Here is a 229127-nt window from a genome sequence, read left to right on the forward strand (position 1 = left end):
ATGCATCCTATCCTGTAGACCAAGAACAAACCAATTGAACCGCCATCGACTTCAAAAGATCCCCCATGACAGCACCAGATACCGCTAATTTTCTCACCCTGGACGCCCTGCTAACCAAGATTAATCAGATGATTTCTGGCGCTGAAGATGAGTCAGTACTTCTGCAACACATATGCGAAATCGCTGTGCAGCAAAGCGGTCTGAAGCTGGCCTTTGTTTCCCGACCAGATACACAAGGGCGATTTCAGTTTCTTGCCGCTGCCGGACAAGTGGGCTACCTCAAAGATCTGTTCATCTCCAGTGATGCGCAGATTCCGGAAGGGCAAGGTCCCGCAGCTCGCGCTTGGCGCGAGGCGCGCGTTTATTTTGGCACTAATTTTACGAAGGAGCCGTTCCTGGCCCCCTGGAAAAAGCGTGCGCAGGCCTATGGCCTGGCCGACAGCGCAACACTGCCCATCTTCCGCGACGGAAAGGTCTGGGCAATTTTATCGGTATATCGCGGCGACGAAGCCCAATTCGACGACGCCCTGCAGACCATACTGCAACAATTGTCCCTCCAGATCAGTCAGGGCCTGGAGCGACTGCAGGATGTGCAGAGGTTGCGATTTTTGCGCGCATCGGTGGAGGCGCTGGAAGACGGCGTTACCATTGCTGACCCGCAAAGACACCTTATCTATGTCAACCAGGCTTTCCTGAAGCTCACCGGCTACGCCATGAAAGAAGTGCTTGGCCGCGACTGCAAGTTCCTGCAAGCCCCGCAGACCGATGCGCAGACAGTCCGGCAGATTGCTATTGCTTTGGCGCAGGAACAGTCCTACACCGGAGACATTCTCAACCAGCGCAAAGACGGCACCCTGTTCTGGAATCGGTTGCACATTGACCCGGTTCTCAATGACCAGGGCGCATTGACCGGATTCATCGGCCTGCAACGGGACATCACACAAGAGCGCGAAAACAGGAACCTCATCCAGACACTGCTGGACAACGCGGCGGTGGGGATCACGGTAGTACGCCAACGCCAAATCGTGCAGTGCAACCAGCATCTAGCAGGCATGATAGGTCTGTCGCCAGAGCGCGTGATTGGGCAAAGCACTCGGTTGTTTTACCCCGACGAGGCAACCTGGGAACGGATCGGACAGGCCTATGCCGAACTCCTCCAAACTGGATCGACCATTATCCGCCATGTAATGCTTGCGCACTACCACAATCAAAACCCACCAGTCGTCGACGCCTTTGTTAAATTGCTGGACGATCAGGAGACCTCCATCTGGACCGTGGTGGATGTGACGGAGTCGGTACAGCAGGCGCAACAGCTAAAGAAACTGCAAAATATCTATCAGGCGTTGACGGTAGAAGCGGATATTCTTCTGCAGGGGCGTAATGTGCAGGACATGCTGGAAACCACCTGCACCCGGCTCGGGGAAATGGGTATCTTTCACACGGTCGGCGTTGTGCGTCCCGATGCGCAGGGAAGGGTGCGGGTGTTAGCTGGAGCGGGTCCCGGGATCGAGATGATGCAACCGTTTCAAATCCACGTGGACGATCCCTCTAGCATGTCTGCGCGCGCATGGCGCGAGCAGAGAACCATCGTACATTCCGATTTCTCCTCCTCACAGGCAGATCGTCCGTGGGGGCAGGTACTCGCTACATCCGGATGGGTTTCGGCATTGGCGACTCCCGTATGGCGAGATGGGACGCCCTTTGCCGTTATAAAATTTATTTCCACGGAGCAGGTGTTTGATGCCGATACCACCACCGCCTGTGAGCGCTTGGCCTCCTTGCTCGGCCATAGTCTCGACGAGCATGACCTCAAGGAGCACTTGCGTTTACTGCAGGAACAGGAGGCGAAGATCGCCAGGACCGACCTGCTCACGGGATTGCCCAACCGGCGCTTCCTGGAAATCCAGATGGAACAGGCCATGGCTCGTGCCGAACGCCACAACCAGCTCCTGGCGGTCTGCATGCTGGATCTGGACGGCTTCAAGCCTGTCAACGATACCTATGGCCATGGGGCCGGAGATGAAGTGCTGGTGGCCTTGGGAAAACGCCTGTCCGAAGCCTTGCGCAAATCGGACTTCGTCGCCCGCCTGGGAGGGGATGAATTCGTCCTGCTGGTGGAAGATCTCGAGGATCTGGACGATCTTGCCAACATCATGAAAAAGATCGAGGACACCATCACCGCCCCTATTCCGCTGATCAATGGCAAAAGCGTTCAGATCGGGGCGAGCATGGGGGTCGCCCTTTACCCCTTTGGGGATACAGACACGGGGGACAAACTCCTGCGCCTGGCGGATCAGGCCATGTACGAGAGCAAGGCAAATAAGGCGGCCCGGGAGCGCTTCTGGGTGCTTTTTGGCGAGGAAGTACAAAAAGAAAAATGCACCCCCGGGCAACAGCTTTTGGATGCTGGGGCTCTGGAGGTCTGGTATCAACCTGTCCTGGATAGCCGGACACGCAGGGTGGTCGGTGTCGAGGCCTTGGCACGTCTACGGGATACGGATGGTACCCTCTGGACGCCGGCGGAGTTCCTGCCGCAATTGCAGATTGGAAATCTTTCTGATCTGACCGGGAAAGTCTTGGCGCAGTCCTTGGCCGATCTGTCTCTTCTGGATGCACATGGATGGTCCCTATGGGTCTCTGTCAATCTGGATCCACGCTCCGTCTCGGAAGGCTGCATCACCTGCCTACAGGAAATGATCGCCCAAAGCACAGTGGATCCCTCCCGCATCACTCTGGAGATTCTGGAGGGAGATGATTTCCTGGAACAGCAGAAGGCGTTGGATCATCTCCTGGAAATAAAAGCATTAGGTGTCCGGCTGGCCCTGGACGATGTGGGCAGCGCCTATAGTTCCCTGCTGCGGATAAAGGATCTTCCTATTGATGAGATCAAACTGGACCAGAGCTTTATCCGCTCCTTGGAGCAGCGACCTCAGGATCTGCATTTTGTAGGTACCATTCAGGATCTCGCTGCTGGCATGGGCGTGGATCTGGTGGTGGAGGGGGTGGAAACGGAGGATATTCTGGATGCGATCATCGTCACGGGTGCGCAGTTCCTACAGGGCTACGCCATCGCCAAACCTATGCCGCTATCAGAATTGCAGGCATTTCTCCAACGCCCCCCCTGCCATGGTCGACCGCATCCAACCAGTCTGCTGGGATTTTATGCCAAGCAAATCGCAGCCCATAATGCCCTAAAAAAAGCGATGCTCCATACCCCCCATCTAATAGACTATGTGGCAGTGGCCGACGCTACCATCTGTCCTGGCCATAACCATATCCGCAGATTAGGAATTGGTGACCACAAACGACTGGAGCGACTCCATCAGGAGTACCACCAATCCATTGCGGCCATGGGCGAACGGTCGATTTCCTCTCCGAACAATGGTGACTGGAGCGACGTAGATTCAGCGGAGAATGCGTTCGAACAGGCCATTATAGGTGCTTACTGGTACAAGAAAATGGAAGACGGAAATCCGGCTTGTGAAGCAGAGAAGCCAACATGATCTACGCCGCCTTGGCGGTGGAAGAACCGAGCAAAACCGGCCACTCTGCCACCCATGGCACCGATGCGATAAGAAAGAATGGTACAAATTATCTTGCTAGGCGATGGATTAAACCGTTGTCTCAAATTCAGGGTCAACTATACCGTTTCTGGGGGTGCCCAGCGATGTCGCTCAGGGGCGGACAGTTGCCGGATGGCCTCCGCCTTCTTGCACAAATACAGTTGTTCTGCCTTTTGCAGTTGTGCTTTTGTCAGGTGAAAATAAATACCGACCAGATATCCATAGTGAGAATGAGAGAGAGTTTCTACCCGGACAATGGTGGCCGTGGTTTCGCAGCTGCCACAACCAGAGATCTCAAATTCCGCCAACAACATTTCTCCAGAGCGGAAATCTGCGGCATCGGTATAAAAACTTGCACCACTGGGACCAAAGTCATATAGCTTGGAGAGCAGTGTGCTCCCATTTCGGCGACGCACGATAATGTCTCCGTCCAGGCGCAGACGTTGTTTTTGGCGGGCGCGTCGAGTCAACACCAGGTTCGGCCTACGAAAATGATGCGCACCTTTCTGAAAAGATTTCCAGTCCGCAAAAAAACCAAGAAGATTAGGTTTGGCGAAGAGAAATATAAGCGCTTTGTTATAGCTGGGGATTTCTCCGTTGGCCGGCGTCGTCGGCTCCAGGACCAAGTCCCCCATATCCCACCCCTGCGCATGGCAGAGAAGACCGTCATCATCCTCTTCTGGACCGTAAACAATGGCGCTCCGCCCCTCTACGGCACCCAGAGCCTCCGGTTCTGGCAGTGGGAGTTCATCTGCCCCGCTGAGGAAGACCAGTGGTAGATATTCCACGAGTGGAAGTCCAGACCGATGCGGCAAAATTAAGGCTAGCTCGGTATCGCTTTCGGTAAGGCTCATATCCGATCATCCTATTTGTTTTGGTTTATCCAGCGGAAGCAATCCACACCATCAAAAACATGTTTTAATAATCTAATTTTATTAACAGTACGATTGTTTCACCTCTAGATATTATCCCGGCTTTCACCCGCCATGGCCAGCAATTCGGCCAGCAGCAAGCCATTTTCCATATCCAGCAGCTTTCCCTGTTCCATGGCTCCATCTGCATCCCCAGCATCAAAGTGCAACTTGGCCACACGGGCGACCTGATGAAGGTGTTCGTGGCGAGTGAGGAGACGCATAAATTGGGGTGTCGCACCAAAACGTTGTTTTCCCTCCCCACGCAACCACAGACCCAGATGACAATACTCCTCGGCATCCTTTTCAATAACATGGGCGGGAAATGGGTTTTCCTGGCGCAGTGCGCCGATGAATTTCTGTACGCGCAGGATGTGCCCCTCCAGGATGGGCGACAGGATATTCAGGGGATGCAAGGAATCTTTCGTCCGTGGAGCCGGGCGAAAATGGGCTACCCAAGCAGGAACGTCCTCTGCCGGAATCGGTTTGGAGAAAAAATACCCTTGCAGGTGGTTACAGCCCGTCTTCACCAACAAGTCGACATGATCTGCCGTTTCTACCCCTTCCGCGATCACGTTCATACCCAGCATGCGGCTGGCCGTGATGACCGCTGTAACGATAGCGAGATCCTTGGGGTCATCGATCACATCTCGCACGAAACTCTGGTCGATCTTGATGGAATCGGCAGGGAGCTGTTGGAGGTAAGTCAGAGAGGCGTTGCCCGTACCGAAGTCGTCGAGGGCAACGCGTACTCCCAAGCGATGGCAGGCGACCAGGAGTCTTTGCGCTTCTGGCATATCTCGCAAAGGAGCCGACTCGGTGATTTCGATCTCGACCAGCTCCGGCCGCAGGCCAGGGTACTTGGCCAACATCTCCTGGAGATCCTCCAGGAACCGGGCATCCAGCAGGTGACGGGTGCTGATATTGACCGACACACGCAGTGGATGGCCCGCCTCTTGCCAGAGGGCTGCCTGATGCAACGCCGCGTTCAGGACAAAGCGACCGATGGAGCGCGCGAGGCGGGGATGGTCCAGGGCAGAGAAAAAGGCTGCAGGTGGAAGCAAGCCTCTCTCCGGGTGTTGCAGGCGGATGAGGGCCTCCACCCCTATCACCGCTCCGGCGCTGGACACGACCGGTTGGTAGTACAGCACCAGACGGTTTTCCTGCAACGCTTGTTCGAGCAGGGCACGCGTCCCCGCTTCAGTCTGCATGGCCTCATCCAGGGCTAAGCTATGCAGTTGAAACTGATCCCGGCCCGCGTCCTTGGCGGCATAGAGCGCCATATCGGCGTGCCGGATTAGGGTGCTGGCATCACTGTCATCCAGTGGGAAAAGGGTGATACCCAGGCTGCCGGTAACGCTGGCCGCTTCACCATCGATTTCCAGCGGCTCACGGAGGGCGGCGAGTAATCGTTCGCTGACACCGTCTAGATCGTCGAGGCGCTCCAGGTCTGGCAATATCAGGCCGAACTCGTCGCCACCCAGACGAGCAAGGATGTCTCCTGCCCGTAACTGCACCTGCAGCCTTTGCACCACGGCTTGCAGCACCTGATCTCCAGCACCATGCCCCAAGCGGTCATTCACCTGCTTGAAGCCGTCCAAATCCAGAATCGCTACCCCCAGAAGCCGCTCGTGGCGCAGTGTTTGGTTTCTAGCGTTCTCCAGGAAGTCCATGAAGAGGAAGCGGTTGGGCAGGGCGGTAAGGGGATCGCGCAAAAATTGATTGCGTAGCAGAAATACCAGTTCCCCAAGATGGGCAAAGGCATTGAGGTATGCCGATCCAACCCGTTGGAAATAACCCTTTTCGCGCACGCCGATCAGGCCTGCGCCACGCAAATCCTCTGTCCCGAAAGGAAAGATGCCGATTTCCTCTACTTGGTTGCGCAAGGCCTTGATCCATTCCGGTGCTTGCGGATCATCCACGGCTTGGATGATGCTCTGCCCACTTCCCAACGCTTTCCAGCAGGGATCTCCGGTGCTCTTCTGGAGCTGTAGCCCTGGCGACAGAAGCCCGGCCTGGTGCTCCAAGGTTAAGGTCTCTCCCATGACGTCGCTCACCATGTAACCGGCCAGACGTACGCTGCCGCTCTTGGCCGGCAAGTCGTCGCAGATTTGCTGCAGCAAGTCTTCCGGCCGCAAAGACACCTTGCCGCGAGGGGCGGCAAGGACGCTCATCAGCACATTAGACAAGGCCAACCTCTCGGAATCGGTCTCGCGGGAGGCGTGGGCGTAGCCCTCGAGCTGAAACATGAGGTCACCGACCAGCAGACGGAACAGGGCGTCCCGCAGCAAATCCCGGTCACTCTCGGGAACCTGCACCTGAAGTATTTTTTGCCAATGGCGCCAGTAGAGAATATAGGCGCCGGCGATCCAGGAGGGTCCGATGCCGAGGTGGTGGTGCAGAGCCCCGATTTTGCGCATGGACTCCCGCCACGGCCTATCCAGGCGGCTGACCAGAAGGCCTTTAGCGTGTTCCGTTTGCTTCTGGATCAGAGCGTCCAGACGCGCGCTGGAGAAATCCCGGAATACGGCGGCGGTGGCGGGATGACTGAGCAGATAATCGTAAAAAGCGTGGGCAAGCGCCGATGCTTCTTTATCCAAGGCATCGTGATAACGGTCGATGACCTGAAAGTCAGAATCCTGCAGGCCAAGAAACGCGGGTAGAGTGCCACTATTGTCAATAATCATTCATGTACTCTTATATAATGTTTATTAGGGGCTGATGTTCCTCTGCTTTTTTCAATCGATCAAGATCACTTCAACGTCATGCGGACAAGAAAAATATAGTATGGACTGGCCCGCCCTGTGAAAAAACTCGAAACCGGCCTTTTTGAGAGGGCAACCAGCCACGGGCGCCATGACTAACAATCAACAGGTTGCCGTTCTCGAAAATCACTCTTGATTGAGATTCTCGATTTTACCTGCCTGATGACGGGTTTTGAGAGGACGTGACCATTCGCGCTTTTTCGTTACGCTGTAACAGCTTTTTACAGAACACCTGATTGCCCATCCAATTGTCCATCATGCAACAATATCAAAATAATCAATTGTTTTAGTGAATTAATGAATGCCGCAAACTGGCAAATGCCCACATGTTGCCCAAGTGGCCTCTTCTAGGCGTCAGTTTCCGTAACTAACTGCATCCTTCCGGCCTCATACAGGGCCTGCAACTCGGCGCGCACCACGTTGAGTTCCATATCAATCGAGGCAATAGGGGCGCCGCGCTGTTCGCGCCGCTGAAGCAGGATGTGGCGATCTTCTGGAGTTGGGCAATTCGGGTTTGGCGGTAGCTTTCGTTCATGATGCTTCTCCTGTGGTGGCGGTCATGATCTGTAAGGTGCCGGTGATTTTTATCGGGCATGCTGACGCCTGGATAACCTGAGCCCGCTTGAGGAAAGGCATATTCCGAAGAATTGCGCTTTCATTCAGCTTACGGTCAGTAAACAGGTCAAAATCGACGGATTGCCTGTGCCCAAGCTGTAACGCGATGGCGGGTCCGCTGAATATTAATACCACCCCTTTTCGCGCATCAGAGGGTCAACCGGCCCGCGCCCAATCCTTATCGAACTGCGTTTGCAGCTTGCCGATGTCTGACCCGTTGAGCAGCAGGCCCATTTCCCGGTTATTGTCCAGGCTGGTCTGGGTGAAATTTTCGGAGCCGATGAAGGCCAGCGACTTGCCCGCGATCATCTTGGCGTGCATGTACAAGGGCTTTTTCGATAGCAAACGTACGCGACAGCCATGCTCCCGCAAGAAAGCCACAGCCCGCTTATCCTTCGCATTGATGCTGGCCGGCAGGATCATCCGGAGATTCCGGCCCTTCGCCGCCAGGGCATCCAGAATGGGTGCGTATGGCCCTAATTCCTCGCTCTCTACGTCGATGGGACCGGGCTGGTCGATCACTTGCAGCAGTTGCGCCGCAGACGTCCCCGGAGAAAGAACCAGCACCCGATGCGCGTAAGCGGGTGCGCGTTGATTGCCGCCCTGCGCCGCAGTCCAGTCCGCATTGAACACCGCGTTGACCGCCTGAACCACGGTCGCGTTGCGTGTGACATCGACATACTCCCGGTTCCTGCGAATTCTTATTCCAAAATAGTACATAATTCGCTTGTGAGTAGTTATAACATATTGAAAACAATATTATAATATATATATTTGCACTATGTATTTTTACATAGTTTATCGCCATTCCGCACCACCCTCCGCCACACAAAAGGATAAAGGTAGAGGATGGCCGCCCCCAACAGAATATCTGATATCGCTGTACCGATTGTAATATCCTGGTATCGAAAATGTAGAGGCGCGGACGATATTCCCATCCTTGTCCATGACAGGTACGCAGCGAAAGCGGTCGTTCGTATGGAATCAGGCCCCTACAATTAACGTTACGTGCCTTGGATTTGCATTCTACGTATGGTGATAGTTTTAAAGAATATAACCGAAATCGCCTACCCATTCACCTTTCCGGTAATCTAGACTGAGCCAGCGTGGTATAAAAGCGTCCGTCCGTTTTAGTGGGAACGTTTGCAGATCCTGAACAGGCTGATCGGTAATTGAACATGTTTTAGAACCAACAGCGCGGAACCACACCTGAACAGAGGATATGTGAGCGTCCAGCAGTAGAGAATCTTGATGTGGAGAAGGTATGAAATATGTTTTTTTGCGAATCAGACAGCTAAATAATAGCTCTAAATAAACACAGAGAGGTTCTTCTCGATGATCGAGCGCTTGCCTAGCTAGTGGAGTAATTCGCAATTCAATTGTATGAGTATTATGCATGAGTAGTCTCCCATTTGGACGGATATACGGGCTTTTCGTTAGCTTCATGTAGCGCAGTTAAATTCCAGGTTTTCCAATATTTTTGACAACGTTACCATTGGCCGCAGTGATCAAAAAGCCTCTACAGCAAGGCCTGCGTCTTGAAAACATACTGTTCGTCTGGCCGGCAATCCATATATCCTAGCAGCCTTATGGTAGGTAGTTCTAATGGGCTATTAGCAGCGTAACCGGTCATTGGACAACTACTCAGTATAATCGACCGGTCGTGCTGCTCGCAGCAGAGTGTCGCGATTAAATGTTGCCACCTAGTCAATTTCCGAAACTGTTGTGATAATACTGAGCGGCAAGCTGGCTTACCAACGTCCAAGGGTTTTCATGTTTTTTTGCCGAACGACAAGGGCATGGAATAATTTAGCATAATCTCATCCTCTCCTGGATCTTCCTGTTTCGTGTAGGCATTAGAGATGTGGGCAATTTTCAGTCCGAAACGCGACTTATTAGCAAACTGATAGTCTAGACTCAACTCCAATCGGAACTGGAAAGTACCATCCAGGTATTTACCTCGGCCCTGATGATATCCGCCCATAGCGAGAGCTGGTGTCAACACCCAATGGCTCCATGCAATATCCGAGTAAAATCCGGTATATCCCATGAATCCACCATCAGTATTGGCAACAATTCCATAAAGTGCACCGACACCGAACAGCTTGGCGGCTGTCTGGTATTCTAGATCAATCTCCGGCAACGTCGCGTTACCGCGATGCCCAGGACCCGGAACCACTCCAGCAGCGTTAAAGGCTCCGACGCCGACATTAAAATACGCGGGGCCGCCCTGAATCACATGCAAGCCTTCACCCATTGCCCATGCTTGTCCAGCAACCATAAGCATGAGCGCACCAATGCCTAGAACGGCTAACCGTGTTTTTTTACGTAACACATGCTTTCCTTAATCAATCTCTTCTTTTACATAGCGTGTGCAAGAAATGATAATATTTTAGTCAGTTCCGACGCTTTGTCATAGTCCTTCATATAGACGTCCTCGTACTTCACGGTGCGCCAGGGCCTCTCCACTCCACAAACATGTTGTCCAAGTCCCCTAGCCATGCCATCCATACTAATCCGTACACCATGCGCATGAAGCGCGCGCATAAAGGCCTCGAAGGAGGCATTGCAGGGCCTCTTCCAGATAGACCACACAACGAACACCGCCACCGAGGTGTTACTGTCCCACCAGCTCTGTTTAAGCAGAAAACTATTGAGCTGCTAATTTTCTGTACAGCACTTTCTGTGTCGAGTTGAGTAGTGAATAAGCTTTAAGGTGGTACGGCACCATTTCCCATGCTAATCTGGTTTGTGCCTTTCCAATCGCATCAATGTCTCTTTTTATCTTTAACAACGAGGGCTGCACAACAGACGCGTCTAATGCGTACTGTTTGTAGGCTTTGCGCAACGCACTATTATCAGCAAATGTGCTTTTTGCCATACTCACATGCAGAGGCTTCTCCTGTTGAATCTGTGCAACCGTCAAATGTAGCTGTTTAGCATGGTGTAGAATCCAGTATGGTCCGGGATGATACCGCTTAAAAATAGAAAAGAAATCGAACGAGTGCTCCCCGAAGTATTTCACCTCTTGCTTTAATTTTACAGCGCTCATGGGGGATGTCTGCACCCTTGATGCAGCATAAGCTGGTACTGCACCAATCAGCAGCAGAGCAGCGCCAACATAAGAAACTAGTCTATATGGTTTCATCACAGCATTATCCTCCGAAAAACTACTTCATGAAATAGTCGACAGTGACTAACAACAACAAATGGTACAACAGTCTACATTTACTCATGCATTCAACTTCACGAGCATGTATCACTAACAGATTTTCTAATACTTTTTGACAATGTTACCAGAAGTATGCCAGAAAGCATCGTAGCTCCGGCCAAAATTAGCCGTATAGTTATTTGTTCGCCCAGCAACGGAACCGCGCTGATAACGACAATCACGGGGACCAGCATTTGTATGACGGCACTTGTGACTCCAGTTAGCTCCTTTATTAAGATATACCAAAGCACATAAATTAACGCTGAGGTTATGGCACCAATAAGCATAGAGTAATAGACACCTTCAATGCTTATATGGATGACTTCATGATGCCAATGTTCTATCACTGCATAGATCGCCAGGAGGATAATAGCCGCCAGCCCGGAATATGTAAAATTAGCAGTTGTAGTGGCCAAATCATCCACAGAACTTTTGCCCAGTATCGAATATCCCGCCCATGCGGCACCCGCTCCTAACATCAATCCTATCCCCAAAAGCTTAGGAACATGTGATATGCCACCCACCAACACCCATAACCCTATCAGGGTTATCCCGCTGCCAGTCCATTGCAGTTTGGACAACCGGTGGCCACCTCGAATCTCCCATGCCAGCATGGTCGCCTGAATGGCAAAAAATAAAAAAAGGGTTCCAGTAGCTGCCCCAAGCTGCTCATATCCGTATGCAAATGCCAATGCATAGAAAAACAACATGAACGGCATCAGCAAATGATGCAATTTCGGCCTTGTCTTGGTCACCGCCATCAGCACGATCAAGATCACCGCTCCGCTCGTCAGGCGAATTGTAGTAAATGGAAGCGGTCCAATTAAATGTCCTCCCAAGGCGGCTCTTGCCAGCAGACTATTTCCAGCCATACCAAAGAGCACTATCAGAGTCAGTAAGATTATGCGCACACGTGACATATCATGATTTTCCTTGAACACCTTTACCCCAGAGAATTTGGCTAAATGCTGACTCTAACGCATCGTGACCAGTTCTTCCGCGCTGGTTGGGTGAATAGCCACGGTGTCATCGAAATGGCTTTTACAAGCACCCATCTTTACAGCAACGGCAAAGCCTTGAAGCATCTCTTCGGCGCCATCACCGATGATATGAAGTCCGACAATCTTCTCCTCAGCACCGACGGTGACGAGTTTCATGCCCGTTTGTACGGGATTTTCGGCAAAAGCATACGCCATAGATCGGAAACGAGTGCTATAGACCTTGACCGCATTATCCCCATGGATATCCCGAGCCTCCATTTCAGTAAGGCCGATCGTTCCAATGGGTGGATGACTGAAAACCACTGTGGGAATATTGTCATACGAGAGATGCCGGTCAGCCATGCCTCCAAAGAGGCGATCCGCCAGTCGCCGACCGGCCGCAATGGCTACGGGGGTAAGAGCTGGGCCATCGGTGATGTCACCAATAGCAAAAATATGAGATTGATTGCTGGTTTGGTATGCATCTGTGATGATGTGGCCGTGCTGATCTCTGACGACATCAGCACGCTCTAGCCCTAGGTTGTCCGTGTTTGGCCTCCGTCCGATAGACCAAAGTACGGTATCGAAACCGTTGATCTTCTGCCCACCCTCCAGGGTGAGGGTAAGCGACTGTCCGTCTCGGTGCAGGCTGGCTACCTTTTGGCGGGTGAGAATATCAACACCAGAGGCGATCATTTCTTTCATGAGTATTTCCCGGAGCATGACGTCAAAACTATCCAGAAAATGGTCTCGTCGTAGCAGAAGGGTGACCTCGCTGCCGAGATGGCGCAGCAGGCCAGCCAACTCCACCGCTATGTAGCCTCCGCCTACTACGGCAATCCGGCGGGGCTGGGTCTCCAGCGCAAAAAAATCGTCAGAACTGATACCTAGCTCTGCTCCTGGGATGGCAGGCCACATCGGGCGGCCACCGGTGGCAATGACGATTTTGTCCGCGCGGATCATATGGCCATCCACATCAATCTGACGGGCGTCCACAAAGCGGGCATACCCGTGGATAAGCGTCACCCCATTGTCAGCAAGGCCCGTGCTATAACGCGCATTGAGATGACTGACAAAGGCGTCACGGGCGGTCTTAAGGGCAGCCCAATCAAAAGTAGAATCATGAATATTAAAGGCTTGATCACGAGCCCTTTGTAAATGCTCTGCAAATCCTGCTGCATACCACAAAATCTTTTTTGGCACGCATCCAACATTGACGCAGGTTCCGCCTATTCTGCCTTTTTCCACAAGCGCAACCTTTGCACCATGAAGTGCGGCTCGATTTGCCGTGGCAATGCCACCGCTTCCACCACCAATGACGAGCAGGTCATAATTGTAATCCATCGAGTCGCCTCTCTCAAATTGTCCTCAACAGCGCATTGCTGACCAGGCAGGTCAGCCTATCCGGAAAAGGTTCAGATGATCAGTCCTTTTTAAGGGATGAAGAAACCTTGAATGCATTAAACAGCACATCTGTAGCCGCATGACGCGCACCTGCAGCCAAGGCATCGTAGATATCGCGGTCCGTCCATCCTGCCTTGTGAAGCGCCGCAATATCCTTTTCACTGATGTTCTCTGGATCATCAATCGCCCGGAGAATAAAAAGCATCAAAGTTTTTTCATGTTCCGGGAGAGGGATCATCTCAGGATGGATCAGAGATTGACGTAGATCTTCCTGATTGATACCCGCATTGACCAACGCTGCTTCATTAAAACCGATACAAAAGGTATTTCTATTTCTACCGGATACCAAATAACGCAGCATGGATATGAATGTTGGGTTGAGCGTAGGATGGGATGCCATATAGGCCATAGTGGCCATCTGGCCCTCGAATAATTCTGGGCTTACACTGAATAGATGAAATGCCTCTGGGACATATCCTATAGCATCCTCGATCTGCTGATAACAATTGGCAATTTTCCCTTCTGCTTCAGATGGAAGCACCGTTTTTAACAAAGCCATATAACACCTCCTATTTAATTACACTAAAACAAACAACAAGCCAGAGTGCGGTAAAACCATCTCGAACGATGTCAATTTTATGACACTCTGATAATACAATAGTATGATAGCCACGGCGCAGTTTTTGAAGGTGAAACTTGTGTCGGGTTGTAATGCATTTCGCGGTGCAAGATTAATACTGGACATCTCGAAAATGTTGCTCCTTCATGCCAGGAGCAACATTACTCATCCTGGCGCACCTTAGCCAAAAGATCGTAGTACCATAAATCCGCTGTGAACAACCAGAAACGAGCACTTCACAAGGTCATATCAGAGTCGCTGAAAGATTACCTCTACGGGCGTCGGCTGACTGATTGTATTATGTACCGGTGATACCCTTTTGACATATTCGATCAGATCCAAGAGGTCGCTATCAGGAGACGCACTTTTTAGGTGACAGTACACAGAAATGTCGTTAAATCCCGGTCGAACCGATTCAGAAAGACCCATAAAGCCTTGCAAGTCGATCTCTCCACTGATTTCTATCTTCAGTTCATCCAAGGATATTCCACGTGCGGCAGCGTTATAGACCAATCCCACGGTTATACAAGCGGCCAGCCCAGTTAAAAGGAGTTCTACGGGATTCGCTCCCTTGTTCGTTCCCATCAGAGCTTTCGGCTCATCACTTTCTATGATAAATGGCGTACTTCTGGAGTGGTCTTCCTGTCCTAATCCATAAAAACCCTGAACATGCGTCTGCGCATGTGCTCCAGATATCCATTGCGTAGTAGTTCTAAATTGACACTTGGCTAGCGCTGTATTGTCTTTTACTGCCTGTACAGTTTTTCCCAGTTGATTAATATCTACGCCATTAAGTGCTGTGTTATTAACCATTTTTCATCTCCTCTATGCAATGATTAAAAACGCAAAACTTTTTTTGCGTTAAAAGCCATCTAGCAAAGGTATGCAAACTCCATCCACGTGCAAATGCAAGTTCTTTTTTGCTCACGGCCTGCCTCCACCAGAGCCCAGTCCCATTTTGTCACGTAAATCAACCAGACTACAGCTGGTTTTTCGTGTTGCCTGACATTCATTGGTACCAGGAATAAAGTCAAATGAGCATTGTTTTTTTTGTAACTCTAGCCAGTCTTCAGAAGGATACTTACCCTCAGGAAGATTAGGCGGAAAATAAACGCATGAAGTACACAGTGGATCACTAGCAGTGCTTTCTTGATTCATGTATGACATCTCCTCTGATCGGAATTATGAGGCAGGCTGGAGAAGACCTTCTGTATCCATAGCAGCCCGTACAGCCGGACGTTCAAATACTCGTCCCTGATACCCCTTCAGCACCGGCCAGCGGTCTATTTCAATGCCCACATGCTTACCCCAGTTCAACACGGTAAAAAGATAAGCATCAGCAACAGTGAACTCGGGACCCATCAACCAAATTTTGCCTTCTAACTGATGGCTGACTGTGTTCAGGCGGCGTTCGAGTTGGGCCGCAACTATTGTTTTCCATTCCGCAGGCGCATGGGTATTGAATAATGGTGAAAAACCCTTATGTAGCTCCGTAGAAATAAAATTAAGCCATTGCATGAGTTGGTAACGTTCAATGGTTCCAGCGGGCGGTGCAAGCTTTTTCTCAGGCACCTGATCAGCCAGGTACTGGATAATGGCAGGCCCTTCGGTCAGAATATAACCATTATCGAGTACTAATGCGGGGACGTAGCCGTTGGGATTAACGCTTAGATAGTCGGTGCCGATTGCTGTTTTCTTGGTGGCGAAATCCACCTTTTCCGTATTAAAACTGAATCCCCCTTCATGGAGAATGATATGTGGAGAAAGGGAACAAGCGCCGGGGCTATAATACAATTTCATGGTAAACTATCTCCTGAAGAAACGAGTAACATAGGACAACCCAAAAGCTCAGCTACACCATCAACCTGCGCCGTGCTACTGAAGCAGCGATGTAATATTAATACTCTCTACAAGATAGCCTGTATAGTATACACTTTTTTGTTATATACACACTTATTTCTCAGTAAGTAACTTTATTGTAAGTAAGGTTTAATACTTAATGGCGATGGCTGATTATTTTAGAACAAAGTAGCAGATTAGTTTTGCCTATCAACTGCCTAAAATAATTTGACAAGCCATACCAGATCAGCTATTTTTTTGAATCGAACTCTATAATCAGGAGGTTGCACTTATGTCCACAATGAAACCCGCAGATCTCGTTATCATCCTCATCACTGGACCGGAAAATCCCAAACGTTTGCCGTCCGCCTTTTTTCTTGCAGCGACGGCAGCGGCATCTGAGCAGGATGTGATCATGTACTTTACAGGACCTGCAACAGAATTATTGGCTAAAGGTAAAGCCGAGACTATCTTTCCAATGACGGGCGGGAAAAGTGTTGCTGACTTTATGAAGTTGGCCGAAGACAATGGGGTGCGAATCATCGGCTGCCTCCAGTCCCTTGAGCTCAATGGTATGACGACTGGAGACTTGGCAAAGGATCTGCCTCTTTTAACGCCTAGTGCCGCATTGCCCGCATTGGGTGCTGCTGGACGTGTTTTTACTTGGTAACAGATAGATCTCTCCATTCTAAACTGCAACCATTAACCTTAAATTTAATCACTGGTTGCACAAGGGGTAATCAGTGATTAAACAATGTATTTCATCACAAGAAACAATATTCAGCACTTACTCTGGCTTCAGTTTGTTTGGCGTTTTTTTTGCGCCACGCTCCCGTGTGTAGGTTTTGAAAAGAATGTTTTTGTAATCGTATTTAATGACAATCGTTTCTCTCTATTCCATGGGAAGAGAGATACTAATCGAGCCATTGCGCAATATCCGAATATTTCCTGTGCCCAGGTTCCAATAGTAGGTATCCAGTATATAAATTGCATAGGCTGCGGTAGCGCTATCAGCAGAAGTATAAGATAGCTGAACCTTACCTGAACAGGAAAAGCTATAATACTTTTCTTTCGAATGGCAAAGTGGATGGTCTGTATAATGGTAAGCCCAATAGCCAGATAAAAGCCCATCTTGTATCCTGCTATACCCGCAGTAAGAAAACATGCAGTTATAAACCAATATTGCCATGCAAGTTCTTTGTAATCAATCATAAACATGTAAAGCCTCCTGTGAGGATAAAATACCACCTAACCTACTTCAACTGTTGGTGATCCATACTTAATCGGCACTTGCTGCGATGTTTATGCGTATTTTTCCCATCATTTCACCAGAAGCGTCACTTTTTATCCATAAACCACCTTTGGTCTTACGGCAGCATGCATTGCATGCTCATTCAACTTTGTGCAAATTTGACGTAAATGGCTTTTGGTTGACCACAAGGATAATGAACCCTATTATGCTTTATGTGAAGTAGACACCAATTTCATATCTACGATCTAAAATATAGTTAGTTACTTTCTGGTAACGTTTGTACAGTGATGCACAACCGCGAGAGGGACCTATGGAAATCGAAAATGAGCCGTGTGCTGTTGATATAACATTGAAAGCCATTGGTGGACGTTGGAAGGTGCTCATTTTACAGGAACTATTTAAAGGAACCAGGCGGTTTTCACAGCTTCATCGTGGAATCCCAGGTATTACCCAGAAAATGCTTACTCAACAGCTGCGTGAGATGGAGAAACACTGCATTATCAGTAGATTGGTTTACGCTGAGATCCCACCTAAGGTTGAATACTCTCTTACCCCTTTAGGTGAAAGCTTGTGGCCGGTATTGCTGGCAATGCATGAATGGGGTGTGCAACAGCAGATGATTGACAGATATAGTGCTGCGGCTCTCATGACGACTCCGTTGTAGGCGTTGTACGCAAGTTGTCATTGCCATATTTCAGTTGATTGTCAGAACGAAAGTCCGCCGGATTGCCTCTAGGTTTAGTTTCTTCCCAATGGCTGCTTTCAGTCTGGACCGGCCGTTGGAATGAGGATCACACTTGATCTCTCACTCCTTAGAAATCAGAAAGCCAGAGTTTCCCTTGCGCGTTAGGATGTCATTCCAAGTATCTTACGGATGGCAGTCACATATCCCACGTCATACAGTGTTCGACCGGTTCGGTTCGTGATCTCTCCATGTGAGCCTTCCCTCCATTCTTCCTGGTCAAGGAACTCCTTCGAGATTGCCTGTTCGAGAGACTCACGCTCGCTTTCTGTCAGTTGGGCCTTGGCTTCCAAAATGGCTACGGGAGGCGAGTGTGTTACAATCGTAGCACCGAGCGGCCGTTGGTCTATTGTTATCTGCATTCGCGACTTTAGCAGATTTACTTTGGCAAGAAGATCATCACGCTCGGCTATTGTGGACTGCATCAATGAACGTATCGCAGGATCCTCGATGCGCATGAGATATTGGTGACTGGATAATTTCTTGGGCTCCTTTGGAGCCTTCACAGACATCGTTCCTGAAAACGCCGCCCAAGCCGTTATTAGAGTGACGTAATCCTTGGATGCGGCGTTGTACAGCACTCGTGCTTTGAAAAGGCCGCGGGCCTCGCAAATGCGACCTATTGACGATAATCCAAAGTTAAGCAGGGATGCGGACTGTGTCTGGTGCTGGTATTGATTCCGGCATATCTCTTGAAGCGATTTCAAGGTGGCGGCCTTGTTCGAGCGTGGACCTTTGGCCAACAACGCTTCAAGAACTTCGTCAGGGTGGATGTCTGTTTTATGCATTTTCGTAGCCGAATTGTAGAGGTGCAGGCAACGACTGTAGGGTATCGGTGAGTAAATGTTGGATGTCGATACCTATAAACTGGGCAAGGCTCTCACCGGCATCCATGAGACTGCACACTTTGCGCATCCCAAGGAGCGGGTTCGTGTTAGTTTTAGCAGACAGGCGCCGCATGAATGCATTCCCCGCTTTGAGTTGATCTGCTTCATTAAGTTGTAGGAAGAACGGCGGCAAATGGTCGCGTGCCAATGCCGCGTCAAGCAGTTGGCTGCGCCTGAAAACGGCCTTGCCCGGATCCAAATCCGGGTAGATTTCTACGTTCTGGCAGACGTCAGAAAGTTGCAAGAGTTCAGAATCCACTTCCTCAAACGCAATCTGCACATCCATTGCCGAACCCGCAGCGATGAGCGATGTCTTATTGTTGTCATTGTTGACAGGCAGGGCATTACATCGCTGAATAATCTGCCAACAGGCTGCCATATCCTCCGCAAGACTATTAAACCGCTGCAACGTAGATTCCCAGATTCGCTCTGCCGTACGCAATTCCTGTGTTCTAGTAAAAACTTCACCAGAATTTTCAACATCTGCCTTTTTCCTTTTGATATCATGCAATATGGCATCTTGTTTTATGGCACCATTCCTGACCTCATCGAATTGGTAGCAAATGTTGCCCAAGTGCGCCGCGAGTGCTGGTATATAATGCGGTTCGGTAACAAACCATCGGCACCGGATGCAATTTCTTATCCCACCTGGTACTGGATTGTGGGTCCGCTGGTCGGCATCAGGATTGAAGGCAATGCCTCCGTTATAACATCCACCAACCCTAAATCCACCCCTGTTTGACGATGAATCGACTTCCGATGTATTCCCTCCAACGAGACACAAGCCATGGTGCATAAGCATCCAGCCGGCCGGATTGCGGTTGGCTGGATGCTCCGGAACAAGGGTTATAAGGGTCTCGGTGCTATTCCAGATAGCTCGCGTCGTAAGAATTTCATGTTTTTCATTGGCAAGGAATGAAACAATGCTTTCTTCCTTCAAAGCGTCAACACGCGACACGGCATCTATCAATGCGTCCTGCATGTACTTAAATCCCGGTTTTGTATAGTAAATGGTCATAATCAGTCGACTATGCCCCACCAACTTCACGAGAAGATGGAATGGTAAACTACCATCTATCGCTAGTGCCGTGATAAGAGATACGCGCAGACTATGCAGCGGAAACAAGGCTAGAGGTGAGCTTCCCGGTTTAGTAACCAATACAATCGGTGACCCATCTGGATGGGTAGTCCCATGTCTAGATAACCTGTTCTGCATTTCTTGCAGTAGCTTCGCCCATGCAACCCTCATTATGCCATCGGTTATCGGAAGATGGGCTTCACCATACTTTTTTCGTTCGGCAGAACGGAATATGAAATAAGTATCCGGATAAGATGCCAACTGCATATCGCTCTTGGGTTCTCCAATACATTTTTGAGGAAGGCTACGCCAAGACGTTGGGTGTATAATTGGATTGTATTTTTCCTGCCAGTTTCGTATTTTTTCTAGCCAATAATGAGGTTGGTCTTGGAGGTCTCCAATGGTTGGCCAAGGAAATTCGTAACCTTTCTGTACGCCGGACTTAAGAATATCCGCAGTTTTGTTGGTATTGATATACAGCGTTGTTAGCAGTTCTTCCTGACCAATCGGTTCCGTTCGACGTAATACTCCCTGCCTTACAGGGTTACGTTTGGTGCCCATAGCCAATGGGGTGGTGTTTTCAATCCACGCTCCAGCAACATATCGCCATGTGTCTGCTTCACCTGAATCCAGCATGCGAACCTGAAATGTCCGTGGTGGCAATTGAAGCTTTATCAGCAGTGCAACCCACCTGACAGGGCTCCACATTTCCAAGATTGGTTTTACGTTGTGATCAATTGACCTGCGAATACGCCACACACAATCAGGATCATCTTTGTCGATTTGATCTTCTGTTGTAGAGAACCAGTCATTGGACATACGTTTATCGGGCTCGCCGATTCTTTTTGCTCCAAGTGCGTTTTGTGCCCAAGTCCAATCCTTAAAGGATGGACCTTGGGCGAGCAGCTTCTTTAAATCAACGATATATCCGTATGGTAATGGAGTATTGACAGTTTCATAATGGATAGGGAATCCGTTGGTAGTGATTCTCCGCACTGGATTACGAAATGCTGGTAAAATTATGGGTTTTCCATTGTCATCTCTGTAGCTATAATATTGTAGTAGTACCCAATCAATAAAGTCATGTATCCGATTGTTGTAAGCCACCCCACCACCTGATTGTGGGCAAGCAGTAGAAAAGAATTCCGGTACTATACTGTCATGTCTTAATATGGCTTCTGGTTCATAAGGAAGTCCTTTCTTCTGTAAATAATTGGAAAAAAATACAGTTAATGCGGCCATCCTTAACCCAATGCCTCTTTGCTCACCCTTAAGCCATTCAACGCCAAGTTTTTGCCACCGGATAAATTGTTGATACTCCCGGATCACCCAAGTCAGCTCAAAATCTACACGCTTATTGGGAAATGATGGTTTCAGCGCTTTACCCGCAGATTCAGCAGCCTTAAACACGGACCAAACGGTTTTTGGTTTTAGATTTAACTGTCTACCTACTGCCGTGTACTTAATCCCACTTTCAATGAGTCCTATGATTTCTTCCTTAATTTCTTCAGAGATTTTTTCATAAGAACGACTATGTCCTATATCCTTCTTCTGCCAAGCACTGATTAATGACTTCTCAATACCCATCTCTCGACTTACTGAGGCTGCTGTTTGTCCATTTTTTATTTTCTGTAACACATCCTGTGTTAAACTTTTCGGGTAGTATTTAGTGGTTTTACCTATATGTTTAGTTATTCGGCAGACAGTTGTAGTGCCGATCCCAAGTTTTTCTGCTACACCCCGTTTTGTATACCCACTGTTAACCAGCTTGATGGCCTTCTGACGTAATTCTTCGTTAATTCTCTTTGCCATAGATCTCCTATAACCCAATTTCGTACTGCAACGAAGACCTAGTTCCTTGCATGCGCCCACTAGCATCTCGCAAAGCTATCAGTGTTTCTCTCATGGTTGCTTGCGTGTAAACGATTTGGCTTTCCTCGGAAGCGTGATGCATGCAACGTTGGATCAGCAGCGTATCCAGTCCGCCATTTTTGAGCCGCCGTCCATATGCATGACGATGCCCGTGGGGGGTCGTACCGGCTTGCTTCCGAACAGTAAGCCCTAGACGTTCAACCGCAGCACCGTGCGCTTTAGTAAACTTGTCGATGGTGTACATGGATCCCCGTGGCTCCCGGTAGAGATTTACGAATGCGAAAGGATGGTTACGGTCAAGACACGCCACCTGTTCCAGGTATCTCAGCCAGAGATCCTTGAACCATTCTCCAAACCACGGCTGAAACCAATAGATAGTCATGTAAAATTTATTATCAAGGCGAGGATTTTTCCATCCTGCCCCTTGGCTACCCAATATTTCCGTCCGTGGAGCCAATGCATATTTTTTAGCTAGGTACTGAGCTCGATTACTTGTACGGCCCTTATTGGTCTGGTCCGTCCAATCGCTTGGCGCATATCCTTGATGGGGATGATGGACAAGAACTGTGGCGGATTTGTTATTCTCAGGGGAAGGAAATACGTCTTGGAGGTAGAGATGAAAAGGTTCACTCACCCGCAATCCGCCTCCATGCAGTAGTAGTGTGATCAACATGCCCCGATAATCGTGTTTGCCAGCCACCTTGAACCCTCTGAGTAAAAACTCCTCGAAGCGATTATCAGGAAAAGCTGGTGGCTCACTTTTGGCCACGCGCGGCATCATTTTAGGGCGTGTTCTGTACCCTGTTTGATACGGGCCAGGGTTTGCAGCCCATCCATGGCCAAGGAAAGCCTTCTCGCGGCGGTAAAGGTAAGCTATTTCATCCATTTTTCGGTCAAAAGCGTCCCCAGCGTATCTCGGATTGATGTTTTCTGCTTCTGGCCGCATTTCACCTAGCCAACCAAAAAGTTCAGACAACCGATGTATGATTTCGCCTGCATTATTAATCGAATAGGGCTGCCAGCAAAGGTTGCTAGGATCCAACCCAGTAGTGAGGTCGAAGGTCCCTGAATACAGTCGCTGGGCAAAGTTCTGGAAAAGACGATAGGAATTTGGTTCTTCTGGATTAGCGTTGACATATCGAAGGAACAAAGTAACAGCCAGCACAACCTTTTTCATCCAGGAAAGGCTGCGATTGTGGCTACGTGCAAGGCAGTAATCCAACAAAGGCCCCAAGACACCTTCAGGCGTCAGCAATACAGGGAGTTCCATGACCGCCCCAGTAGTATCAGTCACTATCTTGGCATTTACGCTGACGAAGGTCATCGCTTTCATGTAAGGCGTCTAAAACGATATTCATTCCTCATGGACATCAAACACATCAGAACCACCCCCAAGCATAACATGTACTATGTAGAATAAGATGAATGACGGTGAAGGGCAAGCAAGCATGCTTCATACCTCCCATCGGGCTTCTCACTTATTGAAATCTCTCTTCTATGTATATTTTCTTGGGGGGATAAGGTGGAAAGCCGACCAGTCGAAATTTGCCGTGCCAATCTCGACCTCATGCCCATTGGCACAATACTTACAGTGGAAAAACGAGTAGTCATTGCCGTGGCTGGTGAAGCGCGGCGGGGCCACCTTCCACCGTGCGCCGGTCGCGGCAATGGTCCGTTCCTCCCGGCGCACCTGCCAGGGCTTCATGCCGTAGGGCTTGCCCTCGATGATGACGCGCACATCCACCCCACGACGGTGAGCCGCAGCGAGGGCGCGAAGGATTTTGCGGTCGGACAGATAATACACGCCTACGTCCAGTTCACGGCGGGACGAATGGATGACCTGGATAATGGGCGCTGGACCTGCCTGTGGTTCGATAGAAAGCATATTTTTCCTTCTCAGGCCAGACTTGGTGTCTGGGTTGGTATTTTCCGGGATTTCCGGACCTCTATTTTGACCTGTGGCTTACTGGGCACCCTGCATTCCGGAACAGGGTCTTCTGGCAATGCCAGGTCGCGCGGATAATGAAACCCACTTCCGCCCGTTCCGGCTGCCATGGACGTCTCGGCACCACCACAGGATTTTACGATGTTCTGTTTAATTTCTCGTATAGACCCATCGGGTTGCGTGGCGTCCTGAATCGGTGCCTGTTCTTTTTTTGGCTGCCGCCGCACCCCATACTGGGGTGCATGGAAAATTTTGCTGATACCCAATTTACAGCCCTTTGCGGTATTTCAACCGCACGTCCTGGCACTGGGGACAAACGTAAATGTCGACTTCCAGCTTTTTCTCAAAGGCTTCTTCGCCGTCGGTAGCCACCTGACCGCCCAGGAAAGCAGCGCCCGCCCCCAACATGCCGGTCAGTCCACCCATACGCAGGCCGTGTGGGCCCTGGTAGGCCATATTGGTTCCGCAGGTGCAGATGACCTGCTGGACGTTTGCGTGATCATTGTGTTCGCCAAATCCAAACATAACTATTCTCCTTTAGGTTTAGGCCAACATGAGACCGTAAAACAACCTCAAGCGTTCACGCTCCTTCATGTCGCGGTTTGCGGTCACTCGTTTAACACCAATTCCAACACCTCAACGATCTCCACCGTTTTCATCGTCCCGGGCAATGCGCGCCCTGCCTTTGCAAAGGCCCGCTCCAACAAAGGGCGGGGGAGGGTCACCGTCACCTGATTCGGCAGGGATGCTCCCGGCAGGGATGCTCCATCCGCTGGATCTCCGACGACCACTCCGTTCTCATCCACAACGCCCCCATCCTCGATGTCCTCATCGCTATCGACACTGCGCAGATCGATCGTGGACACGTCCACTTCTTCCCCATTGACATCAAAAGCCCTTGCAGGGTGCGAACCCGAACCCATCACGGCCCCATTTTCCTGCTGCATGTCTACCTCCTGCGGTTTTCCGCTCAAACCTTGTTCGTAGCGATCTTCCTCTCTATCCACCAGCACGCGGGAGAGGGTTTCCCCGGCCTGCAGGCTGGCACGGATGGCGTCCAGCACGATGCGCTTGTCCTCGTCCTTCATCCATCCTTTCATGCGACTGATGTCCGTTTGCCCGATGGACTCCAGCGGCACGCCCAGATACTCCGCCACCGCCTGCGCATCTTCGCTCCCCAGAGAGAGCATCTGATGTACCCATGCCTTGGATCGACCCAGCCGCTTGCCCAGATCCGCCATGCTCGGCTTGGGGTCCAGGCTATCCATCAACTGCTTTACGGCCTTCGCCGTATCCACGGGCGTCATATCCGCCCGCGCCAGATTTTCGACCAGCTGCATTTCCAGCCGGTCGGCGTCTGTGTCGGGCTCCAATATCACGGCTGGAATCCGGGACAGGTCATAGCCTTTGCGACGGCATGGCTGGCCACTGTCCCGGGCAGCCATGGATGCCCTCCAGCGCCGCTCGCCCGCTATGATCCGATACCTTCCCGACGCGACAGGATGTACCGCGATGGGCTGCAATACCCCATGCTGCAGGATGCTCTCCTTCAGCAGTTCCAGATCATTGTCGATGGCGTCCTGCGCCCCGGATGCCACAAACGTCTTGCGCGGCTGCTCCGGGTCCGGCTCGATCTCCGACAACGCCAGAAAGAGCGCCGAAGCGGCTCCGCCGCCGATCGTTCCGCCCGCAACGGCATTCCGTTCATCCGCACGAGCCGTTTCCTGGCCCGGAAGTCGTCTACCGGGTAGACGATTGGCTTTGGCATCGGTCTCGCCGGAATCTCCCGCCATCTCGGCCAGCGTGCGCTTCATCTCATCAAAGAGATTCTCTGAAAGATCTACCTTGGCCATTTTATCCCTCCTTCACCGTTTCTTCCGTCGGCACCCGGTCCGTTTCCAGAATCATCTTGCAGGCCATGGCCCATTTCGCCGCCGCCGCGTCTTTCGGGTCCAGCTTCCAGACGGGCATCCCCTGTTTCATGGCGTTGGAAACAATCTGCCGATTGGTCAGATGCACCGGAAGCACATGCTGACCGAAACCTGACTCGGTGATCGCATCCACGACCATCTGCTGATTTGTGGAGTTCAAAACCCGCTTGTTGATGACCAGGGACAATCCCAGATCGACCTGCGAGGCGATCTCCCGCCAAACCTTGAGCAGCGAAGTAAGCCCCTGCAACGCCAACAGGTCGGGCTCCACGGGCGCCACCAACAACCCGCCCAGATAGAGCGGGGCCAGCTGCTGTACGCCGGCGGCTGGTGGCGTGTCGATGACCACCACATCGAAATCGATGTCGAGCAAACGGCTCATCGCCTCCTGTCCGGACTTCAATCCCTGCTTTTCCACCAGATGCACATGCTGGTGGCCTGGCAGGATTTGGAGATCCCCGAACCGGGTATCCTGGAACTCCAGGCGGGTGTCCCCATCCCACAGTTCCAATACCGATTTGCCACGGCCATTCGGCTCCCCCGTAGTGATGAAAGTGGCGTTGCGTTGGCCATCCATATCCACGAGCAGGGTCTTTTTCTTCGCCGCCATGCTGGCGTAAGCCGCAATGTGAACGGCAAGAGCGGTCTTTCCTACTCCGCCCTTCTGATTGGTCACGGTAATGATCTGTGGCATCTCTCCCTCTCTTCTCGCGCTTTGCTAGCGCGAAACTTCGTTTTCCGCCGCTCCTGCTCCTGCAGTGGCGGATACAGAATCCAGGAATACCAATACAACATCGTATAGAGCACATCGGGCAGGCCTACTCCGTTGCGGCGGCTGACCTCTGCCAGGTTGTCCGCCAGATGCGCCGGAATCCGCACGTGTACTTCCACCCATTCCGGGCCGGACACGGCCGGAGGGTGCCCATCCCGCCATCGAAGTCCTTTCTCCCAGGCTTTTTCGGCCAGAAACCGGGAAGCGCAGTCCTCATGGACGGCCCGCAGCGTCATCCCCTGAACGAAGGCCAGAGCCTGGATGTACAGGTGCATCTTTAGCGGGATCACTGTCGATTCCCCCGCATAGGGCATACCGTTAAAGAGAGATGGTGTCAGCATGCTTTTCCCGGCTTGACCCTTTCACGAATGGGTATAGATCAGCGCTGGGCCAGATCGTCTACCGGGTAGACGATTTACGAAGGCTTTTCCAGGGTCCACAAGAGCAGCAACCAGCCGGCCAATGAAGCCATGGCCAAGACCGGAGGTATTCTCAAGGTTCATCGCTATCCCGGCGGCGCATTGGTGGTCAAGGAGAACTTCGCGAAGGATAAGAAGCCGACCGGGGTCACGGCAATGCTCAAACTCAAGGGATATGATTCGGCGGATAGGGATTGGGTGATGGCCGCCTACGATCCTCGGGGGAAGATATTGGCCTACGGCAAGATGGGATCCTGCATCGCCTGCCATGTGATGGGCCGCAAGCAGGATCTGGTTTTTGCTCCCCCGCCGACCCAACTCCTGCCGGTTTCTACCTGGAAGGCGTTTTTCCGAAAACAAGAGATTTCTCCGGTCTACGCCCACCTCTTGAAAACGCATGCCGCGAATGTCATGCAGTGATGGAGTGCGCTCAGACCATTCCCGGGCGCTTGGCTGGGGGCGCCATGAATTCCGGCCCCACCGGGTTCGGTACACAGCGCGCAAGGATGGCTTCGATCTCTGTCTTGCAGTCGGCATCCAACTTCCAACCCTCCACCTCGTTCACCGAATCGATCTGGCCGGGATGGCGCGCGCCCCAAAGCGCAATGGTTGGCCCCTGATCCAGTACCCAGCGCACGGCCAAAGCTAGTACAGATTTGCCATAGCGTCGCTGCGCAAGTTCGCGCAGTTCATCCACCGCGCGGAGGTAATGGGGGAAGCGTTCGCCTTGGAATTTCGGGTCGATACGGCGGAGATCATCACCCTCGAATTTCGTATCTGCCTGTATTCGTCCGCTCAGGAGGCCGCGGCACAGCGCACCGTAACCGAGCACAGTGAGGCCGGTTTTCTCGGCGTAAGGCAGTTCGGCCGCCTCGATGCCGCGCTCGAATAGGTTATAAGGAGACTGTAGCGCATCCAGCCGGGCAGCGGAGCGGAAAGCGTCCATCTGCGTTGGTGTGAAATTGCTGACTCCGATGGCGAGGATCTTGCCTTCGCGGCAAAGATCCTCCAGCACTCGGGCGGTTTCCTCAAGCGGCGTCTCCAAGTCCGGCCAGTGCACCTGGTAGAGATCGATCCGATCTGTGCGCAGGCGGTGCAGCGAATCCTCGATTTCCTGACGGATGCGAGTCGGACGGCTGTCGCGAAATACCTTGCCGTCCTTCCAGGCAAGACCGAGCTTGGTGGCAAGCTGTACTTTGTCCCGCAGTTTGCCTTCCTGAATCGCCCGGCCGACGATTTCCTCCGACCGTCCGAAACCGTAAACCGGGGCGGTATCGATCAGCGTGATGCCGCGCTCTACGGCGCGTTGGATGGTTTGAATGGACTCCTTCTCATCTGTGCCGCCCCACATCCAGCCGCCGATGGCCCAAGTGCCGAGGCCGATACGTGAGGTGACAACGGCGCTATGGCCGATGGTAATGGTTTCCATGTACTGCTCCTGTATGGTCCAGTCAATACAAGCCTACCATGAAGGCAGGTCCGCACAAGGCGGATTGATCAGAGTCCACACGAATCCGGAGATCCGGTATGGTTTCCACTCTCATGCAGGCGGTGACCCGATCGGTTCACCGATGCTGCTTCCGGAGGGGTGGAAGTTCGCCAGGAAGCTCGCATGGCAATAGTCGCCTTTCATATCGGCTGGAGAATCCCATACCGGCCCGCTCTGGTGGCGGTCGTTTAGATGTTTTATAAATATGGTACCGACAACGTCCAGGGACGCAGTTTGAATCACTCGCACCCGCAATCGCCCCGACACAACTCCTATGTCCCGCGCTGGCTGCACCGGCTTTGGCTGGGTTTCATGGCGGTCGTGTTGGTGGCAGGGGCATGGCTGGCCTGGTCCGACTGGCAGCAAACCCGGTCTTGGGAGATATCCGGCCTTCGGACGCTGGTGGCATCGGTGGCGGAGGGGACGCGGGTGATGCTGGATGGCACCCGGATCTCGCTGGTGTTGCTGGGGCGGCAATTGGAGTCGGGTTCGCCGGTCCTGGGCCCCGGCGCAGGAAAAATGCTGCGGGACTATCTCGCGCTGCAGCCGGATCTGGCCGCTGTGGGGACCCGCATACCCGATGGGCAGGTGCTAACGGCAGGCGGAGGCCGGCATTTCCTCGCCGATCTCCTGTTTGCCCTCGATAACCCGGTGAATGCCCGGCGGCTGGGGCTAAATCCGGTGCAGCGGAGCGCGCTGGCCCAATGCCTGCATTCCCCGGGCTTCTGCCTTGGCCCTCCGGTACGCGATGTTTTCGCCGGGGCCGGTCATGGCCTCTGGATGATCCCCCTCTTTCAAGTAGTTCCGATCAAGGGCGGCAGCCGGCAATTGGTCGCCTTGCTGCCGCTCGTGGACGGTCGCATGCCGTCCTGGCGGGGGCTGCCGCTGCCATCCCGGGTGTCCATCTTCCTGCTGCGGGACGACGGCTTCCTGGAAAGCCGTTCTCCGCCGCCCACCCAGACCACCTACGCCGTCCGCCAGCACGGCATTGCCGCGCGCTATGTCCTTGCCCATCCGGAACTGCCGTCGGGCGTCTATTATGGCCTGTCCACGGCGGTGGACCAGTGGCGCCTGGGTGCCGTGCAGCGGATCAAAGGCTATCCCCTGGTGGCAGGGGTGGGCATTCCGCGTTCCGTTTTGTGGGCGGACTGGTGGAATAGCGTCGAGGGGCCAGCCGCCGGTGCGTTCGGTCTGCTGCTGTTGTCCATCTTCGGCTACGGCTACCTGCGGAGGGTCGGCCGAGAGCGGGAGGGGGAACGGCAAAGCGCGGAGCAGACCCTGTGGGAGGAGAAGGAGCGGGCGGAAGTCACCCTGCATTCCATCGGGGATGCGGTGATCACCACCGATACCGAAGGCCGGGTGATGGACATGAACGTCGTCGCCGAAGCGTTGATGGGCTATGCCCGGACGGAAGCCGTGGGCAGGCCCCTGGAAGACGTCTTCCGCATTGTCCAGGAAGGCAGCCATGCTCATTTGGACAATCCCGTCCGGCGAGTTCTGGAAGAGGGCCAGGTGGTGAGGCTGGCCAACCACACCATGCTCCTCACCAAGGACGGCCAGGAACGCGCCATCGAGGACAGCGCGGCGCCCATCCGAGACCGGCAGGGCGTACTGTTGGGCGTGGTCCTGGTCTTCCACGACGTCACCGAGAAGCGCCGGCTGATCGCCGAACTGGCCCATCAGGCCACCCACGACGCCCTCACGGGCCTCCCCAACCGGGTGCTCTTCATGGACCGGCTGGGCCATGATCGAGCCCAGACCCTGCGCCATGAGCACCTGCTGGCGGTGGGTATCCTGGACCTGGACGGCTTCAAGCAGGTCAATGACCACTTCGGACATGCCTCCGGCGACGCGCTGCTGCAGGAAATGGCACAAAGGTTGCGTAGGGAAATGCGTTCCGGGGACACCTTGGCACGCATGGGCGGCGACGAGTTTGGGCTGCTCCTCCCGGATGTCGGGAACCTGGAACAGGTGGAAGACGCCTGCACGCGCCTGCTGGAAGTGCTCCGCGCTCCCTTCTATCTGGGAGACGAGGAGATCCCGCTGTCCTCCAGCATCGGCCTGACCAGCTATCCGCTGGATGACAGCCTGCCAGAGGACCTCCTGCGCCATGCGGATCTGGCCCTCTATGCGGCCAAGGCCGCCGGGCGGGATCGCTATCATTGGTTCGACTGGCCGATGGATAAGCTGCAGCAAGAGGCCATGGAGGTGCGGAAGATGACGGAAAATGCGCTCGATCGGGGCCGCCTGCTGCTCCACTATCAGCCCGTGGTGGAGATCGGCAATGGTCCCGTGGGCGTGGAGGCCCTGATCCGCCTCGACCACCCCGAGCGCGGCCTGCTGCCTCCCGCCGCCTTCGCCGCCGCCCTCGACGCACCGCGCCTGACCCGGCGCATCGGCTGCTTCGTGCTTGCCACGGCTCTGACCCAGACCCAGACTTGGCATCGGCAGGGCATGCCCTTGCGCATCTCGGTGAATATCAGCGCCCACCATCTCCTGGACCAGCGCTTTCTGTCCGACCTGCGGGCCGCCCTCGACGCCCATCCGGATCTGCCCCCATCCGCCGTCGAGATCGAGATCACCGAAACGGCCCCGCTGCTGGATTTCGCCGGGGCGCGGGAAACCCTGCTGGCCTGCAACCGCCTGGGAGTGCGCATCGCCCTCGACGACTTCGGCACCGGCAACGCCTCGCTGACCTATCTGCAGAAGCTGCCCGCGCAGACCATCAAGATCGATCAGAGCTTCGTGCGCGACATCATCAACGATCCCAAGGATTACGCCATCGTCTCCGGCGTGGTCACCAGCGCCCGACTCCTGGGCCTGGAAGTGATTGCCGAAGGGGTGGAAACGGCCGAACACGCCGCCATGCTTGGCCACTTGCAGTGCCACTGCCTGCAAGGCTATGCCATCGCCCGGCCCATGGCACCGGAAGCGATCCCGGGTTGGATCAGACAGTATAAGCCTTTGCGTTATCATGGTTTTTCTGCAACTCCTACCCCAACTGGCATGATTTCAATTCATAATCAACGTGTTAAAAGATTTATTGAGGCGCTGCGCCACCAGACTCCCTTTCCCTCCTTGGTCATCGAACCCGAGGCGGAGCAGCAATGCCATCTGGGACTATGGTTGCAAGGGGAAGGGAGGCTCCAATATGGGGACGACGCGGCCTTCTACCAGCAATTGCTGGCACGGCATGCCCATCTGCACGCCCTGGCCCGGGAAGCCAAGGCCCTGTACGACGCGGGGGACGGGGAAGGGGCGGAGCAGAAAGGGGCGGAGTTGGAACGGGAAAACCAAGCGCTGAACTCGCTCATCATCACAACTCATTGACCAAAATACGCGACAAGCTCCGCCCTCCAGGGTGGGGTAGTTGACGACCCGCACCGGTATCTGCACGGTCGCTATATTCCGCGACTTTTCGAAGCATCTTTTGGCCTCCAGCTTTAGTTCCCAAGGTTAGTCACCGTTCCGAAGCCAGAACTGACTCCCGGGAATCGTCCACCAGGGAACCGCTCGTTGCAGGATGCTGGTCTCCGGGACCGGGCCATAATAGCTGGAGTCAAAGGCATAGTTGCCCGGAGCGTAGAGCCAGATCTGCCCACGCTTCAGGTGATAGGTGCCGAAAGGGTAATGGACAATCCGGTGATGGTGGCCGGGCGTCCAGCGATCCACCCGGGAGTTCGGCAGAGTGTGCCCATCTACCCCGACCCCGGATCTCGTAAGCCGCACGGTCTGCCCGGGGATGGCGGCGATCTCTTTGATCCACGGCTGTCCAGCGGGAAACCACTGGTACTTCAGGCCCTCCGCGACGGCGGCGTGATGGGAGGGGCCAGGAATCTCGACTTCGACCAGTTCTCCATCATGCAAAGGATAGGGCGAGCCGAGAAGCTGGTAGAGGCCCACCGGCTCGCAGGTCGAGTCGTTGAAGACCAGATGCTGGTACTGCATCCAAAGACCAACATCCGCGACCAGGGTGATCAGCCCGGTCCAGATCCAGAACATCCACCAGAATCCGCGTTTAGCGATGGTGATGAGTCGTGTGTTCAACCCGATGTCCCTCCGGAAGATTTGCGTTGGTGTATTTGCCAACAACCAGGCGGGCGACTATGCTTCGTCCATGAAAGCGGAAAAACTGTTTCAACGGCGGGTAATCCTCTCGGAGACGGCTTTCGCGGAAATCATGATTTGGCACGTCCCTGCACCGATATCCGGCAGCATACACTCGTACAAATACCGGCTTGCTTACGTGATTCGTGGGGAATGTGTGCTGCGATACGACAATGAGGCCGGAAAAGGCGATCATCGCCATATAAATGGTCGGGAGGAGGCGTATCGCTTCTCCAGCCCCCGTCAACTGATGACCGACTTCTTTGAAGAGATAAGGAGGTGGAGTGATGAGCATGCTGACGATTGATATTCGATCCCTCCGGGATACCCTGGACGATGCCGTGCAGGCGATGGAAAGATTGGAATGTTCACAGCCGCATATCAGCTTTGAATCGCCGGAACTCCTATGGAAAATTCTGACTGGCAAGCGCTGGGAGATCCTGAGGGTCATGACGGCTGCGGGCCCCTTGGCGCTACGCGAGATCGCCCGGCGGGTCGGGCGCGACGTAAAGTCCGTACATCTGGATGTCCATGCGTTGCTGGACGCAGGACTCATCGAACGGCAGGACAATGGCTTTGTATTTCCATACGATGCCGTGCATGTGAATTTTCTGCTCAAGGCAGGTTGAGTTATATTCATCGGCTTTTTCCGCCATGCGCTTTGGCGCGCTGGTCCAGAAAGAAACGCGCAGGCGCCGTGAATGGCCGAAAGGGGAAGAAGAATAGCCGCTCGAACTGGGTGGCCCCCCAAAGCAGGGCTTCGGCCACCTTGCGCGGGCCTGACCGCTCGAAGAAGGCGATGAGCCTCTGGTCAAGCCGAGCGATGACTTGTCGAAGAGGATTGCTCACGCACCCGCTCCTTCAGGACAATGATCGCCTTTTCCAGAGAGGCTTTCAGGGTAGCAATGTGCTGTTCAGCCGGAATCCGCGAATAATCCGCAGAGAGCACCTTTTCCCATTTGGCAATCCACTGTTGCGCGGTGAGGGGACGGGACAGGTGCGTCTTGAGCAGATCCTGGAGTCGTTCACGACCCTTAGCCTCCAGGGAATCCAGAACGGATTTCCAGGCCAGCATTGGATCGCAGGGATCAGTTGGGTTTCCCATGGAAACCCCTGCCTTCATATGATCAGGCCTCTTCATCCGTTCCCCCCATCATTGATTCACCGCGAACAATACCGGCACGCTGAAGAACGCAGCCCAGGCCTTTGCCGACACTCTCTGGATGGCCGGGATATCCGTCCCCCGCGCCCACCAGTCATTGGCCGGTGCCAACAGGATTTGTATCCCATGCGGGTATAGAACGAGGGCCGGCCACATCAGCAGTTGCTCATAGCAGATGAGATAGCCGACCTTTTTGCCGTCCATCTCCGTGGTTTCCGGTTTTCGGGAAAACGGGGCCATCCGGAAACTACCCTGGGGGCGCCACGGGTGCCACATCGAGAACGGCACAGGGATATGATCGGGCAGTACCGTCTGATGGCCATCCTGGATCTTCACCAGGGCATCCAGGTAACCCTTGGCAAAGGGCACATCGGCCCCGAGCAACACGATTGGTTCTGGATGTCGCGCCGTCCAGCGGATGACCGGGCGCCAAATGGCCCGGGTGCCCGGCAGCCAGGGGCCCGCCACGGTTTCCGGGAGTAACACCACCTTGTCGCCAGAGCGCAGATCCGCCAGGACCTTCGGAGCCAGTTTCATGGATGCATCGACATAGGAAAGATTGGAACGCAGGCGGCCCAGGTGGGTATCGCTGCCCACCCAGCCAGTGGGTGCCGTGGGCAGCGGGTGCCCCATCATGGCATTCAGGGAAGGGAAAGCAAAAGGCAAAAGCCAAAGAGCGACGACAACGAATCCAACCACCAGCGGACGGGCCAAGATCTCTTGATTCTTCCGCGTCAAGCGCCCCAGAGCGAAGATCCCGAGAATGGTCAGCAGGATGCCGGTTGGGCCTGCGGCGACGGCGCCGAGCCAGGGGGAAGTCCAGCCGATGATTCCCAAAGGCGGGAAGATCGTGGATATGGCGGATGTGATGACGGTGGCCGTGACCGCGCCAAAACCGCCGCCAGCAAGGCTGCCGCCTGCAGGGCTGCCGCCATGGAAATACAGAGTAATGTACGGGTACGCCAGATAGGGCAGGGCAAAGGCCAGAGATGACAGCGACCAGAACCCAATACCGAGAAACAGCCCGGCGTGTAGGAAGAAAACCGACATGCCTTTGATGAGGCCGTAGGTCGTCGCCAGGTGGTAACCAAGCATCAGCAGAAACGGGTGCAACCAGTGCCGCTTGTTCACGATGGGCAGAAGCAGCAACGCCAGTGGGGCAAGCCAGATGGCATGAGGCCAGGCCAGGGCGCCAACCAGGGCACCCAGGAGTGCCGGAATGGCGAATCTGGAGACGGGAGCGGACTTTCTCCGCGAATCGTCTACCGGGTAGACGGAAACGAGTACGTATTTGCTCTGCATGAGCAGGTATAGATCAATGGCGGGGCAGATCGTCTATCGGGTAGACGATAGGAAACCGTGCCCCCCTCCTGGCCTACGGGCCAGGAAGGGGAATGCGCGGGCATATGTTCAAAGCGGCAGGTCTTGTCCAAGCGAGGCGCCAAAATCCACGGCACTTGTCCTATCGCAGTGACAGAACCTGTCTGCAAGGCGGTGGGGTTTTAGACAAGGCGGACACTTGCTGTTCGTACATATACGTACGATAATGAACACATCGTAATGGAATGGATGTGCTCGATGACCGGGTCGGAGTTTGAAAAGCGTGTGAAGCGGTTAGGTCAGAAAACCGGACAACCGGTGCGGTTCGATAGGCGCCACGGCCATGGTAGCCATGGACGCCTCTACTACGGGACCAGGTTCACCACGCTCAAAGACCGCAAGAAAGAAATCGGCATAGGTTTGCTAAAAGCAATGTGTCTGCAACTGGGCATTAGTCCGGATGATCTATAAAGGAGTTTAATATGCGATATGTTTACCCTGTAACGCTGGTAAAGGACGAGGATGGTGAGTTCCTCGCTACCTCTCGTGATGTTCCCGAAGCCATCACCAGCGGCGCCACCGAAAGCGAGGCGTTGCAAGCCATGAGCGATGCGCTGGGCGCGGCACTGGCAGGTTACGTGCTGGACCAGCAAGATGTTCCCTCACCCTCCACCCCCGCACAAGGCGAATACCTGGTGCCAGTAGCGGCGCTGGTAGCGGCCAAGTTGGCATTGAGATCAGCGATGCAATCAGAAGGCGTCAACAATACGGAACTGGCGCGACGCCTTCACCTATCTGAAGGAGCCATCCGTCGTCTGGTGGATATGGACCACGCATCGCGCATGGATAGGGTTATCGCGGCGCTGGCCGTCCTGGGCGCGGGCATCATCATCGAGGATCAGCGGCAAACGATGGTTGCGGCTTAACGCAGCGCCAAGAAGCAGCCCGCCATGTCTACCGGGTAGACAGCGCACGCAAGAGAAGGACATCAAGGCGGCGAAGCGCCTGGCTGCTGAATGGAGTGAATGACCATGAGTGAAAAATTGCCTACTTTTGACCCTGCCGAAGGGCTGACATCAGACGCCGCCATCGCAGCCTTCATCGCCGGTACGTTTGAATCTGCAGACGCCGGCTACATTGCGCACGCGCTGGGCGTCGTGGCCCGCGCCAAGGGAATGGCTCAGATCGCTGGGGAAACTGGTCTTTCGCGTGAATAGTTGTACCGCTCATTCAGCGAACGCGGCCATCCGACGCCCAAGACCACGCTAGCAGTCATAAAGGTCCTGGGGATTGAACTTACGGCAAAACCGGGCCCTCAGGGCCGATGATGGCCAACCATATCGGTAAAGCCACCGACTATTAGACTATGCTCGCCAGTATCGACCGTTTTCTGAGCCTGGATAGCTCCGGTGTGCCATCACCGCACGACAACCAGGACTGCTGCAACAGGGATCGAGCGAAGAGATCTTCCTGACAAGCATCGTTCCACGCATTGTGCGCTTCAGCCTAAAAAAAGCAGTTAAGGTCCGGCAAGTGCCGGAAAAGTCCCCGGCGGTGACCATGGTGATCGCGTAATTTGCGCAACGATGTAGCTCACGAGGAGGTCCCAGGGCTGGTGTTCCAGGAACTGCTCCGCAGTCTCCCGAACTATCCGCAACCCTCTACGGATATTCTCAATTCCGCGCTCCACCTTTTTCTGCGCGGCATGCATGGGTGTCAGAAAAAGATGAATCTGTCCAGCGTGTTTGGTGCTGCGACCTATAGCGGAGAGCAGCAATGGACGACTGGTGATGGCTTCTCTCCGTGACCCCGGAAAAGCCAGTCGGGAATACCAGCTCCACCAGTTGTAGACCAGCCCCACGGCACGCGCGGAGAGCCGACAACGGGCCAGATCACGAGTGGTGTACCCGCCCCATCCCCACTGGTTCTTGAGTTCGTCAAAACCGTTCTCCGCATCGGCCCGGTCGCGGTACAACTGCGCGATACTCAGAATGCCTTCTTGGATATCCGTCACCAGTACGGCGTATTCGTAGACCTTGGTCTGGCGACGGTCCACGAAAGCAAATTCCAGCTGGCCTTGATGTTCCTGGGTGGCGATTAGATGGTCTTTGAGTAGGCGACGGAGAATGACTACCCGGCGGCTCTGCTGCCACCCGGCCAGTTGAATCGTGTCTTCGCGGCCTTCCCAGCCTTGTCCTGCATCCGCCCAGTCACGGCGGGTAAATTCCCGCTGTAACAGGCGCTTGACCCGGGGCGATTGACGCAATTTGAAGAGATAGGACTGCTGCCGCGCTTCCATCTCGCGGATAACCGCATCATTGCCAAAGCCACAGTCGCCACGGACCAGATAAGGACGCTGTTCGGCACTCAGGGTGTCCAGTACGCGGTTCAGCCCCGGTTGGGCATGGTTGGAGGCCGTGGTGTTGCCGGCTGTCACTTCTACATCCAGCAATAGCCGCAGATTACCGACCCAGTACGCATGATAGGCATGGGATGGACGCCCCGGTTTGTGCGGATTGTAGCCTACTTCAGCCCCTTGCTGATGCCCGAATAACGTTTTGATGGTGGTGTCGATATCAAGAATCCAAGGCGTGTCACAGGCTGCCTTTGCGCTTTTGAACAAGTGCTTGCGCATCCATTCGGTGCCTTCGCCTTCGGGGATTTTACCCAGCGCCCGGCGCAGGGCGTCTTCGCTGACGATCTTGCTCATCCCCAGAATCTGCGGACTGACACCATCACTGCGTAATCCAGTGACATGTGCATAGCGTCGGTGACCCGCCAGTATGGAGAGATCCCAAGTGCCCAATACATCGCGCTTCTTGGGTGCGTTGGGGCTGTTATAGATCAAGGGACATTCTTCTACCCAAGCATCAAACAAACCACTGACTTTCTGAAACTCGGCAAAGAACACCAACTGGCCAAAGGGAGTGGCTGCCGATTCCTTATCCCAGGATACCTGAACACGACCGCCCATCGTATCCACAATCATGCTCTGTATAGCCTCAGGAATGGGCTTTTGGGGCCGCTTAGTGCGTTCACCCATTGGGTGAGCCTCCAACACAGGGGAAAAATCAATCCTATCAGAGGAATCCTGCCAAATCAGCAGGGGTAACTGCCGAATTTAGGTTCAGTTGTTTTTTGGGGGACAGGGCAGGGCAGCGGGGCGGGCGATCGTCTACCGGGTAGACGGTCACGCGGGCCACGTTTTCCCGGAAAACGGTTCCGTCTTCCCGGAAAACGCCCACATGACCCCTTCTTTATCTTGCGTTCCGCTTTTTTTTCGGTAGACGCTTTTTTGGGCGTTTTCGTCTACCCGGTAGACGATTCTTTTGGGCAGTGTTTTCTGGGAAGATAATTTTATTAGCCGATAATAGGGCGACCGTCTACCGGGTAGACGATTACCTTGAAGCGTTACCCCCAAAATCCACGGCCAGAAGCCCAGACAACGAAGCTAGGTCCAACCGGACCCCTGGCGGCAAGCCGGGGCGTGGCCCGGCTGGTCCCCTGCAAGGGGAGCCGTCCACAAGGCGGTGGAGCTGCGGGGATAACGCGACCATATGTCCTGCGGGAAAAACGCGGATCGTCTACCCGGTAGACGATTCGGCGATGTCGTTTTTTTTCGGAAAGACGATTTTATATCAGTAGTCATCATCATCATCGAGAGCGGGTGGTTGAATGTGTGACTTCCGGGAATTTCTGACCGGGCCACCAAAAATATCTCTGAGTCGGATGAAAATATATTCACGGCCATCCTCGCCGACATATTTCCGACCGGACAACAAATACACCTGTCCGTCGATTTTTGCTTTGCCTGTGAAATCAGGAATACTCTTCCCCTCGATCCTGCTGTGTGTGAGACATCCAGTCTTCTCTTCTAACGTACTCATTCTTTTCTAGCCCCCCACTTCGTTCCGAGCTTCTTGTCATCCTGTTTGTCCGGCCACCAGCAGGACTGGCAGCCCTCGCACTTGAAAAAGACATCGCCCTTCTTCGTCTTCAGGGCGATGGTCAGCTTCTTGCAGTCCGGGCAGGCGGGGCCAGTCTTTTGTCCGACGCCCCGCGTTTTTCCGGTTGACGCCTTACCCCGCGCGCTCGTGGAGGACCGCGCCTGACCGACAGCAACGGGCGTCGCCTTGGCCGCCTCGATCATACGCACCACGAATTTGCGCTGGGCTTCCTCGAACTGCTGTAGCGTCACGCGGCCCTGAGACACGGATGACAGGGCATCTTCCCAGCGCGCCGTCAGGACGGGATCCGTGAGGTCTTTGGGCAGCGCGTGAACCAGCGCCCGCCCTGCCTGGGTGGAGAGAATCTGCTTGCCTTTGCGCCCCATGAATCCCCGGGTCAGCAGCGTTTCAATGATGCTGGCCCGAGTGGCCTCGGTTCCCAGGCCAGAGGTTTCCTTGAGTTTGGCCTTGGCGGCCTCATCCTCCACCACCTTATGGATGTTGCTCATGGCCTCAATGAGCGACCCATCCGTAAATCGTGCCGGCGGCTTGGTCTGTTTTGCCTGGACATCTGCATCCTGGACGGTCAGAACCTGGCCTTTTTTGAGCGCCGGGATCGGCTGGGCGGGGGTGTCATCATTATCGTCATCGGTCATCCCATACACGGCTTTCCAGCCTACGGATACCGGGATGTTGGCAGTCGCCTTCCAGTCCTCGCTGGTGCAAGTCAGTAGGGCCTTGATCGCCCGGTACAAATAGGGCGGATAGAACTGCGCGAGATAGGAGCGGACGATGATCTCGTAGACTTTGGCCACTGCGGGGCTCATAGAGCCCTGCATGGAGCCGGTCGGAATGATGGCGTGGTGCGCCGTCACTTTGCCCGTATTCCAGATGGCCGACTTCCGGTTGGAATCGGCGGCTTTCACCAGATTCGCAAATCCGGCTTTTGTCAGGCCGGACAGTATCTGTCTGGCATCCCCATGCTGTTCTTCCGGAAGATAGCGGCAATCGGTCCGGGGATAGGTCGCCGCCTTGTGCTCCTCGTACAGCGCCTGGGCCGCATCAAGGACACTTTGTGCCGACATGCCGAGCTTGGCGGAGCAGACCTTTTGTAACTCGGCAAGGGAGAAGCCTAATGGTGCCTGCTGCTGTTTTTCGGCGCTGGTGAAGTCCTTCACCGACGCCTTGCCGTCTGCTTTGGCCCGGGTTACCAGCCGGTCAGCGGCTTTCCGGTCGGTGAGATACCCTTCGGCATCGACCCCCTCGAAATCCTCCCGCAACTCCCAGGTGGCCCAGAAGCCCGCGTTGATGCGCGGAACGTAGTAGTCCTTCGGCTTGAAGTGCTCGATCTTCTCGTCACGGGCCACGACCAGAGCCAACGTTGGCGTCTGCACACGGCCCACGGAGACGACCCCGGCGCCGCTGTTGCGCAGAGTGAATGCGCGGGTGAGATTCATGCCCATGAGCCAGTCCGCGCGGGCACGGGCTTCGGCGGAGTTTCGGAGATTCTGGTAGTCCTGGTTATCCTTGAGCGATGCCAGAGCCTTACGCACGGACTGCTCATCGAGGGCGGACAGCCAAATGCGTTGCGTAGGCCCATTCCAGCGGAGCTCTTCCAGAACCTCATCCACCAGCAGCTGGCCCTCTCGGTCCGGGTCGCCGGCATTGACTACGGACGAGGCTTTCCGGAGCAGATCTCGGATCACCTTGATCTGGGCCTTGGCGTCATCTTTTGCCCGCTTCTTCCATTGCTCAGGAAAAATGGGCAGTTCCTCAAAGCGCCATTTCTTCTTGCCCTTCGGCGTGGTGGGGACATCATCGGGCGTGTAGAAGTCCGGCTCTTCCTGCTCGAAGATATGGCCGAAGCACCAGGTCACGACTGTATCGGACCCGCACTGGATGAATCCATTGCCTTTGCTCTTCCCGCCGGGAAGATGTTCGGCGATACCCTTGCCCAGGCTGGGCTTCTCGGCAATGTATACTTTCATCAGACACCCTCAATCGTCTACCGGGTAGACGCTCTGCGTCACCCCAACGCGAGGGTATAGATCGTTGTTGGGTCGGTCACTGTCACCGACCGGCAGACGTTAAATCCGAACGACCAAGATGCAGCGTAAGCGGTCGTCCAGCGAACTGATCATCATGTTCTGGATTTACACAAGGGATTGAGTAGAGAAGAATGGTTGCCAAATTTGAGCACGTCAAAGGCGAGATGCGGCAACCTGTCAGTTTGATGGGCATGGGTTGCATTGAACCGATTGTTGTGATGACCGAGTATGGTTAAATTGTAACCTGGTTCAATTCAAGGAGAATCATTCATGACCAATTCAACGGACTACGTGCCCCCTAAGATTTGGGTCTGGAACAAGACTGAAGCAGCTAGTGCTGTCACGCTCCTCAACCGTAAACGTTCAGCCAACCCACCCTTGCGGGTTGGCGCCAATCAGGCTAATGCAGATTTTTTCCAGTTCCACGGCAAGAGTTCGTGGAGTTTTTTGTTGGGCCAGGTCGGGAGCTTTTCGAGCACGTCACAGAGGTACGCGAAGGGCTCGATGCCGTTGAGTTTGCACGTTTCGATGATGCTGTAGAAGGACGCGGCACGCTCGCCACCGGCATCATTTCCAACAAATAAAAAATTCTTGCGACCAATGGCCACGCCCCGCAGCGCTCGCTCCACCGGATTATTATCGATGCTGAGTTGTCCTTCTTCGAGGTAGAGCGTCAGTGCTTTCCAACGCTTCAGCGCATAGCCGATGGCTTTAGCGATGCCACTTTTCGGCGCCACCTGCATCTGGGTTTCCGTGAGCCAGGCATGGAAGGCTTCCAGCAGGGGACCGGCACGCTGCTGCCGGGCGGCGACTTTCTGATCTGGTAGAGATTCCTTGATCTCCGCTTCGATGGCGTAGAGTTTGACGATCCAGGCCAGGGCCTTCTGGGCTACCGGACTGGGACCCCGCTGTTCCACGTCATAGAAGTGGCGGCGGACATGCGCCCAGCATCCCGCTTCGATGATCTGTTCCTTGCGGTAGAGGGCATCATACCCCCCATAGTCATCGGTCTGGAGGATGCCTTGCCAGTCACCCAGAAAGTGCTGCGCGTGGATCCCCTTACGGTCCGGGGCATAATCAAAGACCACGACGGGATGCGGGGCATCCGCCTGGCTGCGATACACCCAGAGATAGGCTTTGTCCGTCTTGCTGCTGCCGGGGTTGAGGACCGGCAAGGGCGTCTCGTCGGCGTGCAGAATCTTTCCTTCCAGCAAGGCCCTTTTGCAGGCTTCGGCGAGCAGGCTGATCCAGTATTCGCCCTGACCCAGCCAGCTGCAGAGGGTGGCGCGAGAGATCGGTACGCCCGCTCGCTGGTACTGGGTTTCCTGCCGGTACAAAGGCAGGTGATCCACGTGTTTCGCCGTCATCACATGGGCCACCAGGCGCGCCGTGGGCAAGCCCTTGTCAATCACCTGTGCCGGTAATGCCGGACTTTCGAGGGTACCGCAGGGGCGGCAGGCCAGTTTGGGGCGGATATGGCGAATGACCTGGAAGCGTCCGGGGATATAATCCAGTTTTTCGCTGATCTCTTCCCCGACCGTTTCGAGTGGACCCCCACATTGCGCGCAAGTGCAAGTCTTGGGATCGTGACGTACTTCTACCCGGGGCAGATGGGCGGGGATCGCCATGCGGCCGGGGTGCCGGCGTACGGGACGGGCGGGGACCGTTACGGTCTGCGCGTCGGCGGCTGCTCCCTCTGCACGGCCAGCGGTCACGGCCGCACTGTCTTCCAGAACGGTTTCGAGGAGGCTTTCCATCGCCGCGATTTCGGTATCCAGCGCTTCTTCCCAAAGACTGATCTGGTCGGGAGAGAGCTTTTCCGAACGGCGTCCGAATCGCCAGCGCTGCAGTTTGGCGATGGTGCTTTCCAGGCGGGCGATGGTTTCATCGCGCAGGGCAATGGCCGCTTGCTGTTGGGCGATGATCCGGGTGCGTTCCGCTTCCTGTTCCTCCTGCTGTTGCAGCAGGCTCAGCACCAGATCGCGCAGGGCGTCCGGGCTGGTGGGAAGAGGCGTTTGCGGCGCTGAAATCATCAGAAAATAGTATCGGAACTGGGCTATTTATACAAGAAATTCCCGCTAGTTACAGCAGTGTTGGTGTGCATTTTTCCAGGCTCGGTAACGGCGTCCACGGGCGCCCCTCTACCAGCATCGCCCACTGCGCAGCGGAGAGTTCTATGGCACCGGCATCGGCGCGGGGCCAATGGAGTCGTCCCTGATCCAGACGGCGATACACCAGCCAGAAGCCCAGTCCATCCCACAGTAACAATTTCAGACGATCCCCTCGGCGGTTGCGAAAGACAAAAGCATGACCGCAAAAAGGATCGGCAGCCAATACCCCCTGTACCTTGGCCGCCAGGCCATCAAAGCCTAACCGCATATCTACGGGCGCTGCCGCGAGCCAGATCCGGCTGCTCGAATTTAGCCACATGGTCTTTCCAGAATCTGCACCAAGGTCTGGAGCCAGCTGGTATCTACCGGCGCCGCAAGCTTCAGGCTACGACCGGATAACAGGTGAATTTCCACCGGTGAAACAGGCGTCCTGACCGGCGCGGCCAGAGTTACCGGCAAAAACCCTTCGGGCACGGCGGACAGCAACGGCGTTTGTGCAGAATCGGCAAAGCGTTTGCGCCAGTAATGCAGCGTGGCTACGGTGATCCCCGCCTGCGCACAATAATTCTTGACCGACTGTCCGCTCGCCTGAAATCCCTCTACCTGCTGCCGCCAATAAGCGACTTTCTCTTCTTTCTTCATCACCATCCCTCCGCGCTGAATGCAGATCAGGATCGGTCAGGTCAGGAAATTTGGGAAGGTGGGTTGCTTAGACGCTTACCCTCAACCGTCCCGTTTCAGGACCAACCCACGATAAAAAACTCCCCGTCGGTCATCACCCATTGCAACTGTACTCTCTGGCGACGCCCAATGGCCAAAAAGTAACAATCCTGCTAGAAGAGTTGTTAGCACAGGGTCATATCGGTGCAGAATACGACGCGTGGCTAATCCGTATCCGTGACGGGGATCAATTTGGAAGTGGTTTTGTAGCAGTGAATCCGAACTCCAAGATCCCAGCTCTCGTGGATCACAGCGGTTCACAGCCTATTCGGGTTTTTGAGTCTGGTGCGATCATGCTGTATTTAGCACAGAAATTTGCGGCGTTCCTGCCTACCGATCCAAGTAGGCGCGCCGAGTGCCTATCATGGCTATTCTGGCAGATGGGGAGCGCCCCTTACCTGGGTGGCGGATTCGGTCATTTCTACGCCTATGCCCCAGAAAAGATTGAATATGCAATCAATCGTTTTGCTATGGAAGCCAAGCGACAACTTGACGTGCTTGATAAACGGCTCTCGGAAAATGAATATATAGTAGGTAGCGAATATACGATTGCTGATATGGCCATCTGGTCTTGGTATGGTGGTTTGGTTAAAGGTTGGCTGTACGATGCTGCGGAGTTTCTTTCGGTGAAGGACTACCCGAATGTTCGGCGCTGGACAGACAACATCTATGCCCGTCCTGAGGTACAACGCGGGATCAAAGTCAACCGTATCGTTGGCGAACTTTCCAGCCAGTTGCATGAACGCCATGATGTGAGTGACTTTGATCTACGCACGCAAGATAAGCTCGTAAATGCCAAGCTATAATCAAAGGCTTGGCCATTCATACTGAAGCAAACCTCGTTCCTTTGGGGGGTTAGTGACGAGCTTCTTCTGTCATGGAAAAAAACTAAATTCTGCAATTGTGATCATGGATAATGAATGACCGCTTTCTACTGCCGACCATCGGGACTCAAGGCGACATGGCAGCGGAAGCTGTCATTCACAGGTTTGTAGGGCAGTACTGCAATCGTTGCTCACATAAGGTGTAAAACAGCGTGCAAAAGTGAGCAGGAATCCGGGGGAAACAGCGTCCAAAATTGACCACCCCTGGTTGTGCCACACTCCGTCGTTTAGGCGGAGGTCATCCTGGAGTGCTTTGCATGGAAACCATCGGCAAGATTCGCCGTCGACATCAGGTGGGCGGGGAGAGCATTAGCGCTATCGCCCGTTCTTTAAATCTCTCGCGTAATACGGTCAAGAAGTACCCCCCGGTGTCAGGGTAGTTGTCGCCTCTCTGAAATGGAGTCAGGCATAGGGTGGGGGCGGAAAGTGGATTATCGGGATGAAGCATTATTCAGCAGAACGTAAGGCCGCTGTATTGCAGAAGATGTTGCCGCCCACCAGTTTGTCCGTGGCAGAACTGGCCAAACAGGAAGGGATTTCTGATGTTACGCTGTACCATTGGCGTAAGCAGGCGATAGCGAGTGGGGCGATGAGTGCAGTGACCAAGAAGACAGCAGAGGGTTGGTCTGCCGAGTCCAAACTGGCAGCGGTGGTGGAAACGGCCCTGCTGTCCGAGGTGGAGTTGAGCGAATATTGCCGGGAGAAAGGGCTGTATCCAGACCAGGTAAAAGCGTGGAAACAGGCTTGTATCGTTGGACAGCAGACCGCCACCCAACAGAAACAGACAGCGGGTGCGCAAGCCCGTGCAGACCAGAGACGGATTCGTGAGCTGGAGCGGGAACTGCGTCGCAAAGACAAGGCCTTAGCCGAGGCGGCTGCGCTGTTGATCTTGCGAAAAAAATTGAACGCCCTCTGGGGGGACGACGCCGGGGAAGATTAACCCCGGTCCCGGAGCGGCAACAATTGGTCGCCTGGATACAGGAAGCGGCTGACGGCGGCGCCCGCCGGTCGCGGGCCTGCGCAGAAGCAGGTTTATCATTACGCACCGTCCAGCGATGGACAGAGGAGCAGGGAATGGTGAAGGCGGATGCCCGCACGACGGTCGAACGACTGGCACCCAGCAATAAGCTGAGTGAAGCCGAGGTGCAGGAGGTGCTGGACGCCTGTCATCGTCCGGATACTGCACACCTGCCACCGACCCAGATTGTGCCACGGCTGGCGGATGAGGGGGTTTATCTGGCATCGGAGTCCACCTTCTACCGGATCCTCAAGGCCGAGGGCATGGGGGCACGGCGTGGCCGTGCGCACCCGCCCCGCAAGGAGAAGTTACCCACCACCCATACGGCCACCGCAGCCAACACCGTCTGGTCTTGGGACATCACCTATTTGCCGTCGCCGGTGCGTGGGCAGTACTACTATCTCTACCTCTTTGAGGATCTTTACAGCCGCAAGGCGGTGGCCTGGGAGGTCCATACGGAGGAGAGTGGCGAGTATGCCGCTGCGCTCATCCAGAGGGGTTTTATGGCGGAGCAATGCTGGCGGCAGCCACTGGTCTTGCACTCCGACAATGGCGCCCCGATGAAATCATCTACCCTGCTGGCCAAGCTCTACGATCTGGGGATCACCCCATCCCGGGGCCGACCACGGGTCAGCAATGACAACCCGTATTCAGAGTCGCTGTTCCGGACGCTGAAATACTGCCCACAGTGGCCGGAAAGCGGCTTTGCGGACCTCGACACCGCACGAATCTGGGTGCGTGACTTCATCGCCTGGTACAACCATGAGCATCGTCACAGCCGCATTCGCTTCGTCACCCCCGCCCAGCGTCACCGGGGCGAGGATCATGTGCTGCTGGCGAAGCGCCATGCCCTCTATGAGGCAGCCAAGGCGAGAAACCCAGCGCGCTGGTCAGGCCGCACACGCAATTGGACACCGATCGGTGCGGTAGATCTGAACCCGCAGCGACAGGATAAAAAGGCCGCTTAAAAAATGGGTGACGCGACAACTACCTTGACAGACGCCGGTACCTTGGCATGCTGGCCGAACCGGCCTATCGGCGATCCACCCAACCCAAACCGCAACTCGGGCCTTTCTCAACCATGCTTGAGCAATGGCTGGCTTTTGATGCCACCTTACCCAAAGCCCGGCGGCGCAGCGCCCAGCGTTTGTTCGAGAGCTTGCAGGCCGAGGGCTATCACGGAGCCTATGACAGCGTTCAGCGCCATGTGAAGACATGGAAGACAGCGTCATCGGGGCGTGGCACGGTCACGCAAGCCTTCGTGCCCCTGTCCTTTGCAGCCGGCGAGGTCGGCCAGTTCGACTGGAGTTACGAGCATGTGGTACTGGGCGGGGTGACGCAGACGATCAAGTTGGCGCACTTTCGGCTGGCCCACAGCCGGGCAATGTTCGTGGTCGCCTATCCCCGTGAGACGCAGGAGATGGTATTGGATGCCCATGATCGGGCATTCGCCTTCTTCGGCGGTGTGCCGCAGAAGATGGTCTACGACAACCTCAAGACGGTGGTCGATGCGGTGTTCAGCGGCAAGGAACGCCAGTTCAACCGACGTTTTCTGGCGCTGGCTAATCACTACCTGTTCGAGCCGGTGGCCTGTACGCCTGCCTCGGGCTGGGAGAAAGGGCAGGTCGAGAATCAGGTGGGCAATATCCGGGAGTGGTTATTCACCCCGACGCCCCATTTTGCTGACTTTGCTGAACTCAATGTTTGGCTTGAGCGTCGCTGCCGGGAACTGGCCGAACGAATGCATCCGAACAAGCTCTGCCGCATTACCGAGGCTTGGGCGGCGGAGCAACCGGCACTGCGGCCGGTCACGATGCCGTTCGACGGTTATGTCGAACAACCGCAGCGGGTGTCCAGTACCTGTCTCATCTCGGTCGACCGTAACCGGTACAGCGTGCCAGCCGCCTGGGCGGGTAAAGTGATTTCAGTGCGTATCAGCGCCACCCATGTGCGGATCGTGGCCGAGGGGAACGCAATTGCTGAACATGAACGTCTGTTCGGGCGGGATCAACTGGTCTGCCAGCCCTGGCACTATGTGCCGATCCTCGAAACCAAGCCCGGGGCACTGAGGCATGGTCAGCCCTTCATCGAATGGCAGCTCCCTTTGGCTATTGAGCGGGTGCGCACCTTTCTGCTCAAGCAGCCCAAGGGCGACCGGGCCTTCGCTGATCTGTTGCTGGCCGCCCGCAGTAGCGGGCTCGAAGCGCTGGATGTGGCGTGCCAGTTGGCCTCGGAGCATGGGCAACCCCATGCCTCGGTGGTGCTCAATGAGTTACGCCGTCTGACCGAGCCGGAACGAAGTCCTGCGATGGCGGTGCCTGCCGTCCTGATCCTGCGTAATGAGCCAGTCGCCGACTGCGGGCGCTACGATAGCTTGTTGGGAGGATGCCATGTCTGAGTCCAGCCACCTGAACCGCTTGCGCGGCTTGAAGTTGTACGGCATGGCCGAGGCGTGGCGGGAATTGCAGGCGGAGTCGCCCAGGCACCCCATCCCGCCCGAAGGCATCCTGATGCGCCTGCTGGATGCCGAACAGGCCGACCGTCAAGCACGTAGCCTGGCCTATCAGCTCAAGGCCGCACGCTTTCCCGTACACCGGGATCTCAGTGGTTTCAATTGGCAGGAAGGTCCACTAGAGCAGGCTCGGATCGAACAGCTCGCCCAAGGCGGCTACCTCGACACTGCCCACAACCTGATCCTGGTCGGCGGCACGGGTACCGGTAAAACCCATCTCGCCACAGCCCTCGGTGTCGCTGCCGTGCAGCAGGGCAAGCGCGTGCGCTTCTACAACGCCGTGGATCTGGTCAATCTGCTGGATAAGGAAAAGCAACTGGCCAAGACCGGGCATCTGGCCCGCCAACTCACCCTGATGGACGCGGTCATCTTGGATGAACTCGGCTATTTGCCTTTCCCCGAATCCGGCGGCGCCTTGCTTTTCCACCTTATCAGCCAGCTCTACGAGAAAACCTCGCTGATTGTCACCACAAACCTGAGCTTCGGCGAATGGGTCAACGTGTTCGGCGACGCAAAAATGACCACTGCCCTGCTTGATCGCGTCACCCATCACTGCGACATCCTTGAGACCGGAAACGACTCCTACCGCTTCAAACAGCGTAAAAAGTCAGCCTAAACCCTGGTCAAAATTGGACGCTGTTAGGCGGTCAATTTTCGACACTGATTGACACATAAGGTCACCTCACAGTTTGTAAAGAAACCATCCCTCACGAGAGGACTGAGGCTCTATGTTGAATTCAGATGCTCACACTTGCCACCACATCCTCCGCGCATCGGCTTCGTCCAACAGTGTTTTTTCCTTGACTGAGGAGTCCACTATAACCTACGGTTAACTTGTTGGTGGAGTTGGTATAATTATTATCCGCTAACATTAAAATACCGTGATTTATTTTTGCGACTTACCCAGTGAGGTGTAATGTCATGAGCAAGATCAGAGACGAAGTATTATCAGCGAATAGTAAGTATACTAAAGATTTTGGAGACAAGGCCAAGCTTCCTATGCCTCCTGGTCGTAGATTTGCCATCTTAACCTGTATGGATGCTCGCTTGGATCCGGCAAGGTATGCCGGACTGGCTGAAGGAGACGCTCACGTCATCCGTAATGCCGGTGGCAGGGCAAGTGATGATGCCATCCGTTCTTTAGTGATTTCCTATAAACTATTAGGCACACGAGAATGGTTTGTCATCCATCATACGGACTGTGGTATGCAGACATTCACAGATGAGATTATGTGCAATCTTTTGCGCAGCAGTCTTAAAGGAGCAAGCATTGATGCGAGTGGTTGGCACGATGCGGGTGGCGGTGGTGGCTCTACAGAAGGCGATTATATTAAATGGCTTACTATTGGTAAACAGGAACCAAGCGTTCTGGAAGACGTGCAACGCATTCGTAATCACCCACTAGTACCCTCAGATATTCCAATCCATGGCTACATCTATGACGTGCATAGTGGGAAGTTGGTTGAGGTTCCAGAAGCGTGTGCAGCCGGACGCGCAAAAAATTAACCCTCTTTCGGTTCAGTTAAATCTCTTCGAGTCTGATTCCCCAATGCTTGCAGAAAAATCTAACAAATACTACCTGAGATAAGACCCGCGGCTTGCTGTTGGGTCTTTTATTTGTTTGGAATACAAAATATCCAGCATTCGATCAACCCCTTGGACCTAATGACCGCTTTCAGTCTTTAAGAGTCATCTTAAGTGCGAAAAAACTTCTGTGGTACTCCTTTTAGATCACGCCGCGCGAATACTTTTGTTTGGAGCGTAGTGCAGCGGCATGAGGCGATCCTCCGCAACCGCTAGGGTGATATAGTCGTCGCCCACAAGGAACTCCACTTCCACGTAACCAGGATCTAACTCTTCCACGACAGTCCCGACCTGGCCACGCAGAAGATGTTGCTCTGGTATGGGTTCCAAAAGCGCTACAACGTCGAGTAGTTTCATGATGTCCTCACATAGCAACTTGTCAGCCTGGGAACGTCTTCTCCAGTCCTGATGATCCAACCTGTGCGAACGATCGCGGACTTTCCCTGGTGCTGCATGACAAAATCCACCTGGTATCGCTTGCCATGGCTGTCGGCCACCTTCTCGGTGGCCTCATTGCTTAGTATGGCACGGAGGCATGCTGAGCGCAGCAGCTCGGCATCTTGCTGGCCTATCCCCAGGCACGAGGCGAACACCCTGGCCTTGTTGCCTCCGGCAAGGTGACCGGGATTCAGGGTGTATTCTCGTAGCTTGCGAATGTCCAGGATCGCCCTTTCTGCATTGGGTAGCATCATATCTGTCAGAGGCAAGCCTTCGATTACAAACGAATACCAGACAGGATCATAGTGCATTTCCTGCAGCTGGACCATATCTATGCGAGTCAGCCCCGGCAATTCTCAGCCTCACGCGGCTGAATAAGGAGTAGCAAGTTTTGCCCTTTATCCGAAGTTTCCCGGATTGGTCCCGATGCCGACCATGAAGTTCCGGAGCACCGGGTGGCGTGATCTGGGCGCTGTGGAATGGTCGGTGATGCAGCGGAAGCGTAAACGTTCAGCCAACCCACCCTTGCGGGTTGGCGCCAATCAGGCTAATGCAGATTTTTTCCAGTTCCACGGCAAGAGTTCGTGGAGTTTTTTGTTGGGCCAGGTCGGGAGCTTTTCGAGCACGTCACAGAGGTACGCGAAGGGCTCGATGCCGTTGAGTTTGCACGTTTCGATGATGCTGTAGAAGGACGCGGCACGCTCGCCACCGGCATCATTTCCAACAAATAAAAAATTCTTGCGACCAATGGCCACGCCCCGCAGCGCTCGCTCCACCGGATTATTATCGATGCTGAGTTGTCCTTCTTCGAGGTAGAGCGTCAGTGCTTTCCAACGCTTCAGCGCATAGCCGATGGCTTTAGCGATGCCACTTTTCGGCGCCACCTGCATCTGGGTTTCCGTGAGCCAGGCATGGAAGGCTTCCAGCAGGGGACCGGCACGCTGCTGCCGGGCGGCGACTTTCTGATCTGGTAGAGATTCCTTGATCTCCGCTTCGATGGCGTAGAGTTTGACGATCCAGGCCAGGGCCTTCTGGGCTACCGGACTGGGACCCCGCTGTTCCACGTCATAGAAGTGGCGGCGGACATGCGCCCAGCATCCCGCTTCGATGATCTGTTCCTTGCGGTAGAGGGCATCATACCCCCCATAGTCATCGGTCTGGAGGATGCCTTGCCAGTCACCCAGAAAGTGCTGCGCGTGGATCCCCTTACGGTCCGGGGCATAATCAAAGACCACGACGGGATGCGGGGCATCCGCCTGGCTGCGATACACCCAGAGATAGGCTTTGTCCGTCTTGCCGCTGCCGGGGTTGAGGACCGGCAAGGGCGTCTCGTCGGCGTGCAGAATCTTTCCTTCCAGCAAGGCCCTTTTGCAGGCTTCGGCGAGCAGGCTGATCCAGTATTCGCCCTGACCCAGCCAGCTGCAGAGGGTGGCGCGAGAGATCGGTACGCCCGCTCGCTGGTACTGGGTTTCCTGCCGGTACAAAGGCAGGTGATCCACGTGTTTCGCCGTCATCACATGGGCCACCAGGCGCGCCGTGGGCAAGCCCTTGTCAATCACCTGTGCCGGTAATGCCGGACTTTCGAGGGTACCGCAGGGGCGGCAGGCCAGTTTGGGGCGGATATGGCGAATGACCTGGAAGCGTCCGGGGATATAATCCAGTTTTTCGCTGATCTCTTCCCCGACCGTTTCGAGTGGACCCCCACATTGCGCGCAAGTGCAAGTCTTGGGATCGTGACGTACTTCTACCCGGGGCAGATGGGCGGGGATCGCCATGCGGCCGGGGTGCCGGCGTACGGGACGGGCGGGGACCGTTACGGTCTGCGCGTCGGCGGCTGCTCCCTCTGCACGGCCAGCGGTCACGGCCGCACTGTCTTCCAGAACGGTTTCGAGGAGGCTTTCCATCGCCGCGATTTCGGTATCCAGCGCTTCTTCCCAAAGACTGATCTGGTCGGGAGAGAGCTTTTCCGAACGGCGTCCGAATCGCCAGCGCTGCAGTTTGGCGATGGTGCTTTCCAGGCGGGCGATGGTTTCATCGCGCAGGGCAATGGCCGCTTGCTGTTGGGCGATGATCCGGGTGCGTTCCGCTTCCTGTTCCTCCTGCTGTTGCAGCAGGCTCAGCACCAGATCGCGCAGGGCGTCCGGGCTGGTGGGAAGAGGCGTTTGCGGCGCTGAAATCATCAGAAAATAGTATCGGAACTGGGCTATTTATACAAGAAATTCCCGCTAGTTACAGCAGTGTTGGTGTGCATTTTTCCAGGCTCGGTAACGGCGTCCACGGGCGCCCCTCTACCAGCATCGCCCACTGCGCAGCGGAGAGTTCTATGGCACCGGCATCGGCGCGGGGCCAATGGAGTCGTCCCTGATCCAGACGGCGATACACCAGCCAGAAGCCCAGTCCATCCCACAGTAACAATTTCAGACGATCCCCTCGGCGGTTGCGAAAGACAAAAGCATGACCGCAAAAAGGATCGGCAGCCAATACCCCCTGTACCTTGGCCGCCAGGCCATCAAAGCCTAACCGCATATCTACGGGCGCTGCCGCGAGCCAGATCCGGCTGCTCGAATTTAGCCACATGGTCTTTCCAGAATCTGCACCAAGGTCTGGAGCCAGCTGGTATCTACCGGCGCCGCAAGCTTCAGGCTACGACCGGATAACAGGTGAATTTCCACCGGTGAAACAGGCGTCCTGACCGGCGCGGCCAGAGTTACCGGCAAAAACCCTTCGGGCACGGCGGACAGCAACGGCGTTTGTACAGAATCGGCAAAGCGTTTGCGCCAGTAATGCAGCGTGGCTACGGCGATCCCCGCCTGCGCACAATAATTCTTGACCGACTGTCCGCTCGCCTGAAATCCCTCTACCTGCTGCCGCCAATAAGCGACTTTCTCTTCTTTCTTCATCACCATCCCTCCGCGCTGAATGCAGATCAGGATCGGTCAGGTCAGGAAATTTGGGAAGGTGGGTTGCTTAGACGCTTACGCGGAAGCGGTCGTTCACATCTAGACTGGAATGGGTAATATCTGCCAGACACGGTCAACCTTGACGCGACTACCCCCCTTAATCTATAAATTCTAGATTGTTAAAGACCATTTTTACCTCTTCCTCACCATATTTTCGCTCCAATCGTTTGATTGTAAAATGGCCAGTAGCCATATCTTGATAATGGTCTATAAATAGCGTGTTTATAGTTGCACCACCAGCAGCACCAATAATTGGAATTAGCTGTGCCATAGCCATTTCAGAAACCTGCACATTAAATCTAACAGTTATCTTAGTTACAAGATTTATCAGAGCCGGAATATTGCTAGAAGCAATCTCTGTTACATTTTTTGAAGAAAGATATGATGCCGCTTCAGTTATCAAACTGGCTAGTGAAGCTCTTATTGCATAATAAGATGAATCACCAAGGTTTTCAGAGGACTTTCCAGCGCCAAAAGAAAAAACTGATAAGCATTCAAGCATTACATCATCTTGTTTTATGTTTTCCCCATTCTCTCTTGCTATATCCGCAATAGATCTTAACATTATGGTTGTTGATATTGGTAACTCTACTGCTATAGCCATTACGCCAAACGCTCCGCCAATAGCTCCAGTAGCTGCTGCAGCCATCATATGTAATCCTTTTCTTGATTTTTTTTGTTCGGAATCCAGAGTCCTAAGAGCAACTTCAAGCGCTTTATTTAATGATGCATTCGTAGCTTTTGCTATTTTTTCCTGTACATTTTTAGGCAAGATGTTGATGCCTGATTCTATCGGCTTCCCAATCACATTAGTTATTTTAACTATAAATGGTGAACCATCTAAAATACTTTTAGCATTTATTATCTCATCAATTTCTTCTTTTTTTATTTTTGTTTTAATTTTGGCTGGCAGCCTGTATTTTAAATCCTTATTGGTTGCTCTTAAATGTTGCCCAGACGCCGCCGTTGCAAAGTTTTTAATAAGACTTATAGCCCCATCTATTTTATTCTCATTATCAGAATATATTGTAGAAGCGTTTTTTGCTGCATCTAACGCTTTGCCAGTGATATCTTTCAATGTCATATCATACCCCGTTTGTTGTGATTCGTATTTTATTGGTTGGCTTTTCTTTGCTGTGATGGGCTTGGACGGTTTATTCATTGTCGGTAATTAAGCGCAGGAGCGCGATAATTTCGCTGCCAGAATCCAACACCCACCCATAACCAGCCATATTTCAAAGATGCCTCTTTGTCCGGTTTGGCCGAAGTCCGGGCGCTGACTATTCCCACCTTGAATGGCCGCTTTGGGTCATTTGCCTCCCGCTGCTGAATGTCTGCAAGCAGTCTTGAACTGCCGTTCAGCCTGGCCCCGCTGCCAGCGATTTTACCACCGATCATGGAGTAGCCCGATTCAACGACGGCACCAAGTCTTCGGAGTGTGCATCCTTCTTCAAGGCATTGCCGTCGTCAGGCATCCTCCTTCCCTCTGGGTTCCACGTCAATCAGATTTCGGGCAACTACCCCTCATAGCCAAAATACCACAACTTTTCGTGGCTTCTCACCTTTCCTGCGGATGCGCTGCTCGATGTGCCCCGTGATCTCTCCGCCAGCGTCGAGCTTTTGCAGTACGGCATCCCGATTGCCGTCTTTGCGATAAAGCCATCCAAGAGGCGTTTGCGGGTAACCTCCCAGCCAAATCCCCACCGCATTAGGATCATAGGGATTGGCTGTATCCCGAGCAACCCGAACCTGGTTATCCGCTGGAATGCCAGACAGGCCAGAAGCTTCAGGGAACTCCTGGTTAAACGCAAGATTTGAAATTCGTCGCATGGTTACTAGCTATAGCTTGCGGAACCAGCCACCGGAGCATTAGCCCCGGTCCTGTTGCAGCCCAAAGTCGCCATGCAGGCCGTAACAAAAGCACCTTTGAACATCGGGCATTCCTCCATATCAGAACCCGCTTGGGTATAGATCAAAGAATCTGGAGATACCTGAAGAGGCGCACCCGAGTCCGATCTATACCTGGCCAGGAATCAGACTCAGAGTGAGGGTGAGAGGGATGAACTACGAGGAAATCGAGATCCCAGACGAGCTGCTTTGTGGGGGAGCTTTTATCGAGGGCGGGGCGCCAGACCTGCTCATCGCCGCGGCTTGGGCCATAAATGGGTATCGGTGCCCTGTTGACCATTTGCAGCAAGTAGAACCAGAGGAAGACATCGATGATGCGGAGTGAATTAACTCTCAACGCGATCCCGCAAGACCTTAGAAAAGAACTTGTCTTACTGGCCGACTTGCTCCCAGAGCAAAGCCCATTGCCATATACAAAGGCCAAACTCCTGGTACTGTCTTGGAGCAGGCTCGGCCAGGATGCCCTGGCCTGGGCCGGAGCAAACCTGATCATCAAGATTGATCCAGCCCCCTACGAATCTGGAGATCCGGCATACGGCCCCACTCCCATGCAGGCAGTGAACCGATCGGTTGACCTTTGGAAGCCGTTCACACTTGAGCACTGGCGAGAACATGTGCGAGAAATGAGCCTGTTCGACCTGGCTGTTTACCTGAAACTGAAGGTGGGAACGTGGGGAACGACGCCGATAGCCCGCCGGCGGCATGTCACAAAAGATCGGCTTGATGATCTTGGACTTGGGTGTCAGATTCACCCTGCCAACTCGACTACCTCGCTCTTCATATGTGGCGAGCGATCGCTGCTTGAGATTGTTGAATTAGACCTTGCGGACCAGATCAAGTGATGTTTTGCGCACCACTTTGGAGCTGGCTGGCCATGTCGGATTTGTACCGCGCGGAGGGACATTGGTGGTGTGGGCCGGAGCGCAGATCTGCTTAGTAGTGACGGCAGAGGTTGAGTGCAGTCTGAGTGCAATTTGTTGCACTCTACTGGCTGTCAACGCCTTTCAGTTCCTTTTTAAATAAGTATCCACAAGCATGCAAATGCCTTCACACGGCAGGGGTCGCAGGTTCGAACCCTGCACCGCCCACCAGATAAAACAAAATGTTAGGCGCTACCACGAGCGCCTTTATTTTTCTCTGTGTAATTTCTGGCGTAAATCCGCTAAAAGCCGCGTCCATAGCCTTTCTCTGGGCTGGAGCCCTACGCCCAAGGCGGGTACGGTCTTCGCCTTGGTTTATACCTTAGCTACAAGTCGCGACGACGGCTCGACCGGCGGGATCGGGGTTTCCATGTGAGTTGGTTGGCACTCATAACCCGTCTTGCCTCGCCAGTTCTTTGAGTGCGTAAATCAGGTCTAGGGCCTGTCTGGGGCTGAGTTGGTCCGGTTCCACCTGGCTCAATCGGTGTACCGCCGGATGGGGAGCGGCCTGGAAGAGGGAGAGTTGGGCGGGCGCCGGTTGGCTGAGCGACGGCCTGGAACTTTCTTCCAGTTGACGGAGGCGTTGGCGGGCGCGCTGCACAACCGGGTCAGGAACCCCGGCAAGCCGGGCGACCGCCAGTCCATAACTCTGCGCGGCTGGACCACTCTCTACCCGATGTAGAAACACGACCTGATCGCCTTGTGTCAGAGCGTCGAGATGGGCATTGCGCAAACCGGGCATATCCAGCTCCGTCAATTCAAAATAGTGAGTGGCAAAAAGTGTGCGGGCGCCCCGTTCCGCCAGGGCTTCCGCTGTGGCCCAGGCGATGGACAGGCCGTCGTGGGTGGCCGTACCCCGACCGATTTCATCCAGAATCACCAAGCTTTGTGCCGTGGCGAGATGGAGGATACGCGCCGTTTCGCTCATTTCCACCATGAAGGTGGAACGACCTCCGGCGAGATCGTCGGCGGCGCCGATACGGGTGAAAATCTGGTCGATGGGGCCGATGATCGCTTCGCGGGCAGGCACCCAACTGCCGATGTGGGCGAGCAGGACGATGAGCGCCGTTTGCCGCATGTAGGTGGATTTGCCGCCCATATTGGGACCGGTAATGAGCAACATACGCCGTTCTTCGTCAAAATCGAGATCGTTCGGGACAAAATTGCTGCCAATCTGAGCTTCGACGACCGGATGACGGCCGTCATGGATGTGTAACACCGGTTCCGCGACGAAATGCGGGGCGCTCCAGTGCAGGGTGACGGCGCGCTCGGCCAGTGTGCTGAGCGCGTCCAGTTCGGCGACTGCGGCCATGGCGTCCTGTAAGGCCGGCACCTCGGGTGATAGGGTTTCCAGCAGTTGCGTGAAGAGCAGACGTTCCCGGCTCAGGGCCAGACTTTCCGCCGAGAGGGCCTGGTCTTCAATCGCTTTCAATGCATCATTGATGTAACGTTCGGCGTTCTTGGTGGTCTGGCGGCGGCGATAGTCGTCGGGAATGGGGCCCTGGTAACTGCGGGCGATTTCGATATAAAAACCATGTACCCGGTTGAACTGGATTTTGAGCTGAGCGATGCCGGTGCGCTGGCGCTCCTGCTGCTCCAGGTCACGCAGCACCTCCTGCAGATTCCGGCTGAGTTGCTGCAGGCGATCCAGCTCCGCATCGTGGCCGGCACGGATGTAGCCTCCATCCCGCTGGGTCATGGGTGGAGTGTCCACCAGGGCCTTTTCCAGCAGGATGCGGAGGCTGACGAAAAGCGCTATGCGCTCATGAAAGACGTCCAGGGCGGGATGCCCTGTTTCCTGGAGGACGAGCCGCAGTCCGGGGAGTGCCTGGAGGGTGCTGCGGAGCTGGGCGAGATCGCGGGGGCTGGCGTTGTTCAGGGCTATGCGGGTGAGAATGCGTTCGGCGTCCGCGATACCGTGCAAGGCTTTCTGAATGGCAACCGGTCCGCTGCCTGGGGTGAGTGCGGCGACGACTTCCTGGCGGGCCGCCACCACGGGTCCTTGCCGCAGCGGCCGCAAGAGCCAGCGGCGGAGCAGGCGCGCACCCATGGTGGTCTGGGTTTTTTGCAGCAAGGCGAGCAGCGTAGGGCCATTCCCATGCATGCTTTCCACCACCTCCAGCGCCCGTAAAGCGGTTGCGTCGAGATGGAGCTCCTCCTCGGCGCGCTCCGGATGAATCCGCTGGATTTGGCTCAGACTGCTGCGCAACCGAGTCTCGGCATAGTTCAGGAGTGCGGCGGCAGCGCGCAGGGCGAGGGGCCAGTCATTACACCCGAAACCCACCAGCCGTTCTCCGAAATAGCGTTCAAGTACTGCATCGCAGCGTCGCGTCTGAAAGCCGGTTTTCTCCAGAAATTGCAAGTTTTTCGGGTCGATTCCAGGGGGGACCGACGTATCTTCCGGGGCGATGATTTCGGCGGCAGGGCGGCGCGCGAGCATATCCGCGACAGCCGTGTCGGCCACTTCACGCACCATGAGGCGGCCGCCGGCGGCGTCCAGCCAGGCCATGCCGCAATGTGTGCCTTCCGGACACAGGGCGAGCAGCAGGGGCTCCTGTCCGCCATCCAGCAGGGCACCGTCAATGATGGTGCCGGGGGTGATGATCCGCACTATGGCGCGTTCCACCGGACCCTTGGCAGTAGCGGGGTCGCCGATCTGCTCACCGATGGCCACTCGTTCGCCCAGACGCACCAGTTTGGCGAGATAGCCATCTACGCTCTGGACGGGTACCCCGGCCATGGGGATGGCCCGTCCCGCGCTCTGCCCGCGGCTGGTGAGAGTGATGCCGAGGAGCGGGGCGGCCTTTTCGGCGTCGTCAAAAAATAGTTCGTAGAAATCCCCCATGCGGTAGAACAGCAGGGCATCCGGGCACTGTTCCTTGAGCTCGAAGTACTGGCGCATCATGGGGGTGTGCCGAAGGGCGCCGGGATCATTCACCGGGCCGGCGCCCCGTTCCCGCTCCGCAAGCGGCGGGGCGGGTGTGCTGCGCTGTTCCATCGCGACGGGTTGCTTGTTTTTCGGCTCAGGCCGATGCCATCCGATAGATCTCGTCCTTGAGGGCGAGGCGGCGTTTTTTCATTTGTTCCAGCACGCTCTCGCCGGCGGTAGCATCGTTGCGCTCGATATGTTCGATTTCCGCGGTGAGGGCGTTGAACTCGTCAAGGGCCTTGGCAAAGTGCACATTACTTTGTTGCAGGACATCCATGTGGGCCGCGAGTTGGGGAAATTCCTTTTTCAGATCCTGGTGTTCCGTTTGCATCTTGCGCTCCTTCCGGTTGCCTGGGCCCGAGATCAGGCCTAGGGTGCTAGCCTACGAACTGCAAATTAGCATTGTGCCCGTTGGCTGGGCAAGCGTCTGCGTCCTTGTGGTTGAAGGAAACGGGAGTGGGCGTTACCATGAATAACAGCAAATATGACTTCAAGGGCTCCAAGACGATCAGGAAACGGGAGGTGCAAGCCAGCATCCAGGGGATCAACTGCGGGTGTCGGGCAAGCGCAGGGACAAGTTGCAGACGATCATTGCCGCTTGCGCGGGCAGGGTTTTCGGTTCCGCCCCTACGGTTCAGTAATTTTCGGGATTGACCATGAAAGACGCTGTCCTGCGGGCTAGGCACTCCTTGATGCCCACAGATCGTCCTTCGACCGGGCCGACGCTGCGGGCCAGTAAGGGGCGGTTTCGGCTTCTGCAGGTCTTGGGCGGCGATGGCCGTGGCGGGGCGGACCAGGTTGCCCTGGCGTTGGCCGATGGCCTGCACGAGCAGGGTTTTGCGGTGGCGTTCTTCGTGCCTGAGGGCTTCGTGCGCCATCAGCGGGAGCGCCTGCGCGGGCGGGCGGTCACCGTTGCCCAGTCATTTTCCCCCTTCAGCGTAGCGACCCTGGGGGCCCTGCGCCGGGCGGCGCAAGGGACTGATCTGGTGCTTACCCATGATTCCCCGGCCCGGCATCTGACCCTGACGGCCAAGGCCCTGGGTGACCTGCAAGCCCCTTTGTGGTTCATGCGTCATTGCATCGTGCGCCCGCCGGCCCTGCCCTGGGCGCCTTGGCAGCGGCTCTGGGTGGCGCATCAACTGGCCGCCAGCGAAGTGATCGCCGAGAGTCTCGTCGCCAGTGGCTATCCTGCCCAGCGGGTCACCCGTCTTTATGCGGGCCGCGATCTCTCGTCTTTTTTCACGGCAGACTCTCCGACCATCGGCGTGCTGCGGGGCCGTCTCGGCCTTGATCTCCATCCGGCGCCTTTTTGCATCGGCATGGTGGCCCGTTTCGATCGCTGGTCGGGCTGGCATCCCGAGGTGGCGCATCCCAAAGGCTTTGATGTGCTTTTCGCAGCCCTGTCGCGGCTGGATTTTCCCTATCGCGTCCTGCTGCTGGGTCCGCCTCATCCAGAAGACCACGAAGCCCTGCGCGCCATGGCCCAGATCCACGGCGCGCGTCCCGACTGGCTGATTTTTCTCGGCTTTCAGAATGACATCTCGGCCTATTATGGGCTGATGGATGTGAATGTCCTACCCTCGCGGCGCGAGGGGCTGGGTCTGGCGCTGGTGGAAGGACTGGCCGCCGGGGTGCCGGTGTTGGGTAGTGGCAGCGGCGGTATTCGCGAAGTGATCCGGGATGGGCACAATGGTTTTTTCTTTCCGGAGGGTGACGCTGTCGCCCTGGCAGGTCTGTTGATCCGGCTGGCGCAGGATCCGGAGTTGCGGCGGCGCCTGGGTGAGGAGGGCAGACGACAACTGCAGGAGGCCGCCTTTGATGAAGGCCACCTCGTGGATGGTTTTATGGACTGTTTGGCACGGGAGCATCCGGTCTCTGTGCAAGGCGAGAGGATGCCGTAACGCGGTGGGGGAAAGGGCAGTGGGGTGTAGGCGCGGTATCATCACAGGAGCGCAACGGGTGGAAGCAGTGGAACAGCAATTGCAGGCATTGGTGGGGCGGCCGCCCTGTTCAACCGCGAGGTAGTGTTTCCCTGGCGACGATGGTGGGATGCCAAGGCGGATGCGGCCCCAAGGATGACCGCAGGGCGGATGGTGTGTGCCATGCTTGCGGAAGCATCGTCCTTCCCGCCGCGCGCAGGAAGGACGCCGGGATCAATTGCGGTTGCCGCCGAAAATTTCGAGCAGCGCCATGAAGAGGTTGATGATATCCAGATAGAGACCGACGACCAGCAGGACTGGCTCCTGAATGCCGCCGCGAATCATCCGCTGGGTGTCAAAAAGGATCAGGCCGCTGAAGACCAGCACCAGGACGCCCGCAATGGCGAGTTGCAACGCGGGGATGTGCAGTAAGAAGATGTTCAGCAGAGAGACCACGATGGCCAGCACCAGACCGGTGATCAGGAAACCGCCGATGTTGCTGAAATCCCGTCGTGTGGTGACTGCATAGGCGGAAAGTCCGACAAACATGGCTGCGGTAGTACCCAGGGCTTCGGCGATGATGGAGGCGCCGCCCGGCATCCGCAGATACATCTCGATGGCGGGACCCATCATCATGCCCATGCCACCCGCAAACAGAAAGACCAGGGGGACGGCGAAGGGGCTGCGATGCGCGCCGGTGTACTGCACCGCAAAGAGCAGGGCAAAGGAACCGATCATCAGGATGAAGGGATGTTCATAGGCAAACGGCGAATGCATGCCGTAAATGGACGCTATGGTTGAAACGACAAGCGTGGCCGCAAGCAGTGCATAGGTCTTACCCATCAGCGTGCCGATGGCTGTGCCGCTGCCCGACCCGGGCGGATTCATGCTGTCCGGAAATTGGTAAGGGTTCTGGTCCTGATTCATGTCTGACTCCTGTGAATGATCACGCCGCTAGCATAACGTAAATTACGTTTTCTCGCCTCTTTCCGAGGAATGGGGACGCCGGAGGAAAAAAGCAATACCTGGGCAAAGCGGCCGGGCAAACAATGAGATGCTGCGTTTTCAGCAAAGTTCCCCAGGCACGGGCGCTTGCCCTAGGCGAGACAGGCATTTACCCTGCATCTTTTCGCCGGGTCCCGGACGAGGTTTTGCATGCGCGCATTGATTTTTGATACAGAAACGACGGGTCGGGTGGAGCCTGAGCTGATCGAGGCCGCCTGGCTGGCGGTAAGCGATCTGCGGACGCTGGAGGTCGAGGAGCAGTTCGTGCAGCGTTATCGGCCGGCCAAGCCCATCGAGATGGGAGCCTTGGCGGTGCACCATATTCTTGAGGAGGACCTCCTCGAGAGCCCGCCCGCCAGCAGTTTTCGCCTGCCCGAGGACACCGGGTACCTGGTCGGTCACAGTATAGATTACGACTGGGGTGTGATCGGCAAGCCCGACGTTAAACGCATCTGCACCTATGCCATGACCCGCAAACTCTGGCCCGAGGTGGACAGCCATTCCCAGTCGGCATTGATGTACCACTTCAGCAAGGATAAGAGAAAGACCCGGGACAACCTCAAAAATGCCCACTCGGCACTGGCCGACGTGAAGTTCTGCCGGATTCTGCTGAACAAGGTCATCCTCTCGGTACGGCCCAATTCCTGGGAAGATTTATGGGAGTTCAGCGAGCGCGCCAGGATTCCCGAAACCATGCCCTTCGGCAAGCACAAGGGTGTGAAGATAGCCGACCTGCCCGATGATTACCGGCGCTGGGCTCTGAACAACCTTACCGATATGGATATCTACCTGCGCAAGGCGCTGGAAGCCTGAGCTTCGGCAACCTTGTTCAACAGCAGGGTGCCGGTTTCCCAGCCGCTGTGACCGGCGGCGATGAGCCCGTCTTCGTGGCCGGCCATCCGGATGAGCAGCGGTAAGTGTGTCTTTCCGGCAAGATCGGATACGGCCAGGGCCATGGCGGGGGTGCCGTATTCCGCATCCGGGGGAGTGGCCGCCAATCCCAGAGCTGCCGCCTGTCGCCAGAGCTGCGGATGGTGGATATGAAAAACCCAGCAAATATCAGGATGGGCGTCATAACAGGCGGCATGGCTGAGGGCCTCCGAGGAGGGCGGCTGTGGTCCTTCGGCACAGATTCGGTTATGGACGATGTCCCAGTGGGTGACCTGACAGAAATGTTCCGGCGCCAGCGCCCTGAGGTGAGCAGTCTGGGTGGCGGTGATCAGAAAGCCGCTGCGGCAACGACAGCTCACGTTGCCAAAACCGATACCGCCGTAACGGGCGGGGTCTGCGCCGATCAGTCCATGGGCGTGCAGGACATCGCGCCAATGGCTGAGGGTGGCCCGGAGTGCGCAGGCGATGACCGGCCCCGCCTGCCAGTCCAGTTGAAATTTGATCACGCCTTCCTGAGTCATATCCCGCCTCAATGCCTGACGAAAATGCGGTGTAACAGCCGGTACCAGCCCGGCACCCTCCTTGGCCGGTGTGCTTTTGCCTCCGGGGGACGGCGCGGGGGCAGGGGGACATTCAGTGGATAGATATCCACCAGTGTTGCGCCCCAACTGCTGCGATCGTTGGCGAGATGAAAACCCCGGACCACCGGCTCGCGCCGGAGAATGGCATGTACCGTTTCGCGCAGCACGCCTTTGCCTTTACCGTGGATGATACGGATTTTCGTGATATGCCTGGTCCGACAGGCATGAAGATATTCGCGGATCAGGTCGGGCACTTCCTGGGGGCGAAAGGAATGCAGGTCGAGGACTCCGTCGATGGGTGCCTGTACGGGATGCGTATTCGGCTCGGGGGTTGTCACCGGTTCGCACCTTCAGCGCGCGGTATCTGGGCCGGGATGCCAGCCATCAGAGTAAAACCCGCTCGATACCCCCCTGGTGCGCGGCATCGATAAAACCTTGCTGCCACTGGGGGCCAAGTATCTTGCGCGCAAGTTCCACGACGATGTAGTCGGTGTCGAGACCCGTATCTTCACGGTAGCGTTCCAGACCCTGCTGGCAGGCTGGGCAACTGGTGAGCAGTCTGACGTTGCCGTCCTTGGCCCGTGCGCCTCCGGTGAGTTGCAGGATGCCCTCCTTGAGGATCTCTTCCTTGCGGAAACGGAGCTGGGTGGCGATGTCCGGGCGACTGCTGGCCAGAGTGCCCGCCTCACCACAGCAACGCGCGGAGTCCAGCACCTGCTGCCCGAGTAATTGCGACGCCACGGCCTGGGGTTTGTGGGTTTTCATGGGACTGTGGCAGGGATCGTGGTAGAGATACTGGACGCCCTCCACACCATCGAGGGCGACGCCCTTTTCCATCAGGTACTCGTGAATGTCCAGCAGGCGGCAGCCGGGGAAAATCTGCTGAAACTGATACTGCAGAAGTTGATCCATGCAGGTGCCACAGGACAGAATCACGGTCTTGATATCCAGGTAGTTCAGCGTGTTCGCTACACGATGAAAGAGCACCTGATTGCGCACGGAGACTTCCTGGCCTTTGTCTTCCTGGCCACCGGCCGTCTGCGGATAGCCACAGCAGAGATAGCCGGGTGGCAATACGGTCTGCGCACCGACGTGGTGCAACATGGCCAGCGTAGCCAGGCCGATATCGCTGAAGAGCCTCTCGCTGCCACAACCAGGAAAGTAGAATACCGCATCGCTGTCCTCCGTCACTTTGGTGCTGTCCCGGATGATGGGGACGGTTTTATCGTCGACGATGGCGAGGAGCTGGCGCATGGTCCGCGCGCCCATGTCCGCAGGCAGTGGTTTGCGCAGGAAGTGGATGACTTCGGCGCGCAACGGGGCCTTGCCGGTGGTGGCCGGCGGTGGTCCCTTGGGTAGCAGTGGCTTGAAGATTCTGTGGGCGAGTGCCTGCGCTTTATAGGCGGTTTGCAGCACACCTTGCCGTATCAAATGAACCCTGCGTGGTTCCGTGGAGTTGAGGTAGAGCATGGCCAGACGTGTGCCCATATTGAACGATTTTTCTCCGCGAGCACGGAGAATGTTGCGCATCTGAATGGAGACCTTGCCAAAATCGATATCCACTGGGCAGGGGGTCTCACATTTGTGGCAGGTGGTACAGTGGTCTGCCACGTCGTTGAGGGCTGCAAAATGCTGCTGGGATACTCCCCGCCGGGTCTGTTCCTCGTAAAGGAAGGCCTCGATGAGCAGACCGGTCGCGAGGATTTTGTTGCGTGGCGAATAAAGCAGGTTGGCGCGGGGGATATGGGTCATGCAGACCGGCTTGCACTTGCCGCAGCGCAGGCAGTCCTTGATCTCACGATTCAGGGCGCCCAGCGCGCTGGCTTCCAGTAACAAGGCTTCCTGCTCCACCAGTTGTAGTGAAGGCGTGTAAGCGGTTTCCAGCCCGGAACCGGCCAGCAGTTTACCCGGATTGAAGAGATTGTCCGGATCGACCTGTGCTTTGTAGCGGGCAAAGGCTGCAATTTTATCCGGCTCCATCCAGCGCATTTTGGTGATACCGATGCCGTGCTCGCCGGAGATTACGCCGCCCAGGCCCAGGGCGATGGCCATGATCCGGTCCACTACCCGGTCGGCTTCCTGGAGCATGGCGTAATCACTGGAAAGCACCGGAATATTGGTGTGAATGTTACCATCGCCGGCATGCATGTGCAGCGCGACAAACAGGCGGGTCCGGCGTACCTCCTCGTGGATTTCGCGGATACGTCCGCGCACTGCGGCAAACGCATCACCCGCAAACAGGGCCTCCAACGGTTTGCCCACATGTTCCCGGTAGCTCACCCGCAGGACACCGCGTAGCAAGAGGCTGGCCAGTGTGTCGCCTTGATGCACGGCAGACAGCATATGGACATCCAGCAATTCGGGATGCTCCATGGCCGGCATGTCCAGCTTCTCCAGCAGGGATTGCCAGCGCCCGCGTGTGTTGCTGATCAGTGCCCTGGCAGCGGACTTCTTGGCGTCGACGATGGCCTGATCCTCGCTGCTGTCTTCATAGTCCTTGGCCTTGCGGACTTCGGCCAGATCGCCGGCGACATATTCCTCCAGTGCGCTCAGGCTCGCCAGCTTACTGTGGATGGCCTGCTCAATGTTGATTCGCTCGATTGCGCGGCTGTACTGCGCCAGATTTTCCAGAGGAATGACCACATCTTCATTGATTTTGAAGGCGTTGGTGTGGGCGGAAATGGCTGCGGTACGGCTGCGGTCGGCCCAGAAGCGGCGTCGCGACTCGGGTGTGGTAGCGACAAAGCCTTCGCCGCCCCGGGCGTTGGCAATACGCACCACCGCCGCTGCTGCCGCGCCGGCCGCACCGGGGTCGTCACTGGCGATATCGGCGAGCAGCAGCATTTTCGGGCGTTCGTGGCGGGGAGCCTTGTTACTGTACTTGATGGCTTTGAGATAGCGCTCATCCAGATGCTCCAGACCGGTGAGCAAGACGTGCTCCAATCCCTCCACATAGGATTTTACTTCGACGATAGCGGGTACGGCGGCATCCAGATCGCTGCCATAAAATTCCAGACAGACCGTGCGTATATGGGCAGGCATCCGATGCAGCAGGAAACGTCCGGAAGTGATGATCCCGTCGCAGCCTTCCTTCTGGATGCCAGGGAGACCGCCGAGAAACTTGTCGGTGACATCCTTGCCCAGCCCCGCCTTGCGGAAGGCGGTACCAGGCAGGATTAGTGTTTCCGGCTCTCCCAGCGCCGTGTGCCCATCGGCGGCAAAGCGGTTCAGGCGAAACCGGACTTCCGGCTGATCGTGAATCCGGCCAAGATTATGATTCAGGCGCTCCACTTCCAGCCAGTTGCCGTCGGGGGTCACCATGCGCCAGGAGAGCAGGTTGTCCAGGGCCGTGCCCCAGAGTACCGCCTTCTTGCCCCCCGCATTCATGGCGATATTGCCGCCGATGGTGGAGGCATCCAGGGATGTCGGGTCGACGGCGAAGACCAGTCCTGCCGCGTCGGCCGCGTCGGCCACGACCTTGGTGACCACGCCCGCACCAGCGAAGATGCTGTGGACGGCGCCGTTCAGGCCGGGTGGTATGACCTTTTCCACCGCTGAAATCTGCTCCAGCTTTTCGGTGTTGATGACCGCACAGTGGCGGCGCAGAGGAATGGCACCGCCGGTATATCCGGTACCACCACCACGCGGGATGATGGACAATCCGAGTTCCCGGCATGCGGAGACCATGCGCTGGACCTCTTGCTCGTCCACGGGGTAGAGGACGACAAAGGGCAATTCCACACGCCAGTCGGAGGCATCGGTGACGTGAGAGACGCGCGCGTAGGCGCTGAAGTCCACGTTGTCCTTTGCGGTGATCCGGAGCAGGCGGCGCTCCGCTTTCCTGCGCAGCATCAGATCTTCATCAAATTGCCGCGTAAAGCCGCTCACCGCCGCGCGGGCGCTGTTCAGTAGACGGAGTACCAGCGGATTCCCGTCGGCGCGACCGGCAATGTCGTTCAGGCGATAAGCCAGGGCATCCCATAGGGCCTGGCGGCGGCGCCGATTCTGCGCCAGGTCATCCTGAATATAGGGGTTGCGCTGCACCACCCAGAGGTCGCCCAGCACTTCAAAAAGCATTCGTGCCGAGCGTCCGGTAACCCGCCGCTCCCGTAGGTCTTCCAGCAGTCGCCAGGCATCCGCTCCAAGCAGGCGATGCACGATCTCTGCGTCAGAATACGAGGTGTAATTGTAAGGAATTTCGCGGAGGCGATGATTCATCAGGAAATGATGACGTTATCAATGAGCCGGACCTGGCCAAGCCGGGCAGCCGCAAACCAGCGTGCTCCAGGCTGTGGTAAGGCAAGGGACTGCAAGGTCTGCGCGTTGCGCAGTTCCAGATATTCCGGCAGGAAACCCGCCCGTTCAAGGCGTTCCCAACCCGTCGCGGCAAGATCAGACACCTTTGCGTCGCCGGTACTGCGCCGGGCGAGGTCGAAAAGTGTTTCCGCGAGGAGCGGGGCTACCTGCCGTTCCGCCAAGTTCAGATAAGTGTTACGGGAACTGTAGGCGAGCCCGTCTGCCTCTCTTTGCAGCGGCCCCGGCAGGAGCTGCACGTTGAGGTTCAAATCGGCCACCATCTGCTGAACGATGCGCAGTTGTTGATAGTCTTTCTCTCCGAGAATGAGTATTTCCGGCGCGACCATGTGCAACAGTTTGCTGAGCACCGTGCAGACTCCGGCAAAATGACCGGGGCGGCTGGCGCCGCAAAGCACCTTGCTGAGGCTGCGCGGCGGCATGACGATACTGATATCCTGGCGTCCCCGCGGATACATCAGCCCGTCATCCGGGGTAAATATGGTCTGGCAACCGGCCTCATGCAGGCGTTGCAGATCCTGGTCCAGGGTGCGCGGATAGTTCGCGAAGTCTTCCCCGGGTCCAAACTGCAACGGATTCACGTAGATGCTGACCAACACATGTTCGGCACGGTTGGTGGCCAGCCGCACCAGCGCGAGGTGGCCTTCGTGCAGGTTGCCCATGGTGGGTACCAGGGCCAAAGTGCCATGCAGACTCTGACGCCACTGGCGCAACCCGGCTATATCCTTGAATATCGCCATATTAACGTTTTCGGCGCGGCGGGAACTGGCTGTTACCCACTTCCCGCACATATTCGGCCAAGGCGTCCCTCACGATCCTTCCGCCCTCGATGTAGCGCCGCGCAAAGGGCGGGCTTTCGGTTCCCAGTCCTAGCAGGTCGTGTATTACCAGCACCTGGGCATCCGTATCCGGCCCCGCGCCGATGCCGATCGTGGGTATGGTGATATCGCGGGTAATATTTGCCGCCAGCGCATCGGGAACCGCTTCCAAAACCAGGAAGCGGGCACCCGCATCCGCCAGTGCCCCGGCGTCGGCCTGCAAGCGACGTGCACTGTCCGCATCGGTGCCCTGTCGCTGAAAACTGCCCCACTGCCGTACTCGTTGGGGAGTCAGGCCGATATGGGCGCAGATGTTGATGCCACGTTCGGCACAGAAGGCCACGGTGGAGGCCATTTCCGCACCTCCCTCCAGCTTGACCACATCGGCGCCGGCGCGGAGCAGAGTTACGGCTGTAGCCCAGGCCTGCTCCGGTCCTTTTTCATAGCTTCCAAAGGGCAGGTCGGCAAATACCAGACAGTCACCCGCTCCTCGCACCACCATCCCGGTGTGATAAGCCATCTGCTCCAGAGTAACACCGAGGGTATCACCGCCGCCGCCGACCACCATGCCGAGAGAGTCGCCCACCAATATGCCATGTACCCCGGCCTCGGCGGCAAGGCGGGCAAGGGGATAGTCATAGGCGGTCACCACGGCGCGTTTGATGCCGCTTTTTTTGTCCTGCACCCAGCGGGCGATTTTCTTATGCATCTTGCTCCTCAGCGTCTTTCAGGCGATGCCTGACGGCGTCGATCAGTCGTTCAGTGTGCCGCGGATCGTGGACAAAATCTACCTGCGCCGAATCGACATTCATGCGGGGCAGGGCATAGTCGGCCTGCCACGCACGGTAAGCCGCCTGCACCCGCGCCAGATAATCAGGCGCCAATGCCTGTTCGTAGGCATCTCCACGGGCCCGGATGCGTTTCATCAGGACCGGCAGCGGCGCATCCAGGAATATCATCAGATCCGCGGGTGCAGGGTGAAAATCCAGCGCCATGCGCAACGCATTAAAAAGATGGCGCTCTTCCGCATCCAGAGTGAGAGGGGTAAAAATTTCGTCTTTACGGGCGCTGTGGTCGCTGATGATCCAGGGGCTGTCATCTCTATGCCGCCACCGCTCACGGCGTTGCATGAAAAACTGCAACTCGGTCGCCAGCGCGGCGCCCGGACCCTGGTAGAACCGGGAGAGAAAAGGGTTTTGGGCTGGTTCTTCGAGGATCATCCGTCCGCCCAAGGATTGGGCCAACAGCCGGGCAAGGCTGGTTTTACCGGCGCCCATGGGGCCTTCGATGCTGATGATGCGGGGGCTGGTCATGCCTGGACGGAACGACTCTGGTACATATCCATCTCAGGGGCATGATCCGGGATGCAAATCACGGATTGATCGGCCACTGCGGACAGGTGTCGGGCGATGCACCCGCAGCCGGGAATGATCAGTTCCGGATCAAACTCGGCAAGAGGCACAAGCACGAAGGCCCTTTCGTGCAGGCGGGGGTGGGGCAGGGTGAGTTTCGGATCAGTCGAGTGTGTGCTTCCGTAACTTAGCAGGTCGAGGTCCAGCACCCGCGGACCCCAGTAAATTTCCACGGCGCGGCGGCGCCCCGCCGCTGCCTCCAGCATTTGCAGATGACTGAGGAGATCGCGATCCGGTAACGCCGTCTGCAACCGGGCGACTGCATTGATAAATGCAGGCTGTGGAACACCACCCACTGGTGCTGTCTGGTAAAGATGGGAATGCCACAGCAAGGTGCTTTCGGGTACGGTGGCCAGGGATTCCAGCGCCTGTCGCACCTGCGCCACGGGCAAGTCCAGGTTGCTGCCGATGCTGATCCAGGCGATCACGGTTGGATGGACGGCAGGATGCCTTGTCTGATAAGCCATTGTCGCGCGGTTTCCTTATCTTCGATCTCGCCATCCAGGTGGGCTTCGTACAGGCGGCGCAGTACCTTACCAAGTTGAGGGCCGGGCGCCAAGCCCATGGCTTGCAGATCCCGACCGCTGAGCGGCGATTTCAGACCACGCTGCTTCAGCAGATAGTGGCGGCCACTTTCGGCAACGACGCCGCTTTCCGGATGCTCTGCAAGCAGCGCGAGTATGCCGGGTAGCGATAGCGCCGCCCATAATTGCGCCGCCGCACTGGGGCGAGTGGCCTTCGCCAGGGCCGCTGATACTTCGGACAGGAATTGCAGATCCCTCAGAATATGGTGACCGTCGGCCACAGGCCAACAGTGTATGCGTTTCTCCGCCTCTGCCCAAGGGATATGCCGCCAGAGCAGGGTCAGCAATACGGCGGTATCGAAAAGTTTCTCGTCAGGGAAGTGGTGGTGAAACCAGGTGATCTCCTGTCGACCGCGCTGCATGCTGGCAAGGAGCGTCTCCGGTTCCGGTGGTGCCGGGCGCAACAGAGGCCATAACTGCCAGGCATCCAGCCTTTCGAAAACCCCGGCGAGATCGTCCAGTTCAAGCACATACTTCAGCTCACGCCATAAACGTGCGCCGCTGAGCCGGGCGAAAACATCCCGGGCCAGTGCCGTCTTGAGCAGAATATGGGTACCAGGTTCCAGTCGAAGGTGAAAACGCACGGCAAAACGCAGTCCGCGCAGCATGCGGGTGGGGTCATCCACAAAGGAAAGGGGGTGCAGCACCCGCAGCAGGCCGAGTTGCAGATCCATGCGTCCGCCATGGGGGTCCAGGAAGCTGCCAAAACTGCTCGGATCCAGGGAGATAGCCATGGCATTGATAGTGAAATCGCGGCGGGCGAGATCCGCGACGATATCGCCGGGCCGTACTTCCGGCAGAGCGGCAGGTGCAGGGTAGTGCTCGACGCGGCAACGCGCCAGATCCAGCCGGAATCCGTCGGGGTACTCGAGGATGGCGGTACCAAATTGTGGATGATAGGTACATTGCATGCCGGACAACTGGGCGGTGCAAGCTTTAGCGACGGCGCGGACATCTCCCTCTATGGCCAGATCCGTGTCCGGTGCAGGATGGTTTTGTAGAAGGTCGCGAACGCACCCACCTACCAGATAGGCCGGTGTGCCGAGCCGTGCAGCGGTTCTGCCGATATCCTGCAGACGCTGCAGGCGCGCCTCGCCCCAATGCTGCCGCAGCAACTGGTGGATCTGTGCTGCGGATGGGGGGTTGTCGGTGCCGGATACGGTCTGGTGAGAGTTCAGCGCGGTTCGCCCCATAGTGGAGACGCGGGCCCGGGATCAATCGTTGCCGGCTGGTCCGTCGTCATGGCCGTCGTCCGAGCTGCCCGGCTGGGAGGCTTCACCCTGTTTCGCAGGATTGCTGCGCCGTCGCCGCCGAGGACGGCGCCGCGAAGTGACCGGAAGTGGTCCCAGCGCGGGCTCCTGTTCCGTTTCTTCGAGGCGGGCGCGTTCGATAAGGGCGCGCCGGCCGTCATGATCTGCGATCTGGAATTGTTCCCACCATTCTACCAAAGTAGCTGGTATTTCTCCGCTCTGGCTGCGCAGGTTCAGGAAATCGAAGGCGGCGCGGAAACGCGGATGGGCTAGCAGCGCATGGGGGCGGCGCCCGCCACGGCGCAGGAAACGCGCCTGTAAGTCCCAGATTTCACGCATGGGTAGGGCGAAGCGGCGGGGGACCGAGACCCGCCCTGCGCACTCGTGCAGCACGTTGGTGGCGGCCTGCTGCAGGGCGACGGTCTCGGGCTTCCCCTGTTGTTCCAGCAACTGTCGTTCCTGCTGCAGGGCAGGCCAGAGCAACGCCGCAAAGAGAAACGCGGGGGTCACCGATTTGCCGTCGAGCAGCCGCGCATCGGTGCCCTGCAAGGCACCTTGCAGGAGGATGCGGGCGGAGTCGTATCGTGCGTCGTCCAGAAGCGCATCCACCTGTGGAAACAGGGCCACAAACAATCCCATCTGGCGCAGGTGCTCAAAGCTGGTCTGCGCATTGCCGGTCAGGAAAAGCTTCAGCGTTTCCTCAAACAATCGCGCCGAGGGCACTTCCTGCAGGAGTTCCCGGCAGGAAGCTATGGGTGCCTGGGCAGAGGCATCCAGAGTGAACCCGAGCTTCGCGGCGAAACGGACGGCCCGCAGCATCCGCACAGGGTCTTCCCGGTAGCGCTGCTCCGGATCACCGATGACGCGCAATCGGCCGGCTCGCAAATCTTCCATGCCGGTGGAGAAATCCAGAATGCTGCGGTCGGCGATATTATAATAGAGCGCGTTGGCGGTGAAATCCCTGCGTCGGGCGTCCTCTTCCAGAGAGCCGTAGACGTTGTCTGCCAATATGCGTCCCGTTTCGCTGTGTTCGCTGGATTCGTCTTTCTTGCCGTTCGCACTGCCGCGGAAGGTGGCTACTTCTATGATCTCGTTGCCAAACTGTACATGGACCAGAATGAACCGTCGGCCGATCAGCCGGGCATTGCGGCGGAATAACTTGCGGACCTGTTCCGGGTGCGCATCTGTTGCGACGTCGAAATCCTTGGGCTCCCGTCCGAGCAGCAGATCGCGGACGCTGCCGCCTACCAGATAAGCCTGAAAACCGGCACGATGCAGGCCATTGAGCACTTGCAGCGCACTGTCGCTGATCTGCAGCCGGGATACGTTGTGCTGACTGCGCGGTGTGACTCGCGCACCGGGGATACCAGGCGATAACGATGAGGGCGCCGCCGCCATTTCGACGGCACCGTCGGGCAGGTTCAACTGCTTGGTAATAAATGATTTTATGGATACCAAGGGCGATCTCTGGGTTGGTAGGCGGTAATCTGGGCGACAGTGTACCTGAAAAGTTAGGGAAAAGCAGTGGTTGCTGAAAAGCGGGTACCTTGAATGCCGGAACGCATATTGGACGTGGCGCCCTGAAAACCCATTCAGGGATGCTCCTGCGGCTGAACCGCCTGGGTGGGATGCTCCCCGCCCCACACTTGTCTGACCAGGTAAATCGGTCTGTGCTTGCTTTCCTCATAGATCCGACCGAGGTACTCGCCGATCACCCCCAGGGCCATGAGCTGTACGCCACCCAGGAACAGTAGGGTAACCATGATGGACGGATAACCCTTTACCGGGTTTCCATACACCAGGGTGCTGATTACCAGCCAGACGGCATAAAGAAAGGCCAACAGCGATACCGCAAAACCCAGATAAGCGGCAAGTTGTAATGGTACCTGGCTAAAGGAAGTAATACCTTCCAGGGCGAGATTCCATAGCCGCCAATAGCTCCAGGTGGTTTTCCCCGCATGGCGGGGCGCACGATGGTAGTACACATTCGTGCTGCGAAAGCCGACCCAGGCAAACAAACCCTTCATGAATCGTCTGCGTTCGGGAAGCGCCTGCAGGGCCTCCAGAACCGGACGAGACAACAGCCGGAAATCACCCGTGTCCGGCGGTATCTCCACGTCGCTCATGCGATTGATGATCCGGTAAAAGACATGCGCAGAGGCGCGTTTGAGCCACGATTCTCCTTCGCGGGAGAGGCGAACGGCGTTCACCACATCAAATCCATCCCGCCATCGGGCAAGAAGCTCGGGAATCAGTTCGGGCGGGTCTTGCAGGTCAGCATCCAGCGGAATGGCGGCTTCTCCCTGTGCGGCATCGAGTCCGGCGGTGAGCGCCGCTTCCTTGCCAAAATTCCTGGACAAATCAATAACTCTGACCCGACGATCCTGGCGATGCAGGGCAATCAACTGCAACAGCGTATCATCTCCGCTGCCGTCATTGATGCAAATCATCTCCCACGGTTCGCCCGATTCGTCCATGACGGCACGGACACGGGTGTAGAGGGCCTGGAGACTCCCGGATTCGTTGTGGCATGGGACGATGATGGAAGCCGTCACGCTGCTGCGTTGCGGGTCTGGTCGTGGAGATGATTGAGTCATCGCAGAAAATTACAAGAGTGCGTCCGCCACGTCAAACGAGACTGGAAAATTCATATCCGCTTCGGTATAGTGCGGAATGCCTTGAACCATGGGGCTGGGACGCAACGGCCCGGCCCCTTTCTTGTTAGGTGAATCACTATGCAACTGATCGGCGAAGCCCTCACCTTTGACGATGTGCTCCTCGTTCCCGCCCATTCGGCGGTGCTCCCCCGTGATGTGCAGATCGCGACCGAACTCAGCCGACGCATCCGACTGAACATTCCGCTGCTCTCGGCCGCGATGGATACGGTAACCGAGGCTGCCATGGCCATCGGACTTGCACAAGAGGGCGGGATCGGCATCATTCATAAGAATATGTCTCCGGACCAGCAGGCCGCTTTGGTGCGGCGAGTCAAAAAGTTCGAGTCTGGCGTTATCAAAGACCCCATTACCACCAGCGCCGATGTGAGCATTCGCGAAGTGTTGCAGGTGATGGCCGTGCATGGAATTTCCGGGGTGCCCGTCGTGGATGGCGAACATCTGGAGGGGATTGTGACGCACCGCGATCTGCGCTTTGAAACACGCATGGATGCCCCGGTGAGCAGTGTCATGACGCCCAGGGAACGACTGGTCACGGTGCCGGAAGGAACCAGTCTGGATGTCACCAAGGCATTGCTGCACCAGCATCGCATTGAAAAAATCCTGGTGGTGAATGACCGCTTTGAATTGCGCGGGCTGATTACGGTCAAGGATATCCGAAAAGCTACTGAACACCCGCTGGCCTGTCGTGATGCGCAAGGCCGCCTGCTGGTGGGCGCGGCGGTGGGCGTCGGCGAAGGTACTGACGCGCGGGTACAGGCGCTGGCGGAGGCCGGGGTCGATGTCATTATCGTCGATACGGCCCATGGTCACAGCCAGGGTGTGCTTGACCGGGTGCGCTGGGTGAAGAATCACTTTCCGGATGTGGACGTGATCGGCGGCAACATCGCTACTGGAGAGGCCGCCTTGGCGCTGGTGGACGCGGGCGCTGATGCCGTCAAGGTGGGTATCGGACCGGGCTCCATCTGTACGACGCGTATTGTTGCCGGGGTCGGTGTACCACAGGTCACGGCCATCAGTAATGTGGCGAACGCGCTGGCGGGTACCGGCGTATCGCTCATTGCCGATGGCGGCATCCGCTATTCCGGGGACTTCGCCAAGGCCTTGGCGGCGGGGGCGCATGCGGTCATGGTCGGTGGCCTGCTCGCGGGCACCGACGAAGCGCCGGGCGAAATCGAACTCTATCAGGGCCGTTCCTACAAGGCGTATCGTGGCATGGGCTCGCTGGGGGCCATGCAGCAGGGGTCTGCCGACCGCTATTTTCAGGATGCCAGTCCGGAGGCCCCCAAGCTGGTACCCGAAGGCGTGGAAGGCCGGGTACCCTATAAGGGGCCGGCCGGGCAGGTGATTCACCAGCTCCTCGGTGGCTTGCGCTCCAGCATGGGCTACCTGGGGGCAGAAGATTTGTCGGCCCTGCGCAGCCGTGCCCGCTTCATCAAGATTACCCAGGCGGGCGTGCGTGAGAGCCATGTCCACGACGTGAATATCACCAAGGAAGCGCCCAATTACCGGGTGGAGTGAACCATGCAAGAACGTATCCTGATTCTCGATTTTGGTTCGCAGTTCACTCAGCTTATTGCGCGGCGGGTGCGCGAAGCTCACGTCTATTGCGAAATTCACCCCTACCATATGGCGCTGGCGGAGATACGGGCTTGGCGGCCCAAAGGGATCATTCTGTCCGGAGGGCCATCATCGGTGCACGATATCGATGCCCCATCTGTTGATCCTGCCCTGTTTGCCATGGGCTTGCCAGTCCTCGGTATTTGCTACGGCCTGCAGTTGATGGCCCAGTTATTGGGCGGGCGGGTAGGCAAAGCGGAGCATCGGGAATACGGCCGCGCGCACCTTCAGATAAAGGAAGCGATCGGCCCGTTGTTACCCTTTGGGGCTGCAGGTGCTGCCGAAGAAGTCTGGATGAGTCACGGCGACCGGATAGAATCCATGCCCGATGGTTTCCGGGTGCTGGCCAGCAGTGCCAATTCACCGCTGGCAGCCATTGGCGACCCGGCGCGAAACTTTTATGGTGTACAGTTCCATCTGGAGGTCGCCCATACCCCCCGCGGCGCGGAGATGCTCACGGCCTTCGTGCGCGGCGTATGCGGCTGCACCGGCGACTGGACCATGCACTCTTATGTGGACACGGCAGTGGCGACGATCCGTGCCCAGGTGGGTAAGGGTCGGGTCATCGCCGCGCTTTCCGGCGGGGTGGATTCGGCCGTGGCAGCGGTGCTCATTCATCGCGCCATCGGCGACCAGCTCACCTGTATTTTTGTCGATAACGGGCTGTTGCGCTTTGGGGAAGCGGAGAAGGTGGCGACGGTTTTTCGCAATTACTTTCAGATTCCCCTGCAGGTGGTGGATGCCCGGCAGCGTTTTCTGGAGGTGCTGGCGGATGTCGCTGATCCCGAAAGGAAGCGCAAGGCCATCGGTAAACTGTTCATCGAGATTTTTGAGGAAGAGTCGAAGCATCTGGAAGGCGCCGACTTCCTGGCGCAAGGCACCCTTTATCCTGACGTGATCGAGTCCATTTCGTTCAAGGGGCCCAGTGCGACCATCAAGTCTCACCATAACGTGGGTGGCTTGCCGGAACGCATGCACCTGCAACTGGTCGAGCCTTTGCGGGAACTGTTCAAGGACGAAGTACGGGAACTCGGTCGTGAGCTGGGCATGCCCGAAGAAGTGATCCGGCGTCAGCCCTTCCCGGGGCCTGGTTTGGCCATCCGCTGTCTGGGGTCGGTTGATGAACATCGCCTGGGAGTCCTGCGCCGTGCCGACCGTATCGTCATGGAAGAGATCCATGACGCCGGATTGTATGACCGCCTCTGGCAAGCTTTTGCGGTATTGCTGCCGGTGCGCAGTGTCGGCGTGATGGGCGATGCGCGGACCTATGATGAAACCGTCGCCTTACGCGCGGTGGAGTCGGCGGATGGCATGACCGCAGATTGGGCGCACCTACCCTATGAAGTGCTGGGACGCATCTCCACCCGAATCATCAACGAGGTCGCCGGGATCAATCGCGTGGTTTACGATATATCATCCAAGCCCCCGGCCACCATCGAGTGGGAATGATTCGGCGTCTGGCAATGACTGGCATGGAAAGGCATCTAACTCTATTTAATGATTTGGTTTTTATGTAGTTTTTCATTTCTGGCTGGCACGGTCTGGCAACGTCAAGTAATTCCAAGCAAGCTTTTTTCATGGCACATCTGATGGTATTCTTTGGCTACGATGCCATGAGCGAGTCCGATACCATGTTACCCTGCGGCGCTATGCTATGGCATTAAGAACTCATAACATGATGATATATAACTATATTATTCTGTTTTTTTGAGGCCATTCTGATCATGGTATAGAACGCCAGAAAGGATCGAAGCCATGCTGACTGATACCAAGCTGCGAAACCTCAAGTCGCGGGACAAACTCTACAAGGTGAACGATCGCGATGGTCTCTATGTGGCCGTTACCCCTGCTGGAGCGATCTCGTTCCGCTATAACTACGCGATTAACGGGCGGCAGGAGACCATCACCTTTGGTCGTTATGGCATCGGCGGCATTACCCTGTCGGAAGCCCGCGTGCAGCTTGCCGAGGCCAAGAAGCTGATCGCGGGTGGCAAGTCGCCGGCAAAAGAAAAAGCGCGAGACAAAGCGCGCGTCAAAGATACTGAGACATTCGGTGCGTGGGCAGAAAAGTGGCTGCGCGGCTACCAGATGGCCGACTCCACCCGTGACATGCGCCGGGCGGTCTACGAGCGCGAGATAAAACCGAAATTCGGCAACCAAAAGCTGGTCGAAATTACCCACGAGGACTTGCGGGCACTCACTGATGCCATTGTGGAGCGGGGCGCGCCGGCTACAGCCGTCCATTCCCGCGAAGTGGTGTTACAGGTCTACCGCTGGGCCATCGAGCGCGGCCAGAAGGTCGAGAATCCGGCGGATCTGGTACGCCCCACGGCCATTGCCAAGTTCGAGCCGCGCGACCGGGCGCTGACACCGGACGAGATCGCGCTGATGTATCAGTACATGGAACGCATCGGCACCACGCCTTCCATTCGGGCTGCGGCTAAACTGCTGTTGCTGACGATGGTGCGAAAGAGTGAGCTTACCAAGGCGACGTGGAGTGAGATCAATTTCAGCGAGGCCCTGTGGATTATTCCGAAAGAGCGGATGAAGCGGCGCAATCCGCATCTGGTGTTTCTGTCCAGGCAGGCGCTGGATATTTTTATTGCCTGAAGTTTAGACATACAGCCCGGCTCCGCCGGGTTTTTTCTATTTTTGCTACGAAAGTGCTTGACACAGTGATAGTGCCGTGCGGCCGACCCTTGTAAAAAAGGGTCGGCCAATGAGAAGCGTTTTAGGCTTCTCGGAATCACTGTCATGCCCTTTCATCGTCTCGTTGCCCTCCGCCTCTCGGAGTGGATTTCCTACTTTCTGACGGTCGTGCCGCCCCGCTCGCGGCGCAGTTTTGTGGAGCTGCTTTGCGGTTGCCTGATCTCGCCCGAAGGCTGGGTCACCCGCGCCCTCAGCAGCATCTCCCTCCGCTGCCACTGGACCACCTATTACAAACTCCTGGAGCGTGCGTCCTTGCGTACACAGGCGTTGGCCATAACCCAGGTACGCTGGCTCCTGCAGTCCTTGCCCAAGCCCCTGATCGTCGAGTTAGTCGTCGACGACACGATGGTCCTGCGGCACTCTACCAAGGCCCCAGGCGCGGCCATCCGCTTCGACCACAGTCATAAGCACAACCGCCCCAGTTATGTCCTCGCCCAGAATTGGGTGGGTCTGGCGTTGACCCTGCGTACCCGTTCCGGCAAAGCCATTTCCTTTCCCATCCGCTTGCGCCTGGTGCCCAGTACCGGCAACACCCACAAGCTGAAAATCGCCGGAGCATTGCTGCGCGCCTTTATACCCCACATCCCCGTACCCGTCCGGTTGCTCACCGATGCTTGGTTCATGCGGCGGCGCCTGCTCTTGCCCCTGTTGCGTCAGCACGGCCTGCAGCCGGCAGGCCAGTTCATCGGCCAGGTGCGCAAAGATACTGTACTGCTCCGCGACCCACCGCCGAGGACATCCCAACGCGGGCGTCCTCGGATATATGGAAACAAGTACACCGTGGAAGACATGGCTGCGCTGCCCACCGAGATCGTCTCTCTGGATCTCTATGGGAAACGGCAGAAGGTCCGTCTTCAATCCATCATCGCCAATGCACGATTCCTGAACGGCCATCCGGTCCGTGCCGTATGGAGTGCGATCTACGATGAAAAGCATCATCGGTGGTCTCCCACCCGCCTCTATCTCGCTTCCGAGACGGATCTCACCGCCAGCGAAATCGTCGTCCTCTACAGCAACCGCTGGCAGATCGAACCGATCTTCCACAATCTCAAACGCTGGTGGGGCATCCATAACCTCTGGCAGCAAAAACGCACCGTCTTGGAACGCTGGATGCAAATCCGCTGCATCGCTTGGTCCATGGTGCAACTCCTCGCCGAAACCCTATCCGAAGATTTCCCCATGACTGCAGTAGCGCCCTGGCGTATCGCTACTCCTGTCACCGCAGGACTCATGGCCCAATGGCTTCATCTGCAATTTCTGCGGGTTCCATTCTGGAAGGGCTACGACCCGAAGTCCGGGAAATTCCAGTGCCCCGCCCCCGCCTTTTGGGCCGATACCGATGACCCACCCCGCAAAAAGGTCGCCTGACTCAATCCTGCTCCACATTTACTACGCCATATCGCCACACATAGAAGCTGGCGAGGAGGCTGCATGTCTAAACTTCAGTTTTTATTGCTTTGAAGACCTTTTCTGGCGGATCGGAGTATGTGCTGCCGTCGCGGTATGATTCGGATACGCCAATGAGCAGCGCAACGCTCAATCAAGTGCTAACGTTGACGTACCGGCTTGCGCAAAAAGAGGGGAAGACCCTCGCCAAATTCGGTCCGCACGACCTGCGGCGCACGGCCAGCACGCTGCTTCATGAGGCTGGCTATAACACGGACTGGATCGAGAAATGCCTGGCGCATGAGCAGAAAGGAGTCAGGGCCGTCTACAACAAGGCCGAGTATCGAGAGCAGCGCATGTCGATGCTGCAAGATTGGTCGGACATGATTGACGAATGGACGCTGAAAAAAATTACGAAGTGAGCCCAGGCCGTGTCGCCGGTATATTATTGGATCGCCGAGCTTCGATCCACTGATCGACCTCAGCAAGATCCCAAGCGACATTTCGGCTGGTGAGCGCTATGCGGCGAGGGAACTCTCCACGCTTTTCCAAATTAAAAATCGTTCTCTCTGATAGCGGTATCATCGCCAGCAACATTTTCCGATTGATTAATACCTTGTGGACAGGCTCATTATTCATCGCGAACACCTTTGCAAATTTCCTGAGGAGCTTTTTTTTCAGATAGGGAGAGCCAGTAACAGACGCTCATGACACCCTCCGCGTCCGCTGCAGAAGCGTTTCCACCAACACCGGGTAATCCATTGGATCGTCAATGACCCCCACATCACTCGTTGGCGTTTCCAGCCCCGCATATCGCCGGTCCAGCAGGGCGGACAGGTGAACCACCGCAGCCGCCGCATTGGCATTGTCCGGCTGGTCATCCAGAAAAGCCAAAGCACCGATGCGCTGAAGCGCTGCGGCTTTCTCAGCAGGCGCACGGAGTGGATTGACACACACCACCAGACCGGCGGGCAGCAACCCACAGAGAGAATTAACCCGGGCCTGATGGAATTCGTCCCGGATGCTGGTGACCGCCCACACCTGACAGCCCAGGTCTTCCAGCGCATAAACCAGATCCGGAGTGTGGGCGTAGAACGGTACGTTGGCCCATGCAACCTCGTTATTGAAGGTACCCCAGACCCGTTTTGCGTCTGAACGGGTGATCCCGTAGCGGTCATGCAAATGATAAGCGTCATTCAGTCGTCTGATACCTGACCAGTCCAACACCCGACGCGCGTAATCCATCCAGTGTTGATCGAAGTCGCAGAGGACGCCATCAATGTCCAAGGCTACGGCCGCCATCAGAGCACTACCTTTCGCACTGGGCCCGCACGACTGATCATGGACACCAAATCCATGATGGTCGTGGAGCGGTCGAAGAGGAAAGTCAGTAGAGCGCCGTCACGATACGAGACGGTTACCGTTGATGGATTCTGAGGGGATATGAGAAGGCGAGATTCTGAGGGGTAATCTGTTTCGCATGGGGATGAAACCCTTGCCTGACTGGTTTCACCTTTGAACATGACGCTTTGCATAGCTGGTCTCCATGATGCCGCTCCGGTTGGGTGGCTTCGATGGGGACAATATAGCCGTAAGCTATACTAATGGTCAATAGCGTGTAGATGGAGATTTTGGACAGAATGTTTATGATCTGTGGATGGTCAACTTATAAGGGGGCGCTGCGCAAGCGAACGATGGGCAAAAGTAAACTGGCGCAGGCCGGTTCGGTGGACTGCTGGCGATACCTAAAAGTCAGATGCAAAGTAGCTTGGTCTTTCATTTGATCGCCTTGATCAACATGTTCGTGCTCTCCACGACACGGCCCAGGACCTTGATGTGCTCCAGATCCTGCGCCGGGACTACCACGTCCGGTTCCGATGGGTTAAAAGACCGGACGATCAGACCGCCATCGTAGCGCCGAAATAGAAACTTGACCGAGATCTGGTCCCCATAGCGCAGCAGGTAGACGCTCCCGTCTGTTACTTGCGTTGTTCCCATCTCGACGGTGATCCAGCTCCCATCGCTGATAAAGGGGTCCATGCTGGAACCGCGTACCTTGTATCGGATCAACTTGTCCGCTTTGAGCCCATAGCGCCGTACCCATTCCAGGGAATAGCGGAAGCGGCGTTCTTCTTCCACGGGTTCCGTGTGGATGCGGTTTCCTGCGCCAACTGCGACGTTCAGCGCGGGGATCTCGATCTCGCCATCATCCAATGGCTCTTCGGGATGGTAAGCGACGACCGGGACAGCGCCTGAGAGGGCGCCGCTCGCTGAGTGGTCGTTGTCCATCCAGTTTACGGGGAGATTGAGGGACGCCTCAAGCAGCCTAGCTGATTCGTCGTCAATATTTCGGCTCCCCTTGGCCGGGCTTTTCCTGGCCTTTGCTGCCCACTGTTGAACTTGCCCTGGGCTTCTCTGGATACGGCGTCCAATCTCGGCCTGCTTATACCGACCGAGAAGGGCCAAGAAGTTTTCAAGCCGAATTTCGTCAATAGATTTCATGTTGTATTTATAGCCTGTTGCTATAGCATCGGCGACATGCGCCACGCTGTTGACGATTGTATAGCTATGAGCTATATAATGGCACCCATGGACATCCGAACTTACGCAATCAAGCATGGTGGCTTCCCTCGCATTGCCGAGATTCTTGGTTTCAATGCCGAGTTCTTGCGCCAAGTAGCCAAGGGCAGACGCCGCGTTTCAGCAGAAAACGCGGCACGAATTGAGCTACTCACCCACGGCACCGTCACCCGCGAGGAACTCCGCCCCGACATCTTCGGCCCGCTCCACCATGAACCTCAAGACCGAGGGGCCGCATGAGCGCATTACCTATCACCACTTCTATGCCAGGAAACGGGGGCACCCGGATTGCGCTTCCAGCCGCGCGATCACTCCTGGCACCTATTCGAAGGGCTGGAAAGGCTGGAAGAGACCATGCCGGGTGATGCACAAAAACCAGATTGTTCAGCACTTCCGCCCCCACCAGTACCAGCAGAAATTGATCTGCGTTCCTATTGCTGGATGAAGCTGGACCTGAACCGACTTCATTCCAGCGACTTCATCCACTTGGCCAGTAATGAAGAGTTCGGCGCAGCGGTAAAGCTGTGGACCGAATCCATGCGGCAAGTGCCCGCTGGCAGTATTCCCAACGATGACAAGATACTGGCATCTCTTGCTGGTTATCGTGGATCCCCCCGACGATGGATGAAAGTCAAGGCTATTGCATTGCATGGCTTCTCCCTTTGCTCCGATGGCCGCCTGTACCATCCCGTGCTTGCGGAAATGGTACTGGATGCCTGTGGCAACAAGACCCAACAGCCACCATCAAGCCCTTCGGATCCACGCGCCAAGGATCGTGAGCGCCTTCGTCGCTGGCGAGCGGAACAAAAGGCCAAGCAGGGGAGCAGCAAATCTACCATGACTGAGGACGAGCACTCTACCCAGGTCGATGAAACGGCTGAAACGTTTCAAGGCCGTTTCACTGAAACGTTTCCTGAAACGGCTGAAACGTTTCATATAAGAGAAAGAGAGAAAGAAAGAGAGAGAGAAGAAACGTTAAATAGCGTTTCAGAAACGGCGGATGAAACGTTTCAGGAAACGCAGTCAACAGAATCCTCCCCAATGCCGCCAGCAACCCGCGAAGGCACGTTGTGCAAGAAACTACGGTCACTTGGCGTCCGCGCAGCTCCCCACATGGTCATTGTGCATGAGATGTGCGCCCACCATTCCGACGAACACATTCTGGCCGCAGCGGAAATCGCTCTGGAGAAAAAAGGCGCGGGCATTCACGTCGGCTACATCGCCGCGATGCTGAAAGACCCTGGGAAATCTTCAGGGAAAAACGGAAAGCATAAACAAGCAGACGCTCCACCCAACCGTTCTCTCTTGCTCCCCCTTGTCGTTGGACAATCAAACCATATTCGCCTGTAGGAGACTTATCATGACCATGCCGAAAAAGTCTGAGCGCAAGCATCCGCCATTGGCACACGCGGGCGATGTCGCCAAAGGCCTGCTGGCCCGTTGGGGATTCGATCCTGATAATGTGGCGATCCTACCTGACCGCCATCCACAGTACCGAGCGTGTGAACGACATGGACGCTATCCGATTTCCATGGTGGATGAGCAGGATGTCATCCGGTACATGGCGCCAGTCTGCCCGGTGTGCGCGGCGGAGCAGGCGTCGCGTCGGCTCATGGAGAGCGCGGCCATTCCAAAGCGGTACATGGGCTGCGGTTTCGACAACTATGTGGTCGAGGTCGCCGGTCAGCAAACGGCTCTCGATGTCTGTCGGGACTACGCAGATCATTTTGAGGACCGTGCCTGTAAAGGATCCTGTCTTATCCTCTGTGGGAATCCGGGCACGGGAAAAAACCATCTGGCGTCTGCTATTGCTCAGGCCGTTCTGTCCAAAGGGCACAGCGTGCTCCAGGTTACGGCTTACGACATCATCGCCCGTATTCGCCAGACCTGGCAGCGGGGGGCCGACAATAAGGCCGAGCTCGACGTTATCCGCGAATTTGCGGAGGCGAGGCTACTCATCATTGATGAGGTCGGGAAAACCTTTGGCAGCGATGGAGAGCGGGTACATCTCTTCGAGGTCATCGATCACCGATACCGCGATCTGAAGCCGACCATCATCCTGTCCAATGAAAGCATTGCTGGCATAGAGAAATACCTGGGATCGGCGGCCTTCGACCGGCTTTGCCAGAATGGCGATCTACTGCTCTTTGACTGGAAAAGCCATCGTCGGGGGGGAGCACTATGAACACGCATCTGCAGAGCGACTACAGTGATTCCTCAGAAGAAGCCGCACCCAGGCAAAAGCCTCTTCCTGTGCGCCATGGCCGCGCTCGAAACACAACCGGAAGCATGGCTTTTTACCTGATTGACCTTGGACCTTTTTTCTCCGAACCCAAGCAATTCCTGGAGGATTTGCGCATGACGGATTTTGCGCCCAAGGGATACGATTGCAGCGTGCAGGTAGCTATCCGCCTGATGCGCTGGGCGCAGAGTATCCGGCTCACCCCACGCCAAAATCATGTGATGGAGCAGGTCGTATCCGAAGCCATCCGGCGTGGTACGGCGATCATCTTGTCAAAAATCGTAGCGGCGGAATGGTCTATACCAGATCATCGTGGCGATCACCATGACTTGGCCAAATCCGCAGCAACCAAGGCGCTACAACATTTCTCCGAGAAGCACGATCTCAGCAACGTGCCGCATCCTAACATTGCCACATTTGTTGAGGTGCATACCCGATTTGCCTCACGCGAAGCGTTGGAAGATTTCATTTACCGGAAGCCAATGGAATCCGAAGCCAAGCGCCCGCAGGACGCTGTGTTCTCGAAAGCCTTATTGGAAAGGGCTATCCGACAAAAAAGATCCGAACTCAAGAAACATACTGGAGAAACGCGCCAGAAAAAATTGCGGGAACTGGAAAAACTGGAAGCGACGCTTCACGGAACCCGAACAGAAGTACGCCTGGAATATGCGCTCGAAGAGCGGGGTGAGCACGAAGTGCGCGGCAGCAACGAACGCCTGTCTCCAGAAGATCATCTCTCCATTGCGGTTGACGATATGGATATTGATGAGGACGGCGACTATGGAATACCCGCCGATCATCGTGAGTTTCTGGAGATGCTCATTCTCGTGGGGAAAAAAGAAATTGCCGCCAAGGAATTGATACCGTACCTGGTCGAAGCGAGAGAATATCGCGCTATTCTCGGGCTACTGCGCGTGTTGAGCAAAGCCGGTGACGACATTGAATCCTCGTGCCTTCGTGAGTTGCTGGGCAACCGCGCGTTGACGGACATTCGCAAGCAGATCCTGCGCGTAAACCGGGATGATGCCTGCGAGGTGGTGTCTCTTCTTGACTCATGCAAAGCGTACCTTCGGGGTGAAAGTGATGGATACGAAGTAACGCTGGCGGCGTTGCAGGTTGCTTCCGTATGAGCATGAGGATCCGTCCGCCGTTCCCCTGGATGGGTGGAAAAGGCAAGCTGGTTGACCAGATTGCTGCGAGGCTTCCTCAACCGTCTCGGGAACTCACCTATGTTGAACCATACTTCGGTGGTGGCGCGGTGTTTTTTGCCCGCCGACCATCCGGCATTGAGGTCATCAATGACGCCAATGGCGAGATTGTGACCTTCTTTCGGGTGCTCCGTGACCGGGCAGGCGATTTAATCCGGTATTTGCAGAATACGCCCTACTCACGACAGCTTTTTTATGAATGGCGGGTTATTCAAGATACTGAACGGCTGCCAGAGCTAGAGCGTGCTGCGCGGTTTTTTTATATTGCGCGATCCGCATTCGGCGCGGAATCCACGCGCAAAAACCCGGCCTGGGCCTTTGCCAAGGTTTTTGACAATAAGGCACGTTCTATGGCGGCAGTCATTGATTCAGAATTGCTGCAGGTTCGGGATCGATTGCGGTACGCGCTGATCGAGAACGATGATGCGATGGCGGTTATCCGGCGATTTGATAGTGCATCTGCTGTCATCTATTGTGATCCGCCGTATGTCCAGACTACCCGCAGAGACGGGGAATATGCCGACGAGATGAGTGACCACGATCATGAAAACCTGCTTCGGGTGCTTTCAGCGTGTGATGCCTATGTTGCGATTTCTGGCTATCCCAGTGATTTGTATGCGGATCATTTAGAATCCAGGCAGGGGTGGTCCTATGTGGATTTTGCCCATACCTGTCATGTGAACCGCTCAGGGAAAGTTATGGAAAATATTGAACAAGAGAGGACGGAACGGTTATGGCTGAACCCGCGCCTGACGGATTGGTACGAGCGGTGTGCGCCACGACAATGCGGTTTGTTGGACCTGTTGGCCGTTTAACCCGTCTCTGATCTATACCCACATGAGGCAAATTTCATCGTCAGGAAGGAGAACGACATGGCTGGTGTGAACAGGATGATTTTGATGGGGCACCTGGGCAAAGACCCGGAAATGAGATACATGCCGGATGGTACGGCAAATGCGAGCTTTAGTGTTGCCACATCCGAGTCCTTTAAGGACAAAGAAGGGAACAAACAGGAACGCACAGAGTGGCATCGTGTGGTTCTCTGGGGCCGCATTGCTGAGATTGCAGGCGAATATCTGCGTAAAGGGAGCCAGGCGTACATTGAGGGGCGGATACGCACGCGCAAGTGGACCGACAAGGAAGGGCAGGAGCGATTCACCGCGGAAATTGTTGGGGACCGTCTCCAGCTGATCGGTGGTCGAGGCAGCAACACGCCAGAGGATAAGGATTCTGCGCCACAGCATGGCGGTGGCAGTGATGACATGGGAACCCCGCCGATGGACGACGATGGGATCCCGTTCATCACCAGCGCAGAAATTCTCTGCCAACCGCGCGCCTTGCTGCGCCGTGTTCGGTTTTAATCCGAGCAAGGGCCATCCTATGCTGACGAATTACCGGGAGATCCGCCATTTTCACTTGTTCTGCGGCCTTGGCGGCGGTTCCGCAGGCTTCAACCGTGGTCAGGCTCGCGTCGGTTCCATGCGGGCCCGTTACCGTTGCCTGGGCGGTGTGGATTCTGATCAGAGGGCCGTCGCGGACTTTTCGCGACTGGCCGGCGTGCCTGGGACCGTGCTGGATCTCTTCGACCGGGATCAGTACCGCGCCTTTCACGGCGAGGAGCCGCCTGCGGGTTGGCGCGAGGCGACGTCGGCGGACATCCGCAAGGCGGCGGGCAATGAGCGGCCCCATATCGTCTTTACCAGCCCGCCGTGCAAGGCGTTCTCCGGACTCCTGTCCGAAGGCAAGAGCAAGACCGAGAGATACCAGGCTCTCAACCGGCTCACTGTGCGCGGCATTTGGCTGACCCTGGAGGCATGGAAAGACGATCTCCCCGAGTTTGTGATTCTGGAGAACGTCCCACGGATACAAAACCGTGGTCGGCACCTACTGGATCAGATTGGTGGGCTGCTGCGTCGCTATGGGTATGCGGTGGCCGAGACCACGCACGATTGCGGCGAGTTGGGCGGCCTTGCCGAAACGCGCAAGCGGTTCCTGATGGTGGCCCGACACATGGAAAAGGTACCGCCTTTCCTCTATGAGCCGGAAAAGCGCCCCTTGCTGGCCGTGGGCGACATTCTGGGCCGGATGCCCATGCCTGGAGATCCCTCTGGCGGCGCCATGCACCGAGTCCCTTCTCTGCAATGGAAGACCTGGGTGCGTCTGGCCTTCGTGGAGGTCGGCGGCGATTGGCGATCACTCAACAAACTGGCGGTCCAGGATGGAACCCTCAAGGATTATTTGATTCTGCCGGAGCGCCGCGTCCACTACCTGGGCGTCAATGCCTGGAATGCCCCGAGCGGGACCATTTCGGGGCGTGGCGGTGTCACCAATGGGCGCTACGCTGTAGCCGATCCGCGTTTCCAGGGGACCGCTGAGTATGGCCAGTACGGTGTCCGGGATTGGGAAGACAGCATCGGTGCTATCAGCGGGCAATCCGCGCCTGGCGGTGGCCGGTACGCGGTCGCCGACCCGCGATCAGGCTACAAGAGCACTACGCACCAGAACATATATCGCATCGTCCCGTGGGACAGCGTGAGTAAAACCGTCGTGGGCGCATCCCATGTGGCTGGCGGTGCCCTCGCTGTAGCTGATCCCCGCACGGGCCTGACCCGTACCAAAGGCGATAATTATCTCAAGGCGGCCCATTACGGTGTTGTGCCGTGGACGGATGCCTGCGGGGCGGTATCGGCGGCAGCCGGACATGATAACGGCAAGTGGAGCGTAGCTGACCCGCGCGCTTCCTGTTTTTCGACCGTGAATGAGGCGGACGAAATGCCCGCTCAGAGCGCCAAGCTGGTGGCCATCAAACGCGCTCTGGACAACACCTGGCATCGGGCATTCACCACTCTGGAGCTGGCGGCCCTGCAAGGGCTGGTGGACCCCGAAGAGCATCTGGAACTGGAAGGCCTCAGCGATTCGGCCTGGAGGGAACGCATTGGAAACGCAGTTCCCCCGTCGGCGGCACAGGCCATCGCCGCGGTGATGGGTCAAACACTCCTGCTGGCGTGGTCCGGAGAGACGTTCATGCTCTATGCCCTGCCCATCTGGGTGCAGCCGGTGGCGGTGGTACTGAGCGTCAGTCCTGGGGTTAAGGCTCAGTGACGTCTATCTGCCATGTGGTGAGCGTATCAGGAGGCAAGGACTCGACAGCGACCTTGCTGCTGGCTCTGGAGCGCGTACCCCGTGAGCAGATTGTGGCGATTTTTTGCGATACGGGCAATGAAATCCCCATTACCTATATCTATCTGGACGATCTGGAGCGTCATCTGGGTATCAGGGTCCATCGCCTCAAGGCGGACTTTTCTGCGGAGATCGCCGCCAAGCGAAGATTTATCGCCCGCGACCAACGGACCAATCGCGAATATCAACGGGTACCTGTATTGGACGTATATGGGAACCCTGTCCCATCCAGGGACTCCCAGGGTCGCATTCACTATCGCACAGTTATTCGCAAAGGGATTAAACAGCAAGAAATTGTCCCGAAAATGCGAAAGGCGCATGGTAAAAAGGTGCGCTGGTCTAACAAGGCCAAGAGGCGGGCGCTCACAGTCTTACAGCCAACCGGCAACCCATTCTTGGATCTGTGCTTATGGAAAGGGCGCTTTCCGTCTCGCATGGCCCAATTCTGCACCGAAGAACTCAAGCGCAATATCGCCGTAACTTTTCAACTCGATCTGATTGACCACGGCTTTTCGGTCGTCTCCTGGCAAGGGATTCGCCGTGATGAATCCCAGAATCGCCGTAACGCGAAACGCCTGGAACGTATCGGCCCAAAGCTATGGGCTTTTCGGCCTCTGGTGGACTGGACCGCACAACAGACCGTGGATTTTGTACGCTCCCAGGACTGCCCCTTGAATCCTCTTTATTCTCAGGGGCAAAGCCGGGTTGGGTGCGTGTGCATCAATACCAACAAGCAAGGTTTAGCCCAGACCGCTTATCGCTATCCAGATGAAATAGACCGCATAGAAGATTGGGAATGGTTAGTTGGGCAAGCATCCAAGAGGGGGTTTTCCACCTTTATGTGTGATGCCGACGATCGTAAAGATCGTAGGGCCATTTTTGCCGACCTTAACATCCGATCCCGTGTGGAGTGGGCGATGGGCGGTAACGGTACCATGGATCTGTTTGCTGACGTTCCCATAGATATTCCAGTTTGCGCGTCTGCCTATGGGCTGTGCGAATAATCATGGGGGAGACATCAATGATTGGCGTAATACTCTGTGTTCGCGTGTTCTGTTGTATGCTTCATACCGCCAAGTCAAGCGGTAAATCTGAAATGTCTTTCAGGCGATTGCCATTAACCATTACTGCCAGAAGATCAGCTGCGTCATCCATGCCGAGAGTCTGCACGGTTTCCTGCAGTTCGTACAAAGCGAAGTGATACACGCAGTCAATGTCCCCTGTTCCCAAGGCGATCGAAGCAAGACGACTTGGTGTTGGCTCTGCTGTGACGACCACAATGTGCGGCAGGCGTCCCTTGCGGTTACGTACCAGGTTTAAGGCTTCCGACCTGGCGTTTTGTGCCCTATCACTGCGAATTGTCCATTTGCAGGAAATGCTTGCGTGCAGTAAGGGATGGCCGCTATTTTTCTTTCGGAGGCTGGAAAGCGTAGTTACGTGATCATTGACCAAGCATATTTGTGCATTGATAACGCCATCCTCGATAGTGTCGCGTACCACCACAATATCTGGCGTAATGGTATAGTCGCTTCCCAGAGCGGCAGCTAACTCGGCATCGTTTTTCGCGGCGCGATCCAGTGCGATTAAGTGCGCGTACTGTTCATACTTGGCGATTTCTAAGCGATTTCGGCCAGTGACTTGATGCACGTCCCAGGCACCGGGGCGGATGTGCCCCAGCTTGAGGAATGTTTCGCGCACGAAGTCAGCGCAAATGCTCTCGAACTGGTTGCCCGAGGTCTGACCCGCAATCCGCTCCCCGATGGTCTCGGCCTCAAGGAGTTCCGCGATGCCTTTGGCGATTGCTTTGCTCGTAGTGTTGCTGCTGTCGGCATTGCTGACTACTCCAATGCTATTGATGGTCAGAGTTGACTCTAGCAGCGCGGCATGGAATGCCTTGCGGGCTTCTGCGAAATGGGCCGCCATCACGAAACCTTGAAAATGCGTTTGATGGCCAAAGCTGCGAAAATCTGGCGAGCGACAGCGGATGCAACTGGCGGTGGGAACGCATTGCCGATCTGGCGATAGGTCGCGGTCTTTCGACCTGAAAACTGCCATTCATCCGGGAAGCCCTGAATTCTGGCAGTCATGCGTGGTGTCAGGCGAGGCATGCCGACGAAGTTACGCGGTGGAGCCTCGTCCCACAATCCCATTCCATCTACGCCGAGGCTGGCCCAGGCGCGTTTTGCACGGGTCGGACCAAGATCAGGACCACCGTGTTTCTTTGAGCCGCCCACCAGCGTGGGGGCAATCGCGTTGGCCTGCTCTCGCCAGCGGTCGGCCCCCTGCCAACCATTGCTTTTCATAAGGTCGTGCAAAAGTTCGCCCACGGTAGGTGGGTTAGCCTTGAGCGGCTCAGGCCAGGAGAATCCGGCGGCCAGATCTTTACGGATGCCCACGAATACCACACGCGGACGGAGTTGAGAAACGCCATAGTCCGAAGCGTTGTGCAGTCGCCATCCAGGCATATAGCCAAGCTTTTTGAGCTGCTTTTCCACCTTGTTGCGGTAGTCGTCAAAGACCGCATCAAGCAGTCCCCGCACATTCTCAAGCATTACCGCTTGCGGGCGGCACTCGTCGACCAGTCGGATCGCTTCTGGGAACAGATCACGATCATCTTTGGCGCCAAGCTGCTTACCCGCTTTAGAGAACGGCGGGCAGGGCACTCCTCCGGCCACCAGATCAACGCCTTTGTAGGGGATGCCGCTAAACTTGCGCAAATCCCCCTCAGCCACGTTCCAACACGGGCGGTTGAGGCGCAACGTAGCGCATGCCGCCGAATCCAGCTCGACTAAGGCGGCATGGTTGAATCCAGCCATCTCTAGACCGAGAGCCTGGCCACCAGCACCTGAACATATTTCTAGCGAGGTGAATTGGTTCATAATTATTTTCCTCTCGGCGTTATACCGGCTCGGACGAGCGTAACATATTTGCATGGCCTCGTTCGAGTACGAGTACTCTGCCAGCGCAACACCAACGGTTGAAATCTTCATTTAGAGGTCTATGACCACGTTGTACGGCGGAATGCAACGCAAGATAAAGAAGGGGTACAGTGCTGGCATCAATCGCGATATCAGCGACTTAGCAACGACCCGTGCCTGCCGCTACGCTCTGGCACGCCCGTTGCGATCCACCCCAGCGGCTGGACTGTGCGCCCTCTGCGCCCTCTGCGCCTTCATACGAAGAGAGCGCACCAGACGCAGCCTTCTATGAGAGGGCACCCATATCGCCCTGTGCATGATCTATACCCTCCCATCATCACTCATGGGAGTATTGTCATGCCGGGTCACCTGATCCTTGTCCGTCCGCATATGTCGTTGCTGGACGGCCTAGTCGTTGCCCGTTACCTGCATCAGATTGGCGGCCACTGTGGCTACCTCTTCGCCGTCGATCCCGATTATGCCCGCCATCCATTCTGGCGAATAGCTCTGTCCTGGTATGGCCGACTAAACGGTCACCAGCGTATGATTGCACTTGACCAACGGTCACCTATGGCGTTGCGGGAGATTTTTCATACCCTGAAAAATGGCCACGGAGTAGTACTGTTTCCGCAAGGAACGGGTATTTCTGATCCGGCACGGCCAGACCTGCCAGGAGCCTCTTGGTTAATGCGAAAATCACGATGCCTGGTTACGGAGATTTGCTTGGATCACTCCTGCCGGATTCCTCAAGTCGTGCATCAGGGGCGTGGAAGGCGAGCAACAAAAGTTGGCTATATGCAAAAAGAGATTGACTAGCGATCATGAGGTAGTGAAGGGAGAAATGACTGTACTGTGCAAGAAGTGGTTGGCTAGTGCCATTCTCAATATGTGCCGTACTGTGCAGAACAGGGCTGAAACAAGCGATCGTGGCACGGCGATCAAATTCTCTGTCGGGTGCTTAATCATCCCGGACCTGCGAATGCGAATGACCGGGTCGCAGCGGAAGCAGACCTTCACACCTACACAGAGCAGGTGTAATATCTACTAGAGCAGGGTTCAATTATTTCTTTTATTAGATTCAGGATGATGCAAATTGAAATGCGAGCATTGCGGCCACGGCTTGATCAAAACTGATCGCCGGGAGGAAATGACAGAACTGGATGATGATGCTACAGAAGGCCAGATAGCGGATTTTTTTGCTGCTGAACTCTCAGGGGATTATGGTGCTTGGGGCATTGGTATTATCGAGTATTACTGTTCACGATGTGATATGACTTTTGAGTTTATTAGCGACGAATTGCAAAGCTATAACCCTCTGATTATTGAGTGGCATAAAAAAGCCAAACTTGGAGATTATTTTTCTCGGTTTGTTTTTGAGTATTTAGCATTCATTGCAAACTTAAAAAATCACATCTGTATCAGCGCAAAAAGTGATAGACATGCAATCCAGCATTTAAAGCGAGATTCTGCTCGGGAAATAAGGTATATAAAACTAGTTATGGACAATAAATTATTGCGCGATATGTGGGTTTCTGTGATCAAAGAATTAGATAGCAATCCGCTTCATAACACGTCACATGATTTAGATTTTCCTGCGATTGATGGGTGGTGGAACAATATTGGTGACCATATTGATAAAAGCAATAACTCCAGGAAAGGCGTTGTGATATCGTTGTCTGATTGGGGAAACATGGTCGAATTCTGGTACGGGGTAAGGAACAATCTATTTCATGGAGGTAAGGATCCAAATATTCAGAGAGACTGTTTCCTCGTCGAGCGCGCTTATAGAACCTTGGCGGCATTTATGGAGAATGAAATAATGTCTATTCCATCCGCATATAAAGGCTTTTAGCGTGCTCCATATCCATTTTAATTGCCGATCAATCACTTATGGCAGTAGAGCAGCGGAAGCAGACATCTAGTTTTTGTTTATATATGGCGTAGTTGTGTAAGACTTAGCTTTTATCATACGACACGAAGATTATTCTTGGCTGATTTCTCCATTCCTAAAATATCGGCGCACTAGTTCTAATGAAGCAAACGCACTAAGGCGACTACAGTACTCATGAAAGTTGTCTCCCTTTGCGTGGTCAGCCAAGTCTGAGACAGCTTTTAAACAGATAACATCTACTGGTGCACCAACATGGTTCTCGGCTGCGTAATATAGACCGTAGCATTCCATGTCTACACCAACCATGTTCCGGTGCTGGCCCCGAAAAATACGTTGTATATCACTTGACGCAATTACTGAACTGCCAGTAACCATTGGTCCAAGTATAAGGCTAGGCGGTTGACTTGGGCGTGGGCCTTTGCAGGCCGCATAAAAATCATTTAGCGCGGTATTTAGTCCGCGAGACTCCGCGAGAAGTCTTGCCGCGCACCCCCTTTGATCTGATGCTGTAGCTAGATTACCTTGATCATTCCACTTGCCGGCCTGCCAATCCCAGCTAATTTCGGCTACAATAAGATCGCCAATACTTACTTTGTCTCGAAAGCCACCACAAATTCCTGTCATGAGTAACACGCGAGGACGAAACTCATTGAGTAACGCCGTAGTTGCATGCGTAGACGCAATTGGCCCCATCTGAGACAAGTGAGCACATATCACGCGTTTATAAGCGCCGTATAACTCTACGGTTCCTGTTCGATAAATTATGTTGCTCCCAAGAAGCTTTTCTTCCTCAAATTGCATCGGCCAAATATCATTGACCGCCACAAACTCTGGATTACGAAGCGCAGTCAGAACGCAAATATCATAATCGTTGAACGTTCTAGAATCTTCAACGCGGCGCAGCAAAAGCAAAAGCGCACCCAAGGAGACCCGCCAAGAATCTTCACACGGCGCAACATGAAACACCTGCGTTACCAAGCTTTGGAAGTCTTCTCCATGTCTTTCTAGGGCATCTCTACTGGCTGTTATGCCAAAAATATAGCGCGGTGACGGCGTTGTTCCGTCTTCAACAATCTGGCGTAGAAGTTCAACGCTATTCCTGCCATCAGGCGACGCGCCCCTACGCACAGGTAATAAAACATCAATCAGCAGAACATCAATAGACTCTCGCTCGAGAAGCTTGCGCGCACCTGCGGCATGCTCAGTTGTTAGTATATCCGTTTCGCAGAGTCCCTTTTCAATCAAGAACCCTTTAATAATAGAAATTTTATTGGGGTCATCATCAACAATCAGAAATCTCATTTTTCACTCCCCGAGTTGGACGATTTTAAGCGCATCCCTAAGCTTCTGTCTCCATGTGCCATGCTGATCGCTGTAGTGGATCACACCTAGAAATCTCGCATCAAGCTCGCTGCGGTAGATTTCTTCTAAGCCTCGCTGATCTCGACGTTCACCACCATGGGAAAGGACGAACTCTTCGTACTGCGTAAGAACGATGCTCCTCGTATCCATAGTCTCCGAGTCGATAAAGCGGAGAATATCTGCACCACCAAAACCCTGTGGTTGACCACCGCCTCGACGATCCTTAATAAAGTCAAACGTGGGAATTGACATATCTACGATGGCAAGGACTACTTCTACTGCGCTCAGAATGCTAACTGCGCTAGCAAGTGACTCAGCGTGGCGAACTTCTACGTCTTGGGCTAGCGTCTCACGTAAAAATCCGTCAATTGATCGCAGCTTTGGTTCATCGTCTTCTACAACCAATATGATTCGTTTATTCATAAGCTTCATAAGCTCCATCGCGCTCGTAAAGGGGAACCGTAAGTCGGGTAAACCACTTTCCATTTACAATACCAAAATCAAATGGCAATGGGCAGGCGAACCGCGGTACAGATCGTGTTAGGCGCGCCAACTTCGGGAAACCAGAACCACCCTCAAGGCTGATAAGTTCTAGTGGAAGTTCTCCCAGATACTTTTTGCAGAGGCCATCAAGCTCCCCATCCAAAAGCTCTTGCCTCCGATCGAATGATAATTCGCTGTACACGGCAAGAGTCAACAGCCTGTGTTCTGAAAAAAACTCTATACTTACTTCAATAGGAGGTAGCTCAACGGTCAATCCAGAGTGCTTCCACGCGTTCTCGAATATCACGAATAAGCAGTCCATCAGAACAGCGAGAGCGGATGTGGTTAAAAAAAGCGGAGCATCAGGAACACTTCTGAGAATAATATCAGCATTGAATGCGCGGTGCACGTTCCTTGTGAAGGCCGAAGCAATCTGAATGGCGCTACCTAATTGATATTTTTCCCCCGCGACTTCGCTCGGAAGTTGGAACCACTCTGCAACGGTATCGCACTGCGATTTCGTCATCGTAGACACAGTAGTTAGAGTTGTTATCAATGGGAGACTATAAATCTCTAAGAATCTCAGGTCATTTATAAGCGTATCCACTCTGTTATGCAGTGCTATAGCTAGCGTTTCAGTTACATATTGTCGGAGATCTGCTAGCCCAATCTCAATAAGTTTCCAAAAAATAAAATACCCACTAGCCAAAAATGCCTGAAATGTCGGAGGCTGTTCCGCGAAGCTAGCTGCGAAAATTTTAGCAAAGATCGGTGACACGATTTGAGCGAAAGCACCATCAGGCTTTTCAGAGGAGCGAACCTGAATTCGTTGATTTACGAAATCATCTACAATCTTTCGAATGTCATATGAGAATTCTTGCACTGTGCTCAGTAGCAACGTCTTGTCGGCGTCCTGCAACCGAAGAACGTCGCTCCAGCGCGTCTCAAACGCCTCACGTGAGAACCCTGTGGTTGAGTAGAGCAACCCTTGCTCTTCCAGCGGCCCAAGGATGGTTCCCCTAAAACTCCCATGACGAATTCGAACACTCAAGTAGGCATCAAGCCCATCAGTCGGATCAAGCAGAAAGCGTTTGAAGAATCGGTCAATGACGTCGATGAATAAGGCATCTGCGTCAGTCGGTCTTCCATCTGCGAAATCCTTAAGTATTTGGATATTTTCAGGATCCAGTGCGTACATTCTAAGCAACTCATCAACTGCGCCTCCATCAGTATTGGGCTTACCCAGTTTTTTCCACCGTTCATAATCCTGTTCGATCTCCTTTTCCGCCCATCGCGTTATTGCTGATTCATTAACAAATATGCGGGTCTGGTCAATGCGCTCAAGGCCCTGCTGGAGAGTTTGGATAAGAGTGAGTTCCTTAATAGCCTCAGCATATTCTGCAGTCCGTTCTTTATCCCAACCTAATAATAGCTGGAGTACACTCATACGTTCCGAGCGTACTTGAGCCGTTGACTCAAATTGATGACACAGCGCCATGTTTTGCTCAATCCACACATCGCGAAGGAATGCCACAATTTGCGCTTTACGTAATTCTGATGCAGCCGCGTACATTTTCACTATATTTTTGCGCATACCATTTTGCAGAAATTTTCTGCATGCCATTTTACAGATATAACCAACGCCGTCAGAGCCTTTTGCTTCAAAGGTATAATGCGCAACAAGGCCAACTTTTATCAGGTCTAATTTACTGAATGAGTTCCATTTCCTGCCCGAAAAAATCAAACTGGTAGGGAACTCACGAGCATATCGATAGTCTCTAAGAAACCAATCCGTTAGTAACTTAATGGCTTCGTCAAAGCGGTCTTGTCTTGCAAATGCGGCCAAATCGAACTTGGCGCACTGTCGCTCCCAATACTGGCTTTTGTAACCTAGAAAACCTGTTAGTCGTGAAAGCTCATCAAACTGCTGTGCGGCTAGAAGAAAATTAGCCAGCCATAGATAAACCGGACCTACAATGGGCAGAGCATTTTGAAATCCCCAACGACTCGGCTTAAGCAACTGTTCGTCATCCACGCATCTACCTAAATGAGACAAATGATTTTGAATCAGGCGCTGGCCGATCTCCTCTGAAAATGCCGCAATATCGTCGACACATGTCGAGCCAGTAAGTAGGGCGACACTAATTGGAAGAGAGCGATTATCGAATACATCTGAAGTCACCCAAAATGCGTAACCTGCAACTGCAGGCCCAATATCTAAGCCTCGTAGGTTAAGGCCCCACTTGAGCATCTTACCTAAAAGGTCGTATGCGGGTGCTCCTTTATTTTCACATATTCTTAGATTACTTGCAATATCATCTGGTAAATTTAGATAACTATGCTCGATATAACCAGGGTAAAACGCACGGTATGGCTCACTTGGAAGCTCATGGATCTCTGTTGATATAGGAGATATCGGAGATATTTCCTGGAGTGCAACCGATAGCTTGTTCAGCCGGTGGTCTTGGTATCCGTTATCCAGCAAGTAAGATATGAGCTGTCTTGCCACTGGACGCAGTGACGTTAGCTGCTTTTCATTTTCAATATAGCCCAGCAATTCAATTACGCTTTCATAATAATCGATGAGTGACGAACTTATATCTCTTGAAAGAATTCTCGGAAATGATTGCATCGGGTTGTCGACATATGACAGCGCTCGATAATTCAAATAATCAACAAGCCATGGTGCAATGGCATCCAACCGTGGGAATGAGTTTTTGCATTTTCCAACGATGGCATCAAATGAAAATGTGTCATCGTTGCGATCTGCAAATATATGGAATAATAGTCCAGGGATAGTGTTTATCGCCTTTGACTGAAGCTCATGTAACCATGCTCGTTGTGCTTCAGTGCCATCGGCAAGCTGCAAAAAGGCGGCACGAAGCTCTACAGCCCATAGACTCCATCCTGAAAATTCCACGTACTTGTCGAGTTGTTCTTTTGCGTTATTCAAGTTGCCTGCAAGCACGAGCTTCTGCAATTCGGCGGCGATCCGCCTGAATGAGTTTATTCGAATTGCCTGTGCTGTTAGCCAGTGTTTCGCCCAATGTAATTCATTTTCTAATGGCAATGGTAAGAGTGCATTTCTATTCCAAATAAGTTCTGAAGTTGAGCGTGGCCCTAATGCATAGAGAGCAAGTGATGATTTTGGTGCCGCAGTGCGAAGCGACTTTATTATAGCTGCATATTCTTGTGGTGGGCGGGTAGCGCGTGCTTGACTCAGAACGTTTGTTGTTTTCTTATCACCTAACGCGTCGGCATTTCGAAACAACTTTCGCAACGACGTTTCATTGTGCGTCATTTAACCCCCCGTTTTCTTGGAAACTTTGATTTAACTTAGTTGACTCATTGAAGGCGACCACAATAGATACAGAAAAAATTTGCACCAAAATTCTCCAACATCACCTCTTCTATGAGCAATAAACAACCCAATTGCTACGGTATAAAATCTAAATGCAAGAATATATTTTATTCTTTATAGTAATATATTGTATCTCTTTCAATGGGTTACCTCTCGACATCAAACTCGGCGCTTCATATTTTCATCTTATGCTAATGCCAAGCTATTGGATCACGCCAAGCGTTCATATCGAGTAGCGCGCTGGTTTTTTTGCTGCGTCCTGCTTGAATGTCATGTTAGATTTCGATGCTGCAAGTATTTAGCGCTGCATGCTCAGCCAATTCAGCATTGATGAAGCCAGCAATCATTGCGCGGTAGACCTGCTCGGTAACGGTTGGGTTTGCGCCAAGCTCGACGGAAAGGGCCACGACTTTCGCAATGACCCGTTCAACCCGCTGGGGTGCCTTGACGTCGGTGGTGGTTTTCTTGAACTTTGCCGCCTGTTTTACATAAGCCCCACGTTGTGCCAGTAGCGTAACAATCTGACGGTCAATGCGGTCGATATTGGATCGAATTTCTTCGATGAAGTTGCGCTTGACACTATTAATCAGAAATATTTCTCCTTGCGCCTTAGCCCAACGTCCGCTTTCAGTCTGGTGCTGTCAATCAGTGCTGCCACCCAATCCTTTACGGGTATAGTCAAACCAGAACCGCTATTTTTGCATACGCCTGAAAAAAATCATCCTGCAGTAAGGGCATGCCTGGACCATCCAGACGAATGCACCATGCCACATTATCCATGTCCTCATAGAGCATCGCCACCACATCCGGATGGTGTGCCGCAATCAGCGGGGGAATATCCATGTCCCGCATGGCCTTTCTGGTGATCTGCAGAACCGGTAAGGGACACACCAGGCTTCTGTCGAGCGTGGTTAAGACAAAATGTCGGTTCCACCCACCGATGCGCTGTTGCCGCCTGATGGCTGTCCCGAGACCCATACAATTATTACGCACCAGGACATCTAGATTCTGGATGAGTGGGATAATGGGAGAAAGCTCAATGGGCATCACATTCCCAACAGACTGACCGGACAGATTTCACAAAACCGAAAATCCACCCATTGCGGACCTGATCACTCTCCTCTGGGACGACGTCCCCGACGCGCCTTGCCGTGTTCCTCCAGCAACTTCTCACCGCGATCCACCAAGCGTTCCATATCTTCGGCGATGGCCAGCTCAACCGCCGCGATCACATGGCGCATATCCCATTCCGGTGCCAGTGCCTGCAATGCCCGTGCAAAGCGTTTCTCCTGTTCCACTCTTTCCTTTCTCGCGGAAGGAGTCTTCAACAAACGCTTCTTCTCTTCTTCGATTTTCGCTATCGCTGCTTTCTGGCGTTCCATAATTTCCAACTGCTTCTTTTCGAGGTCGGCCAGACGCTGCTCAGCACTACGACGAATACGGGTTTTCTTCTCTACCATGCTGAATTCCTTTAGTGGTTGACCTTGTCTGCAAATTCTTTGCCCGCCCTGATCTTGACGCTTTTCTTAGCGGGAACATCAATTTCCTGACCCGTAGCGGGATTGCGTGCCTTTCTTGCGGGCTTGTCTACGACCTCAATGGTGAGAAATCCGGGCAAAACAATTTTCCCGGCCACAGTCAATTCTGTTTCCAGGGTGTGGCGAAACACCTGAAACAATTTTTCCGCGTCCACCTTGGACATTGCCCCATGCTGGGCCAATGCTGCGACAAATTCTGTTTTATTCATGCCAATCTCTTGAAAGTAAAATAGTAGACAGAAGTTTAGCGGTTATTCGGCCTCAGATGCAACATTCAAACCGGATTTCCGACGTTTGATCTTCGGTGATAACGGTAAATCTGGATTACATCGTGCACGCAAAAGCGGACTGGCAGAAAATGTTACCACCCGCCGCGCCTTGATCACATGGGGCTGTCCGGTTATCCTAAATTCGGCAGTTACCCCTGCTGATTTGGCAGGATTCCTCTGATAGGATTGATTTTTCCCCTGTGTTGGAGGCTCACCCAATGGGTGAACGCACTAAGCGGCCCCAAAAGCCCATTCCTGAGGCTATACAGAGCATGATTGTGGATACGATGGGCGGTCGTGTTCAGGTATCCTGGGATAAGGAATCGGCAGCCACTCCCTTTGGCCAGTTGGTGTTCTTTGCCGAGTTTCAGAAAGTCAGTGGTTTGTTTGATGCTTGGGTAGAAGAATGTCCCTTGATCTATAACAGCCCCAACGCACCCAAGAAGCGCGATGTATTGGGCACTTGGGATCTCTCCATACTGGCGGGTCACCGACGCTATGCACATGTCACTGGATTACGCAGTGATGGTGTCAGTCCGCAGATTCTGGGGATGAGCAAGATCGTCAGCGAAGACGCCCTGCGCCGGGCGCTGGGTAAAATCCCCGAAGGCGAAGGCACCGAATGGATGCGCAAGCACTTGTTCAAAAGCGCAAAGGCAGCCTGTGACACGCCTTGGATTCTTGATATCGACACCACCATCAAAACGTTATTCGGGCATCAGCAAGGGGCTGAAGTAGGCTACAATCCGCACAAACCGGGGCGTCCATCCCATGCCTATCATGCGTACTGGGTCGGTAATCTGCGGCTATTGCTGGATGTAGAAGTGACAGCCGGCAACACCACGGCCTCCAACCATGCCCAACCGGGGCTGAACCGCGTACTGGACACCCTGAGTGCCGAACAGCGTCCTTATCTGGTCCGTGGCGACTGTGGCTTTGGCAATGATGCGGTTATCCGCGAGATGGAAGCGCGGCAGCAGTCCTATCTCTTCAAATTGCGTCAATCGCCCCGGGTCAAGCGCCTGTTACAGCGGGAATTTACCCGCCGTGACTGGGCGGATGCAGGACAAGGCTGGGAAGGCCGCGAAGACACGATTCAACTGGCCGGGTGGCAGCAGAGCCGCCGGGTAGTCATTCTCCGTCGCCTACTCAAAGACCATCTAATCGCCACCCAGGAACATCAAGGCCAGCTGGAATTTGCTTTCGTGGACCGTCGCCAGACCAAGGTCTACGAATACGCCGTACTGGTGACGGATATCCAAGAAGGCATTCTGAGTATCGCGCAGTTGTACCGCGACCGGGCCGATGCGGAGAACGGTTTTGACGAACTCAAGAACCAGTGGGGATGGGGCGGGTACACCACTCGTGATCTGGCCCGTTGTCGGCTCTCCGCGCGTGCCGTGGGGCTGGTCTACAACTGGTGGAGCTGGTATTCCCGACTGGCTTTTCCGGGGTCACGGAGAGAAGCCATCACCAGTCGTCCATTGCTGCTCTCCGCTATAGGTCGCAGCACCAAACACGCTGGACAGATTCATCTTTTTCTGACACCCATGCATGCCGCGCAGAAAAAGGTGGAGCGCGGAATTGAGAATATCCGTAGAGGGTTGCGGATAGTTCGGGAGACTGCGGAGCAGTTCCTGGAACACCAGCCCTGGGACCTCCTCGTGAGCTACATCGTTGCGCAAATTACGCGATCACCATGGTCACCGCCGGGGACTTTTCCGGCACTTGCCGGACCTTAACTGCTTTTTTTAGGGTTATTGGATTGCGCCCCGGGCGCGGTGCCTTATCCCGCACGGCAAATCTGCCGAAGTTCGATAACATAAGTTCCGAATGCTCAACAATACATTCTCGCATGTTGTCGAAGAAAGCCTCGACCATTTGCACTGCTTCTTTATGCGTCGTCCCCATGGTTTCCCACAGATGATTAGCCAGTTCTACTTTCGTGACTGTCATTGTTCCCTCATGGCCTTTTGCATGGCTCTGTGTGCTGATGATAGCTCCTTGATCAGGAATTCATGACCTTTCGTGCGGGACTGACATTCATCCCTGGCCTCTTGATAAGCCCCCTGGAAATTTCTGAACATGGCCTTCCGCTGGTCTTTGCCAGTCTTAATGAATGGATCGTAATAAAACGCCAGCAGATCCAGAGCAAAGCTCGTCGTGACGACAATGGCCGCATTAGTGGCATATTCTGCCATGAGATCTGGCCCATAGCTATCCATCGATATGATGAAATCATTCGAGGGCAACATGTCGTACAGTTTGCGGACCACCTTGTAAGCCTGGTTACCTTGGTGAACCAGATGATCCACAGCACCCTGGTCGAAGCCTTCTGGGTGATTTCTGGCGTGCATCACCAGAATATTGGCGGCATCCGCAATGGCATCCAGGCCATCCATAGTGCGTAACAGTTGGGTTGTAGGCAGATCGTCGGGTGGCTGTTCATCCGTAGGGTTCAGATACATGCTGCCCGCTAGAATGATCATCGTCAGCACGTCTACAGACTCCCCATCTGGGTCCTGAACAAAAAATGCCAGTCCTGTAGCGGGATGGTTGTGTTTGTGTTTTTTAGGCGCGGGGCGTTTGGGAAAAGGATGTACGTTCGTCATGGTGAGCTATTATAAGTATGGTGGATGGTGGCGGAAAATAGGACTATAAGTCATTTGCTTTCCGTTGCTGAACGTTCGCAATCAGTCTTTCGCAGCCATTCGCCTCTCTCGTTCCAGACTACTGCATCCACTCCCGCAGTTTTGACCACCGTCGTTTCCCGGATCCATTCCGCGCCGCCATGGCCACGGCCTTTTTCTGGCCCACGAGCACGACCAGCCGCTTGCCCCGGGTAACAGCAGTATAGAGCAGATTGCGTTGCAGCATGGGGTAGTGTTGCGTGCTCATGGGAATGACTACGGCAGCATACTCCGAACCCTGACTCTTGTGCACGGTGATGGCATAGGCCGGTTGGAGAAGATCCAGCTCTCCGAATCCGTAGCTGACCACTCTGCCCTCGAAGTCCACAGTCAGGGTGTTTTCTTCGATGTCCACGTCCTGCACGAATCCAATGTCACCGTTGAAAACTTCTTTTTCATAATCATTCTGGATCTGCATGACCTTGTCCCCGGGCGCAAAACGGCGACCGAACTTTTCGATGGCCGGAGTGCTTTCGCCGTTGAGGGCAATTTGGAGCGCTTCATTGAGCGCGCGGGCACCCAGCGCACTCCGGTTCATGGGGCACAGTACCTGGACATCCTGCAGTGGGTCCAGACCGAAGCGGCGGGGAATATGCGTGGTGACCAGCTTGACGAGCTTGTCTGCCGCTTCCGCTGGATCCTCCGCTGCGATGAAGTAAAAATCGCTGAGACCCTCCGGGTTTCTCAGGTCCGGCATATGGCCTGCATTGATCTGGTGCGCCGTCTGAATGATCCGGCTTTGCGCGGCCTGGCGAAAGACTTCCGTCAGATGGACTTCGGGAATGGTTTTGGCGGCAATGAGATCGGCCAGCACCTGGCCGGGGCCTACGGAGGGCAGCTGATCGGGATCCCCCACCATCAGCAATCCCGCTTCGGGTGGCAGGGCTTTGAGGACGGCGTGCATCAAGGGAACGTCGATCATGGAGCATTCATCCAGGACCAGCAGATCGATATCGAGGGGATAATCCTCCCGGCGTTTGAATCCGCCGCCTTTGGGATCGATTTCGAGGAGCCGGTGAATCGTTTTGGCCTCTTTGCCGGTGGTTTCACTCATGCGCTTGGCCGCGCGTCCGGTGGGTGCGGCCAGTGCGATGCGCAGTTTCTTGGCGTCGAGGATATGCAGGATCGCGTTCACGAGCGTGGTCTTTCCCACACCGGGGCCGCCGGTAATCAGGGCCACTTTTTCTTGCAGCACCATGCGGATGGCCGATTGCTGGCTGTCGGCAAGAGCCATGTTCAGACGCTTTTGCACCCAATCGATAGCCGCATCGGCGGCAATACCCGCCCATGGGGCTTGGCCCGCACAGAGCTGCTTCAGGAGACTGGCGATGCCCTGTTCATTGCGGTAGAGGGGGGCTAAAAAGACACAATCGGCGTCCTGCACCTGGTCGGCAATGATCGCCCCATCCTGTAATTCTTCCTGAAGGGCACTTTCAATGGCCGCTGTCGGGACTTCCAGGAGTTTCTCTGCCAGCGGAATCAGTTCCTCCTGGGGCAATCCACAATGCCCCTCATCCCGGGCCTCCATGAGGGCATAGGAGATGCCTGCCCGGACCCGTATCGGTGCATGAAGTTCGATACCCATTTTCATGGCGATGGCGTCAGCGGTTTTGAAGCCGATGCCGTGAATATCCCGGGCCAGCCGATAGGGGTTTTCGGTCATGACCCGAACGGCATCGGTGCCGTAGGTTTTGAAGATGCGCACCGCCCGGGCGGTGCCCACCCCATGGGTGTGCAGAAACAGCATGATTTCGCGGATCACTTTTTGGTCCGCCCAGGCGCTGACCATGCGTTCCCGGCGAATGGGACCGATGCCTTCCACTTCAGCCAGCCGCTCCGGGGACTCTTCAATGACGGTGAACACCTGATCCCCAAAAGCTTGAACGAGCTTTTTGGCATAGACGGGACCAATGCCCCGGATCATGCCGGAACCCAGATATTTCTCGATGCCATCCAGACTGGTCGGCGCGGAGGTTTTTAAAAAGGCGGCTTTGAACTGCAGGCCGTGGTCACGATCGGTGATCCAGATGCCCGAAGCGGTGATCCATTCACCGGCGGTCACGGAAGCGGCGTGACCCACTACGGTAACCAAATCCTTATGGCCGCGGGCTTTGATGCGCAGCACACAGAAGCCGCTTCCATCGTTATGGAAGGTGACCCGTTCGATCAGTCCACCGAGCAGTTCATTGGGGGTGTCCTGCTTCTGGCGCTCCGGTTTGGCCATTTGAAAAAGACTCTTGACGCAGCGGATCTCCGCTGACCCTGGGAAAATGGTAGCATGAACCACAAGGTCTGTATTTGTCGGGAGGCGTTATGTGCGGTCGCTATGGCTTCATTCACAGCCCCGAGGACCTTCAGCAGGCCTGGGGGAACTTGCACATTCGTGGCGATTTTCCGCCCAGCTATAACCGCGCTCCGGGTCAGATACACCCCGTCGTGCGCCAGGCCCCGGATCTCGGCCTGGAGTTGGTACCCATGCGCTGGGGCTTTTTACCCGCCTGGAGTAACCGCACCCACATCCGGCCGATCAATGCGCGGGCCGAAACGGTGGCCACCCAGCCGCTGTTTCGGGAAGCTTTTCGCGCCAGACGGGCACTGGTACCGGCGGACTGGTATTTTGAGTGGCCCTTTGTCCCCGAAGACCCTTCTGAAAAGTATCCCGTGCTCATCCGGGCGCAAGATCATCGCATTCTGGCGCTTGCCGGAATATGGGACCAGCACACCACCGCAGAAGGTCAGACCGAGGAGACCTTCGCGATCATCACTGTACCCGCCGTACCCACGTTGCAGCCCATTCATGAGCGCATGCCTCTGGTGCTGGATCGCCACCATTGGTCGCTCTGGTGGCATCCTCATGCGCGGCGGACACACCTGGAGCCCTGTTTTCAGCCTGAAGACGTTCCTTGGGAAAGCTTTGCGGTTTCACCGCGAGTGAACAGCACCCGTTACGATACGCCAGAGGCGATCTTGCCTTGGGACGGGACGGCGCCAGACTGATGGGGTCTGAGAATGCTGGGGTTCAGAGGAGGCTTGCGCATCGCTGACGGGGTGCTGTATAAATATATAGTACCCGGTTGCGGAGCACATTCTGATGCAGACAACGAACGCAAAGCCCATCAAGAAACACCAATGGCTGCTGGTCCTGGCCCCTTTGTTGGCCGACTGGCTGGGTCATCAGTCTCCACCATATGCGGCCGGGAATGGTGGCGTATTTCGGGACGCCCGCCATGTCTGGACGCTCTCCGATAGCCCAATGACGGTAACGCCCGCAGCACAACGACAAGGGCATGGCGATCAGGATCGGAAGCCACCCTATGCGCTGTGATCCGATCCCCAACTCCCAGGATGTATTGGGCGCCAAAGGCATGGTGGCTACATCGCCACAGCCCGTGGGCGGCCATCATCGCCGTACATTGCCGCTCATGGTGTCCCGCATTGCCGCAGGCTTCCCGTCCCCCGCCGACGACTATGTCGAAAAACAGATCGATCTGAATACCCACCTGATCCAGCACAGGGAAGCGACTTTCATCCTGCGGGTTACTGGCTGGTCCATGCGGGACGCGGGAATTTTTGATGGGGACGAGATTATTGTGGACCGGGCCATTACCCCGGTGGATGGCAAAATCGTGGTGGCGGCCATCAATGGGGATCTCACCGTCAAACGCTTGCGCCGGATCGGTAGCGCCGTACATCTGGTGGCGGAAAATCCCGAGTTTCCCGCGATCATCCTCCAGGAAGGGGAAGAACTCTGCATCTGGGGCGTGGTGACCCGGGTGCTGCATCGCGTCTGAGGCCCTCATGGCCATTGCCCTGGTAGACGCCAACAATTTTTATGTTTCCTGCGAACGGGTGTTTCGCCCGAATCTGGAAGGGCGGCCCGTGGTGGTGCTCTCCAATAATGATGGCTGTGTGGTGGCGCGATCGGCGGAAGTAAAAGCCTTGGGTGTCGCCATGGGAACACCGTGGTTTCAGCTGCAGAAGCTGGCCAAACAGGAAGGGATCATCGCCCTGTCCAGCAACTACACGCTTTATGCCGATATGAGCAATCGCATGATGGGGATTCTTTCGAGCTTCAGCCCAATTCAGGAAGTCTACAGTATCGACGAATGCTTTCTGGATCTGCGGGGGGTTGCGCAAGACCGACTGTCCAGCATGGGGCAAGCAGCCCGAGAGAAAGTCCGGCAATGGGTGGGGTTGCCGGTCGGGGTCGGCATTGCGGCGACCAAGACCCTCGCCAAACTCGCCAACCATGTCGCCAAGAAGATGCCTGAATATGCAGGAGTCTGCGTGTGGGACGATCTGCCTGTAGGGGATCAGCAGCGTCTTCTGCAACAATTGCCGGTTTCCGAAGTCTGGGGAGTGGGTCGCCAGTGGACCACACGATTGCAGGAGACGGGCATTCAGACGGTCTGGGATCTCCGGCAGGCGGATCCCGCGCTGATGCGCAAGCGCTTCAGTATCCTCATGGAACGGATGATCCGGGAACTGCGCGGGGAACCCTGCATCGCCATGGTGGAAATCCCGCCACCCCGGCAGGAGATTCAATCCTCGCGGTCCTTCGGTCACCCGATCACCAGCGCAGAGGAATTGGGCGAAGCGATCAGCCTCTATACCGTAAGGACCGTCGATAAACTGCGTCGTCAGGGGTCGGTGGCCGGTGCCCTGCGGGTGTTTATCCACACCAGCCCTTTTCAGGCCCATCTGCCGCAATACCATGCCACGAGAACCATCGCCCTGAATCATCCCAGTCAGGATACTCGGGTGTTCCTGCAAGCCGGCAGTATCGCACTGGCGGATATGTATCGGTCGGGATTTGCTTATGCCAAGGCGGGGGTACATCTCCTGGAGATCACGTCGGCTGTTGGACTGCAGGCCGACTTTTTTACGTCGGCAGAAGATGAGGCGCGCGCCAATCAATTGATGATCACGCTGGACCGAGTGAATGCGCGTTTTGGTAGCGGTACCCTCCAGCCGGGTGTTGCCGGTCTGCAGGAACCGCGTGGATGGGCCATGAAACGCGGCAACAAGTCCCCTGCCTACACGACACGATGGGCGGATCTGGCCAGAGCGAAGCTGGAATAACCGAGATCAGCTTCTATTCCGGTATAGACATAAAGACACGTCTCCGGGAAAACGCGTTTGCGCGATGAAAGAGCACCGGCGTAGACTGGCTTGTGCTTCACCGCTCACCTTTCCCTGTTCCCTATTTCTGGATATTGGCATGCCCCCATTACGACTTCCGGCGCTGGTGATGACACCGGCACAGACCGACACTCCCCTGTCGCCGGAACAAAAGACCTTTAACCGACTCAGCCAGCAGATTGCCAAAGTCCGCCAGCAGATGGGCGATTGGGAATCCGCCATGGAGGCGACGCGACAGCGTGTGCTCAAGGAGCTGCTACCCTTGCGGGACCAGCATCTGCAATTGCGCATTCAGTTGCTGGCACAGATGGACACCATCAGTCTGACCCAGAAACTGGGGAAAGCGGATAGCAAGACCCTATCCCAGATGATCACCCGCTTGGCCGAGAACCTCATGACGGAATCCTCCGATCCACAGTTGCAAGAAATATATGATCGGCATGGCGGCCCCGATGCAGAAGAACAGGCCATGTTCGCCGAGATGAAAGCGTCCATGGAGGATTTTATCAAACTAAACCCGGAAGCTGCGGGAGAAAAGTCTTCGGAAAGCCCAAAGGCATGGGCGGAAGAGGAATTGTCACAAACACAGTCGCAGCGAGAAAGCCATCAACATACCCGACCTAAGACGGCCCGGCAAAAAGCGCAAGAAGCGCATCAGGCAGAACAGGCGGGGCAGATCCGCCATGCTCTGCAGGGCATCTATCGGCGTCTGGTCAGCGCCGTACATCCTGACCGGGAGACAGATCCGGTCATACGTGCCCAGAAAACGGCGCTGATGCAGCGGATCAATCAGGCCTACGGGGAAAATGATCTCTTGCAACTGCTGGACCTCCAGCACGAGTTGGGCCTGATGGACGCGCAAGCCGTCCATCAGCTGGGCGATGCGCATTTGAAAAAGTATAACCAGGCTCTCAAGGAACATCTGGCTACTTTAAAAGGTAAAATGCAGGCACTCCAGCAGCATCTGGCTGGCAGTCTCGGGATACCCCTTTTTGCGATACACTCACCGCATGCCCTGTCGCGGGATCTTCAAGAAACCATTCAGGCAACCCGACAGGACATTATTGGGTTACGGCAGGAGATGAAACAACTTTCGCAACCCGCCTACCTCAAACGCTGGATCAAGACAGCGCGACGGGAATTGGCATCGGAAGACTATATTGACGATAATTATTTCTGATGCGAGGCGCTACAGCCACTAAAAATATCGACCGTATAGTTGGGTGAATGGACGATATGCAGCTGCCGACCAACAGACTTCAACGGCGGCAGGGCAGCGTAAGCGGACGTCCAGAAATTGGTGGTCAGTGCGCTTGGGCGACGCTTAACTATACATAAAAAGATAGACGAGTTGTTAATGTTAAAAAATGTCGGGCATAGGGAGCACTCAACCTGCATGCCACATATAGATGCTCGCAGGAGAATAAAGAACGAAAGACCAACCACTTGCCGCAGCCAAGCACCGCCCCCTGCGCCTCTATCTTCGGCAAACAAGGTGGATTTGCCATTTTTCATCATACGGGGTGAGACTTCAAGTCCCACGAGTGCTAGAACGTTTGCACGTAGTAGGTTGAAGATTTCTTAGTCTCGCTGCTGCTGCAGCAACTGAGGCTATGGCGCCAATACGCACAGTCTCCGCCTGAAATAAGTCTAACCGCGCCGCAACGGCCTTTCGGAACTCATCATTGGGACCGCCCAGCATCATAGCATGCAGCCTATCCCAATTCGCTTCACTAGCTGCAAACTGTTTTTCAGCAAATGCAAGATTATCTTTTGCGATTCGAAGGTCACCCATGGTTGCAACAAGTTTTTGATGAAAATTAGCTCGAGCTTGAAGAATTTGCAACTCAAGAGATTCAGCCATAGCTGCGAGTTTTGATGCATGTGCGTTGTCAGCGCCAATTAGATCAAGTGGTACGCTTACCTGAACGCCAGCGGTAACAGAATAACCTGCTCGATTCCCCGCAGGATCATAAGTGGACTGGGTGCCTACATTAGCCGTTGCATCGATGTACCTCCATGGACCCAAATGTTGCTCTGCACGAATAGAATTGAGTTGAGCTAGTAATATTTTTATCGTTGGGTCGTTGGTCGGTTCCGCCTCGGTTATTCTTGATGTATTGCATTGATCAAGATGCGGAGTCATGGGTGTAAATGGACCGATATGCATTCCCAATATGGAATTCAAGGCCGATAGAGACGTATCTTGCTGTATTTCTGATTTATTTATGGCACCAACCGCTTGGGATTGTACTTTTTTAAAGTACAGCCAATCAGCGGTTGACCACGAGCCTGATTTTCGTTCTACTTTTGCGGCATCTGACCATTTATTCAGTTGCTTTAAAAAATTCACAGCAATTAATTTAAAATCTGTGGACTGCCAATATAATAGGAAGGCCGTATCCGTAAGATCAACTACCTGTAATCGTGTTTGCAGCAGTTCTGCACGGCTTTTAGAAAGCGCAGCCACCGCTTCATAGGTTTCGTTCTGCTGGACCGCATTCGCTCCAAGTAATGGATAGCTCAAGCTCACCTGTGGGTTAATACCAAAATAATTTGGTGTAATATTGCTCGACACTAAGGGGTGATGCTGTCCGATGCTAAAGCCGGCATGGAGAGCCAGCCCGCCCTTGTTCTCGGTTTCTTTGATCTCTTCCTTGGCAGCCTTGATATTGGCTAGTGCAGCCTGAACGGGTAGCGATGTACGCGCCATCTGTTCGACGGCCTGGAGACTGAGCGATGGGCGCGCATAAGCAACCATTGGCAACATGCTACCGCAGGCTAGAAATAGCGCTATGACTTGGTTAAATTTCATAAACCGTTCACCAATGGATTGTCTGATCCCAGATTCGTTTAGGTACATAAGGATGCCACCGATAAATACCAAGCAATTCTCTGATAATGGAAGCTAGCTCAATAAGCCTGATAGGGAACCGATAAAATGGATAGAGAGGCCACATCCAGAAGGTACGCAGGTCTGGGGTATGGAAAATGTCATTGGTAATGAGCATGCGGATACTCAACAAAAAAATCACGATCCAATATAATCCAGTCAATAAAAGTGGCCGAGAAAACGGCATAGATAAAGTATAGTATATGACGCCAGAAAAACCCAGAAGAGGTACAGCAACACGAGTGATAAGAAGATCTAATGTCATAAGCATATTACTTAAACCAAAGCGATTTGGCATGCCAATGTCGAGTTGTTTGTGTAGCCGAATCTTGACCATGTTTCGTGCCCACCGGCTTCGTTGACGTAGCAGCCAAGAAAATTTGTTGGGCACATCGGTCCATACCAAGGCATCATAAGCAAACCGCAGCTTCCACCGTGCCTTGCGCAAGCGCAAGGTGAGATCGGTATCGTCGCCAAGGCCAGAATCGTATCCCCCCAGAGCATGCATGGCCTTCGCACGAAACATGCTCCCGGCGCCAGGAAGAATGGAGAGAAGGCCAAGGCGCGCGCGCCAGAGCCGGGAAATGCTTACATTCATGGCATATTCGCACTCTTGGAAACGGGTCAGCATGTTCTCGCGGGCATTGCGGACCCGCAGATTGGCAGCTACTGCCCCAACATTCGGGTCTTCGAAAGGCCTAAGAAGCGCGTCAATGCAACCATATTGGACCTCGCAATCGGCATCAAGGACAAACAAGAAATTCCCGCGAGCCATGCTCAACCCAATGTTGAGGCTGGTGGGTTTGCCGTTGTGCATCTCCGTGGCAAAGACTCGTACCCTTCCTGTCTTTTCCAAAGATCGAGCCTGCATAACGGATTCATCGGCTGAACCGTCATCCACAAAAATAACTTCCAAATTGGGATATCCGCAACTAAGTGCAGATCGTATAGTGGGAATAATTCCGTCCGCAACATTACGGCCCGCAATCAGGACTGATACTAGCGGTCGATTTGCCACTCCTTTTCCAGCGTCAAAAAGCAGTGAAGGTCGCCACATGAATATCATCCACGCAGCGAGATCTGGCAGTGTAAAACGCGCCATAATGAGAGTGATAAACCAGAAATAGGGATCTTTCGAACGGATAAAAGTGCCAATGATAGCTCGAATTTGCGAGAGTGTCCCGGGTTCCATGTACGACAGAAGGTAGTTAAGATAACCGATCATAGTTTTTCAACTGGGTGCGGGCTATATCGAGTTGTTCCTGAATGTTTTCACCTGGTGATATTTCAATATTAAGAACGCGCATATCGTTATCAATCAGACGGGTCCGAGCAACGGCAACCGCGGAGGGGTCGCAGGAGGTAAGGACTATCAGGAGATGCTCTCTATCTAGGCGCCCTATTCGATCAGTGCTACGCATTTTCTGGGCGACACGCTCCGCCATCATTTTTATAGATAACAGTGGATCTGTCATGTCAACCGGTTGAACTAACAACAGACCAAAATGGATGCCATAGCGCTGCTGGCGGTTTTTTTCATCTTCCAAAAGCTGCATAAATAAATTATGTCGAATAATCTGGGTACCTGCTTCATAAAATTGCTCATGATCTGCCTCAAAAAAACGGCCACGATGTAAAGCAGAGAATCCTAGGCTGCTGATCCTATATTTATGAACCTCTTCTCGAAGAAGATTTATTCCCTGTGACCTTTTCTGGCAACTTAAACATAGCGCCTCAACGTCTGGCACCTGAAAAGAAGCATTGCAGTCTAGGCAATTATAATTATTGCCCGGAAGATCATGGTCTGTGCCCAAGTGTTCCAGTTTGCCTTCGCATTTTGGGCATCGCCGTGCGCCCTTCTCATCACGTTCGAACAGATGAATGGGACCTACGTACCCGCATCGGAAGTGGTGGATGAGGGGAATTTCCTCTATATGTGCAGATTTGCAGGAAATACAGACTTCACGGACGTTCACGTGATGGCTACCGCAAGCCGGGCAACCGGTGAGTATATCGGCAAAAGATTTTTCGAGATAGTCGTTTTGAACAAGGTACTGCAAATCTCGCGTCAGGACATCATTATTTTCCATGGATTCAGTGTTGGTCTCGTACACATAGCCTCTGGAGGAACAAGGAGTCCATATCGGTGACCACTCTCCACCATTTTGTTGAATGCGGTGCAGAATGGCTAGGAGTCGTTCGTTATCTATGGACATGTCAGAAATTCTCCATCATTCTCTTGCCCCAAGACTCCAGGGGAATCCGGACGTGTACCCTTTCACCAAATAGCAGGCGGCGGCGTTGGCTTGGAGAAAGATTGTCGAATGTAATTCGTACCAAGCGATATTGGGTCCATTGTGGTTGTTCCCAAAAATATCGAGTGAGAAGCTTGGGAAGCTTGGTGATTTCTGGTTGAATTGAAGTAACAGTGGCTGGTATTTCACCCATTCCAGGAATATTGATATACGCGGTCGCATGTTCATGGAGATTTCTGACCATAGTTGGCGGGACGAAGGCTGTTACATAGGCTTTGTCTGGCTGAAATATTTTGAAGAGGGTGTTGCCTGCGGCTACAATCTCGCCTAGGTGAGCGTGGCAGTCCAGCAATTCCCCGCCTACCGGAGCAAGCAAAGGGCGGTTGTAGACACTATTTTGTTGAGAAAGTTGTACCTTGAGTTGCTCTTGAGCAGTAAGTATTTTAGCTTTTGCGTCCACTTTCAACTGAGTTACCTGAAGTTCCATCTGCTTAGCCGTAGCGACCGCGGCCTCCGCCTCTGATTGGGCTTGCAGGCGTTGATCGTGGGCCACAGCAACAGCAACAGGACCTACTGCCTGGACTGCGGCCAACTTGATGGTTGATCTGTATACGGCAGTCAATCGTGAATAGTTTGCTACCGCAGCTTGGGCTGTAGCTTGCGCAGATCTGGCTGCGGCTTGGGCTACGAGAACTCCGTTGGTTGCCTCATTATCGGCAAGGGCGATGGCTTTTTCCGCATTGTAACGATTTTGTTGGTATTGACCGGCCAAAAGCTCATTGCTGACCAAAACGAGAGGTTGGTCACGATGCACGAGGGTGTCACAGGACGCCATCTCTTGATCAACCCGAGCTAGAAAGATGGGCCCAACCGGAGTGAGGTTGCCATTGACAACACCCATCACGCGTACATTGGCAAATGGCGGTAGGAAAAAATAGATAAGCAAGATCGCGAAAATCGCAAATAAAACGTAACGCGATGCATGCCTTCGAAAGTGAGACTTTCTAACGGGTACCATCTGTGCTTTTGTAGAGGGGTGGCGGAAGCGCACGGGTTAAACGCCTAACAATGTTCGTAAGGATTGATAGTCATTGATTGCGATACCGAGATAGCCTGGTTCATTCTGGAGTGCGGCATCCATGGTGATCATGGCCTGATGAAAATTGCCAGCCGTACTACCCGCGTAACTAATGGTGCTAGGTGCGCCAATCTTAGTGGTCACTCCGAACCAGAATTTACCATTCACAGCAGCTATCGTTTCTAGAGATCGGGCAGCAACGCGCAATGCTGCACTGGAGTTAGATCGGTAGGCCATGAGTACCTGCGCCTGGACAATAGAGGTCACTGCGCCAAGTATATTGGCCCCATTATGAGAGACGGAAATGTTATTAAATACGGGCACTGTGGATACACAAGTAGGCAATCCATTGGATTTGGCGAGCGCGACTGCGTTCTGTAGAAAATTCAAATAGTCCATTCCGATCGCCTGATGATTCTGCGATGTCTTCCATGCGACAGAGTCTTGCGGTTCCACATCTAAGCATATCCCTTTGGCCCCCTGACCTGCCAGGTTCAAAAGTGGATGGAAGGAACTTGGGAGATTCTGGTCTTGCCCCCAGGTTGGAGCTCCTCCCACGATATAAACCGATAATCCGCGCTTTTTCAAAAGGAGTAATGCTGATTGCAACGCAGGTAAGCTACCCCGATCGGCGGGTGGCACTGAATAAAATATTGTATTAAAACCATATTTAAGGGAAAAATCGCCAACGTTATTAATATCAGTCAGGGGAGTTTTCCATACCCATAGACTTTTAGGAATGGCGGCAAAACCAACCGTTGATGCCGCGCCAGGCAATGGCAGGCCCATCGTCCCAGCAAGGGCAGCCATTGCGGACATAAAGCGCCGCCTATTCACGCACGACTCCGGCTACACCCTTTTTATCTATGCCATGCTTCCAAGTAACTCGCGGCAATATGCCGACTCTACGGACATTTTCTTTGGCGGAAATGGCACGATCAAGCATGTGTGCAATTACATCATCGGTTAAGTGATGGGGTTGGAGGCCCAGTTCCGGAAGTCCTGTATGAACCGCATGATAGTAATGTTGTTCCATCTCTTCCCTTGGGTTAGGAAGATGACTGATGGTTACATTAATATCATATAGCAGCGCAACATTTTGAACCTTTTTAGCGATATCCATGATGGAGAATTGTTCTGTAAATTGATTGAAAACCCTGAATTCTCCTGCTTTCGCTGGATGCAAAGCCGCCAATTCTACGCACTGTAGCGTATCCTTAATATTCAGGTATCCACGCGTTTGTCCGCCATTGCCATAAACCTAAATTCGGCAGTTACCCCTGCTGATTTGGCAGGATTCCTCTGATAGGATTGATTTTTCCCCTGTGTTGGAGGCTCACCCAATGGGTGAACGCACTAAGCGGCCCCAAAAGCCCATTCCTGAGGCTATACAGAGCATGATTGTGGATACGATGGGCGGTCGTGTTCAGGTATCCTGGGATAAGGAATCGGCAGCCACTCCCTTTGGCCAGTTGGTGTTCTTTGCCGAGTTTCAGAAAGTCAGTGGTTTGTTTGATGCTTGGGTAGAAGAATGTCCCTTGATCTATAACAGCCCCAACGCACCCAAGAAGCGCGATGTATTGGGCACTTGGGATCTCTCCATACTGGCGGGTCACCGACGCTATGCACATGTCACTGGATTACGCAGTGATGGTGTCAGTCCGCAGATTCTGGGGATGAGCAAGATCGTCAGCGAAGACGCCCTGCGCCGGGCGCTGGGTAAAATCCCCGAAGGCGAAGGCACCGAATGGATGCGCAAGCACTTGTTCAAAAGCGCAAAGGCAGCCTGTGACACGCCTTGGATTCTTGATATCGACACCACCATCAAAACGTTATTCGGGCATCAGCAAGGGGCTGAAGTAGGCTACAATCCGCACAAACCGGGGCGTCCATCCCATGCCTATCATGCGTACTGGGTCGGTAATCTGCGGCTATTGCTGGATGTAGAAGTGACAGCCGGCAACACCACGGCCTCCAACCATGCCCAACCGGGGCTGAACCGCGTACTGGACACCCTGAGTGCCGAACAGCGTCCTTATCTGGTCCGTGGCGACTGTGGCTTTGGCAATGATGCGGTTATCCGCGAGATGGAAGCGCGGCAGCAGTCCTATCTCTTCAAATTGCGTCAATCGCCCCGGGTCAAGCGCCTGTTACAGCGGGAATTTACCCGCCGTGACTGGGCGGATGCAGGACAAGGCTGGGAAGGCCGCGAAGACACGATTCAACTGGCCGGGTGGCAGCAGAGCCGCCGGGTAGTCATTCTCCGTCGCCTACTCAAAGACCATCTAATCGCCACCCAGGAACATCAAGGCCAGCTGGAATTTGCTTTCGTGGACCGTCGCCAGACCAAGGTCTACGAATACGCCGTACTGGTGACGGATATCCAAGAAGGCATTCTGAGTATCGCGCAGTTGTACCGCGACCGGGCCGATGCGGAGAACGGTTTTGACGAACTCAAGAACCAGTGGGGATGGGGCGGGTACACCACTCGTGATCTGGCCCGTTGTCGGCTCTCCGCGCGTGCCGTGGGGCTGGTCTACAACTGGTGGAGCTGGTATTCCCGACTGGCTTTTCCGGGGTCACGGAGAGAAGCCATCACCAGTCGTCCATTGCTGCTCTCCGCTATAGGTCGCAGCACCAAACACGCTGGACAGATTCATCTTTTTCTGACACCCATGCATGCCGCGCAGAAAAAGGTGGAGCGCGGAATTGAGAATATCCGTAGAGGGTTGCGGATAGTTCGGGAGACTGCGGAGCAGTTCCTGGAACACCAGCCCTGGGACCTCCTCGTGAGCTACATCGTTGCGCAAATTACGCGATCACCATGGTCACCGCCGGGGACTTTTCCGGCACTTGCCGGACCTTAACTGCTTTTTTTAGGATAAACTGTTAGTGGGTTACCGATAGCCGCTTGCACCACAAATCGATTCAGAACCGTGCCGAAGATATCATCATAGTGAAAACTGGTGCGTAGTTCTGGGTCGTTGTCCATTTCAGGTGTATCAATACCGTAAACAACACCTTGATTCAAATCGGTTACAGAGAGGTTCCATATGCGGCAACCGAACTCTAAATTGTTAGAATCAGCAACCTTGGATAAATGGTAAAGAGAATGAGCCTTTTTAGGGTACAGCATACGATCTTTGCGCCCCTTGTGCTCAATCTCGATCCAGCCTTCTTCTATATCGATGTTAGGAGTGCCGTATTCACCCATGGTACCCAACTTGATCAGGTGTGCTTGTGGGCAAAAGTCATGCATAGCGAACATCACATTGAGATTGCCGATGATGTTGTTCTGCTGGGTGTGTATGGCAGCATTCTGATTCATCATGGAGTAGGGCGCTGAAGGCTGCTCGGCATAATGAACAATGACTTCCGGCTGATAATCCCTGAAAAGGTGATGCAATAGTTCAGGATCAGTAGCGATATCGCCCACGACCACTTCAACCACTTTGCCTGTCTTTTTATACCAATGGGCGGCGCGATCTTGCAGGGGTGGCGTGAGCTCAAGCGGAGCCACATCAACCACGGCTTCCCAGTGGCGTTTGATCATGCTATCAACGGCGACGACTTCGTGGCCGCGTGCCGAGAAATGCATGACCGTCGGCCACCCCAAGTAACCGTCCCCACCTAAAATGCAGATACGCATACCTATTCCTTTTCATTGTGTCCGGATACAGTTTCCCTGGCACTATAATTTAGTCGTTTTCGTCAGGATTGCATATGGTCAAGAAATATCTACAGGAAATGGAATTCGGGGTTTAACCTTGGGCGCTACGTGCCCCCCGCATGGCCCTCACCGCCTGCCCCAGCCCTTCCTGAAATCGGTGGCTATGCTCGTGCAACTGACCGAGCAACCGATGGAGTTCCTCGCGCGTTCCGCTTTGCCGTACCTGAAGGATTTCCTGCCCCAAGGCATGCACCGCTTCATGCTCGGCCAGCAAGGCCTCTACCCCGGGCAGTTCCGACGCATGGGCGTGCAGCCAGGCGGTGATCGGACAGGCAGCCAGATCCGCATGCTCGTAACCCCATGATGCATCGCGGACTCTTCTGCCGCATGCACCCATCCCAGATGCTGGTACAGAGCCAGCAGCGGCGTGTCCGCATCCCCCGTACCGAGGACAAAGGCATGCACGAAATCAGCGACCGCCTCCGCCTCCAGCGGCCTGGCAATGGCATATCCCTGGAGATAGTCGACCTCCATCTCGCGCAGCAGGGCGATGTGGGCTTCGGTTTCCACCCCTTCCACCGTGATGATGACGTTCATGCCCAAACCCAGATTGATGAGACTCTCGACAAAGATCAGGTCTTGGGGTTTGTTCGGTAGTTCGCGGATGAAACCCTGATCGATTTTGATCTCGTCAATGGGCAGATTTTTGAGCCGCAGGAGCGAGGCGTAGGCACTACCCACGTCATCCAGGGCGATCTTCACGCTTGCGCTGCGCAGTCGTTGCAGATGCCCCAAGGCGACCTCCTGTTCAAGGATCTCCCCGATCTCCAGCACCTCCAGTACCAGGGATTCCGGGGGTATACCCGGATAAGCGGCCAGGATGTCGAAGATTGTATCGGCAAATCCGGGACTGTCGAGCTCTTCCGGAGTGACATTGACGCTGAGGAAGAGATCCAGGCCCGTCTCTTGCCATTGCGCAAGTTGCCGCAGCCCCGTCTGCAGCACGAAATGCCCCAATGCCAGACGCTCCCGCATGCCGAGGGACGGGAGGAATTGGTCTGGGGAGATCTCCCGGCCCTCCCGGTGCCAGCGGGTCAGGGCCTCGAGGCCCGCCACCCGGCCTGTCGTCAGGGCCACCAGGGGTTGATAGCGTAGCGTCACCGCTCCGGCGACCAAAGCCTGTAGAAAATCCTGGCGCAACACTTCATCACCCATGGTGACGGTGCCGAGATCCGGGTGATAGAGCTGCGCCCATCCTTCGCTGGTCCGCCCGGGACGCGCCTTGGCCGCATACATGGCCTGATCGGCGTGCCGCAGGAGGAGATCGGCATCCGCCGCCTCGTCAAAAGGGTAGATAGTCAGCCCCAGGCTCGCCTGGAGGCTGATCTCTTTCCCCTGGATCAGGAAAGGTTGCGCAATCGCAGTCTGAAGGCGGGCCAGGATCTGATCTACTTCATCCATACTGCGCAAACCTTCCAGCAGCAATACAAACTCATCGCCACCCAGTCGCGCCACGGTATCCGTCCGGCGCACAGCCTCTTGCAGGCGGCGGGACATCTCTTTCAGCGACTCGTCGCCGATGGCATGGCCGTAAGTATCATTGACCGGCTTGAAGGCATCCAGATCCAAAAAACCCACGGCCAGCAACCGTTCCTGCCGTTCGGCACGGGCTAACGCCTGATCAAACACCAGCCGCAGCCCATCGCGGTTGGGCAGACCGGTCAGGGCGTCGTGGGTGGCTTGGGTAGTCAGGGTTCGTTCGAACGCCTCGCGTTGCTCGCTCCATCGGCGATCCAGGAAGACGATTCGTCTATAAGCAACTACGCCAAGCCCCAAAACGATGATCAGAAAGAGTAGAGGAATTTCAACTTGCTGCCGCCACCATGCGGCCAGCCACTGGCTCCTGGGGATAGAAACGAAAGCAGTCAATGGATAAGGACTCAGACGCGTAAAGGCCCCAAATCGATAGGTCCGTCCCACCGTAACGAAGCCTGCATAATATCCTTGACGTGCGTGGGAATTACTCTGCAATGCCTGCAGCAAGGCCCCCGTAAGTGGAGGATGAGCAAGCATTCCGGCTAGATTACCTTGGGGTACGGGCCAGCGCCCTTCGATATATTGGTTGCTCCAGATCAGACCGACAGCCGTCCCGGGGTGTAATGGCAACAAGCGCAGGAAGTCTTCGATGTCGCCAAGGCGCAATGGAGTGGTCACGACGAACAAGGGCTTACCTGCGGGGGAAAACACCGTATGACTAAGACGGATAATCCAATGATCCATCAATGGCTCCAGGATTGGGTGGTCGATCCGCATTCCACGCATCTGTAATACTGTCTGGAAATCGGGCCAGATGGCTGGATCATTACGAAAGTCCGGTAGCGGCTCTCCAGTTGGTACGGCAGTGGAGGCGATGACCTGTCCACTCGGCGCTATAAGATAAGCGCTGGCGATCTCCGGCAATGCCTTCTGATAGTCCAGCAGCAACGACTGGGCGCGGCGAGGATGATGCAACGCGTCTGCTCGCTGTAATTGCAATCCCAAAAACTGGAGACTGGATGCCTGGTCATCCAGCAGTCGCTGTATGACTTGTGCGATCATGTCGGATTCCAGCTTCAAATGAAACTGACTGTTTTGTTCATAACGATGCCAGGAGAACCAGGCATACCATCCGGAAAAAACGAACACCCCCACGGCCACGCCCCAAAAGGCCAAAAACATAGTCCACCGATGGGGAGGTATGGTGATGGGGCGGGTGAGAAATGCAGGTATTTTTAGAGTGGCTTTCAAGCTCAATAGCCCGTTCACCTATTTTTTTTCGATTGGCTTTGGTTACTCAAGTTTCTTATAGCCCAAATCACCGGACTCCTACCCTTTTTATCAAAAAAACGATTTGTTGGTCGATTGAAATCCGCTGGCATAACATAGTTACAAAATCATGCGGCAGTTCAGGCTGCCGCTGCCTTGCACTATCTTACATTCAGTGTGAGAGGGCGTTGCACAACCGCGCAGAGGGGAAGTCAATGACCGCTCTCAGTCTACCGCCGACCATTGGGGCTCAACGACGGCAGGGCAGCACTAACCGCCCATTCACGGAGTTACACTCCCCCATGCGTCCGCCAGAATTCCATTGGGGTGATTATAGGATATCGATCAGCCAACGCCAGAAGGTCTTTGTCTCCCGTGATGAGGTAGTCAGCACCAGACGTCTTGAGTGCGGCCAGCAGAGTGTGCAGCACCGGTTGATCCTTGTCGTCGCGCAAGTGCGGGTCCAATCCGGGCCATGGGGCGATCAGTTCTGCTTGGATGGCCAGAATATCTACCAGATCGCTCATCTCGGCCACCGTCAGCCCATGTCGGTGCGCCAGACGGGGCAGTACCCGGCGCAGTTCATCGAGGATATAGTCTGATAGCAGTACCTCGATGGAAGCATGTCGCCACGCGGCCAGGATATTGCCCGGCACGCTGGCCGGATATGCTATGCCGGAAAGCAGCACGTTGGTGTCCAGCACCACCCGCAATGCCGCCATGAACGGTTAGTGATCCTCAGCGGAAATGGACGATTCCCGCCGTTCTTGAGCGACGGCCGCCTCGATCTCCTCTATCCCTGTAGATTCAGGTACTTGCGAAAATCCCGCTTCGATCCTTTGGCACAGCGCATCAAAACGACCCTGCATCCGGCGAATGCGCTCGAAAAGACGAGCATCGATGAGCACGGCAACGAGTTTCCCATCTTTGTTAATCATCACGCTGTCGTGGCGATACTGCACCTGGTTGAGCATTTCTCCCAGGTTCTGGCGAAAATTGACCGCGTTGGTTTCCGTAATCATGGCATCACCCTCATTAACCATAATGATCATTATGGTCTCGTGCCATGCCAAGATCAATCCGGCATCGGATCTGTGCCACCACATTACTGAATTAGTCGGCGTTTGGGAGACTCGGGTGAATGCCCTCCGTGGGGGGGCACACATTGTCGGGAAGTCACATCTGTGACATGGTGTTCTCACTCAAAAAATTCCTAAGAGCCGTCACATGCATATCTGGGTTGATGCCGACGCTTGCCCCAACGTCATTAAAGACATTTTGTATCGTGCCAGCGATCGTCTGAAACTGCCCTTGACCCTGGTAGCCAATCAAGCTCTGCGCGTACACCGCTCTGCTTATATCCGCACTGTGGTCGTGCCGAGGGGCTTTGATGTGGCCGATGAGGAAATCGTTCGGCACATCGTAGCGGGTGATCTGGTAATCACCGCCGATATTCCGCTGGCCGCCGCCGTGCTAGAAAAAAACAGCCATGCCCTCAGCCCGCGCGGGGAGCGTTATTCCCCCGAAACCATCCACGAGCGCCTGCGGATTCGTGACATGATGGAGCAACTCCGGGACTCCGGCGTGCGCACTGGTGGCCCCGCTGCCATGAGCCAAGCGGACCGCCAGGCATTTGCGAATGCACTGGACCAGCTACTGGTCCGCGCCTGACTCTTTGGGCGGCACGGTATAGTCATCAAAGGCCAAGAAGAGGAAGACCCTGACCTATGACCATGGTCGGGAGATGGCTCGACATAGAGGAACTGGAAGAACACACCCATCTGATGGTCTACTTTGCCGACTCTCACAATCCCTGGCAGCGCCCAACCAATGAGAATACCAACGGTCTACTCCGCCAATACTTCCCGAAAGGAACGGATCTGTCGCAATACTCCCAGCAGTACTTGACCAAGGTTGCTAACGAGATGAATAATCGACCCAGAAAATTCTTGGGTTTTCGCACGCCAGACGAAGTAATGGAGTACAAGATCAGAGACTTAGACGGCGGCGTTGCACTTTAAAATTGAAACCGCCCATGTTCAGTGGCTTTCAGGGGCCTACCAGGAAACGCGGAGTGAATGTTTTTCCCGCTCAGAGGGTCATGAATTCCTGATCAAGGAACTCGTATCCGCAAACCGATTATTACAGAAGGTAATGTAAGGAACTATGACGGTTACCAAAAATGAACTGGCAAACCATCTCTGGGAAACCCTGGGGTGGACTCATAAAGAAGCCATGCACATGGTCGATGCTTTCTTCGACCAGTTGCGAGCGGCTATAGTCGCTGATTCTGAACTTTTGTTATCGAATTTCGGCAGATTTGCCGTGCGCGATAAGGCATCTCGGCCGGGCCGTAATCCACGAACCGGACAGCCCCATGTGGTTCAGGCGCGGCGGGTGGTAACGTTTTCTGCTAGTCCGCTTTTACGTGCACGATGTAATCCAGAATTACCGTTATCACCAAGGATCAAACGTTGGAAACCCCGGTTGAATGTTGCATCTGATGTCGATTAACCGCTAAACTTCTGCCTGCCATTTTACTGCTGAGAGTTCGTCATGAATAAAACAGAATTTGTTGCGGCGCTGGCCCGCCACGGTGAAATATCCAAAGTAGACGCTGAAAAATTGTTTCAGGTGTTTCGACATACCCTGGAAACTGAATTACCAACCGCCGGAAAGATTATCCTGCCGGGATTCCTCACCCTGGAGGTCGTAGAGAAGCCCGCAAGAAAGGGACGCAATCCCGCCACGGGTCAGGAACTGGATATCCCTGCCAAGAAAAGCATCAAGATCAAGGCGGGCAAAGAGTTTGCAGACAAGGTCAACCACTAAAGGGAATCGGCATGGTAGAGAAGAAAGTCCGTATTCGTCGTGGCGCCGAGCAGCTTCTGGCGGATCTTGAAAAGAAGCAGTTGGAAATCATGGAACGCCAGAAAGCGGCGATAGCAAAAATTGAAGAACAAAAGCGTCGGTTGCTGCAGGCCCCGTCAAGCAAAAAAGAACGGATTGAACAGGAAAAGCGTTTTGCGCGCGCCTTGCAAGCACTGGTACCCGAATGGGATATGCGGCATGTGATCGCTGCCGTTGAACTGGCTATCGCCGAAGACATGGAACGTCTGCAGGATCGTGGTGAGAAGCTGCTGGAAGAACATGGCAAGGCACGTCGTGGCCGTCGTCCCAGGAATGGATGATTCTGTTGATATCGTTCACCCGATCCTTCGATCAATAAGCGCTTACTATGGTCGAGGGTGAGCGCCTGGCCGATGAGGCCGACGTTGGCGCGAAGAATACAGAAGAGCATTTGCTGGAGGCACTGGCTCGTCAACGCGCTGCATCGGTGCCCCAAGAGGAGCCTGATGAAGACGCGGATGGGGTTCGTTATTGTCTGGATTGCGCCGAGAAGATTCCCCCGGAACGTATACTGGCTGTGCAGGCCGTGCGCTGTGTGACCTGTGCCGCGAAACGGGAACGCTTTGCCAAACTTTCCAAAGGGAGGGGTGGGGCAGGGCGTATCATGAACGATGAGAACGAGTTTGGCGGAAAATAATGTGTTAATACTCACCACCAATGACTGCCCAGGCATGCGTGTGGTGCGGGTACTTGGACCTGTCTACGGGACTTCGGTGCGATCCCGGAACATTGTTGGTAATTTCATGGGTGGCATTCGGGCGGTATTTGGCGGGAAGCAGTCAGGGTACCTGAAGATGATCGCCCAGACGCGGGATGAAGCCCTGGCGCAACTGGCCGACCATGCCCAATCCCTGGGTGCCAATGCTGTTCTGGCCATGCGCTTTGATTCCGGCGAGTTTGATGCCGGGCAGGGGCAGGCGATGAATGAAGTGACGGCCTACGGGACGGCGGTGGTGGTGGAGGCATTGTAATGGCATTGGAGCTCTCACCCATTATTCCGCTGCTCGCGGGTCTCAGCCCCAAACAGCGTAGCAGTTGCATATCCGCAGGTACCATGGTGCGCCGGCAGCAGGCGTTTGGTCAGTGGACCGGCAATCTGGTCATAGCCACCCTGAATCGGCAGGACATTCTGGATCTCCCCGACCTGACTATCACGCGCAAGGCCATACAGAGCATGGGCATTCCCAAAATCCTGACAGCGCATCATCCGGATATTTGCGGCATGATCTACGACGATCAGGATAGGGTGTCATGGTGCATTCGTCTGAGTGGTCCCGGCCTGCCGGTACTGCAGGTGGATATGTTCAAAAGTCACGCCAGCATGGCGGTGTTGGTCTGAACCGTGTAGACGGATTTCGCCAACCTTACGGCACAGCATAGGAGCACAAGTCCGTCGCATCCTCATCCGTCTCGACTACCTGCCTCTGGTCCGGATCTCCTACATGGATGCCCAGGGCGCAGTTCAGCATCTGTATCGCTGGCGATTTCGGGTGCCCATGGGTTTGCAACGGACTACGGGCGACGAATCCTGGCACGACCCTTGGAATCCCTTTGCCATCGGAGCGCTGTACCAGTTCGAGCGCGTTCACCATCTGCCCGTTGAGGGGGGCAGCCGGGGCATGGACGGATTGCCGACGCTCATCGCCCACGCCTTGCTGAATGCCAGGAAACCCGATCCCTGGCCGTGGACCTGGGTGCTGGTGACCAAGTTTCCTCGCCCCGAGAGCGTGCATGTCTTTATCGCGCATCGCGGCTGGGTTTTGAAGAGTCTGGCGAATACGGGAATATTGAAGGGCACTCCCGACGGCACCTGGCCCGTCTACGCCCGGGATCCGCATACCGCCATGGCAGGACAATTCCCGGTTCCTATATCGGCACAATCGGTTGACCTCTACGCGGCGGCTCGCTCCGCCGGCTATGCGCTGCCCGTCATCCACTATGCGCGGTATCATCATGCCTGGGTGCGATACGAAGCCTATGACGACCCCGACATCCGCTGGGTCAACTACTTTGACCGTGGGCGCGCTCTGCACTATTACCCACGCGCCGATTACGGTTTCCCGCAGAGTGCGGGGTGTGTGGAGTTGCCCAAGCATGCGGCGAGAGCGTTATACGCCCTGCTGCACTATGGAACGCCGGTGACCGTCGCCCACGACGCAGCCCCGGGAAGGGATCCATTTCGGAAAGTGGCGCTATCACCGTTACCCCCGTGCCTGACTTATCGTGAGGAGCGCAAAGACTCCAGCCCACGGAGTGTCCATTTCAATTTGGTGGAACGGCATGTCTTGGCGTGTCGGCGTGCTTTGTCACCGCGCCGCTTTTCCCTGTGCCAAAAAGAGAAAAAACGGCTATAGGCAATAATGTGGTTGACCGGCGGTCGTGATGTGCCGAAAGAAAAACGTCCGTGTTGTGCAAAGTGTGGTTGACTTGAGTGATTGGCCGCATGTGCCGAACTGTGCAAAACATGGTTGAATTGAACAAGCGCCAGAGGTACGGCGACCAAATTCTTTACTTTCTGGGCTACCAATGATGGGCAGATGTGAATGACTTATTTGCAGCGAAAGCAGTCGTTCGGCACCCGGGCGGGTATATTTCGGAGAGCGTCAACCGTAAAAGTTGGCACTATACAATAGTTGCTTTAGAGGGTTGCCGGTGCGAACCTATTGATAAGTTTGAATATCACAAAACCAAGCTTGCAATTATGATTACAATTCGTGCCGCTGACAGCATATATCCTAGCTCATGGCATGCAAATCCAGTTCCTAGAAACATAATATTATTGTTTACTTTTCGCCTAATGATCATCGCACAAGTCGGCGCCATAGTAGCTGCGCTACCAAAAATCATAAACCCTTTATTGGGCACTTCGAATAACAAAAATTTCACGACTTGAGAATGGAATATTCCCCCTTCCTCGCCGATTTCAGGCGATTTTTACGCATTATCCTGTTAAACAGCGTGCAAAAGTATCCAGTATTGGGGTGGAAACAGCGTCTAAATTGACCACCTGATATCCTGCCGGTTTTGACCGGAGGAACCTGGAGTGATTTGCATGGAAACGATTGCCAAAGTCCGGATTCGATATCATCGCGACAATGAATCCATCAGCCGGATTGCTCGTAAAATGAATCTATCCCGCGTCACGGTGCGCAAGTATGTGGATTACGATGAAGACGTTCCGAAGTACAGCAAAAGAAAACCGCGTCCACGCCCACAGTTGGGCGCATTTGAAGAAACCTTGCAGCAATGGCTGGAGACCGATGCGCACTTGCCGCGCAAGCAGAAGCGTACGGCACGCAGGCTTTTCGAAGGTTTGCAGAAGGCGGGATATCAGGGAGCCTATGACAGCGTCCAACGTTGGGTAAGGGCCTGGAAAACTACCGTCCGCCCCGGTCTGCACAAGGCCTTTATCCCGCTGAGCTTTCGTCCCGGCGAAGCGTATCAGTTTGACTGGAGCAGTGAAACGGTGATTCTGGGGGGTGTAACCACCGCGATCAAAGTGGCTCACTTTCGCCTGACCTATAGCCGCATGTCATTTGTCAGGGCCTACCCGAGGGAAACCCAGGAGATGGTCTTTGCGGCGCATCAGGCGGCCTTCCTGGTCCTGGGAGGCGTCCCGGAACGGGGTATCTACGACAACCCAAAGACCATTGTGGACGTGGTGTTAAACCGCCCCATCAAAGGCAAAGAGCGTACCTTCAATCATCGCTTTCTGGCGCTCATGAACCACTACCTGATTCGTCCTACCGCCTGCACGGTCGCCGCCGGATGGGAGAAAGGGCAGGTCGAGAACCAGGTAGGCAATATCCGTGAATGGTTTTTTACCCCCATCCTGCGCTTCGACAATTTTGATCAGCTCAATGCCTGGCTCTGGGAACGCTGTCAGGAGCGTGCTCAGGCACATGCCCATCCGGAACAGAAAGAGCGGACCATCTGGGATGTCTTCCAGGAAGAGAAGGCGCTATTGCGACCCTTCCAGGCGACCTTCGACGGTTACGTCGAGGACCGTGTACGTGTGCAGTCGACCTGTCTGATCTCAGTGGATCGTAACCACTACAGCGTCCCCGCAGAGTGGGTAGGACAATGGGTCCGGGTACGGCGCTATGTGGATCGTATCCTTGTGCTGATGGAGAGTGCGGTGATTGCCACTCATCCCCGATACATGGGACGGAATAAGACCACCACCGACATTCTGCATTACCTCAATGTGCTGGAGCGTAAGCCTGGAGCTTTACGCAATGGCTTACCTTTCCAGAAACTGCCACGACCCATCACCCTGGTGCAGGAGCACCTCCTGACCAAAGCCGGTGGAGATAAGGCGTTCGTGGAGGTTCTGCTGGCGGCCAGAGACCATGGCATGGAGATTCTGGAGACCGCCTGTGCCATGGCGCTGGAACAAAATATCGTCACGGTGACGGTCATCCTCAATCTGGTGCATCGCCTGGCCAACCCGCTGCCAACCCCACCCCAGCAGACTCCAGAGGCTCTGCATCTCAAGGAAGAGCCGACTTCCGATTGCAACCGTTACGATACCTTACGGGAGAAGCGTCATGTCCACTGAATTGGTCCCATCGCTGAAAGAGCTTCATCTCTATGGTATGGCCACAGCTTACCAGGAATGGGCGGCACACCCGCAACCTGTAGCAGAACCAGTCGCTTGGCTGACCCAATTCGTGACTGCCGAAAAGCAGGATCGTTATCACCGTAGTCTGCGCTACCAACGGCGCATCGCTCATTTCCCACTGCAGCGCAGTCTGGATGAGTTTGACTTTACCGAGAGCCCCATAGCTGAAACCGATGTTCGAAATTTGGCCGAAGGCCTCTATCTGGAGGCGGCGCACAACGTCATTCTGGTGGGCGGTACCGGAACCGGAAAAACCCATTTGGCCCTGGCGCTCGGTCATACTGCCATTGATCAGAGCAAACGTGTGCGCTGGTACAACGTCGTGGATCTCGTTAACTACCTGGAACAGGAGAAAAATCGCGGCCAGGGTGGCCGCCTCGTCAAAACCTTACAGGGCATGGATCTCGTCATTCTCGATGAGTTGGGCTATTTGCCCTTCTCGGAGTCCGGGGGTGCCTTGCTCTTCCACCTGATCAGCAAGCTTTACGAACAGACCGCGCTGATCATGACCACCAACCTCTCCTTCGGAGAATGGGTGAAGATCTTCGGAGACGCCAAAATGACTACGGCGCTTCTCGATCGGCTGACCCATCACTGCGACATTCTGGAGACCGGAAACGATTCTTACCGGTTCAAAAAACGCCGTAGCCACCCCCTCTAACCCTGGTCAAAATTAGACGCTGTTACCTGGTCATTTTTAAACGCTGTTTGACACATTATCCCTACTTTATCTGCGTATTTTCAGTATTTTTAGCCTTTTTCGTGGGCTTTGGACGGATTGATCCCTACCTGGTCACCGATTGCTGCATTAAGCAGGTAAATCGCCGCATGTTATAGACCAGATTCATCATGCCGATTTTGACTTCAGCGCGAGCCATACCAATGGTGCGCAGAAACTTACCACCCTGCTGTACCATGGCGCCAAAGGCATGCTCAACCCGCGCTCGGTGGTGTGACCGGCGCGTGTTGGCCAACTCCTGGGCCTTGGTCAAGGGGCGGTTGTGTTGCGCCTTCTCGTGGATTCGGCTGCGGTAACCTTTTTGACATAGCATTTGCTCCGCTTCCGTTGAACGATAGGCGCTGTCCGCAAAAACCTGTACGCCCTGATTTTCCGGGTCCAGAAGCGCTTCCAGGCACTGACTGTCATGCACAGCGGCATCCGTGACCACGTACTGATGAATCAGCTTGTGGCGCTTGTCCACGTTGATATGGTTCTTGTATCCGAAGAAACTGCGGCCATTCTTTTTGGTCCAGCGGGCATCGGTGTCTTTCTGGCGGCGCTTGGCGGGCTGATCCTGCCACGTCTGGGGTGTTTCGCCCTGATTGACCTGTTCCCGCTCCTTCCGGTGCATCCGTTGCCGTGGAACCGTCACAAAACTCGCGTCGATGATTTGCCCAGCCCGTGCGGCGTAGCCGGCTTCCCGCAGAAAAGCATGGAAGGCCGTGAACAGTCGCTCCGTCAGTTTGGCCTGGGCCAGTGATTCACGGAATAGCCACAAGGTCGTGTGATCGGGTATGGCTTCCTCCAACCCAAGCCCCAGGAAACGCTGAAAACTGAGGCGATCCCGAACCTGGTATTCGGTTTGTTCGTCGCTGAGATTGTGCAGTTGCTGTAACACCATCATCTTGAAGAGCAGCATCCGGTCGTAGGGCTTTCTCCCTCCCGGCCCTTTGGGCTTGGCCTTCGGCACACTCTCCAGAATTGGGCGGAAGCGCTCCCAGGGAATGAGCCGGTTGAGCAGCGGCAGGCCGTCGCCCAGCAAATCCAGTTCCCGCAACCGGCGGTCTCCGGGGAAGAATCCTGTTTGCCCTACCAGTCCTGCCATCACCCGCCCTCCGATCTAACCTACCCCCCTAGATTTTACTGCATAGGGGGAGTTTTTCGAACCGCCCTATTGTTACTCTGGGGTATACAATGCATACAAAATGAAAAGCAAGATTATACACTTGCGGTTAAACGCTACCCTCTAAATGGTCTACCTTTCGGCTATTTCATTAATACGGATAGGATCCCATATTCTTTCGGCCAGTAACTTGTAGATTTTCTGGCGTTTAATTAAATCATCCAGCTGGAAATCTGTGCAAGGAGTGAACGCGAGGCCACTTTGCTTAAGAAACTTTATGAACCCAGGGTTGTGCTCGTAGCAGTTGGGATGCAAAGACTTAGCCAGAAGGTTTTGACCATAATAGTGGGGCAATTTCTTCTTGTAGGGCAGATCCCCATAGCTGGCGTTGAACTTCTTCGGCAGAAGCAATAGCCCGCCAATACTGTCACGATAGGCCCAGAAATCGTTCTCGTCTTTAAATTCCTCGTTGAATCGCTCAGGATGAGCAGCCCAGATATGCTCGATTTCGAAGCGTTGCGCTCCACCTGCAACATATTCTGGGAATTTGCCTGACACTCCAGACATGCGTTCGATGTAATCGGTAAACCGAGCAAGCATCCAGAAAATATAACGCTTAGACCATTGATTGAGTCCAAAATCCGCCATACCACTGCGGTTCTTATCCTTGGTACCGTTGAAGTCGCAGTCCAGTTCGTTCAGCCTTTTTATCAGATTTTTGGCTAGTGCGGCAACCGGTTTACCGCGGATATCTTTTATGATGTTGAATGCCGTGTAAGACATGGCCGAATAGCTAAGAGTAAGGTAGTTTACTGCGCGCCGGGCGATGAGGATGTCGATGAAGCTGGCCACCATCCGCAGCTTGCGGTCGATGGTGTATTCATCGTCCGCGGGTAGGAGTGGCGCTAGTAACAATGGGTACTGTAGAGTGAAATCGCAACGCGCGTTGTAGTACACCTCCTCTAATCCCGGCGTATATTTCTCTGCGGCTTTACGCAGACGGAGGTATTGGCGGGTGTAAAAGCGCAGATCACGCTGAATGAAATAATAAAAGTCATCGTTATGGTTCAGACCAATGCATTCGTGGTTGTCGCGTATCCAACGATGGAACTCTGTACCTAGACGGTCAAAGTCACCAGGAGTAGCACCTTTTTTTGCGCTCGCGGATAGATTGAGCGTATTGGCTGCGCAGCCAAGTTTTTACGGCATCGACCTCCTCGTCTTTGCCTAACTGCACCAAATCACCGATGCATTTCTTCCAAGTGGTGCTGCAGTTCATTCTGGCTTCGGTATCGCCGATATTTGACAAAATATAACCCTTGAGCATATCCAACGGGGAAAGAGAAAGGCCTCTGTCATTCATAGTCTCGAAAATTAGATAGGCGTCATCTTCGGAATAGGCAGTGATCTCTACCAGGTTGACGTTGTCGATAAGCCAGTCGGAAAAATAAGGTAAGGCTGCATCATTAATTTCTTCTGGGAATAGCCCGTCGATATCGTTGAAGCGTCCAACAATATTGACTATCGATTCTGAGGCATCGCTCAGATCATATTCCTTCCCGCTATATAAAACATCCATGCAGGGGGTACGCTCCTCAACATCCAGGTTGAACGAGCGTTCACCATACCGCTCCGAAAAGATTAGATCTTCAAGCTTTACCCGATCCGCACGCTCACCCTGTTTTAGGTGAAGGTAGATAAGCAAGAGAGTTAGTGTGGTCAGACGCTGCTGACCGTCAATGATGAATTTACGACCTTCTCTTTCGCTGGTGATGATGGACCCCAAAAAATAATGCCCATATTTCTGCACAGTCTTGCGCGGATGTTTTGAGTCGAAGTCTTCAAGAAACTTGCTAGTCAGATCGTCGTAACCGTCCAAGCAACCCACCTTCCGAAATTTTGTGACCTGACCGATCCTGTCCCGCATTGAGCGAGGAGGGATGGAGATGACGAAGGACGAGAAAATTGCTTATTGGCGGCAGCAGGTAGAAAGATTTCGGGCGAGCGGACTTTCGGTCAAGAATTACTGCGCGCAGGAAGGGATCGCCGTAGCCACCCTGCATTACTGGCGTAAGCGATTAGCCGATGCGGTAGAGTCGCGGCCGATGTTCAATGGGACCGAAGGGTTTTTGCCGGTCACTCTGGCGCCGGCCCGGCCTTCCGTTTCGCCTGTGGAGGTTCACCTGTTGTCGGGCCGCAGCCTGAAGCTGACCGCTCCGATGGATGCCGGCTGGCTCCAGACCCTGGTCCAGGTCCTGGAAAGCCCATGTGGCTGAGTCCCGGCAGCCGAATCTGGCTGGCGGCGGCACCGGTGGACATGCGTCTGGGCTTTGATGGTCTGGCCGCCAAGGTGCAGGGGGTTCTGGCGGCGAATCCCTTTTGCGGCCATGCCTTTGTATTCCGCAACCGCCGCGGGGATCGGCTCAAGCTCCTGCTCTGGGATGGTCTGGGTTTCTGGCTTTTGTACCGACGCCTGGATCAGGGACGGTTGCATTGGCCCAGGATGGAGAACGGGGCCATCGAACTCTCCACAGCACAGTGGGCGATGCTGGTGGAAGGAAGACCCTGGACGCCGTTACCGGCCCTCAAAGTCTGTACGCCTACCGCCTTGTAACGTATCGAAAATGCTGGCTTTCTACCCGGTTTCCTGGTAGAATTTGCCCATGAAATCAACGGCTCCAGTCGATCTTCCGACGCACCCAGATGCCTTGCGCGATCTGGTCTTGCAACTGCTGCGGCAGCAGGAAGAAAAGGACGCCGAGCACGCCCGGCAGCTCGCAGTAAAAGACCGGTACCTCACCCTGCGCGACGAGACCATCGCCCGCCTGGAGATGACCATCGCCAAGCTGAAACGCTGGCGATTCGGTCAGCGTTCGGAAAAGCTCTCTCCCGATCAGATCAGCCTCTGGGAAGAGGCGCTGGAGACGGAGATCGCCGCGGTGGAAAGCGAGCTGGAGGCCGTGCTGGCCGAGAGTGCTGCTGCCAAACAACCGGAGTCCGCGCCGAAGGCGGCTCCCCGCCGCCATCCCGGTCGCATGAAGCTGCCCGATACCCTGCCCCGGGTTGAGGTTCGCCATGACCCCGAAAGCTGCACCTGCGGCCAGTGCGGCGGCCCTCTGGAGACGATCGGGGAAGAAATCAGCGAGAAGCTCGACTATGTCCCGGGCCACTTCCAGGTCATCCGCCATATCCGCCCCAAGCTGGCCTGCCGCCCTTGCGGCACCCTCGAAAGCCCAGCCATGCCGGCGCAGGTGATCGACAAGGGCCTACCCACTGCGCGGATGGTGGCTCAGGTCCTGACCGCCAAGCATGTGGATCACCTGCCTCTATATCGCCAGGAAACCCAATACCTGCGGGCGGGCATCCCGATCTCCCGCGCCACCCTCTGCAGTTGGCTGGGTCAGGGAGAGTACTGGCTCAGCATTCTTGCCGAGGCCTGCAAAATGGCATTGCTCGAAGGGGCCATCCTGCATGCCGACGAGACGCCCTTGCCGGTCCTGAACCCCGGCAGCGGGAAAACCCACAAGGCCTATCTCTGGGTGTATCGTAGCCAAGGAGACGCCCCCCATCCCATCGTCATCTTCGATTATGCCCCGGACCGCAAAGGCATCCATCCCCAAGGCTTCCTGAGAGACTGGCAAGGGATTCTGCAAACCGATGACTATGGGGGCTACGATGCCCTCTACCGCAAAGGGCAGATCACGGAAGCCGGATGCTGGGCTCATGTCCGCAGACATTTTTACGACGTGAACCAGAGTGCGCCGAGCCCGGTGGCCCAGACCGCGTTACTGCGCATCCACGAGATCTATGAGATCGAAGCCGAGATCAAAGACGACCCACCGGAGCAAAAGGTGCTGGCCCGCCAGCAACGGGCGGGGCCCTTACTGGAATCCTTCTGGACCTGGCTCAACGATACCCTGGCGCAAGTGGCCCCCAAAAGCGCCATTGCCAAGGCCATCGGCTATGCGCTGAAGCGCTGGAAGGCGCTGACCCTCTATCTCCAGGAGGGGCGCCTCGGCATCGATAACAATCCCGTGGAGAGGGCGCTGCGGGGGGTTGCCATCGGTCGCAAGAACTTCCTCTTTGCCGGGAACGATGCCGGGGGCGAACGAGCGGCCGCCTTCTACACCCTCATCGAGACCTGCAAGCTCAATGGCGTGGAACCCTTCGCCTATCTTTGCGATGTGCTCGAGAAACTCCCCACTTGGCCCAACAAACGGCTCCACGAACTCCTGCCGTGGAACTGGAAAAAACCAGCATTAGCCTGACATCAACCCACCCGCAAGGGTGGGTTGGCTAAGCGCTTACAGATCGTCAATAAGATCCTGCACCTGTTTGGCCTGCCACTTGTATTCGCGCTGATAGTAGTCAATTGCATAGTGGGTACCACTCAACAACTGGCGGATCGTCTTGACCTTACCGTCTATTTCTTTCATTGAATAATTTACCTCCAACATTTTGACTGGCGACAATACGTTCGGATATTTATGATCAAAACGGTGCGCATAGTATTCTCTAGGTCGCCCAAATATTAGCCCATTGGGCTCACCTCAGGGTGAGAATCATGCGTCGATCCAAAACAGCTTCTTAAGATTGAGAGTGTTGTACAAAGCCTCTTGCAGCGTTACATCTGATCTTCAACTTATTTGGCTGGCCGTGAAGCCCTGCAGAAATGGGGGCGCAAAATCTCCAATCGCTCCATATCCAAAATACTGGTTACCAGTCTGCTGCCAACCATTATGAACGCTCTTGGTCGACTTTAGGCTAAACCAGAGTACTTAGGCCATAGAAACATTTTTATTTAGGAAAATTCTTGCGCAATATTTTTATGGTAGCCTGATAGTCGTGGTCAACTATGAAAACCTTCACGTCGGCTTGATAGTCGTGATCTACCAAGACTCCGGGCGAGATGATTTGCTGGTTCTTCTCCTGATAATCGTGATCTACAAAAAAAACCTTGTGATCGGCTTGATAATCGTGTTTGACAATAAACACCTTGGCTTTTGCTGACATTATCTACTCCTATAATAGAATTATGTGAGCCTGAACACTTCGCTTTACTGCTTAATTGACTGACCCTGTTATCAGGTGACAAGATGGCGCACAATTAGATTAATCCAAATCAATGTCCGTTTTCAGTCTTTACCGCTCATTCAGCATAAAACCCCTACACGCATCTGACAGGTCAGACCGATAGAGAGTACACCAACTGTACGCCTTCATTCCAACCGGAAATCTTCTGCGTATATTCCACATTCATCTTCCATCCCATGGCGCAGCAGGTACTCTTCAACGCATTATAACCAAGTACGTGATTCTAAAACCCAACAAGCTATACCACGAACGCCCGATCTATACCATCCAGTCGAAGATTAACCGCGCTGGAGAATGCAGATGCCTGTACCCGCCTCATCCCGTTCTGGGAACCAAACCGAAAAGAAAGATCCCCGTCTTGAGCTTGCCGACCGCCTGATTGCACAGATCGAGGCAGGAACTGCCAACTGGCAACGCCCCTGGAACCCTGGCGATGTGTTGGCTCCGGTCAGCGCTGTCACCGGCAAGCCCTACAGAGGGGTGAACTACCAAAATCTTCTGACGTTTTCTCCTGACCCATCCGATCCACGTTGGTGTACCTATAAGCAGGCCCAGGAGCAGGGTTGGCAGGTGCGCAAGGGTGAACATGGGATTCCCATCGAAAAATGGTCTGAGTATGCGCACAAGCGCACCGACGAGGAAATCGAGCGGCTCAGAGCGCAGGGTGCTCAGGATATTGAGCCTGTGGAAAAGCGGCTGGGTGTCCGTTACTACACCGTATTTCATGCTTCCCAGATCGACGGCATCCCGCCACTGGAGCGGTCCCCGCGTCCGGAGATTGAGGGGAAACCCGATGAGCGCCTGTCAAAGCTGGCCGAGAACATGGGCATGGACGTGATTCACGCCGGTGGCCGGGCCTTTTATCGTCCCTCTGAGGACAGGGTGTTTATGCCGCCAATAGAGAGCTTCGAGCGTGCAAGCGGTCATGATACCACCCTGCTGCATGAGCTTTCCCATGCGACAGGTCATGAATCCCGGCTGAAGCGAGAAATCCGGAACCCTTTTGGCAGCCCAAAATATGCCGTCGAAGAGTTGCGGGCGGAGATGTCGGCGGCCATGACCGCAGCGAGCCTTGGGATCGGTTTTGATCCCGCGTCTCAGGATTTGGAAGAAGGCCGCGAGGCGGGCAATTCCGCCGCCTATCTCGCCTCATGGCTCAAGGCTTTGCCGGAAAAAGAGCGCAAGCAGGCCATCATGGGCGCGATCAAGGATGCCCAGGGCATCAGCGATTACCTCATCGAGCGGACGCCGGAATTGCAGGTTGAAGCCGCGCAGGAGCGGGCTGGTCCGACCGTCTCCCGTGGTGATTATGTCCGGTACAAGAATGAGATCGGACAAGAACTGGAAGGCGTGGTGCTTGACGATGCCCAGCCCGGTGAAGCAACGCGACTGCGGCACATCACCCGGTGGCCCAACGGCACGCCGCTTATGGAGGCGGCGGATCACATTATGCCCGTGGTGCTGCCGGACGTTCTGGAGGTGCATCTTGTATCGGCGGTTCGGGATGGTGTTGCGCTGAACGGGGTGGATTCGCGGACGAATGAATATAAGTTGACCATGGGGAGCGACATGGAGCGTCGCAAAATGGAAAACCGGGTACTGATGGATGTTGAGCGCGCGCGTGGCATTTACCCAACCTTTACTAAAGAAGGGCCTCAAGTTGGTGATCTCGTGCGTTTTGAGCCGCATGAACCTGGTGTAACGAGCATGTCCTTTTCGGGGCGTGTCATTGCGGCACTGGATACCAATACCGGCGATGTGCGTTATCACCTGCGGGCGGGGACGGGGCCAGAAAATGGCGCTGAGGCGCGGGTGTATGGCCGGGATGGACAGTTCCGTGGGATCGCTCTGGAGCAGGCTGTGGGATTCGACCGGGCTCTCGCTCCAGAAGCAGAGAAAGCCCCCGGATTCAGGTCGGGGACTTCGTGGTAACCCGGAGAAATCAATTCGGGGCAGACTGGAACACTTCCTCCATTGTTACCCTCATCGATGACTCCGAAGTCCGGTTGCAGGACCTCTACCGCTCTGGCCAGGAGTGGGAAGTCTCCCCAGCCGGGCGAAAGATGGCTCGTGAGGACTTTGATGCGGCTCTCCGTCATCAGGTCAGTGGCGTGGTGCCGCCGGAGAACGTATCAGAAAAGCTTGACTCTGCCGCCAGCCGTGACCGGTTCGTCGGTGCGGTCCGGGCTTTTGATGCCGAACACAGTCTCCTGTACGGCAAGGAATCAGCCCCATTGACAAAAGTCCCCGACGAAGTGCGGACATTTCTGGGCGTACAGCAGGCGTCTGTGACAGACAAGCTACTCCGCAGCAGCGAAGAAAAGAGCTTTTTCTCGGACAAGATGCAGGAACTACGGGAGATCATCCGGCAGATGCCGGAAACCTATGAGACCGACGGCAAGCCGGACAGCGAGCGACCAGTCTCCCTGCGCTACTTCGGCCCCAACGGTGCCCAGTGGTTCATCATCGAGAAGGATCGCGGAGATCCGGAAAACGAGGGACACGGTCCCACGGTGCCTGGCTTGCCAGATCAGACCCAAGCCTTTGGCCTGGCAGACCTTGGTATGGGATACCCGGAACTGGGATATATCAACATCCCGGAGATCACCCGTGCCGGGGCAGAACTGGACTACCATTTCACCCCCGCCACTCTCCTGGAGATCAAACGGGAGCACTACCCGGATCGGCTTCCACCCGAGCAACGCCCGGAAGATCTCCGCAAGGAACAGGCGCTTCAGGAGTACCAGGCGTTTTATGCCCAGTTGTCAGAGCGGGAAGAGAAACTGGTAACGGAGGTTCGCGAGCGCTCTGGGCGCCTCGCCCCAGCGGATTTCCATGGCTTCTCCGACATGATGCGGGATTTCAGCAAGCGTGTGGACGATACCTTTGGGATCATCCGGGAGGGAGAAAACCGAGGAGCGTCGGCCCCGGAGCTGCGTTTAGCGCAGGCGCTCGCCACGGAAGACATCTCCGGTCTGCCTGCCGTCAATACCGCGCGTGAACAGGCCAGGCGACTAGGCGAGCGATTTCACGATCTGGATAAAGAGGTCCGGGCCAGCTTCAAGGCGCGGCTCAAGGAGCATGGCAAGGCATTGCTGGAGTCGAGTACGCCGCGCGAACCCCGGGAGATCGTGCTGGCAACGTACTGGAAGCATGGCATCGAGGTCAGTCCGGACAACCCCATGATCGGGAAACTCACGGATGCGATCCGGGACAAGGATCTCAAGGCCATGATAGGGCTCATTGGCTATAACAGCCAGAATCCGGCATCAGAGGAAGCCTTTTCACGAGTCACTGGGATAAAAATGGAGAAAACCCAGTCTGGGCGTGTTGCCCAGTTGCAGGAATGGGCCGGTGTAGAAAAGGTGCAAGCTTTAACGGAAAGCCATGCGGCGGCCAAGCAGGAGCGGGAAGCGCAAAGCCTGAAAAACGGGATGACCAAGGCGTGGGACGACCTGAAGGGGCTACGTGTACAGGTCGGCGATCAAGTGGTGAATGGTCAGGAATATGTCGCCCTGAAAGTCGCCAAGGGTCAGGATCGTGTTACTTCTGGCAAGTCGGGCGCGGCCACGACGTACCATCTGGTCAATGAACAGGGCGAGTATTCCAGCGTCAAGGACGTGCGTTTCACGGCCTTTGCCAAGCGGGTTTTGGTCATGAACGCCGATGGCAATGTGCGTAACGCCCTGGAGCAGGCGGGGATTGCGCACGGAATGGCCCTGGAGGTTACCCAGAAGTCGGCCATTGAACTGCAGAAAGAGCAAAAAAAGCCAGACACTGCACCTGAACTGCCCGGAAAGAACGCCTATGAGCAAAAATTCGAAGCGCGCAAGGAGCGGTATCGCGCCAGGGCGGAAAAGTTGCGGGGCTTGGCGAAGTCCCGTCTGGATCAGGCGCGCAGAATGGCGGATGTCATTCCTTTTGGTCAGCCGATCCTGGTTGGCCACCACAGCGAAAAGAGCGACCGAAAGTTCCGTGAGCGTATCCACCAGAACTTTGGCAAAGGCTTCGACTTGTTGAAGCAGGCAGAGCATTACGAGCGCCGCGCCAAGGGTGTCAACGACTACGCGATCAGTGCGGACGATCCGGATGCCGTGAAAAAGCTTACGGCCAGGGTGGAGACCCTTAAGACGGCCCAGGAACGGATGAAGGCGGCGAATGCCGCTATCCGTAATCATGAGAAAAACGGACCAGAGGCGCAGCAAGCCGCCCTGGAGGGCTTGGGCTTCAAGCCAGAGCAGGCCAAGAGCCTGCTGACCCCGGACGTTATGGGCACGGTGGGCTTCGCGTCTTATTCGCTCAGCAATAACAACGCGAACATCAAGCGCCTGGAGGCGCGCATACAGACGCTGGAGAAAGCCCGGAAGCTTGAAGACCGGGAGACTCAATATGCCTGGGGTTCGGTGCGGGAAAACAAGGAAATTAACCGCATCCAGTTCCGCTTCGATGGCAAGCCTGAGGAAGAGGTACGCAATCTCATGAAGTCGAGCGGATTTCGTTGGGCACCGTCTGAAAGCGCCTGGCAGCGGCAGTGGACGGGCAATGCCGTATATGCCGCGCGGGATGTCATCAAAAAACTGGATGAGAGGATGCCGCCTGAGCAGATGGTAGCTGCACCTGAGTCGGCGCCAACCCCCGACATTGCATCCGCCCAGAAAGTGGACCGCGAACCGAACTTGCGCGACCCCAGCGCAGCACTGGAGGCGGCTATCAAGGATCGGGACGGCACCTGGCACAACCTGTCTGCATACGAGAAGGACAGGGTATTAGTCGGCACCTTGCAACGGCTGAATGCCGAGACGGGTAATTACGAGAAGGTGCCTGTGGAGTTTTGTCCGGGGGGTGTCGGCGGGTTGCAGGCGAGAGCGCATTTCCCGGACGGCTCACGGCTGCGTGTTTCGCTGTCTCGATCGAATCCCTCTGAGATTCAATCGTCCAGGGTGGACGTGCGCGTCTACGGTGAAAAGCAGGACATGGACGGGAAGGTCACGCTGACGCAGATCCACGAGCATCCCGGTCGCCTGCGGGCCAATGAAGCCCTGCAGAAGATCCCCGACCACAGGGAAGGGAAGGTCATCAAGCAGGCTTTGGGTGTGGACCCGAAGATGCTGAACCCGCAGCCCTCACGCGAGGCGCAAAAAGCCCCGGACAAAGTGCGGGAGCAACGGCAAGGGGTGGAAATTTAGAGGTGTTGGTGGATGTATGACGTTGTTATGTGAACGGTTTTTCTGAAGACGAAAAGGAGTATGTGATATGGCTACACGGATGATGCAACGGAACAACCTGGCGGACGCTTTTGTACAGGTCAATGACGAACAGACGAACGCCGCCTTGAAAGCAGCCAAGGAGAATATCGGGGATGCGGAGTGGAAAAAAGGGTATTCCCAGGAGAGCAAGTCGGTGGTCCGCGAGTCTCTGAAGGAGCATGGGGCGCGTTATGAGCAGACACTGAAGGGCAACCTTGTTGGGGTGGATGTGGCCGAAACGCAGGCCAATGGGGAAACCTTCAAGAAGCTGCGCGTCACGCTGGAGAACGAGGTCGGCAAGACCATCCTGTCGGCGGATATGAACTCTGAATTTGCCCAACGGCTGATTACCAAACTCGACACCGCAACCCGAGAGCACGCGGGTAAAGAGGTGGACGTTGGTGCTTTCGCCAAACATACGGAACGGGGTGATCGGGTGTTTGTGGATCATATCGCCACGATGAAAGACGCTGCCGGGCAGGAAATCCCCGCCGCTCAGGGGCATTTCGAGAAGGCCAAAGACCGGGTGTTGGCGACCCAAAAACCGCTTCTGGACGCCGGCATGTCGGACAAGAAGGTCTTGAATCAGATTGCCGCCAGTGCCCGTGAGAGCTACTTCGTCGAAGTGGCCGCCGGCTTGTCTGAGCGGATGGTGGAGCAGGGGATTACGCCGAGTGTCAACGAGCGCCACGAATTCCCGGCGCTGGAGGCGGGCATCAAGGACCGCGATGGCACCTGGCAGAACCTGTCCGCCTATGAAAAAGACGGGCAGTTGGTCGGCACCTTGCAGCGGCGGGATGCCGAGACGGGCAATTACGAGAAGGCGCCCGTAGCCTTTGAGCCGGACGGCAAAGGGGCGCTGGTGGCCGAAGCCGTCTATGAATGGGGTGAGAAGTTGACCGTCAACCTCTCCCGCTCCGAGCCAACACAGGGCGGACACGAAAAAGTGGATGTCCGGATACTCTCCGGCGATGAGCAGATCCACGAGCACCCCGGTCGCCTGCGGGCCAATGAAACCCTGCAGAAGATCCCCGACCACAGGGAAGGGAAGGTCATCGAGCAGGCTTTGGGTGTGGACCCGAAGATGCTGAACCCGCTGCCGCCGCGTGACGTGCAAAAGGCTCCGGCCAAAACGCAAGAGAAGCAGCAGGAGGTGGGACTATGAGCCTGGCCGAGGAGTTGATCGAATGGGCCGAGGAAGAGGTGGAGCACGGCAACCCCGCACACAAGGAGCAGGTTGCCTTGATTCTCGCGCAACTGCATGAGATCGCCGACCCGGAATCCCTGCCGGTTGGCTCTACCCAGCGATTCCTCGCACAGCGGCGCGTGGACAAGCTGGTGGAGAAGGCTGAAGCGTTGGGTTTTGAGACGCCGGGGAAGATGTTGAAAAAGGAGATCGGCAAGAAACTTGCCGGTCAGGCTTTGGGCATAAACCTGTAAGGAGAGTCCCATGTTTGGATTTTTTAAGGCCCTGACGGGGAACTCCGCCTCGAAGGGGCATGCTCCCGGCAAGGGCCGTGCGCTCAGCAATTTGTTGGTGGGCGGTTATCCGGAGCATTTGTATCCTGTGGATGATCCCCAAGGGGTCGGCGGGTATCAGTTGGCCATCGAGGCGCTGATACGCGATGAGTCGCCCGAGGTGATTTATTTGCGCTCGGAGACCGAGGATCTATCCGTGGTCCGCAAGGGGCTCGCATACCTCTCCCGCATCGGTGGTCAAGTCGGTGTCGCCGATCAGCTTCCCGATGAAGAGGTCGCGGCCCTGTTTGGTGTCGATGTCCGTTCGTACCAGTCGGCGGTTGTGAACCCACAAGGGGATGCTGCGGCTTATGCAGGATGATCTGACGCGCGCCCCTCGTTTCCTTTGGGGAGACTTTCCAGATGTCCTGCGTAATGGGAATCTTGGGGAGCTGAAACAGCAGCCGGAGTACATGGCGGCCAAATCTGGGGAGAGCGAGGCGGCATTGAATCTGGCTAGTCGTATCATCCGCACGGATTTCGTCGAAGCTGTGGCGCGTTTGGGTGCATCACATCCCAAACCGGTCTTGTTGCCGGTGTTGGCTGTAGAGTCTGTGGGCCGGAACAAGATTCCGCAGATGCTGGCGGAAACACTATCTGCCCGTCTGGGTTGGAGGACGGAAAGCGGTATCGTCCAAATATCCAGGGCTATGCACACGGATTCTGGGGCTGATCATCGACTTGTGTCTCATTCATTTTTTGACGGGAAAATCGATCCTGATGCGGGCTATATCCTCATCGATGACACCTTAACGATGGGCGGCACACTCGCTGATTTTCGTGGATTCATCATGAGCCGTGGCGGTCAGGTGATGGGCGCTGCTGTAGCAGTGGCTCATGAGGGAGCGTTGCACTTGCCAATTCGCGACAAGATGCTGCAAGATATATTTGCTAAATACGGTAAAGATATTGTTCAGGAGTTTTCTCATGAAGAGTTCGGCTACGGAATCGAGTGCCTCACCCAAGGAGAGGCTGGAGACGTCCGAAAAGCCATTTCTCTTGACGCCCTCAGAGATCGACTCACTGCGGCAAGAGATGCGCGCTTCCAGCGAATGGGCGAAGAAAGAGTTGCGCCGTCGGATGGAAAAAATCTCTCAGAATTAGAAGAACCAACAGAACCCCCTCTAGATCACCCCAATCTCCACCCGCCGCCCGACGCACTCAACCGTAATGATTCTTTGGTTGAGATAATTTCACGCGGAGGGCACGTCATGGCAGCACAACTCGATCACCTTTTGTCCTACGGTCCTATGGACGTAGTGGCCAGTAACGAAGAAAAGAACCCAGGGCTTCACATTGTGAACGTGGACGCCGAAAGTCGCGCGTTCATTCCCCAGAATGATCCGTTGCATCAGGAAATCCGGAACATCGTCGCTAAAAATCCGCATAGTCTGGGGTTCGCGGCCAACCTGATCAACGCGCGGCTTGAACAGGATGGCCGTTGGCAGGGGCCGGAGCGGGAAGCTGAGGGCTTGAGTTTCAGTCCATCGCTGAATCCGGAACGGGAGATGCACGAGATAGAGACGTTTCCGGCGCAGAATGTGGATTTGCCGGACGGGCTCAAGGCGGCACTCAATCCGCGCGTCGAACTGCGTCCTGTGGTGCTTCGTGAGGGGAGCCGCATGGCTCCCAAAACCATGGAGCAGGGTGACAAGCTGGTGGGGTATGTGGTGAATGGCAAGACTGACCCGCTACCAGGAACAGTTTATGGCGAGGACAACCTTTTCCCGGGGAAGCAACAGCAGTTTGGCCTTGATGATCTCGATAATGCCCGTCTGGCCGCGCAGGCGATTGCGCAGGGCACGGCCATCAACTTCGACACCCTGGAGGCCGGATTTAAGGAACGGACAGGGTACAATTTTGAGGATCGTTACTTCTCCGTCTCCGAAGACCGCCAGAAGCATCTGGAACAATGGGGGACTCAAAAAACGCAGCATATGGAGCGGCAGATGGGCGGGGTGGATATCGGCGAACCAGCGATCACCACGCCGGCGAAAGAAGCGGAAGTCGCCCCGGCAATAGGCGCGGAAAAAACGCCAGACCCGGTGACGCAGAAAACAGGGCCGGAAGTGGACCCGCTCGTGGTTTGGCCGAAAGTGAAGCCCGAACCGGAACTGTTGCCGTTGGCGCAGCCGACACAAGAGGTATCGAAGCCGCAATTTGAGCGCAAGACGCCACCCGAAGTGCTCTTTGCCAATCCCAAAGGCAAGCCTTATGTGCTGGATCATGGCGACAAGGTGACGGTGACGAATCGCGCGATGTTGGGCTTGGGGTCTGAGGCGGCGGCGAAGCGGCAAAAAGCGGTCGAGGTGGGGCTGATGACCGCCGTGGACCGGTTCGGTGAGCCCGTGCGCTTTCATGGCAGCCGCGCTTTCATGGAAGAGACGGTAAAGGTGGCGATGGAACGCGGAATCAAGCTGGAGCCCGGCAGCCCCATGGCCAAAGAGATTTACGAGCGGGCGGCCAGGGAGCACGGGAATCAGCTTGGCCCGTCGAAGGCTGCGCCGTATCGGGCCCCTGAGAAAAAGCGTGAAGTGGGCAAGGACAAGGGGCTCGGTCTGTGAGGCGCTCTGCAACCAGCCTGAGTGATTATCGTCATCATCCCTGATCTATACCCTGTAAATATTCTGGGATAGGCGGGCGTGGACATGGATGAACTCGACGAAATTGCGCAACTGGAGGCGGCAGGCCAAAAGTTGATGGTGGAGCCGGATCCCACGCCCCGCAAACGGAGCGTTTCCTCATCAAGTTCGCCGTCGGGGTCGCAAGGCCAACCCAAGCCGACAGCAAAGCCCACTGTGGAGAGCGGTAACGCACCGCACGTCGAAAACCTGCTCACAGAGATTCGTGATCGTCTCGATCTCCTGTTGCAAGGAAACATCCCCGAAACACAGGCGCCAGAAGAAGTTGAGCAGAGCGCTCCGGCCATTGTCGAGGAGCTTGACCCGCTTCGAGACGCCTTCCCGCATGAGCCTAACGACGCGGTTTCTACTGCGGCGGAGAACACAGCGGCTGTTTCCACGAGCGTTGCACTCTCCGATTCAGACATGGCTCGCTTGCTGGCCACGGTTGAGGATCGGGTGACCAGTCACGCGCTGACGCACCATTCTTCGGTCGTCGTGCTGCTGGGCTGGGCCATGGCTCTGCTGGCGGTGGGTCTGGGCATGGGATATGGCTATATTGTCGCGTCTGGCCGATATCCATTCTGGGCGCCGACCAGCGGTGCCGGTATCCTGGCCCAGATTTCCGCCGCGTATCTCGCCGCTCCGGTCGGGGTGGTTCTGTTGCCTCTGGCCGGGGCCATTCTCTGGGCAGCAAGCAAGGAAACCCTCGGCAATAAGCAGCAAGCGATAGTCAGGCTGGGGGCGGTCGTGGTGTTCTTCGCGGGCATTCTGCTTCCGCTCATCAGCTTGCTGTGAAAGACAAAACTCCGCCAAACCAAACGCGCTCCGGACGCTTTCTATCGTCTACGGAAACGCCGGATGACCAACTTTCTCCCGACCGCGCGCCATTGGGGCGCAATCGCCCCATTGCATCCCGCATCTATAACAAGGTGCATCGTGCGCGGGGAAAACACGGGGCGGGCACGGCGCGTGCCCTTATAAAAAGCCTGCTTCCCCACGTCGGAAGCAATTTTTACAAGGCGCCATCGTCCCGAGGCCCCGCATTGCAGCAGGCCGCTCGCCGCTGCACGGTAAAGGTGTCCTATGTGCGGAACAAGGGACCGGATCAGTGGCAGGCCCATGGCCGCTATCTGAGCCGCGAAGGGGCACAGCAGGACGGTGAGAAAGGCCAGGGTTTTGATCGTGATTCAGATAGCGTCAATCTCCCGCCCCGCCTCTCGTCCTGGCAGGAAGAGAACGACCCCCACCTGTTCAAGGTGATTTTGGCACCCGAAGATCCGCTCGGGCCAGAAGCTTTACGCGATCTGACCCGTAGGTTTAACGCGCGCATCCAGCGGCAGATCGGGCGGGATTATGAGTGGGCCGCCATTGACCACCACAACACCAGTCATCCGCATGTGCATTTGCTGATTCGTGGCAAGGGCAAGCTGGAACTAGAGCCCGACATGATCCGGCGGGGAATGCGCGCCGCAGCCCAAGAGGTGCTGACGGAAAGCCTGGGCTACCGTACCGAACGGGAAATCCGGGCGGCGCGAGAGCGGGAGATGGACCAGCGGCGATTCACGACGCTGGACCGGGGGATTATCGAAAAGGCGACCCCCGCACCGCAAGGCTACTCTCTGGTGGATGAGTCAACCATTCCCTTCTTTGACGACAAGGAGCGCGAAAACCGCAGGCTTCGGATCGCTCGCCTGGAAAAACTGGTGGAGATCGGTGTGGCGGACAAGATCGGCCCAAATCTCTGGCGGCTGGAACCGGGTTGGGACAAGGCGCTCAAGGAGATGCAGATACTGCAGACCCGGACGAAGATGCTGGCCGAGGCGCGAGCCTTGATGACGGAGCCGCGCTGCCTGCCGCAGGTCACCCGGATCCGGCCCGGTGATCGCCTGGTGGGGCGCGTGCTGGGTACGGGGTTGGATGAGCAATATGACCGCAGTTTTATTCTGATCGAGGGCGTGGATAACCGGGCGCACATCGTCTATCAGACCGGGGCGATAGAGAAGGCCCGTGGACGGGATGAACTGGGCTTACGTCACCTTGTCGCCCTGACCGGGCTGGATCGGGGCGCTTCCGTCAAGGATTACGGTATCGAGATTCCAGACCAGGGTTGGAAAAGGACAGCGATTCCGGAGGAGGCTCTCGACGATCAGCTGGATCATGAGCACGGGAATCCGCCATCGGCGATGATGGATCCCACGACGGGCTTCGCCGCGGAGTGGCATAGGCGGCTCCTGGACAGGCGCGCGAAGAAGGAAAAAGAGCGGGCACAGCAAAAGCAGCAGAAACAGGAGAAACAAGAAAAACGCCAAGAGCAGAAACAGTCGCAGAAAAAGCCGCAACGCGGATCGGAGATCGAATAGGCTTCACTTTGCTTATGGTGACGGCACGGATTCCGACGCGCTATCCCAGCTACCTCTGATCTATACCCTGACAATAGCAACAAACGGGGTACATTCATGGCTCTTCCCATCGTCGCAAAAGTTAAACTCACTGGCAGCTACGCAGATAAGGTGCGTATTGCCGCAGCATCACGGCGCATGAAACTGGGTCCTCTGGTCGCCGATTACGCCATGCGCGGAATCGACGCTGAGAAGGTAGACGGCAGCGACGGCAGCAAATTGGCCGACTTTGAGCGCCGGATTTGCGCCACCATTCTGGCTTCACGAAGCGATCTCGAAACCGTACAGGCGCAGATCGATTTGCTGGCTGCGATGTTGGACACCTTCGTCAAGCTTATGCTGGTCCACTTGCCAGAGCCGGGCACGGAGAGGGAAGCGACCGAAGCGTCTGCATTGGCACGGTATGAGCGCTTCATTAAGCAGGTAAGTACCGCATTCGACGGCGACCGACCACAAGCGCTTAAAAAAATCGGAGTGCTCATTCAAAAACGGATTGAGACGGCGGAGGAAAACCGGTGATGGGATGGTTATGACGTGGAAGAAGTGGGCGCGACAGGCAAGAGGAATCACATATGGATGCTGAAGCCAGCAGAAGACTTCATACGTGGCAGGGTGACGCGGTAGAGACCATTTCGGAAGAGGAAGAAGCCGTATTGGCAGCATTCGCCTCATTTTCGGAAGAGACCCAGCGGCTGGACAAGGTAGCGCAGGTCCGTGCAGATTGGGTCAAAAAACTTGACGCGCTGGCCTTGCACCTGGAACGTCATGGACTTGAAGGCTGGGAGCTGCAGTTCCAGGCAGCGGGTTTTGTGAAGGATGTGGACGGGTTGTATGCCTATCCCGATCCTGATCTGCCCGGTGTACAGAAAGCCTGGGACGCGCTGCACGCCGCCTTAAAGTTGGAGGAAGAACCAGAGGATCCAGGCCCTGAGTTGATAGCCACCATCTCAGATCCGGAAGAGCCTTGGGAACAACCGCAGCGGGACATGCAGGAGCTTGCCGGCGCTGTGCCGGACGGGTGGGAGATGGATTCCTCGCACACCCATCAAGCTCGTGATGCTGTTATCCCCATTTGTGACCATCAAGCATCCCTTGATGTGCCCAGAAAACCGGACACTATCGATGTCCTGGCGAACCGAATTTGCGAGGATGCTGGCGATGGAATAGCTCGTCGTTCATTGGAAGAATTTCTGGATAGCTGCTGCAAAACGGAAGCGAGCCTTTCTGGTATTCACGATCAGGCAAAAGCGGATAAGTGGTCGTATCCAGAAAGTATCACTAGCACGCCAACGCTCCCTGATCCTGTCCCTTTCCGGGAATCCATGGCGTCATGCAAGGTAAAGGATGTGATCAGAAAGTTGCGTGGCGAGCTGGCACGGACGATGGCTGGAATCAATCTCGTGGAAGCCGCTGGGCGCACGATAGACGAAAAAGATCTACAGGCAATGATGACTGCATTCACTGCATTGCTTGGCTACCTTACTCCGCTTTCTTCTGAAAACGCAGTCAATCTGAAAATGGCATCCATGCGGTTAGATATACAGGTTATGGAATTTCAGGTATCAAAATATCGCGATATTGCGCAGAAATGCCGCGATATCGTTGATTCCATGCGCCACGGATACCATGTTTCCAGGACAGCCCATCAGGTGGCCTTAAAGACTGCGGATGCCTTGTATGACGCTTATGTGAGCGAAATTCGCAAGCTTTACACAACGCCTATGGCCTTAATATCCAATGACCTGCCAAAGGGCCTCTGCACAATACTGGAAAAAGGTGGGTGCAAAACCGTAGAAGATCTCGCGCTCCTGACTGAGGAGAAAATTCGCTCCATTAATGGAGTCGGTCACGCGCGTCTTGGGGTAGTTCGTGAGTTTTTCAGGAGGCATAATCTTCCTGCTCTCAGTTTATCCGTTCCGGCTTTTGCGGGGCTTGGTTGGCGCTCCGTGGCCAACCGGAATGAAACCGGGAATTATCGGTGGCGCGCTCCCAAATGTTATGGAAATCTGGTTTTTGTAGCCGCCATGGACGGGTGGTCTTCATCCGTTTTTATGACCCATCTAGCGGAGGGGAACCAGTGAGCGCCAACGTCCAGGACCAACAGGAGCGACAGGCCCACGTCCGCCGAATTGAGCAGATGCGGCGTATTCTCGGCCAGGACATTGCCAGGCTTTTTGATGATTCGTCGGTTGTCGAGATTATGGCCAACCCTGACGGACAGATTTTTGTAGAGCGTCTGGGATCTGGGGTGGCACACCTTGGCGAGATTGACGCGAGCCGGGTGCAGTCGCTGTTAGGACTCATGGCGGACTACCTGCATACCACGGTGAGCCGTGACCGGCCCATCGTCGAGGGGGCCATGCCCATCGAGTTTTTGCGCAGCCGTTTTGCCGGTGCGATCCCGCCCATGGTGGAGGGGGCCTCTTTCAGTATCCGTTTGCCTGCGCGCTCGGTGTACACGCTGGAGCAGTACGTCGAGGCGGGCATCATCACGACGGCTCAGTTGGAGCTTATTACGGAAGCGGTTGCGACCCGAAAGAATATTCTGGTGAGCGGCGGTACAGGGTCGGGCAAGACGACCCTGTCCAATGCCCTCATCGACTGGATTTCCAGGATGTCCGATATGGGCACCCGCATCGTGATTATCGAAGATACCCGAGAGCTTCAATGTACCGCGCCCAACTTGGTCCAGTTCTTGACTGATGATGACGCGAATATCGACATGACGCGACTCCTGAAGCTTACGCTGCGGTATCGGCCCGACCGCATCCTTGTGGGCGAGGTCCGCGACAAGGCGGCCTTGGCGTTGCTCAAGGCGTGGAACACGGGACATCCGGGTGGTATTGCCACGCTGCACGCCAACAACCCAGAAGCCGCATTGCTGCGGCTCGATCAGCTTTGCCAGGAGGCGGGTGTTCCCCCACAGCAGACGCTGATCCATGAGGCGGTGGACATTGTTTTGCAGATTGCCCGCGACCCGAGCCATCCGGCTGGGCGTCGGATGACTGCGCTTATGGATGTGAAGAAAAGCCGCCTCGCTTGTCACTGAGGGGATGAGCCGCAACTCAAGACGTCTAAATGGGAACAAGTGCTTGGAAGCGTGAGGTCGAAGATGGCAGTCAATAAACCTGAGTGGACGAAGTTGCTATTATATTTTCTGTTGTATTTTCTACCTGTGATACTAGCCGCCTTCGCGGCCGCCGTCGTCGCTGCCTTCTTTGCCGCCCCGATACTTGATGGAATCGAAAAGGTAGCTGGCACAACAGAAATGCTCTATAGGACAAATAACGTTGTGTTATTTTGTCTTATGTTATTCATACAATTGTTGTTTTTCCTGGCCATTAATTCTGTCGTAGAAAGGAAAACAAATGCAATATCTAAAGTTGTTGAATATTGTTTTGGCAAAAGCAGAGTGGCTGGTATTTTTATTGCTCTATCAACTGCTGCTATCTTAGCTTTATTTTCATATTTTGCTGTAACATTAATTCAATTTTCGGCCCTATAGCCAAGCGTCTCAATAAATTTGTGCAGGCATTACCGTAATTAGAATATTTGCATAGTTTCTTTGGGTTCTCACCGCTATCAAAATAAATAGAAATCACATTCCGTGGCGTTCTGATGGTATTGCTGCACAAATCATTAACCACGACATTTTTGTTCAGGCGCGCACTGCCCATTGGGCTTGTCAAGCCATTTCTAAATCCCCAGTAATTGACAATAGAATAAGATTGACCCTCATACAGCAGCTTAGCATATAAAAGAACAAACGTGTTATGATCTAGCCTGTAGAATGAAGGGACGCACGATAATCCATAAGGTGGTCGAAGGAAGATATTGTTGTTACCCTTGACGGCCAAAGAGATCCTACCATAGTTCAGCGTGGCAATGCGCTCCAGGGCAAGCAAGTTTCCAACCCAATGGTATTCTACTGCTCCCATCGTGACTAAAACTGGTAACATTAGTAGAAAAATCTTATTATCAGCGCCAAACTTCTGTTCTTTTATGATTACCCAGATCAGGGTGTAAAAAAGAAATGCTATAAGTGCGCCAACTAAGTTTTCTTTGATTGCTGAATATCCAGTTGACGAGGGCCATATTGAGACGCGCAATCCCCACCCAACAAAATAGAAGATGGCAATATAGTAACTTATCAGCACTAAATATAAAAGAGACTCTCCCCAGAATCTAAGGTTGGTTAGGGGTCCGTTTGGTATTTTTATTTTTACGCCAAAAGTAAATGGAATTATGGCTGGCAAAGTCACTAGAACAGCAACCGGCGCAAATGCTATTACTCCAGGCGCGGAAATCCTCCAAAGACCATCAAGCCCACCAGGAGTATATCCAACCTGAAGCAGCAAGTAGCCAGTAATAACTGCTCCTGAAACAAAAACGGCAATTATGTATATTCTGTATAATAGCTTCCAAAGATCATCGGTCATCACGTGGCCTTTACAATTCGCATGCCCCGACCTCAACTGTTCAATAATCGTTGAAGAACAATTCACACACCAAAGAAAGACGATCAACCGCGTCCATCAGTCCAGATTTATCCGCGTTAGGGCTGTCGGAGTCAAGTCCAGTGTCATCGGAATGCGGCATCTGATCCATTCGCACAAATTATGGTATACCAAAACCACCCTGATCTATACCCCCGCAAGGACAAATGAGTGTCCGCGCACTGAAGGGTATTTGCATGAAAAAGCAATTCAAGTCTCTGTTTTCCGGTGTTCGCAAGGTCGGCGCAATGGGCCTGATGATTTTAACTCCCGGCATGGCGTTCGCGTCCACGTCGGGCGGGGTGTTTTCTCCAATTACCGGGCAGATGGGCACGGTCCTGACGGGTATGCAGGATATGGGCGGGCTGGTCGCCGCTGGCGGTGTCGTCGCCACGGGCCTTGCCTGGTGGCACGGTGGCGAGCACAAGAAGGCCATGATGATTGGTCTGGGTGCGACGATTGGCGGTATTGCCATGGCTAACGCGAAATCGCTGGCCACCAGCATCACCGGTGGCGCCACGATGGGGCAGGCGAGCACTCTGGGCCTTGTCGCATCCCACGCTTTGCACATCGTAGGTCTCTAAGACATGGCGGCGGAGTACACCCGCCGTCTACCGCTTCACCCCTCACTCACCAAGCCGATGCTAGTGGCGGGCGGTGAACGGGAGGCCACGTTCGCCCTTTGGTTCGCCTGTCTTTCTGTACCGATTATGACCTCTCTCTGGTTTATTCCTGTGGGGATTATCGTTGGTGGAGTAGGGCAGTCGTTTTTACGTTCTTTGGCCAAGCGCGACCCACAAGCATTGGGCGTTGTGCGTCGGCACTGGAGTCAGCAAGCCGCTTACCTGAGCGGTGCAAGCGCTTATGCGCCGATTAAATACAAGGCACCCAAAGAACAGACGCAAAGTGCGGCGTCCGGTGGTCTGCTCAAAGGTTTATCCAAACTTACGGGGAAGAAGAAATAATGCTCGCTCTGAAACAGTACCGCGACAAAGCGCTGGGTCTTCCGGATCTGCTGAATATCGCTTTTTTGATGGATGGCTGGCAGACCGAAGCCGGGGAAATGGCCGTCGCCATGCAAAAGGACGGCAGTTTTCTTGCAGGGTTCCGTTACGATGGCCCGGATCTCGAAAGCCAGTCTACACGGGACCTGGAAGGACTTTCTGCCATCTGGAACAACGCGGTCTCGCGCCTTGGTACGGACTGGGGCATTCACGTTACGGCGATTCGTGAACCGGCGGACGACTACATCGATATGTCCGAGTGTGCATTCGGCGATCCTGTGTCGCGCCTCATCGAGACCGAGCGCAGGACGCAGTTTGGAATGGAAACGGGCCACTATGTGAGCCGCTACGGGATCACCATCGCCTGGCGCACCCCTATCGACGCCGAGATGCAACTGGTATCCGCGATGGTCAAGAAAAAGACCAGCAAAAACACGGAAAGGTCGGGTGAAGATGCGTTCCGGGATATATTGGCCCGTTATCGCCAGATGATCGAAGTGATCATGGGCATTTTCAGGTCTGGATACCGGGTGAAGGCCATGGATGCCGACGGACTGCTGACCCATGTACATGAATGTCTGACCGGCTCCCCGTACCGCATCAACGCACCCCGCATTCCGGCCTACCTGGATGCGCTTCTCGGTCATCATGATTTTGTGGGCGGGCTGGAACCGTCCATTGACGGCGAAGATATTCGCGTGGTGACGGCGCTGGGCTATCCCGGCCAGACCTTTCCGGAGATGCTGGAGCATCTGCACAGTATGCCTTTTCCGCTTCGCTACACGCTCCGCTTCCTGCCTCTGGATCAGGCGGATGCAGTGGCGGACATGGGAAAGATCCGGGATCGCTGGTTTGGTTCGCGCCAGAGCGTGAAATCGCTGCTGGCTGAAAAAGTAGGTGGTGAAGCTCCCGGCCAACTGACCGCCGACGATACGGTGGTCAATCTTGCTCTGGATGCCAAACAGGCCGTCAACGAAGCGCGAGAGGGCGCCGTGAAGTTCGGCAACTTCTCGCTGTCCGTGGTGTTGCGCTCGTCCAATGAAAAAGTGCTGGCTGAACGGGTAAAGGCGATCAAGGAATTCTTTGACAATGCGGGCTATATCGCGCACTTAGAGACGACGAACACGGTAGAGGCGTTCCTGGGGAGCATTCCTGGTCACCTTTACGAAAACATTCGGCGTCCGCTGATGCACTCGCTGAATTTTGCGGATTTCGCGCCCAAGACGGAAATCTGGGCGGGGGAAGCCCGTTGTCCAAGTCCTCTCATGAAGATGCCCGACGGGCGCAAGGCACCGCCGTTGCTGTATGCGGCGACCACGGGCAACACGCCTTTTCGTTTAAATTTGCATGTGGGTGATCTGGGGCACACCTTGATTGCGGGTATGACCGGCGGTGGCAAGAGTACACTCCTGGCGCTGCTGGCGGCACAGTGGCAACGCTACCATGGCGCACGGGTGATCGGCTTCGATAAAGGCATGAGCCTTTATACGCTCACGGAAGGGATGCGCGGTCAGCACTATGATCTGAATGGGCCGACTTCTGACTTGTTCTTTGCGCCCCTGCAGCACGTCGATGATCCCGCCGAGGCTGCTTTTGCTGCGGATTGGGTGGAGGCCCTGGCCACACTACAGGGCGTGGCCATCACCTCAACGGAGCGCACAGCGATTCGGGATGCCGTACACGGTTTAGCTCGGGAGTCTGGACGTTCGCTCACAGCACTTGTACAGATGATTCAGAACCGCGAACTCAAGGACGCCCTGCAGTATTACACGCTCACCGGACAAACCGGTGACTTGCTCGACGCGGAAACGGATGGACTGAGTCTTTCTAACGCATCGAACATGACGTTCGAGATGAGCCACCTGATGAACGGCAGCCCAACGATGCACCTGGTGACCGTTCCGGTTCTGCTGTATCTCTTCCATCGCATCGAACAGATGCTGGATGGTCGGCCAACCATGATCATTCTCGATGAAGCGTGGACCTTTCTGGATAACCCACTGTTTATGGCGAAGCTGCGGCAGTGGCTGAAGGAACTCCGGAAGAAAAATGCCCTCGTCGTTTTCGCCACGCAGTCGCTGGCGGATCTCAAGAACAGCCCACTGCTTCCAGTGCTGAAGGAATCCTGTCCGACGAAAATCTTCCTGCCCAACCAGGCGGCCGCCAGTCAGGATTTGCGGCCTTTGTATATCGACATGGGGATGAACGACCGGCAGATCGAATTGCTGGCCATGTCCACTCCGAAGCAGGACTACTACCTGTTCACCCCCGAAGGGCAGCGCCGGATTCAGTTTGGCATGGGACCGGTGGCGCTCGCTTTTTGCGGTGTTTCCGATCCGCGTGAGGTCAAGCGGGTAATGGAGTTGAAGGTGCAGGAGGGGGATCGTTGGCCGATAGCATGGCTCAAAGAGTGCCTGCCGCCCAGCATCCGGGATGGTTGGGTACGGCATGCGGAAACCTTGTTTTGAACATGGGAAAGGGAGTGGTCATGAAAAAGATGATGAAATATGCCGTGCTCGCGGCGCTGCTCCTGACCCCGGCAGTGGGCACGGCGGGGGTCAACGCCGATCTACAGGCTTTGCAGGCCGCGAATACGGCGCTGCAGGGGCTCGCGCAAACCTGGCCACAACTGCAGAGTCAGGCGCAGGCATATGGCGCGTTGGCCAATTACGCGAGCCAGTCTGGAAAAGGCCCGATAGTGCGGGTTCCCGGACTGGAGTTTGAGGAACAGTGCCATAACGTGCATTGGGATAATGAGATCGACCAACTGGTCACGGGCGGATTGAACATCGCGGGTGATGCGGAAGCGGAAAGTTACGCGCTGGAGATCTTGTCCGTGCAGTGGGATGAGGACGCCACCAACCTGATGGAAGCGGAGGTATCCAAGCAGGCGCCCAGCGATGCAACCCAGCTACAGTCCGCATTGGCAGAAAGCGAACAGTCTGGCAAGGCGCTCAGCGCGTTGTTGAACGGCCTTGGGTCGCAAATATCCGCAGCGATGGGTCCTAATTCCGGCTTTACGCCATTGCCCATCCAGAATTGGCAGGCGGGTATGGGTTCCTATCCGAATCTGACCGCCGTGCAGTGGATACCCGGCCCGTCAGATGGCGCTCCGATTGGATGGGCGGGGAATCTGTCACCAGCACAAGGGCTCGCCCGACTGGTAGATGTGTGCCCAACCGGATCGGCCAACATTCCGGAAATCTCGGATGCGCCGATTCTCTCCGGGATACAGCAAGCGGTGACGGATGAACCCTCTATGTCCACAGCATTACAGTCCGTGGAAGGCGGGTCAACGTGGAGCCTGCCCACGGCCACGCCCTTGTTCAGTTCCCCTTACGCGACTCGGGTGAATCTGGTCGCAGCCCTCGGCTCGGATCTTCCGCAGGTAGCCAATTATCTGGCTCCGGTGACCCCTGATGTCGCGCAATTTGCAAGCATCGCCAACCAGGTTACACAACAAATGGCTTCAGGAGGATGACCCATGAAAAGGAAAATCTATGTACTGGCGATGAGTGCCGCGTTGGCAATGGTGTCCACATCGGCTTTCGCCAGCGGCGAAATTGCCGGTGCCACGTTCCCCCAGCAAATCATTCAGGAGGCTACGGCAGTCCAGCAGTTGGCCAAGCAGGCGCAAGAGGTCTCCACACAGATCAGCATGTACACTAACGACATTGAGCGTTACCAGAACATGGTGACCAACACTCTGAATATGCCGGCGGCCACGTTCGCACAGATCTGGAATCCGCTGGTGGGTTCCATCCAGAAGCTCACGTCCATTTATAATCAGGCGCAGGCGTTGGGTTACGCTGGCCAGAACATTGGGTCTCAACTGGCTCAGGAATATCAGGGCGCCGGCAACTCGATCCAAAACCTGTCCTCTGTATACGCCAACTGGAACCAGACGACCAACACCGACATGGAGGACGCCTTGCAGTCCCAGCACTTGGCGGCGGCAAACTTCGCCACTCAGGACTCGTCCATGCAGACAATTCAGAATGCGGCGCAGTCCGCTCAGGGTCGGGAACAGGTCGCCGCCGCCGCCGTGGCTGCGGCCAACGTGACCACCAAGTCGATCCAGCAACTGGAGCAGATCACCATGGCCGGGCAAGACGCGGTACTGGCGTATCAGCGGCAGGAGAAGGCACAGAAGAATGTGTCTTCGCAGGAGGCTGCGAACAGTCTCTTCTCCGGCGGCACAAATAATTCCAGTCTTTTGCCGTAATTCTGTCGCCTGACCCGCCGCCGATCTATACCCGACATCTGAGCGGCATGAGGCCGCATGGCTTACCAGGAGATAAGAGAGATGAAAAAAATGCTATTGCTTGCCATGTTGGGTGCCATGCTGGCTGGTTGCGCACACCAACCCGTGTACACCGAACACTATTATCGGACGCACAAGGCGGCGCTTAAAAAGGAAATTGCCTTTTGCGGGAAGGCGGAAAAGCTGTCGAATAGCGAAGAAAAGAACTGCCAAACAGCAAAAACTGTGCAGTCAGATGAAGGTGCGGCTGCCATTTTCTCTGGCGGCACAAACAACCCGGCTTTGCTGCCGTAAGGAAAATCTCCAATGCGTAGACTCCAAAGATTTTCATGGGTCGTAGGGATGCTTTTGTGTGTGGTTCCTGCCGTTTCATTTGCGGCGGGGACAGGGACTCTGTCTCAGGTGCAAAGCGCACTGAGCGGCAAGATACTTCCTTGGCAAAGCATCATGCAGACGGCGGCCACGTCACTCTTTTACGCATTGGCTGCTGTTGAAGTTTCCGTCCTTTTTCTGAATCATGTCCTGCAAAAGCGCGGGCATGAAGATCTTTTTTCCGGCATCATCAAGAAGGTCGTCACACTAGGCTTTTTTCTGACGGTGCTGGACAATTGCGGCACCTGGATTCCGGCGATTATTAACGGGTTGGCTGGTGGCGCATCCGCGCTGGGCGTGACGGCTGTAACGCCCGGAAAGATAGCGACGGAAGCGCTTCAAGCGTTTCTCGGAATTGCTTTGGCCCCGGTCGCCGCAGCTACTCACGACCTGGGCAATACCCTCAGCGATATTTTCAGTGGAAACTTCTCTGGGGCTTTCTCTTCTGCGGCCAAGACCGTTGCCAACAGCAACCCGGTGGCGCTCCTGGTGAATACGCTTTTGTGCGGAATCATTGGCCTGCTGGCGGGTCTTGGTATTCTGGTCATGGCGCTGGAGTTCTTGATGGTTGAAATCGAGAGCTATCTCGTCATAGCTCTCGGCGTGATCATGCTGGCCGGCGGCGGTTTACGATGGACATCCAAATATGTAGGCACGTATTTCGACTATGCGGTGAATGTGGGTGTACGACTTTTTATATTGACTGCTCTGGCTTTTCTGGTGACTTATAGCATCGTACCCATTATTCAAACGACCCTGGAGAATGTCACCAATCCCCTGCAGGCAGGCTTTGAGGTGCTTATATTGGGTGCCGTCATTGCGCTGCTTCCGCGCAAGGCATCCAGCATAGCCAGCAGCCTGTTGAGCGGTCAATCCTCCTTTTCAGGGGGAGAACTGGCCAAGGAAGGTGGGATGATCGCCGGTGGAACGGTGGCGGCAGGAGCGGGCGGTGCCGCCCTGGCGGGCGGACTGGCTGGCGGGCTTGCGGGAGGTGGATTATCCGCAGCAGCGGGTGCTGGCGGCACTGCCGGGGCCGGTGGCAGTCTTGCAGGTGCTGCAGGTGCCAGTGGTGGGGGAGGGGCAGCGGCAGGCGTTGCCGCCCCAGAAGCGGGGGCGATGTCGGCAGGCGGTGGTGCCGAATCGGGAGTCGGTGCGGGCAATGCTGTACCGGCTCCGAGTGCGCCCGCCAGTGGCGGGGCTAGTGGTGGCAGAACGCCTCAAGCGGCCAAGGGTGTGCAAGCCCCTTCGTCGAGTGCGCGGTCCAGCGGTCCAGCCGAATCCTCGAAGGGCGTGCCGGCACCCGCCTCGGAATCCAGCACCCCGGCGTCTGGCGGCGGAGAGCAGACGAGTGGGCCAGCGAATACAGGGGCAAGTGAGTCACAGCCTGAAGCTGCAGGTGCCCCGGCCAATGCCGTACCGGCGCCTGCCGCCGCCCCCACGGGCAATGCTATACCGGCTCCGAGTGCTAGTGGGGGCGGCGCACCTCAAACGGCCAAAGGCGTACAAGCGCCTGCTCCCGAATCCAATGCCCCGGCATCCGGTACAGGCGGGCAGGGTGACACCGGATCGAGCGCGAGCGAGTCCGGTTCCGATGTGCCGACCAATGCCGTCCCGGCTCCGGCTCCAGTCAGCGCCCCTTCTGGTGGTGGACAGGGGAGCACTCCGGTTGCCAGCGCACCTGCAAGTGCGCCAAGTGGCGGTGCCCCTGGTGGTTCGTCCAGTCCGACCCCGTCAGCGCCAGAGTCACCCACCATAAAGGATAAGCTATATAATTATGCGCTCGATAAGGTTATGCAGCCCATACACCATGCCGAAGATGTGGCAATTGGAGGAAAGGATACGCCAATTAAAGGCTCAGGGATAAGCACAGAACACGGGAGTGACTTTAACTAAGGGTATTGCGTGCTTGTCCTTGACATCGTGAAGGAATGCTAGTGGTATACCACGGCGATGGTGTCATTTGGGTTCTGGCAAAGGGGGGCGGCAATGTCATCTATACCGAGAAGCGATTGGGAGTGGCGCAACCCCAAGGATGATCAGGCAGACCGCGCTCGAAGGGAGGCGGGTAGCCGGAGATATTCCGAGCAGAGAGATCGCGAGTGGCGGGATAGTCAGCAGAGAAATTCACACCGCATATCATCATCCGGTGCATCATTTAGTGGGCATACTCTGGGGCTTTTGGACCTGCTGTTCACGCTCGGCTCTGTGGCCTTCATTCCCGTGCTGCTTGCTCTGAGTCCGCTGCTGTCCTTGCTGCTCTGCGGCTGGCTTTATTACCATGGTAGACGGATGCTCTCGTCCATTGTCCTTCTTCTTTTTGCTGCGCCTACAATTGTCGTGATCGTGGCCGTTGTGATGCACGTCCACGCGGACCCTTCCTTGTTTCTGTCCAACTGGCAGGCGCACATCGCACGTAACCCCGATCAGGCGAATTGGACTTGGGCGGTTAAGGACTTTATGGGCCTGTGCCGTTGGTAAGGAGCATCTGGGAAGGATGAATGATTTTGTCCATGCGGATTCGGTTATGGATATAAGCCCAGACTAGCAATGGGACAAATAAAGGAGTGAGCCATGGCCGAATTGTTAACGATAGCGTCAGTGGACATCGAGAAAAGCATCCGCTGCCAAGCGCCTGGGTGCGGCCATAGGGTGTACAGGAAAATACATGCAGTCCAGGACGGAGAAAAAATAATACTGCTTGGCCAAACGTGCTACGGCAGAATGTACAAAAAAGAAGAGCCGAGATACGGAGAATATGGAGGCGGTTACGGAAAACCGCTGACCAATGAAGAAAGGGAGTTACTATTTCAAAATACCGAAAAGTTTATTGAGCTAATAAAAAATAGATTCGCAAAAACTGGCTGCGTTTTGATAGCTGGAGAAAATGACTTTCTAGTAGATGCACTCTCAAAAAAATATAACGTTCCACCAAAGTCCATCACGATATTAAGCGGGAAGCAATTTCCAATAGAAAGACTGGATGGGATCGACGCTGAAGCCAAGGCAAATCTAGCAAAAGGATATAAAATAAACGCTGCGGAAATTGGATGGAAAAGCTTGCTATTGTCTGAGGTCGAACGCCTGATAAATGCGGAGATCGTGACGGCAGATTAAGAGAAACTCCCCACCGCCGACCTGATTATTGAAAGGCAAATGAAAAGGTCGTGTGGCGGAGCATCTGTCGCGTAATCATTTTTTCGAGCTGCCGCCGTAAGAGATCGCGGCACTTCGCAGCAACGTCCAGGTCTAGGTGTTGCCTAGGGAATTTCTGGTTGCCCACAGGGTTACATCCAGATTCTGGGTCACGTATCTCCCCACCCCTTGATCTATACCCTCACAGAATTCCATCTGAGAGGGTTTTTTCATGTCCACGCGATCTGACGAAATTTTGAATGTCAATGGCCTGTTGTATGAGCTTCGCATGGCAAGGTTTGAGCTACATCAGGTTCTTCTGTTGTTATCTGGGCAAAAGTCCAGCCTACGTTTTCTCTCCACCGAGGAGCGAAAGCAACGGGCCGATGTTTTACGCTCCCAGCACGCCGGGGTAGGCGAGGACGCATTACCTGAACAGCTGAAGGACAGGCTATTTATTTTGGAAAGCCCGGCATGTTGCGCATACGAAGTCGTTGCCCAAGATCTAAAAGACACCGATAGCAATTCCCATGAGACCTAGTCTTTCCACGATATCATTGCCCACTACCACTGGATGATGTTTTCTGTTAGCGGAAAATTCAGACCAGTGGCCGCAATCGAACCCGATCTCATTGGTTGTAAGCGCTTAGCCAACCCACCCTTGCGGGTGGGTTGATGTCAGGCTAATGCTGGTTTTTTCCAGTTCCACGGCAGGAGTTCGTGGAGCCGTTTGTTGGGCCAAGTGGGGAGTTTCTCGAGCACATCGCAAAGATAGGCGAAGGGTTCCACGCCATTGAGCTTGCAGGTCTCGATGAGGGTGTAGAAGGCGGCCGCTCGTTCGCCCCCGGCATCGTTCCCGGCAAAGAGGAAGTTCTTGCGACCGATGGCAACCCCCCGCAGCGCCCTCTCCACGGGATTGTTATCGATGCCGAGGCGCCCCTCCTGGAGATAGAGGGTCAGCGCCTTCCAGCGCTTCAGCGCATAGCCGATGGCCTTGGCAATGGCGCTTTTGGGGGCCACTTGCGCCAGGGTATCGTTGAGCCAGGTCCAGAAGGATTCCAGTAAGGGCCCCGCCCGTTGCTGGCGGGCCAGCACCTTTTGCTCCGGTGGGTCGTCTTTGATCTCGGCTTCGATCTCATAGATCTCGTGGATGCGCAGTAACGCGGTCTGGGCCACCGGGCTCGGCGCACTCTGGTTCACGTCGTAAAAATGTCTGCGGACATGAGCCCAGCATCCGGCTTCCGTGATCTGCCCTTTGCGGTAGAGGGCATCGTAGCCCCCATAGTCATCGGTTTGCAGAATCCCTTGCCAGTCTCTCAGGAAGCCTTGGGGATGGATGCCTTTGCGGTCCGGGGCATAATCGAAGATGACGATGGGATGGGGGGCGTCTCCTTGGCTACGATACACCCAGAGATAGGCCTTGTGGGTTTTCCCGCTGCCGGGGTTCAGGACCGGCAAGGGCGTCTCGTCGGCATGCAGGATGGCCCCTTCGAGCAATGCCATTTTGCAGGCCTCGGCAAGAATGCTGAGCCAGTACTCTCCCTGACCCAGCCAACTGCAGAGGGTGGCGCGGGAGATCGGGATGCCCGCCCGCAGGTATTGGGTTTCCTGGCGATATAGAGGCAGGTGATCCACATGCTTGGCGGTCAGGACCTGAGCCACCATCCGCGCAGTGGGTAGGCCCTTGTCGATCACCTGCGCCGGCATGGCTGGGCTTTCGAGGGTGCCGCAAGGGCGGCAGGCCAGCTTGGGGCGGATATGGCGGATGACCTGGAAGTGGCCCGGGACATAGTCGAGCTTCTCGCTGATTTCTTCCCCGATCGTCTCCAGAGGGCCGCCGCACTGGCCGCAGGTGCAGCTTTCGGGGTCATGGCGAACCTCAACCCGGGGCAGGGTATCGGGCAGCTTCATGCGACCGGGATGGCGGCGGGGAGCCGCCTTCGGCGCGGACTCCGGTTGTTTGGCAGCAGCACTCTCGGCCAGCACGGCCTCCAGCTCGCTTTCCACCGCGGCGATCTCCGTCTCCAGCGCCTCTTCCCAGAGGCTGATCTGATCGGGAGAGAGCTTTTCCGAACGCTGACCGAATCGCCAGCGTTTCAGCTTGGCGATGGTCATCTCCAGGCGGGCGATGGTCTCGTCGCGCAGGGTGAGGTACCGGTCTTTTACTGCGAGCTGCCGGGCGTGCTCGGCGTCCTTTTCTTCCTGCTGCCGCAGCAGTTGCAAGACCAGATCGCGCAAGGCATCTGGGTGCGTCGGAAGATCGACTGGAGCCGTTGATTTCATGGGCAAATTCTACCAGGAAACCGGGTAGAAAGCCAGCATTTTCGATACGTTACAAGGCGGTAGGCGTACAGACTTTGAGGGCCGGTAACGGCGTCCAGGGTCTTCCTTCCACCAGCATCGCCCACTGTGCTGTGGAGAGTTCGATGGCCCCGTTCTCCATCCTGGGCCAATGCAACCGTCCCTGATCCAGGCGTCGGTACAAAAGCCAGAAACCCAGACCATCCCAGAGCAGGAGCTTGAGCCGATCCCCGCGGCGGTTGCGGAATACAAAGGCATGGCCGCAAAAGGGATTCGCCGCCAGAACCCCCTGCACCTTGGCGGCCAGACCATCAAAGCCCAGACGCATGTCCACCGGTGCCGCCGCCAGCCAGATTCGGCTGCCGGGACTCAGCCACATGGGCTTTCCAGGACCTGGACCAGGGTCTGGAGCCAGCCGGCATCCATCGGAGCGGTCAGCTTCAGGCTGCGGCCCGACAACAGGTGAACCTCCACAGGCGAAACGGAAGGCCGGGCCGGCGCCAGAGTGACCGGCAAAAACCCTTCGGTCCCATTGAACATCGGCCGCGACTCTACCGCATCGGCTAATCGCTTACGCCAGTAATGCAGGGTGGCTACGGCGATCCCTTCCTGCGCGCAGTAATTCTTGACCGAAAGTCCGCTCGCCCGAAATCTTTCTACCTGCTGCCGCCAATAAGCAATTTTCTCGTCCTTCGTCATCTCCATCCCTCCTCGCTCAATGCGGGACAGGATCGGTCAGGTCACAAAATTTCGGAAGGTGGGTTGCTTGGACGGTTACCATTGGTTGGGATTTTGTTGACAACAATGTACGAGGGAACAAACGTTAAATCTATTATTTCCATGGAGGCGAGCGTTAGCCACATGTGTAGCTTGGCATCTGTCAGGCTGCCGATGCCTTCTTTCAGCCATCGAGATACCTCTTGTTGCCCAAACCGGTAGAACTCGCGACCGCCTGCTTCAACCCATCCAAGCGTTAAAGCTGGCTGAGAGCCCAGAATGTTGGCAATCTTGTCCATCAATAAAAAGTGTGCCGCCACGCATTGGCCAGTGATTCTGCGTTCCCAAGACTTTGCTGGAATGCCTGAATAGTGAATGAAAAGCTCAGATATCTGCTTTCTGTTCTCATCGTTTAGGATTCTGTTCTCGTCAGGCATCAGGAACGGAACATCCAACTTGTTCTCCGCTCCGAATTTTGCTGCATCGACGTATTCAGCATCAAACGAGAACATCCGTCCCTCCTTGGCCCCGTCCCTGCGTCGTAGATTATCAAGGACGAAACCCCTTGGATATATGCTTTGCTCGTCCCCCCATCGAGGATGAGTCTTTCGATTATCCCCCCAACCCTTGATCTATACCCTCTCAGAATTCCATCTGAGAGGGTTTTTTCATGTCGAGTAATCCCGATTACCTGGCCGCGCGTCAGGAATGGCTTGAGCGTTATGGCTCTTACATCTCGCAGGCAAAAAACTGGCGCATTGTCGCCATATCGGCTATCGGCATCGCCGCCCTGTTTGGGGCGGGCATGGTGTACGAAGCCGACCGCGTGCATGTGGTCCCCTATGTCGTTCAGGTAGACAAACTGGGCAAGTCCGTTGAACTGGCGCAGGCAGTGCGGGCCGGGTCATTTGCCCAGCCGGTGGTACAGCACATCATTTCCCGCTTTACCTGGCTCGCTTTTACGCGCAGCCCGGACAAGTATGTGCAAAAGCATTTTATCAACGAGTCCTATCATTACATCGCATCCAGCGCGGAATCCCCGCTGGATGCCTTTTATGCGCAGCATAATCCCTATGCGGCCTATTCCAACAAAACACAGGGCAATACGGTCACGATCCAGAGTGCTGTCCCCGTTGGTGAGGTGACGGCCAAGGGCGGATCGTACATCGTCGATTTCCTGGTCAAGCACTATGGCCCCCATGGCGGCATAGATGGTGAGCAAAACTGGCAAGGCACGGTGACTTACGCGACGGTTCCGCCCTCGAATAACCCCGATGTCCTGAAAGGCAACCCATTCGGCATCTACATCACGCACTTTGCATTCAGTCCGCAGATATAAGGAGACGACATGAAAACCAGGACATGGCTCTCTTTAAGCCTCGCTGCCCTGCCGGGATTGGCCCTGCCGGGGCTGGCTCTGGCAGGCGTGGATACCAATCTGCCGCCGGTTATGCCCGTAGTACATCTAGGCGGGAAACCCGCCCCGGCAGGGGCAAAAACGCCCGCGCACGGTTCATCAGCAACAACCCTCACGCCAGGTGCTGCGCTGTCGAACCCATTGGCAAACCAGAAGGTGCCTGCCATTTCCCCGGCGGCTGCCGAAAAAATGGCGTCGGCGCATGTGTGGCAACAATCCATCGCCACGCCGCCCGAGGGGCCGGAAACTCCGGAGACGGCCATGCTTGCGCGGCAGTCTCTGGCGGCATCTTACGCCATGGACCACACCCCGCCCGTGATCAGCGGCGCGAATGGCACCATCCACAGTCTTTCCGGTCGCCCTGCGCTGGTCTGCTCCCCGCTGCATACCTGCATCATCGAGTTGCCGGACGGCGTGAAGCCGGTAACGACGGTCGGGGTCAGCAAGTCCGAATGGAATGTGCAACAGGCACTGGTGGGCAAGCAGCCCGAAATCTTTCTGAGCCCGAAATTCAAAGGACTCCATCAAAACATCGTGGTGGCCGCGACTGACCATGGCCGCCCTATCAACTATGAAATCCGGTTGGTCAGCGACGCGGTGCATTACATCCCCGCGTTGAAGATCGAGGATAGCGGTGGCGAAGTCCGTTCGTGGAAAAAACCTGACGACAACACGCGGTCGGAACAGTCCCCTACTGACCATAAAGCTCAGGCTCCCCGTGTGCTGCCTCTGCCGAATATTCGGCTCGATCACGTCAATCTGCACTGGCGCATTCATTGCGGAGGAGGCGGCTGGTTCAGTTCCAGCGACTGCGCGCCGATTCGCCCATTGCGGGTATATGACGACGGCACGCATACCTTTATCGACATGCCCCAAGGCCTGGCGAGTCATGGCGGTTTCCCCATCCTGCAGGCCCGCAATGCCAGCGGGCATCTGATCGGGGTCGATACTCAAATCCGGGGCAATACCTACGTTGTTGATTCAGTGCCCGCCGAAATTTTGTTACGGCTGGGATCTGAAGTCGTCACCATCAAGCAAGAGGGAAAGTAACCATGCGTACCACATTAAGTCTGCCGAAAAAACGGACGATGTTGATTCTGGCCACGATAGGCGTGGTGGCAAGTGGGCCTGCTTCCATCGCGTCCACCATGCACCCGCCCGGAGTGGCCGGGCAATCGTCGCCCATCGCGGGGACCGTGAATACCGCCCAGATCTTTCAGCGCAGTCTGAACATTCACTATGGCGAACCCATTGAAGATGTAGAGCGGGAAGCCGCACGGTCCTTCGCAGCCGGTACGCTGTCGCACTTGCCGGTATTCACCCGTCCAGGCGGGGAGGTCATCGTGCCATTGGGCCAGGTGCTGCCTGTGCTCCAGACGGCACCTGGTAATTTCTCGGTCGTGATTCTCGGAAAAGGGGTCCAGCCAGCGTCACTGGTTGGCGCCCCCAGTGCGGAATGGGTCGTGAAAGAAACCACGGCTGGTCAGCATCCCGTGCTGGAAATCATGCCCCGTTTTGCCGGAATCAAAAGCAGTATTCAGATCGTGGCGACGAGTCCCCACGGGTTTCCGTTGACGTACACCGTGGGGCTGGTCAGTGATACCGCACGATTCACCCCGGGATTGTCTTTTTATCGGGTCCATCACGTCATCGTCCAGCGCGGCGCGAACGTTTCTGGAGAAGTCACGGCACCCGAGCAGGTCAACCCGTCTGTGTTGCCCATCGCCAAGGCCGCGCGGACTGAACCGCATGTAAACGCCACACACGCGGATCTCGATTGGACGGCGATGTGTTTCACGGGCGACTGCAAGCCGATCCAGCCGATCAGTGTGATCAGCAATAACAAGGAAAGAATGACGTACATACACCTGTCCACAGGGAAAACCCCGATGGTGTTGGCGCGAAACAAGGCGGGGCAGTCCTTGATGGTCAGTTACCGCATGGACGGTCACATGCTTGCCGTGGATGCCGTCCCCTACCGTATCGACCTGCTTACGGGCAACTGGAATCACCTGGCCGAAATGCGCCTTACCAATAAGGCGGGGGAGTAACGATGAAAAGCGGAAAAGAGTTGTTCTCCGGTTTGCTCCAGAAAAAGAAAGCCACACCATCCACGATGGATAGCAGTAAAGGCCAGCAAGCGGGGCAGCCGGTTGATCTAAAGCCTGACCCCGACCAACTGGCGACGCGCATCAAGCGCACCCCGCTCTATGTTGCGGCGGCGGTCATCGGGCTTGGATCTTATGGTGGGTATCTCTATCTGCAAGATCACCCGATGTTCGGGAACGCGCATCCAAAGTCCCAAGCCGCGAAGATCAATCCGGCATCAGGTAGCGGCGCCCCTGCCACCCCATTACACCCGAAGCAGTATTCCAAGCCTGTCACGCCGGGAGGAACGTCTGGCACTCCAGCGACTGGCACCACGAACAGCGGTGCTCTGCGCAGCAGTACTGGCCAGCGCACCCAAGAACACGCGCCCCCCTCTGGCGCACCCAAAAAGAACCCTTATGCGGCCCAGGATGCCGCCTTTGGGGCCGCGCTGGGCACCGGGAGCGGCGGAAGCGGATCGGATGGCGGCCTGAGCTGGAAAATGCCGAGCGCAGCACCGTCACAGGCGCCAACAACGCTTCCGGTTGCCACGCCAACGGCAAGCACAAGTAGCGGAAAGAAGAAATCCCCGCCGCCCCTGGTGACGCGGGAGACCAGCCCTTACGAGATTCTTTCCGGATCCGTTATCCCGGCTGTTTTGCAGACCGGCATCAAGAGCTACTTGCCCGGTGAAATCACAGCGGTGGTGAGTCAGAGCGTCTATTCATCCGTGAATGGCGCGACGCTACTGATCCCCGCCGGATCCAGGCTGGTGGGCACCTATGACACCCAGACGGCCTTGGGCGTCAACCGCCTGGCCGTCGCATGGACCCGCATCGAGTTCCCGAACGGCACGTCCATGAACCTGCCGGGATACGAGGGGGAGGGCGGTTACGGATACGCGGGTTTGAGCGGTGATGTCAATGATCACACCTGGCTCATCTTCAAAAACGCGCTGCTGCTCTCGATCGTTGATGCGGGCATGGCGGTGGCGAGCCCGACCAGCACGGTGAGCACCACGACAGGTGTGACGGGCAACGCAGCACTGCAGGATAGCGAGCAGTCCCTGGCGCAGACCTTTGGCCAGGCCGAAGCGCAGCTGCTGCAAAAGTACATCGACATCGCACCCACGATCACCTTGCATCCCGGTCAACTGTTTTCGGTGGTGGTGGCCCACGACATGGTGTTCCCAGGCCCCTACGACCCCGCAATGCAGACCGGAGCGGCCAGCACCGAGCCTGCATTGGGGCCGAAACTGAATCCCTACGGGTTGAATCCCTACGGGTAAGGAGTCGTCATGCGAGGAAGCATTATTGTCCGGACAGAGCACGATTGCGCGGGGCTTTCGCCAGAAGCGCGAACAGCGGCGGTAACGCAAAAGGTGCGGTCTTTATCGGACGCGGGTTTGCAGGAGATGGCCAGGCGCCGAGAGAAACAGCATCCGGGGCGGCGCCTGCGCCCCATGTCGGTCACCCTGCCTGCCGATGTGCTGGAACGGCTGCAACAACTCCAGGGCGTCCAATGGAGTGTTTCAGCGTTGGTGGATCGAATTCTGGCGAGTGCCAACTTGTGAATAGTGAGGGTAGGAATATGCGTGAAGAAACGATGAGCAGCCAGGAAGACATGGAAGATCTGCCAGAACACGAAAGTATGGAAGAGATACTGGAAACGCAAGAGTTCAGAGGGCTTTTGGATGGCGCGTTAGACAACTACGATCCTTTTGGTCCAGCGGACGATATTGACGATATTACTGATGATGACCTTGCCCACGTTCATGCGTCGATGGCTGCAGCAGAGCGGGCTCGCATCATAGAAGGACTGGAAAAAGCATTCTCTGGGGAATACTTCAAAATTATACCGTTGTGGTACCGCATTCCCTACAATGACAGTCCTGCCCGCCAAATTCTAGGTCATCTGCATTGCAAAGACTTTTCAGATATGCCTATGGATGTGCGCGTCGTCCTTTATCGTGCTGCGATTCACTGCGTGCGTCTGCAGAACCCTGATGCGGCATTCAAATTCTCCGATTTTCCGTTTCCGGAGAAACTGGCGAACGTGGAACGCCCGGAGCTTGCGCAGCGGGGGAACGACTGCCGACGAGACCTTGTTGATAGAATTGTTGACAAAATCCAGGTTACAGCGGGGTCAACGGTCTGGAATAAACCATGGACCAATACGCGGGCCACAACGCCACCGAAAGAACTACCGGAAGACTCTGGCTTTCCTTGTTTGTCACCACTGTCCGAACCGAACCTGCAGCCTAAACAGGGTAGGGTTGCCGGTAACGCAACTTTCAACCGGTCAACAAATATGAGTTTTGCCTTGATAGCTTTTTTAGCAGGTTTGTTGGTACTGGCGATAGTCTGTTGGATGCAAGCGGCGGCGACTCATGGGGTGACCCCGCGCGTGCCTCCGCTTCCGCATTTTCTGCATGCACCAACCGTTTACACCCCAGAGATCCCACAAATTTTGCATGTACATCCAACTATCCCCACGACGCCAGCACAAGGAATCAGCCAATGATTCCACTCGTTCAACTCAGCGCTGAATGCGCGCCCATGGTCGCGCCATCCACAATGGCCGCCATTGTCCGCGTGGAATCGGGCGGTCGCCCGCTGGAAATGTGGAACAATACGACTCGCAGCATGGTCGGTTCCGCCAATCTGGCACAGGCAGTGCAGTACCTGCGGCAGGCCATGGTCGGCGGCCAACAGGTGGATGTGGGCCTTGCCCAGGTGGATACGGAAAACTTCGCGTCATTGGGTCTCACCCCGCGTACCGTCTTTAATGTCTGCACCAACCTTCGCGCCGGAGCCACCATCCTGCACGCGGATTGGGAGCAGGCGCAGGCAAGTGGCTACCATGGCCAACAAGCGCTTTACCATGCCTTTGAAGCGTACAACTCGGGGCGGCTCTGGGGTGATGCCCAGTACGCCAACAAAATACTGGATGCGGCTGGGGCGCACGCGCCTATCGAGTTTGGTGGGCTACGTTACGCATCCGAAGTCAAACCGGACAGCAAGGCGCCAGGCGCCACGCTGACGCAGTTTCGCTGGCAGGCAAAGCTCGCTCCAGCCACGACCCCCGCGCCGTCCAGCGGTGCCGGTTCCTGGCCGGTTCTCCCTTAAAGAAAAGGATCCTCAATGGCAGACAAACTGCACGCTCCGAACTCTACGGTATTTGACTATAAAACCCAGCGCCTTGCGCGCGGCGGCAAGCTCAAAACTACACTCGCAGGCATTGCTGCGGGTGTCCTTGGATACACGGTGGGCATTTCTTATGTGGCAAGAAAAGTCTTTCCCGGCTACCAGTGGACGGACGATTTCATCCAGAAAGCGCACGACTACATCCCATTGCCTTACGGCTGGCGATTGTACAATCCCCTGCCTTTCCTTCGGCCTATAATCCTGAATATCCATTACCCGATCATCCACCAGGCGTTTTACGAAGCAGGGCTTCCGGCGGTGGTGTTGGGGGTGCTCACCTCCGGAATTTTGGGAAAAAAACACAAGGAAGCTCAAGCGGCTGTTTTGAATAACCCCGTACATGGCTCTGCCCATTGGGCGAGCAAGAGCGACGCGATCCGCGCGGCGCTGTTGCCAGCGCCCCCGCCGATGACAACCATGGAGCGCTTGTTCTCCCTACTTGGACTGCATGAGGAATCTGCGCGGAGCCGCTGGGATGCGGCACAGAAGGCGCGAAAAACCAGCTCGGACGCCTGGCGAAAAAGAAAGGCCGAGAAAGAAGGCAAAAGTCTTTCAGAAATCCCGGAACCACCCAGCTTTGAGCGCTTCGACTCGCCGCACGTCTGTTATGTCGGGGGCTTTGTCGAGAACGGGGTGGCCACCCCGCTGCAGCACACGGGTGCCGAACATATTCTGGTCTTCGCACCCACGCGATCCGGTAAGGGCGTGGGTCTCGTGCTGCCCACGCTGCTGGACGGCTGGATGGACTCCATCGTGGTCCACGACATCAAGGGTGAAAACTTCAACCTGACGGCGGGATACCGCAAGGCCATGGGGCACCACATTCTGAAGTTTTCCCCCGGTTCGGTATCCGAAGAAGGATGCCACTTCAACCCGCTGGATGCCGTGCGTATCGCCACTCAGTATGAAGTAAAAGACGTGATGAACATCGCCACGATGATTGTGGATCCGGACGGCAAGGGCTTGAACGATCACTGGCAGAAAACGGGTTTCGCGCTGCTGACCTCCATTATCCTGCATGTGCTCTACGCCATGCCGGATAAAACGCTGCGGGGTGTGGCCGCCTACCTCAATAATCCCGCACTGGAAAGCGTGGATTTGGCCTTTGAGCAAATGATGCAGACGGAGCATGACCCGGATGGGCAATATGGCTGGCGGGATGGCACTGGCACGCCGACCACCGTACATCCGGTCATTGCTCAGTCTGCAAGAGAAATGCTGAACAAGGCGGATAACGAAAAATCCGGCGTTATTTCAACGATGATGAGCTTCCTGTCCCTCTACCGTGACCCCATCGTGGCGAAGTGGACCGAGTATTCAGACTTTCGTATTGCGGATCTTCAGGACGCGGAGCAGCCTGTGTCGCTCTACCTGGTCACGAGCCCGGAAGACAAGAACCGCTTGAAGCCTCTTATCCGCCTGGTGCTCAACCAGGTCGCATCCCAGTTCACCGCGGAAGAGCGGCTGGAAGCGAAGGAGGGGCGGATCGTCGCCAAAGGAAAACATCGGCTGCTTTTGCTGCTCGATGAGTTCCCGAGTCTGGGCAAGCTGGATGTATTTCTGGACAGTATCGCTTTCCTGGCCGGCTACAACGTCAAGTTGTATCTGATTACTCAGGACATCGCGCAGTTGGAAGATGAGGGGCACGGGTACGGCAAGGCCGGAGCCAAGACCATCATCGGTAACTGCCATATCCGGGCGGCCTACGCGCCGAACCAGGTGGAGACCGCCAAGTGGATCTCGGACATGCTGGGCACCCGTACCGTGACTATGGAAAACGATAATCAGAGCTTTGACGGATCCATGTTCGGGCAGAACAAGGGCTATTCGACGAGCTTGAGTTACCAGTCTCGCCCTTTGCTGACCGCTGATGAAGTGATGACGCTGCGAGGCCCGGAAAAGGAGGGCTCCAACATCAAGACGCCGGGCGATATGCTGGTGTTCGCGGCGGGCTTTCATCCCATCTATGGTCAGCAGTTGCTCTATTTCAAAAACCCGGAATGGCTTGATCGGGCATCCGTTCGCTGGCCAGAGAAGAGTGACGCGATTCCCGGCGCCAAAAAAGACTATAAGGCGATTCTAGGCGAATCAGGCGGTACGCTGCCGATCCCCCATATCGAGAAAAAACCGGAAGGTGGCGAAAGCGTGACCCAGGCGGAGCAGGACGCATTAGCCGCCGCGACTGGTGAACTAGAAGCCTTGGCCAATATGGATGGGCATGAGCGACGGCCGGAGTACGTGGCAGGGGAAAAGCCTACGGGAGAAGGGAGGTATGACACGGCTGAGCGGGACGCTGATCGAGAGACTATTGGCGGACTGCAGGATGATACAGAACCGGGTGCAGCGTGAGCATTGCCCCGTTCTTGGGCGCTGCTCCGAACCGTCAAGGGGTTTCCATGTTGGGTTCATGTAACAGAGTTTGGCGGCACATGCCCGGTGAGTGTATCAGGGCGCCAACGCCGCTTCCTGGTCGTTCGCAATCCATCTGATGTGCGTGTTTTTCCAGGAATCGACTATAATCGATTTCTGTATTAGCAAACAGATTCACGAGAAGGGGAAAGACCACATGCTGCACTGGATCACCGGCACCCGCGACGGATTTCTTGTATTGCTGGTGATTGCCTTCGTATTGGCACTGGGCGTCTATGTGTTGCCCGTGCTCATGGCCTGGAGCCTGGGTAGCCCTTACCGAATGTCCATCACGGTGCTGGATATCTTGTTAGGATGGACCGTATTGGGATGGCTTGCCGCCCTGATTTGGGCCGTCGTGACTGGCAAAAGCGGAAGCTTTGATGAGGATGGTGATTGTAGCCATCCGGAGTGAGAGCGATTTCCGGCATGTTTTTTCAACAGAATTAGTCTGTTCCGACCCTTCAACGGGAAACCTCGACCGATAGTTTTTGGCCGGGAGCGGTGGTAGGCCATGGTTTCGTAAACCGGACACTCATTTCATTCCAACCAAGAGGTCTTCTGGAAACGGTCGCCTTCGGTCTCACCATTCCAACCTTCGCCACCTTTACAGTATGCAAGCACGTTGACCTCAAAAGCCGCCGGTTTCCAACCAGTTTTTGCATATAGCCCTTATCATCTTTCATCCCCAGGAGTGGCACGAGTCGTAATGTCTGTTAAGCCGGCAGCCAAACTGCCTCCTGCTCAAGCGCCAGTCCAGATTGGCGCATATACCTCGTCAAAGCAGCCAGATCATCAGGCAGCTGCGAAACGGCGCGGGAGAATTCTGCAAAAGTATCTTGCCAGAGCCGCTGGCTGCCGTAGCGTGCCAACTTGCCTTGCCAGCCGGGCATCAGCCAAAATACACAACCCTCGCCTAGCAGCATGTAAAGCCGCGCGAAGTTGGCGAGGCCTACACCGTCATAGTCCGGGAAATGCACGACACAGCTGGCGCGGGGATGCCGGGCCAACCAAGCAAGTAGCCGACCATCGAGCTGCCCACCGTAGTAGAGCAAAGTCGCCTGCGTCCCGGCTGGCAGCCAATCCGTGCGGTCGAATAACGCCTGATTTTCCACCAGCCAGAGTGGCTGCCCAGTTTGCCAGGCGTCATCGGCTTCGATTTGCAGGCTGGTTGCCCCAAAGTCGCGCGTAAGCTTGCTAAGTGGCAGTTCGGTTGCGTCTGTACCCTGCCGCCACAGCACCTGGTCGCCAACTGCCTTGAGCAACGGGTAATAGCAGTCGTGCTGATGACTGCCCGCCTTGCTGTCTCGCGCGTGGGCGATGTGTTGCGCCCGCACCGGCAAATCGTGCGTGGTTTGCATCTCGACCTTGGGGGAGAGTGCGCTCAGATGGACTTCGAACAGTTGCGGGTCGCTGACACGGTAAACATCCCCGCGCCCCTGACGCTGACACGTCACCGCTCCGGTTTGCCGGGCAAAGCGATCCAGAGCGCTGCGTTGGGCGACGGTGAACTGACTGACGGGCAAAGCTGCCTGGCCATGCAACTTGAGCAAGGCCGCGCGCAAAGTGCGGTCCAAGATCAAGCGTCCACGGGCTCAATGATCTGCCAGCTGAAGCGGCTGATCTGGTTGCTGCCGTGGCGGTGATGGATGGGGACACAATAGCGCACGGTGGTTAGCGGCGCGGGGGATGCAAAAATCAGCGAGAAGCCGAATTCTGCCGCCGTGTCGATCAAGCTGCGTTGATTGCGGGCATCTAGTGCCAGTGCCTCGTCCAGATAGCAGACACCCTGAATGTGGCGGCGCTGATCCTGCATCAGATGCAACATCGCCAGCCCGGTGATCAGCTTGGCCATCAGTACGGTGCCGTTGGAGGCGGCGCTGTCAAGATCATCGAAAGCTTCCGGCTCGCGATCCGCCTTGCCGACCCAAAAGCGCAGGCGGAAAAGATCAGCCACGCGCAGGCCGTGGCGTGCGTTGCCTTCCTCGATCAGCAGGGTCTTGGCGCGATTGATTTGATCATCGTCGAGCACGCTCTGCTGGTTGAAGAGTTCGAAGGTTTCGCCGCTGTCCACGGTGGCCGCTGTATTGATCAGCAACTCGATCGCTTCGACCAGGGTCGTTTCGTCCTCCGGTTCGATCTTGAACACCGCAAGGTCAGAGAGCTGGCGACCACTGATCTTGCGGTTGAACTCGCGCATCCGACGCTTAAAGGCAAATAGGCCGTCGCGCAACTCGCGCAGGCTGGCGGCCACATTTACCACCGCCGAGCGCACTTTCTTTTCCAAGGCTTCGGCTTCCTGCTGCAGATGATGGGCGAATTCAACAAGACGAACGATCTCGCTTTCCGGCTCGCCAACAAACTGGTACTTGGTCAATCCGCCGGTATGGATTTCACCCAGTAGGTGGCGAATCTGCTCATCCAAGTCCAGCAATTCGCGGCAGTCGGCCAGATAGGTCTGCAGGCGTTCGGCCAGCTGTTCCAGCGCGAACTCAGGCTGGGCTAGCCAGGGATGGTGCGGCAAGTCGGCCAGCCAGGTGAAGGGCCCTCCATGATCAAGCCGCTGGTTACGGCGTAGCTCAATCAAGCGGTGTTGCTGCTGTAAGGTGGCCAAATCCTGTCGCCGCTGTTGGCGCTGTTGGTCTAGCGCACGGTTACGCTCTGCAGATTGCGCCAGGCTGGCGGCGAGTTCGGCGAGCGTTTTCGCCAGTGCTTCCAGTCGGCCCTGACGCGCGGTCTCGCTTTGTCGCAAGTTCTGCATATGCGCGTAATCACGCAGCTCCGCATCCAGTTCTGCCAGTTGCTGGTCCAGCGCCTCGCGCTGCTGCTTGACGCTCCCCAGGGCTTGTGCGGTCGCCAGCTGCTCTTGGAGCTGGGTTTGCTGCTGCTGCAGCTCCTGCTGTAATTCGCCAAGTTCCGCCAAGGTGCGTTGTTGATACTGTGCCGGCAAGGCTTCCAGCCTCAGTTGCAAGCCAGGCAAGTTGAGCTGTGCGGCATCCGCATGGACCAAGGCCGCACTCAGTGCCTTGCCATCGAGACGGAAGTCCTCTGTACCCATGGTCAGCACCGGTTTGGCCAGCACTCTGTTCAATGCGTTGATCTGTCCCGCAGACAAGACACCGGCCAGTTGCTGATACAGGTTCTGTCCTTGGGTGCGCAACTCCTGAGCCAGCTGTGCCAACTCCCGCTGGGTGCGGCTCAAATCGCGCTCGATGGCGGCAGGCGTTCGACTCTGTGCTTGGCCGATACGCACTACCAGCGCGTCCCGTTGTTCCTGTAGTTCGCGTCGGCGTGCTTCCAGGACAGCGCGGTCGGCAATCAAGGCAAAACGCTGCTGCAACGCATGCAATTGTTCGCACTGCTGGCGGAGATCCCTCTGTTCCAGCTCGTATTGGTTCTGCTCGCGTGCCGACTGAATATCCTGTTCGCGCAAATGTTGCAACTCGAGATCGCACTGCGCCAGTTCATGCTGCAAGGCCTGCTGGCGAGCCTCATAATACTGCTGCCACTGGCCCAACGCCTCATCAATCAAGGGGCGCCAACACAATAGCTTGCCGCGCAACGCCAGGCGGGCATCCTGCTTCTGTTCCAGTTCACTCAGTGGCAGTTGCAGACGAACGGCGGCCAGGTACTGGCTGCGTTCGGCGTTGAGATCGGCGAAAGCTTTGTCCCATTCCGCCTTGAAGTCGATGCTGGCATCCGGCAGGTCGCGCCGGAAAATCTGCATCAGATAGTCCTTTACCTCGCTGGAACGCAATTTGTCCAAGCGTAGCGTGCGAGTCAGTACGCGCTGAAAAACACTGGCATCGCCGGCGTGCTCCAGACGGAAGACGCAAAAATCCTGCTGGCTAGCAAGCTTGCGGCTGCGCCCTCCATACACCATATTGGCGAATTCGCTGCTGTTGTAGCTGAACACCCGACGCCCGTGGGTCGCCAGATGGCTGGCCAGTTGCGGCTGCGCTACAATCTTGCCATCCGGCAGGCAGAATTCCTCGATTTTGAGCGGGCCGGCGTAGGCGAAATATTCGTACTCGAAGCTGACCCCTTTGCCCACGCAGCCCAGCACTACGGTGCCGGACTCCGGCAACGACACCTCCAGCAGCACATAGGCGCTGTTGTTGGGGAAATAGAAGCGTCGGCTCTTGTCCACATCGTGCGCACCAAAATCCATGCGGCGCTGATCGATGATCAGCAGAAACTGCAAGGCGTTGATCAGGCCGGTCTTGCCGGTGTTGTTGGGTGCTACCAGGGAAACCGCACCATCAAGCGGTAACTCGGCACGGGAATAGCCGGCGCTGCCAAGCAAGACCAGGCGTTGGAAGCCATATTGCATCAGCTGCTTTCCTCATCATCCGCTGCTTCCAAGGGCATCTCCTCATCGGCGATGGGGCCAAGCTCATCGCCCTCATCCTTGGTTGCCTGTGCCAGGCTCTCGAAATGATCAAGATAGCGGCATACAGCGGGCAGCAGTCGCCAGCCAGTCGGGTCGGCCACCGCAAAGCCAAGGTTGCAGGCGCGGCCAAGCAATTCCACCAGAGCGTCGGGGTTGAGTCCCTCAGTATCAAGCAGGTCTTGATGTTGCTTATAGACCTCGGCGAGCCAGGCGCTGTCGATCAGCCAATCGCTAAAGCGCTGCAGGGCCTTGCCAGCGTTGGCCTGGGCATCGAAGATCACCATAAACAGTAAGGCCAGCTGACGACTGATCTTGCCGATGTTGCTGTTCGCATCGCCGCTGTGAAACCAGGCAAAGCCCCTGGCATCCAGGCGCAGCTCGAAGCCCAGGGCGGCAAACAGTCCGACATAGCTGGCTTCGTGCTTTTCCAGCTCCGCCCAAAGCGCGGGTTCGGCCACCCGGTTCAGGTGTTTGCCGGACAGAAAGAGCCGGAACAGATCGCCCAATGCCGGCATAGGTGATAGCGAAGCCGCCAATGGTTGGGGGGGCGTCATAGCAGGATACTCACGCGGTGCGGGTGATGCAGGACACGGATCGTCTGCAACGTGGTTGTTTCGGGCTGGTCAGATGCTTCGAACTGCCAGCCTAGCTCGTGCTGCAGATCATGGAACAGACGCAGCAAAGTGGCATCCTGCAGGTGGCCGTAATGAGTGCTCAGCCATACAAGGAAATTTTCCACCGGCAGACTGCGGGAAAGATGTGCGCGAATGGCCGCTTCGTCCACATACTCCAGCGGGGGCCCGACGTCGCCTGGTTCGTCCTGCGGGAAAGCCACTGCCTGCGGTTGGTACTGGCGCGCGGCCGCCATGACTGCTCGCACCTCATCCCCCAGTTGCAGCTTGAAGCCACGCTCATTACGCCAGACCGGTAGCGCTGTGCCTCTGGTAGGGCGCGATAGAGCGTGTCGCAGGCCGCGTTTGCGTACCTGTCCTAACAGCAGACTGACTGCACTGGTCAGCACATTGTGTTGGCGCAGCTCTTCGCGTAAGGGCAACAGGGTGTCGGCGCATTGTTGCGCGACCAAGCGGCCAAAGCGCCGCAACTCTTTGGCCTGGCGTGCAACCTGGCGCAACTGCAGGCGATACGAGTAGAGCGCGCCTTGTACCGACAGCCGCTCCAACCCCAGATCGAGTGCACGCTCGGCGTCTTCCAGGTAGCGATAGAAGGTCCCCTGTGGGCCGGTGTCCATCATCTGGTTCATCGGCTCGACATATTGATCGTAGGCTTCCAGTACCCGGCGGTAGCGATTGGTGACCGGCGTGTTGCTGTCGGCACTTTTGGCGTTTTCGGCCAGATCCAGCAATGCATGCCGATCCTCGTCGAGTTGCAGACTGATCTGGCGAAAGAGTTCGGCCAACTTGTTCGCGGCACCCCGCACACGGTCCATTTCCGTGCCCGCCAATCCGTCGTTGAGTGACTCGGTGGCCTCGCGGATTGCTGCCACGCGCGCCTGTAGCACGGCAGACAGACCCAACTCATGCTCGCGGGTGAGGCCACGCACGAACTCCAGCACATATGCATTGAGCTGCAGATCACTGCTTCGCGGCAGAGTTTGCAGGATGTCCGCGTTGACCAAGGCACGCAACACCACACCCTGTGCCTCGGCATCCAGATGCGGTGACACGTTACCAATACTGCTCAACACCTGATCGCTGGTGAGCATGGCAAACTCGCGCGACATCCGTACCAGAATCTCCACGGTGTTCCAGTGGGTGTAAAGCGTGTAGACCAGCGAACGGGGATTAGCCATATGATACTATTCTACCATAGGCGTTACCAAAATATGATAGCGGCGCTCGAATCGGACAAGATGCCTGTAGAAGTGGATCAAACCGTCTACCCGGTAGACGATTTCGCAGGGCTCTCGCATGCAGGAGGCACCCACGATTTCTTATTTCGCTGTCTTTGTTCATGCTCCTTGGTCAGTGGCACGGCGTCCATGGTTTGATCCCAATTCTTGGGTCCAAAATGGCGATTAACCATGCCTACCAGCCCGTGCCCAATCCCGATTGAATTGCGCCTGCAATTTCCCAATGCTCGATCCATTGAGTAACAGCCCCATTTCGCGGTTATCTTCTAAACTGGCCTGGGTGAAGTTCTCGGAGCCGATAAAAGCTAAAGAGCCGCCGACGATCATCTTACTGTGCTGATAAATGGGCTTGACCGGCATAAGCCTTACCTGGCAACCGTGTTGCCGGAGAAACGCCACGTCGCGCTGACCCACGTGGTTGATGTTGGCAGGCAGGATCAGTCGGAGATCGCGCCCCTTGGCGGCCAGCGCATCCAGAATTACCGCATACGGCCCCAGTTCTTCGCTCTCCACGTCTATGGGACCGGGCTGGTCGATCACTTCCAGTAGTTGGCTGGCGGAAGTCCCCGGAGAAAGGACCAGAACGCGGTGTGCAAACGCGGGGGCTTTCCGGTTGTTCCAGTCGGCATTGAAAACAGCGTTTGCCGACTGCACCACAGAAGGATTTTGGGTGACATACAGGTACTCCCTGTTTTGATGAATTCTTATTCCAAAATAGTACATAATTCGCTTGTGAGTAGTTATAACATATTGAAAACAATATTATAATATATATATTTGCACTATGTATTTTTACATAGTTTATCGCCATTCCGCACCACCCTCCGCCACACAAAAGGATAAAGGTAGAGGATGGCCGCCCCCAACAGAATATCTGATATCGCTGTACCGATTGTAATATCCTGGTATCGAAAATGTAGAGGCGCGGACGATATTCCCATCCTTGTCCATGACAGGTACGCAGCGAAAGCGGTCGTTCGTATGGAATCAGGCCCCTACAATTAACGTTACGTGCCTTGGATTTGCATTCTACGTATGGTGATAGTTTTAAAGAATATAACCGAAATCGCCTACCCATTCACCTTTCCGGTAATCTAGACTGAGCCAGCGTGGTATAAAAGCGTCCGTCCGTTTTAGTGGGAACGTTTGCAGATCCTGAACAGGCTGATCGGTAATTGAACATGTTTTAGAACCAACAGCGCGGAACCACACCTGAACAGAGGATATGTGAGCGTCCAGCAGTAGAGAATCTTGATGTGGAGAAGGTATGAAATATGTTTTTTTGCGAATCAGACAGCTAAATAATAGCTCTAAATAAACACAGAGAGGTTCTTCTCGATGATCGAGCGCTTGCCTAGCTAGTGGAGTAATTCGCAATTCAATTGTATGAGTATTATGCATGAGTAGTCTCCCATTTGGACGGATATACGGGCTTTTCGTTAGCTTCATGTAGCGCAGTTAAATTCCAGGTTTTCCAATATTTTTGACAACGTTACCATTGGCCGCAGTGATCAAAAAGCCTCTACAGCAAGGCCTGCGTCTTGAAAACATACTGTTCGTCTGGCCGGCAATCCATATATCCTAGCAGCCTTATGGTAGGTAGTTCTAATGGGCTATTAGCAGCGTAACCGGTCATTGGACAACTACTCAGTATAATCGACCGGTCGTGCTGCTCGCAGCAGAGTGTCGCGATTAAATGTTGCCACCTAGTCAATTTCCGAAACTGTTGTGATAATACTGAGCGGCAAGCTGGCTTACCAACGTCCAAGGGTTTTCATGTTTTTTTGCCGAACGACAAGGGCATGGAATAATTTAGCATAATCTCATCCTCTCCTGGATCTTCCTGTTTCGTGTAGGCATTAGAGATGTGGGCAATTTTCAGTCCGAAACGCGACTTATTAGCAAACTGATAGTCTAGACTCAACTCCAATCGGAACTGGAAAGTACCATCCAGGTATTTACCTCGGCCCTGATGATATCCGCCCATAGCGAGAGCTGGTGTCAACACCCAATGGCTCCATGCAATATCCGAGTAAAATCCGGTATATCCCATGAATCCACCATCAGTATTGGCAACAATTCCATAAAGTGCACCGACACCGAACAGCTTGGCGGCTGTCTGGTATTCTAGATCAATCTCCGGCAACGTCGCGTTACCGCGATGCCCAGGACCCGGAACCACTCCAGCAGCGTTAAAGGCTCCGACGCCGACATTAAAATACGCGGGGCCGCCCTGAATCACATGCAAGCCTTCACCCATTGCCCATGCTTGTCCAGCAACCATAAGCATGAGCGCACCAATGCCTAGAACGGCTAACCGTGTTTTTTTACGTAACACATGCTTTCCTTAATCAATCTCTTCTTTTACATAGCGTGTGCAAGAAATGATAATATTTTAGTCAGTTCCGACGCTTTGTCATAGTCCTTCATATAGACGTCCTCGTACTTCACGGTGCGCCAGGGCCTCTCCACTCCACAAACATGTTGTCCAAGTCCCCTAGCCATGCCATCCATACTAATCCGTACACCATGCGCATGAAGCGCGCGCATAAAGGCCTCGAAGGAGGCATTGCAGGGCCTCTTCCAGATAGACCACACAACGAACACCGCCACCGAGGTGTTACTGTCCCACCAGCTCTGTTTAAGCAGAAAACTATTGAGCTGCTAATTTTCTGTACAGCACTTTCTGTGTCGAGTTGAGTAGTGAATAAGCTTTAAGGTGGTACGGCACCATTTCCCATGCTAATCTGGTTTGTGCCTTTCCAATCGCATCAATGTCTCTTTTTATCTTTAACAACGAGGGCTGCACAACAGACGCGTCTAATGCGTACTGTTTGTAGGCTTTGCGCAACGCACTATTATCAGCAAATGTGCTTTTTGCCATACTCACATGCAGAGGCTTCTCCTGTTGAATCTGTGCAACCGTCAAATGTAGCTGTTTAGCATGGTGTAGAATCCAGTATGGTCCGGGATGATACCGCTTAAAAATAGAAAAGAAATCGAACGAGTGCTCCCCGAAGTATTTCACCTCTTGCTTTAATTTTACAGCGCTCATGGGGGATGTCTGCACCCTTGATGCAGCATAAGCTGGTACTGCACCAATCAGCAGCAGAGCAGCGCCAACATAAGAAACTAGTCTATATGGTTTCATCACAGCATTATCCTCCGAAAAACTACTTCATGAAATAGTCGACAGTGACTAACAACAACAAATGGTACAACAGTCTACATTTACTCATGCATTCAACTTCACGAGCATGTATCACTAACAGATTTTCTAATACTTTTTGACAATGTTACCAGAAGTATGCCAGAAAGCATCGTAGCTCCGGCCAAAATTAGCCGTATAGTTATTTGTTCGCCCAGCAACGGAACCGCGCTGATAACGACAATCACGGGGACCAGCATTTGTATGACGGCACTTGTGACTCCAGTTAGCTCCTTTATTAAGATATACCAAAGCACATAAATTAACGCTGAGGTTATGGCACCAATAAGCATAGAGTAATAGACACCTTCAATGCTTATATGGATGACTTCATGATGCCAATGTTCTATCACTGCATAGATCGCCAGGAGGATAATAGCCGCCAGCCCGGAATATGTAAAATTAGCAGTTGTAGTGGCCAAATCATCCACAGAACTTTTGCCCAGTATCGAATATCCCGCCCATGCGGCACCCGCTCCTAACATCAATCCTATCCCCAAAAGCTTAGGAACATGTGATATGCCACCCACCAACACCCATAACCCTATCAGGGTTATCCCGCTGCCAGTCCATTGCAGTTTGGACAACCGGTGGCCACCTCGAATCTCCCATGCCAGCATGGTCGCCTGAATGGCAAAAAATAAAAAAAGGGTTCCAGTAGCTGCCCCAAGCTGCTCATATCCGTATGCAAATGCCAATGCATAGAAAAACAACATGAACGGCATCAGCAAATGATGCAATTTCGGCCTTGTCTTGGTCACCGCCATCAGCACGATCAAGATCACCGCTCCGCTCGTCAGGCGAATTGTAGTAAATGGAAGCGGTCCAATTAAATGTCCTCCCAAGGCGGCTCTTGCCAGCAGACTATTTCCAGCCATACCAAAGAGCACTATCAGAGTCAGTAAGATTATGCGCACACGTGACATATCATGATTTTCCTTGAACACCTTTACCCCAGAGAATTTGGCTAAATGCTGACTCTAACGCATCGTGACCAGTTCTTCCGCGCTGGTTGGGTGAATAGCCACGGTGTCATCGAAATGGCTTTTACAAGCACCCATCTTTACAGCAACGGCAAAGCCTTGAAGCATCTCTTCGGCGCCATCACCGATGATATGAAGTCCGACAATCTTCTCCTCAGCACCGACGGTGACGAGTTTCATGCCCGTTTGTACGGGATTTTCGGCAAAAGCATACGCCATAGATCGGAAACGAGTGCTATAGACCTTGACCGCATTATCCCCATGGATATCCCGAGCCTCCATTTCAGTAAGGCCGATCGTTCCAATGGGTGGATGACTGAAAACCACTGTGGGAATATTGTCATACGAGAGATGCCGGTCAGCCATGCCTCCAAAGAGGCGATCCGCCAGTCGCCGACCGGCCGCAATGGCTACGGGGGTAAGAGCTGGGCCATCGGTGATGTCACCAATAGCAAAAATATGAGATTGATTGCTGGTTTGGTATGCATCTGTGATGATGTGGCCGTGCTGATCTCTGACGACATCAGCACGCTCTAGCCCTAGGTTGTCCGTGTTTGGCCTCCGTCCGATAGACCAAAGTACGGTATCGAAACCGTTGATCTTCTGCCCACCCTCCAGGGTGAGGGTAAGCGACTGTCCGTCTCGGTGCAGGCTGGCTACCTTTTGGCGGGTGAGAATATCAACACCAGAGGCGATCATTTCTTTCATGAGTATTTCCCGGAGCATGACGTCAAAACTATCCAGAAAATGGTCTCGTCGTAGCAGAAGGGTGACCTCGCTGCCGAGATGGCGCAGCAGGCCAGCCAACTCCACCGCTATGTAGCCTCCGCCTACTACGGCAATCCGGCGGGGCTGGGTCTCCAGCGCAAAAAAATCGTCAGAACTGATACCTAGCTCTGCTCCTGGGATGGCAGGCCACATCGGGCGGCCACCGGTGGCAATGACGATTTTGTCCGCGCGGATCATATGGCCATCCACATCAATCTGACGGGCGTCCACAAAGCGGGCATACCCGTGGATAAGCGTCACCCCATTGTCAGCAAGGCCCGTGCTATAACGCGCATTGAGATGACTGACAAAGGCGTCACGGGCGGTCTTAAGGGCAGCCCAATCAAAAGTAGAATCATGAATATTAAAGGCTTGATCACGAGCCCTTTGTAAATGCTCTGCAAATCCTGCTGCATACCACAAAATCTTTTTTGGCACGCATCCAACATTGACGCAGGTTCCGCCTATTCTGCCTTTTTCCACAAGCGCAACCTTTGCACCATGAAGTGCGGCTCGATTTGCCGTGGCAATGCCACCGCTTCCACCACCAATGACGAGCAGGTCATAATTGTAATCCATCGAGTCGCCTCTCTCAAATTGTCCTCAACAGCGCATTGCTGACCAGGCAGGTCAGCCTATCCGGAAAAGGTTCAGATGATCAGTCCTTTTTAAGGGATGAAGAAACCTTGAATGCATTAAACAGCACATCTGTAGCCGCATGACGCGCACCTGCAGCCAAGGCATCGTAGATATCGCGGTCCGTCCATCCTGCCTTGTGAAGCGCCGCAATATCCTTTTCACTGATGTTCTCTGGATCATCAATCGCCCGGAGAATAAAAAGCATCAAAGTTTTTTCATGTTCCGGGAGAGGGATCATCTCAGGATGGATCAGAGATTGACGTAGATCTTCCTGATTGATACCCGCATTGACCAACGCTGCTTCATTAAAACCGATACAAAAGGTATTTCTATTTCTACCGGATACCAAATAACGCAGCATGGATATGAATGTTGGGTTGAGCGTAGGATGGGATGCCATATAGGCCATAGTGGCCATCTGGCCCTCGAATAATTCTGGGCTTACACTGAATAGATGAAATGCCTCTGGGACATATCCTATAGCATCCTCGATCTGCTGATAACAATTGGCAATTTTCCCTTCTGCTTCAGATGGAAGCACCGTTTTTAACAAAGCCATATAACACCTCCTATTTAATTACACTAAAACAAACAACAAGCCAGAGTGCGGTAAAACCATCTCGAACGATGTCAATTTTATGACACTCTGATAATACAATAGTATGATAGCCACGGCGCAGTTTTTGAAGGTGAAACTTGTGTCGGGTTGTAATGCATTTCGCGGTGCAAGATTAATACTGGACATCTCGAAAATGTTGCTCCTTCATGCCAGGAGCAACATTACTCATCCTGGCGCACCTTAGCCAAAAGATCGTAGTACCATAAATCCGCTGTGAACAACCAGAAACGAGCACTTCACAAGGTCATATCAGAGTCGCTGAAAGATTACCTCTACGGGCGTCGGCTGACTGATTGTATTATGTACCGGTGATACCCTTTTGACATATTCGATCAGATCCAAGAGGTCGCTATCAGGAGACGCACTTTTTAGGTGACAGTACACAGAAATGTCGTTAAATCCCGGTCGAACCGATTCAGAAAGACCCATAAAGCCTTGCAAGTCGATCTCTCCACTGATTTCTATCTTCAGTTCATCCAAGGATATTCCACGTGCGGCAGCGTTATAGACCAATCCCACGGTTATACAAGCGGCCAGCCCAGTTAAAAGGAGTTCTACGGGATTCGCTCCCTTGTTCGTTCCCATCAGAGCTTTCGGCTCATCACTTTCTATGATAAATGGCGTACTTCTGGAGTGGTCTTCCTGTCCTAATCCATAAAAACCCTGAACATGCGTCTGCGCATGTGCTCCAGATATCCATTGCGTAGTAGTTCTAAATTGACACTTGGCTAGCGCTGTATTGTCTTTTACTGCCTGTACAGTTTTTCCCAGTTGATTAATATCTACGCCATTAAGTGCTGTGTTATTAACCATTTTTCATCTCCTCTATGCAATGATTAAAAACGCAAAACTTTTTTTGCGTTAAAAGCCATCTAGCAAAGGTATGCAAACTCCATCCACGTGCAAATGCAAGTTCTTTTTTGCTCACGGCCTGCCTCCACCAGAGCCCAGTCCCATTTTGTCACGTAAATCAACCAGACTACAGCTGGTTTTTCGTGTTGCCTGACATTCATTGGTACCAGGAATAAAGTCAAATGAGCATTGTTTTTTTTGTAACTCTAGCCAGTCTTCAGAAGGATACTTACCCTCAGGAAGATTAGGCGGAAAATAAACGCATGAAGTACACAGTGGATCACTAGCAGTGCTTTCTTGATTCATGTATGACATCTCCTCTGATCGGAATTATGAGGCAGGCTGGAGAAGACCTTCTGTATCCATAGCAGCCCGTACAGCCGGACGTTCAAATACTCGTCCCTGATACCCCTTCAGCACCGGCCAGCGGTCTATTTCAATGCCCACATGCTTACCCCAGTTCAACACGGTAAAAAGATAAGCATCAGCAACAGTGAACTCGGGACCCATCAACCAAATTTTGCCTTCTAACTGATGGCTGACTGTGTTCAGGCGGCGTTCGAGTTGGGCCGCAACTATTGTTTTCCATTCCGCAGGCGCATGGGTATTGAATAATGGTGAAAAACCCTTATGTAGCTCCGTAGAAATAAAATTAAGCCATTGCATGAGTTGGTAACGTTCAATGGTTCCAGCGGGCGGTGCAAGCTTTTTCTCAGGCACCTGATCAGCCAGGTACTGGATAATGGCAGGCCCTTCGGTCAGAATATAACCATTATCGAGTACTAATGCGGGGACGTAGCCGTTGGGATTAACGCTTAGATAGTCGGTGCCGATTGCTGTTTTCTTGGTGGCGAAATCCACCTTTTCCGTATTAAAACTGAATCCCCCTTCATGGAGAATGATATGTGGAGAAAGGGAACAAGCGCCGGGGCTATAATACAATTTCATGGTAAACTATCTCCTGAAGAAACGAGTAACATAGGACAACCCAAAAGCTCAGCTACACCATCAACCTGCGCCGTGCTACTGAAGCAGCGATGTAATATTAATACTCTCTACAAGATAGCCTGTATAGTATACACTTTTTTGTTATATACACACTTATTTCTCAGTAAGTAACTTTATTGTAAGTAAGGTTTAATACTTAATGGCGATGGCTGATTATTTTAGAACAAAGTAGCAGATTAGTTTTGCCTATCAACTGCCTAAAATAATTTGACAAGCCATACCAGATCAGCTATTTTTTTGAATCGAACTCTATAATCAGGAGGTTGCACTTATGTCCACAATGAAACCCGCAGATCTCGTTATCATCCTCATCACTGGACCGGAAAATCCCAAACGTTTGCCGTCCGCCTTTTTTCTTGCAGCGACGGCAGCGGCATCTGAGCAGGATGTGATCATGTACTTTACAGGACCTGCAACAGAATTATTGGCTAAAGGTAAAGCCGAGACTATCTTTCCAATGACGGGCGGGAAAAGTGTTGCTGACTTTATGAAGTTGGCCGAAGACAATGGGGTGCGAATCATCGGCTGCCTCCAGTCCCTTGAGCTCAATGGTATGACGACTGGAGACTTGGCAAAGGATCTGCCTCTTTTAACGCCTAGTGCCGCATTGCCCGCATTGGGTGCTGCTGGACGTGTTTTTACTTGGTAACAGATAGATCTCTCCATTCTAAACTGCAACCATTAACCTTAAATTTAATCACTGGTTGCACAAGGGGTAATCAGTGATTAAACAATGTATTTCATCACAAGAAACAATATTCAGCACTTACTCTGGCTTCAGTTTGTTTGGCGTTTTTTTTGCGCCACGCTCCCGTGTGTAGGTTTTGAAAAGAATGTTTTTGTAATCGTATTTAATGACAATCGTTTCTCTCTATTCCATGGGAAGAGAGATACTAATCGAGCCATTGCGCAATATCCGAATATTTCCTGTGCCCAGGTTCCAATAGTAGGTATCCAGTATATAAATTGCATAGGCTGCGGTAGCGCTATCAGCAGAAGTATAAGATAGCTGAACCTTACCTGAACAGGAAAAGCTATAATACTTTTCTTTCGAATGGCAAAGTGGATGGTCTGTATAATGGTAAGCCCAATAGCCAGATAAAAGCCCATCTTGTATCCTGCTATACCCGCAGTAAGAAAACATGCAGTTATAAACCAATATTGCCATGCAAGTTCTTTGTAATCAATCATAAACATGTAAAGCCTCCTGTGAGGATAAAATACCACCTAACCTACTTCAACTGTTGGTGATCCATACTTAATCGGCACTTGCTGCGATGTTTATGCGTATTTTTCCCATCATTTCACCAGAAGCGTCACTTTTTATCCATAAACCACCTTTGGTCTTACGGCAGCATGCATTGCATGCTCATTCAACTTTGTGCAAATTTGACGTAAATGGCTTTTGGTTGACCACAAGGATAATGAACCCTATTATGCTTTATGTGAAGTAGACACCAATTTCATATCTACGATCTAAAATATAGTTAGTTACTTTCTGGTAACGTTTGTACAGTGATGCACAACCGCGAGAGGGACCTATGGAAATCGAAAATGAGCCGTGTGCTGTTGATATAACATTGAAAGCCATTGGTGGACGTTGGAAGGTGCTCATTTTACAGGAACTATTTAAAGGAACCAGGCGGTTTTCACAGCTTCATCGTGGAATCCCAGGTATTACCCAGAAAATGCTTACTCAACAGCTGCGTGAGATGGAGAAACACTGCATTATCAGTAGATTGGTTTACGCTGAGATCCCACCTAAGGTTGAATACTCTCTTACCCCTTTAGGTGAAAGCTTGTGGCCGGTATTGCTGGCAATGCATGAATGGGGTGTGCAACAGCAGATGATTGACAGATATAGTGCTGCGGCTCTCATGACGACTCCGTTGTAGGCGTTGTACGCAAGTTGTCATTGCCATATTTCAGTTGATTGTCAGAACGAAAGTCCGCCGGATTGCCTCTAGGTTTAGTTTCTTCCCAATGGCTGCTTTCAGTCTGGACCGGCCGTTGGAATGAGGATCACACTTGATCTCTCACTCCTTAGAAATCAGAAAGCCAGAGTTTCCCTTGCGCGTTAGGATGTCATTCCAAGTATCTTACGGATGGCAGTCACATATCCCACGTCATACAGTGTTCGACCGGTTCGGTTCGTGATCTCTCCATGTGAGCCTTCCCTCCATTCTTCCTGGTCAAGGAACTCCTTCGAGATTGCCTGTTCGAGAGACTCACGCTCGCTTTCTGTCAGTTGGGCCTTGGCTTCCAAAATGGCTACGGGAGGCGAGTGTGTTACAATCGTAGCACCGAGCGGCCGTTGGTCTATTGTTATCTGCATTCGCGACTTTAGCAGATTTACTTTGGCAAGAAGATCATCACGCTCGGCTATTGTGGACTGCATCAATGAACGTATCGCAGGATCCTCGATGCGCATGAGATATTGGTGACTGGATAATTTCTTGGGCTCCTTTGGAGCCTTCACAGACATCGTTCCTGAAAACGCCGCCCAAGCCGTTATTAGAGTGACGTAATCCTTGGATGCGGCGTTGTACAGCACTCGTGCTTTGAAAAGGCCGCGGGCCTCGCAAATGCGACCTATTGACGATAATCCAAAGTTAAGCAGGGATGCGGACTGTGTCTGGTGCTGGTATTGATTCCGGCATATCTCTTGAAGCGATTTCAAGGTGGCGGCCTTGTTCGAGCGTGGACCTTTGGCCAACAACGCTTCAAGAACTTCGTCAGGGTGGATGTCTGTTTTATGCATTTTCGTAGCCGAATTGTAGAGGTGCAGGCAACGACTGTAGGGTATCGGTGAGTAAATGTTGGATGTCGATACCTATAAACTGGGCAAGGCTCTCACCGGCATCCATGAGACTGCACACTTTGCGCATCCCAAGGAGCGGGTTCGTGTTAGTTTTAGCAGACAGGCGCCGCATGAATGCATTCCCCGCTTTGAGTTGATCTGCTTCATTAAGTTGTAGGAAGAACGGCGGCAAATGGTCGCGTGCCAATGCCGCGTCAAGCAGTTGGCTGCGCCTGAAAACGGCCTTGCCCGGATCCAAATCCGGGTAGATTTCTACGTTCTGGCAGACGTCAGAAAGTTGCAAGAGTTCAGAATCCACTTCCTCAAACGCAATCTGCACATCCATTGCCGAACCCGCAGCGATGAGCGATGTCTTATTGTTGTCATTGTTGACAGGCAGGGCATTACATCGCTGAATAATCTGCCAACAGGCTGCCATATCCTCCGCAAGACTATTAAACCGCTGCAACGTAGATTCCCAGATTCGCTCTGCCGTACGCAATTCCTGTGTTCTAGTAAAAACTTCACCAGAATTTTCAACATCTGCCTTTTTCCTTTTGATATCATGCAATATGGCATCTTGTTTTATGGCACCATTCCTGACCTCATCGAATTGGTAGCAAATGTTGCCCAAGTGCGCCGCGAGTGCTGGTATATAATGCGGTTCGGTAACAAACCATCGGCACCGGATGCAATTTCTTATCCCACCTGGTACTGGATTGTGGGTCCGCTGGTCGGCATCAGGATTGAAGGCAATGCCTCCGTTATAACATCCACCAACCCTAAATCCACCCCTGTTTGACGATGAATCGACTTCCGATGTATTCCCTCCAACGAGACACAAGCCATGGTGCATAAGCATCCAGCCGGCCGGATTGCGGTTGGCTGGATGCTCCGGAACAAGGGTTATAAGGGTCTCGGTGCTATTCCAGATAGCTCGCGTCGTAAGAATTTCATGTTTTTCATTGGCAAGGAATGAAACAATGCTTTCTTCCTTCAAAGCGTCAACACGCGACACGGCATCTATCAATGCGTCCTGCATGTACTTAAATCCCGGTTTTGTATAGTAAATGGTCATAATCAGTCGACTATGCCCCACCAACTTCACGAGAAGATGGAATGGTAAACTACCATCTATCGCTAGTGCCGTGATAAGAGATACGCGCAGACTATGCAGCGGAAACAAGGCTAGAGGTGAGCTTCCCGGTTTAGTAACCAATACAATCGGTGACCCATCTGGATGGGTAGTCCCATGTCTAGATAACCTGTTCTGCATTTCTTGCAGTAGCTTCGCCCATGCAACCCTCATTATGCCATCGGTTATCGGAAGATGGGCTTCACCATACTTTTTTCGTTCGGCAGAACGGAATATGAAATAAGTATCCGGATAAGATGCCAACTGCATATCGCTCTTGGGTTCTCCAATACATTTTTGAGGAAGGCTACGCCAAGACGTTGGGTGTATAATTGGATTGTATTTTTCCTGCCAGTTTCGTATTTTTTCTAGCCAATAATGAGGTTGGTCTTGGAGGTCTCCAATGGTTGGCCAAGGAAATTCGTAACCTTTCTGTACGCCGGACTTAAGAATATCCGCAGTTTTGTTGGTATTGATATACAGCGTTGTTAGCAGTTCTTCCTGACCAATCGGTTCCGTTCGACGTAATACTCCCTGCCTTACAGGGTTACGTTTGGTGCCCATAGCCAATGGGGTGGTGTTTTCAATCCACGCTCCAGCAACATATCGCCATGTGTCTGCTTCACCTGAATCCAGCATGCGAACCTGAAATGTCCGTGGTGGCAATTGAAGCTTTATCAGCAGTGCAACCCACCTGACAGGGCTCCACATTTCCAAGATTGGTTTTACGTTGTGATCAATTGACCTGCGAATACGCCACACACAATCAGGATCATCTTTGTCGATTTGATCTTCTGTTGTAGAGAACCAGTCATTGGACATACGTTTATCGGGCTCGCCGATTCTTTTTGCTCCAAGTGCGTTTTGTGCCCAAGTCCAATCCTTAAAGGATGGACCTTGGGCGAGCAGCTTCTTTAAATCAACGATATATCCGTATGGTAATGGAGTATTGACAGTTTCATAATGGATAGGGAATCCGTTGGTAGTGATTCTCCGCACTGGATTACGAAATGCTGGTAAAATTATGGGTTTTCCATTGTCATCTCTGTAGCTATAATATTGTAGTAGTACCCAATCAATAAAGTCATGTATCCGATTGTTGTAAGCCACCCCACCACCTGATTGTGGGCAAGCAGTAGAAAAGAATTCCGGTACTATACTGTCATGTCTTAATATGGCTTCTGGTTCATAAGGAAGTCCTTTCTTCTGTAAATAATTGGAAAAAAATACAGTTAATGCGGCCATCCTTAACCCAATGCCTCTTTGCTCACCCTTAAGCCATTCAACGCCAAGTTTTTGCCACCGGATAAATTGTTGATACTCCCGGATCACCCAAGTCAGCTCAAAATCTACACGCTTATTGGGAAATGATGGTTTCAGCGCTTTACCCGCAGATTCAGCAGCCTTAAACACGGACCAAACGGTTTTTGGTTTTAGATTTAACTGTCTACCTACTGCCGTGTACTTAATCCCACTTTCAATGAGTCCTATGATTTCTTCCTTAATTTCTTCAGAGATTTTTTCATAAGAACGACTATGTCCTATATCCTTCTTCTGCCAAGCACTGATTAATGACTTCTCAATACCCATCTCTCGACTTACTGAGGCTGCTGTTTGTCCATTTTTTATTTTCTGTAACACATCCTGTGTTAAACTTTTCGGGTAGTATTTAGTGGTTTTACCTATATGTTTAGTTATTCGGCAGACAGTTGTAGTGCCGATCCCAAGTTTTTCTGCTACACCCCGTTTTGTATACCCACTGTTAACCAGCTTGATGGCCTTCTGACGTAATTCTTCGTTAATTCTCTTTGCCATAGATCTCCTATAACCCAATTTCGTACTGCAACGAAGACCTAGTTCCTTGCATGCGCCCACTAGCATCTCGCAAAGCTATCAGTGTTTCTCTCATGGTTGCTTGCGTGTAAACGATTTGGCTTTCCTCGGAAGCGTGATGCATGCAACGTTGGATCAGCAGCGTATCCAGTCCGCCATTTTTGAGCCGCCGTCCATATGCATGACGATGCCCGTGGGGGGTCGTACCGGCTTGCTTCCGAACAGTAAGCCCTAGACGTTCAACCGCAGCACCGTGCGCTTTAGTAAACTTGTCGATGGTGTACATGGATCCCCGTGGCTCCCGGTAGAGATTTACGAATGCGAAAGGATGGTTACGGTCAAGACACGCCACCTGTTCCAGGTATCTCAGCCAGAGATCCTTGAACCATTCTCCAAACCACGGCTGAAACCAATAGATAGTCATGTAAAATTTATTATCAAGGCGAGGATTTTTCCATCCTGCCCCTTGGCTACCCAATATTTCCGTCCGTGGAGCCAATGCATATTTTTTAGCTAGGTACTGAGCTCGATTACTTGTACGGCCCTTATTGGTCTGGTCCGTCCAATCGCTTGGCGCATATCCTTGATGGGGATGATGGACAAGAACTGTGGCGGATTTGTTATTCTCAGGGGAAGGAAATACGTCTTGGAGGTAGAGATGAAAAGGTTCACTCACCCGCAATCCGCCTCCATGCAGTAGTAGTGTGATCAACATGCCCCGATAATCGTGTTTGCCAGCCACCTTGAACCCTCTGAGTAAAAACTCCTCGAAGCGATTATCAGGAAAAGCTGGTGGCTCACTTTTGGCCACGCGCGGCATCATTTTAGGGCGTGTTCTGTACCCTGTTTGATACGGGCCAGGGTTTGCAGCCCATCCATGGCCAAGGAAAGCCTTCTCGCGGCGGTAAAGGTAAGCTATTTCATCCATTTTTCGGTCAAAAGCGTCCCCAGCGTATCTCGGATTGATGTTTTCTGCTTCTGGCCGCATTTCACCTAGCCAACCAAAAAGTTCAGACAACCGATGTATGATTTCGCCTGCATTATTAATCGAATAGGGCTGCCAGCAAAGGTTGCTAGGATCCAACCCAGTAGTGAGGTCGAAGGTCCCTGAATACAGTCGCTGGGCAAAGTTCTGGAAAAGACGATAGGAATTTGGTTCTTCTGGATTAGCGTTGACATATCGAAGGAACAAAGTAACAGCCAGCACAACCTTTTTCATCCAGGAAAGGCTGCGATTGTGGCTACGTGCAAGGCAGTAATCCAACAAAGGCCCCAAGACACCTTCAGGCGTCAGCAATACAGGGAGTTCCATGACCGCCCCAGTAGTATCAGTCACTATCTTGGCATTTACGCTGACGAAGGTCATCGCTTTCATGTAAGGCGTCTAAAACGATATTCATTCCTCATGGACATCAAACACATCAGAACCACCCCCAAGCATAACATGTACTATGTAGAATAAGATGAATGACGGTGAAGGGCAAGCAAGCATGCTTCATACCTCCCATCGGGCTTCTCACTTATTGAAATCTCTCTTCTATGTATATTTTCTTGGGGGGGATAATGCGAAAGGCGGACCAATCGAAATTGGATGTGCCTATCTCGCATTCGTGGGTATCGCACACGTACTTGGCATGGTCGAAGACGTACCGGCCCGGGGCTGCCTCAAAGCGTGGCGGCGCCCACTGCAATGCAGCACCCGTGGCCTGCACGGCGCGAACTTCTTTCTGGATCATCCAGGATTTCATGCCGTAGGGGTGCTTGTCGAGAATCACTCGCACCGCCACGCCTCGCGTATGCGCGGCACGCAAAGCGTTCAGAATAGGCCAACTGGACAGATAGTACACATTCAGGCTGATCTCGCGCCGGGCGCTGGCGATCACCTGAACGATGGGTGTGGGACCGGCATAGGGCTCTGTGAAAAGCACGAGTGTTTCCTTTCAGGATGGGATAGGGATCTGGGTCGGCATTTTCCGGGACTTCCGGATTTCAACTTTGACCGGTGACCGACTGGGAACAATACGTTCCTGGACCTGCTCCATGGGCAAATCCAGATCGCGCGGATAATGGAACCGGCCCATGTGCTCACTGGTAACCGGGCAAGCATCCTCACCGCCGCAACATAATGACCCCGGCTGGTTGACCGGCTCCTGGTTTCGCGGACGCCGCACGCCGTATTGCGGCGCGTGAATCACTTTTGTCCAATCCAAATCAAAGCCCCTTGATATATTTGAGCGAGGTTTCGTGGCACTGCGGGCAGACAAATACCTGCACGACCATCTTTTTCTCGAAGGCCTCCTCCCCGTCGCTGGCCAGTTGCCCGCCCAACATGGCGGCGCCGGCGCCCAGCACGCCAGTCAAACCACCCATACGGATGCCGTGGGTCCCCATATCCTGCATCTGTGTCTGGCAACAGGGACACTGCGCCTGCATCGCTTGCTGCTGATTTTCTCCAAATCCAAACATGATTATTCTCCATTTGAGGCTTACTGTAACGCTTCAATCCTTTGTATAAGGGATTCGGAAGCTGTGCCAACGTCAAAAATGCACAGAAAACCGGTCGCGTTATATGGCTCTGTTTCCGTCAACGACTGAATAATAGAATGCGCCGACATCCCGCTAGGGTTGGCCCAAAAACCACATCGTGATGTAGGTTATTAATCATGAATCGCTCCTTTTCAACTGAGAAAGATACTGTCGAATGGCAGGTTCTGGCTTCCAATAGCCTGGCCCCTTCAACACCTTACCGCGCTCGTCGTAAATCGGTTTCCCGTCCGCGCCAAGTTTGCTGAAATTCGATTCCATAATGATGTTCAGAATCGCCCAGTAATCAAATCCATCAAAACCTCTGGCTAACGCGGCGAAGCCCGCAACAGCGACTTCAGTGATGGCAATGGGCAAATGCCGTGGGTCGGTGCTGGTTTCATCCAGATGACGCCGCGCGTGATCGTCTACGACGCGCACGATCATCGCGAGATCCTGACCGGCTTTCTTCTGAGCCACTTCGCTTAACCCTGCTATCAGCGGATCCAGCACATCCCGTCCGGGCGCGAAGATCAAGTCTGGGAAGGCATCATACTTCAATGCCTCACTGGCACAGTACACCATCAGGTCTCCAAGCCAGTCGCACAGGGCCGTTTCGTGATCCAATGCATCCGCTCCCAGCAGGATTTCGTGGCTTTCCTCCACCTCCTCACTCAGAATGTTCTGAAACTGAGCGGGCCGGGCCGCAAATTCGGGGGTATGATCCCACGATTCCTTCCCGACCGGCATCCGATACATGCTATTGAAAGCCCGAATCGCGTTCTCAAATGTTCCTGCATTTTGCACCTTATCCAACTGAAGCTCCTTTTGCCCGTGATAAAACCCGTTTTCCAACAAAAACAGAACGCTGACGACGACAATAAACGTCATCCCCCACCGGTACAGCAATGCCCGCTGTGCGGGTTTTAGCCGATGCCGAACGTCGGCAGATAGCTTTCGACGATCTTCCAGCCATTCAGAGGCGGAATCGGATTGTGTGCAGCGTTTTTTTGACTCGCCTGCTGACGCTCCAAAGTTAACATGATGGTGCTCCTTTTGGGTTTCGCGAATGGGTATAGAACAAAGGCGGGTTAGGCCGTCTACCGGATAGGCGATTTTTGAGATTCAGACCAAACTGTTGACTTCCAGCCCCACCGCCCGCCAGCACCATGCCGCTTCTCCCGCTGGAGATAGCCTGCACGGCTTAATTCAGCCAAAAGATTCCGCAGCTTATCCTGCCCAATCCCCAGTTCCAGCCGCAGATTACCCATCTGAACCTGGCAGTTATTTGGTCTGCTCAGTAGCCGACACAGCAGGCCAAGCCCTTCAAGGCTCAACCGGCTGTCTCGCAGGGTCTGGATCGGGATGCTTGCCAAACTGGCGGGATTGACCGTTTCGGTATCATCTGTCATCCGTGTTGCCTCCGCAATCAGATCGCAAATCGCATAATTTCCCCTCAATCACTAAACGCCGATTCCAGCGCCTCGATAATTTCCGCTGCACCCATAGTTCCGGGCAGGTCGATACCCGCCCTTGCAAAGACCCGTTCCAAAAGGTCGCGCGGCAGCGTCACTGTTACCTGATTCGGAATGGTGTCCATTACCTGCGCTGAACCTTCCACTTCCGGAACTCCGTTATCTTCATACAGCGGATCGTCGCCGATGTCAGCATCACTATCCGTTTCCGTCAGGTCAATCGTGGACAACTCCACTTCTTCGCCGTTGACATCAAAAGCCCTCACTTCCTCGTTTTCCTGCTGCATAGTTGTCTCCTGTCTATCTGTATTGGTCTTGAGGTTTTCGTACTGCTCTTCTTCCCGGTCTACCAGGACACGGGAAAGCGTCTCTCCTGCCTGCAGGCTGGCGCGGATGGCGTCCAGCACGACGCGCTTGTCCTCGTCCTTCATCCACCCCTTCATCCGGCTGATATCTGTTTGTCCAATGGCTTCCAGCGGTACCCCCAGGTACTCTGCCACCGCCTGCGCCTCCTCGCTCACGAGAGAAAGCATTTGATGCGCCCACGCCTTGGATCGGCCCAGTCGCCTGCCCAGTTCGGCCAGGCTCGGCTTGGGATCCAGATAATTCATCAACTGCTTCACGGCCTTGGCCGTATCCAGCGGCGTCATATCGGTTCTGGCCAAATTTTCAACCAGCTGCATTTCCAGCAGGTCCGCGTCTGTTTCGGGCTCCAGAATCACCGCCGGAATCCGGGACAGATCATAGCCGCGACGCTGGCAGGTCTGACCGCTGTCTCGCGCGGCTATGGACGCCCGCCAACGCCGTTCACCGGCGATAATCCGATACCGGCCCGGCGCCACCGCGCGAACGGCGATGGGCTGCAATACCCCGTGTTGCAGGATGCTGGACATCAGTGATTCCAGGTCGTTGTCGGTGGCGCCTTGTGCCACCGATTCAACGAAGGTCTTGCGCGGCTGCTCAGGGTCCGGCTCGATCTCCGACAGATCCAGAAGGAACGCCAACCCAGGATCCGCCGTGACGGAAGATTCCTCGGCGAGTGTAGCCTCTTGTACCACTTCATTCCCAGAATATCGTCTACCGGGTAGACGATCAGCATTGCTTTCCCCTTGGCCGGACTCTCCCGACATCTCGGCCAGCGTGCGCTTCATCTCATCAAACAGATTCTCTGACAGGTCTACTTTTGCCACTTTACCCCTCCTTTCCTGTGTCTTCGGTCGGCACTCGGTCCATGTCCAAAATCATTTTGCACGCCATGGCCCACTTCGCCGCAGCCGCGTCTTTCGGGTCCAACTTCCAGACAGGCATTCCCTGCTTCAAAGCATTGGAGACCAGTTGTCGATTGGTCAGATGCACCGGCAATACATGTTGGCCAAATCCCGATTTGGTGATCGCGTCCACAACCATTTGCTGATTCGTGGAATTCAGCACGCGCTTGTTAATCACCAGGGACAGCCCGAGATCGACCTGCGAAGAGATTTCCCTCCAGACCTTGAGCAGCGACGTTAGCCCCTGCAACGCCAATAAGTCCGGCTCCACGGGCGCTGCCAGCAATCCGCCGAGGTAAAGTGGGGCTTGCTGCAGAACGCCTGCGGCGGGTGGCGTATCAATTACCACCACGTCAAAATCCATCTTCAGCAACCGACTCATGGCCGCCTGACCGGTTCGCAGCCCCTGCTTTTCAACGAGGTTTGCGTGCTGATGCCCTGGCAATATCTTGAGATTCCCAAACCGGGTATCCAGAAACCCCGGTTCCGCGTCCTCGTCCCATAGCTCGATGATCGATGGGCCGCCTTCAGGTGTATGTGGCTCGCCCGTCGTGATAAACGTTGCATTGCGTTGGCCGTCCATATCCACGAGTAGCGTTTTTTTTCTGGCCGCCATGGCCGCATAAGCGGCGATGTGAACAGCGAGGCTGGTTTTACCCACCCCGCCTTTCTGGTTTGTCACGGTAATGATCTGTGGTGCCATTTCCAACTCCTAACCATAAATTAAGAACCTCAGAGAACCCTTTTTCTTTCAGGACGCGAAATGGTGTGGCAACCCACGCGCGGAGCGCGGCGAACACGCCAAAGACACGCAAAAGACCTCAAAGAATGTCAGCACGAGAACTGGCAGAACCATCACTGCAAATGCGACATAAAAAGCGACGTTAACCACGTGGACTACCATCTCGTAGCGATTTCCGCCGCTCCTGCTCAGACAGTGGCGGGTACAAAATCCATGCATACCAATACAACATCGTATAGAGCACATCCGGCAGGCTGACGCCCTGCTGTTGGCTGACGACCACCAGGCGGTCGGCCAGTTCAGAAGGAAGCCGCACATGCACCGCTGCCCATTCTGGGTCTGCCGTGATCGGGCGGTGCCCGTCCCGCCACCGCAGCCCTTTTTCCCATGCTTCTTCAGCCAAAAAGCGCGTGGCACAATCATCAAAGGCTGCGCGCAAGGACATCCCCTGAACAAACGCCAGCGCCTGGATGTATAGGTGCATCTTCACGGGGATGACCGCCGAGTCACCCCCGTAGGGCATTCCGTTAAAAAGCGATGATGTCAGCATGTTTCCCCGACGATTGAGCGTTTCGTGAACGGGTATAGATCAGAGGCGGGTTAAGTCGTCTACCCGGTAGACGATTTTTAGGAGAAGCGTTTTCTCGGAAGGGGTTTTTCAGGCAAGTCGTCTACCGGGTAGACGATCATTTGAGGAAATCTCATGAGCCGCCAGGGCAGGGCTTGATGTAACCACAAAGCGCACCTACAACAGAGGCACGATGGAATTTGAATGGGACGCCGACAAGGGCGGCACGAAACCTGAGAAAACACGGCGTTTCCTTCGAGGATGCCGAGCTTGTTTTTTACGACCAGGGGCGGATCGAAGCCTATGACGGACGTGAGGACTACGGGTAAGATCGTTGGGCCACGATTGGCCTTGCCTATTCCGCTGTCCTGTAGGTGGTTTACACCGTTCGACACGAGGACACCATCCGCCTTATTTCTGCGAGGAAAGCAAATGCCGACGAAAGAAAGCAATATCGTGAAGCGAACTCTTGACCTCAAGAAGTCGCCGCAATTGAGCGCTGAACAGAAGGCGAGATTGGACGCTGTTGCCTCGATGCGGGACAAGCAAATCGACTACAGCGACGCTCCCGCTTTGCCTGATGCTGTCTGGATGAAGGCGGCAACGGAGTTGCCCCACACCAAAAAACAAATCACGCTTCGCATTGATGCCGAAGTGTTGGAGTTCTTCAAGCACACCGGCAAGCGGTATCAGTCGCGCATGAATGCCGTTCTGCGCTCCTATGTTGAGGCGCACAAGGCGCACGCGAAATAATGAGCCATTTAATCGCCCTTATGGAGCCAGAACTGGCTTCCGTGTATCGTCCACCAAGGTGCCGCTCGTTGCAGAATGTGGGATTCGGCGACGGGTCCATAATAGCTCGAATCGAAAGCATAGTTCCCAGGCGCATAGAGCCACACTTGACCACGCTGCAGGTGATAGGTGCCGAACGGGTAATGGATGATCTGGGCGTGATGATCGGGCGTCCAGCGGTTGACCCTTGAGTTCGGCAGCGTGTGGCCATCCACCTGGACCCCCGACCTTGATAATGCCACGGTTTGCCCTGGAACAGCGGCGATACTTTTTACCCACGGCTGCCCAGCCGGAAACCAGTGATCCTTTAATCCTTCCGCGACCGCCGCGTGATGGGTGGGGCCGGGAATCTCGACCTCGACGAGCTCCCCGTCATGCAACGGATAGGGCGACCCGAGCAGTTTATAGATGCCGATGGGCTCGCAGGTCGAGTCATTGAAAACCAGATGCGCGTATTGCATCCACAGTCCTATAGCAGCGGATAGTACCAAGACGCCGATGATCGCCCACAAGGTCCACCAGAGTAGGCGCTTGGAGAGGGAAACCAGTTTAACGTTCATATTACACGGCGCCGTTTTCATGCTTCACCATGCGCTCCGGCAACAAGTCGAGAATGGCCATGGACGTGCGCCACGCCAGCGCATGGACGTTCGTGTCCGACAACCGCTCGGTGATTTCCGTCCATTTTTCAGAAAATGGCAGACACATCGCTACTTGCGTTGCCGCCATTACCCCTTGTTTGTATCCGTCTGGAAAACCGTCTTCCATCAATGCGCCCGTGTGCGTCATTTCTTCGGCCCCGCGCTGATAGGCCTGAGCAATAGCCGCGTCGAGGTGCGCATCGTTCATGCCGCGAGCTGCGATCTGTTCTAGCAGTGCAGGCATCACTTGATGGATCGCGAGATTCATCGCCTTGAGCCGTGCGGATTCTGACGGCTGCGAGGTGATATAAATGGATTCGGAAAATGCCTCATTCAAATGAGTGGCGATGACAATCATCAGGCTTTCCGCTACGCCATCTATTACTTCTCTATCCACTTCAGGTTGATCCATGCCTGGCCCTCCAATAGCAATAAATTAACGATGTTTACGAATATGCTTTGCATGACGGCTTTCCAGAAAAAGCCTTGCAGGTACAATCAAGAGTCGGAACGGCATAAAGAAAATCTGCTCGACATGGGTAACACCCCATAGCGCATACTCTCCTACCTTGCGCGGCCATGGCCTTGCAAAAAAGCCGATGAGCCAGGCGTCTAGCCGCAGGACGCTGGCGGCAACTTTCTCTTTAACCATGCAACCTCCGGATTTTCGGTATTCTCCAGACAACAGGCTTCCCACAACTTTTCCGTTTCGACCGATTTCAGTACCCTACTGGGCAATTTTGAATCCAGTCGAAAGCAATACGGGCGGCGCTCGAATAGGCTGGATGCCTTACTGAAGTCATGCGCCTGCACTTCCGTCATTCCGTAGCCCGACGCCGCAAAGCCGTGATCGCCTCCTCCAGAGAGGCTTCCAAAGTAGCAATGTGCTGTTCAGCCGGAATCCGCGAATAATCCGCAGAGAGCACCTTTTCCCATTTGGCAATCCGCTGTTGCACGGTGAGGGGACGGGCCAGGTGTGTCTTGAGCAGATCCTTGAGTCGTTCACGGCGCTTGTCATCCAGGGAATCCAGAACGGACTTCCAGGCAAGCAATGGATCGCAGGAATCTGATGGGTTTCCCATGGAAACTCCTGCCTTCATAGGTCCCGCAGATGTCTATCGAACTGACGGCACATGCGACCAAGGCGGCTGTTGCTGGCCGCATATCTGGGCCTGTATTCCTCCACCATACGTTCCGCGCGTTCCGCCAGGTAATTTTCTCCCTGGCTGGACAGGACAGCCCGCTCTACCGCAGCTGCCGACACACCGAAGTGTTGCGACGCCCGCTGAAGCACTTTTCTTTTGGGCATGTCCGTACTTACGAAGACCCAGCAGGCCCAGGCGCATGCGTTTGATAGAGCCATGGTTTTCGTCTGACCAGACTTCTTCATCCGTTCCCTCGTCATTGATTGACCGCAAACAACACCGGCGCTCCAAAAAACGCACCCCAAGCTTTCGCTGATGCGCGCTGAATGGCCGGAATGTCCGTCCCGCGCGCCCACCAGTCATTGGCCGGGGCCAACAGGATTTGTATTCCTTGTGGGTATAGATCAAGGGCGGGCCAGATCAGCAGTTGCTCATAACAGATGAGGTATCCGGCTTTTTTACCCGCTATCTCCGTCGTTTCCGGTTTCCCGGAAAACGGAGCCATTCGGAAGCTTCCGCGTGGGCGCCACGGGTGCCACATCGAGAAGGGCACAGGGATATGATCCGGCAGCATCGTCTGGTGACCATTCTGGATTTTTACCAGCGCATCCATGTAACCTGTGCCACGCGGAACGGCGGTACCCAGCAGCACCGTTTGCTCCGGGTGTTTTGCGGTATATTGGATGACCGGACGCCAGATGGACCGCGTTCCCGGCAGCCAAGGTCCGGCTACGGTTTCTGGAAGCAAGACCACCTTATCGCCTGCGCGCAAATCCACCAGAACCTTCGGTGCCAGTTTCATCGACGCATCCACATAGGACAGGTCCGAGCGCAAGCGCTCCAGATTCGTGTTGATACCCACCCAGCCAGCGGGAACCGTCTGCGATGGTGGCAACACGAAACACTGGTAGCCGCACAGATAGAAGACGCCCACACTCACAACAAACAATGCACGGCGCCCGTCACGACCCTGCTCGTCCACAACTTCATTACCGGCCCAACGCCCCAAGGCATAAATCATCCCGACCATCAGGAAAATACCAAACCATCCCTCCGGCAAAACCCCGATCCACGGTGAGGTCCAGCCGATTACCCCAATGGGCGGCAAGACTGTCGAAACCGCAGAGGTGATGATGGTCGCAGCAACCGCACTAATACCGCCACCGGTAAAGAGCGAAGCAATGCGTGAGTAAGCCAGATAGGGCAGGGCGAAAACCAGCGAAGACAACATCCAAAATCCCACCCCTTGAAGCAGCCCCGCGTGTGGGAAGAATACGGCGGTGCCGTGAATCAATCCGTAAGTGGTTGCCAAGTGGTAGCACAGCATCAGCAGGAATGGGTACAACCAATGCCGCTTGGCCACGAGCGGCAAGCACAATAGTAAAAGCGGGGCTATCCAGATGGCGTTTGGCCATGCAAGGACACCTATTCCTGCGCCGATGGCGGGTATGGCGAGGGGGAATAAGCGTGTGCGAAGTAACATGAGGAGTAATCTCCAGATCGTCTACCCGGTAGACGATGATTCATCTACCACGACGGGGTATAGATCAGGAATGGGTCAGCAGACGAGATGGAATCGTCTACCGGGTAGACGATTGGAAAAGCATGGAAATAGAAGTTTGGCCTTTAGTAGTTTATGAACTACAATCACCCTGCGATGGTTGAGATCAAGCAGACAGAGACCTTCAGAAAATGGTGGATGAAGCTCAAAGATGAACGAGCTCGCGGTATCGTGGCCGGTCGTCTGGATCGGCTCGCTTACGGCTTGATCGGCGACGCGGAGCCAGTGGGGGAGGGGGTAAGTGAGTTACGCATCCACTATGGCCCTGGATACCGTGTTTATTTTCAGCAACGGGGGAGCATGATCATCGTCTTGCTCTGCGGTGGCAACAAGAGCACGCAAGCGAAGGACATCAAGGTGGCGAAGCGCCTGGCTGCTGAATGGAGTGAATGACCATGAGTGAAAAATTGTCTACTTTTGACCCTGCCGAAGGGCTGACATCAGACGCGGCCATCGCAGCCTTCATGGCCGATGCGTTTGAATCTGCAGACGCCGGCTACATTGCGCACGCGCTGGGCGTCGTGGCCCGCGCCAAGGGAATGGCTCAGATCGCTGGGGAAACTGGTCTTTCTCGTGAACAGTTGTACCGCTCATTCAGCGAGCGCGGCAATCCGACGCTCAAGACCACGCTGGCAGTCATGAAGGTCCTGGGGATTGAACTTACGGCAAAAACGGGTTCACAGGGCCGATAATGGCCGTCCATATCGATAAGGAATAAAGCGCCTACCCGGCAGATGATTGCCGTGAAGCGTTATCCCCGCAATCCACGGGCCGAAGCTCAGACAACGAAGCGGGGTCCAACCGGACCCCCGGCGGCAGGCTGGGTTGTGGTCGGCAAGCCGGTACGTGTACCGGCTGGTTCGGCACATCCGAAGCCGTCCACACGACGGCGGAGCTGCGGAGATAACGCGGCCATATGTCCTGCGGGAGGAAAAGCGGGGATCATCTACTGGGGAAACGATTTTGTGAAGCCGGGGGGTCGTCTACTCGGTGGACGGCACCCATCGCGTCGTTTTCCCGGAAAACGGCATCGTCTTCCGAGAAAACGCTAATATTACCCCTTCTTTATCTTGCGTTACATATTTCGGTGTTTTTTGGCATTTTCGTCTACCCGGTAGACGTTTTTTTGAAGCAGCATTTTCCCGGAAGACGCAGCCGTTTTCTCGGAAGAAGGTTTTTTTGGCGAATCGTCTACCCGGTAGACGATTTTACGGAGAAGCGGTCAGCGGGGAATTGCCATTGTGAGCGGAATCGTCTACCCGGTAGACGACTCAGAGAGCAGTAATTGGTATTCAAGCCACCAGGCGTACCTGCCGCCGATCAAAGCTCCGGCCCATCGAACCAGAGGGATGATGCTCACAACCAATACACTGGAAAGGACGAGGCCCTGTACGGCCAGACCAGCCAGCCCCGACAGCATGAGCTGTAGTGCCAGTGAATATAGCGGGAAGAGCACGTTGAAGATCGCGGCGACGATTCTCCAAAGATTGCCATCAATAGGATAGAAAAACGTCGGCTTCATCTTTGCCAAATCGGGGTGAGTGCTCTCGAACAAGGCAAGCCAAGCGAGCCGCTCGCCGTCGTTCGAGCACATTCCAAGTAGCCTTCGCCTCACGGACGAATCGTTATATGCGCGTGGAATAGCCAGCAAGAGGAAACCCATCTCGAATGCCAGAAAGACCAGAAGCGTCAAATGCAAAAACAGCGTCAGAGCGAAAGCGAGCACCCAGATCAACCAGAGAACGCTCCCAACAAAGAACAATGGAACATCCCAGCGGGTCATCACCCGCAAAGGTATGCAGGCAACCTGCGGAGGATGCCGAAAGTCTGCCCACACTATAAGTGGAATCCTCCAAAGTTCGGAAAGCACAGGTTTGCTCACTCGTCGTACACTCCAGACCGCAACGATGGCGGCTACCAGCCAAGCCAGGATTTCCATGGTATCTACAAGCCCTCCAGCGAGAAAGGATCAATCCCAGACTGGTATAGATCGGTGAGAGGTTTTCAAACCTGAATTGGGTCAGGCTCCTCGGTAGACGATTTTTGACAGCGAAGATCAGCCCAGCGTCTACCGGGTAGACGATTTCCTTGAAGCGTTATCCCCGCAATCCACGGCCCAGGGTCCACGCAACGAAGGGGCCACCCAGCCCCGGGGGCAGCGTGGATTGTGGTCGGCAAGCCGGAACGTGTGCCGGCTGGTCAGGCGCAAGCCTGAGCCATCCACAAGGTGGTGGAGTTGGGGATAAGATGGCTGGCGATCTGCGGGGCCCAAAACCTGATTCGTCTACCGGGTAGACGATGTGGAATGCCTTTCAAGCAGACCTCGTCCGATCTTGAGTGCGGAGTCGATATTTGGCGTCTCCAGTGTGAAGTGATACACCATGCTCTCGACCTCAAAGAGGATTGAGAGAAAATCATCTGAGCAGGCGTCGTGAATGATTTCCGCCACACGATCCACCCGCTCATCCGCGAATGGTTCGCAACTTTGGGCCACAGCAAACCCGAGATGGCCAAGCACTTTTCGCGCAAGCAGCACGTCCGAAAAACGCGGCCCTTGCGTTTCGTTCCCGCTCATCTCGCCTCCCACTTGGTCCCGAGCTTCTTGTCATCCTGTTTGTCTGGCCACCAGCAAGACTGACAGCCTTCGCATTTGAAAAATGCGCTACCTTTCTTGGTCGCCAGCGTTACGGTCGGTTTTTTGCAGGCAGGGCAGGGGGGTCCGGCTTTTGTTGTACCTCTTGCTTTTCCTTTCCCAGCAGCTCCCTTGCCACGGGTGCCTGTGGTGGGATTTGCCTGCCCAACGGCAACGGCTGCCACTTTGGCCGCATCGATCATACGCGCAACAAATTTGCGCTGCGCGTCTTCGAACTGCTGTAACGACAGCCGCCCGTCGGAAACACTTGAAAGGGCATCTTCCCATCGGGCGGTCAGAACGGGATCCGTCAAGTCCTTTGGTAATGCGCGAACCAGAGCGCGTCCGGTCTGCGTGGAGAGTACCTGCTTACCCTTGCGTTCCAGAAACCCTCTGCAAAGCAATGTTTCAATGATGCTCGCTCGTGTGGCCTCTGTACCCAGACCGGATGTTTCCTTGAGCTTGGCTTTCGCTGCTTCGTCTTCGACCACTTTATGAATGTTGCTCATGGCCTCGATCAGGGATCCATCCGTAAACCGTGGGGGCGGCGTGGTCTGCTTCGCTTGAACATCCGAGTCCTGAACGGTCAGCACCTGTCCGTTCTTGAGGTTGGGTATCGGCTGGGCGGGCGCATCGTCACCATCCTCTTCGGTCATCCCATAGACGGCTTTCCATCCGGCAGAGACGGGAATTTTTGCCGTCGCCTTCCAGTTGTCGCCGGAGCATGTCAACAGGGCCTTGATCGCCCGGTACACATAGGGCGGATAGAACTGTGCGAGATAGGCGCGGACAATAATTTCATAGACCTTGGCCACCATAGGACTCATTGAACCTTGCATGGAGCCCGTCGGGATAATCGCGTGGTGTGCCGTCACCTTGCCCGTATTCCAAATAGCCGATTTCCGGCTGGACTCGGCGGCCTTCACGAGATCCGCAAAACCCGCTTTTGCGAGACCATACAAAACCTGCTTGGCGTCCCCGTGCTGTTCTTCGGGGAGATAGCGGCAATCCGTCCGGGGATAGGTCGCCGCCTTGTGCTCCTCATATAATGCCTGGGCTGCATCCAAGACGTTCTGTGCCGACATGCCCAGCTTGGCGGAGCAGACCTTTTGCAATTCAGCCAGAGAGAACCCCAAGGGCGCCGCCTGCTGCTTTTCAGCGCTGGTGAACTCCTTAACCATCGCCTTACCTTCCGTCTTGGCCTGCGCTGCCAGCCGGTCAGCGGCTTTACGGTCGGTCAAATAACCTTCGGCATCGACGCCCTCAAAATCTTCCCGTAATTCCCATGTGGCCCAGAATCCAGTGTTTATCCTGGGAACGTAGTAATCCTTGGGCTTGAAGTGCTCGATCTTCTCATCGCGGGCCACGACCAGTGCCAAGGTCGGTGTTTGGACTCGCCCAACGGAGACAACGCCGGCACCACTGTTGCGCAGCGTGAACGCACGGGTGAGATTCATGCCCATGAGCCAGTCCGCGCGGGCGCGGGCTTCGGCAGAATTCCGGAGATTCTGGTAGTCCTGATTGTCTTTCAGATTTGCCAGCGCCTTGCGCACGGATTGTTCATCCAATGCGGCCAGCCAGATACGTTGCGTCGGGCCTTTCCAGTGCAGTTCTTCCAGCACTTCATCTACCAGCAATTGTCCCTCTCGATCCGGGTCGCCAGCGTTGACAACCGACGAGGCTTTTTTGAGCAAGTCCCTAATGACTTTGATCTGAGCTTTTGCATCATCCTTCGCCTTTTTCTTCCATTGGACTGGGAATATAGGGAGATCCTCAACGCGCCATTTCTTTTTTCCTTTCGGCGTTTTTGGGACATCATCCGGCGTGTAAAAGTCTGGTTCTTCCTGCTCGAAAATGTGCCCAAAGCACCAAGTCACGGCAATGTCCGATCCGCACTGGATGAATCCGTTGCCCTTGCTCTTTGAACCAGGTAAATACTCCGCGATCCCTTTGCCCAAGCTGGGCTTTTCCGCAATATACAGTTTCATTAGGCCCCTCATCGTCTACCGGGTAGACGCACAGCGTCACCCCAACAAGAGGGTATAGATCGTTGTTGGGTCAGTTACTGGGACTGATTGGCAGGGACGTGGGGACTGGATTTCTGTTTTCAGGCATAATCAGACTGCCGTAACCACTAACCAGAAGGATACCTTCATGAATATTGCCGCTATCGACCAGCAGTACAATCAGCTTCAGCAGGAGGCACAGGGCGTTTCACAGGCGCTGCAGGCGCTTGCAGCGAAACTCAAGGCAGCCAGCGACGGCGGCAACCAGGACGCCCGCGAATGGCTTCTGGATCTTCGCGAGTTGGCGATGAACATACAAACTGAGCAGCAGCAGGTCATGTCTGTTATGCAGGCCGTACATGGTGCCGTTCAGGCAGAACAAAATAATAGCTATGGACAGCCCCAGTCCGGCGCCTGGCAACCCACCTACCCACAGGCACCCAATCAACAGGGCTTCCTACAACAGCAGCAGAGCGGCGGTGGATTCCTTTCGGAGTTCATGAGCTCAGGTTTTGGGCGGGCCATTGAGATGGGCGCTGGATTTGGGATAGGGGATGACCTAATCAACCGAATTTTTTGATGCTGCACTGGTTCCTGACGACGCTGGCTAACCTGATCCATGCGGCCAGTCCCATCCTCAAGTCCTACGGGCTGCCGGCGGTGTTTGCGTTGCTGTTCATCGAGAGTGCGGGGGTGGTCTTTGCGCCCGGTGAAGCTATGATTGTCGCTGCTGGATTCCTCGCGGCCAGGGGTCTGTTTCCGGTCTGGATCGCACTTCCACTGGCCATGCTGGCCGCCACTCTTGGCGGTTACGCAGCCTATGGCCTGGGTGGCCGTTATGGGTACAAGGCATTGCTGCGTTATGGCCGCTACGTAGGTATCATGCCGCCTATGTTGGATAAAACGCACCATTTCTTTCAGCGCTTCGGTGCCCCGGTTGTTCTGGTCGGGCGTTTCATCGTGCCGCTACGCCAACTGCAAGGGTATCTGGCCGGCGCGGCGGAGATGGGATTCCAGCCATTTGCGATCTGGAGTGCGATGGGTGCCATTCTTTGGGTGATGGCATGGGGCGGAGGAGCATTTTTGCTGGCAGGAAGTATTCCTTCATGAATTGTCTTTCGGGTACAAGGGAAATTCTGTGTCACATATCCTATTGATCGACGGGAATAACATCGGCTACGCCAGCATGTATGTTCCCGCATTGTCCAAGCTGTCCCATAACGGCATGCAGACCGGCGGCATTATGGGCTTGGCGCAGTCCGTGATGCGGATCGTCAAGCTGTTCCCGGGTGCCGTGCCGGTCGTGCTCTGGGACGGCCATGCCGCGTGGCGCAAGGACCTTTGCCCGGAGTACAAGGAGAATCGCAAGGACACCCCCGAAAAACGCGCCGTAGCGGATGCCTGGCGTCAGCAGCAGCCGTGGGCCAGCGCCTTGCTGATGCAGATGGGAGTGACCCAGATGCGCTCCCATGATGCGGAGGCGGACGATCTGGCGGGACGGCTTTGCATGGATCGGTCGGCTCTTGAAGAATATGGGGTAGGGCACGTCACGATGGTTTCCGGGGATACGGACTGGTGGCAGGCCATCTCCGAAAATGTGGACTGGTTCACGCCTATCACTGATAAAAATATGACGCTGGAAATGCTGGACACGGACGCCGCCAAGGATGGGCCATATCTGGGGCCAGACGAATACTTGCTCGCCAAGGCTATTGCCGGTGACAGTTCAGATAACATTCCTGGTGTGCCTGGCGTGGGGATTGCTACAGCCACCAAACTTCTGCGCTTGCACGGTGGACTGGAAGGCATCCAACAGGCGGTGGACTCGGGCACTGCCAAAGACAAAAAATCGTTAGCCGTAGCGAGCATGCTGGAAACGATTGTGCGCAACCGATTGATCATGGATTGGAAAATGTCCCCGTCTGCCAAGGAGTCCGCCAGTATTCTCCGGCTGTCCTTTGATGCAGAAGAATGTCGGGCACTCTGTGCGGAATTCGGATTGGGCAGGCTTTCAGATAGACTGGTAGAAGACAGCGAATGGGCTGCAGCAAACTCTGAGCAGCAAGAGCGAGTTTCGCAGGTCATCGATTATTGTGAGGCTGTGGCCTAGAAAACAAAGGAATCTGGATGCAATCATCAGCAGCGAAGGTGGATGGCCGGGCAACAAGCAAAGTGTTTTGTGGAGATTGCCAACATTTTCGATCGGGAAAAGAGCCTATGAGCCTCGGGTTGTGCGAAAAGACCCTGCAACGAACGCTGTATGTTGAAGAAACCCGAACACGGGCACCAGATCGCCAGGGATTGCCACCGGATACCAATGAACGAAATGGGTATGAGGCCTGTTTCCCGAGTGCACCACGTATCTGTGCTCAATATCTCAGTCTATAAAGGTTACAGAGACGGAATAGGTAGGGTAGATCTCTCCACAATATCAAAACTGAACCGTGCCGGGTTTAGTGGAGCCTTTGCGGTGGGAATGGACACGGACTAAGACACCAGATCTGAACGACTAGGAAGCAGCGAAAGCGGACCTTCACATACAGTGTGGGAAGGACTATTATTGGGGCTGGAGCAGACAGGGTGTCACCGATACCTGACTCGCCGCAGTGGGTCGGCAAGCGACCATTGGAGGCTTGGTATTATGGCGGACGTCCTAAATAGCCATGAGACCGCATATGAAGATCGATAATGAGGACACTTTCAAGAGCCACCTGCAGAAGGGCATTAACCTCTTCTTAGGTGCAGGTTTCTCTGTCGAGGCGAAAGGTACGTTTGAAGATAAGCCTACAGCCATGCCTGTCGGCGATGGTCTCAGGAAGGAAATACTCAAAACATTTAGTCGAGATGAAAATTCACGGATGTTGCTTCCGCAACTGTGCCAGATCATCTCAAAAACGCAACGCGATGAACTAAATGACTTCCTAAGAAAACGATTTTCAGTAGTCGAATTTAGCAATCTGTATGGCAATCTTGAGCGAATTAACCTTAAGGCCATATTCACGACCAATATAGACGATCTAATTTTTAAGATATTCGGCGAAAGTCAAAAATATTATGTTAACGATATTTCGTTGCGCGGCCCATCAATTGTAGGTTCGAGCGCAATCGACTATATAGCGCTACATGGATCAGTGATCCATCCCCCATCCGAAGGATTCGACTTTTCCCCCATAGAAATTGCCTCCAGCTTTGAGCGCGATAAAGATAAATGGTTTGGATACATTGGCCGAGTGCAACAGACGCCAACGCTTTACTGGGGATACAGCATAGCAGATGCCGGCGTCTTGCAGGCTCTGGCGAAAGAAACAGTAAGCGGACGAGAACGTGCTCCCGCGTGGGTTACGCTCAGAGCCGAAGATGATGAAGACATCGAGTATTACTCGGCACTGGGCTTTCAAATCATCATTGCAGAAACAAATGATCTACTAAGGTACATCGGCCAGATCAAGGTCGAAAAGGCAGCAGTTTCACCCAGGCGCCTAATTGATAAGAGATTTTCAGAATACCTGATTCCAGCAGTCGATAAGGTGCCAGTTCGCACCTTGGCCGAGTTCTACCTTGGAGCCGAGCCAACCTGGTATGATATTTTCCTGGGTGGCTTACACAAGACCAAGCATTTCAGCGTAGCGCAGAACTCAATCGCAGGAGGCAATAATTGCCTTTTGATCGGGGCAGCAGTGACGGGTAAATCAACGCTCTTACGGTTGCTCGCCAATAGCATTTCCGACCTCGGTCAGCCACTTTTTATTGAAGAACTTACTTCCGAGAAGGCTAAACTACTAAGAAAGGCTATTGACGCTGAAGGCGTGAAGGTCGTAGCCATTGTTGACAATGCCGCTGACGCTTGGGAGGCGATAGCAATTCTGGGTGCAAGCGACAACGTGCAAATTGTCGCAGCGGAGCGAGATTACATTTTCGATAGCGTTGCGCACCGATTCCCACGTGGCAAATTCGAAATTTTTGACGTGTCTGGCCTTTCGAGACTAGACGTCCAGGCGATCCTAGACAAGATTCCTTCGGGAGTTCAACGGCAATTTTCTAAGAAGTTTCGTGACCCCCTGCGCGCAGACGTTGACCCCACCTTTTTTGAGGTTTTGGATTCAAGTATTGCTGGTCACTTATTGGCAGATAGATTCATTGAGGCACTAAAGGAACTGAAACTAGAAGCGCCGGAGAAACACGATCTACTACTGCTCTCCTGTTACCTTTATTCCTGCAGAGTCCCAACGTCTGTGGACGTAGCGAGTTCATTCCTCTCGAATGTAGTTGGGGATCCGGGCGAGGTCTATAAACTACTAGTCAGCATGAGTTCGCTGCTGTCACCTTATGAAGGTAGCTTTGCTGAAACAGAGCAAGCCTTTTTCGTGCCCCGATCACGGTCGGTTGCTGAGGCAGTAATGAAGCGTGTCGGATCAATCGATCTTCGCCGTTTACTCATCCAGTTCCATTCTGAAGTATCCCCGACAAAAATCCCGCGATATGACATATTCCGTCGAATGGCCTACGACGCGAACCTAACCAGTCGAGCATTTCCAAAATGGGAAGATGGACTCGATTTCTACGAAAAGTGCTTTGATCGGGACGACTCTCACTCATTTAAACAGCAGGGAGCTATCTATCTATCTCGAAAGAAGCAGTACTCTCTGGCATTCAAGTGGGTCGACGACGCCATGGCTATCGCGGGCAGACAGGTAGCATCGGTTAAAAATACCTATGCAGTTATTATGTTTAACGCAAACTATGATAAACCGGCTTCTTTGCGTGAGGTTTTAACAACTCTTGATGAGAGCATGCAGATTCTGCAAAAGTGCTACACGGAGGACCTACGCAAAGTCTATCACGCAAAGGTCTTTGCTGATCAATCCGTTAAATATGCAAATAAATTTCCAGATTCGCCACGCGCGTTGGAGTATCTGGATCAAGCAAGCACGTGGCTCAATGCCGAACTTAGGTCACGGCAGGGAGACAGGGCGATTAACCAGTTACTGCGCGACCTAAAGTCGAAACGACGTAATCTAACTCACCAGAACGGCTCTAGCCGGTGACGCAACAAGTATGAGCGAGGAACGCCAGCATCGTTGGAACTCGTCAGCGAAGGCTGATGTACTATAACATTGAGCGACCGTATTCCATCATTCCAAGGGCGGCTTAGAGTCGGATGATGCCATTTGCTTTCCCCTGCTAAATGTCTGCAATCAGTCTGCTGCCGACCAACAAACAGGACTCAACGGCGGCAGGGTAGCGGGAGCAGTCCGCAAGTACGCTGGCGTCGGCTCAGTCATGGATGCGTAGGCTCCCATAAAGGGAGCGCACGAGCCTGAATCCCTGGATGGAGATGGTGCCGATTATGAAACATAGTCGCCCGCACCAGAGTTCGTCCATAGAGCAGCTCGGCTAGCACCTGGAATACTCGGGGCAGTTTCAGGCTGTAGGACCCCGGCTGACCTCCGCGCACGTGAAGCAGGTAAAAAAATGAAAAGTCCCCCAAAGCGTATACTAGCCGCAAGGGGATCCAGAACCAGAAAAAAGACCAACCACCCACTAAAAGACAAGTGCCAAAAATTCCAGCTCGCCACCAGAAGTTTGGTGAATGTTTCAGAATTCCATGAGTCAGTCTTGTCCAGCGGAAAAATGATTGCTCAGGTACGGTTAAGGCACCCAAGGCCCCCCGCCATGGCCCTCCAAGTATGTGATATGCATCAGGATCTGTAGGCGTCGCTGGGTGCCGATGATGCCGGAAATGAATTTGCCTGAATTCGTCGTAGCCTAAAGCAAAAGGCGTGAACGGCAAGGGCATCAATCTTGTGATGAAATCTATCTGTTTGGCATTTCGTAAATGAAACAGCTCATGGGTATAGATCATCCATCGGGGCAACAAAAGCAGCACGATTACCACCAGTATCCAGTCTGGCATCAGTTTTGCCGTGATAGTCCCGTAGGCACCAAACAATAGCAACACAATGGCCAAACTTCTAAACTGGTAACGTCGCACGTCGGCAGTGCTGGCGACATATGAATCTTTAGTAATTGTCATGGCAGGGGGCTACCACATAAGCAGAGATGCACAAATTTAACCATCCGATCGATGTGTCACAAGGGTTGCCAATTCTGCAGCACGTATTTATTGGCGTGTCACTCATCATATTTCTCCAGATAAGCAGCATTTAGTGGCATGAGGCTCGCGGACGATAACGTCAGCAAGCCATATGATCAACGTCTATGTAGATGAATGCCTGTTGAATGATATTCGACCTATTCAATGACCGCAATCAGTCTAATACCGCCCTTTCCGGCAATGATGAGAGAATGACGCTCTACCTTGCCTCATATGGGAGATTGTGTCATGCAAACCAAAGACCGTTCAACCTCTCCGTCCTCCGCACCCTGGAATAAGGGCAAGATCGTTGGCCAAAAACGTCCTTTCAAGTTGCAAGAGGTCTGGGCTATCCGAATTCGTCTGCAGTGGGCGTCCAGAACCCGTGACCTTGCGCTTTTCGACCTTGCCATCGACAGCAATCTGCTTGGCTGTGATCTGGTGGCCGCGTGCCCCGCACCCGCCTTTTGGGCCGATACCGAAGACCCATCTTGCAAAAACACCACCCGATTCATTTGACCCAGATTTGTCGTGCCATGTCGCCACCCGGGTCGGCAAGGGGGCTAAACACTTCAGTCATCCAAATTGAACACCGGAGAACGTCTTGCCGAACATTTGTTCGCGGTAAGTGATTTTTCCAGCATCCTCACCAGCCGCTCCGGCGGCCACCATCAAGGGAATAAGGTGTTCGCTGCGCGGATGGCAGTCCAGTGCGCCGGGCGCCTCAGTCCAGCCACTCAACAAACGTTCACGCTCTGCTGAGGATGATCTGATAGCAGCACCCAACCACGCATCGAATTGTTCGGATGCCTCACTGGCCGTTGCTTTGGTCGAAAAGAATTCGCGCAGATTGTGATAGCTGTTTCCACTCCCCACGACCAGCACGCCCTCGTCGCGCAAGGGCCGTAGGGCGTGCCCGATGGCCAAATGTTCGGCAGCATCAAGGTTGTGTTTCAGCGACAACTGCACGATAGGCACATCCGCATCTGGATAAATCAGTTTGAATGGCACAAAAACGCCGTGATCCAGTCCGCGTTGATGTTCTGCATCAGCAGATATACCGGCCTGTCCAAGTAGTTCACGCACTCGTGCTGCGACAGAAATCGAACCGTGTGCCGGATAAGTCAGGCGATAGGTATGATCGGGAAAGCCGTAATAATCAAATAGCAATGTATGTTGTTCTGCCATCAGCACAGTAGGCGCCGCACACTCCCAATGCCCGGAAATCACTAACACTGCACGCAGACGTTGTCCGATCGCAGCAGGAATGCCACGCAAGTAAGCAGCCAGGTTATCCCACAACCCTGCCGGAAATCCAGGAGGTGGCTCCATGAAGAAGCAAGGCCCGCCACCATGGGGAATGAACAGGGTCGGCAATCGTTGATTAGTCATTTCAGTATCGTTACCTCTCTTCACCCCGATCAACCCAGCGTCGGGTAATCCGTATATCCTTTGGCTCCGGGCGTATAGAACGTACTCATATCCGGCGTATTCACCGCAGCGCCGGTCTTCCATCGTGCGACCAGGTCCGGGTTGGCGAGGAACGGTCGGCCCACGGCGATCAGATCACATCTTCCCGCGGCAAGATCGCTCTCTGCGCGTGTGGCATCGTAACCGCCGGAGAGGATCAGCGTTCCCTTGAATAATTTGCGGAACGTCGCCTTCATGGACGCAGGTACTGGCGGCGCACCCATGGACGAGTGGTCTACCAGGTGGATGTAGACCAGCCCGCGTACGTTGAGTTGTTGCGCCAGCCAAGTGTAATCCGCCTCCATCGCGTCATACAGCGGCATATCGTTGAACACGCCGAACGGCGACAATCGTATGCCGACCTTGTCCTTGCCGATCGCCTTGGTCACCGCGTCAGCGACTTCGAGCACGAAGCGTGCGCGGTTCTCGATAGCGCCGCCATAACGGTCGGTGCGCTGGTTAGAGTTCGGGCGGATGAACTGTTCGAGCAGATAACCGTTCGCGCCGTGCAGTTCGACGCCGTCGAATCCCGCCGCCACCGCATTCTTTGCGCCTTGGGCGAATTCCTCCATCGCGGTCTTGATGTCAGCCTCGGTCATCGCCTGCGGCATGGCATTCGGTTTCATGCCCTCGGCATCGGTGTATATATCCCCGGCCGCTACCACGGCCGACGGCCCGAGCACGCGGGCGCCCGCAGGCAGGTTGAGCGGATGGCCGATGCGCCCGCAGTGCATGAACTGGATGAACATCTTCCCGCCCTTGGCGTGAACCGCATCAGTGGCGAGTTTCCAACCCGCAACTTGCTGGGCAGAAAATATCCCCGGTATGCGCGGATAACCCAGCCCATTGGGAGACGGCGAGGTGCCTTCGGTGATAATGAGCCCCGCAGTTGCTCGCTGTGCGTAATACTGTGCCATGAGCTCGTTCGGGATATTGCCGGTGGCGCGGTTGCGCGTCATCGGTGACATGACGAAGCGGTTCTTGAGTTGTAGTTTGCCGAGTGTGGTGGGGGTAAACAGAGTAGTAGTCATGTTATTCTCCTCGGTAATTTTTAGATCAAACGATTATAGTTGACTCTAATTTAGGCATGCATGAACTTGAGCACTCCCAATAAAACCTGAACGACCACGGACAGCGCAAACGACAACTTCGGCCGAAACTATCCAGCATGTTCGATCAAGAGCTACAAAGCCAGCTACGCTTTATTGTGAGAAACGCGGCATAATCGGTTTCCTATAACTTGGTGAATCATTATTATAGACTCAGGTTGCATCATCAAATCCGATCGATACGTGTGAGCCATCGCAGAAAGGCTTGTTCCGGGAAGCACCACATCGGCACAAGGTCATTCGGTTGCGTATCTCGTAAGCGAAGCCATCGGCTCCGACCAATTGCACACCACCACGTAACCATGCGGGTCCAGAACACGCCTTTGAAGGGTCTTCAATGAGCGCTATGGATGGCACATATTCTGGCTCAATCGGTTTTCCAGCATTATTGTCCCAGGCAACTAGCCGCCCAGATGGACAGTCACAGCTCTGGCTTACGAAGTGCTTTTTTTTCTGTGGATTATCTGTTTCGTAGACGAGGTTCCATACTTGTCCATTCGGATCACAGAAGCGCGCGAACGCGCACAAACTCTCAACATCCATTAAGGACAGATTCGGGCCTCGAAAAATCCTGGCCTGATCTTTATAAGATTGGCGAGTGGCAGTTTCTGTGCCATCAAAATCGGCTTTTAAATGTAAACCATCGCAAAATGGCTTGTTTTTGCTGTAGCCACAACGACATAATGCATACTGTTCCTGGTAAGGATATTTCGGACCCAACTCCCAGCGCACGGATTCTCTGGTAACGTTTGTGCCGATAATCTCCTTGCTTAGCGGTACGGCTCCCGAGACAATATAGGGGCCGTTCTTTGTGATTTGAACTTGCGCGCTCGTGGCTTTACTCTGACTCATCCGTACACCTCCAATTAGTTTTCACGGTGAAACACCCTTTGGAAAGCTGCGACACCGGTTGCACTCAGACCAGGTCAAAGATCAGAACTTCTGCTCCTGGCGCCCCTGTCACCAGGATGGAGGATTCATTCGTGATACCCGCACCATTGCCGACATGGAGGAGCTGACCGTTGACTTCAGCCGTACCCGATGTCAGCTGCAGATAAGCGCGGCGACCGGGCGCCAACATATGAGTCACGCTGCTGCTTTTTTCCAGCACACTCGAGTAGATGCGGATATCCTGATGTACGGTGACCGAACCGTTGTGTCCGTCTGGAGACGCCAGAAGGCATAAGCGGTTGCGTTTTTCGTTGATGGCAAAATACTTCTGCTCATAGCTTGGAGCCAGCCCCAAAGCCTCGGGCAGGATCCAGATCTGGAGAAAATGCACTGGATCGCTTTGCGACGGGTTATACTCGCTATGGGTAACACCCGTTCCTGCACTCATTCGTTGCACATCGCCAGGGCAGATGATCGAACCGTTCCCCATACTGTCGCTGTGTTTCAGTGTTCCTTCCAGCACGTAGCTGACGATTTCCATGTCACGGTGGCCATGTGTTCCGAAGCCTTGCCCCGGCTGCACGCGATCTTCGTTAATGACGCGCAGGTTACCGAACTGCACATGATCAGGATCATGATACCCGGCAAATGAGAAGGTATGATAGCTTTCGAGCCAGCCATGTTTGGCATGCCCGCGATCTTCGCTCTTGCGGATTTCGATCATCGGTTTCCTCCGTAGGCCAATGCCCATAAAGTGAGTAGCACATTGAGCTTGAGTTCGTGCTTCTTCCACCGCAGGAAGCGTCGGCGGAACCTACTTTCAGAGTTTAGCCTATGGTGGACCAGTAGTCTGAACTCATGAGGGAAAGTATGCGCTGGGCAGCATCATCTAGCTAGTAGATTCCCACAGGATACTTAGTGTAATATTGCTCCTCTATGGATAAACACCGACCTAGACGCCCTCCACCCCCCGAAAACTGCCCGCTGGACACATGCTTGCGACTGCTTTCTGGAGCGTGGACGCCCAAGGTGCTTTGGTACCTTTGTGACGAGCCCAGACGTTTTGGGGACTTGCGCCGCGACATTGGCACGATCACTTCGAAGGTGCTTACCACTCGGTTGCGAGAGATGGAAGCCCTTGGCGTCGTCGCAAGGGAAGTCATTCCAAGCTCGCCACCACAGGTATCATATAGCCTGACCGCACTCGGGAGAGAACTGGAACCAGTGCTTGAGGCCATGGCACGAGTGGGAGAGAAGCTGGGTGGTAGATAACAAACGGCCTACCCCGTGATAGCGTGTCTCAGCCCTTTTTCTCGGCCTCCTGTGGGCATTCCCCTTGTCTCCTGGAGATCGGTCCGGAAACCCCACGTCAGCGCTGCATAGGGGAATCAGAATGGTGGCTTGTTGATTCATCCCAGCAGGCTGTTGCAGCCACCGGTCGTCTATTTGTCCTGTCCAAGCATCCCAAATCTATCCAGTTCCAAGCTGAAGCAGGAAGCTAATCCCTGCTCCTTAGGCCATGTTCCCTCTATCTCGAAATGCTCATTTAGTTACCTTGAGGTACCTACTTTACAAGATATACTGAATGTCTCTACTCTTGGAGGACGTTGGCCAACATGAGGAGACCTTCATGAGCAAAATACTGGTGCTATATCACAGCCTTTGGGGGCATATCGAAACCATGGCCGGTTCTATAGCCGAAGGCGCACGGGATGTCTCCGGCGTGACAGTGGATATTAAGCGGGTGCCGGAAGGCTTGCCAGCAGAGACATTGGCTGCTGTTCACGCCAAAACCGACCAAGTCGCACAGGAGGCGCACCCCGATGATCTCGCAGATTATGATGCGGTCATTTTCGGCACCCCTACACGCTTCGGTAACATGAGCGGGCAAATGCGTAATTTTCTCGACCGTACCGGCAATCTCTGGCAGGAAGGTAAACTGGTCGGCAAGATTGGCAGCGTTTTTGCCAGTACGGCCACGCAGCATGGTGGTCAGGAAACTACCATCACTTCTTTCCACACTTTCCTATTCCATCAGGGGATGATCGTGGTTGGTGTCCCCTACAGTTGCCAGGAACTGATGAACATGAGCGAGATCAGCGGAGGTACACCCTACGGTGCCACGACACTATCCAAAGGAGATGGCAGCCGTCAACCCAGTGCAAACGAACTGGCCATCGCCCGTTTTCAGGGGCGTCATGTGGCCGAAATTACTCAAAAGCTGAATGGATAACCCATGGAGAACATCGGCTTGCCATCGGAATCCGTCCGTCGCGCGAGGACGATTGAGCGTATTGTGGCTGGACAGGCCACCTGCTGATTGCGGGTCGGCCGTTGCATGAGCCATTTGTCCAGCATGGACCATTTGTCATGAATACTCGGGAGGAAATGGCTCCTCGTCAGATCGAGTGGGTAGATCCAGTCCCCATGGGACCAGGTAAGGGATGCATGGGACGCTGTATGGACATCGTGAATCGCCGCCGACACTCACCTTGTAGACCAAAACATACCGTTGTTAAACAAGTGGTTCCGCGCCAATGCCTTACCTAGAAGTTCCGGTCACGTGAACGCGGGCAGCAGTCGACCAGAGATTGGCGCGGCCCCAAAATCGGGTCTGCGGTCTTCAACTTACCCACTCAAAACAGCGGAGAACCGAGGAAATATACCAGGCTTTTGAAGATATGAAGGAAGGCAGGTTAGTCTAGTACGCATCATTTCCACTTATTTACAAGCTCCAATATGCCTAGGAGAATAGCAGTGAATACGTTCGGTTCAGATAAAATAAAAGACGAAGTAATTATGACAGCCAGATTCCTACTCGTTTTGCTGTTTCTCATTTTTGGGTTGGATAAGTTGACAAACTACTCAGGGACAGTTGCTTATATGCAGCAAGTGGGAGCTCCGATGCCGACAATTTCTACGTTAGTTGCCATTTTCATGGAGTTTTTTGTTTCATGGGCAATAGCGTTAGGGGCATTCACCAGGCCGTTAGCTGTATTGTTAGCTGTTTATACCCTAGGAACAGCGTTGATAGGCCATCATTACTGGACCATGACAGGCATGGACCGTTTTGAGGCTGAAATCAATTTTTACAAAAATATAAGCATTATAGGCGGATGCTTTCTATTGTACGTCACCGGGGCAGGAAAGTACTCATTAGATGCTAAATTTGGGTTGTATTAGAGAGCTTTTATCTGAAATATAGGAGATTACCAAATGCCTGAAGCACAAGTTGCAGATCTTGTTATAGTCCTTATCGCCGGACCTGAGAATCCCAAGCGATTGCCATCGGCTTTTTTCCTTGCCGCTACAGCAGCGGCCGCGGAGCAGAATGTGATTATGTACTTCACCGGCCCGGCTACAGAGTTGCTGGGCAAGGGCAAAGCTGAGTCCATCTTTCCGATGCCAGGCGGGAAGAGCGTAGCGGATTTCATGAAGTTGGCTGAAGATAACGGTGTGCGCATTATCGGCTGCTTGCAATCTCTGGAGCTCAATGGCATGACGGCCGATGATCTGAGCAAGCCCATTCCGCTTCTCACCCCCAGTGCAGCGTTACCTTCTTTAGTCGCGGCTGGCCGCGTTCTTACTTGGTGAACCGAAGCGCCCAATTTTTAGGCTCCTCGACATTTTGAGTGGGTAAAACAGCATGGCCACCCTGTAGGTTGGGTTGCCTGCTGAGGGAGAGGATGGACCAGGGGGCCAGCCGACTCGCGCAGTGATTGCTGTGTCGCTAACGATGGTCTGGGATGTGGTCGCCGATATGGCCAGTTACCGTCTATATTTGAAGCCTGCGAAAGAAACCAGTTCTTCTGTCTTGTTGAGGACATCAGCATGGATCTCGGCCTGGAGTTGGTGCCCATGCGCTGGGGCTTTTTACCCGGCTGGAGTACCCGTACCCACATCCGGCCGATCAATGCGCGGGCCGAGACAGTGGCCACCAACCGCTGTTTCGGGAAGCTTTTAGCGCCAGACGGGCACTGGTACCAGCGGACTGGTATTTTGAGTGGCCCTTTTGTCGATGAGTGACCTCCATCACCGATGCTGCTTTTGTTGCCATCTGGCCGAAAACGCCTATGGCCTCTCCGCCGGGCGCATACCTATCACGATGAGTAGGATGGCAACGAAACTCAGCAGGAGAAATGCGAAAGCGTCCTGGATACCAAGCATGGCGGCCTGACGCCCCTGCTCTCTGCCAACGATTTGCCAAGCCAGGGGCCCCCTTGTCAACCCTCCAGCCCGCAGATAGCTTTGCAAAGCTGAGTGAAACAGGTTTATGTGGCCACCCATCTGATTCCAGGCCACCTGCGCCTGCTCCGTAAGAATCGTGGAGACAACGGCAATTCCCACCGATCCTCCCAGGTTGCGCATGAGGTTGAAGATTCCGGAACCAGCCGGCGTATGGGCCTTGCTAAGGGTGGTAAACGCCAGGGTGAAAAGTGGGATGGAGACCAAACCCATGCCCAAACCACGCAAAACCCCAGGCCAGACAATCCAGGCTGGGCTGATCTTCAGGTTGTAACGCAAGCTCAACCAGGTTCCCAGGACACCCAAACTCACACCGGCGATGATCATGAGTCGCGGACTCGCCCCTCGATTTAATAGACGCCCGGCAAGCCACATGGAAATCCAGGAACCGATGCCTTGAGGCGCCATTACCAGGCCGGCTGTTTGAGGTTCATAGCCCATATAGCTTTGCAGATAGATAGGCAAAACTACCATTGTGCCATAGAGAGCCAAACCAAAAAGGCCTATCCCCAGACTCCCCAGAGTCAATGACCGATCAGCCAGCAGACGCAGATCGACTACGGGATCACGCACGCTGAGGCTACGGACCACAAAAAGAAAGAAAGCCAAACTTGCGACCACAGCAGTTGCGACGATGAAACGGGAGCTAAACCAATCGTCCTGATCTCCCAGACTCAAAATTAGCTGCAGCCCACCCAAGCCCAAGGTCATCCAGAAAAGCCCCAAGAAATCGAGATGCCGAGGATGATCACTGCGGCCAAAATCCGGCACATAAAAAAACAACATCAGCAGGGCGATGACGCCAATCGGTAAGTTCACATAAAAGCACCAGCGCCAAGACAGATCTTCCGTCAGGTAACCACCCAAAACCGGGCCGATAATGGGGCCGAGCATGGTGCCCATACCCAATGTGGCCATAGCGATGCCTCGCTTTTCCCGGGGATAGCTTTGCACTAATATCGCCTGACCAACCGGAACAAGAGAGGCGCCAAAGACACCCTGCAAAAACCGCCAAAGGACGATTTCCGGAAGACTATGGGACTGGCCACTCAGTGCCGAACAGAGCAGAAAACCAGCGATACTCCAAAGAATGAGATGGCGTTGACCAAAACGTTCCACCAGCAGCCCGGTCAGCGGGGTTACTATGACCATCGCCAGCATATAGGTGGTCAATGCCCAGGTGATCTGATTGCTGTTGGCATGCAGGGAGCCTTCCATATGAGGAAGGGCCACATTGACGATGGTGATGTCCAGCACATTCAGGATAATGGCTGTCATCACCGCTATCGTGATGGCAAGCAGATGGGGTGTTGGCAAATTCTCCGCGCCTATCGGGTCGGCGTCGGTCGACATCTCCATACGCTCAGTTGCGTGCGATGAAAACTGAACAAGGAGCTGATTGGCAGATGGCGAGGGCGACGCTCCCCATCAGGAACTTTGTAATGCCTCGACGACCATGGCTACCCAGGATGATAAGATCAGCTTGCTGCCGCGCGATCTCGGCCAAAAGAATGTCGCTGATATGTTTGCCACCTACATCGGTCTCCAGCAGGTGTGTCTCAATGGTGACCTCTACCTCTGCCGCCCGCTGCACCAGTTTATCCAGCAAGGATTGGCCTTCCTGCCACAGAAACCGGATGGACTCTGGCGTTGCGTAATAGGCGCCGTAGATATCAACCACAGTGATGACCTGCAGGACCAGTTCATACTCCCGCGCAAGGCTGAACGCACTGGCGACGGCGGCCTCTGAAGCCTCACTGCCATCAGTGGCCAGTAATATCTTCTTGAACATGCAAACCTCATTTTTGGACAACCAAACGCTCTCGCTTTACCTTCACAAAGCATAGCATACACGACACGGAAGTTGGTTGACGGCAGTCATCGCCATGAGGCGATAGATTTGGCCTATCGGTGTTTGGCTGACTTGCGCCGCAGTGCCGTTCAGGGGGCTGCGGTACTGACCATGATCAACATCTGCTTGTCCGGTCTAACTTATGACCCCAACGACCGATGCTCATGCCCCCCTGATGTTTCAAAACTGCAGGGAACCCTAAAACTCCTGACGCGTCGGACGGAACAGGATTTCATTGACGTCCACATCGTCTGGCTGACTTATCGCGTAGCTCACCGCATGGGCAAAGGCGGATGCCGGAATGGCTACTTCGTAGACCTTGTGGACGGCCTCGGCAACATCGGGCTCAGTGATGCTGTCCGGCAATTCCGTAGCCACCGCGCCAGGAGAAATGATGGTCGTGCGAATGTTGTAGGATTTTACCTCCTGGCGCAGGCCCTCGGACAGGGCGCGGACCGCATGTTTGGTCGCCGCATAGACTGCCCCGCCCGCCCGAACTTTGTGGCCCGCCACCGATGCCACATTGATAATGTGCCCAGACTTTTGCTGCTGCATGTACGGAAGGGCCGCGGCGATACCATAGAGGACGCCCTTAATATTCACGTCGATCATCCGATCCCAGTCCTCCACTTTCAGTCGATCCAGGGGGGAACTGGGCATGAGGCCAGCGTTGTTGATCATGACGTCTATCCGGCCAAAGGTCTTCACCGCACTGTCCACGAGCCGCTGCACCTGTGCCCTTTCGGTCACGTCGGTGACCATCGCCAGTGCCCGCTGACCTTGCTGCTGCAGATGATCGGCCAAGGATTCAATCCGTTCTCTGCGACGAGCGCCCAAAACCACGATGGCGCCAAGTTCAGCGAGGTGGCGGGCAGTAGCCTCGCCCAGCCCGCTGCTAGCGCCCGTGATGACCACGACCTTACCTTCGATAGGATGACTCGTCATCCGATACCTCCTTGGGGATGTGTGAATACTACATTTCGCGGGATTCGCCCGGTCACCGGATACTGGGGATCCGTAAACCCTGGAGTCGAAGGGTGCCCAGGCGCAACCCACTGGTCGACCAGCGCCTCGTCCTCAGCATCAAAAGCCTCCTCGAGAGCGGCCAAGTAGTCCAACCATTGTTCCAGCGTACGGGGACCAACGATCACCGAATCAATCAGGGCGTTATGCAGCACCCAATTGAGGGCGAAATGCCCGACCGTGCTCCCTTTCTGAACCGCATGTACCTGGATCCGCTGGGCCAACTGCAAGGATTCGGGACGGAGTTCGGTCTGTTGGATACGCCGGTCTTGACGAGCCGCACGACTGCCCTCAGGCAATTCCGACAGGTTGAGATATTTCCCGGTGAGTACCCCTCGGGCGAGGGGGCTATAGGGTACAACGCCAACGCCATAGAACTGGCAGGCAGGGATCAATTCATTCTCTGCCATCCGGTTCATGGCGTTATACAGAGGTTGGGAGGCCGCCGGACGATCGATGCCGAGCGCGTCCGCCAGGTGCGCGACTTGCGCGAGTCGCCAAGCGCGAAAGTTGGAAACCCCATAGTACCGGATCTTTCCTTGATGCAGCAGATCCGCCAGGGTGCGCATAGTCTCTTCCAGGGTCGTGCTTTCGTCATCGTGATGCAGGTAATAGAGATCGATGTAGTCCGTGCCGAGGCGCTGAAGACTTTCCTCTACGGCTTTCAGAATATATTTGCGGGATAGATCAGCGCCGGTTGGACTGTCGATCCCAGATGGGTAACCCACCTTGCTGGCGACCACCCACCGATCCCGTTCTCCACGAATGGCACGCCCAATGATCCGCTCGGATTCCCCCTGACTATAGGCATCGGCGGTGTCCAGGAAATTGATCCCGACCTCGCGGGCATGCGCCATGATGTCGCGGGAGACCGTTTCGGAGCTGATTCCGCCAAACATCATGGCCCCCAGGCACAAGGGAGAAACCTTCAGGCCGCTGCGCCCCAATCGACGATATTCCATGTTTCCTCCTATAGTGCCACTATGCCCGCCGCTACCAGCTCTTGAATCTGGTTGATTGCCGACACGGCGCTGGGCCATCCGGCGTAAAAAGCGAGGTGCGTGATGGCTTCGATGAGTTCCTCCGACGTCACGCCATTCTCCAGGGCGCGAGGGAAATGAAAGGCCATTTGCTCCGTCTTTCCCAGAGCGACCAACGCTGCACAGGTGATAAGACTGCGGTCCCGTTTGGACAAGGATGGTCGCTCCCAGATATCGCCGAAAAGCACGGTGTCGGTGATTTCAGCGAGCTTTGGTGCAAGATTGCCGAGGGATTGGCGACCGTTTTGCGGGGATTCTTTCGGTGACATGTGTTACGTCCCGCAATAAATTAGGTGCTTTATCCCAAGCTGTTTGAGGTCGAAACGACGGGGTTATCCCACGGTCTTTCGGCAAGAACACGCACTCGGAGAAGCGCGGGACAGCGATGGCTGTCCCGCGCGGGATGGCTATCGTCAGAAGGGCTCTTTCTGCGCTTGAGGGGGACAGTGCCGGGAGTGGCTTATTTGTCGCCCATAACGGCTTTCCATCAGGCTGGACAATGCCGTGACGAACTGACTCAGGGCCGCCGCCGCTTCATCGGAGAGATCCGGCGGGAACAGCAGCGACCAGTCTTCCATCAGCGCCTCTGCCTCATCCATTTCGTCATGGGCTTTCATCGCAACGCCTCGATAGCCGCTTGCAGCAGATCATCGGGCAGATGGTTGAGTCCCTTGGGGACGGCCAGACGCAGAGCGGTATGGAGGATGTTGCCGGCCTGCCGGGGGAATCCCTTGGATGCCTGGCGGAGAAGTTCCAGTCCGGAGTCGGATAACAACGTGTGCTGGCATCCGGCGGATTTCAGGGCGTGCAGGACGAGGGCGGTAAAGCGTTCCCGTTCAAGGACCGGTGCCAGGCGGATGCGCACCTGGATTCGGCTGGCCAGGGCGGCATAGGGCACCCGGTCCAGGGTCTGGGCCAGATGCGGATGGCCCGCCAGCCAGACGGTGAGCATGCTCCGGGAATCGAAGGCGAAGTTCAGGAAGGCCGGGAAGTCCCGGAAGAATTCGAGCGGCAGGTTCTGCGCCTCGTCGATGACCCAGACGGGGAGGACCTGCTTGTGGTCCATCAGGTCATGGATATGCTCCTTGATGTCCTTCCAAAGTTGGGCCCGACGGTAACTGGGTTCGACCCCCAGACTCCGGGCCAGCCCGCGGTAGATGTCGATCCGTCCGAAGTCCGTATCCGCCTGGTAGATCACCAGATAACGGTGCGGATTCAGCGACGCGGTGAGGCTGCGCAAGGCCGTGGTCTTGCCCACCCCGGGCTCGCCGGTCAACAGGCCCACGCCAGGAGACTGTAGAAGCCATTGGAAGCGTTCCCGCAAAGGCGCCAGGGCACCATCATCCCAGAGCTCCGCCGTATCCTTGTCCAGAGGCAGGCGGGTAAAGCCGAAGTGCTGGAGGACCTGGCTCATTGCTCATCCTCCCCGTAATACTTCTTATGGGCGATTTCCACGAGGCTGGTCGAATCGGCAGGCTCTTCCACGGCCGTATCGGCTGCACCCGGCTGATGGCGCTTGCGGTGGGCATTGGCTTCCCGGTCCAGGGGCGTGGCCCGGCCCAGATCTTCTCCTGCGGCGCTTTCTACAGACACCACCCGGCCGGCATGGGCGTCGACCACGAGGGTGACGGTCTTGCCTACCAGCGCATAGGGGACTTCGAAGAACTGCCCCAGATAAGAGACGGTCCCATCCTTGCGCACTTTACGGGGCTCGCGGTGATAAAACAGCGCATCCAGGTGGGCCGCCTGGATGCCGAGGCTGCGAATCCGGGGCAGGTCCTGCTGGTAGCGGAGCAAGGGCGTCAGGCCCTCCAGACCCCCATGGGGCCGCTGGTGGTAAACCTGCTCCAGCCAGGCCCACAGCCGCGCATTGAGATCGTCCAGATCGCGGATCCGGCGCGTGTCCAGTTCGGTCAGAAACTGATCGCGGAAGGTCCGGTGCCAGCGCTCGATCTTCCCTTTGGATTCTGGGGTATAAGGGCGACAGTAGATCAGTGATATCCCCAACCGGGCACAAATCCCTTGCAGGGAGCCCGAGCGATAGGCGGCCCCGTTATCCACGACCAGCTTATAGGGCGCCCCGCGTTTCAACAGGGCCTGCTTGAGTACTCCTTCGATATCCAGCGCCGTCTCGCCCAGGCAGAAAGCGCTGTGGGTGATGAGCCGCGAGGCATCATCCATCAGGGAGACCAAATACACTTTGCGCGGCTTTCCGTGGAGGGATATCTGCGGGCCATGCATCACGTCGCCATACCAGATGGCGCCGGCACAGTCCGCGACGAAGCTGCGCTTCTCCTCAGGCTCGCTGGCCGCACCCGCCGGTCGGGAGAGCCCATGACGCTGTAACAGACGATGGATGGCCGAACGGGAAACCGTGCCCTGGGACACCTGCCCCGTAGACTCCAGGGCCTGCAGGATCTGGAGCAGGGAGCGGCGGGGATTCTCCCGCTTCAGCCGGAGAATGGCCTCCTGAATCTCGGCTGCCAGTTTGGATTGCCCCTGATCCCGGCGTGGACGGGGAGACAGCCCGTCGATACTGTCTTTACGCCAGGCATAGTACCAGCCAGCAATGGTTTTATGGCTCAGACGAGTACGCCTTGAACCGGGAATGGCGTACTCCCGCCCGGCCAGCTCCCATAGGGTCTTCTGAAACTCTCCGCGTTGCAGGGGCCGACTGATCAGCGGG

At 54.8% G+C, this 229127-nt stretch carries 230 protein-coding genes and 8 pseudogenes (2 of these 238 only partly in view); 104 read left to right on the forward strand and 134 right to left on the reverse strand.

Translation table 11 applies throughout. The annotated features are described in order from the left end of the window. Position 1, forward strand: partial view of a hypothetical protein gene (locus tag AFERRID_RS16030; RefSeq protein ID WP_197722498.1) — a 1-nt sliver only. 974 nt of this gene lie to the left of the window's left edge; only 1 of the gene's 975 nt is visible here; its start codon lies off the left edge, out of view; its stop codon straddles the left edge of the window (only 1 of its three bases is visible, at position 1). Positions 2-65: 64 nt separating this feature from the next. Next, complete coding sequence (locus AFERRID_RS12435) at positions 66-3503, forward strand: bifunctional diguanylate cyclase/phosphodiesterase (RefSeq protein WP_126605331.1); 3438 nt, start codon at positions 66-68, stop codon at positions 3501-3503. Positions 3504-3640: 137 nt separating this feature from the next. Here AFERRID_RS12435 and AFERRID_RS12440 read toward each other — a convergent pair whose 3' ends face one another. From AFERRID_RS12440 to gstA (AFERRID_RS12495), 12 genes and pseudogenes are all read right to left on the reverse strand, one after another. Continuing rightward, positions 3641-4417, reverse strand: coding sequence for a PilZ domain-containing protein (locus tag AFERRID_RS12440; RefSeq protein WP_012536715.1), 777 nt, complete (start codon positions 4415-4417; stop codon positions 3641-3643). 104 nt (positions 4418-4521) lie between these two features. Next, on the reverse strand, positions 4522-7161 hold the full coding sequence (locus AFERRID_RS12445; protein ID WP_126605332.1) for an EAL domain-containing protein: 2640 nt from the start codon (positions 7159-7161) through the stop codon (positions 4522-4524). A gap of 849 nt (positions 7162-8010) precedes the next feature. After that, positions 8011-8547 (reverse strand): annotated as a pseudogene (locus tag AFERRID_RS12455) (phospholipase D-like domain-containing protein); the annotation flags it as partial. A gap of 1078 nt (positions 8548-9625) precedes the next feature. Then, positions 9626-10189, reverse strand: a complete 564-nt coding sequence (locus AFERRID_RS12460) for an acyloxyacyl hydrolase (protein WP_232027575.1) — start codon at positions 10187-10189, stop codon at positions 9626-9628. Positions 10190-10504: 315 nt separating this feature from the next. Continuing rightward, positions 10505-11002 carry a hypothetical protein gene (locus tag AFERRID_RS12465; protein ID WP_126605333.1) on the reverse strand — a complete coding sequence of 166 codons (498 nt, stop codon included), beginning with the start codon at positions 11000-11002 and terminating at the stop codon, positions 10505-10507. 98 nt (positions 11003-11100) lie between these two features. Continuing rightward, positions 11101-12006 carry a DMT family transporter gene (locus tag AFERRID_RS12470; protein ID WP_126605334.1) on the reverse strand — a complete coding sequence of 302 codons (906 nt, stop codon included), beginning with the start codon at positions 12004-12006 and terminating at the stop codon, positions 11101-11103. A 33-nt stretch (positions 12007-12039) separates the two neighbouring features. After that, on the reverse strand, positions 12040-13389 hold the full coding sequence (gene gorA / locus AFERRID_RS12475) for a glutathione-disulfide reductase (protein WP_126605335.1): 1350 nt from the start codon (positions 13387-13389) through the stop codon (positions 12040-12042). A gap of 79 nt (positions 13390-13468) precedes the next feature. Then, positions 13469-14008: a carboxymuconolactone decarboxylase family protein gene (locus tag AFERRID_RS12480; RefSeq protein ID WP_126605336.1), complete on the reverse strand. Its 540-nt coding sequence runs from the start codon at positions 14006-14008 to the stop codon at positions 13469-13471. Positions 14009-14317: 309 nt separating this feature from the next. Continuing rightward, positions 14318-14881 (reverse strand): OsmC family protein, encoded by a 564-nt coding sequence (locus AFERRID_RS15755; protein ID WP_126605337.1) that lies wholly within the window; start codon positions 14879-14881, stop codon positions 14318-14320. After that, positions 14874-14996: a hypothetical protein gene (locus tag AFERRID_RS16035; RefSeq protein ID WP_264318087.1), complete on the reverse strand. Its 123-nt coding sequence runs from the start codon at positions 14994-14996 to the stop codon at positions 14874-14876. The genes AFERRID_RS15755 and AFERRID_RS16035 overlap by 8 nt, the downstream gene beginning before the upstream one ends. Next, positions 14993-15226, reverse strand: a complete 234-nt coding sequence (locus AFERRID_RS12490; protein ID WP_126605338.1) for a hypothetical protein — start codon at positions 15224-15226, stop codon at positions 14993-14995. Before AFERRID_RS12490 ends, AFERRID_RS16035 begins: the two co-directional genes overlap by 4 nt. Positions 15227-15250: 24 nt before the next feature. After that, positions 15251-15868 carry a glutathione transferase GstA gene (gene gstA / locus AFERRID_RS12495; protein WP_126605339.1) on the reverse strand — a complete coding sequence of 206 codons (618 nt, stop codon included), beginning with the start codon at positions 15866-15868 and terminating at the stop codon, positions 15251-15253. A 331-nt stretch (positions 15869-16199) separates the two neighbouring features. Between gstA (AFERRID_RS12495) and AFERRID_RS12500 the strand changes: the two genes are divergently transcribed. After that, positions 16200-16577: a DsrE family protein gene (locus AFERRID_RS12500; RefSeq protein ID WP_172959373.1), complete on the forward strand. Its 378-nt coding sequence runs from the start codon at positions 16200-16202 to the stop codon at positions 16575-16577. A 128-nt stretch (positions 16578-16705) separates the two neighbouring features. Here AFERRID_RS12500 and AFERRID_RS12505 read toward each other — a convergent pair whose 3' ends face one another. Then, complete coding sequence (locus AFERRID_RS12505; protein ID WP_126605340.1) at positions 16706-17125, reverse strand: hypothetical protein; 420 nt, start codon at positions 17123-17125, stop codon at positions 16706-16708. Between the two features lie 344 nt (positions 17126-17469). Between AFERRID_RS12505 and AFERRID_RS12510 the strand changes: the two genes are divergently transcribed. Continuing rightward, the gene (locus AFERRID_RS12510; RefSeq protein WP_126605341.1) at positions 17470-17823 is read left to right on the forward strand and encodes a winged helix-turn-helix transcriptional regulator; all 354 of its coding nucleotides are present in this window, start codon (positions 17470-17472) and stop codon (positions 17821-17823) included. A gap of 182 nt (positions 17824-18005) precedes the next feature. Here the strand turns inward: AFERRID_RS12510 and gmtX (AFERRID_RS12515) are convergent, their stop codons facing one another. From gmtX (AFERRID_RS12515) to AFERRID_RS12550, 8 genes and pseudogenes are all read right to left on the reverse strand, one after another. Beyond that, entirely contained in the window at positions 18006-18689 is a 684-nt protein-coding gene (gene gmtX, locus AFERRID_RS12515) for a gamma-mobile-trio protein GmtX (protein ID WP_126605342.1), read from the reverse strand. Continuing rightward, complete coding sequence (gene gmtZ / locus AFERRID_RS12520) at positions 18682-21678, reverse strand: gamma-mobile-trio integrase GmtZ (protein ID WP_172959374.1); 2997 nt, start codon at positions 21676-21678, stop codon at positions 18682-18684. The genes gmtX (AFERRID_RS12515) and gmtZ (AFERRID_RS12520) overlap by 8 nt, the downstream gene beginning before the upstream one ends. Positions 21679-21685: 7 nt before the next feature. Next, on the reverse strand, positions 21686-23071 hold the full coding sequence (gene gmtY / locus AFERRID_RS12525; protein ID WP_226833053.1) for a gamma-mobile-trio recombinase GmtY: 1386 nt from the start codon (positions 23069-23071) through the stop codon (positions 21686-21688). Between the two features lie 189 nt (positions 23072-23260). Beyond that, a pseudogene (locus tag AFERRID_RS12530) lies at positions 23261-23623 on the reverse strand (phospholipase D-like domain-containing protein); the annotation flags it as partial. A 327-nt stretch (positions 23624-23950) separates the two neighbouring features. Then, positions 23951-24208: a hypothetical protein gene (locus AFERRID_RS12535; protein WP_012607192.1), complete on the reverse strand. Its 258-nt coding sequence runs from the start codon at positions 24206-24208 to the stop codon at positions 23951-23953. 83 nt (positions 24209-24291) lie between these two features. Then, positions 24292-25536: a ParB/RepB/Spo0J family partition protein gene (locus tag AFERRID_RS12540; RefSeq protein ID WP_126605344.1), complete on the reverse strand. Its 1245-nt coding sequence runs from the start codon at positions 25534-25536 to the stop codon at positions 24292-24294. A gap of 1 nt (position 25537) precedes the next feature. After that, positions 25538-26308 (reverse strand): ParA family protein, encoded by a 771-nt coding sequence (locus AFERRID_RS12545; protein ID WP_126605345.1) that lies wholly within the window; start codon positions 26306-26308, stop codon positions 25538-25540. Then, positions 26287-26727 carry a hypothetical protein gene (locus tag AFERRID_RS12550; protein WP_009563488.1) on the reverse strand — a complete coding sequence of 147 codons (441 nt, stop codon included), beginning with the start codon at positions 26725-26727 and terminating at the stop codon, positions 26287-26289. Before AFERRID_RS12550 ends, AFERRID_RS12545 begins: the two co-directional genes overlap by 22 nt. 129 nt (positions 26728-26856) lie before the next feature. Between AFERRID_RS12550 and AFERRID_RS12555 the strand changes: the two genes are divergently transcribed. After that, positions 26857-27225 carry a cytochrome P460 family protein gene (locus AFERRID_RS12555; protein WP_009563487.1) on the forward strand — a complete coding sequence of 123 codons (369 nt, stop codon included), beginning with the start codon at positions 26857-26859 and terminating at the stop codon, positions 27223-27225. A 10-nt stretch (positions 27226-27235) separates the two neighbouring features. On the opposite strand, the gene AFERRID_RS12560 is transcribed toward AFERRID_RS12555, so the two are convergent. Then, positions 27236-28234, reverse strand: coding sequence for an aldo/keto reductase (locus AFERRID_RS12560; protein ID WP_009563486.1), 999 nt, complete (start codon positions 28232-28234; stop codon positions 27236-27238). A gap of 252 nt (positions 28235-28486) precedes the next feature. Here AFERRID_RS12560 and AFERRID_RS12565 point away from each other — a divergent pair, with 252 nt between their 5' ends. Further along, on the forward strand, positions 28487-31624 hold the full coding sequence (locus AFERRID_RS12565) for an EAL domain-containing protein (protein WP_226832985.1): 3138 nt from the start codon (positions 28487-28489) through the stop codon (positions 31622-31624). Positions 31625-31750: 126 nt separating this feature from the next. Here the strand turns inward: AFERRID_RS12565 and AFERRID_RS12570 are convergent, their stop codons facing one another. Next, positions 31751-32341: a S26 family signal peptidase gene (locus AFERRID_RS12570; protein ID WP_226832984.1), complete on the reverse strand. Its 591-nt coding sequence runs from the start codon at positions 32339-32341 to the stop codon at positions 31751-31753. Between AFERRID_RS12570 and AFERRID_RS12575 the strand changes: the two genes are divergently transcribed. Together AFERRID_RS12575 and AFERRID_RS12580 are read left to right on the forward strand one after the other, a co-directional pair. Next, positions 32325-32708 (forward strand): toxin-antitoxin system TumE family protein, encoded by a 384-nt coding sequence (locus tag AFERRID_RS12575; protein WP_226832986.1) that lies wholly within the window; start codon positions 32325-32327, stop codon positions 32706-32708. The genes AFERRID_RS12570 and AFERRID_RS12575 overlap by 17 nt on opposite strands. After that, positions 32689-33030: an HVO_A0114 family putative DNA-binding protein gene (locus AFERRID_RS12580; protein ID WP_009566058.1), complete on the forward strand. Its 342-nt coding sequence runs from the start codon at positions 32689-32691 to the stop codon at positions 33028-33030. The genes AFERRID_RS12575 and AFERRID_RS12580 overlap by 20 nt, the downstream gene beginning before the upstream one ends. Positions 33031-33037: 7 nt before the next feature. On the opposite strand, the gene AFERRID_RS12585 is transcribed toward AFERRID_RS12580, so the two are convergent. From AFERRID_RS12585 to AFERRID_RS12595, 3 genes are read right to left on the reverse strand one after another with little or no spacing between them, the layout of a single operon-like run. Further along, complete coding sequence (locus AFERRID_RS12585; RefSeq protein WP_080513196.1) at positions 33038-33250, reverse strand: hypothetical protein; 213 nt, start codon at positions 33248-33250, stop codon at positions 33038-33040. Further along, on the reverse strand, positions 33213-33506 hold the full coding sequence (locus AFERRID_RS12590) for a hypothetical protein (RefSeq protein ID WP_126605346.1): 294 nt from the start codon (positions 33504-33506) through the stop codon (positions 33213-33215). The genes AFERRID_RS12585 and AFERRID_RS12590 overlap by 38 nt, the downstream gene beginning before the upstream one ends. A 48-nt stretch (positions 33507-33554) precedes the next feature. Next, the gene (locus AFERRID_RS12595) at positions 33555-34865 is read right to left on the reverse strand and encodes a conjugal transfer protein TraB (protein WP_126605347.1); all 1311 of its coding nucleotides are present in this window, start codon (positions 34863-34865) and stop codon (positions 33555-33557) included. Between the two features lie 500 nt (positions 34866-35365). Here AFERRID_RS12595 and AFERRID_RS12605 point away from each other — a divergent pair, with 500 nt between their 5' ends. After that, a complete protein-coding gene (locus AFERRID_RS12605) occupies positions 35366-35809 on the forward strand; it encodes a type II toxin-antitoxin system HicB family antitoxin (protein WP_009567290.1) in 444 nt (147 codons plus the stop codon). 105 nt (positions 35810-35914) lie between these two features. Then, complete coding sequence (locus AFERRID_RS15760) at positions 35915-36100, forward strand: addiction module antidote protein (protein ID WP_226832983.1); 186 nt, start codon at positions 35915-35917, stop codon at positions 36098-36100. 302 nt (positions 36101-36402) lie between these two features. On the opposite strand, the gene AFERRID_RS12615 is transcribed toward AFERRID_RS15760, so the two are convergent. From AFERRID_RS12615 to tnpA (AFERRID_RS12640), 6 genes are all read right to left on the reverse strand, one after another. Then, positions 36403-37926 carry a transposase gene (locus AFERRID_RS12615; RefSeq protein ID WP_226833168.1) on the reverse strand — a complete coding sequence of 508 codons (1524 nt, stop codon included), beginning with the start codon at positions 37924-37926 and terminating at the stop codon, positions 36403-36405. A gap of 595 nt (positions 37927-38521) precedes the next feature. Further along, positions 38522-38770, reverse strand: coding sequence for a hypothetical protein (locus AFERRID_RS12620; RefSeq protein ID WP_126605348.1), 249 nt, complete (start codon positions 38768-38770; stop codon positions 38522-38524). Next, positions 38767-40818: a DNA topoisomerase 3 gene (locus tag AFERRID_RS12625; RefSeq protein WP_126605349.1), complete on the reverse strand. Its 2052-nt coding sequence runs from the start codon at positions 40816-40818 to the stop codon at positions 38767-38769. The genes AFERRID_RS12620 and AFERRID_RS12625 overlap by 4 nt, the downstream gene beginning before the upstream one ends. A gap of 455 nt (positions 40819-41273) precedes the next feature. Continuing rightward, positions 41274-42911, reverse strand: a complete 1638-nt coding sequence (gene tnpC / locus AFERRID_RS12630; protein ID WP_126605350.1) for an IS66 family transposase — start codon at positions 42909-42911, stop codon at positions 41274-41276. Between the two features lie 49 nt (positions 42912-42960). Beyond that, entirely contained in the window at positions 42961-43308 is a 348-nt protein-coding gene (tnpB, locus tag AFERRID_RS12635) for an IS66 family insertion sequence element accessory protein TnpB (RefSeq protein WP_012536650.1), read from the reverse strand. After that, positions 43299-43631 (reverse strand): IS66 family insertion sequence element accessory protein TnpA, encoded by a 333-nt coding sequence (gene tnpA, locus AFERRID_RS12640; protein WP_126605351.1) that lies wholly within the window; start codon positions 43629-43631, stop codon positions 43299-43301. The genes tnpB (AFERRID_RS12635) and tnpA (AFERRID_RS12640) overlap by 10 nt, the downstream gene beginning before the upstream one ends. A 92-nt stretch (positions 43632-43723) precedes the next feature. Between tnpA (AFERRID_RS12640) and yghU the strand changes: the two are divergent. From yghU to AFERRID_RS12670, 7 genes and pseudogenes are all read left to right on the forward strand, one after another. Beyond that, positions 43724-44515 (forward strand): annotated as a pseudogene (gene yghU / locus AFERRID_RS12645) (glutathione-dependent disulfide-bond oxidoreductase); the annotation flags it as partial. A gap of 326 nt (positions 44516-44841) precedes the next feature. After that, positions 44842-44973, forward strand: a complete 132-nt coding sequence (locus AFERRID_RS16250; protein WP_404813273.1) for a helix-turn-helix domain-containing protein — start codon at positions 44842-44844, stop codon at positions 44971-44973. A 59-nt stretch (positions 44974-45032) separates the two neighbouring features. Further along, positions 45033-46579, forward strand: a protein-coding gene (locus tag AFERRID_RS12655) for an IS3 family transposase (protein WP_126605353.1) whose coding sequence is annotated in 2 segments (ribosomal slippage) — positions 45033-45495 and positions 45495-46579 — 1548 coding nt in all. Because the reading frame shifts where the segments join, the coding sequence is not laid out codon by codon here. Positions 46580-46623: 44 nt separating this feature from the next. After that, positions 46624-47409: pseudogene (istA, locus tag AFERRID_RS16255) on the forward strand (IS21 family transposase); the annotation flags it as partial. A 15-nt stretch (positions 47410-47424) separates the two neighbouring features. Continuing rightward, positions 47425-48009, forward strand: coding sequence for a Mu transposase domain-containing protein (locus AFERRID_RS16260; protein WP_404813250.1), 585 nt, complete (start codon positions 47425-47427; stop codon positions 48007-48009). Beyond that, positions 48002-48739 carry an IS21-like element helper ATPase IstB gene (gene istB / locus AFERRID_RS12665; RefSeq protein ID WP_126605354.1) on the forward strand — a complete coding sequence of 246 codons (738 nt, stop codon included), beginning with the start codon at positions 48002-48004 and terminating at the stop codon, positions 48737-48739. The genes AFERRID_RS16260 and istB (AFERRID_RS12665) overlap by 8 nt, the downstream gene beginning before the upstream one ends. Before the next feature lie 305 nt (positions 48740-49044). Then, the gene (locus AFERRID_RS12670; protein ID WP_126605355.1) at positions 49045-49629 is read left to right on the forward strand and encodes a beta-class carbonic anhydrase; all 585 of its coding nucleotides are present in this window, start codon (positions 49045-49047) and stop codon (positions 49627-49629) included. Between the two features lie 225 nt (positions 49630-49854). Here the strand turns inward: AFERRID_RS12670 and AFERRID_RS12675 are convergent, their stop codons facing one another. The 7 genes from AFERRID_RS12675 to AFERRID_RS12705 all read right to left on the reverse strand — a co-directional run bounded on the left by AFERRID_RS12675 (position 49855) and on the right by AFERRID_RS12705 (position 54935). After that, positions 49855-50064 (reverse strand): DUF4926 domain-containing protein, encoded by a 210-nt coding sequence (locus AFERRID_RS12675; protein WP_126605356.1) that lies wholly within the window; start codon positions 50062-50064, stop codon positions 49855-49857. After that, on the reverse strand, positions 50061-50498 hold the full coding sequence (locus AFERRID_RS12680) for a DUF6883 domain-containing protein (RefSeq protein WP_232027577.1): 438 nt from the start codon (positions 50496-50498) through the stop codon (positions 50061-50063). Before AFERRID_RS12680 ends, AFERRID_RS12675 begins: the two co-directional genes overlap by 4 nt. Before the next feature lie 189 nt (positions 50499-50687). After that, positions 50688-52325, reverse strand: a complete 1638-nt coding sequence (locus AFERRID_RS12685) for an IS66-like element ISAfe4 family transposase (protein WP_126605357.1) — start codon at positions 52323-52325, stop codon at positions 50688-50690. A gap of 49 nt (positions 52326-52374) precedes the next feature. Beyond that, positions 52375-52722, reverse strand: coding sequence for an IS66 family insertion sequence element accessory protein TnpB (tnpB, locus tag AFERRID_RS12690; protein ID WP_012536650.1), 348 nt, complete (start codon positions 52720-52722; stop codon positions 52375-52377). Next, positions 52713-53045 (reverse strand): IS66 family insertion sequence element accessory protein TnpA, encoded by a 333-nt coding sequence (tnpA, locus tag AFERRID_RS12695; protein WP_012536651.1) that lies wholly within the window; start codon positions 53043-53045, stop codon positions 52713-52715. The genes tnpB (AFERRID_RS12690) and tnpA (AFERRID_RS12695) overlap by 10 nt, the downstream gene beginning before the upstream one ends. 157 nt (positions 53046-53202) lie before the next feature. Then, a complete protein-coding gene (locus AFERRID_RS12700; RefSeq protein ID WP_126605358.1) occupies positions 53203-54189 on the reverse strand; it encodes an EcsC family protein in 987 nt (328 codons plus the stop codon). Between the two features lie 440 nt (positions 54190-54629). Beyond that, entirely contained in the window at positions 54630-54935 is a 306-nt protein-coding gene (locus AFERRID_RS12705) for a hypothetical protein (protein ID WP_126605359.1), read from the reverse strand. A 229-nt stretch (positions 54936-55164) separates the two neighbouring features. Between AFERRID_RS12705 and AFERRID_RS15200 the strand changes: the two genes are divergently transcribed. Both AFERRID_RS15200 and AFERRID_RS12710 read left to right on the forward strand, forming a co-directional pair. Beyond that, complete coding sequence (locus AFERRID_RS15200) at positions 55165-55338, forward strand: hypothetical protein (RefSeq protein ID WP_172959375.1); 174 nt, start codon at positions 55165-55167, stop codon at positions 55336-55338. Continuing rightward, positions 55325-55855: a hypothetical protein gene (locus AFERRID_RS12710; RefSeq protein WP_126605360.1), complete on the forward strand. Its 531-nt coding sequence runs from the start codon at positions 55325-55327 to the stop codon at positions 55853-55855. The genes AFERRID_RS15200 and AFERRID_RS12710 overlap by 14 nt, the downstream gene beginning before the upstream one ends. 466 nt (positions 55856-56321) lie before the next feature. Here the strand turns inward: AFERRID_RS12710 and mutS are convergent, their stop codons facing one another. Both mutS and AFERRID_RS12720 read right to left on the reverse strand, forming a co-directional pair. Next, positions 56322-58931, reverse strand: a complete 2610-nt coding sequence (gene mutS, locus AFERRID_RS12715; protein WP_113525716.1) for a DNA mismatch repair protein MutS — start codon at positions 58929-58931, stop codon at positions 56322-56324. Positions 58932-58956: 25 nt separating this feature from the next. Next, the gene (locus tag AFERRID_RS12720; RefSeq protein WP_113525715.1) at positions 58957-59193 is read right to left on the reverse strand and encodes a YdcH family protein; all 237 of its coding nucleotides are present in this window, start codon (positions 59191-59193) and stop codon (positions 58957-58959) included. Positions 59194-59398: 205 nt separating this feature from the next. Here AFERRID_RS12720 and AFERRID_RS16265 point away from each other — a divergent pair. Next, positions 59399-59503, forward strand: a pseudogene (locus tag AFERRID_RS16265) (DUF520 family protein); the annotation flags it as partial. Between the two features lie 15 nt (positions 59504-59518). Next, on the forward strand, positions 59519-60763 hold the full coding sequence (locus tag AFERRID_RS12730) for a glycosyltransferase (protein ID WP_113525713.1): 1245 nt from the start codon (positions 59519-59521) through the stop codon (positions 60761-60763). Positions 60764-61015: 252 nt separating this feature from the next. Here the strand turns inward: AFERRID_RS12730 and AFERRID_RS12735 are convergent, their stop codons facing one another. Then, positions 61016-61708: a Bax inhibitor-1/YccA family protein gene (locus AFERRID_RS12735; protein ID WP_009563706.1), complete on the reverse strand. Its 693-nt coding sequence runs from the start codon at positions 61706-61708 to the stop codon at positions 61016-61018. 228 nt (positions 61709-61936) lie between these two features. Between AFERRID_RS12735 and AFERRID_RS12740 the strand changes: the two genes are divergently transcribed. After that, on the forward strand, positions 61937-62599 hold the full coding sequence (locus AFERRID_RS12740; RefSeq protein ID WP_126605361.1) for a putative quorum-sensing-regulated virulence factor: 663 nt from the start codon (positions 61937-61939) through the stop codon (positions 62597-62599). Here AFERRID_RS12740 and AFERRID_RS12745 read toward each other — a convergent pair. The 10 genes from AFERRID_RS12745 to AFERRID_RS12790 form a co-directional block, all read right to left on the reverse strand. Continuing rightward, on the reverse strand, positions 62572-63198 hold the full coding sequence (locus AFERRID_RS12745; protein WP_126605362.1) for a class II aldolase/adducin family protein: 627 nt from the start codon (positions 63196-63198) through the stop codon (positions 62572-62574). The two genes, AFERRID_RS12740 and AFERRID_RS12745, sit on opposite strands and share 28 nt — an antisense overlap. An 8-nt stretch (positions 63199-63206) precedes the next feature. After that, positions 63207-63596 (reverse strand): Smr/MutS family protein, encoded by a 390-nt coding sequence (locus AFERRID_RS12750; protein ID WP_113525711.1) that lies wholly within the window; start codon positions 63594-63596, stop codon positions 63207-63209. A gap of 46 nt (positions 63597-63642) precedes the next feature. After that, positions 63643-67476 (reverse strand): DUF3683 domain-containing protein, encoded by a 3834-nt coding sequence (locus tag AFERRID_RS12755; RefSeq protein WP_113525710.1) that lies wholly within the window; start codon positions 67474-67476, stop codon positions 63643-63645. Next, on the reverse strand, positions 67476-68312 hold the full coding sequence (gene panC, locus AFERRID_RS12760; RefSeq protein WP_126605363.1) for a pantoate--beta-alanine ligase: 837 nt from the start codon (positions 68310-68312) through the stop codon (positions 67476-67478). Before panC ends, AFERRID_RS12755 begins: the two co-directional genes overlap by 1 nt. A gap of 1 nt (position 68313) precedes the next feature. After that, the gene (gene panB, locus AFERRID_RS12765; protein ID WP_113525708.1) at positions 68314-69099 is read right to left on the reverse strand and encodes a 3-methyl-2-oxobutanoate hydroxymethyltransferase; all 786 of its coding nucleotides are present in this window, start codon (positions 69097-69099) and stop codon (positions 68314-68316) included. Beyond that, positions 69092-69703, reverse strand: coding sequence for a deoxynucleoside kinase (locus AFERRID_RS12770; RefSeq protein ID WP_126605364.1), 612 nt, complete (start codon positions 69701-69703; stop codon positions 69092-69094). The genes panB and AFERRID_RS12770 overlap by 8 nt, the downstream gene beginning before the upstream one ends. Beyond that, on the reverse strand, positions 69700-70269 hold the full coding sequence (gene folK / locus AFERRID_RS12775; RefSeq protein WP_113525706.1) for a 2-amino-4-hydroxy-6-hydroxymethyldihydropteridine diphosphokinase: 570 nt from the start codon (positions 70267-70269) through the stop codon (positions 69700-69702). The genes AFERRID_RS12770 and folK overlap by 4 nt, the downstream gene beginning before the upstream one ends. Next, complete coding sequence (locus AFERRID_RS12780) at positions 70227-71579, reverse strand: CCA tRNA nucleotidyltransferase (protein ID WP_126605365.1); 1353 nt, start codon at positions 71577-71579, stop codon at positions 70227-70229. Before AFERRID_RS12780 ends, folK begins: the two co-directional genes overlap by 43 nt. A 21-nt stretch (positions 71580-71600) precedes the next feature. Beyond that, complete coding sequence (pcnB, locus tag AFERRID_RS12785) at positions 71601-73094, reverse strand: polynucleotide adenylyltransferase PcnB (protein ID WP_126605366.1); 1494 nt, start codon at positions 73092-73094, stop codon at positions 71601-71603. Positions 73095-73228: 134 nt separating this feature from the next. Continuing rightward, complete coding sequence (locus tag AFERRID_RS12790) at positions 73229-74191, reverse strand: glycosyltransferase family 2 protein (RefSeq protein WP_269149204.1); 963 nt, start codon at positions 74189-74191, stop codon at positions 73229-73231. Positions 74192-74371: 180 nt separating this feature from the next. On the opposite strand from AFERRID_RS12790, the gene guaB reads away from it, so the two are divergent. The 5 genes from guaB to AFERRID_RS12815 all read left to right on the forward strand — a co-directional run bounded on the left by guaB (position 74372) and on the right by AFERRID_RS12815 (position 80448). Continuing rightward, positions 74372-75832: an IMP dehydrogenase gene (gene guaB / locus AFERRID_RS12795; protein WP_126605367.1), complete on the forward strand. Its 1461-nt coding sequence runs from the start codon at positions 74372-74374 to the stop codon at positions 75830-75832. A gap of 3 nt (positions 75833-75835) precedes the next feature. Then, positions 75836-77380: a glutamine-hydrolyzing GMP synthase gene (gene guaA, locus AFERRID_RS12800; protein ID WP_126605368.1), complete on the forward strand. Its 1545-nt coding sequence runs from the start codon at positions 75836-75838 to the stop codon at positions 77378-77380. A gap of 306 nt (positions 77381-77686) precedes the next feature. Beyond that, positions 77687-78541, forward strand: a complete 855-nt coding sequence (locus AFERRID_RS12805; RefSeq protein WP_456263958.1) for a tyrosine-type recombinase/integrase — start codon at positions 77687-77689, stop codon at positions 78539-78541. Positions 78542-78685: 144 nt separating this feature from the next. Continuing rightward, a complete protein-coding gene (locus AFERRID_RS12810; protein WP_070807692.1) occupies positions 78686-80008 on the forward strand; it encodes an IS701 family transposase in 1323 nt (440 codons plus the stop codon). A gap of 89 nt (positions 80009-80097) precedes the next feature. Continuing rightward, positions 80098-80448, forward strand: a complete 351-nt coding sequence (locus tag AFERRID_RS12815; RefSeq protein WP_456263959.1) for a tyrosine-type recombinase/integrase — start codon at positions 80098-80100, stop codon at positions 80446-80448. Here the strand turns inward: AFERRID_RS12815 and AFERRID_RS12820 are convergent. The 3 genes from AFERRID_RS12820 to AFERRID_RS12835 form a co-directional block, all read right to left on the reverse strand. After that, positions 80438-80665, reverse strand: a complete 228-nt coding sequence (locus AFERRID_RS12820) for a helix-turn-helix transcriptional regulator (protein WP_126605369.1) — start codon at positions 80663-80665, stop codon at positions 80438-80440. The genes AFERRID_RS12815 and AFERRID_RS12820 overlap by 11 nt on opposite strands. A 66-nt stretch (positions 80666-80731) precedes the next feature. Further along, complete coding sequence (locus AFERRID_RS12825) at positions 80732-81328, reverse strand: hypothetical protein (RefSeq protein ID WP_126605370.1); 597 nt, start codon at positions 81326-81328, stop codon at positions 80732-80734. Between the two features lie 474 nt (positions 81329-81802). Then, positions 81803-82528, reverse strand: a complete 726-nt coding sequence (locus AFERRID_RS12835; protein ID WP_172959376.1) for a LexA family transcriptional regulator — start codon at positions 82526-82528, stop codon at positions 81803-81805. A gap of 78 nt (positions 82529-82606) precedes the next feature. Between AFERRID_RS12835 and AFERRID_RS12840 the strand changes: the two genes are divergently transcribed. From AFERRID_RS12840 to AFERRID_RS12875, 8 genes are all read left to right on the forward strand, one after another. After that, the gene (locus tag AFERRID_RS12840) at positions 82607-82846 is read left to right on the forward strand and encodes a transcriptional regulator (RefSeq protein WP_172959377.1); all 240 of its coding nucleotides are present in this window, start codon (positions 82607-82609) and stop codon (positions 82844-82846) included. Positions 82847-82960: 114 nt separating this feature from the next. Continuing rightward, positions 82961-83956: a DUF1376 domain-containing protein gene (locus AFERRID_RS12845; protein WP_226833031.1), complete on the forward strand. Its 996-nt coding sequence runs from the start codon at positions 82961-82963 to the stop codon at positions 83954-83956. A gap of 10 nt (positions 83957-83966) precedes the next feature. Continuing rightward, on the forward strand, positions 83967-84791 hold the full coding sequence (locus AFERRID_RS12850; RefSeq protein ID WP_226833030.1) for an ATP-binding protein: 825 nt from the start codon (positions 83967-83969) through the stop codon (positions 84789-84791). Continuing rightward, a complete protein-coding gene (locus tag AFERRID_RS12855; RefSeq protein WP_226833029.1) occupies positions 84788-85978 on the forward strand; it encodes a hypothetical protein in 1191 nt (396 codons plus the stop codon). Before AFERRID_RS12850 ends, AFERRID_RS12855 begins: the two co-directional genes overlap by 4 nt. Beyond that, on the forward strand, positions 85975-86871 hold the full coding sequence (locus AFERRID_RS12860) for a DNA adenine methylase (protein WP_226833028.1): 897 nt from the start codon (positions 85975-85977) through the stop codon (positions 86869-86871). Before AFERRID_RS12855 ends, AFERRID_RS12860 begins: the two co-directional genes overlap by 4 nt. 57 nt (positions 86872-86928) lie before the next feature. Further along, positions 86929-87417, forward strand: a complete 489-nt coding sequence (ssb, locus tag AFERRID_RS12865) for a single-stranded DNA-binding protein (RefSeq protein WP_126605375.1) — start codon at positions 86929-86931, stop codon at positions 87415-87417. A 19-nt stretch (positions 87418-87436) separates the two neighbouring features. Beyond that, a complete protein-coding gene (locus AFERRID_RS12870) occupies positions 87437-89158 on the forward strand; it encodes a DNA cytosine methyltransferase (protein ID WP_126605376.1) in 1722 nt (573 codons plus the stop codon). Between the two features lie 17 nt (positions 89159-89175). Then, on the forward strand, positions 89176-90240 hold the full coding sequence (locus AFERRID_RS12875) for a phosphoadenosine phosphosulfate reductase family protein (RefSeq protein ID WP_269149229.1): 1065 nt from the start codon (positions 89176-89178) through the stop codon (positions 90238-90240). 61 nt (positions 90241-90301) lie between these two features. Here AFERRID_RS12875 and AFERRID_RS12880 read toward each other — a convergent pair whose 3' ends face one another. Together AFERRID_RS12880 and AFERRID_RS12885 are read right to left on the reverse strand one after the other, a co-directional pair. Then, positions 90302-91159, reverse strand: coding sequence for an NgoMIV family type II restriction endonuclease (locus AFERRID_RS12880; protein WP_126605378.1), 858 nt, complete (start codon positions 91157-91159; stop codon positions 90302-90304). Beyond that, positions 91159-92115 (reverse strand): DNA cytosine methyltransferase, encoded by a 957-nt coding sequence (locus AFERRID_RS12885; RefSeq protein ID WP_126605379.1) that lies wholly within the window; start codon positions 92113-92115, stop codon positions 91159-91161. The genes AFERRID_RS12880 and AFERRID_RS12885 overlap by 1 nt, the downstream gene beginning before the upstream one ends. Positions 92116-92511: 396 nt before the next feature. Between AFERRID_RS12885 and AFERRID_RS12890 the strand changes: the two genes are divergently transcribed. Both AFERRID_RS12890 and AFERRID_RS12895 read left to right on the forward strand, forming a co-directional pair. Further along, complete coding sequence (locus tag AFERRID_RS12890; RefSeq protein WP_126605380.1) at positions 92512-92970, forward strand: 1-acyl-sn-glycerol-3-phosphate acyltransferase; 459 nt, start codon at positions 92512-92514, stop codon at positions 92968-92970. Between the two features lie 331 nt (positions 92971-93301). After that, positions 93302-94006 carry a CCDC81 family HU domain 1-containing protein gene (locus AFERRID_RS12895; protein WP_126605381.1) on the forward strand — a complete coding sequence of 235 codons (705 nt, stop codon included), beginning with the start codon at positions 93302-93304 and terminating at the stop codon, positions 94004-94006. A 129-nt stretch (positions 94007-94135) separates the two neighbouring features. Here AFERRID_RS12895 and AFERRID_RS12900 read toward each other — a convergent pair whose 3' ends face one another. The 7 genes from AFERRID_RS12900 to AFERRID_RS12930 form a co-directional block, all read right to left on the reverse strand. Then, positions 94136-95347 (reverse strand): phosphorylase family protein, encoded by a 1212-nt coding sequence (locus AFERRID_RS12900; protein WP_126605382.1) that lies wholly within the window; start codon positions 95345-95347, stop codon positions 94136-94138. A gap of 3 nt (positions 95348-95350) precedes the next feature. Then, entirely contained in the window at positions 95351-95830 is a 480-nt protein-coding gene (locus AFERRID_RS12905) for a hypothetical protein (protein ID WP_197722442.1), read from the reverse strand. Continuing rightward, positions 95823-99191, reverse strand: coding sequence for a hypothetical protein (locus AFERRID_RS12910; protein ID WP_126605384.1), 3369 nt, complete (start codon positions 99189-99191; stop codon positions 95823-95825). The genes AFERRID_RS12905 and AFERRID_RS12910 overlap by 8 nt, the downstream gene beginning before the upstream one ends. A gap of 335 nt (positions 99192-99526) precedes the next feature. After that, positions 99527-99847: a chorismate mutase gene (locus AFERRID_RS16270; RefSeq protein ID WP_197722494.1), complete on the reverse strand. Its 321-nt coding sequence runs from the start codon at positions 99845-99847 to the stop codon at positions 99527-99529. 82 nt (positions 99848-99929) lie between these two features. Then, positions 99930-100298: a hypothetical protein gene (locus AFERRID_RS12920; RefSeq protein WP_172959378.1), complete on the reverse strand. Its 369-nt coding sequence runs from the start codon at positions 100296-100298 to the stop codon at positions 99930-99932. A 65-nt stretch (positions 100299-100363) separates the two neighbouring features. Beyond that, positions 100364-100711 carry a hypothetical protein gene (locus AFERRID_RS12925; RefSeq protein ID WP_126605386.1) on the reverse strand — a complete coding sequence of 116 codons (348 nt, stop codon included), beginning with the start codon at positions 100709-100711 and terminating at the stop codon, positions 100364-100366. Positions 100712-100722: 11 nt separating this feature from the next. After that, positions 100723-100998 (reverse strand): HU family DNA-binding protein, encoded by a 276-nt coding sequence (locus AFERRID_RS12930; protein ID WP_126605387.1) that lies wholly within the window; start codon positions 100996-100998, stop codon positions 100723-100725. Between the two features lie 278 nt (positions 100999-101276). Here AFERRID_RS12930 and AFERRID_RS12935 point away from each other — a divergent pair, with 278 nt between their 5' ends. Continuing rightward, positions 101277-102800 carry a transposase gene (locus AFERRID_RS12935; RefSeq protein ID WP_226833168.1) on the forward strand — a complete coding sequence of 508 codons (1524 nt, stop codon included), beginning with the start codon at positions 101277-101279 and terminating at the stop codon, positions 102798-102800. Here AFERRID_RS12935 and AFERRID_RS12940 read toward each other — a convergent pair. The 3 genes from AFERRID_RS12940 to recD2 form a co-directional block, all read right to left on the reverse strand. Continuing rightward, positions 102745-103014: an HU family DNA-binding protein gene (locus AFERRID_RS12940; protein WP_126605388.1), complete on the reverse strand. Its 270-nt coding sequence runs from the start codon at positions 103012-103014 to the stop codon at positions 102745-102747. The genes AFERRID_RS12935 and AFERRID_RS12940 overlap by 56 nt on opposite strands. Further along, positions 103011-103547, reverse strand: a complete 537-nt coding sequence (locus AFERRID_RS12945) for a hypothetical protein (RefSeq protein WP_226832981.1) — start codon at positions 103545-103547, stop codon at positions 103011-103013. The genes AFERRID_RS12940 and AFERRID_RS12945 overlap by 4 nt, the downstream gene beginning before the upstream one ends. 241 nt (positions 103548-103788) lie before the next feature. Further along, a complete protein-coding gene (recD2, locus tag AFERRID_RS12950) occupies positions 103789-105972 on the reverse strand; it encodes an SF1B family DNA helicase RecD2 (protein WP_126605390.1) in 2184 nt (727 codons plus the stop codon). Positions 105973-106061: 89 nt separating this feature from the next. Between recD2 and AFERRID_RS12955 the strand changes: the two genes are divergently transcribed. From AFERRID_RS12955 to AFERRID_RS12975, 5 genes are all read left to right on the forward strand, one after another. Continuing rightward, entirely contained in the window at positions 106062-106745 is a 684-nt protein-coding gene (locus tag AFERRID_RS12955) for an SOS response-associated peptidase (protein ID WP_126605391.1), read from the forward strand. A gap of 94 nt (positions 106746-106839) precedes the next feature. Continuing rightward, entirely contained in the window at positions 106840-107073 is a 234-nt protein-coding gene (locus tag AFERRID_RS12960) for a hypothetical protein (protein WP_126605392.1), read from the forward strand. Further along, positions 107063-107539 (forward strand): LexA family protein, encoded by a 477-nt coding sequence (locus tag AFERRID_RS12965; RefSeq protein ID WP_126605393.1) that lies wholly within the window; start codon positions 107063-107065, stop codon positions 107537-107539. Before AFERRID_RS12960 ends, AFERRID_RS12965 begins: the two co-directional genes overlap by 11 nt. 7 nt (positions 107540-107546) lie before the next feature. After that, entirely contained in the window at positions 107547-108830 is a 1284-nt protein-coding gene (locus tag AFERRID_RS12970; protein ID WP_126605394.1) for a Y-family DNA polymerase, read from the forward strand. A 139-nt stretch (positions 108831-108969) separates the two neighbouring features. Continuing rightward, entirely contained in the window at positions 108970-110070 is a 1101-nt protein-coding gene (locus AFERRID_RS12975; RefSeq protein ID WP_126605395.1) for a J domain-containing protein, read from the forward strand. Positions 110071-110421: 351 nt separating this feature from the next. On the opposite strand, the gene AFERRID_RS12980 is transcribed toward AFERRID_RS12975, so the two are convergent. Genes AFERRID_RS12980 through AFERRID_RS13005 form a run of 6 tightly spaced genes read right to left on the reverse strand, consistent with a single transcriptional unit; the run spans position 110422 to position 116311 of the window. Continuing rightward, on the reverse strand, positions 110422-111705 hold the full coding sequence (locus tag AFERRID_RS12980; protein ID WP_172959379.1) for a TolC family protein: 1284 nt from the start codon (positions 111703-111705) through the stop codon (positions 110422-110424). Positions 111706-111712: 7 nt separating this feature from the next. Beyond that, on the reverse strand, positions 111713-113008 hold the full coding sequence (locus AFERRID_RS12985) for a glycosyltransferase family 2 protein (protein WP_126605397.1): 1296 nt from the start codon (positions 113006-113008) through the stop codon (positions 111713-111715). Beyond that, on the reverse strand, positions 112992-113999 hold the full coding sequence (locus tag AFERRID_RS12990; RefSeq protein WP_126605398.1) for a TackOD1 domain-containing metal-binding protein: 1008 nt from the start codon (positions 113997-113999) through the stop codon (positions 112992-112994). Before AFERRID_RS12990 ends, AFERRID_RS12985 begins: the two co-directional genes overlap by 17 nt. 1 nt (position 114000) lies before the next feature. Further along, positions 114001-115089, reverse strand: a complete 1089-nt coding sequence (locus AFERRID_RS12995; protein ID WP_126605399.1) for an HlyD family secretion protein — start codon at positions 115087-115089, stop codon at positions 114001-114003. Between the two features lie 3 nt (positions 115090-115092). Next, positions 115093-115953: a hypothetical protein gene (locus AFERRID_RS13000; RefSeq protein WP_126605400.1), complete on the reverse strand. Its 861-nt coding sequence runs from the start codon at positions 115951-115953 to the stop codon at positions 115093-115095. Continuing rightward, entirely contained in the window at positions 115946-116311 is a 366-nt protein-coding gene (locus tag AFERRID_RS13005) for a Rossmann-fold NAD(P)-binding domain-containing protein (RefSeq protein ID WP_126605401.1), read from the reverse strand. The genes AFERRID_RS13000 and AFERRID_RS13005 overlap by 8 nt, the downstream gene beginning before the upstream one ends. 148 nt (positions 116312-116459) lie before the next feature. On the opposite strand from AFERRID_RS13005, the gene AFERRID_RS13010 reads away from it, so the two are divergent. Then, complete coding sequence (locus AFERRID_RS13010) at positions 116460-117983, forward strand: transposase (RefSeq protein WP_226833168.1); 1524 nt, start codon at positions 116460-116462, stop codon at positions 117981-117983. Here AFERRID_RS13010 and AFERRID_RS13015 read toward each other — a convergent pair. The 5 genes from AFERRID_RS13015 to AFERRID_RS13030 all read right to left on the reverse strand — a co-directional run bounded on the left by AFERRID_RS13015 (position 117980) and on the right by AFERRID_RS13030 (position 122643). Beyond that, positions 117980-118765 carry an NAD-dependent epimerase/dehydratase family protein gene (locus AFERRID_RS13015; protein ID WP_126605402.1) on the reverse strand — a complete coding sequence of 262 codons (786 nt, stop codon included), beginning with the start codon at positions 118763-118765 and terminating at the stop codon, positions 117980-117982. The genes AFERRID_RS13010 and AFERRID_RS13015 overlap by 4 nt on opposite strands. A gap of 112 nt (positions 118766-118877) precedes the next feature. Continuing rightward, a complete protein-coding gene (locus tag AFERRID_RS15765) occupies positions 118878-119060 on the reverse strand; it encodes a hypothetical protein (protein WP_226832971.1) in 183 nt (60 codons plus the stop codon). A gap of 5 nt (positions 119061-119065) precedes the next feature. Beyond that, positions 119066-121504 (reverse strand): bifunctional diguanylate cyclase/phosphodiesterase, encoded by a 2439-nt coding sequence (locus AFERRID_RS13020; RefSeq protein ID WP_226832972.1) that lies wholly within the window; start codon positions 121502-121504, stop codon positions 119066-119068. 377 nt (positions 121505-121881) lie between these two features. Further along, a complete protein-coding gene (locus tag AFERRID_RS13025) occupies positions 121882-122313 on the reverse strand; it encodes a putative toxin-antitoxin system toxin component, PIN family (RefSeq protein WP_126605403.1) in 432 nt (143 codons plus the stop codon). A 6-nt stretch (positions 122314-122319) separates the two neighbouring features. Next, positions 122320-122643, reverse strand: coding sequence for a type II toxin-antitoxin system prevent-host-death family antitoxin (locus tag AFERRID_RS13030; protein WP_197722443.1), 324 nt, complete (start codon positions 122641-122643; stop codon positions 122320-122322). A gap of 175 nt (positions 122644-122818) precedes the next feature. Here AFERRID_RS13030 and AFERRID_RS13035 point away from each other — a divergent pair, with 175 nt between their 5' ends. From AFERRID_RS13035 to istB (AFERRID_RS13085), 11 genes and pseudogenes are all read left to right on the forward strand, one after another. Next, positions 122819-123262, forward strand: a complete 444-nt coding sequence (locus AFERRID_RS13035) for a YaiI/YqxD family protein (RefSeq protein ID WP_126605404.1) — start codon at positions 122819-122821, stop codon at positions 123260-123262. Positions 123263-123305: 43 nt separating this feature from the next. Beyond that, positions 123306-123612 (forward strand): annotated as a pseudogene (locus tag AFERRID_RS13040) (IS30 family transposase); the annotation flags it as partial. A 145-nt stretch (positions 123613-123757) separates the two neighbouring features. Beyond that, positions 123758-124105, forward strand: a complete 348-nt coding sequence (locus tag AFERRID_RS13045) for an integration host factor subunit alpha (protein WP_126605405.1) — start codon at positions 123758-123760, stop codon at positions 124103-124105. A 42-nt stretch (positions 124106-124147) separates the two neighbouring features. Continuing rightward, positions 124148-124423 carry an HU family DNA-binding protein gene (locus AFERRID_RS13050; RefSeq protein WP_126605406.1) on the forward strand — a complete coding sequence of 92 codons (276 nt, stop codon included), beginning with the start codon at positions 124148-124150 and terminating at the stop codon, positions 124421-124423. An 11-nt stretch (positions 124424-124434) separates the two neighbouring features. Beyond that, complete coding sequence (locus AFERRID_RS13055) at positions 124435-124782, forward strand: hypothetical protein (RefSeq protein ID WP_126605407.1); 348 nt, start codon at positions 124435-124437, stop codon at positions 124780-124782. Between the two features lie 47 nt (positions 124783-124829). Continuing rightward, a complete protein-coding gene (locus AFERRID_RS13060) occupies positions 124830-125138 on the forward strand; it encodes a TraR/DksA C4-type zinc finger protein (protein WP_126605408.1) in 309 nt (102 codons plus the stop codon). Then, the gene (locus AFERRID_RS13065; RefSeq protein WP_226832973.1) at positions 125125-125472 is read left to right on the forward strand and encodes a YbjQ family protein; all 348 of its coding nucleotides are present in this window, start codon (positions 125125-125127) and stop codon (positions 125470-125472) included. The genes AFERRID_RS13060 and AFERRID_RS13065 overlap by 14 nt, the downstream gene beginning before the upstream one ends. After that, positions 125472-125840: a hypothetical protein gene (locus AFERRID_RS13070; protein WP_126605410.1), complete on the forward strand. Its 369-nt coding sequence runs from the start codon at positions 125472-125474 to the stop codon at positions 125838-125840. The genes AFERRID_RS13065 and AFERRID_RS13070 overlap by 1 nt, the downstream gene beginning before the upstream one ends. 103 nt (positions 125841-125943) lie before the next feature. Next, positions 125944-126855, forward strand: coding sequence for a L,D-transpeptidase family protein (locus AFERRID_RS13075; protein WP_126605411.1), 912 nt, complete (start codon positions 125944-125946; stop codon positions 126853-126855). A gap of 698 nt (positions 126856-127553) precedes the next feature. Further along, positions 127554-129062 (forward strand): IS21 family transposase, encoded by a 1509-nt coding sequence (gene istA, locus AFERRID_RS13080; protein WP_126605412.1) that lies wholly within the window; start codon positions 127554-127556, stop codon positions 129060-129062. Further along, positions 129052-129786, forward strand: a complete 735-nt coding sequence (istB, locus tag AFERRID_RS13085; protein WP_126605413.1) for an IS21-like element helper ATPase IstB — start codon at positions 129052-129054, stop codon at positions 129784-129786. Before istA (AFERRID_RS13080) ends, istB (AFERRID_RS13085) begins: the two co-directional genes overlap by 11 nt. Before the next feature lie 124 nt (positions 129787-129910). Here the strand turns inward: istB (AFERRID_RS13085) and AFERRID_RS13090 are convergent, their stop codons facing one another. The 3 genes from AFERRID_RS13090 to AFERRID_RS13100 form a co-directional block, all read right to left on the reverse strand. After that, positions 129911-130951 (reverse strand): IS5 family transposase, encoded by a 1041-nt coding sequence (locus AFERRID_RS13090; protein WP_126605414.1) that lies wholly within the window; start codon positions 130949-130951, stop codon positions 129911-129913. A 150-nt stretch (positions 130952-131101) separates the two neighbouring features. Further along, on the reverse strand, positions 131102-131926 hold the full coding sequence (locus AFERRID_RS13095) for a GmrSD restriction endonuclease domain-containing protein (RefSeq protein ID WP_126605415.1): 825 nt from the start codon (positions 131924-131926) through the stop codon (positions 131102-131104). A 175-nt stretch (positions 131927-132101) separates the two neighbouring features. Continuing rightward, positions 132102-132848 (reverse strand): DUF262 domain-containing protein, encoded by a 747-nt coding sequence (locus tag AFERRID_RS13100; protein WP_172959380.1) that lies wholly within the window; start codon positions 132846-132848, stop codon positions 132102-132104. 67 nt (positions 132849-132915) lie between these two features. On the opposite strand from AFERRID_RS13100, the gene tnpA (AFERRID_RS13105) reads away from it, so the two are divergent. The 3 genes from tnpA (AFERRID_RS13105) to tnpC (AFERRID_RS13115) are packed head-to-tail and all read left to right on the forward strand — an operon-like array spanning position 132916 to position 135237. Next, the gene (gene tnpA / locus AFERRID_RS13105; RefSeq protein ID WP_126605417.1) at positions 132916-133245 is read left to right on the forward strand and encodes an IS66 family insertion sequence element accessory protein TnpA; all 330 of its coding nucleotides are present in this window, start codon (positions 132916-132918) and stop codon (positions 133243-133245) included. Continuing rightward, positions 133236-133583 carry an IS66 family insertion sequence element accessory protein TnpB gene (tnpB, locus tag AFERRID_RS13110; RefSeq protein ID WP_126605418.1) on the forward strand — a complete coding sequence of 116 codons (348 nt, stop codon included), beginning with the start codon at positions 133236-133238 and terminating at the stop codon, positions 133581-133583. Before tnpA (AFERRID_RS13105) ends, tnpB (AFERRID_RS13110) begins: the two co-directional genes overlap by 10 nt. 49 nt (positions 133584-133632) lie before the next feature. Next, entirely contained in the window at positions 133633-135237 is a 1605-nt protein-coding gene (gene tnpC / locus AFERRID_RS13115; protein ID WP_126605419.1) for an IS66 family transposase, read from the forward strand. A gap of 36 nt (positions 135238-135273) precedes the next feature. Here the strand turns inward: tnpC (AFERRID_RS13115) and AFERRID_RS15770 are convergent, their stop codons facing one another. Continuing rightward, a complete protein-coding gene (locus tag AFERRID_RS15770; protein WP_215886235.1) occupies positions 135274-135405 on the reverse strand; it encodes a DUF262 domain-containing protein in 132 nt (43 codons plus the stop codon). Positions 135406-135766: 361 nt separating this feature from the next. Next, positions 135767-135982, reverse strand: coding sequence for a hypothetical protein (locus tag AFERRID_RS13125; protein ID WP_126605421.1), 216 nt, complete (start codon positions 135980-135982; stop codon positions 135767-135769). 381 nt (positions 135983-136363) lie between these two features. Here AFERRID_RS13125 and AFERRID_RS13135 point away from each other — a divergent pair. The 10 genes and pseudogenes from AFERRID_RS13135 (at position 136364) to trbB (ending at position 150899) form a co-directional block, all read left to right on the forward strand. Further along, a pseudogene (locus AFERRID_RS13135) lies at positions 136364-141249 on the forward strand (DUF3560 domain-containing protein). Between the two features lie 67 nt (positions 141250-141316). Next, on the forward strand, positions 141317-142474 hold the full coding sequence (locus AFERRID_RS13140; protein ID WP_126605424.1) for a hypothetical protein: 1158 nt from the start codon (positions 141317-141319) through the stop codon (positions 142472-142474). Then, on the forward strand, positions 142471-142749 hold the full coding sequence (locus AFERRID_RS13145) for a hypothetical protein (RefSeq protein ID WP_126605425.1): 279 nt from the start codon (positions 142471-142473) through the stop codon (positions 142747-142749). Before AFERRID_RS13140 ends, AFERRID_RS13145 begins: the two co-directional genes overlap by 4 nt. Before the next feature lie 10 nt (positions 142750-142759). Beyond that, positions 142760-143149, forward strand: coding sequence for a hypothetical protein (locus AFERRID_RS13150; protein ID WP_126605426.1), 390 nt, complete (start codon positions 142760-142762; stop codon positions 143147-143149). After that, positions 143139-145391, forward strand: a complete 2253-nt coding sequence (locus tag AFERRID_RS15775; protein WP_226832915.1) for an LPD7 domain-containing protein — start codon at positions 143139-143141, stop codon at positions 145389-145391. Before AFERRID_RS13150 ends, AFERRID_RS15775 begins: the two co-directional genes overlap by 11 nt. A gap of 84 nt (positions 145392-145475) precedes the next feature. Then, on the forward strand, positions 145476-146246 hold the full coding sequence (locus tag AFERRID_RS13165; RefSeq protein WP_126605427.1) for a hypothetical protein: 771 nt from the start codon (positions 145476-145478) through the stop codon (positions 146244-146246). Further along, positions 146243-147811: a DUF3363 domain-containing protein gene (locus AFERRID_RS13170; protein WP_126605428.1), complete on the forward strand. Its 1569-nt coding sequence runs from the start codon at positions 146243-146245 to the stop codon at positions 147809-147811. The genes AFERRID_RS13165 and AFERRID_RS13170 overlap by 4 nt, the downstream gene beginning before the upstream one ends. Positions 147812-147907: 96 nt before the next feature. Further along, a complete protein-coding gene (locus tag AFERRID_RS13175) occupies positions 147908-148369 on the forward strand; it encodes a hypothetical protein (protein ID WP_126605429.1) in 462 nt (153 codons plus the stop codon). A gap of 53 nt (positions 148370-148422) precedes the next feature. Beyond that, complete coding sequence (locus AFERRID_RS13180) at positions 148423-149931, forward strand: hypothetical protein (protein ID WP_126605430.1); 1509 nt, start codon at positions 148423-148425, stop codon at positions 149929-149931. Continuing rightward, entirely contained in the window at positions 149928-150899 is a 972-nt protein-coding gene (gene trbB / locus AFERRID_RS13185) for a P-type conjugative transfer ATPase TrbB (protein WP_126605431.1), read from the forward strand. Before AFERRID_RS13180 ends, trbB begins: the two co-directional genes overlap by 4 nt. A gap of 397 nt (positions 150900-151296) precedes the next feature. On the opposite strand, the gene AFERRID_RS13190 is transcribed toward trbB, so the two are convergent. Further along, the gene (locus tag AFERRID_RS13190; protein WP_126605432.1) at positions 151297-152289 is read right to left on the reverse strand and encodes a hypothetical protein; all 993 of its coding nucleotides are present in this window, start codon (positions 152287-152289) and stop codon (positions 151297-151299) included. 254 nt (positions 152290-152543) lie between these two features. Here AFERRID_RS13190 and AFERRID_RS13195 point away from each other — a divergent pair, with 254 nt between their 5' ends. From AFERRID_RS13195 to AFERRID_RS13240, 10 genes are all read left to right on the forward strand, one after another. Beyond that, entirely contained in the window at positions 152544-152930 is a 387-nt protein-coding gene (locus AFERRID_RS13195; protein WP_126605433.1) for a TrbC/VirB2 family protein, read from the forward strand. Between the two features lie 3 nt (positions 152931-152933). After that, a complete protein-coding gene (locus tag AFERRID_RS13200; RefSeq protein ID WP_126605434.1) occupies positions 152934-153311 on the forward strand; it encodes a VirB3 family type IV secretion system protein in 378 nt (125 codons plus the stop codon). Further along, positions 153311-155818, forward strand: a complete 2508-nt coding sequence (locus AFERRID_RS13205; protein WP_126605435.1) for a VirB4 family type IV secretion/conjugal transfer ATPase — start codon at positions 153311-153313, stop codon at positions 155816-155818. Before AFERRID_RS13200 ends, AFERRID_RS13205 begins: the two co-directional genes overlap by 1 nt. A gap of 20 nt (positions 155819-155838) precedes the next feature. Further along, on the forward strand, positions 155839-156831 hold the full coding sequence (locus tag AFERRID_RS13210; RefSeq protein WP_126605436.1) for a hypothetical protein: 993 nt from the start codon (positions 155839-155841) through the stop codon (positions 156829-156831). Positions 156832-156834: 3 nt separating this feature from the next. Beyond that, positions 156835-157575 carry a P-type conjugative transfer protein TrbJ gene (gene trbJ / locus AFERRID_RS13215; protein WP_126605437.1) on the forward strand — a complete coding sequence of 247 codons (741 nt, stop codon included), beginning with the start codon at positions 156835-156837 and terminating at the stop codon, positions 157573-157575. 81 nt (positions 157576-157656) lie between these two features. Further along, positions 157657-157908 carry an EexN family lipoprotein gene (locus tag AFERRID_RS13220; protein ID WP_126605438.1) on the forward strand — a complete coding sequence of 84 codons (252 nt, stop codon included), beginning with the start codon at positions 157657-157659 and terminating at the stop codon, positions 157906-157908. A gap of 108 nt (positions 157909-158016) precedes the next feature. Continuing rightward, positions 158017-159879, forward strand: a complete 1863-nt coding sequence (gene trbL / locus AFERRID_RS13225) for a P-type conjugative transfer protein TrbL (protein ID WP_232027585.1) — start codon at positions 158017-158019, stop codon at positions 159877-159879. 285 nt (positions 159880-160164) lie between these two features. After that, positions 160165-160464 (forward strand): hypothetical protein, encoded by a 300-nt coding sequence (locus tag AFERRID_RS13230; RefSeq protein ID WP_126605440.1) that lies wholly within the window; start codon positions 160165-160167, stop codon positions 160462-160464. A 93-nt stretch (positions 160465-160557) separates the two neighbouring features. Then, the gene (locus AFERRID_RS13235; RefSeq protein WP_126605441.1) at positions 160558-161100 is read left to right on the forward strand and encodes a hypothetical protein; all 543 of its coding nucleotides are present in this window, start codon (positions 160558-160560) and stop codon (positions 161098-161100) included. A gap of 250 nt (positions 161101-161350) precedes the next feature. Beyond that, the gene (locus AFERRID_RS13240; protein ID WP_126605442.1) at positions 161351-161659 is read left to right on the forward strand and encodes a hypothetical protein; all 309 of its coding nucleotides are present in this window, start codon (positions 161351-161353) and stop codon (positions 161657-161659) included. Between the two features lie 137 nt (positions 161660-161796). On the opposite strand, the gene tnpC (AFERRID_RS13245) is transcribed toward AFERRID_RS13240, so the two are convergent. From tnpC (AFERRID_RS13245) to AFERRID_RS13260, 4 genes are read right to left on the reverse strand one after another with little or no spacing between them, the layout of a single operon-like run. Next, positions 161797-163401, reverse strand: a complete 1605-nt coding sequence (gene tnpC, locus AFERRID_RS13245; protein WP_126605419.1) for an IS66 family transposase — start codon at positions 163399-163401, stop codon at positions 161797-161799. A 49-nt stretch (positions 163402-163450) separates the two neighbouring features. Further along, entirely contained in the window at positions 163451-163798 is a 348-nt protein-coding gene (tnpB, locus tag AFERRID_RS13250; RefSeq protein ID WP_126605418.1) for an IS66 family insertion sequence element accessory protein TnpB, read from the reverse strand. Then, the gene (gene tnpA, locus AFERRID_RS13255) at positions 163789-164118 is read right to left on the reverse strand and encodes an IS66 family insertion sequence element accessory protein TnpA (RefSeq protein WP_126605417.1); all 330 of its coding nucleotides are present in this window, start codon (positions 164116-164118) and stop codon (positions 163789-163791) included. Before tnpA (AFERRID_RS13255) ends, tnpB (AFERRID_RS13250) begins: the two co-directional genes overlap by 10 nt. A gap of 41 nt (positions 164119-164159) precedes the next feature. Beyond that, a complete protein-coding gene (locus tag AFERRID_RS13260) occupies positions 164160-164648 on the reverse strand; it encodes a hypothetical protein (protein ID WP_126605443.1) in 489 nt (162 codons plus the stop codon). 158 nt (positions 164649-164806) lie between these two features. Between AFERRID_RS13260 and AFERRID_RS13265 the strand changes: the two genes are divergently transcribed. The 9 genes from AFERRID_RS13265 to AFERRID_RS13305 all read left to right on the forward strand — a co-directional run bounded on the left by AFERRID_RS13265 (position 164807) and on the right by AFERRID_RS13305 (position 173671). Beyond that, entirely contained in the window at positions 164807-165475 is a 669-nt protein-coding gene (locus AFERRID_RS13265) for a type IV secretion system protein (protein ID WP_126605444.1), read from the forward strand. Between the two features lie 9 nt (positions 165476-165484). Further along, positions 165485-166603, forward strand: a complete 1119-nt coding sequence (locus AFERRID_RS13270; protein WP_126605445.1) for a TrbG/VirB9 family P-type conjugative transfer protein — start codon at positions 165485-165487, stop codon at positions 166601-166603. Between the two features lie 2 nt (positions 166604-166605). Beyond that, positions 166606-167604: a TrbG/VirB9 family P-type conjugative transfer protein gene (locus tag AFERRID_RS13275; protein WP_126605446.1), complete on the forward strand. Its 999-nt coding sequence runs from the start codon at positions 166606-166608 to the stop codon at positions 167602-167604. Positions 167605-167606: 2 nt separating this feature from the next. Beyond that, entirely contained in the window at positions 167607-168929 is a 1323-nt protein-coding gene (locus AFERRID_RS13280; protein WP_126605447.1) for a TrbI/VirB10 family protein, read from the forward strand. 9 nt (positions 168930-168938) lie between these two features. Continuing rightward, the gene (locus AFERRID_RS13285) at positions 168939-169214 is read left to right on the forward strand and encodes a hypothetical protein (RefSeq protein ID WP_126605448.1); all 276 of its coding nucleotides are present in this window, start codon (positions 168939-168941) and stop codon (positions 169212-169214) included. Between the two features lie 17 nt (positions 169215-169231). Further along, positions 169232-170164, forward strand: coding sequence for a hypothetical protein (locus tag AFERRID_RS13290; RefSeq protein WP_126605449.1), 933 nt, complete (start codon positions 169232-169234; stop codon positions 170162-170164). Beyond that, on the forward strand, positions 170161-170769 hold the full coding sequence (locus AFERRID_RS13295) for a lytic transglycosylase domain-containing protein (protein ID WP_126605450.1): 609 nt from the start codon (positions 170161-170163) through the stop codon (positions 170767-170769). Before AFERRID_RS13290 ends, AFERRID_RS13295 begins: the two co-directional genes overlap by 4 nt. Positions 170770-170784: 15 nt before the next feature. Then, positions 170785-173196 (forward strand): type IV secretory system conjugative DNA transfer family protein, encoded by a 2412-nt coding sequence (locus AFERRID_RS13300; RefSeq protein ID WP_126605451.1) that lies wholly within the window; start codon positions 170785-170787, stop codon positions 173194-173196. A gap of 217 nt (positions 173197-173413) precedes the next feature. Continuing rightward, entirely contained in the window at positions 173414-173671 is a 258-nt protein-coding gene (locus AFERRID_RS13305; protein ID WP_126605452.1) for a superinfection immunity protein, read from the forward strand. 301 nt (positions 173672-173972) lie between these two features. Here the strand turns inward: AFERRID_RS13305 and AFERRID_RS13310 are convergent, their stop codons facing one another. The 14 genes and pseudogenes from AFERRID_RS13310 to gstA (AFERRID_RS13370) form a co-directional block, all read right to left on the reverse strand. Beyond that, complete coding sequence (locus AFERRID_RS13310; RefSeq protein WP_126605453.1) at positions 173973-174833, reverse strand: DUF7281 domain-containing protein; 861 nt, start codon at positions 174831-174833, stop codon at positions 173973-173975. A 2-nt stretch (positions 174834-174835) separates the two neighbouring features. Then, positions 174836-177589 (reverse strand): hypothetical protein, encoded by a 2754-nt coding sequence (locus AFERRID_RS13315; RefSeq protein WP_126605454.1) that lies wholly within the window; start codon positions 177587-177589, stop codon positions 174836-174838. After that, on the reverse strand, positions 177589-178203 hold the full coding sequence (locus tag AFERRID_RS13320) for a condensin complex protein MksE (protein WP_126605455.1): 615 nt from the start codon (positions 178201-178203) through the stop codon (positions 177589-177591). The genes AFERRID_RS13315 and AFERRID_RS13320 overlap by 1 nt, the downstream gene beginning before the upstream one ends. Next, positions 178200-179459 carry a hypothetical protein gene (locus tag AFERRID_RS13325; protein ID WP_126605456.1) on the reverse strand — a complete coding sequence of 420 codons (1260 nt, stop codon included), beginning with the start codon at positions 179457-179459 and terminating at the stop codon, positions 178200-178202. The genes AFERRID_RS13320 and AFERRID_RS13325 overlap by 4 nt, the downstream gene beginning before the upstream one ends. Before the next feature lie 225 nt (positions 179460-179684). After that, positions 179685-180218: pseudogene (locus AFERRID_RS13330) on the reverse strand (phospholipase D-like domain-containing protein); the annotation flags it as partial. Positions 180219-181293: 1075 nt separating this feature from the next. Further along, positions 181294-181857, reverse strand: coding sequence for an acyloxyacyl hydrolase (locus tag AFERRID_RS13335; RefSeq protein ID WP_232027575.1), 564 nt, complete (start codon positions 181855-181857; stop codon positions 181294-181296). A 315-nt stretch (positions 181858-182172) separates the two neighbouring features. Next, positions 182173-182670 (reverse strand): hypothetical protein, encoded by a 498-nt coding sequence (locus tag AFERRID_RS13340; RefSeq protein ID WP_126605333.1) that lies wholly within the window; start codon positions 182668-182670, stop codon positions 182173-182175. Positions 182671-182768: 98 nt separating this feature from the next. After that, the gene (locus tag AFERRID_RS13345) at positions 182769-183674 is read right to left on the reverse strand and encodes a DMT family transporter (RefSeq protein WP_126605334.1); all 906 of its coding nucleotides are present in this window, start codon (positions 183672-183674) and stop codon (positions 182769-182771) included. A 33-nt stretch (positions 183675-183707) separates the two neighbouring features. Next, a complete protein-coding gene (gene gorA / locus AFERRID_RS13350) occupies positions 183708-185057 on the reverse strand; it encodes a glutathione-disulfide reductase (RefSeq protein WP_126605335.1) in 1350 nt (449 codons plus the stop codon). Between the two features lie 79 nt (positions 185058-185136). Further along, the gene (locus AFERRID_RS13355; RefSeq protein ID WP_126605336.1) at positions 185137-185676 is read right to left on the reverse strand and encodes a carboxymuconolactone decarboxylase family protein; all 540 of its coding nucleotides are present in this window, start codon (positions 185674-185676) and stop codon (positions 185137-185139) included. Positions 185677-185985: 309 nt separating this feature from the next. Beyond that, positions 185986-186549 carry an OsmC family protein gene (locus tag AFERRID_RS15785; RefSeq protein WP_126605337.1) on the reverse strand — a complete coding sequence of 188 codons (564 nt, stop codon included), beginning with the start codon at positions 186547-186549 and terminating at the stop codon, positions 185986-185988. Continuing rightward, complete coding sequence (locus AFERRID_RS16040) at positions 186542-186664, reverse strand: hypothetical protein (protein ID WP_264318087.1); 123 nt, start codon at positions 186662-186664, stop codon at positions 186542-186544. Before AFERRID_RS16040 ends, AFERRID_RS15785 begins: the two co-directional genes overlap by 8 nt. Next, positions 186661-186894 carry a hypothetical protein gene (locus tag AFERRID_RS13365; RefSeq protein ID WP_126605338.1) on the reverse strand — a complete coding sequence of 78 codons (234 nt, stop codon included), beginning with the start codon at positions 186892-186894 and terminating at the stop codon, positions 186661-186663. The genes AFERRID_RS16040 and AFERRID_RS13365 overlap by 4 nt, the downstream gene beginning before the upstream one ends. A 24-nt stretch (positions 186895-186918) precedes the next feature. Continuing rightward, on the reverse strand, positions 186919-187536 hold the full coding sequence (gene gstA / locus AFERRID_RS13370) for a glutathione transferase GstA (protein WP_126605339.1): 618 nt from the start codon (positions 187534-187536) through the stop codon (positions 186919-186921). A 331-nt stretch (positions 187537-187867) separates the two neighbouring features. Between gstA (AFERRID_RS13370) and AFERRID_RS13375 the strand changes: the two genes are divergently transcribed. Next, complete coding sequence (locus AFERRID_RS13375; protein WP_172959373.1) at positions 187868-188245, forward strand: DsrE family protein; 378 nt, start codon at positions 187868-187870, stop codon at positions 188243-188245. Positions 188246-188373: 128 nt separating this feature from the next. On the opposite strand, the gene AFERRID_RS13380 is transcribed toward AFERRID_RS13375, so the two are convergent. Next, positions 188374-188793 carry a hypothetical protein gene (locus AFERRID_RS13380; protein WP_126605340.1) on the reverse strand — a complete coding sequence of 140 codons (420 nt, stop codon included), beginning with the start codon at positions 188791-188793 and terminating at the stop codon, positions 188374-188376. 344 nt (positions 188794-189137) lie between these two features. Here AFERRID_RS13380 and AFERRID_RS13385 point away from each other — a divergent pair, with 344 nt between their 5' ends. Beyond that, positions 189138-189491: a winged helix-turn-helix transcriptional regulator gene (locus AFERRID_RS13385; RefSeq protein ID WP_126605341.1), complete on the forward strand. Its 354-nt coding sequence runs from the start codon at positions 189138-189140 to the stop codon at positions 189489-189491. Between the two features lie 182 nt (positions 189492-189673). On the opposite strand, the gene gmtX (AFERRID_RS13390) is transcribed toward AFERRID_RS13385, so the two are convergent. From gmtX (AFERRID_RS13390) to AFERRID_RS13440, 10 genes are all read right to left on the reverse strand, one after another. Then, positions 189674-190357 (reverse strand): gamma-mobile-trio protein GmtX, encoded by a 684-nt coding sequence (gmtX, locus tag AFERRID_RS13390; protein WP_126605342.1) that lies wholly within the window; start codon positions 190355-190357, stop codon positions 189674-189676. After that, the gene (gene gmtZ, locus AFERRID_RS13395; RefSeq protein WP_172959374.1) at positions 190350-193346 is read right to left on the reverse strand and encodes a gamma-mobile-trio integrase GmtZ; all 2997 of its coding nucleotides are present in this window, start codon (positions 193344-193346) and stop codon (positions 190350-190352) included. The genes gmtX (AFERRID_RS13390) and gmtZ (AFERRID_RS13395) overlap by 8 nt, the downstream gene beginning before the upstream one ends. Before the next feature lie 7 nt (positions 193347-193353). Continuing rightward, positions 193354-194739 (reverse strand): gamma-mobile-trio recombinase GmtY, encoded by a 1386-nt coding sequence (gene gmtY, locus AFERRID_RS13400; RefSeq protein WP_226833053.1) that lies wholly within the window; start codon positions 194737-194739, stop codon positions 193354-193356. 145 nt (positions 194740-194884) lie between these two features. Then, positions 194885-195292, reverse strand: a complete 408-nt coding sequence (locus AFERRID_RS13405; RefSeq protein WP_232027593.1) for a phospholipase D-like domain-containing protein — start codon at positions 195290-195292, stop codon at positions 194885-194887. 283 nt (positions 195293-195575) lie between these two features. Next, positions 195576-195830, reverse strand: coding sequence for a hypothetical protein (locus AFERRID_RS13410; protein WP_126605458.1), 255 nt, complete (start codon positions 195828-195830; stop codon positions 195576-195578). A gap of 195 nt (positions 195831-196025) precedes the next feature. Then, positions 196026-196778, reverse strand: a complete 753-nt coding sequence (locus AFERRID_RS15330; RefSeq protein ID WP_197722444.1) for a nucleoside triphosphate pyrophosphohydrolase family protein — start codon at positions 196776-196778, stop codon at positions 196026-196028. 209 nt (positions 196779-196987) lie between these two features. Next, complete coding sequence (locus AFERRID_RS13425; RefSeq protein WP_126605459.1) at positions 196988-197299, reverse strand: hypothetical protein; 312 nt, start codon at positions 197297-197299, stop codon at positions 196988-196990. Between the two features lie 44 nt (positions 197300-197343). Further along, entirely contained in the window at positions 197344-198552 is a 1209-nt protein-coding gene (locus tag AFERRID_RS13430) for a ParB/RepB/Spo0J family partition protein (RefSeq protein WP_126605460.1), read from the reverse strand. Between the two features lies 1 nt (position 198553). Then, on the reverse strand, positions 198554-199333 hold the full coding sequence (locus AFERRID_RS13435; RefSeq protein WP_126605461.1) for a ParA family protein: 780 nt from the start codon (positions 199331-199333) through the stop codon (positions 198554-198556). Between the two features lie 181 nt (positions 199334-199514). Continuing rightward, on the reverse strand, positions 199515-199922 hold the full coding sequence (locus AFERRID_RS13440; protein WP_126605462.1) for a hypothetical protein: 408 nt from the start codon (positions 199920-199922) through the stop codon (positions 199515-199517). A gap of 218 nt (positions 199923-200140) precedes the next feature. On the opposite strand from AFERRID_RS13440, the gene AFERRID_RS16275 reads away from it, so the two are divergent. Both AFERRID_RS16275 and AFERRID_RS13450 read left to right on the forward strand, forming a co-directional pair. Continuing rightward, the gene (locus tag AFERRID_RS16275; protein WP_197722445.1) at positions 200141-200269 is read left to right on the forward strand and encodes a BrnT family toxin; all 129 of its coding nucleotides are present in this window, start codon (positions 200141-200143) and stop codon (positions 200267-200269) included. Between the two features lie 103 nt (positions 200270-200372). After that, positions 200373-200693: a BrnA antitoxin family protein gene (locus tag AFERRID_RS13450; RefSeq protein WP_126605463.1), complete on the forward strand. Its 321-nt coding sequence runs from the start codon at positions 200373-200375 to the stop codon at positions 200691-200693. Between the two features lie 8 nt (positions 200694-200701). Here AFERRID_RS13450 and AFERRID_RS13455 read toward each other — a convergent pair whose 3' ends face one another. From AFERRID_RS13455 to AFERRID_RS13480, 5 genes are all read right to left on the reverse strand, one after another. Beyond that, complete coding sequence (locus AFERRID_RS13455) at positions 200702-201292, reverse strand: S26 family signal peptidase (protein ID WP_126605464.1); 591 nt, start codon at positions 201290-201292, stop codon at positions 200702-200704. A 1-nt stretch (position 201293) separates the two neighbouring features. Continuing rightward, the gene (locus AFERRID_RS13460) at positions 201294-201785 is read right to left on the reverse strand and encodes a hypothetical protein (RefSeq protein WP_126605465.1); all 492 of its coding nucleotides are present in this window, start codon (positions 201783-201785) and stop codon (positions 201294-201296) included. A 24-nt stretch (positions 201786-201809) separates the two neighbouring features. Further along, positions 201810-202025, reverse strand: coding sequence for a hypothetical protein (locus AFERRID_RS13465; protein WP_126605466.1), 216 nt, complete (start codon positions 202023-202025; stop codon positions 201810-201812). A 166-nt stretch (positions 202026-202191) separates the two neighbouring features. Further along, a complete protein-coding gene (locus tag AFERRID_RS13470; protein WP_126605467.1) occupies positions 202192-202455 on the reverse strand; it encodes a hypothetical protein in 264 nt (87 codons plus the stop codon). A 319-nt stretch (positions 202456-202774) separates the two neighbouring features. Then, complete coding sequence (locus AFERRID_RS13480) at positions 202775-204001, reverse strand: carbon-nitrogen hydrolase family protein (protein ID WP_126605469.1); 1227 nt, start codon at positions 203999-204001, stop codon at positions 202775-202777. A 174-nt stretch (positions 204002-204175) separates the two neighbouring features. On the opposite strand from AFERRID_RS13480, the gene AFERRID_RS13485 reads away from it, so the two are divergent. Together AFERRID_RS13485 and AFERRID_RS13490 are read left to right on the forward strand one after the other, a co-directional pair. Further along, complete coding sequence (locus tag AFERRID_RS13485; RefSeq protein ID WP_126605735.1) at positions 204176-204472, forward strand: type II toxin-antitoxin system RelE/ParE family toxin; 297 nt, start codon at positions 204176-204178, stop codon at positions 204470-204472. Between the two features lie 2 nt (positions 204473-204474). Beyond that, positions 204475-204771 (forward strand): addiction module antidote protein, encoded by a 297-nt coding sequence (locus AFERRID_RS13490; RefSeq protein ID WP_126605470.1) that lies wholly within the window; start codon positions 204475-204477, stop codon positions 204769-204771. Between the two features lie 563 nt (positions 204772-205334). Here AFERRID_RS13490 and AFERRID_RS13495 read toward each other — a convergent pair. From AFERRID_RS13495 to AFERRID_RS13505, 3 genes are all read right to left on the reverse strand, one after another. After that, positions 205335-206018 carry a hypothetical protein gene (locus tag AFERRID_RS13495; RefSeq protein WP_126605471.1) on the reverse strand — a complete coding sequence of 228 codons (684 nt, stop codon included), beginning with the start codon at positions 206016-206018 and terminating at the stop codon, positions 205335-205337. A gap of 345 nt (positions 206019-206363) precedes the next feature. Beyond that, a complete protein-coding gene (locus tag AFERRID_RS13500) occupies positions 206364-206654 on the reverse strand; it encodes a hypothetical protein (RefSeq protein WP_126605472.1) in 291 nt (96 codons plus the stop codon). Continuing rightward, a complete protein-coding gene (locus AFERRID_RS13505) occupies positions 206651-208699 on the reverse strand; it encodes a DNA topoisomerase 3 (RefSeq protein WP_126605473.1) in 2049 nt (682 codons plus the stop codon). The genes AFERRID_RS13500 and AFERRID_RS13505 overlap by 4 nt, the downstream gene beginning before the upstream one ends. 166 nt (positions 208700-208865) lie before the next feature. On the opposite strand from AFERRID_RS13505, the gene AFERRID_RS13510 reads away from it, so the two are divergent. The 4 genes from AFERRID_RS13510 (at position 208866) to AFERRID_RS13530 (ending at position 213762) form a co-directional block, all read left to right on the forward strand. Continuing rightward, entirely contained in the window at positions 208866-209297 is a 432-nt protein-coding gene (locus AFERRID_RS13510) for a hypothetical protein (RefSeq protein ID WP_126605474.1), read from the forward strand. Next, on the forward strand, positions 209297-209827 hold the full coding sequence (locus AFERRID_RS13515) for a DedA family protein (RefSeq protein ID WP_126605475.1): 531 nt from the start codon (positions 209297-209299) through the stop codon (positions 209825-209827). Before AFERRID_RS13510 ends, AFERRID_RS13515 begins: the two co-directional genes overlap by 1 nt. Positions 209828-209855: 28 nt before the next feature. Continuing rightward, entirely contained in the window at positions 209856-210827 is a 972-nt protein-coding gene (locus tag AFERRID_RS13520; protein ID WP_126605476.1) for a 5'-3' exonuclease family protein, read from the forward strand. Positions 210828-211392: 565 nt separating this feature from the next. Continuing rightward, on the forward strand, positions 211393-213762 hold the full coding sequence (locus AFERRID_RS13530) for an SIR2 family protein (protein ID WP_126605478.1): 2370 nt from the start codon (positions 211393-211395) through the stop codon (positions 213760-213762). Between the two features lie 233 nt (positions 213763-213995). Here the strand turns inward: AFERRID_RS13530 and AFERRID_RS13535 are convergent, their stop codons facing one another. Continuing rightward, complete coding sequence (locus tag AFERRID_RS13535) at positions 213996-214751, reverse strand: fatty acid desaturase (protein WP_126605479.1); 756 nt, start codon at positions 214749-214751, stop codon at positions 213996-213998. Between the two features lie 309 nt (positions 214752-215060). Here AFERRID_RS13535 and AFERRID_RS13540 point away from each other — a divergent pair, with 309 nt between their 5' ends. After that, positions 215061-215330, forward strand: coding sequence for a site-specific integrase (locus AFERRID_RS13540; RefSeq protein ID WP_197722446.1), 270 nt, complete (start codon positions 215061-215063; stop codon positions 215328-215330). A gap of 57 nt (positions 215331-215387) precedes the next feature. Here AFERRID_RS13540 and AFERRID_RS13545 read toward each other — a convergent pair whose 3' ends face one another. The 4 genes from AFERRID_RS13545 to AFERRID_RS13560 all read right to left on the reverse strand — a co-directional run bounded on the left by AFERRID_RS13545 (position 215388) and on the right by AFERRID_RS13560 (position 219005). Next, positions 215388-216203 (reverse strand): DODA-type extradiol aromatic ring-opening family dioxygenase, encoded by an 816-nt coding sequence (locus AFERRID_RS13545; RefSeq protein ID WP_126605480.1) that lies wholly within the window; start codon positions 216201-216203, stop codon positions 215388-215390. Between the two features lie 29 nt (positions 216204-216232). After that, positions 216233-217312, reverse strand: a complete 1080-nt coding sequence (locus tag AFERRID_RS13550) for an alkene reductase (protein ID WP_126605481.1) — start codon at positions 217310-217312, stop codon at positions 216233-216235. Between the two features lie 231 nt (positions 217313-217543). Further along, positions 217544-218242, reverse strand: coding sequence for a CDGSH iron-sulfur domain-containing protein (locus AFERRID_RS13555; protein WP_126605482.1), 699 nt, complete (start codon positions 218240-218242; stop codon positions 217544-217546). A 64-nt stretch (positions 218243-218306) separates the two neighbouring features. Next, a complete protein-coding gene (locus tag AFERRID_RS13560) occupies positions 218307-219005 on the reverse strand; it encodes a pirin family protein (RefSeq protein WP_126605483.1) in 699 nt (232 codons plus the stop codon). A 212-nt stretch (positions 219006-219217) separates the two neighbouring features. On the opposite strand from AFERRID_RS13560, the gene AFERRID_RS16280 reads away from it, so the two are divergent. The 6 genes from AFERRID_RS16280 to AFERRID_RS13590 all read left to right on the forward strand — a co-directional run bounded on the left by AFERRID_RS16280 (position 219218) and on the right by AFERRID_RS13590 (position 222307). Further along, positions 219218-219553 (forward strand): winged helix-turn-helix transcriptional regulator, encoded by a 336-nt coding sequence (locus tag AFERRID_RS16280; protein WP_081258181.1) that lies wholly within the window; start codon positions 219218-219220, stop codon positions 219551-219553. 358 nt (positions 219554-219911) lie between these two features. Further along, positions 219912-220514: an NAD(P)H:quinone oxidoreductase gene (gene wrbA / locus AFERRID_RS13570; protein WP_064219855.1), complete on the forward strand. Its 603-nt coding sequence runs from the start codon at positions 219912-219914 to the stop codon at positions 220512-220514. 101 nt (positions 220515-220615) lie between these two features. Further along, positions 220616-220831, forward strand: a complete 216-nt coding sequence (locus AFERRID_RS16285) for a pirin-like C-terminal cupin domain-containing protein (RefSeq protein WP_197722447.1) — start codon at positions 220616-220618, stop codon at positions 220829-220831. A 207-nt stretch (positions 220832-221038) separates the two neighbouring features. After that, on the forward strand, positions 221039-221464 hold the full coding sequence (locus AFERRID_RS13580; protein WP_197722448.1) for a DoxX family protein: 426 nt from the start codon (positions 221039-221041) through the stop codon (positions 221462-221464). Positions 221465-221497: 33 nt separating this feature from the next. Continuing rightward, the gene (locus AFERRID_RS13585; RefSeq protein WP_126605485.1) at positions 221498-221875 is read left to right on the forward strand and encodes a DsrE family protein; all 378 of its coding nucleotides are present in this window, start codon (positions 221498-221500) and stop codon (positions 221873-221875) included. A gap of 237 nt (positions 221876-222112) precedes the next feature. Continuing rightward, positions 222113-222307: an SOS response-associated peptidase family protein gene (locus AFERRID_RS13590; RefSeq protein WP_226832933.1), complete on the forward strand. Its 195-nt coding sequence runs from the start codon at positions 222113-222115 to the stop codon at positions 222305-222307. A 45-nt stretch (positions 222308-222352) separates the two neighbouring features. Here AFERRID_RS13590 and AFERRID_RS13595 read toward each other — a convergent pair whose 3' ends face one another. The 8 genes from AFERRID_RS13595 to AFERRID_RS13630 form a co-directional block, all read right to left on the reverse strand. Beyond that, the gene (locus tag AFERRID_RS13595; RefSeq protein WP_226832934.1) at positions 222353-223879 is read right to left on the reverse strand and encodes an MDR family MFS transporter; all 1527 of its coding nucleotides are present in this window, start codon (positions 223877-223879) and stop codon (positions 222353-222355) included. Between the two features lie 10 nt (positions 223880-223889). Beyond that, positions 223890-224318, reverse strand: a complete 429-nt coding sequence (locus AFERRID_RS13600) for a universal stress protein (RefSeq protein ID WP_126605487.1) — start codon at positions 224316-224318, stop codon at positions 223890-223892. Positions 224319-224576: 258 nt separating this feature from the next. Beyond that, positions 224577-225323, reverse strand: coding sequence for an SDR family oxidoreductase (locus tag AFERRID_RS13605; RefSeq protein WP_126605488.1), 747 nt, complete (start codon positions 225321-225323; stop codon positions 224577-224579). Then, positions 225320-226363 carry an aldo/keto reductase gene (locus AFERRID_RS13610; RefSeq protein WP_126605489.1) on the reverse strand — a complete coding sequence of 348 codons (1044 nt, stop codon included), beginning with the start codon at positions 226361-226363 and terminating at the stop codon, positions 225320-225322. Before AFERRID_RS13610 ends, AFERRID_RS13605 begins: the two co-directional genes overlap by 4 nt. A gap of 8 nt (positions 226364-226371) precedes the next feature. Then, the gene (locus tag AFERRID_RS13615) at positions 226372-226710 is read right to left on the reverse strand and encodes a carboxymuconolactone decarboxylase family protein (protein ID WP_126605490.1); all 339 of its coding nucleotides are present in this window, start codon (positions 226708-226710) and stop codon (positions 226372-226374) included. Between the two features lie 144 nt (positions 226711-226854). Then, complete coding sequence (locus AFERRID_RS13620) at positions 226855-227058, reverse strand: hypothetical protein (RefSeq protein ID WP_126605491.1); 204 nt, start codon at positions 227056-227058, stop codon at positions 226855-226857. Next, positions 227055-227855 carry an ExeA family protein gene (locus AFERRID_RS13625; protein ID WP_126605492.1) on the reverse strand — a complete coding sequence of 267 codons (801 nt, stop codon included), beginning with the start codon at positions 227853-227855 and terminating at the stop codon, positions 227055-227057. Before AFERRID_RS13625 ends, AFERRID_RS13620 begins: the two co-directional genes overlap by 4 nt. Continuing rightward, positions 227852-229127, reverse strand: partial view of a DDE-type integrase/transposase/recombinase gene (locus tag AFERRID_RS13630; RefSeq protein WP_126605493.1) — the 3' portion only. Its footprint extends 47 nt past the window's final position; 1276 of the gene's 1323 nt are visible here — the last part of the coding sequence; the start codon falls outside the window, past its right edge; its stop codon occupies positions 227852-227854. The genes AFERRID_RS13625 and AFERRID_RS13630 overlap by 4 nt, the downstream gene beginning before the upstream one ends.

The sequence above is a fragment of the Acidithiobacillus ferridurans genome (assembly GCF_003966655.1).
GTDB lineage: Bacteria > Pseudomonadota > Gammaproteobacteria > Acidithiobacillales > Acidithiobacillaceae > Acidithiobacillus > Acidithiobacillus ferridurans.

Excerpts from the sequence above, each read along its gene's own strand:
- AFERRID_RS12435 (WP_126605331.1), top strand. The coding sequence starts at position 66 with ATGACAGCACCAGATACCGCTAATTTTCTCACCCTGGACGCCCTGCTA.
- AFERRID_RS12440 (WP_012536715.1), bottom strand. The coding sequence starts at position 4,417 with ATGAGCCTTACCGAAAGCGATACCGAGCTAGCCTTAATTTTGCCGCAT.
- AFERRID_RS12445 (WP_126605332.1), bottom strand. The coding sequence starts at position 7,161 with ATGATTATTGACAATAGTGGCACTCTACCCGCGTTTCTTGGCCTGCAG.
- AFERRID_RS12465 (WP_126605333.1), bottom strand. The coding sequence starts at position 11,002 with ATGAAACCATATAGACTAGTTTCTTATGTTGGCGCTGCTCTGCTGCTG.
- gorA (WP_126605335.1), bottom strand. The coding sequence starts at position 13,389 with ATGGATTACAATTATGACCTGCTCGTCATTGGTGGTGGAAGCGGTGGC.
- AFERRID_RS12480 (WP_126605336.1), bottom strand. The coding sequence starts at position 14,008 with ATGGCTTTGTTAAAAACGGTGCTTCCATCTGAAGCAGAAGGGAAAATT.
- AFERRID_RS15755 (WP_126605337.1), bottom strand. The coding sequence starts at position 14,881 with ATGGTTAATAACACAGCACTTAATGGCGTAGATATTAATCAACTGGGA.
- AFERRID_RS12490 (WP_126605338.1), bottom strand. The coding sequence starts at position 15,226 with ATGAATCAAGAAAGCACTGCTAGTGATCCACTGTGTACTTCATGCGTT.
- gstA (WP_126605339.1), bottom strand. The coding sequence starts at position 15,868 with ATGAAATTGTATTATAGCCCCGGCGCTTGTTCCCTTTCTCCACATATC.
- AFERRID_RS12500 (WP_172959373.1), top strand. The coding sequence starts at position 16,200 with ATGTCCACAATGAAACCCGCAGATCTCGTTATCATCCTCATCACTGGA.
- AFERRID_RS12505 (WP_126605340.1), bottom strand. The coding sequence starts at position 17,125 with ATGTTTATGATTGATTACAAAGAACTTGCATGGCAATATTGGTTTATA.
- AFERRID_RS12510 (WP_126605341.1), top strand. The coding sequence starts at position 17,470 with ATGGAAATCGAAAATGAGCCGTGTGCTGTTGATATAACATTGAAAGCC.
- gmtX (WP_126605342.1), bottom strand. The coding sequence starts at position 18,689 with ATGCATAAAACAGACATCCACCCTGACGAAGTTCTTGAAGCGTTGTTG.
- gmtZ (WP_172959374.1), bottom strand. The coding sequence starts at position 21,678 with ATGGCAAAGAGAATTAACGAAGAATTACGTCAGAAGGCCATCAAGCTG.
- gmtY (WP_226833053.1), bottom strand. The coding sequence starts at position 23,071 with ATGAAAGCGATGACCTTCGTCAGCGTAAATGCCAAGATAGTGACTGAT.
- AFERRID_RS12535 (WP_012607192.1), bottom strand. The coding sequence starts at position 24,208 with ATGTTTGGATTTGGCGAACACAATGATCACGCAAACGTCCAGCAGGTC.
- AFERRID_RS12540 (WP_126605344.1), bottom strand. The coding sequence starts at position 25,536 with ATGGCCAAGGTAGATCTTTCAGAGAATCTCTTTGATGAGATGAAGCGC.
- AFERRID_RS12545 (WP_126605345.1), bottom strand. The coding sequence starts at position 26,308 with ATGCCACAGATCATTACCGTGACCAATCAGAAGGGCGGAGTAGGAAAG.
- AFERRID_RS12550 (WP_009563488.1), bottom strand. The coding sequence starts at position 26,727 with ATGCTGACACCATCTCTCTTTAACGGTATGCCCTATGCGGGGGAATCG.
- AFERRID_RS12555 (WP_009563487.1), top strand. The coding sequence starts at position 26,857 with ATGGCCAAGACCGGAGGTATTCTCAAGGTTCATCGCTATCCCGGCGGC.
- AFERRID_RS12560 (WP_009563486.1), bottom strand. The coding sequence starts at position 28,234 with ATGGAAACCATTACCATCGGCCATAGCGCCGTTGTCACCTCACGTATC.
- AFERRID_RS12565 (WP_226832985.1), top strand. The coding sequence starts at position 28,487 with ATGTTTTATAAATATGGTACCGACAACGTCCAGGGACGCAGTTTGAAT.
- AFERRID_RS12575 (WP_226832986.1), top strand. The coding sequence starts at position 32,325 with ATGAGTCGTGTGTTCAACCCGATGTCCCTCCGGAAGATTTGCGTTGGT.
- AFERRID_RS12580 (WP_009566058.1), top strand. The coding sequence starts at position 32,689 with ATGAGCATGCTGACGATTGATATTCGATCCCTCCGGGATACCCTGGAC.
- AFERRID_RS12590 (WP_126605346.1), bottom strand. The coding sequence starts at position 33,506 with ATGGGAAACCCAACTGATCCCTGCGATCCAATGCTGGCCTGGAAATCC.
- AFERRID_RS12595 (WP_126605347.1), bottom strand. The coding sequence starts at position 34,865 with ATGCAGAGCAAATACGTACTCGTTTCCGTCTACCCGGTAGACGATTCG.
- AFERRID_RS12605 (WP_009567290.1), top strand. The coding sequence starts at position 35,366 with ATGCGATATGTTTACCCTGTAACGCTGGTAAAGGACGAGGATGGTGAG.
- AFERRID_RS15760 (WP_226832983.1), top strand. The coding sequence starts at position 35,915 with ATGAGTGAAAAATTGCCTACTTTTGACCCTGCCGAAGGGCTGACATCA.
- AFERRID_RS12615 (WP_226833168.1), bottom strand. The coding sequence starts at position 37,926 with ATGGGTGAACGCACTAAGCGGCCCCAAAAGCCCATTCCTGAGGCTATA.
- AFERRID_RS12620 (WP_126605348.1), bottom strand. The coding sequence starts at position 38,770 with ATGAGTACGTTAGAAGAGAAGACTGGATGTCTCACACACAGCAGGATC.
- AFERRID_RS12625 (WP_126605349.1), bottom strand. The coding sequence starts at position 40,818 with ATGAAAGTATACATTGCCGAGAAGCCCAGCCTGGGCAAGGGTATCGCC.
- tnpC (WP_126605350.1), bottom strand. The coding sequence starts at position 42,911 with ATGATTTCAGCGCCGCAAACGCCTCTTCCCACCAGCCCGGACGCCCTG.
- tnpB (WP_012536650.1), bottom strand. The coding sequence starts at position 43,308 with ATGTGGCTAAATTCGAGCAGCCGGATCTGGCTCGCGGCAGCGCCCGTA.
- tnpA (WP_126605351.1), bottom strand. The coding sequence starts at position 43,631 with ATGAAGAAAGAAGAGAAAGTCGCTTATTGGCGGCAGCAGGTAGAGGGA.
- AFERRID_RS16260 (WP_404813250.1), top strand. The coding sequence starts at position 47,425 with ATGCCGTTCGACGGTTATGTCGAACAACCGCAGCGGGTGTCCAGTACC.
- istB (WP_126605354.1), top strand. The coding sequence starts at position 48,002 with ATGTCTGAGTCCAGCCACCTGAACCGCTTGCGCGGCTTGAAGTTGTAC.
- AFERRID_RS12670 (WP_126605355.1), top strand. The coding sequence starts at position 49,045 with ATGAGCAAGATCAGAGACGAAGTATTATCAGCGAATAGTAAGTATACT.
- AFERRID_RS12675 (WP_126605356.1), bottom strand. The coding sequence starts at position 50,064 with ATGAAACTACTCGACGTTGTAGCGCTTTTGGAACCCATACCAGAGCAA.
- AFERRID_RS12685 (WP_126605357.1), bottom strand. The coding sequence starts at position 52,325 with ATGATTTCAGCGCCGCAAACGCCTCTTCCCACCAGCCCGGACGCCCTG.
- tnpB (WP_012536650.1), bottom strand. The coding sequence starts at position 52,722 with ATGTGGCTAAATTCGAGCAGCCGGATCTGGCTCGCGGCAGCGCCCGTA.
- tnpA (WP_012536651.1), bottom strand. The coding sequence starts at position 53,045 with ATGAAGAAAGAAGAGAAAGTCGCTTATTGGCGGCAGCAGGTAGAGGGA.
- AFERRID_RS12700 (WP_126605358.1), bottom strand. The coding sequence starts at position 54,189 with ATGACATTGAAAGATATCACTGGCAAAGCGTTAGATGCAGCAAAAAAC.
- AFERRID_RS12705 (WP_126605359.1), bottom strand. The coding sequence starts at position 54,935 with ATGCGACGAATTTCAAATCTTGCGTTTAACCAGGAGTTCCCTGAAGCT.
- AFERRID_RS15200 (WP_172959375.1), top strand. The coding sequence starts at position 55,165 with ATGAACTACGAGGAAATCGAGATCCCAGACGAGCTGCTTTGTGGGGGA.
- AFERRID_RS12710 (WP_126605360.1), top strand. The coding sequence starts at position 55,325 with ATGATGCGGAGTGAATTAACTCTCAACGCGATCCCGCAAGACCTTAGA.
- mutS (WP_113525716.1), bottom strand. The coding sequence starts at position 58,931 with ATGGAACAGCGCAGCACACCCGCCCCGCCGCTTGCGGAGCGGGAACGG.
- AFERRID_RS12720 (WP_113525715.1), bottom strand. The coding sequence starts at position 59,193 with ATGCAAACGGAACACCAGGATCTGAAAAAGGAATTTCCCCAACTCGCG.
- AFERRID_RS12730 (WP_113525713.1), top strand. The coding sequence starts at position 59,519 with ATGAAAGACGCTGTCCTGCGGGCTAGGCACTCCTTGATGCCCACAGAT.
- AFERRID_RS12735 (WP_009563706.1), bottom strand. The coding sequence starts at position 61,708 with ATGAATCAGGACCAGAACCCTTACCAATTTCCGGACAGCATGAATCCG.
- AFERRID_RS12740 (WP_126605361.1), top strand. The coding sequence starts at position 61,937 with ATGCGCGCATTGATTTTTGATACAGAAACGACGGGTCGGGTGGAGCCT.
- AFERRID_RS12745 (WP_126605362.1), bottom strand. The coding sequence starts at position 63,198 with ATGACTCAGGAAGGCGTGATCAAATTTCAACTGGACTGGCAGGCGGGG.
- AFERRID_RS12755 (WP_113525710.1), bottom strand. The coding sequence starts at position 67,476 with ATGAATCATCGCCTCCGCGAAATTCCTTACAATTACACCTCGTATTCT.
- panC (WP_126605363.1), bottom strand. The coding sequence starts at position 68,312 with ATGGCGATATTCAAGGATATAGCCGGGTTGCGCCAGTGGCGTCAGAGT.
- panB (WP_113525708.1), bottom strand. The coding sequence starts at position 69,099 with ATGCATAAGAAAATCGCCCGCTGGGTGCAGGACAAAAAAAGCGGCATC.
- AFERRID_RS12770 (WP_126605364.1), bottom strand. The coding sequence starts at position 69,703 with ATGACCAGCCCCCGCATCATCAGCATCGAAGGCCCCATGGGCGCCGGT.
- folK (WP_113525706.1), bottom strand. The coding sequence starts at position 70,269 with ATGGCTTATCAGACAAGGCATCCTGCCGTCCATCCAACCGTGATCGCC.
- AFERRID_RS12780 (WP_126605365.1), bottom strand. The coding sequence starts at position 71,579 with ATGGGGCGAACCGCGCTGAACTCTCACCAGACCGTATCCGGCACCGAC.
- guaB (WP_126605367.1), top strand. The coding sequence starts at position 74,372 with ATGCAACTGATCGGCGAAGCCCTCACCTTTGACGATGTGCTCCTCGTT.
- guaA (WP_126605368.1), top strand. The coding sequence starts at position 75,836 with ATGCAAGAACGTATCCTGATTCTCGATTTTGGTTCGCAGTTCACTCAG.
- AFERRID_RS12805 (WP_456263958.1), top strand. The coding sequence starts at position 77,687 with ATGCTGACTGATACCAAGCTGCGAAACCTCAAGTCGCGGGACAAACTC.
- AFERRID_RS12810 (WP_070807692.1), top strand. The coding sequence starts at position 78,686 with ATGCCCTTTCATCGTCTCGTTGCCCTCCGCCTCTCGGAGTGGATTTCC.
- AFERRID_RS12820 (WP_126605369.1), bottom strand. The coding sequence starts at position 80,665 with ATGAATAATGAGCCTGTCCACAAGGTATTAATCAATCGGAAAATGTTG.
- AFERRID_RS12825 (WP_126605370.1), bottom strand. The coding sequence starts at position 81,328 with ATGGCGGCCGTAGCCTTGGACATTGATGGCGTCCTCTGCGACTTCGAT.
- AFERRID_RS12835 (WP_172959376.1), bottom strand. The coding sequence starts at position 82,528 with ATGAAATCTATTGACGAAATTCGGCTTGAAAACTTCTTGGCCCTTCTC.
- AFERRID_RS12840 (WP_172959377.1), top strand. The coding sequence starts at position 82,607 with ATGGCACCCATGGACATCCGAACTTACGCAATCAAGCATGGTGGCTTC.
- AFERRID_RS12845 (WP_226833031.1), top strand. The coding sequence starts at position 82,961 with ATGCCGGGTGATGCACAAAAACCAGATTGTTCAGCACTTCCGCCCCCA.
- AFERRID_RS12850 (WP_226833030.1), top strand. The coding sequence starts at position 83,967 with ATGACCATGCCGAAAAAGTCTGAGCGCAAGCATCCGCCATTGGCACAC.
- AFERRID_RS12855 (WP_226833029.1), top strand. The coding sequence starts at position 84,788 with ATGAACACGCATCTGCAGAGCGACTACAGTGATTCCTCAGAAGAAGCC.
- AFERRID_RS12860 (WP_226833028.1), top strand. The coding sequence starts at position 85,975 with ATGAGCATGAGGATCCGTCCGCCGTTCCCCTGGATGGGTGGAAAAGGC.
- ssb (WP_126605375.1), top strand. The coding sequence starts at position 86,929 with ATGGCTGGTGTGAACAGGATGATTTTGATGGGGCACCTGGGCAAAGAC.
- AFERRID_RS12870 (WP_126605376.1), top strand. The coding sequence starts at position 87,437 with ATGCTGACGAATTACCGGGAGATCCGCCATTTTCACTTGTTCTGCGGC.
- AFERRID_RS12880 (WP_126605378.1), bottom strand. The coding sequence starts at position 91,159 with ATGGCGGCCCATTTCGCAGAAGCCCGCAAGGCATTCCATGCCGCGCTG.
- AFERRID_RS12885 (WP_126605379.1), bottom strand. The coding sequence starts at position 92,115 with ATGAACCAATTCACCTCGCTAGAAATATGTTCAGGTGCTGGTGGCCAG.
- AFERRID_RS12890 (WP_126605380.1), top strand. The coding sequence starts at position 92,512 with ATGCCGGGTCACCTGATCCTTGTCCGTCCGCATATGTCGTTGCTGGAC.
- AFERRID_RS12895 (WP_126605381.1), top strand. The coding sequence starts at position 93,302 with ATGACAGAACTGGATGATGATGCTACAGAAGGCCAGATAGCGGATTTT.
- AFERRID_RS12900 (WP_126605382.1), bottom strand. The coding sequence starts at position 95,347 with ATGAGATTTCTGATTGTTGATGATGACCCCAATAAAATTTCTATTATT.
- AFERRID_RS12905 (WP_197722442.1), bottom strand. The coding sequence starts at position 95,830 with ATGAATAAACGAATCATATTGGTTGTAGAAGACGATGAACCAAAGCTG.
- AFERRID_RS12910 (WP_126605384.1), bottom strand. The coding sequence starts at position 99,191 with ATGACGCACAATGAAACGTCGTTGCGAAAGTTGTTTCGAAATGCCGAC.
- AFERRID_RS12920 (WP_172959378.1), bottom strand. The coding sequence starts at position 100,298 with ATGCCCATTGAGCTTTCTCCCATTATCCCACTCATCCAGAATCTAGAT.
- AFERRID_RS12925 (WP_126605386.1), bottom strand. The coding sequence starts at position 100,711 with ATGGTAGAGAAGAAAACCCGTATTCGTCGTAGTGCTGAGCAGCGTCTG.
- AFERRID_RS12930 (WP_126605387.1), bottom strand. The coding sequence starts at position 100,998 with ATGAATAAAACAGAATTTGTCGCAGCATTGGCCCAGCATGGGGCAATG.
- AFERRID_RS12935 (WP_226833168.1), top strand. The coding sequence starts at position 101,277 with ATGGGTGAACGCACTAAGCGGCCCCAAAAGCCCATTCCTGAGGCTATA.
- AFERRID_RS12940 (WP_126605388.1), bottom strand. The coding sequence starts at position 103,014 with ATGACAGTCACGAAAGTAGAACTGGCTAATCATCTGTGGGAAACCATG.
- AFERRID_RS12945 (WP_226832981.1), bottom strand. The coding sequence starts at position 103,547 with ATGATCATTCTAGCGGGCAGCATGTATCTGAACCCTACGGATGAACAG.
- recD2 (WP_126605390.1), bottom strand. The coding sequence starts at position 105,972 with ATGGCCAAACCGGAGCGCCAGAAGCAGGACACCCCCAATGAACTGCTC.
- AFERRID_RS12955 (WP_126605391.1), top strand. The coding sequence starts at position 106,062 with ATGTGCGGTCGCTATGGCTTCATTCACAGCCCCGAGGACCTTCAGCAG.
- AFERRID_RS12960 (WP_126605392.1), top strand. The coding sequence starts at position 106,840 with ATGCAGACAACGAACGCAAAGCCCATCAAGAAACACCAATGGCTGCTG.
- AFERRID_RS12965 (WP_126605393.1), top strand. The coding sequence starts at position 107,063 with ATGCGCTGTGATCCGATCCCCAACTCCCAGGATGTATTGGGCGCCAAA.
- AFERRID_RS12970 (WP_126605394.1), top strand. The coding sequence starts at position 107,547 with ATGGCCATTGCCCTGGTAGACGCCAACAATTTTTATGTTTCCTGCGAA.
- AFERRID_RS12975 (WP_126605395.1), top strand. The coding sequence starts at position 108,970 with ATGCCCCCATTACGACTTCCGGCGCTGGTGATGACACCGGCACAGACC.
- AFERRID_RS12980 (WP_172959379.1), bottom strand. The coding sequence starts at position 111,705 with ATGAAATTTAACCAAGTCATAGCGCTATTTCTAGCCTGCGGTAGCATG.
- AFERRID_RS12985 (WP_126605397.1), bottom strand. The coding sequence starts at position 113,008 with ATGATCGGTTATCTTAACTACCTTCTGTCGTACATGGAACCCGGGACA.
- AFERRID_RS12990 (WP_126605398.1), bottom strand. The coding sequence starts at position 113,999 with ATGTCCATAGATAACGAACGACTCCTAGCCATTCTGCACCGCATTCAA.
- AFERRID_RS13010 (WP_226833168.1), top strand. The coding sequence starts at position 116,460 with ATGGGTGAACGCACTAAGCGGCCCCAAAAGCCCATTCCTGAGGCTATA.
- AFERRID_RS13015 (WP_126605402.1), bottom strand. The coding sequence starts at position 118,765 with ATGCGTATCTGCATTTTAGGTGGGGACGGTTACTTGGGGTGGCCGACG.
- AFERRID_RS13020 (WP_226832972.1), bottom strand. The coding sequence starts at position 121,504 with ATGTTTTTGGCCTTTTGGGGCGTGGCCGTGGGGGTGTTCGTTTTTTCC.
- AFERRID_RS13025 (WP_126605403.1), bottom strand. The coding sequence starts at position 122,313 with ATGGCGGCATTGCGGGTGGTGCTGGACACCAACGTGCTGCTTTCCGGC.
- AFERRID_RS13030 (WP_197722443.1), bottom strand. The coding sequence starts at position 122,643 with ATGATCATTATGGTTAATGAGGGTGATGCCATGATTACGGAAACCAAC.
- AFERRID_RS13035 (WP_126605404.1), top strand. The coding sequence starts at position 122,819 with ATGCATATCTGGGTTGATGCCGACGCTTGCCCCAACGTCATTAAAGAC.
- AFERRID_RS13045 (WP_126605405.1), top strand. The coding sequence starts at position 123,758 with ATGACGGTTACCAAAAATGAACTGGCAAACCATCTCTGGGAAACCCTG.
- AFERRID_RS13050 (WP_126605406.1), top strand. The coding sequence starts at position 124,148 with ATGAATAAAACAGAATTTGTTGCGGCGCTGGCCCGCCACGGTGAAATA.
- AFERRID_RS13055 (WP_126605407.1), top strand. The coding sequence starts at position 124,435 with ATGGTAGAGAAGAAAGTCCGTATTCGTCGTGGCGCCGAGCAGCTTCTG.
- AFERRID_RS13060 (WP_126605408.1), top strand. The coding sequence starts at position 124,830 with ATGGTCGAGGGTGAGCGCCTGGCCGATGAGGCCGACGTTGGCGCGAAG.
- AFERRID_RS13070 (WP_126605410.1), top strand. The coding sequence starts at position 125,472 with ATGGCATTGGAGCTCTCACCCATTATTCCGCTGCTCGCGGGTCTCAGC.
- AFERRID_RS13075 (WP_126605411.1), top strand. The coding sequence starts at position 125,944 with ATGGATGCCCAGGGCGCAGTTCAGCATCTGTATCGCTGGCGATTTCGG.
- istA (WP_126605412.1), top strand. The coding sequence starts at position 127,554 with ATGGAAACGATTGCCAAAGTCCGGATTCGATATCATCGCGACAATGAA.
- istB (WP_126605413.1), top strand. The coding sequence starts at position 129,052 with ATGTCCACTGAATTGGTCCCATCGCTGAAAGAGCTTCATCTCTATGGT.
- AFERRID_RS13090 (WP_126605414.1), bottom strand. The coding sequence starts at position 130,951 with ATGGCAGGACTGGTAGGGCAAACAGGATTCTTCCCCGGAGACCGCCGG.
- tnpA (WP_126605417.1), top strand. The coding sequence starts at position 132,916 with ATGACGAAGGACGAGAAAATTGCTTATTGGCGGCAGCAGGTAGAAAGA.
- tnpB (WP_126605418.1), top strand. The coding sequence starts at position 133,236 with ATGTGGCTGAGTCCCGGCAGCCGAATCTGGCTGGCGGCGGCACCGGTG.
- tnpC (WP_126605419.1), top strand. The coding sequence starts at position 133,633 with ATGAAATCAACGGCTCCAGTCGATCTTCCGACGCACCCAGATGCCTTG.
- AFERRID_RS15770 (WP_215886235.1), bottom strand. The coding sequence starts at position 135,405 with ATGAAAGAAATAGACGGTAAGGTCAAGACGATCCGCCAGTTGTTGAGT.
- AFERRID_RS13125 (WP_126605421.1), bottom strand. The coding sequence starts at position 135,982 with ATGTCAGCAAAAGCCAAGGTGTTTATTGTCAAACACGATTATCAAGCC.
- AFERRID_RS13140 (WP_126605424.1), top strand. The coding sequence starts at position 141,317 with ATGGCTACACGGATGATGCAACGGAACAACCTGGCGGACGCTTTTGTA.
- AFERRID_RS13145 (WP_126605425.1), top strand. The coding sequence starts at position 142,471 with ATGAGCCTGGCCGAGGAGTTGATCGAATGGGCCGAGGAAGAGGTGGAG.
- AFERRID_RS13150 (WP_126605426.1), top strand. The coding sequence starts at position 142,760 with ATGTTTGGATTTTTTAAGGCCCTGACGGGGAACTCCGCCTCGAAGGGG.
- AFERRID_RS15775 (WP_226832915.1), top strand. The coding sequence starts at position 143,139 with ATGCAGGATGATCTGACGCGCGCCCCTCGTTTCCTTTGGGGAGACTTT.
- AFERRID_RS13165 (WP_126605427.1), top strand. The coding sequence starts at position 145,476 with ATGGATGAACTCGACGAAATTGCGCAACTGGAGGCGGCAGGCCAAAAG.
- AFERRID_RS13175 (WP_126605429.1), top strand. The coding sequence starts at position 147,908 with ATGGCTCTTCCCATCGTCGCAAAAGTTAAACTCACTGGCAGCTACGCA.
- AFERRID_RS13180 (WP_126605430.1), top strand. The coding sequence starts at position 148,423 with ATGGATGCTGAAGCCAGCAGAAGACTTCATACGTGGCAGGGTGACGCG.
- AFERRID_RS13190 (WP_126605432.1), bottom strand. The coding sequence starts at position 152,289 with ATGACCGATGATCTTTGGAAGCTATTATACAGAATATACATAATTGCC.
- AFERRID_RS13195 (WP_126605433.1), top strand. The coding sequence starts at position 152,544 with ATGAAAAAGCAATTCAAGTCTCTGTTTTCCGGTGTTCGCAAGGTCGGC.
- AFERRID_RS13200 (WP_126605434.1), top strand. The coding sequence starts at position 152,934 with ATGGCGGCGGAGTACACCCGCCGTCTACCGCTTCACCCCTCACTCACC.
- AFERRID_RS13205 (WP_126605435.1), top strand. The coding sequence starts at position 153,311 with ATGCTCGCTCTGAAACAGTACCGCGACAAAGCGCTGGGTCTTCCGGAT.
- AFERRID_RS13210 (WP_126605436.1), top strand. The coding sequence starts at position 155,839 with ATGAAAAAGATGATGAAATATGCCGTGCTCGCGGCGCTGCTCCTGACC.
- trbJ (WP_126605437.1), top strand. The coding sequence starts at position 156,835 with ATGAAAAGGAAAATCTATGTACTGGCGATGAGTGCCGCGTTGGCAATG.
- AFERRID_RS13220 (WP_126605438.1), top strand. The coding sequence starts at position 157,657 with ATGAAAAAAATGCTATTGCTTGCCATGTTGGGTGCCATGCTGGCTGGT.
- AFERRID_RS13235 (WP_126605441.1), top strand. The coding sequence starts at position 160,558 with ATGGCCGAATTGTTAACGATAGCGTCAGTGGACATCGAGAAAAGCATC.
- AFERRID_RS13240 (WP_126605442.1), top strand. The coding sequence starts at position 161,351 with ATGTCCACGCGATCTGACGAAATTTTGAATGTCAATGGCCTGTTGTAT.
- tnpC (WP_126605419.1), bottom strand. The coding sequence starts at position 163,401 with ATGAAATCAACGGCTCCAGTCGATCTTCCGACGCACCCAGATGCCTTG.
- tnpB (WP_126605418.1), bottom strand. The coding sequence starts at position 163,798 with ATGTGGCTGAGTCCCGGCAGCCGAATCTGGCTGGCGGCGGCACCGGTG.
- tnpA (WP_126605417.1), bottom strand. The coding sequence starts at position 164,118 with ATGACGAAGGACGAGAAAATTGCTTATTGGCGGCAGCAGGTAGAAAGA.
- AFERRID_RS13260 (WP_126605443.1), bottom strand. The coding sequence starts at position 164,648 with ATGTTCTCGTTTGATGCTGAATACGTCGATGCAGCAAAATTCGGAGCG.
- AFERRID_RS13265 (WP_126605444.1), top strand. The coding sequence starts at position 164,807 with ATGTCGAGTAATCCCGATTACCTGGCCGCGCGTCAGGAATGGCTTGAG.
- AFERRID_RS13270 (WP_126605445.1), top strand. The coding sequence starts at position 165,485 with ATGAAAACCAGGACATGGCTCTCTTTAAGCCTCGCTGCCCTGCCGGGA.
- AFERRID_RS13275 (WP_126605446.1), top strand. The coding sequence starts at position 166,606 with ATGCGTACCACATTAAGTCTGCCGAAAAAACGGACGATGTTGATTCTG.
- AFERRID_RS13280 (WP_126605447.1), top strand. The coding sequence starts at position 167,607 with ATGAAAAGCGGAAAAGAGTTGTTCTCCGGTTTGCTCCAGAAAAAGAAA.
- AFERRID_RS13285 (WP_126605448.1), top strand. The coding sequence starts at position 168,939 with ATGCGAGGAAGCATTATTGTCCGGACAGAGCACGATTGCGCGGGGCTT.
- AFERRID_RS13290 (WP_126605449.1), top strand. The coding sequence starts at position 169,232 with ATGCGTGAAGAAACGATGAGCAGCCAGGAAGACATGGAAGATCTGCCA.
- AFERRID_RS13295 (WP_126605450.1), top strand. The coding sequence starts at position 170,161 with ATGATTCCACTCGTTCAACTCAGCGCTGAATGCGCGCCCATGGTCGCG.
- AFERRID_RS13300 (WP_126605451.1), top strand. The coding sequence starts at position 170,785 with ATGGCAGACAAACTGCACGCTCCGAACTCTACGGTATTTGACTATAAA.
- AFERRID_RS13305 (WP_126605452.1), top strand. The coding sequence starts at position 173,414 with ATGCTGCACTGGATCACCGGCACCCGCGACGGATTTCTTGTATTGCTG.
- AFERRID_RS13315 (WP_126605454.1), bottom strand. The coding sequence starts at position 177,589 with ATGCAATATGGCTTCCAACGCCTGGTCTTGCTTGGCAGCGCCGGCTAT.
- AFERRID_RS13320 (WP_126605455.1), bottom strand. The coding sequence starts at position 178,203 with ATGACGCCCCCCCAACCATTGGCGGCTTCGCTATCACCTATGCCGGCA.
- AFERRID_RS13325 (WP_126605456.1), bottom strand. The coding sequence starts at position 179,459 with ATGGCTAATCCCCGTTCGCTGGTCTACACGCTTTACACCCACTGGAAC.
- AFERRID_RS13340 (WP_126605333.1), bottom strand. The coding sequence starts at position 182,670 with ATGAAACCATATAGACTAGTTTCTTATGTTGGCGCTGCTCTGCTGCTG.
- gorA (WP_126605335.1), bottom strand. The coding sequence starts at position 185,057 with ATGGATTACAATTATGACCTGCTCGTCATTGGTGGTGGAAGCGGTGGC.
- AFERRID_RS13355 (WP_126605336.1), bottom strand. The coding sequence starts at position 185,676 with ATGGCTTTGTTAAAAACGGTGCTTCCATCTGAAGCAGAAGGGAAAATT.
- AFERRID_RS15785 (WP_126605337.1), bottom strand. The coding sequence starts at position 186,549 with ATGGTTAATAACACAGCACTTAATGGCGTAGATATTAATCAACTGGGA.
- AFERRID_RS13365 (WP_126605338.1), bottom strand. The coding sequence starts at position 186,894 with ATGAATCAAGAAAGCACTGCTAGTGATCCACTGTGTACTTCATGCGTT.
- gstA (WP_126605339.1), bottom strand. The coding sequence starts at position 187,536 with ATGAAATTGTATTATAGCCCCGGCGCTTGTTCCCTTTCTCCACATATC.
- AFERRID_RS13375 (WP_172959373.1), top strand. The coding sequence starts at position 187,868 with ATGTCCACAATGAAACCCGCAGATCTCGTTATCATCCTCATCACTGGA.
- AFERRID_RS13380 (WP_126605340.1), bottom strand. The coding sequence starts at position 188,793 with ATGTTTATGATTGATTACAAAGAACTTGCATGGCAATATTGGTTTATA.
- AFERRID_RS13385 (WP_126605341.1), top strand. The coding sequence starts at position 189,138 with ATGGAAATCGAAAATGAGCCGTGTGCTGTTGATATAACATTGAAAGCC.
- gmtX (WP_126605342.1), bottom strand. The coding sequence starts at position 190,357 with ATGCATAAAACAGACATCCACCCTGACGAAGTTCTTGAAGCGTTGTTG.
- gmtZ (WP_172959374.1), bottom strand. The coding sequence starts at position 193,346 with ATGGCAAAGAGAATTAACGAAGAATTACGTCAGAAGGCCATCAAGCTG.
- gmtY (WP_226833053.1), bottom strand. The coding sequence starts at position 194,739 with ATGAAAGCGATGACCTTCGTCAGCGTAAATGCCAAGATAGTGACTGAT.
- AFERRID_RS13410 (WP_126605458.1), bottom strand. The coding sequence starts at position 195,830 with ATGTTTGGATTTGGAGAAAATCAGCAGCAAGCGATGCAGGCGCAGTGT.
- AFERRID_RS15330 (WP_197722444.1), bottom strand. The coding sequence starts at position 196,778 with ATGACGTTTATTGTCGTCGTCAGCGTTCTGTTTTTGTTGGAAAACGGG.
- AFERRID_RS13425 (WP_126605459.1), bottom strand. The coding sequence starts at position 197,299 with ATGACAGATGATACCGAAACGGTCAATCCCGCCAGTTTGGCAAGCATC.
- AFERRID_RS13435 (WP_126605461.1), bottom strand. The coding sequence starts at position 199,333 with ATGGCACCACAGATCATTACCGTGACAAACCAGAAAGGCGGGGTGGGT.
- AFERRID_RS13440 (WP_126605462.1), bottom strand. The coding sequence starts at position 199,922 with ATGCTGACATCATCGCTTTTTAACGGAATGCCCTACGGGGGTGACTCG.
- AFERRID_RS13450 (WP_126605463.1), top strand. The coding sequence starts at position 200,373 with ATGCCGACGAAAGAAAGCAATATCGTGAAGCGAACTCTTGACCTCAAG.
- AFERRID_RS13455 (WP_126605464.1), bottom strand. The coding sequence starts at position 201,292 with ATGAACGTTAAACTGGTTTCCCTCTCCAAGCGCCTACTCTGGTGGACC.
- AFERRID_RS13460 (WP_126605465.1), bottom strand. The coding sequence starts at position 201,785 with ATGGATCAACCTGAAGTGGATAGAGAAGTAATAGATGGCGTAGCGGAA.
- AFERRID_RS13465 (WP_126605466.1), bottom strand. The coding sequence starts at position 202,025 with ATGGTTAAAGAGAAAGTTGCCGCCAGCGTCCTGCGGCTAGACGCCTGG.
- AFERRID_RS13470 (WP_126605467.1), bottom strand. The coding sequence starts at position 202,455 with ATGGGAAACCCATCAGATTCCTGCGATCCATTGCTTGCCTGGAAGTCC.
- AFERRID_RS13480 (WP_126605469.1), bottom strand. The coding sequence starts at position 204,001 with ATGTTACTTCGCACACGCTTATTCCCCCTCGCCATACCCGCCATCGGC.
- AFERRID_RS13485 (WP_126605735.1), top strand. The coding sequence starts at position 204,176 with ATGGTTGAGATCAAGCAGACAGAGACCTTCAGAAAATGGTGGATGAAG.
- AFERRID_RS13490 (WP_126605470.1), top strand. The coding sequence starts at position 204,475 with ATGAGTGAAAAATTGTCTACTTTTGACCCTGCCGAAGGGCTGACATCA.
- AFERRID_RS13495 (WP_126605471.1), bottom strand. The coding sequence starts at position 206,018 with ATGGAAATCCTGGCTTGGCTGGTAGCCGCCATCGTTGCGGTCTGGAGT.
- AFERRID_RS13500 (WP_126605472.1), bottom strand. The coding sequence starts at position 206,654 with ATGAGCGGGAACGAAACGCAAGGGCCGCGTTTTTCGGACGTGCTGCTT.
- AFERRID_RS13505 (WP_126605473.1), bottom strand. The coding sequence starts at position 208,699 with ATGAAACTGTATATTGCGGAAAAGCCCAGCTTGGGCAAAGGGATCGCG.
- AFERRID_RS13510 (WP_126605474.1), top strand. The coding sequence starts at position 208,866 with ATGAATATTGCCGCTATCGACCAGCAGTACAATCAGCTTCAGCAGGAG.
- AFERRID_RS13515 (WP_126605475.1), top strand. The coding sequence starts at position 209,297 with ATGCTGCACTGGTTCCTGACGACGCTGGCTAACCTGATCCATGCGGCC.
- AFERRID_RS13530 (WP_126605478.1), top strand. The coding sequence starts at position 211,393 with ATGAAGATCGATAATGAGGACACTTTCAAGAGCCACCTGCAGAAGGGC.
- AFERRID_RS13535 (WP_126605479.1), bottom strand. The coding sequence starts at position 214,751 with ATGACAATTACTAAAGATTCATATGTCGCCAGCACTGCCGACGTGCGA.
- AFERRID_RS13540 (WP_197722446.1), top strand. The coding sequence starts at position 215,061 with ATGCAAACCAAAGACCGTTCAACCTCTCCGTCCTCCGCACCCTGGAAT.
- AFERRID_RS13545 (WP_126605480.1), bottom strand. The coding sequence starts at position 216,203 with ATGACTAATCAACGATTGCCGACCCTGTTCATTCCCCATGGTGGCGGG.
- AFERRID_RS13550 (WP_126605481.1), bottom strand. The coding sequence starts at position 217,312 with ATGACTACTACTCTGTTTACCCCCACCACACTCGGCAAACTACAACTC.
- AFERRID_RS13555 (WP_126605482.1), bottom strand. The coding sequence starts at position 218,242 with ATGAGTCAGAGTAAAGCCACGAGCGCGCAAGTTCAAATCACAAAGAAC.
- AFERRID_RS13560 (WP_126605483.1), bottom strand. The coding sequence starts at position 219,005 with ATGATCGAAATCCGCAAGAGCGAAGATCGCGGGCATGCCAAACATGGC.
- AFERRID_RS16280 (WP_081258181.1), top strand. The coding sequence starts at position 219,218 with ATGGATAAACACCGACCTAGACGCCCTCCACCCCCCGAAAACTGCCCG.
- wrbA (WP_064219855.1), top strand. The coding sequence starts at position 219,912 with ATGAGCAAAATACTGGTGCTATATCACAGCCTTTGGGGGCATATCGAA.
- AFERRID_RS13585 (WP_126605485.1), top strand. The coding sequence starts at position 221,498 with ATGCCTGAAGCACAAGTTGCAGATCTTGTTATAGTCCTTATCGCCGGA.
- AFERRID_RS13590 (WP_226832933.1), top strand. The coding sequence starts at position 222,113 with ATGGATCTCGGCCTGGAGTTGGTGCCCATGCGCTGGGGCTTTTTACCC.
- AFERRID_RS13595 (WP_226832934.1), bottom strand. The coding sequence starts at position 223,879 with ATGTCGACCGACGCCGACCCGATAGGCGCGGAGAATTTGCCAACACCC.
- AFERRID_RS13600 (WP_126605487.1), bottom strand. The coding sequence starts at position 224,318 with ATGTTCAAGAAGATATTACTGGCCACTGATGGCAGTGAGGCTTCAGAG.
- AFERRID_RS13605 (WP_126605488.1), bottom strand. The coding sequence starts at position 225,323 with ATGACGAGTCATCCTATCGAAGGTAAGGTCGTGGTCATCACGGGCGCT.
- AFERRID_RS13610 (WP_126605489.1), bottom strand. The coding sequence starts at position 226,363 with ATGGAATATCGTCGATTGGGGCGCAGCGGCCTGAAGGTTTCTCCCTTG.
- AFERRID_RS13615 (WP_126605490.1), bottom strand. The coding sequence starts at position 226,710 with ATGTCACCGAAAGAATCCCCGCAAAACGGTCGCCAATCCCTCGGCAAT.
- AFERRID_RS13620 (WP_126605491.1), bottom strand. The coding sequence starts at position 227,058 with ATGAAAGCCCATGACGAAATGGATGAGGCAGAGGCGCTGATGGAAGAC.
- AFERRID_RS13625 (WP_126605492.1), bottom strand. The coding sequence starts at position 227,855 with ATGAGCCAGGTCCTCCAGCACTTCGGCTTTACCCGCCTGCCTCTGGAC.